Source organism: Nocardioides cavernae (genome assembly GCF_013410035.1).
GTDB classification, from domain to species: domain Bacteria; phylum Actinomycetota; class Actinomycetes; order Propionibacteriales; family Nocardioidaceae; genus Nocardioides; species Nocardioides cavernae_A.
The window spans coordinates 1,365,913-1,536,238 of the sequence record NZ_JACCBW010000002.1; the positions used below are offsets into that span (position 1 = coordinate 1,365,913).

At 72.5% G+C, this 170,326-nt stretch carries 168 protein-coding genes and 3 tRNA genes; 109 read left to right on the top strand and 62 right to left on the bottom strand.

The features are described 5' to 3' along the window. The 17 genes from rho to F4692_RS14210 form a co-directional block, all read left to right on the top strand. Positions 1–1,710 (top strand): transcription termination factor Rho (rho, locus tag F4692_RS14130; RefSeq protein WP_179620237.1); only part of this gene is annotated, 1,710 nt, incomplete at its 5' end. Positions 1,711–1,840: 130 nt separating this feature from the next. Then, on the top strand, positions 1,841–2,062 hold the full coding sequence (rpmE, locus tag F4692_RS14135) for a 50S ribosomal protein L31 (RefSeq protein ID WP_179620238.1): 222 nt from the start codon (positions 1,841–1,843) through the stop codon (positions 2,060–2,062). Positions 2,063–2,200: 138 nt separating this feature from the next. After that, positions 2,201–3,274, top strand: a complete 1,074-nt coding sequence (prfA, locus tag F4692_RS14140) for a peptide chain release factor 1 (protein WP_179620239.1) — start codon at positions 2,201–2,203, stop codon at positions 3,272–3,274. After that, the gene (prmC, locus tag F4692_RS14145; RefSeq protein WP_179620240.1) at positions 3,271–4,101 is read left to right on the top strand and encodes a peptide chain release factor N(5)-glutamine methyltransferase; all 831 of its coding nucleotides are present in this window, start codon (positions 3,271–3,273) and stop codon (positions 4,099–4,101) included. The genes prfA and prmC overlap by 4 nt, the downstream gene beginning before the upstream one ends. Continuing rightward, positions 4,098–4,763 carry an L-threonylcarbamoyladenylate synthase gene (locus tag F4692_RS14150; RefSeq protein ID WP_179620241.1) on the top strand — a complete coding sequence of 222 codons (666 nt, stop codon included), beginning with the start codon at positions 4,098–4,100 and terminating at the stop codon, positions 4,761–4,763. Before prmC ends, F4692_RS14150 begins: the two co-directional genes overlap by 4 nt. A 5-nt stretch (positions 4,764–4,768) precedes the next feature. Then, positions 4,769–6,031 carry an MraY family glycosyltransferase gene (locus F4692_RS14155; protein ID WP_179620242.1) on the top strand — a complete coding sequence of 421 codons (1,263 nt, stop codon included), beginning with the start codon at positions 4,769–4,771 and terminating at the stop codon, positions 6,029–6,031. Between the two features lie 86 nt (positions 6,032–6,117). Beyond that, positions 6,118–6,576: a hypothetical protein gene (locus F4692_RS14160; protein WP_179620243.1), complete on the top strand. Its 459-nt coding sequence runs from the start codon at positions 6,118–6,120 to the stop codon at positions 6,574–6,576. Then, positions 6,573–6,872 carry an AtpZ/AtpI family protein gene (locus F4692_RS14165; protein WP_257029764.1) on the top strand — a complete coding sequence of 100 codons (300 nt, stop codon included), beginning with the start codon at positions 6,573–6,575 and terminating at the stop codon, positions 6,870–6,872. The genes F4692_RS14160 and F4692_RS14165 overlap by 4 nt, the downstream gene beginning before the upstream one ends. After that, positions 6,869–7,657 carry a F0F1 ATP synthase subunit A gene (gene atpB / locus F4692_RS14170; RefSeq protein ID WP_308645309.1) on the top strand — a complete coding sequence of 263 codons (789 nt, stop codon included), beginning with the start codon at positions 6,869–6,871 and terminating at the stop codon, positions 7,655–7,657. Before F4692_RS14165 ends, atpB begins: the two co-directional genes overlap by 4 nt. 73 nt (positions 7,658–7,730) lie before the next feature. Further along, positions 7,731–7,940: an ATP synthase F0 subunit C gene (gene atpE, locus F4692_RS14175; protein WP_030482691.1), complete on the top strand. Its 210-nt coding sequence runs from the start codon at positions 7,731–7,733 to the stop codon at positions 7,938–7,940. Positions 7,941–7,981: 41 nt separating this feature from the next. Continuing rightward, a complete protein-coding gene (locus F4692_RS14180) occupies positions 7,982–8,548 on the top strand; it encodes a F0F1 ATP synthase subunit B (protein WP_179620244.1) in 567 nt (188 codons plus the stop codon). After that, a complete protein-coding gene (locus tag F4692_RS14185; RefSeq protein WP_179620245.1) occupies positions 8,548–9,342 on the top strand; it encodes a F0F1 ATP synthase subunit delta in 795 nt (264 codons plus the stop codon). Before F4692_RS14180 ends, F4692_RS14185 begins: the two co-directional genes overlap by 1 nt. A 67-nt stretch (positions 9,343–9,409) precedes the next feature. After that, on the top strand, positions 9,410–11,050 hold the full coding sequence (atpA, locus tag F4692_RS14190; protein WP_179620246.1) for a F0F1 ATP synthase subunit alpha: 1,641 nt from the start codon (positions 9,410–9,412) through the stop codon (positions 11,048–11,050). A 4-nt stretch (positions 11,051–11,054) separates the two neighbouring features. Then, positions 11,055–11,972 (top strand): F0F1 ATP synthase subunit gamma, encoded by a 918-nt coding sequence (locus tag F4692_RS14195; protein ID WP_179620247.1) that lies wholly within the window; start codon positions 11,055–11,057, stop codon positions 11,970–11,972. A 2-nt stretch (positions 11,973–11,974) separates the two neighbouring features. Continuing rightward, positions 11,975–13,429 carry a F0F1 ATP synthase subunit beta gene (gene atpD, locus F4692_RS14200; RefSeq protein WP_179620248.1) on the top strand — a complete coding sequence of 485 codons (1,455 nt, stop codon included), beginning with the start codon at positions 11,975–11,977 and terminating at the stop codon, positions 13,427–13,429. After that, a complete protein-coding gene (locus F4692_RS14205; RefSeq protein ID WP_179620249.1) occupies positions 13,429–13,833 on the top strand; it encodes a F0F1 ATP synthase subunit epsilon in 405 nt (134 codons plus the stop codon). The genes atpD and F4692_RS14205 overlap by 1 nt, the downstream gene beginning before the upstream one ends. A gap of 79 nt (positions 13,834–13,912) precedes the next feature. After that, entirely contained in the window at positions 13,913–14,356 is a 444-nt protein-coding gene (locus F4692_RS14210; RefSeq protein WP_179620250.1) for a DUF2550 domain-containing protein, read from the top strand. On the opposite strand, the gene F4692_RS14215 is transcribed toward F4692_RS14210, so the two are convergent. Beyond that, positions 14,353–15,330: a LacI family DNA-binding transcriptional regulator gene (locus F4692_RS14215; RefSeq protein ID WP_218858422.1), complete on the bottom strand. Its 978-nt coding sequence runs from the start codon at positions 15,328–15,330 to the stop codon at positions 14,353–14,355. The two genes, F4692_RS14210 and F4692_RS14215, sit on opposite strands and share 4 nt — an antisense overlap. Positions 15,331–15,398: 68 nt before the next feature. Here F4692_RS14215 and F4692_RS14220 point away from each other — a divergent pair, with 68 nt between their 5' ends. Beyond that, positions 15,399–16,574: an MFS transporter gene (locus F4692_RS14220; RefSeq protein WP_179620251.1), complete on the top strand. Its 1,176-nt coding sequence runs from the start codon at positions 15,399–15,401 to the stop codon at positions 16,572–16,574. Between the two features lie 27 nt (positions 16,575–16,601). Here F4692_RS14220 and F4692_RS14225 read toward each other — a convergent pair whose 3' ends face one another. Together F4692_RS14225 and F4692_RS14230 are read right to left on the bottom strand one after the other, a co-directional pair. Continuing rightward, positions 16,602–19,754: a DEAD/DEAH box helicase gene (locus tag F4692_RS14225; RefSeq protein WP_179620252.1), complete on the bottom strand. Its 3,153-nt coding sequence runs from the start codon at positions 19,752–19,754 to the stop codon at positions 16,602–16,604. A 69-nt stretch (positions 19,755–19,823) separates the two neighbouring features. Then, complete coding sequence (locus F4692_RS14230) at positions 19,824–20,408, bottom strand: cob(I)yrinic acid a,c-diamide adenosyltransferase (RefSeq protein WP_179620253.1); 585 nt, start codon at positions 20,406–20,408, stop codon at positions 19,824–19,826. 134 nt (positions 20,409–20,542) lie between these two features. Here F4692_RS14230 and F4692_RS14235 point away from each other — a divergent pair, with 134 nt between their 5' ends. The 5 genes from F4692_RS14235 (at position 20,543) to F4692_RS14255 (ending at position 24,844) form a co-directional block, all read left to right on the top strand. Then, positions 20,543–20,851, top strand: coding sequence for an STAS domain-containing protein (locus F4692_RS14235; protein ID WP_179620254.1), 309 nt, complete (start codon positions 20,543–20,545; stop codon positions 20,849–20,851). A 124-nt stretch (positions 20,852–20,975) separates the two neighbouring features. After that, positions 20,976–22,976, top strand: a complete 2,001-nt coding sequence (locus F4692_RS14240; protein WP_179620255.1) for a protein meaA — start codon at positions 20,976–20,978, stop codon at positions 22,974–22,976. A 31-nt stretch (positions 22,977–23,007) separates the two neighbouring features. Further along, positions 23,008–23,925 carry an FAD-dependent oxidoreductase gene (locus tag F4692_RS14245; RefSeq protein WP_179620256.1) on the top strand — a complete coding sequence of 306 codons (918 nt, stop codon included), beginning with the start codon at positions 23,008–23,010 and terminating at the stop codon, positions 23,923–23,925. After that, positions 23,918–24,541, top strand: coding sequence for a histidine phosphatase family protein (locus F4692_RS14250; protein ID WP_179620257.1), 624 nt, complete (start codon positions 23,918–23,920; stop codon positions 24,539–24,541). Before F4692_RS14245 ends, F4692_RS14250 begins: the two co-directional genes overlap by 8 nt. A gap of 33 nt (positions 24,542–24,574) precedes the next feature. Continuing rightward, a complete protein-coding gene (locus F4692_RS14255) occupies positions 24,575–24,844 on the top strand; it encodes a hypothetical protein (RefSeq protein ID WP_179620258.1) in 270 nt (89 codons plus the stop codon). 7 nt (positions 24,845–24,851) lie between these two features. On the opposite strand, the gene F4692_RS14260 is transcribed toward F4692_RS14255, so the two are convergent. Next, the gene (locus F4692_RS14260) at positions 24,852–25,301 is read right to left on the bottom strand and encodes a DUF952 domain-containing protein (RefSeq protein WP_218858423.1); all 450 of its coding nucleotides are present in this window, start codon (positions 25,299–25,301) and stop codon (positions 24,852–24,854) included. Positions 25,302–25,310: 9 nt separating this feature from the next. Next, positions 25,311–25,997, bottom strand: a complete 687-nt coding sequence (gene nucS / locus F4692_RS14265; RefSeq protein ID WP_179620259.1) for an endonuclease NucS — start codon at positions 25,995–25,997, stop codon at positions 25,311–25,313. Between the two features lie 38 nt (positions 25,998–26,035). Between nucS and F4692_RS20710 the strand changes: the two genes are divergently transcribed. Together F4692_RS20710 and F4692_RS14275 are read left to right on the top strand one after the other, a co-directional pair. After that, entirely contained in the window at positions 26,036–26,992 is a 957-nt protein-coding gene (locus F4692_RS20710) for an MOSC domain-containing protein (RefSeq protein ID WP_218858424.1), read from the top strand. A gap of 46 nt (positions 26,993–27,038) precedes the next feature. Continuing rightward, positions 27,039–28,832, top strand: coding sequence for a 3-hydroxyacyl-CoA dehydrogenase family protein (locus F4692_RS14275; RefSeq protein ID WP_179620260.1), 1,794 nt, complete (start codon positions 27,039–27,041; stop codon positions 28,830–28,832). A gap of 31 nt (positions 28,833–28,863) precedes the next feature. On the opposite strand, the gene F4692_RS14280 is transcribed toward F4692_RS14275, so the two are convergent. Further along, positions 28,864–29,325, bottom strand: coding sequence for a VOC family protein (locus F4692_RS14280; RefSeq protein WP_179620261.1), 462 nt, complete (start codon positions 29,323–29,325; stop codon positions 28,864–28,866). A 38-nt stretch (positions 29,326–29,363) separates the two neighbouring features. Beyond that, positions 29,364–31,781, bottom strand: coding sequence for a helix-turn-helix domain-containing protein (locus F4692_RS21280; protein ID WP_179620262.1), 2,418 nt, complete (start codon positions 31,779–31,781; stop codon positions 29,364–29,366). A gap of 249 nt (positions 31,782–32,030) precedes the next feature. Here F4692_RS21280 and F4692_RS14290 point away from each other — a divergent pair, with 249 nt between their 5' ends. Together F4692_RS14290 and F4692_RS14295 are read left to right on the top strand one after the other, a co-directional pair. Beyond that, positions 32,031–32,792: a hypothetical protein gene (locus tag F4692_RS14290; protein ID WP_179620263.1), complete on the top strand. Its 762-nt coding sequence runs from the start codon at positions 32,031–32,033 to the stop codon at positions 32,790–32,792. 68 nt (positions 32,793–32,860) lie between these two features. Beyond that, a complete protein-coding gene (locus F4692_RS14295; protein ID WP_179620264.1) occupies positions 32,861–33,640 on the top strand; it encodes an alpha/beta fold hydrolase in 780 nt (259 codons plus the stop codon). 6 nt (positions 33,641–33,646) lie between these two features. On the opposite strand, the gene F4692_RS14300 is transcribed toward F4692_RS14295, so the two are convergent. Further along, positions 33,647–34,183, bottom strand: a complete 537-nt coding sequence (locus F4692_RS14300; protein ID WP_179620265.1) for a CGNR zinc finger domain-containing protein — start codon at positions 34,181–34,183, stop codon at positions 33,647–33,649. A gap of 38 nt (positions 34,184–34,221) precedes the next feature. Here F4692_RS14300 and F4692_RS14305 point away from each other — a divergent pair, with 38 nt between their 5' ends. Further along, positions 34,222–35,223, top strand: a complete 1,002-nt coding sequence (locus F4692_RS14305; RefSeq protein WP_308645310.1) for an EamA family transporter — start codon at positions 34,222–34,224, stop codon at positions 35,221–35,223. Here F4692_RS14305 and F4692_RS14310 read toward each other — a convergent pair. The 4 genes from F4692_RS14310 to mce all read right to left on the bottom strand — a co-directional run bounded on the left by F4692_RS14310 (position 35,201) and on the right by mce (position 39,942). Beyond that, positions 35,201–36,274: an AI-2E family transporter gene (locus F4692_RS14310; protein WP_179620266.1), complete on the bottom strand. Its 1,074-nt coding sequence runs from the start codon at positions 36,272–36,274 to the stop codon at positions 35,201–35,203. The two genes, F4692_RS14305 and F4692_RS14310, sit on opposite strands and share 23 nt — an antisense overlap. Before the next feature lie 221 nt (positions 36,275–36,495). After that, on the bottom strand, positions 36,496–37,905 hold the full coding sequence (locus tag F4692_RS14315) for a hypothetical protein (RefSeq protein WP_179620267.1): 1,410 nt from the start codon (positions 37,903–37,905) through the stop codon (positions 36,496–36,498). 138 nt (positions 37,906–38,043) lie between these two features. Further along, on the bottom strand, positions 38,044–39,384 hold the full coding sequence (gene ccrA / locus F4692_RS14320) for a crotonyl-CoA carboxylase/reductase (protein WP_179620268.1): 1,341 nt from the start codon (positions 39,382–39,384) through the stop codon (positions 38,044–38,046). An 87-nt stretch (positions 39,385–39,471) separates the two neighbouring features. Beyond that, complete coding sequence (gene mce, locus F4692_RS14325) at positions 39,472–39,942, bottom strand: methylmalonyl-CoA epimerase (protein ID WP_179620269.1); 471 nt, start codon at positions 39,940–39,942, stop codon at positions 39,472–39,474. A gap of 212 nt (positions 39,943–40,154) precedes the next feature. Here mce and F4692_RS14330 point away from each other — a divergent pair, with 212 nt between their 5' ends. Both F4692_RS14330 and meaB read left to right on the top strand, forming a co-directional pair. Further along, positions 40,155–41,342 carry an acetyl-CoA C-acetyltransferase gene (locus F4692_RS14330; RefSeq protein WP_179620270.1) on the top strand — a complete coding sequence of 396 codons (1,188 nt, stop codon included), beginning with the start codon at positions 40,155–40,157 and terminating at the stop codon, positions 41,340–41,342. A gap of 26 nt (positions 41,343–41,368) precedes the next feature. Next, the gene (gene meaB, locus F4692_RS14335; RefSeq protein WP_179620271.1) at positions 41,369–42,325 is read left to right on the top strand and encodes a methylmalonyl Co-A mutase-associated GTPase MeaB; all 957 of its coding nucleotides are present in this window, start codon (positions 41,369–41,371) and stop codon (positions 42,323–42,325) included. 272 nt (positions 42,326–42,597) lie between these two features. Here the strand turns inward: meaB and F4692_RS14340 are convergent, their stop codons facing one another. Then, positions 42,598–43,080: a hypothetical protein gene (locus F4692_RS14340; protein ID WP_179620272.1), complete on the bottom strand. Its 483-nt coding sequence runs from the start codon at positions 43,078–43,080 to the stop codon at positions 42,598–42,600. A 215-nt stretch (positions 43,081–43,295) separates the two neighbouring features. Between F4692_RS14340 and F4692_RS14345 the strand changes: the two genes are divergently transcribed. Both F4692_RS14345 and F4692_RS14350 read left to right on the top strand, forming a co-directional pair. Further along, positions 43,296–43,925 (top strand): TetR/AcrR family transcriptional regulator, encoded by a 630-nt coding sequence (locus tag F4692_RS14345; protein ID WP_179620273.1) that lies wholly within the window; start codon positions 43,296–43,298, stop codon positions 43,923–43,925. Position 43,926: 1 nt separating this feature from the next. Continuing rightward, positions 43,927–46,497 (top strand): MMPL family transporter, encoded by a 2,571-nt coding sequence (locus F4692_RS14350; protein ID WP_179620274.1) that lies wholly within the window; start codon positions 43,927–43,929, stop codon positions 46,495–46,497. Between the two features lie 27 nt (positions 46,498–46,524). On the opposite strand, the gene F4692_RS14355 is transcribed toward F4692_RS14350, so the two are convergent. Both F4692_RS14355 and F4692_RS14360 read right to left on the bottom strand, forming a co-directional pair. Next, positions 46,525–47,259, bottom strand: a complete 735-nt coding sequence (locus tag F4692_RS14355; RefSeq protein ID WP_179620275.1) for an SDR family oxidoreductase — start codon at positions 47,257–47,259, stop codon at positions 46,525–46,527. 106 nt (positions 47,260–47,365) lie between these two features. Then, entirely contained in the window at positions 47,366–47,953 is a 588-nt protein-coding gene (locus tag F4692_RS14360; RefSeq protein WP_179620276.1) for a GtrA family protein, read from the bottom strand. A gap of 59 nt (positions 47,954–48,012) precedes the next feature. On the opposite strand from F4692_RS14360, the gene F4692_RS14365 reads away from it, so the two are divergent. Beyond that, entirely contained in the window at positions 48,013–48,951 is a 939-nt protein-coding gene (locus F4692_RS14365; RefSeq protein ID WP_179620277.1) for a tetratricopeptide repeat protein, read from the top strand. A gap of 13 nt (positions 48,952–48,964) precedes the next feature. On the opposite strand, the gene ppdK is transcribed toward F4692_RS14365, so the two are convergent. From ppdK to F4692_RS14400, 7 genes are all read right to left on the bottom strand, one after another. After that, positions 48,965–51,637, bottom strand: coding sequence for a pyruvate, phosphate dikinase (gene ppdK / locus F4692_RS14370; RefSeq protein ID WP_179620278.1), 2,673 nt, complete (start codon positions 51,635–51,637; stop codon positions 48,965–48,967). A gap of 15 nt (positions 51,638–51,652) precedes the next feature. Then, complete coding sequence (locus F4692_RS14375; RefSeq protein WP_179620279.1) at positions 51,653–52,393, bottom strand: NUDIX hydrolase; 741 nt, start codon at positions 52,391–52,393, stop codon at positions 51,653–51,655. Between the two features lie 171 nt (positions 52,394–52,564). Continuing rightward, positions 52,565–53,506: a type IV toxin-antitoxin system AbiEi family antitoxin domain-containing protein gene (locus tag F4692_RS14380; protein ID WP_179620280.1), complete on the bottom strand. Its 942-nt coding sequence runs from the start codon at positions 53,504–53,506 to the stop codon at positions 52,565–52,567. Between the two features lie 224 nt (positions 53,507–53,730). Next, positions 53,731–55,623 (bottom strand): 1,4-alpha-glucan branching protein GlgB, encoded by a 1,893-nt coding sequence (glgB, locus tag F4692_RS14385; RefSeq protein WP_257029765.1) that lies wholly within the window; start codon positions 55,621–55,623, stop codon positions 53,731–53,733. A 5-nt stretch (positions 55,624–55,628) separates the two neighbouring features. After that, positions 55,629–57,041 carry a maltokinase N-terminal cap-like domain-containing protein gene (locus F4692_RS14390; protein ID WP_179620282.1) on the bottom strand — a complete coding sequence of 471 codons (1,413 nt, stop codon included), beginning with the start codon at positions 57,039–57,041 and terminating at the stop codon, positions 55,629–55,631. Further along, the gene (gene treS / locus F4692_RS14395; RefSeq protein WP_179620524.1) at positions 57,038–58,777 is read right to left on the bottom strand and encodes a maltose alpha-D-glucosyltransferase; all 1,740 of its coding nucleotides are present in this window, start codon (positions 58,775–58,777) and stop codon (positions 57,038–57,040) included. Before treS ends, F4692_RS14390 begins: the two co-directional genes overlap by 4 nt. An 11-nt stretch (positions 58,778–58,788) precedes the next feature. Beyond that, complete coding sequence (locus tag F4692_RS14400; RefSeq protein WP_475118476.1) at positions 58,789–60,768, bottom strand: alpha-1,4-glucan--maltose-1-phosphate maltosyltransferase; 1,980 nt, start codon at positions 60,766–60,768, stop codon at positions 58,789–58,791. Between the two features lie 131 nt (positions 60,769–60,899). Here F4692_RS14400 and glgP point away from each other — a divergent pair, with 131 nt between their 5' ends. Then, positions 60,900–63,482 carry an alpha-glucan family phosphorylase gene (gene glgP / locus F4692_RS14405; RefSeq protein ID WP_179620284.1) on the top strand — a complete coding sequence of 861 codons (2,583 nt, stop codon included), beginning with the start codon at positions 60,900–60,902 and terminating at the stop codon, positions 63,480–63,482. Positions 63,483–63,489: 7 nt separating this feature from the next. Here glgP and F4692_RS14410 read toward each other — a convergent pair whose 3' ends face one another. Continuing rightward, positions 63,490–64,074, bottom strand: coding sequence for a hypothetical protein (locus F4692_RS14410; RefSeq protein WP_179620285.1), 585 nt, complete (start codon positions 64,072–64,074; stop codon positions 63,490–63,492). 330 nt (positions 64,075–64,404) lie between these two features. Next, on the bottom strand, positions 64,405–64,770 hold the full coding sequence (locus F4692_RS14415) for a hypothetical protein (protein ID WP_179620286.1): 366 nt from the start codon (positions 64,768–64,770) through the stop codon (positions 64,405–64,407). 51 nt (positions 64,771–64,821) lie between these two features. Here F4692_RS14415 and F4692_RS14420 point away from each other — a divergent pair, with 51 nt between their 5' ends. Both F4692_RS14420 and F4692_RS14425 read left to right on the top strand, forming a co-directional pair. Next, positions 64,822–65,289 (top strand): MarR family winged helix-turn-helix transcriptional regulator, encoded by a 468-nt coding sequence (locus tag F4692_RS14420; RefSeq protein ID WP_179620287.1) that lies wholly within the window; start codon positions 64,822–64,824, stop codon positions 65,287–65,289. Between the two features lie 63 nt (positions 65,290–65,352). Then, complete coding sequence (locus F4692_RS14425) at positions 65,353–66,261, top strand: helix-turn-helix transcriptional regulator (protein WP_179620288.1); 909 nt, start codon at positions 65,353–65,355, stop codon at positions 66,259–66,261. A gap of 17 nt (positions 66,262–66,278) precedes the next feature. Here the strand turns inward: F4692_RS14425 and glgX are convergent, their stop codons facing one another. Beyond that, entirely contained in the window at positions 66,279–68,453 is a 2,175-nt protein-coding gene (gene glgX, locus F4692_RS14430; protein WP_308645311.1) for a glycogen debranching protein GlgX, read from the bottom strand. 91 nt (positions 68,454–68,544) lie between these two features. Here glgX and F4692_RS14435 point away from each other — a divergent pair, with 91 nt between their 5' ends. The 5 genes from F4692_RS14435 to F4692_RS14455 all read left to right on the top strand — a co-directional run bounded on the left by F4692_RS14435 (position 68,545) and on the right by F4692_RS14455 (position 72,219). Further along, entirely contained in the window at positions 68,545–69,321 is a 777-nt protein-coding gene (locus F4692_RS14435; RefSeq protein WP_179620289.1) for an enoyl-CoA hydratase/isomerase family protein, read from the top strand. A gap of 46 nt (positions 69,322–69,367) precedes the next feature. Continuing rightward, complete coding sequence (locus F4692_RS14440; RefSeq protein WP_308645312.1) at positions 69,368–69,670, top strand: hypothetical protein; 303 nt, start codon at positions 69,368–69,370, stop codon at positions 69,668–69,670. After that, positions 69,670–70,338 carry an Ig-like domain repeat protein gene (locus F4692_RS14445; RefSeq protein ID WP_179620290.1) on the top strand — a complete coding sequence of 223 codons (669 nt, stop codon included), beginning with the start codon at positions 69,670–69,672 and terminating at the stop codon, positions 70,336–70,338. Before F4692_RS14440 ends, F4692_RS14445 begins: the two co-directional genes overlap by 1 nt. A gap of 130 nt (positions 70,339–70,468) precedes the next feature. After that, positions 70,469–71,251 (top strand): electron transfer flavoprotein subunit beta/FixA family protein, encoded by a 783-nt coding sequence (locus F4692_RS14450; RefSeq protein WP_308645313.1) that lies wholly within the window; start codon positions 70,469–70,471, stop codon positions 71,249–71,251. A 14-nt stretch (positions 71,252–71,265) separates the two neighbouring features. Next, complete coding sequence (locus tag F4692_RS14455) at positions 71,266–72,219, top strand: electron transfer flavoprotein subunit alpha/FixB family protein (RefSeq protein ID WP_179620292.1); 954 nt, start codon at positions 71,266–71,268, stop codon at positions 72,217–72,219. Between the two features lie 76 nt (positions 72,220–72,295). Here F4692_RS14455 and F4692_RS14460 read toward each other — a convergent pair whose 3' ends face one another. Beyond that, positions 72,296–73,888 (bottom strand): hypothetical protein, encoded by a 1,593-nt coding sequence (locus tag F4692_RS14460; protein WP_179620293.1) that lies wholly within the window; start codon positions 73,886–73,888, stop codon positions 72,296–72,298. 38 nt (positions 73,889–73,926) lie between these two features. Here F4692_RS14460 and F4692_RS14465 point away from each other — a divergent pair, with 38 nt between their 5' ends. The 9 genes from F4692_RS14465 to F4692_RS21840 all read left to right on the top strand — a co-directional run bounded on the left by F4692_RS14465 (position 73,927) and on the right by F4692_RS21840 (position 80,368). Continuing rightward, positions 73,927–75,177, top strand: coding sequence for a glutamate-5-semialdehyde dehydrogenase (locus F4692_RS14465; RefSeq protein ID WP_179620294.1), 1,251 nt, complete (start codon positions 73,927–73,929; stop codon positions 75,175–75,177). 52 nt (positions 75,178–75,229) lie between these two features. Next, positions 75,230–75,376, top strand: a complete 147-nt coding sequence (locus F4692_RS14470; RefSeq protein ID WP_179620295.1) for a hypothetical protein — start codon at positions 75,230–75,232, stop codon at positions 75,374–75,376. A gap of 13 nt (positions 75,377–75,389) precedes the next feature. Then, entirely contained in the window at positions 75,390–76,016 is a 627-nt protein-coding gene (gene nadD / locus F4692_RS14475; protein ID WP_308645314.1) for a nicotinate-nucleotide adenylyltransferase, read from the top strand. Next, positions 76,013–76,372, top strand: coding sequence for a ribosome silencing factor (rsfS, locus tag F4692_RS14480; RefSeq protein ID WP_179620296.1), 360 nt, complete (start codon positions 76,013–76,015; stop codon positions 76,370–76,372). The genes nadD and rsfS overlap by 4 nt, the downstream gene beginning before the upstream one ends. Continuing rightward, positions 76,369–76,989, top strand: a complete 621-nt coding sequence (locus F4692_RS14485; protein WP_179620297.1) for a histidine phosphatase family protein — start codon at positions 76,369–76,371, stop codon at positions 76,987–76,989. The genes rsfS and F4692_RS14485 overlap by 4 nt, the downstream gene beginning before the upstream one ends. Then, positions 76,986–77,456, top strand: coding sequence for a DUF4112 domain-containing protein (locus F4692_RS14490; protein WP_218858425.1), 471 nt, complete (start codon positions 76,986–76,988; stop codon positions 77,454–77,456). The genes F4692_RS14485 and F4692_RS14490 overlap by 4 nt, the downstream gene beginning before the upstream one ends. A 55-nt stretch (positions 77,457–77,511) precedes the next feature. Then, positions 77,512–77,584, top strand: a tRNA-Ala gene (locus F4692_RS14495). A 164-nt stretch (positions 77,585–77,748) separates the two neighbouring features. Then, positions 77,749–78,975: an ornithine--oxo-acid transaminase gene (rocD, locus tag F4692_RS14500; RefSeq protein WP_179620298.1), complete on the top strand. Its 1,227-nt coding sequence runs from the start codon at positions 77,749–77,751 to the stop codon at positions 78,973–78,975. Between the two features lie 4 nt (positions 78,976–78,979). Beyond that, complete coding sequence (locus F4692_RS21840) at positions 78,980–80,368, top strand: DUF6226 family protein (RefSeq protein ID WP_179620299.1); 1,389 nt, start codon at positions 78,980–78,982, stop codon at positions 80,366–80,368. Here the strand turns inward: F4692_RS21840 and F4692_RS14510 are convergent. Continuing rightward, a complete protein-coding gene (locus tag F4692_RS14510) occupies positions 80,361–80,642 on the bottom strand; it encodes an ankyrin repeat domain-containing protein (RefSeq protein WP_179620300.1) in 282 nt (93 codons plus the stop codon). The two genes, F4692_RS21840 and F4692_RS14510, sit on opposite strands and share 8 nt — an antisense overlap. Positions 80,643–80,645: 3 nt before the next feature. Continuing rightward, a complete protein-coding gene (locus F4692_RS14515; protein ID WP_179620301.1) occupies positions 80,646–81,407 on the bottom strand; it encodes an SDR family NAD(P)-dependent oxidoreductase in 762 nt (253 codons plus the stop codon). A 37-nt stretch (positions 81,408–81,444) separates the two neighbouring features. On the opposite strand from F4692_RS14515, the gene F4692_RS14520 reads away from it, so the two are divergent. Further along, positions 81,445–81,933, top strand: coding sequence for a hypothetical protein (locus F4692_RS14520; protein WP_179620302.1), 489 nt, complete (start codon positions 81,445–81,447; stop codon positions 81,931–81,933). On the opposite strand, the gene F4692_RS14525 is transcribed toward F4692_RS14520, so the two are convergent. Together F4692_RS14525 and F4692_RS14530 are read right to left on the bottom strand one after the other, a co-directional pair. After that, complete coding sequence (locus F4692_RS14525) at positions 81,914–83,161, bottom strand: MFS transporter (protein WP_179620303.1); 1,248 nt, start codon at positions 83,159–83,161, stop codon at positions 81,914–81,916. The genes F4692_RS14520 and F4692_RS14525 overlap by 20 nt on opposite strands. Continuing rightward, on the bottom strand, positions 83,158–83,736 hold the full coding sequence (locus F4692_RS14530; RefSeq protein WP_179620304.1) for an ArsR/SmtB family transcription factor: 579 nt from the start codon (positions 83,734–83,736) through the stop codon (positions 83,158–83,160). The genes F4692_RS14525 and F4692_RS14530 overlap by 4 nt, the downstream gene beginning before the upstream one ends. A 200-nt stretch (positions 83,737–83,936) precedes the next feature. Between F4692_RS14530 and F4692_RS14535 the strand changes: the two genes are divergently transcribed. The 6 genes from F4692_RS14535 to holA all read left to right on the top strand — a co-directional run bounded on the left by F4692_RS14535 (position 83,937) and on the right by holA (position 92,358). Next, on the top strand, positions 83,937–84,512 hold the full coding sequence (locus F4692_RS14535; RefSeq protein ID WP_179620305.1) for a DUF4870 domain-containing protein: 576 nt from the start codon (positions 83,937–83,939) through the stop codon (positions 84,510–84,512). 181 nt (positions 84,513–84,693) lie between these two features. Continuing rightward, positions 84,694–87,192 carry a leucine--tRNA ligase gene (gene leuS / locus F4692_RS14540; protein ID WP_179620306.1) on the top strand — a complete coding sequence of 833 codons (2,499 nt, stop codon included), beginning with the start codon at positions 84,694–84,696 and terminating at the stop codon, positions 87,190–87,192. 42 nt (positions 87,193–87,234) lie between these two features. Continuing rightward, entirely contained in the window at positions 87,235–88,092 is an 858-nt protein-coding gene (locus F4692_RS14545) for a DegV family protein (protein WP_179620307.1), read from the top strand. Positions 88,093–88,251: 159 nt separating this feature from the next. Beyond that, positions 88,252–89,088, top strand: a complete 837-nt coding sequence (locus F4692_RS14550) for a ComEA family DNA-binding protein (protein WP_179620308.1) — start codon at positions 88,252–88,254, stop codon at positions 89,086–89,088. Positions 89,089–89,094: 6 nt separating this feature from the next. After that, complete coding sequence (locus F4692_RS14555; RefSeq protein WP_179620309.1) at positions 89,095–91,359, top strand: ComEC/Rec2 family competence protein; 2,265 nt, start codon at positions 89,095–89,097, stop codon at positions 91,357–91,359. 12 nt (positions 91,360–91,371) lie between these two features. Then, positions 91,372–92,358 carry a DNA polymerase III subunit delta gene (gene holA, locus F4692_RS14560; protein ID WP_179620310.1) on the top strand — a complete coding sequence of 329 codons (987 nt, stop codon included), beginning with the start codon at positions 91,372–91,374 and terminating at the stop codon, positions 92,356–92,358. Between the two features lie 279 nt (positions 92,359–92,637). Here holA and rpsT read toward each other — a convergent pair whose 3' ends face one another. The 3 genes from rpsT to F4692_RS14575 form a co-directional block, all read right to left on the bottom strand. After that, positions 92,638–92,898: a 30S ribosomal protein S20 gene (rpsT, locus tag F4692_RS14565; RefSeq protein WP_179620311.1), complete on the bottom strand. Its 261-nt coding sequence runs from the start codon at positions 92,896–92,898 to the stop codon at positions 92,638–92,640. A gap of 166 nt (positions 92,899–93,064) precedes the next feature. After that, a complete protein-coding gene (locus F4692_RS14570) occupies positions 93,065–94,009 on the bottom strand; it encodes an aminoglycoside phosphotransferase family protein (protein WP_179620312.1) in 945 nt (314 codons plus the stop codon). Continuing rightward, positions 94,006–94,965 carry a phosphotransferase family protein gene (locus tag F4692_RS14575; RefSeq protein WP_179620313.1) on the bottom strand — a complete coding sequence of 320 codons (960 nt, stop codon included), beginning with the start codon at positions 94,963–94,965 and terminating at the stop codon, positions 94,006–94,008. Before F4692_RS14575 ends, F4692_RS14570 begins: the two co-directional genes overlap by 4 nt. Positions 94,966–95,049: 84 nt before the next feature. Between F4692_RS14575 and F4692_RS14580 the strand changes: the two genes are divergently transcribed. Beyond that, positions 95,050–95,577, top strand: coding sequence for a GNAT family N-acetyltransferase (locus F4692_RS14580; protein WP_179620314.1), 528 nt, complete (start codon positions 95,050–95,052; stop codon positions 95,575–95,577). Here F4692_RS14580 and F4692_RS14585 read toward each other — a convergent pair. Next, complete coding sequence (locus F4692_RS14585) at positions 95,556–96,476, bottom strand: DMT family transporter (protein ID WP_179620315.1); 921 nt, start codon at positions 96,474–96,476, stop codon at positions 95,556–95,558. The genes F4692_RS14580 and F4692_RS14585 overlap by 22 nt on opposite strands. 22 nt (positions 96,477–96,498) lie before the next feature. Here F4692_RS14585 and F4692_RS14590 point away from each other — a divergent pair, with 22 nt between their 5' ends. The 4 genes from F4692_RS14590 to F4692_RS14605 are packed head-to-tail and all read left to right on the top strand — an operon-like array spanning position 96,499 to position 99,819. After that, on the top strand, positions 96,499–96,939 hold the full coding sequence (locus tag F4692_RS14590; protein WP_179620316.1) for a hypothetical protein: 441 nt from the start codon (positions 96,499–96,501) through the stop codon (positions 96,937–96,939). Positions 96,940–96,948: 9 nt separating this feature from the next. Further along, positions 96,949–98,823 carry a translation elongation factor 4 gene (lepA, locus tag F4692_RS14595; protein WP_179620317.1) on the top strand — a complete coding sequence of 625 codons (1,875 nt, stop codon included), beginning with the start codon at positions 96,949–96,951 and terminating at the stop codon, positions 98,821–98,823. Then, on the top strand, positions 98,820–99,320 hold the full coding sequence (locus tag F4692_RS14600) for a HutD/Ves family protein (RefSeq protein ID WP_179620318.1): 501 nt from the start codon (positions 98,820–98,822) through the stop codon (positions 99,318–99,320). The genes lepA and F4692_RS14600 overlap by 4 nt, the downstream gene beginning before the upstream one ends. 43 nt (positions 99,321–99,363) lie before the next feature. Continuing rightward, positions 99,364–99,819: a hypothetical protein gene (locus F4692_RS14605; RefSeq protein ID WP_179620319.1), complete on the top strand. Its 456-nt coding sequence runs from the start codon at positions 99,364–99,366 to the stop codon at positions 99,817–99,819. Positions 99,820–99,836: 17 nt separating this feature from the next. Here F4692_RS14605 and F4692_RS14610 read toward each other — a convergent pair whose 3' ends face one another. Then, positions 99,837–100,400, bottom strand: coding sequence for a TIGR03086 family metal-binding protein (locus F4692_RS14610; protein WP_179620320.1), 564 nt, complete (start codon positions 100,398–100,400; stop codon positions 99,837–99,839). A 51-nt stretch (positions 100,401–100,451) separates the two neighbouring features. Between F4692_RS14610 and F4692_RS14615 the strand changes: the two genes are divergently transcribed. From F4692_RS14615 to F4692_RS14625, 3 genes are read left to right on the top strand one after another with little or no spacing between them, the layout of a single operon-like run. Continuing rightward, positions 100,452–101,294, top strand: coding sequence for a helix-turn-helix domain-containing protein (locus F4692_RS14615; RefSeq protein WP_179620321.1), 843 nt, complete (start codon positions 100,452–100,454; stop codon positions 101,292–101,294). A gap of 31 nt (positions 101,295–101,325) precedes the next feature. Then, positions 101,326–101,670 (top strand): hypothetical protein, encoded by a 345-nt coding sequence (locus tag F4692_RS14620; protein WP_179620322.1) that lies wholly within the window; start codon positions 101,326–101,328, stop codon positions 101,668–101,670. Continuing rightward, positions 101,663–102,235 (top strand): DUF3887 domain-containing protein, encoded by a 573-nt coding sequence (locus tag F4692_RS14625; RefSeq protein ID WP_218858426.1) that lies wholly within the window; start codon positions 101,663–101,665, stop codon positions 102,233–102,235. Before F4692_RS14620 ends, F4692_RS14625 begins: the two co-directional genes overlap by 8 nt. A 1-nt stretch (position 102,236) precedes the next feature. On the opposite strand, the gene F4692_RS14630 is transcribed toward F4692_RS14625, so the two are convergent. Together F4692_RS14630 and F4692_RS14635 are read right to left on the bottom strand one after the other, a co-directional pair. Then, complete coding sequence (locus tag F4692_RS14630; protein ID WP_179620323.1) at positions 102,237–103,328, bottom strand: DNA glycosylase AlkZ-like family protein; 1,092 nt, start codon at positions 103,326–103,328, stop codon at positions 102,237–102,239. A gap of 2 nt (positions 103,329–103,330) precedes the next feature. Then, entirely contained in the window at positions 103,331–103,795 is a 465-nt protein-coding gene (locus F4692_RS14635) for an XdhC family protein (RefSeq protein WP_179620324.1), read from the bottom strand. A gap of 24 nt (positions 103,796–103,819) precedes the next feature. Between F4692_RS14635 and F4692_RS14640 the strand changes: the two genes are divergently transcribed. From F4692_RS14640 to hemW, 3 genes are all read left to right on the top strand, one after another. After that, positions 103,820–104,752, top strand: a complete 933-nt coding sequence (locus F4692_RS14640; protein ID WP_179620325.1) for an aminoglycoside phosphotransferase family protein — start codon at positions 103,820–103,822, stop codon at positions 104,750–104,752. Between the two features lie 183 nt (positions 104,753–104,935). Next, a complete protein-coding gene (locus tag F4692_RS14645) occupies positions 104,936–106,777 on the top strand; it encodes an AMP-dependent synthetase/ligase (RefSeq protein WP_179620326.1) in 1,842 nt (613 codons plus the stop codon). Positions 106,778–106,823: 46 nt separating this feature from the next. Next, positions 106,824–108,041: a radical SAM family heme chaperone HemW gene (gene hemW / locus F4692_RS14650; protein WP_179620327.1), complete on the top strand. Its 1,218-nt coding sequence runs from the start codon at positions 106,824–106,826 to the stop codon at positions 108,039–108,041. Positions 108,042–108,196: 155 nt separating this feature from the next. On the opposite strand, the gene F4692_RS14655 is transcribed toward hemW, so the two are convergent. Then, positions 108,197–109,045, bottom strand: coding sequence for a DUF3097 domain-containing protein (locus tag F4692_RS14655; RefSeq protein ID WP_179620328.1), 849 nt, complete (start codon positions 109,043–109,045; stop codon positions 108,197–108,199). A 47-nt stretch (positions 109,046–109,092) separates the two neighbouring features. Here F4692_RS14655 and F4692_RS14660 point away from each other — a divergent pair, with 47 nt between their 5' ends. Next, positions 109,093–109,401 carry a hypothetical protein gene (locus F4692_RS14660; protein ID WP_179620329.1) on the top strand — a complete coding sequence of 103 codons (309 nt, stop codon included), beginning with the start codon at positions 109,093–109,095 and terminating at the stop codon, positions 109,399–109,401. A 7-nt stretch (positions 109,402–109,408) separates the two neighbouring features. Here F4692_RS14660 and F4692_RS14665 read toward each other — a convergent pair whose 3' ends face one another. The 3 genes from F4692_RS14665 to F4692_RS14675 are packed head-to-tail and all read right to left on the bottom strand — an operon-like array spanning position 109,409 to position 111,420. Continuing rightward, entirely contained in the window at positions 109,409–109,783 is a 375-nt protein-coding gene (locus F4692_RS14665) for a hypothetical protein (protein WP_179620330.1), read from the bottom strand. 53 nt (positions 109,784–109,836) lie between these two features. Beyond that, positions 109,837–110,520 (bottom strand): hypothetical protein, encoded by a 684-nt coding sequence (locus F4692_RS14670; protein ID WP_179620331.1) that lies wholly within the window; start codon positions 110,518–110,520, stop codon positions 109,837–109,839. Positions 110,521–110,568: 48 nt separating this feature from the next. Then, positions 110,569–111,420, bottom strand: coding sequence for an MBL fold metallo-hydrolase (locus F4692_RS14675; protein WP_179620332.1), 852 nt, complete (start codon positions 111,418–111,420; stop codon positions 110,569–110,571). Positions 111,421–111,511: 91 nt separating this feature from the next. Here F4692_RS14675 and hrcA point away from each other — a divergent pair, with 91 nt between their 5' ends. The 3 genes from hrcA to F4692_RS14690 are packed head-to-tail and all read left to right on the top strand — an operon-like array spanning position 111,512 to position 114,454. Beyond that, positions 111,512–112,534: a heat-inducible transcriptional repressor HrcA gene (gene hrcA / locus F4692_RS14680; RefSeq protein WP_179620333.1), complete on the top strand. Its 1,023-nt coding sequence runs from the start codon at positions 111,512–111,514 to the stop codon at positions 112,532–112,534. Continuing rightward, positions 112,531–113,703 (top strand): molecular chaperone DnaJ, encoded by a 1,173-nt coding sequence (gene dnaJ, locus F4692_RS14685; protein WP_179620334.1) that lies wholly within the window; start codon positions 112,531–112,533, stop codon positions 113,701–113,703. Before hrcA ends, dnaJ begins: the two co-directional genes overlap by 4 nt. Positions 113,704–113,713: 10 nt before the next feature. Then, positions 113,714–114,454, top strand: a complete 741-nt coding sequence (locus tag F4692_RS14690; protein WP_179620335.1) for a 16S rRNA (uracil(1498)-N(3))-methyltransferase — start codon at positions 113,714–113,716, stop codon at positions 114,452–114,454. On the opposite strand, the gene F4692_RS14695 is transcribed toward F4692_RS14690, so the two are convergent. From F4692_RS14695 to F4692_RS14705, 3 genes are all read right to left on the bottom strand, one after another. Then, positions 114,451–115,440 carry a Gmad2 immunoglobulin-like domain-containing protein gene (locus tag F4692_RS14695; RefSeq protein WP_179620336.1) on the bottom strand — a complete coding sequence of 330 codons (990 nt, stop codon included), beginning with the start codon at positions 115,438–115,440 and terminating at the stop codon, positions 114,451–114,453. The two genes, F4692_RS14690 and F4692_RS14695, sit on opposite strands and share 4 nt — an antisense overlap. Then, the gene (locus F4692_RS14700; protein ID WP_308645315.1) at positions 115,437–115,964 is read right to left on the bottom strand and encodes a SigE family RNA polymerase sigma factor; all 528 of its coding nucleotides are present in this window, start codon (positions 115,962–115,964) and stop codon (positions 115,437–115,439) included. The genes F4692_RS14695 and F4692_RS14700 overlap by 4 nt, the downstream gene beginning before the upstream one ends. A 76-nt stretch (positions 115,965–116,040) precedes the next feature. Beyond that, positions 116,041–117,012, bottom strand: coding sequence for a Gmad2 immunoglobulin-like domain-containing protein (locus tag F4692_RS14705; RefSeq protein WP_179620338.1), 972 nt, complete (start codon positions 117,010–117,012; stop codon positions 116,041–116,043). 74 nt (positions 117,013–117,086) lie between these two features. Between F4692_RS14705 and F4692_RS14710 the strand changes: the two genes are divergently transcribed. The 5 genes from F4692_RS14710 (at position 117,087) to F4692_RS14730 (ending at position 121,615) form a co-directional block, all read left to right on the top strand. Beyond that, positions 117,087–117,440 carry an HIT domain-containing protein gene (locus F4692_RS14710; protein ID WP_179620339.1) on the top strand — a complete coding sequence of 118 codons (354 nt, stop codon included), beginning with the start codon at positions 117,087–117,089 and terminating at the stop codon, positions 117,438–117,440. Then, positions 117,440–118,690, top strand: coding sequence for a hypothetical protein (locus F4692_RS14715; protein ID WP_179620340.1), 1,251 nt, complete (start codon positions 117,440–117,442; stop codon positions 118,688–118,690). The genes F4692_RS14710 and F4692_RS14715 overlap by 1 nt, the downstream gene beginning before the upstream one ends. A 96-nt stretch (positions 118,691–118,786) precedes the next feature. Then, positions 118,787–119,830 carry a PhoH family protein gene (locus F4692_RS14720; RefSeq protein WP_179620341.1) on the top strand — a complete coding sequence of 348 codons (1,044 nt, stop codon included), beginning with the start codon at positions 118,787–118,789 and terminating at the stop codon, positions 119,828–119,830. Then, the gene (ybeY, locus tag F4692_RS14725) at positions 119,827–120,288 is read left to right on the top strand and encodes an rRNA maturation RNase YbeY (RefSeq protein ID WP_179620342.1); all 462 of its coding nucleotides are present in this window, start codon (positions 119,827–119,829) and stop codon (positions 120,286–120,288) included. The genes F4692_RS14720 and ybeY overlap by 4 nt, the downstream gene beginning before the upstream one ends. 10 nt (positions 120,289–120,298) lie before the next feature. Next, entirely contained in the window at positions 120,299–121,615 is a 1,317-nt protein-coding gene (locus tag F4692_RS14730) for a hemolysin family protein (protein ID WP_179620343.1), read from the top strand. Here the strand turns inward: F4692_RS14730 and F4692_RS14735 are convergent. Next, on the bottom strand, positions 121,596–122,426 hold the full coding sequence (locus F4692_RS14735) for a class I SAM-dependent methyltransferase (RefSeq protein WP_179620344.1): 831 nt from the start codon (positions 122,424–122,426) through the stop codon (positions 121,596–121,598). The two genes, F4692_RS14730 and F4692_RS14735, sit on opposite strands and share 20 nt — an antisense overlap. A 124-nt stretch (positions 122,427–122,550) precedes the next feature. Here F4692_RS14735 and F4692_RS14740 point away from each other — a divergent pair, with 124 nt between their 5' ends. The 6 genes from F4692_RS14740 (at position 122,551) to era (ending at position 128,254) form a co-directional block, all read left to right on the top strand. Beyond that, positions 122,551–123,243: a winged helix-turn-helix transcriptional regulator gene (locus F4692_RS14740; protein WP_179620345.1), complete on the top strand. Its 693-nt coding sequence runs from the start codon at positions 122,551–122,553 to the stop codon at positions 123,241–123,243. Between the two features lie 9 nt (positions 123,244–123,252). Then, positions 123,253–123,624, top strand: a complete 372-nt coding sequence (locus F4692_RS14745) for a cytidine deaminase (protein ID WP_179620346.1) — start codon at positions 123,253–123,255, stop codon at positions 123,622–123,624. Between the two features lie 83 nt (positions 123,625–123,707). Further along, a complete protein-coding gene (locus F4692_RS14750) occupies positions 123,708–125,072 on the top strand; it encodes an FAD-binding oxidoreductase (protein WP_179620347.1) in 1,365 nt (454 codons plus the stop codon). After that, the gene (locus F4692_RS14755) at positions 125,069–126,364 is read left to right on the top strand and encodes a class I SAM-dependent methyltransferase (protein WP_179620348.1); all 1,296 of its coding nucleotides are present in this window, start codon (positions 125,069–125,071) and stop codon (positions 126,362–126,364) included. The genes F4692_RS14750 and F4692_RS14755 overlap by 4 nt, the downstream gene beginning before the upstream one ends. Positions 126,365–126,384: 20 nt before the next feature. Further along, positions 126,385–127,173: a siderophore-interacting protein gene (locus tag F4692_RS14760; protein ID WP_179620349.1), complete on the top strand. Its 789-nt coding sequence runs from the start codon at positions 126,385–126,387 to the stop codon at positions 127,171–127,173. Continuing rightward, the gene (gene era, locus F4692_RS14765; RefSeq protein WP_179620350.1) at positions 127,166–128,254 is read left to right on the top strand and encodes a GTPase Era; all 1,089 of its coding nucleotides are present in this window, start codon (positions 127,166–127,168) and stop codon (positions 128,252–128,254) included. The genes F4692_RS14760 and era overlap by 8 nt, the downstream gene beginning before the upstream one ends. A gap of 18 nt (positions 128,255–128,272) precedes the next feature. On the opposite strand, the gene F4692_RS14770 is transcribed toward era, so the two are convergent. Both F4692_RS14770 and F4692_RS14775 read right to left on the bottom strand, forming a co-directional pair. Next, a complete protein-coding gene (locus F4692_RS14770; protein WP_179620351.1) occupies positions 128,273–129,094 on the bottom strand; it encodes a septum formation family protein in 822 nt (273 codons plus the stop codon). Further along, on the bottom strand, positions 129,091–129,576 hold the full coding sequence (locus F4692_RS14775; RefSeq protein ID WP_179620352.1) for a flavodoxin family protein: 486 nt from the start codon (positions 129,574–129,576) through the stop codon (positions 129,091–129,093). Before F4692_RS14775 ends, F4692_RS14770 begins: the two co-directional genes overlap by 4 nt. Before the next feature lie 46 nt (positions 129,577–129,622). On the opposite strand from F4692_RS14775, the gene F4692_RS14780 reads away from it, so the two are divergent. The 6 genes from F4692_RS14780 (at position 129,623) to F4692_RS14805 (ending at position 135,996) form a co-directional block, all read left to right on the top strand. Next, positions 129,623–130,381 (top strand): class I SAM-dependent methyltransferase, encoded by a 759-nt coding sequence (locus tag F4692_RS14780; RefSeq protein WP_179620353.1) that lies wholly within the window; start codon positions 129,623–129,625, stop codon positions 130,379–130,381. A 220-nt stretch (positions 130,382–130,601) separates the two neighbouring features. Next, the gene (gene leuA / locus F4692_RS14785; protein WP_179620354.1) at positions 130,602–132,341 is read left to right on the top strand and encodes a 2-isopropylmalate synthase; all 1,740 of its coding nucleotides are present in this window, start codon (positions 130,602–130,604) and stop codon (positions 132,339–132,341) included. 16 nt (positions 132,342–132,357) lie between these two features. Next, positions 132,358–133,221, top strand: a complete 864-nt coding sequence (locus F4692_RS14790) for an alpha/beta fold hydrolase (RefSeq protein WP_179620355.1) — start codon at positions 132,358–132,360, stop codon at positions 133,219–133,221. Between the two features lie 44 nt (positions 133,222–133,265). Then, positions 133,266–133,994 carry a DNA repair protein RecO gene (gene recO / locus F4692_RS14795; protein ID WP_179620356.1) on the top strand — a complete coding sequence of 243 codons (729 nt, stop codon included), beginning with the start codon at positions 133,266–133,268 and terminating at the stop codon, positions 133,992–133,994. Between the two features lie 47 nt (positions 133,995–134,041). Next, entirely contained in the window at positions 134,042–135,178 is a 1,137-nt protein-coding gene (locus tag F4692_RS14800) for an LCP family protein (RefSeq protein ID WP_179620357.1), read from the top strand. Between the two features lie 35 nt (positions 135,179–135,213). After that, positions 135,214–135,996: an isoprenyl transferase gene (locus F4692_RS14805; RefSeq protein WP_179620358.1), complete on the top strand. Its 783-nt coding sequence runs from the start codon at positions 135,214–135,216 to the stop codon at positions 135,994–135,996. A gap of 22 nt (positions 135,997–136,018) precedes the next feature. Here the strand turns inward: F4692_RS14805 and F4692_RS14810 are convergent, their stop codons facing one another. Genes F4692_RS14810 through F4692_RS14825 form a run of 4 tightly spaced genes read right to left on the bottom strand, consistent with a single transcriptional unit; the run spans position 136,019 to position 139,203 of the window. Next, positions 136,019–136,435 carry a Fur family transcriptional regulator gene (locus F4692_RS14810; RefSeq protein ID WP_179620359.1) on the bottom strand — a complete coding sequence of 139 codons (417 nt, stop codon included), beginning with the start codon at positions 136,433–136,435 and terminating at the stop codon, positions 136,019–136,021. Beyond that, entirely contained in the window at positions 136,422–137,426 is a 1,005-nt protein-coding gene (locus F4692_RS14815) for a metal ABC transporter permease (protein ID WP_179620360.1), read from the bottom strand. The genes F4692_RS14810 and F4692_RS14815 overlap by 14 nt, the downstream gene beginning before the upstream one ends. Further along, positions 137,426–138,232, bottom strand: a complete 807-nt coding sequence (locus tag F4692_RS14820; RefSeq protein ID WP_308645316.1) for a metal ABC transporter ATP-binding protein — start codon at positions 138,230–138,232, stop codon at positions 137,426–137,428. Before F4692_RS14820 ends, F4692_RS14815 begins: the two co-directional genes overlap by 1 nt. Then, positions 138,229–139,203 carry a metal ABC transporter substrate-binding protein gene (locus tag F4692_RS14825; protein ID WP_179620361.1) on the bottom strand — a complete coding sequence of 325 codons (975 nt, stop codon included), beginning with the start codon at positions 139,201–139,203 and terminating at the stop codon, positions 138,229–138,231. The genes F4692_RS14820 and F4692_RS14825 overlap by 4 nt, the downstream gene beginning before the upstream one ends. A 74-nt stretch (positions 139,204–139,277) precedes the next feature. Here F4692_RS14825 and F4692_RS14830 point away from each other — a divergent pair, with 74 nt between their 5' ends. The 5 genes from F4692_RS14830 to F4692_RS14850 all read left to right on the top strand — a co-directional run bounded on the left by F4692_RS14830 (position 139,278) and on the right by F4692_RS14850 (position 144,831). Continuing rightward, the gene (locus F4692_RS14830) at positions 139,278–139,637 is read left to right on the top strand and encodes an antibiotic biosynthesis monooxygenase family protein (protein ID WP_179620362.1); all 360 of its coding nucleotides are present in this window, start codon (positions 139,278–139,280) and stop codon (positions 139,635–139,637) included. Between the two features lie 39 nt (positions 139,638–139,676). Beyond that, on the top strand, positions 139,677–141,077 hold the full coding sequence (locus F4692_RS14835) for a glycine--tRNA ligase (RefSeq protein ID WP_179620363.1): 1,401 nt from the start codon (positions 139,677–139,679) through the stop codon (positions 141,075–141,077). 94 nt (positions 141,078–141,171) lie between these two features. Then, complete coding sequence (gene dusB, locus F4692_RS14840) at positions 141,172–142,314, top strand: tRNA dihydrouridine synthase DusB (RefSeq protein WP_179620364.1); 1,143 nt, start codon at positions 141,172–141,174, stop codon at positions 142,312–142,314. A 210-nt stretch (positions 142,315–142,524) separates the two neighbouring features. Continuing rightward, complete coding sequence (locus F4692_RS14845) at positions 142,525–143,502, top strand: SH3 domain-containing protein (RefSeq protein WP_179620365.1); 978 nt, start codon at positions 142,525–142,527, stop codon at positions 143,500–143,502. A gap of 57 nt (positions 143,503–143,559) precedes the next feature. Beyond that, positions 143,560–144,831: a deoxyguanosinetriphosphate triphosphohydrolase gene (locus F4692_RS14850; protein WP_179620366.1), complete on the top strand. Its 1,272-nt coding sequence runs from the start codon at positions 143,560–143,562 to the stop codon at positions 144,829–144,831. Positions 144,832–144,907: 76 nt separating this feature from the next. Here F4692_RS14850 and F4692_RS14855 read toward each other — a convergent pair whose 3' ends face one another. From F4692_RS14855 to F4692_RS14865, 3 genes are read right to left on the bottom strand one after another with little or no spacing between them, the layout of a single operon-like run. Then, complete coding sequence (locus F4692_RS14855; protein WP_179620367.1) at positions 144,908–145,264, bottom strand: YtxH domain-containing protein; 357 nt, start codon at positions 145,262–145,264, stop codon at positions 144,908–144,910. Positions 145,265–145,318: 54 nt separating this feature from the next. After that, a complete protein-coding gene (locus F4692_RS14860) occupies positions 145,319–145,585 on the bottom strand; it encodes a DUF3618 domain-containing protein (protein ID WP_179620368.1) in 267 nt (88 codons plus the stop codon). Continuing rightward, positions 145,578–145,985: a phage holin family protein gene (locus tag F4692_RS14865; protein ID WP_179620369.1), complete on the bottom strand. Its 408-nt coding sequence runs from the start codon at positions 145,983–145,985 to the stop codon at positions 145,578–145,580. Before F4692_RS14865 ends, F4692_RS14860 begins: the two co-directional genes overlap by 8 nt. 117 nt (positions 145,986–146,102) lie before the next feature. Between F4692_RS14865 and dnaG the strand changes: the two genes are divergently transcribed. The 3 genes from dnaG (at position 146,103) to F4692_RS14880 (ending at position 148,629) form a co-directional block, all read left to right on the top strand. Further along, the gene (dnaG, locus tag F4692_RS14870) at positions 146,103–148,001 is read left to right on the top strand and encodes a DNA primase (RefSeq protein ID WP_179620370.1); all 1,899 of its coding nucleotides are present in this window, start codon (positions 146,103–146,105) and stop codon (positions 147,999–148,001) included. Then, positions 147,998–148,504, top strand: coding sequence for a hypothetical protein (locus tag F4692_RS14875; protein WP_179620371.1), 507 nt, complete (start codon positions 147,998–148,000; stop codon positions 148,502–148,504). The genes dnaG and F4692_RS14875 overlap by 4 nt, the downstream gene beginning before the upstream one ends. 52 nt (positions 148,505–148,556) lie before the next feature. Then, positions 148,557–148,629: transfer RNA gene (locus F4692_RS14880), tRNA-Asn, on the top strand. 71 nt (positions 148,630–148,700) lie between these two features. Here F4692_RS14880 and F4692_RS14885 read toward each other — a convergent pair. Beyond that, positions 148,701–149,450: a hypothetical protein gene (locus tag F4692_RS14885; protein WP_179620372.1), complete on the bottom strand. Its 750-nt coding sequence runs from the start codon at positions 149,448–149,450 to the stop codon at positions 148,701–148,703. Between the two features lie 168 nt (positions 149,451–149,618). Then, the gene (locus F4692_RS14890; RefSeq protein WP_179620373.1) at positions 149,619–150,422 is read right to left on the bottom strand and encodes an SDR family NAD(P)-dependent oxidoreductase; all 804 of its coding nucleotides are present in this window, start codon (positions 150,420–150,422) and stop codon (positions 149,619–149,621) included. 143 nt (positions 150,423–150,565) lie between these two features. Between F4692_RS14890 and F4692_RS14895 the strand changes: the two genes are divergently transcribed. Further along, positions 150,566–151,372 carry a hypothetical protein gene (locus F4692_RS14895; RefSeq protein ID WP_179620374.1) on the top strand — a complete coding sequence of 269 codons (807 nt, stop codon included), beginning with the start codon at positions 150,566–150,568 and terminating at the stop codon, positions 151,370–151,372. A gap of 27 nt (positions 151,373–151,399) precedes the next feature. Here the strand turns inward: F4692_RS14895 and F4692_RS14900 are convergent, their stop codons facing one another. Continuing rightward, positions 151,400–152,284 carry a LysR family transcriptional regulator gene (locus F4692_RS14900; protein ID WP_179620375.1) on the bottom strand — a complete coding sequence of 295 codons (885 nt, stop codon included), beginning with the start codon at positions 152,282–152,284 and terminating at the stop codon, positions 151,400–151,402. Positions 152,285–152,440: 156 nt separating this feature from the next. Here F4692_RS14900 and F4692_RS14905 point away from each other — a divergent pair, with 156 nt between their 5' ends. The 4 genes from F4692_RS14905 to F4692_RS14920 are packed head-to-tail and all read left to right on the top strand — an operon-like array spanning position 152,441 to position 156,586. Continuing rightward, positions 152,441–153,424, top strand: a complete 984-nt coding sequence (locus F4692_RS14905) for an ABC transporter substrate-binding protein (RefSeq protein WP_179620376.1) — start codon at positions 152,441–152,443, stop codon at positions 153,422–153,424. Next, a complete protein-coding gene (locus F4692_RS14910) occupies positions 153,421–154,710 on the top strand; it encodes a quaternary amine ABC transporter ATP-binding protein (RefSeq protein WP_179620377.1) in 1,290 nt (429 codons plus the stop codon). The genes F4692_RS14905 and F4692_RS14910 overlap by 4 nt, the downstream gene beginning before the upstream one ends. Further along, the gene (locus tag F4692_RS14915; RefSeq protein ID WP_308645317.1) at positions 154,703–155,608 is read left to right on the top strand and encodes an ABC transporter permease; all 906 of its coding nucleotides are present in this window, start codon (positions 154,703–154,705) and stop codon (positions 155,606–155,608) included. The genes F4692_RS14910 and F4692_RS14915 overlap by 8 nt, the downstream gene beginning before the upstream one ends. Before the next feature lie 24 nt (positions 155,609–155,632). Then, positions 155,633–156,586: a TauD/TfdA dioxygenase family protein gene (locus F4692_RS14920; protein ID WP_179620378.1), complete on the top strand. Its 954-nt coding sequence runs from the start codon at positions 155,633–155,635 to the stop codon at positions 156,584–156,586. 22 nt (positions 156,587–156,608) lie between these two features. On the opposite strand, the gene F4692_RS14925 is transcribed toward F4692_RS14920, so the two are convergent. Continuing rightward, the gene (locus F4692_RS14925; RefSeq protein WP_179620379.1) at positions 156,609–157,361 is read right to left on the bottom strand and encodes a PIG-L deacetylase family protein; all 753 of its coding nucleotides are present in this window, start codon (positions 157,359–157,361) and stop codon (positions 156,609–156,611) included. A gap of 66 nt (positions 157,362–157,427) precedes the next feature. Between F4692_RS14925 and F4692_RS14930 the strand changes: the two genes are divergently transcribed. Continuing rightward, the gene (locus tag F4692_RS14930; protein WP_179620380.1) at positions 157,428–158,630 is read left to right on the top strand and encodes a molybdopterin-dependent oxidoreductase; all 1,203 of its coding nucleotides are present in this window, start codon (positions 157,428–157,430) and stop codon (positions 158,628–158,630) included. Between the two features lie 4 nt (positions 158,631–158,634). Here F4692_RS14930 and F4692_RS14935 read toward each other — a convergent pair whose 3' ends face one another. Beyond that, the gene (locus F4692_RS14935) at positions 158,635–159,930 is read right to left on the bottom strand and encodes a DUF1501 domain-containing protein (protein ID WP_179620381.1); all 1,296 of its coding nucleotides are present in this window, start codon (positions 159,928–159,930) and stop codon (positions 158,635–158,637) included. Position 159,931: 1 nt separating this feature from the next. Beyond that, positions 159,932–161,332, bottom strand: a complete 1,401-nt coding sequence (locus F4692_RS14940; protein ID WP_179620382.1) for a DUF1800 domain-containing protein — start codon at positions 161,330–161,332, stop codon at positions 159,932–159,934. A gap of 179 nt (positions 161,333–161,511) precedes the next feature. Here F4692_RS14940 and F4692_RS14945 point away from each other — a divergent pair, with 179 nt between their 5' ends. Beyond that, positions 161,512–162,471, top strand: a complete 960-nt coding sequence (locus F4692_RS14945; protein WP_179620383.1) for a GNAT family N-acetyltransferase — start codon at positions 161,512–161,514, stop codon at positions 162,469–162,471. A 9-nt stretch (positions 162,472–162,480) separates the two neighbouring features. Here the strand turns inward: F4692_RS14945 and F4692_RS14950 are convergent, their stop codons facing one another. Next, a complete protein-coding gene (locus tag F4692_RS14950; protein WP_179620384.1) occupies positions 162,481–164,232 on the bottom strand; it encodes a sensor histidine kinase in 1,752 nt (583 codons plus the stop codon). A gap of 203 nt (positions 164,233–164,435) precedes the next feature. On the opposite strand from F4692_RS14950, the gene F4692_RS14955 reads away from it, so the two are divergent. From F4692_RS14955 to F4692_RS14970, 4 genes are all read left to right on the top strand, one after another. Further along, positions 164,436–164,509, top strand: a tRNA-Ile gene (locus tag F4692_RS14955). Positions 164,510–164,649: 140 nt separating this feature from the next. Next, positions 164,650–165,210: a hypothetical protein gene (locus F4692_RS14960; RefSeq protein WP_179620385.1), complete on the top strand. Its 561-nt coding sequence runs from the start codon at positions 164,650–164,652 to the stop codon at positions 165,208–165,210. A gap of 20 nt (positions 165,211–165,230) precedes the next feature. Next, positions 165,231–166,508 carry a sensor histidine kinase gene (locus F4692_RS14965; protein ID WP_179620386.1) on the top strand — a complete coding sequence of 426 codons (1,278 nt, stop codon included), beginning with the start codon at positions 165,231–165,233 and terminating at the stop codon, positions 166,506–166,508. Beyond that, the gene (locus tag F4692_RS14970) at positions 166,505–167,170 is read left to right on the top strand and encodes a response regulator (protein WP_179620387.1); all 666 of its coding nucleotides are present in this window, start codon (positions 166,505–166,507) and stop codon (positions 167,168–167,170) included. The genes F4692_RS14965 and F4692_RS14970 overlap by 4 nt, the downstream gene beginning before the upstream one ends. A 31-nt stretch (positions 167,171–167,201) precedes the next feature. On the opposite strand, the gene F4692_RS14975 is transcribed toward F4692_RS14970, so the two are convergent. After that, positions 167,202–168,584 carry a serine/threonine-protein kinase gene (locus F4692_RS14975; protein WP_179620388.1) on the bottom strand — a complete coding sequence of 461 codons (1,383 nt, stop codon included), beginning with the start codon at positions 168,582–168,584 and terminating at the stop codon, positions 167,202–167,204. 73 nt (positions 168,585–168,657) lie between these two features. Here F4692_RS14975 and tyrS point away from each other — a divergent pair, with 73 nt between their 5' ends. Continuing rightward, on the top strand, positions 168,658–169,923 hold the full coding sequence (tyrS, locus tag F4692_RS14980; RefSeq protein WP_179620389.1) for a tyrosine--tRNA ligase: 1,266 nt from the start codon (positions 168,658–168,660) through the stop codon (positions 169,921–169,923). Positions 169,924–170,326: the final 403 nt, after the last annotated feature.

Sequence of the window (170,326 nt, forward strand, 5' to 3'; positions counted from 1 at the left end):
ACCTCCGCGGCCACCGCGGAGGAGCCGCGCGCCGCTGCTCCCGCCCAGGAGTCCGCCGCGGAGCCGGCAGCCCAGACGACCGTACGCACCCGCACCCGCAAGCAGCGCCAGGCCGACAAGCAGGCCGAGCAGCAGGCCGAGCAGCAGGCCGAGCAGCAGGCCGACCAGCAGGCCGCGCGGTCCGAGGCGCCCGAGCAGCCCGAGGCCGCGGCCGGAGCCGAGAAGTCCGGCAAGGGCCCGAAGCAGGACAAGCAGCGGGACAAGCAGCAGGACAAGCAGCGGGACAAGCAGGGCAAGAACAAGCAGGACCAGAAGCAGGACCCGAAGCAGGACCCGAAGCAGGACCAGAGGCAGTCCGACCGGCAGGACCAGAGGCAGGGTCAGAAGCAGGACCAGAAGCAGCAGCCCAGGCAGGACCAGGGCAACCAGCAGAACCAGCGCCAAGGTCAGCAGCACCAGGGTCAGCAGCACCAGGACCAGGACCAGCAGCACCAGAACCAGCAGCAGCAACAGAACCAGGGCCAGTTCGACGACGACGAGGACGGCGAGGGCGGCAGCCGCCGCAACCGTCGCCGCCGCGGCCGCGACCGCACGGCGACGCGCCAGGGCGGTCGCAACGAGCCCGACACCACGATCCTCGAGGACGACGTGCTCGTGCCGGCGGCGGGCATCCTCGACGTCCTCGACAACTGCGCCTTCGTCCGGACGTCGGGCTACCTGCCGGGGACCGAGGACGTCTACCTCTCGCTGTCGATGGTGCGCAAGTACCACCTGCGCCGCGGCGACGCCGTGGTCGGGCAGGTCCGCCAGCCGCGCGAGGGCGAGCGCCGCGAGAAGTTCAACCCGATGGTGCGCATCGACAGCGTCAACGGCACGGAGGCCGAGGGCGCCAAGGAGCGCCCCGACTTCCACGACGCCGTCCCGGTGCACCCCCACCAGCGCCTGCGCCTGGCGACCGACGAGGCCAACCTCACCGGCAAGGTCATCGACATCGCCTCGCCGATCGGCAAGGGCCAGCGTGGGCTGATCCTTGCCCCGCCGCGCACGGGCGTCACGTCGCTGCTGCAGTCGATCGCGCAGTCGGTGACGACCAACAACCCGGAGTGCCACGTCATGGTGGTCCTGGTCGACGCCCGCCCGGAAGAGGTCACCGACTTCCAGCGCGCCGTCAAGGGCGAGGTCGTCGCCTCCACGTTCGACCGGCAGCCGGCCGACCACACCCTCGTCGCAGAGCTCGCCATCGAGCGCGCCAAGCGGCTCGTCGAGCTCGGCCACGACGTGGTCGTCCTGCTCGACTCGCTGACCCGCCTCGGCCGGGCGTACAACCTGGCCGCCCCGCCCAACGGCCGCGTGCTGGCGGGCATCGTGGACTCCTCGGCGGTGCACCCGACGAAGGAGTTCTTCGGCGCGGCGCGCAAGATCGAGGACGCCGGCTCGCTCACGGTGCTCGCGACCGTCGCGGTCGGCACCGGCTCGGCGACCGACGAGTTCTTCCTCGAGGAGATCGCGGGCACCGAGAACCTCGAGCTGGTCCTCAGCGCGGACCGCGCCGGTGCGGGCATCGTCCCCGCCGTCGACGTGGCACGCTCGCGGACCCGCCACGAGGAGAAGCTGCTCGCACCCGCCGAGGGAGCGGTCGTGGGCGACCTGCGCAAGCGGCTCGCCGCCGCCGACTCGCAGCAGGCCGTGGCGAAGGTCGTCGGCCGCTGACCCCGGGCGCCGGTCCGGGAATGCCCGGATTGGCGCCGCTGTTCAGACCGGTGGCACACTTGTGCGTCGGTTCCGGTTCACGTCATACGCGATCCACGCGGGCGACCCGGAGCAATTCGAGAGGACACCCATGAAGAAGGACACCCACCCCGAGTACGTCGAGACCCAGGTCACCTGCACTTGTGGCGCGTCGTTCACCACCCGCAGCACCGCGACCTCCGGCTCGATCCACGCCGATGTCTGCTCGCAGTGCCACCCGTTCTACACCGGCAAGCAGAAGATCCTCGACACCGGCGGCCGCGTCGCCCGCTTCGAGGCCCGCTACGCCAAGAAGACTGCTGACTCCAAGTAGTCCACGCCAGGCGCCGGTCGCCCGCACTGCGCGGGTGGCCGGCGCCTTGTCGTCTGTCCGAGCGGTGCGTGAGGCACGTTCCGAGCCCCGAGAACGTGTCTCACGCACCGCTCCACCCCAGATCCGAGGAGGAGCCCCGTGTTCGAGGCCGTCGAGGGGATGCGCGAGGAGCACTCCGAGCTCGAGCGACGCCTGGCGCTCCCGGAGACCCACGCCGACCAGCGCCTCGCCAAGCAGCTGAACCAGAGGTACGCCGAGCTGACCGCCGTCGTCGGCACGTGGCAGGAGTGGCGCCAGCTCGGTGACGACATCGAGGCGGCGCGCGAGCTCGGCGCCGACGACCCGGCCTTCGCCCGGGAGGCCGACGAGCTGGCCGTGCGCCGCGAGCTGGCGGAGGAGCGCCTGCGCCGGCTCCTGGTCCCGCGCGACCCGTCCGACGGCAAGGACGCCCTGCTGGAGATCAAGTCGGGGGAGGGCGGTGAGGAGTCCGCCCTCTTTGCCGGCGACCTGCTCCGGATGTACTCCCGCTACGCCGAGGCACGCGGCTGGAGCGTCGAGGTCCTCGACGCCACCGAGTCCGACCTCGGCGGCTACAAGTCGGTCACCGCGGCCGTGAAGGCCCGCGGGAGCGTCGAGCCCGGTCAGGCGCCGTACGCCCTGCTCAAGTTCGAGGGCGGCGTGCACCGGGTCCAGCGGGTGCCGGTGACGGAGTCGCAGGGACGCGTCCACACGTCGGCGGCCGGCGTGCTCGTGATGCCCGAGGCCGAGCAGGTCGACGTGACCATCGACGACAACGACCTGCGCATCGACGTCTTCCGCTCCAGCGGTCCCGGCGGCCAGAGCGTCAACACGACCGACTCGGCGGTGCGGATCACGCACCTGCCCACCGGCATCGTGGTCAGCTGCCAGAACGAGAAGAGCCAGCTGCAGAACAAGGACCAGGCGATGCGGATCCTGCGCGCGCGGCTGCTGCAGGCCGCCCAGGACGCCGCCGACGCCGAGGCGAGCGAGGCGCGCAGGTCGCAGGTGCGCACGGTGGACCGATCCGAGCGGATCCGCACCTACAACTTCCCGGAGAACCGGATCTCCGACCACCGCACCGGCTACAAGTCCTACAACCTCGACCAGGTGCTCGACGGCGACCTCCAGCCGGTCCTCGACTCGTGCGTCGAGGCCGACATGGCGGCCCGGCTCGCCGCGCTCGAGCAGTGAGGGACCTGCGCCGCAGGGCTGCCGAGCAGCTGCGGGAGGCGGGCGTCGCGTCGCCCGAGCGCGACGCCGACCTGCTGCTGGCGCACGTCCTCGGGGTCGGGCTCGGTCGGCTGCCGCTCGCCGACGGGCTCGACGAGGCCCAGCTGGCGGCGTACGACGCGCTGCTCGAGCGACGCGCGCGGCGCGAGCCGCTGCAGCACCTGACCGGCACCGCGGCCTTCCGCCACGTCGAGCTCGCGGTCGGTCCCGGGGTGTTCGTCCCGCGGCCGGAGACCGAGCTGCTCGCGGGCTGGGCGATCGAGCAGGCGCTGGCGTGCGACGGAGCACCGGTCGTGGTCGACCTGTGCACCGGGTCCGGCGCCATCGCCGCAGCGGTGAAGGACGAGGTGCCCCACGCCGAGGTGCACGCGGTCGAGCTGAGCCCCGAGGCCCACGCCTGGGCCCGCCGCAACCTGACCGACGTCGACCTGCGGCTCGGCGACGCCTTCGCGGCGTTCGACGACCTCGCCGGCACCGTCGACGTCGTCGTGTGCAACCCGCCCTACATCCCGCTGGAGGCGTGGGAGTCGGTGGCCGTCGAGGCCCGCGACCACGACCCCCACCTGGCGCTCTTCAGCGGCGACGACGGCCTGGACGCGATGCGCCTGCTCGAGGCGCGCGCGGCCCTGCTGCTGCGGCCCGGGGGAGTGGTGGGCGCGGAGCACGCCGACCTCCAGGGCGAGTCGGCCCCGGCCGTGTTCGTCGCGAGCGGGCGGTGGCGCGACGTGCGCGACCACGCCGACCTCGCGGGTCGAGCGCGCTACCTGACCGCGCGACTGGCACGATGAGCGACGTGGACAGGCTCGAGACCTCGACCGAGGAGGAGCGGGAGGCGGCGGTGACCGCCGCCGCCGGCGCCGTACGACGCGGGGACCTGGTGGTCATCCCCACCGACACGGTGTACGGCATCGCTGCCGACGCCTTCTCCCACGAGGCGGTGCAGCGGCTGCTCGACGCCAAGGGCCGCGGCCGCGAGATGCCGCCGCCGGTCCTCGTGTCGGCCCCGACGACCCTCGACGCCCTCGCCGAGACGGTGCCGCCCTGGGCGCGCACCCTCGTCGAGCAGTTCTGGCCCGGCCCCCTCACGCTGGTGTGCCGCCAGCAGGGCTCGCTCATGTGGGACCTCGGCGAGACCCGCGGCACCGTCGCCGTCCGGATGCCCGACGACGAGGTGGCGCTCGCCGTCCTCGAGCGCACCGGGCCGCTGGCCGTCAGCTCGGCCAACCTCACCGGACGACCCGCCGCGACCGACGCCGACCAGGCCGAGGAGATGCTGGGCGACGCCGTCGCGGTGATCGTCGACGGCGGCACGTCTCCCGGTGGCGAGGCCTCCACCATCATCGACGTCACCGTCTCCGAGGGGCGCGTGCTGCGCCTCGGCGCACTGTCCCTCGACACCCTCAACGCGGCCATCGCGGAGCACGGCGTCGTGCTCGAGGACCAGGGCTAGGCCGGATGCGGGAGTACCTCCTCGTCTTCCTGGTGGCCCTGTCGGTCACCTACCTGCTCACCGTCGTCGCCCGTGAGATCGCGCTGCGCACCGGGGCGGTCGCGGCGGTGCGTGACCGCGACGTGCACGCCGAGCCGATCCCCTACCTCGGCGGCCTCGCGATGCTCGGCGGGCTGGGCGCGGCCTACCTCGTGGCGCGCGAGCTGCCGTTCCTCAGCCGCAGCGAGGGATTCGTCTTCAAGGACGCGGGGGTGGTGCTGCTCGCCGGCGCCCTCGTCTGCGCGGTCGGGGTGGTCGACGACATCTTCGACCTCGACGCGCTGACCAAGCTCGGCGGCCAGGTGCTCGCCGCGGGGCTGCTCGTCGTGTTCGGGGTGCGGTTCTGGTACTTCCCGGGGGCCGACGGCACCCAGTTCGCCCTCGACGACGCCCAGGGGGCGCTGCTCACGCTGGTCCTGGTGATCGGGACCATGAACGCCGTCAACTTCGTGGACGGCCTCGACGGCCTCGCCTCCGGCGTGGTCGGGATCGGGGCGGCCGCGTTCTTCCTCTACTGCTACACCGTCTCGGCGCAGAACAACCTCACCCTCGTCACCACCGGCGCGCTGCTCAGCGCGGCGCTGGCCGGCGCCTGCGCGGGATTCCTGCCGCACAACTTCCACCCGGCGCGCCTCTTCATGGGCGACTCCGGCTCGATGCTCATCGGCCTGGTGCTCTCGGCCAGCGCGCTGACGCTGACCGGGCAGTTCTCAGGCATGCCGGAGGTCGGGGGCAACAGCCTCTTCGCCACGGTCCTGCCGGTGCTGCTGCCCATCTCGCTGCTGATGGTGCCGATCGTCGACCTCGTGCTCGCGGTCGTACGCCGCACCCGCGCGGGCCGCTCGCCCATGAGCGCGGACAAGCAGCACCTGCACCACCGGCTGCTCGAGATCGGCCACTCGCAGCGCCGCGCCGTGCTGATCATGTGGATGTGGGCCTTCACGATCGCCACCGGCGCCGTGCTCGTCAGCCTCTTCGACAGCGCGTGGGTCTGGTGGAGCGTCGGCTCGATGCTCGCGCTGAGCGTGGCGCTGACGTTCGTCCTGCCGCGGGTCAACCGGCCGCGCAAGACCGGCCTGGGCGACACCGGACTCCCCGAGAACGCCTCGGTGGAGGGCCGGGTCGACGAGCCCGCCGACGAGCCCGCCGGCGAGCCCGCCGACTTGACCTCGGCGCCCGCGGAGGGTGTCGTGGAGGCGTCCGGCCGGGCGGGGGAGAGCACCGCCTGACCCCGTGTGGGGCCCGTCCGGGACTTTGTGATAGTTTTCACGAGCGTTCAAGCAAGCCGACCGCCGAGACCAGACAGGCCGCCGAGATGACGACCGAGAGCAGCGCGATCCCCCGCCGCAGCAGCCTCGTGCCGGGCGTGCGGGTCGTGGTCCGCGCAGCCGCCCTGACGCTCCTCGCGGGCGTCGCCGCGTGCGCGGTCGCCGGGCTCGTCCACGGCCCGTCCGCTGCGGGGGCGGCCGCCGTCGGCGCCGGCCTCGTCGCGCTCGTCGTCTCCTTCGGCACCATGTCGATGCACGTCGTCGCCAGCGCGATGCCCACCGCCTCGCTGCTGGTCGCGCTCCTCACCTACGTGACGCAGCTGGCGATCGTGCTGCTGGTGTTCCTCGCGATCACGCGTGGCGACCTGTTCGCCAGCACGCAGGAGCGGGGCTGGCTGGCGGGCTCGATGGTGCTCGCCACGCTCGTGTGGACGGTGTCGCACCTGGTCCTCACGGCCCGCGAGCGGGTGCCCTACTTCGACCTCCCGACCGGGGGTGAGGCATGAGCGCCACGACTGCTAACGTTCGGACCGCGATGGCCGAGTCCAGTGCCTCTTCCTCCCAACCTCGCAGCAGCAGCGCTCCCAGCTACCTCGTGGCCGGTGTGTTGTTCTACGGCGCGGTCGGCTGGCTGCTGGACCAGTGGCTGGGCACCCGCTTCCTGGTGGCGGCGGGCGTCCTGCTGGGCGCCGGCCTCGGCACCTACATGATGATCGTGCAGCTCAACCGGCTCACCGCCGACGAGCAGGGCACCACCCGCACTGACCGGACTGACCAGACGAACGACGAGGAGTCGGAGTGAGCATCACCCAGCCTGTGGCAGCAGAGGGCGGTTCGGGCTTCCACGCCCCCGGCCCGGCGAGCTTCGAGCTGCCCCCGATCTTCGGTGACGTCACCAAGCCCATGGTGCTGCTCGCCCTCTCGGCCGTGCTGGTCTTCGGCTTCTTCTACGCCGCCTCGCGCAACGCCTCGCTCGTGCCGGGCCGCCTCCAGTTCGCGGGCGAGATGATCTACGGCTTCGTGCGCAACAACATGGCGCGCGACAACATCGGGTCCGAGCACTACATGAAGTTCGTGCCCTACCTCTTCACGCTGTTCACCTTCATCCTGGTGAACAACTACTACGGCGTGATCCCGTTCCTGCAGTTCCCGAGCTTCTCGCGCATCGGCTTCATCGTCCCGCTCGCGCTGCTGAGCTGGGGCATCTACGTCGGCGCCGGCGTCTGGAAGCACGGCCCGCTGGGCTACCTCAAGCACGCGACCATGCCGGGCGGCGTCAAGGGCCCGATCCTGCTGCTGCTCGTGCCGCTGGAGTTCTTCTCCAACATCATCATCCGCCCCGTCACGCTGACGCTGCGTCTGTTCGGCAACATGTTCGCCGGCCACCTGCTGCTGATCCTGTTCGCCACCGGTGGCGCCGCGCTCCTCGCGAGCGGCAACATCCTCTACGGCGCCGTCGGCGTGCTGTCCTTCGGGCTCGGCATCGGCGTCAGCTTCCTCGAGATGCTGGTCATGTTCCTGCAGGCCTACGTCTTCACGCTCCTGAGCTCGATGTACATCGGCGAGGCCCTCGCCGACGAGCACTGATCCGCAGCACCACCCCCCACAAGTTTCGCCAAACAGCGGCGCGAGAGACGCGTCGCCGACGAAAGGAAAAGCCGTGGAAGGCTCCATCAACCTGGTCGGTCTCGGCCTGTCCGCCATCGGTCCCGGTGTCGGTATCGGCCTGATCTTCGCCGCGTTCATCTCCGGCGTCGCGCGCCAGCCCGAGGCCCAGAGCCGTCTGCAGTCGATCGCCATTCTTGGCTTCGTTCTCGCCGAGGCGCTCTTCATCATCACCGTCGCGCTCGCGTTCGTCCTGCCTCTCTGACGTCCGCACCACGACCGCACTAGACCGTAGGAGTTCGACTCATGGACCACATCGTCCTGGCAGCTGCTGAGGGTGAGACCCACAGCCCCGTGCTGCCGGTCTGGTCAGAGGTCATCCTCGCCCTGATCGTGTTCGCGATCCTCTTCGTGCTCATGCGCAAGTTCGTCGTGCCGAGCTTCGAGAAGACGTTCGCCGAGCGCACCCAGGCGATCGAGGGTGGGCTCAGCGCGGCCGAGTCCAAGCAGGCCGAGGCCGACGCCAAGCTCGCCGAGCTCGAGAAGCAGCTCGCCGACGCCCGTCACGAGGCTGCGCGCATCCGCGAGGAGGCGCGCGAGCAGGGGGCGGCGATCATCGCCGAGATGCGGGAGCAGGCCCAGGCCGAGTCCACCCGCATCGTCGAGCACGGCAAGACCCAGATCGAGGCAGAGCGCCAGCAGGCGGTCACCTCGCTCCGCGCCGAGGTCGGCGCGCTCGCGACCGGCCTCGCCGGGCGCATCGTGGGCGAGAGCCTGGACGACGAGGCTCGCCAGAGCCGGGTCGTGGACCGGTTCCTCACCGAGCTCGAGACGCAGAACGGCTCCACCTCTGCCCAGGGGAGCGTCAACTGATGATGCGAGGAGCCTCTGCGGACGCCTACGCCGCGGCTGCCGCCGCCCTGCCGGGCGACGGCGACCTGGGCACCGTGGCCCAGGACCTGTTCGGGATCTCCGACCTCGTTCGCTCCGAGCCCGGCCTGCGCCGGGTGGCCACGGACGCGTCCATCCCGGGGGAGGCCAAGGCCGAGCTGCTGCGCAGCGTGCTGTCCGGCAAGGTCTCCGCCGAGGCACTGGGCGTGGTCACCGCGGCGGTCGCGCAGCGGTGGAGTGCCGGGCGGGACCTGCCCGACGCGCTGGAGGAGCTGGGCGTCGTCGCGGCGGTCCGCTCGACCGGCAGTGACGTCACCCGCCTGGAGGACGAGATCTTCGCGGTGGGACGACTCGTCCAGGACCACCCGGAGCTGCGCGACGCGCTCTCCGACCCGGCCCGCAGTCGCGACGACAAGGCCGCGCTCATCGGCGGCCTGCTGGGCGACAAGGTGCTCCCGGCGACCATCGCGCTGGTGCAGCAGTCGCTGTCCGGCAGCCACCGCACCGTGACCGTGGCCCTGGCCAGCTACCAGAAGGTGGCGGCCGAGGTCCGGGGTCAGGGAGTGGCGACCGTGCGGGTGGCGCAGCCGCTCACCGGGCCCGAGCACGACCGGTTGGCCGCCGCTCTCGAGCGGACCTATGGTCGACAGGTGCACCTCAACGTCATCGTCGACCCGGAGGTCATCGGTGGCATCCGGGTGGAGATCGGTGACGACGTCATCGACGGCACCGTCTCCTCCCGTCTCGACGAGGCCGGGCGCAGGCTCGCCGGCTGAGCGCGACGACCATCCAAGAACTTTCCGAGCCCAGCCACTGGGCACAGCAGAGAACAGGTGAGATGAAATGACGGAGCTGTCCATCCGTCCGGACGAGATCCGCGACGCTCTTCAGCGCTTCGTGTCGGACTACAAGCCCGAGTCGGCCAGCAAGGAAGAGGTCGGCACCGTGGCTGAGGCCGCGGACGGCATCGCCCGTGTCTCCGGCCTGCCCTCCGTGATGGCCAACGAGCTGCTCGAGTTCGAGGACGGCACGCTCGGCCTCGCCCTCAACCTCGACACCCGCGAGGTCGGCGTCGTGGTCCTGGGTGACTTCGACAAGATCGAGGAGGGCCAGGTCGTGCGACGCACGGGCGAGATCCTCTCGGTCCCCGTGGGCGAGAACTACCTCGGCCGGGTGGTCGACCCGCTCGGCAACCCCATCGACGGCCTCGGTGAGATCGCGTCCGACGAGCGTCGCGCCCTGGAGCTGCAGGCTCCCGGCGTGATGGTGCGCAAGTCCGTGCACGAGCCCCTTGCCACCGGCATCAAGGCCATCGACTCCCTGACGCCCATCGGCCGCGGCCAGCGTCAGCTCATCATCGGTGACCGCGCGACCGGCAAGACGACGATCGCGATCGACACGATCATCAACCAGAAGGCCAACTGGGAGTCCGGCGACCCGGACAAGCAGGTGCGCTGCATCTACGTCGCCATCGGCCAGAAGGGCTCCACCATCGCCTCGGTGCGCGGTGCCCTCGAGGAGGCCGGCGCGCTGGAGTACACCACCATCGTGGCCTCCCCGGCGTCCGACTCCGCCGGCTTCAAGTACCTCGCCCCCTACACCGGCTCGGCCATCGGCCAGCACTGGATGTACGACGGCAAGCACGTCCTGATCGTCTTCGACGACCTGACCAAGCAGGCCGAGGCCTACCGCGCCGTGTCGCTGCTGCTGCGCCGCCCGCCGGGCCGCGAGGCGTACCCCGGTGACGTCTTCTACCTGCACAGCCGGCTGCTCGAGCGCTGCGCGAAGCTCTCCGACGACATGGGCAAGGGCTCGATGACCGGCCTGCCGATCATCGAGACCAAGGCCAACGACGTGTCGGCGTTCATCCCGACCAACGTCATCTCGATCACCGACGGCCAGATCTTCTTGCAGTCCGACCTGTTCGCCGCCAACCAGCGGCCTGCGATCGACGTCGGTGTCTCGGTCTCGCGCGTGGGTGGCTCGGCCATGACCAAGGCGATGAAGGCCGTCACCGGCTCGCTCAAGGTCGACCTGGCGCAGTTCCGCGCCATGGAGGCCTTCGCCATGTTCGCCTCCGACCTCGACGCGGCCTCGCGCCAGCAGCTCGACCGCGGCCAGCGCCTGATGGCCCTGCTGAAGCAGCCGCAGTACTCGCCGTACCCGGTCGAGGAGATGACCGTCTCGCTGTGGACCGGCACGTCGGGTCGCCTCGACAAGGTGCCCACCGACGACGTGCTGCGCTTCGAGAACGAGTTCCTCGACTACCTGCGTCGCAGCCACGAGGGCATCCTCGCCGGCATCCGCGAGAGCCTGAAGTTCGAGGACTCGACCGAGGACCAGCTCGCGTCGGCCTACGACTCCTTCCTCGACCAGTTCGAGACCTCCGACGGCCAGAGCATCAAGGCCGGCACGGAAGAGCACGTCGCCCTCGAGGACGAGGACGTCGAGCAGGAGCAGATCGTCAAGCAGAAGCGGGGCTGACGCCATGGCTCTCTCCGTACGCGAGTACCGCGCGCGGATCAGGTCGACGGAGTCGATGAAGAAGATCACGCGTGCGATGGAGCTCATCGCTGCGTCGCGGATCATCAAGGCCCAGCAGCGGGCGCAGGCGGCCGCGCCGTACGCCCGTGAGCTGACCCGCGCTGTGTCGGCCGTGGCGACGTTCTCCAACGTCGACCACGCGCTGACGCTGGAGCCGGAGGACCCGAAGAAGGCCGCGGTCCTCATCGTCACCTCCGACCGCGGTCTGGCCGGCGCCTACTCCTCGAGCGTGATCAAGGAGGCCGAGCGCCTCGTCGAGAAGCTCAAGGGCGAGGGCAAGGACGTCGACCTCTACACCAGCGGTCGCAAGGGCGAGGCCTACTTCAAGTTCCGCCAGCGCGCGGTCGTGCAGTCCTGGACGGGTTTCTCCGACCAGCCGACATACGACGTCGCGGCCGAGATCGGCGCCACGCTGATCGAGGCCTTCCTCGCCGAGACCGGTGAGGAGGAGGGCGCCGTCGACGAGGTCCACGTGGTCTACACGCGGTTCCGCTCGATGCTCAGCCAGGAGCCCACCGCCGTACGACTCCTCCCGCTGGAGGTCGTGGAGGGCACCGAGCCGCCCGAGCAGGGCGACCTGCTGCCGCTCTACGAGTTCGAGCCGTCCCCGTCGGAGGTGCTCGACTCCCTGCTGCCGCGCTACGTCCAGAGCCGCATCTTCTTCGCCCTGCTGCAGGCGGCCGCGTCCGAGCTGGCCGCACGACAGAAGGCGATGAAGTCCGCCACGGACAACGCCGACGAGCTCATCAAGAAGTACAAGCGCATCGCCAACCAGGCCCGCCAGGCTGGCATTACCCAAGAGATCAGCGAGATCGTCGGTGGCGTCAACGCCCTTGCCGACGCCCAAGCCGGGAGTGAGTGAACATGACTGCCACTGTTGAAGAGACGACCACCCAGGGTGGCGGCACCGTCGGCCGCATCGCCCGGGTCATCGGCCCCGTCGTGGACATCGAGTTCCCGACCGACTCGATGCCCCCCATCTACAACGCCCTCACGGCCGACTTCGAGCTGAGCGGCGAGAGCCGCCAGATCATCCTCGAGGTCGCCCAGCACATCGGCGACGGCATGGTCCGCGCCATCTCGATGAAGCCGACCGACGGTCTCGTCCGCGGCGGCCAGGTCACCGACACGGGCGCCTCGATCACGGTGCCCGTCGGCGACGCGACGCTCGGCAAGGTGTTCAACACCACCGGCGACGTGCTCAACCTCGCCGAGGGTGAGACCTTCGAGCCCGCCGAGCGCTGGGGCATCCACCGCAAGGCGCCGGCCTTCGACCAGCTGGAGTCCAAGACCCAGATGTTCGAGACCGGCATCAAGGTCATCGACCTGCTCACCCCCTACGTCCAGGGCGGCAAGATCGGCCTGTTCGGTGGTGCCGGCGTCGGCAAGACCGTGCTCATCCAGGAGATGATCGCCCGCGTCGCCAAGGACCACGGTGGTGTGTCGGTGTTCGCCGGTGTCGGCGAGCGCACCCGCGAGGGCAACGACCTCATCGTCGAGATGGAGGAGGCCGGCGTCCTCGGCCAGACCGCCCTCGTCTTCGGCCAGATGGACGAGCCGCCGGGCACCCGCCTGCGCGTCGCGCTGTCGGCCCTCACGATGGCGGAGTACTTCCGCGACGTGCAGAAGCAGGACGTGCTGCTGTTCATCGACAACATCTTCCGCTTCACCCAGGCCGGTTCCGAGGTGTCGACCCTGCTCGGCCGCATGCCGTCCGCGGTGGGCTACCAGCCCAACCTCGCCGACGAGATGGGCCAGCTCCAGGAGCGGATCACGTCCACGCGTGGACACTCGATCACCTCGCTGCAGGCGATCTACGTCCCCGCCGACGACTACACCGACCCCGCCCCGGCCACGACCTTCGCGCACCTCGACGCGACGACCGAGCTGTCGCGCGAGATCGCCTCGCTCGGCATCTACCCGGCCGTGGACCCGCTCACGTCGACCTCGCGGATCCTCGACCCGCAGTACATCGGCGACGACCACTACCGCTGCGCGGTACGCGTCAAGCAGATCCTGCAGCGCAACAAGGAGCTCCAGGACATCATCGCCATCCTCGGTGTCGACGAGCTCTCCGAGGAGGACAAGATCATCGTCTCCCGGGCCCGTCGCATCCAGCGCTTCCTGTCGCAGAACACCTACGTCGCCAAGCAGTTCACCGGCATCGAGGGTTCGACCGTCCCGGTGGCCGACACCATCGAGGCGTTCAACAAGATCGCTGACGGCGAGTACGACCACGTGGCCGAGCAGGCCTTCTTCATGTGCGGCGGTCTGGACGACGTCGAGCAGAAGTGGTCCGAGATCCAGAAGAGCCTCTGATGGCCGAGTCCACCGACAAGGTCCTCCAGGTCGAGCTGGTCGCCGCCGACCGGCTCGTCTGGTCGGGCCAGGCCACCATGGTCATCGCCCGCACGACCGAGGGCGACGTCGGCATCCTCCCGAACCACGCTCCGCTCCTGTCCTCGATCATCGAGGGCGTCGTGGACGTGCAGACGGCGGAGGGCGAGACCTGGATCGCGGCGGTCGACGCCGGCTTCCTGTCGGTGGCCGACAACCGCGTCTCGATCCTGGCCGAGCGGGCCGAGATGTCGCACGAGATCGACCTCGAGAACGCGCGCGCCGAGCTCGAGCGCTGCCGGGAGGCCGGCGAGAACGACGACGCGGCGCAGGAGAAGCTGCGACGCGCCGAAGCACGCGTACGTGCCGCGGAGCGGGCCTCCTGACGAGGCCCCTCCACCGCACCGCTAGGGTGAGCGCACGAACCGTCCGGTTCGTGCGCTCACTGCGTTGTGAGGGGTGTGGATGCCGGTCTGGGAATGGGTGCTCGACATCGTCGGGCTCGTCCTCCTCCTCGCCCTGCTCTACGGCATCTCCCTCATCGTCCGGCGTCGCTTCCTGGCGCGCCACGGCGGCACCTTCGAGCTGAGCTACCGGGTCCGCACCGAGCACCCGGGCCGCGGCTGGCTGCTCGGCATCGGCCGCTACTCCGGGCAGTCGCTCGAGTGGTTCCGCATCTTCTCGCTCTCGCCGCGCCCCAAGCGCGTGTGGGCCCGCGACCTGCTCGAGTACTCCGGGCGCCGGGCGCCGGCCGGGGCGGAGGAGATGTCGCTCTACGACGGGCACGTCGTGGCGTCGTGCCACTACGACGGCGAGCCGCTCGAGATCGCGATGAGCGAGGCGTCGCTCACCGGCTTCCAGTCGTGGCTGGAGTCCGGGCCCCCCGGCACCGACTGGAACCGACGCTAGCTCCGGGCGGGGCCGGTGGAGCCGCCGACCCGCAGCTCGACGGGCAGCAGGACGTCGGCGGTGTCCGTGCCGCTGATCCGGTCGAGCACGGCCCGCGCCACGGCCCGGCCCTTCTCGGCGAGCGGCTGCACCACCGTGGTGAGCTCGAGGTCGAGCCACGGGGTGGCGACCCCGTCGAAGCCCGCGACGCTCAGGTCGCCCGGCACGTCGAGCCCGCGGCGCCGCGCCTCCAGGACCACCCCGGCGGCCTGCACGTCGCTCTGGCACACGACGGCCGTCGCCCCGGGACCGTGGTCCAGCCAGGGCCCGACCAGCTCCTGGGCGGCCGTGAGGTCGCTCTCGCAGGCTCCGACGACTGCTGCGTCGGGGAACACCTCGCGCAGGCCGGCCTCGCGCTCGCGCTGGGGGTGGGAGGGCGCGAGCGTCACGGTGGCGACGCGTCGGTGCCCGAGGTCGTGCAGGTGGCGGGCGAGGGCGGTCGCTCCCGCGTGGTGCTCGATGTCGATGAAGGTGCTCCCCGGCCACGACGGGCCCTCGACGACCACGACGGGGACGTCGCGGGCGGCGAGGTCGGCGTACGCGTCCCAGGTCTCACGACCGCAGATGTCGTAGATCACCGCGTCGAGGGGCAGCGCCGCGTGCTCGTCGCCCTCGCCCATGAGCAGGAGCCCCAGGCCCTCGCGCTCGAGCACCTGAGACACGGCGTCGAGCATGGGCAGCGCGGCCGGGTCGCGGAAGGCCGTGCTCAGGGGGCCGACGGCGATGCCGACGACGCCGCTGCGCCCCTGGCGGAGGTTGCGGGCCAGGGGGTTGGGGCCGGTGTAGCCCAGCTGGGCGGCGGCGGACAGCACCCGCTCGCGGGTCGCTGCGGAGACCGGCTTGTTGCCGGAGAAAGCCAGGGATGCCGTCGACAGCGAGACCCCGGCCGTCGCGGCGACGTCGGCCATCGTGGGCGCGCGGCTTGGTCCGGACACGGGGGAGAGGTTAGCATCGAAACGATTCGATCGAATCGTTTCGATGCCGTACGCCCGAGGAGCAGCCCGTGCCGACCCTGACCGCCGCCCGCAACGCCGTGGGGCTGACGTTCTTCCTCAACGGCCTGGTCTTCTCCAGCTGGGTCTCACGCATCCCCGAGGTGCGCGAGAGCTTCGACCTCACCAACGGCCAGCTCGGGCTCGTCCTGCTCGCGATCGCCGTCGGGTCGGTCGTCGCCCTGCCGACGACCGGCGCCGCCATCAACCGGTGGGGGACCGTCCGCGTGGTGCGGGTGGGTGCGCTCGCCGCGTCAGCGGGCATGCTCGCGGCCGCCCTGGCCTTGGGCAACGTCCTGCCCCTCGCCGTCGCCGGCCTCCTGGTCTACGGCGTCGGCATCGGCGTGTGGGACGTCGCGATGAACGTCGAGGCGGCCGAGGTGGAACGCGGGCTGGGCCGCACCATCATGCCGCGCTTCCACGCCGGGTTCAGCGGTGGGACCGTGGTGGGTGCGCTGGTCGGCGCCCTGCTGGTCGAGCTCGACCTGCCCGCAGTCGTGCACCTGGTCGGTGTCGTGCTGATCGCGCTGGTGCTGGTGCTGCGCGCCTCGCCCGCGTTCCTGCCGGTGGCGGAGCGGGACGAGGCGCACGAGCAGCCGAAGGTCTCCGCCGCCCGCGCCTGGCTCGAGCCGCGCACCCTGCTCATCGGCGTGATGGTGCTCGCCCTGGCCATGACCGAGGGCACCGCCAACGACTGGCTCGCCGTCGCGCTGGTCGACGGCCACGACGTGTCGCACGCGATGGGCGTCGCCGGCTTCGCGGTGTTCGTCACGGCGATGACCGCCGGTCGGATCGCCGGGACCGGTCTGATCGACCGCTTCGGCCGCGTGGCGGTGCTCTGGGCGACGATGGTCGTGGCCGCGGCCGGCGTGCTGCTGATCGTCTTCGCCGAGGAGCCGGCCCTCGTCGTGGTGGGCATCGTGCTGTGGGGGGCGGGGGCGTCGCTCGGCTTCCCCGTCGGGATGAGCGCCGCGGCCGACGACCCGGTCCGGGCCGCCTCACGGGTCAGCGTCGTCTCCACGATCGGCTACGCCGCGTTCCTCGCCGGACCGCCGTTCCTCGGCTTCGTCGGCGACGAGGTCGGCACCCTCAAGGCGCTGCTCGTGGTCGCGGTGCTGCTCATGCCGGCCGCGCTGGTGGTGCCGGCCGCGCGCGAGCAGCGTACGCCCGCCGCCGCCACCTCCTAGGCGTGCTCGGGCCGCCCGGGCACCCGATCAGCCGTCGAAGAGCCCGCGGATGTCGTCGGCGGTGATCCCGGTGGCGCTGGCACCGCCCCCGTCGACGACCTTGGCGAACAGCTCGGCCTTGCGCGCCTTGAGCGCCATCACCTTCTCCTCGATCGTGTCGCTCGCGACCAGACGGTAGACGTGCACCGGCTTCGTCTGGCCGATCCGGTGCGCGCGATCGACGGCCTGGGCCTCCGCCGCGGGGTTCCACCAGGGGTCGAGGAGGAACACGTAGTCGGCCTCCGTCAGGGTCAGTCCGGTGCCGCCCGCCTTGAGGCTGATGAGGAACACGGGCGCCTCGCCGGACCGGAACGCCTCGATCACCGCGTCCCGGTCCCGGGTGCCGCCGTCGAGGTAGACGGTCGCGACCCCCTCGTCGGTCAGGCGGTCGCGCACGCGCCGCAGGAAGGTCGTGAACGTGCTGAAGACCAGGGCGCGGTGCCCCTCCGCGGTGATCTCGACCAGGTGCTCGGCGAGGAGGTCGGTCTTGGCGGAGCCGACCTCGGCGTGCCCGGCGTCGACCAGTGCCGGGTCGAGCGCCAGCTGCCGGAGCCGGGTGAGGGCGCTGAAGATCGCCACCCTGTTGCGGCCGAAGTCCTCCACCAGGCCGAGGATCTTCTGGCGCTCGCGCGCGAGGTGGGTGTCGTAGATCCGCCGATGACGTGGGGTCAGGTCGACGTCGAGCACCTGCTCCTGGCGGGGAGGGAGGTCCGCGGCGACGAGGTCCTTGGTGCGTCGCAGGACGAACGGACGGATCCGCGCGCGGAAGCGGTCGAGGGCAGCGTCGTCGCCCTCCTTCTCGACCGGGACCACCACCACCTCGCGGAAGCGACGGGACGTGGGGTAGAGCCCGGGTGCCGTCAGCGAGAGCAGCGTCCACAGCTCCATGAGGCGGTTCTCGAACGGGGTGCCCGTCACCGCCAGACGGACGTCGGCCTCGACCACCCGCGCGGCGGCATAGGTCTTGCTCTGGTGGTTCTTGACCTGCTGCGCCTCGTCGAGCACCAGCCCGCCCCAGTGGCGCGCCGCGAACTGCTCGCGCTCGAGGCGCAGCACGGAGTAGGTGGTCACCACGACGTCGTGGCCGAGCGCGATCGCCGCCACGTCGTCGCTGCGCCGGCGCACCACCCCCACGCGGAGGCCGGGGGCGTGGGTCGCCGCCTGGGACCGCCACGCGGAGACCACGCTCGTCGGCGCGACGATGAGGAAGGGACCGGTCGAGCCCTCGGCGCGGGCGTGCTGGACGAGGGCGAGCACCTGGAGGGTCTTGCCCAGTCCCATGTCGTCGGCCAGGATCCCGCCGAGGCGGTGCTGGTGGAGGAACGCGAGCCACCAGAATCCCTCGAGCTGGTAGGGGCGCAACGACGTCGCCAGGCCCACCGGCTCCGGCCGCGGGACGTCGGCGAGGTCGCGGAGCGCGGTCGCCCGCTCCACCCACGCCGCCGCACGGTCGTCGACCACACCGACCTCGGCCAGCTCGGCCCACACGCCGAGGTCGGCGGTGCCGACGCTGATGCGGTCCTCCCGCGCGTCACGCAGCTGCGCGGCGAGGGCGACGGCATCGTGGAGCCGGGTGAACTCGGGTCGGGCGAGGGCGACGTAGGTGCCGCTCGGCAGGACGAGGTAGTCCTCGCCCCGGGTCACCGCGGCCAGCACCTCGGGCAGGGGGACCGCCTCACCGTCGACCCTGACCAGCACCTCGAGGTCGAGCCAGTCGGTGTGGTCGGGCTGAGCCTCCGCCAGGGTGAAGGTCACCAGCGGAGCCGACTCGGACTCGCGGAACTCGGGTGGCTCGACCTCGTCGACGGCGACGTCGTCGAGCGTGCGCAGGTGGGGGAGGTCGTGCAGCGCGAGAGCCAGCGCGTCACCGCCCGTCGCGGCGGAGGTGGCGAGCAGGCCGCTCGGCACGCGGGCCAGGACGTCCTGCTCGGCGACCGGGTCGCGCAGGCCCGCCAGCACGTCGGCATCGGTGAGCCCGCACCTGTGGTCGCCGTAGGCCCAGGCCCAGGTGAGCTCGGCGTGGGTGGCGGAGCGCCAGGTGACGGTGAGGTGCAGGACGGGTCGCAGCGGCGCGGGGAGCGCCATCGAGGCGTCGGAGGACTCCAGGCGCACCCGTCGGGCGAGCGGTCCGAGTGCGTCCACGAAGTCGTCGCGGTCCTCGGCGGGCGCCACCACGGGACGGCCGAGCACGAGGTCCATGACCGAGTCCGGGCACGGCTCTGCGAGGTCGGCCAGCACCAGGTCGTCGCCGTCGACGAGGACCACGGACGTCGCGGGCTGACCCACGGGGACGACGGCGTGGCCGCGCCACCGGCGACCACCGGCGTCGACGGACAGCTCCAGCGTCGGGCGTCCGTCGACCTCCCTGAGGTCGGCGACGACCGCGGCCGGTTCGTCGGCCAGGTCGACCGAGGCGACGCCGGCGCCGGGGACGAGCGTGACCCCGGCCGCCACCGCCGCTCGCAGGGCGGGCACGAGGCGGTCGCCGTAGTCGTCCAGCGCCGGCGCGGCACCCGCGACGAGGTAGGTGTGACGGGAGACGAGCCCGCGGTGCAGCACCCGTAGCGCCTCGACCTGCGCCGGGACGAACCGGGTGAGCGCGACCGGGCCGGCGAGGTCGCCCCACTCGGCCCCGCTGCGTGCCCACCCCCGCCGCGCGCCCGGGCGCACCGGTCGCATGGTGATCTCTCCGGCCTCCCCGCGCGACCACCGCGTCGGCGGCCGCAGGACCAGCTCGAGACCCAGTCGCTGGCCGGACAACGTGGCGCGGGCACGCGCCGCGACCTCGTCGCCGAACCGGTCGAGCTGCCGGCGCCACACGGGCTCGCCGGGCTCGACCGTGCGCGCGGGGCCGCGCAGGCGGAGGGCGACGGCCGCGCCGTGCTTGCACATGCGCGACACCGGGCACGTGCAGGAGCTGAAGAGCCAGTCGTCGGTCTCGTCGACCTCGGCGTGGAGCTGCACCCGGTAGGGCACTGCCGCGCTCCCGGGGACCGATGCGGTCACGGACAGGCTGCCCGTGGTCTCGTGGACGATCGCGAGGTCGCTGACGACGCCGACGTAGTCGCGGGCACGCAGCAGCGTCCCGAGGTCGAAGAAGCGCGCGAGGTAGGTCGCGGTCAGGGCGTCGCGGATGTCCATGGCACGCCCATGGTGTCAGCGCCCACGGACATCAGCGACGGTCTCTCCACAGGCTGCCGCGGTGGCGGGTCAGCGCTCACCCCCGGGCACCCAGAGCACGTCGCCGTTCTCCCGGTTCGCGTGCCGGGCGAGGATGAACAGGAGGTCGGAGAGCCGGTTGAGGTAGGTGATCGCGAGGAGGTTCATCGTGTTCTCGTGCTCGGCCCAGGCCGCCCAGCCGGCCCGCTCCGCACGACGCACCACGGTGCGCGCGACGTGGAGGTGGGCGGCGCCGAGGGTGCCGCCGTTGAGGATGAACGAGCGCAGCGCGGGCAGCTCCTCGTTGTAGTGGTCGCACCACGCCTCGAGCCGGTCGACGTAGTCCTGCTCGACGCGCAGCGGGGGGTACGCCGGGTCGGGCACGACCGGGGTGGAGAAGTCGGCGCCGACGTCGAAGAGGTCGTTCTGCACGCGCGTGAGCACCGCGACCACGTCCTCTCCGAGGCTGCCGTCGGTCGCGGCGTGGGCGAGCGCGACGCCGATGTGGGCGTTGCCCTCGTCCACGCAGGCGTACGCCTCGAGGCGGAGGTCGGTCTTGGAGGTCTCGCTCATGTCGCCGAGGCGGGTCCGCCCGGCGTCGCCGGTGCGGGTGTAGATGCGCGTCAGGTTCACCATGTCGGCGAGCCTACTGATCGCGACCCGCCGGAAAAGGTGAGGCATGGAAGCAACCGGTCGGGGTACAACTGCGTCAGTAGGAGTGACAGCAGTCACTGCCAGGGGCGTCGGGGGACGCCGGTGAGGAGCACCGGATGGACATCGTCTCGGAGGGTCACACGCTCGTCCTGCACGGGTCGTTCGACGTGCGGAGCACCTGGGAGGTGCGCCAGGCGATCTACGCGCGACTCGAGGGTCTTGACGAGGACGTGGTCATCGACATGACCGACGTGACCACGATCGACGCCACCGCGCTCCGCCTGCTCGCCGTCGCCACCCGGGCCGCCTGGCTGTCGGGGCACCACCTGACGGTCCGCAACCCCGGTCCGGCCGTGCGTCGGATGGCGCACCTGACCCGGCTCGCGCACGCGATCGAGGTCGAGCGGGCGGCCGCGACCGCCTGAGCGGGACGGTCCGCGGCCGGCTCCACGGCTGCCTACACACCCCTCCCGCAAGCCTCCGCGCGTGAGGCATCAGTCACACGATCAGCCGGTGACTGCCCGGTAACCAGCGTCCTACTGTGTCGCCATGAGCGAATCGGCAGGGCAGAAGGACCGCCCGTGGGTGATGCGCACGTACGCCGGCCACTCGACGGCCGAGGCGTCCAACGCGCTCTACCGCACCAACCTGGCCAAGGGGCAGACCGGCCTGAGCGTCGCGTTCGACCTCCCGACCCAGACCGGCTACGACCCGGACAGCCCGCTCAGCCGCGGTGAGGTCGGCAAGGTTGGGGTCCCGGTGCCGCACCTCGGCGAGATGCGGACCCTGTTCGCGGACATCCCGCTCACCGAGATGAACACCTCGATGACCATCAACGCCGTCGCGATGTGGATGCTCGCGATGTACCAGGTGGTGGCCGAGGAGCAGAACCCGGACCTGTCGCCGGAGGAGGTCGCCGCCCAGCTGGCCGGCACCACCCAGAACGACATCATCAAGGAGTACCTCTCGCGGGGGACGTACGCGTTCCCGCCCGAGGCGTCGATGCGGCTGATCGCGGACATGATCGCCTACACGGTCCACCGCATCCCGAAGTGGAACCCCATCAACATCTGCAGCTACCACCTGCAGGAGGCGGGCGCGACGCCGACGCAGGAGCTGGCGTACGCCCTCAGCACGGCGATCGCCGTCCTCGACCAGGTCAGGGACGCCGGACAGGTGTCGGACGACGACTTCGAGAAGGTCGTCGGGCGGATCTCGTTCTTCGTCAACGCCGGCGTGCGGTTCGTCGAGGAGACCTGCAAGATGCGGGCCTTCGTCCAGCTCTGGGACGAGATCACGCAGGAGCGCTACGGCGTGCAGGACCCCAAGATGCGCCGGTTCCGCTACGGCGTGCAGGTGAACTCGCTCGGCCTCACCGAGGCGCAGCCGGAGAACAACGTCCAGCGGATCGTGCTCGAGATGCTCGGCGTGACGCTGTCGAAGAACGCCCGGGCGCGTGCGGTGCAGCTCCCGGCGTGGAACGAGGCCCTCGGCCTGCCGCGGCCGTGGGACCAGCAGTGGTCGCTGCGCCTCCAGCAGGTCCTCGCCTTCGAGTCCGACCTGCTCGAGCACGACGACATCTTCGACGGCTCGCACGTCATCGCGGCCAAGGTCGCCGAGCTCGTCGAGGGCGCGAGGGCCGAGATCGACCGCGTGCAGGCGATGGGCGGGGCGATCGCCGCCGTCGACTACATGAAGTCCGAGCTGGTCTCCTCCCACACCGCGCGCCGTGCACGGATCGAGTCGGGCGAGGAGGTCATCGTGGGCGTCAACCGGTTCGAGACGACCGAGCCCTCGCCGCTGACCGCGGACCTCGACGGCGCCATCATGGCCGCCGACCCGGAGGCGGAGCGTACGGCGCGCGCGAGCGTCGAGGCGTGGAAGGGACAGCGCGACGAGACCGAGGTCGCCGCGGCCCTCGCCGCCCTCGCAGCGGCGGCGAGGACCGACGAGAACCTGATGGCGCCGACGCTGGTCGCGGCCCGCGCCGGGGCGACGACGGGGGAGTGGGCGGCGACGCTGCGCGAGGTCTTCGGCGAGTACCGCGGGCCCACCGGCGTGACCGGGGCCGTCGTCGCGGAGGCCGGCGCGGAGCTGTCCGCCGTGCGCGACCGGGTCCGCACGACGGGCGAGGAGCTCGGCGGCCGGCTGCGGCTGCTGGTCGGCAAGCCCGGGCTCGACGGACACTCCAACGGCGCCGAGCAGGTCGCCGTCCGGGCCCGGGACGCCGGGTTCGAGGTCATCTACCAGGGGATCCGGCTGACGCCCCAGCAGATCGTGGCCGCCGCGGTCGCCGAGGACGTGCACTGCATCGGGCTGTCGATCCTGTCGGGGTCGCACATGGAGCTCGTGCCGGACGTGCTCGACGGCCTGCGCGACGCCGGCCTCACCGACGTCCCCGTCATCGTCGGCGGGATCATCCCCGACTCCGACGGCCGCCGCCTGCGCGAGCTCGGCGTGGCCGCGGTGTACACCCCCAAGGACTACGGCCTCACCGAGATCATGGGCGGCATCGTCGACGTGATCCGGGAGGCCCACGGGCTCGACTGACCGCGGACGCACCGGCTGGCACACTGCACGCATGTCCAGTCGGGGTCGACGTGTGATCGTGGTGGGTGCCGGTGTGGTCGGGCTGACCTGCGCCGTACGCCTGCTGGAGGCGGGCCACCGGGTCGACGTCGTCGCCCGCGACCTCCCGCTGGAGACGACCTCGGCGGTGGCGGCCGCGCTCTGGTACCCCTTCGGCGCCCGGGCCGAGGACCGGGTCACGTCGTGGTCGGCGGCGGCGTACTCCGCGTTCGCCGACCTGGCCGGCGACGAGCGCACGGGCGTGCGGATGCTGACCGGCACCGAGCTGCTGCGGTCCCCGCAGCCCGACCCGTGGTGGCGCGACGCCGTGCCGTCGTTCGACCGCGAGACGGCACTGCCGCCCGGCTACGCCGACGGACGGACCTTCTCCAGCCCGGTCGTCGACATGCCGGTGTACCTCCGCTGGCTGGTCTCGCGCATCGAGGGGCTGGGAGGCACCCTCACCCGGATGAACCTCTCCACCCTGCCCGAGGACGGGAGCCTCGTCGTCAACGCGACCGGTCTCGGTGCGCGCCACTCCGGCGCCGACCCGTCGGTCCGGCCGGTGCGCGGTCAGGTGGTCGTCGTCGAGCAGGTGGGGCTCGACCGCTGGACGCTCGACGGCGACGGCCTGACCTACATCGTCCCGCGGATCCACGAGGTGGTGCTCGGCGGCACGGAGGTGGACGGGGAGTGGAGCCGTACGCCCGACCCGGACGTCGCCGAGCAGGTGCTCCACCGCGCCACCGCGCTCGTGCCCGCGCTGGAGGGGGCCAGGGTGCTGCGGCACAAGGTGGGCCTGCGACCGGCCCGTCCCGAGGTGCGGCTCGAGAGGGTGGGCGACGTCGTGCACTGCTACGGGCACGGCGGAGCCGGGGTGACCCTGTCGTGGGGCTGCGCCGACGACGTGGTGCGGTCGGTCGATGACTGACCTCCAGTGCGCCGCGCGGCTGTTCGTCGCCCGGCACGCTGACGCGACCTACGAGTCCGACCTGCTGAGCGACGACGGGGGCTGGCTGACGTCGCTCGGTCGCGACCAGGCGCGGCGGCTGGCCGAGGAGGTCGCCCCGCAGCGGATCACCCGGGTGTGGACCAGCGACCTGGCCCGTGCCGTGCAGACCGGCGAGATCGTGGCCGGCGTGCTCGGCGTCGACGTGGTGGTGCGCAGGGGCCTGCGCGAGCTCGGTGTCGGCGACGCGGCCGGGACCTCGGGTGAGCCGGATCCCCTCGCTGCCACCTTCGCGGCCTGGCTCGACGGCGACCTGGACGCGCGGGTCCCCGGTGGCGAGAGCGGTCACGAGATCGTCGAGCGCTGCCGCCTCGTCCTCGAGGAGGTCGCCGACGCGCACCGCGGCGAGTCCGTCCTCGTCGTCAGCCACGGGGGAGTGATGTGCCTGGCCCTCCCGGCGCTCGCCCGCAACCTCGCGAGCGGCCATGCCCGCGACCTTCCCCTGCCGAACGGCGGTGTGGTCGCGCTCGAGGGTGACGCCGACGGCTGGGTCGCGCGCTCGTGGGTGGGGACCCGTCTGGACGATGGGCGAGGTTAGCCTGGCCTAACTCTCGCGGTGTACGCTCGCGGCGTGGGGAAGTCCAAGGACGCGGCGAAGGACAGGCCGAAGAGCAAGCCGAAGGGCAAGAAGGGCGGGGCGAAGGTCGCCAAGCTTCCCAAGAAGAAGTGCTGCGTCTCCTCGACGAAGTGCAACCGCTGCCCGCTGCGCATGCTCAAGGAGGGCACCCTCCCGGCCGGCTACACGGTCAAGAAGCGCAGGCTCGTCACGATCGACGCCACGGTCGAGGACGGCAGGAAGGGCGGCAGGAAGAGCGGCAAGAAGGGCGACGAGGCGGCCTGAGCCGCTGTCAGGCCTGCCGCTCGACGACCAGCACGACGAGCGTGACCACGGCCATGACGACCAGGGCCACGCCCATCCGCTTCGCCATGCCCTTGATCCAGAGCGACTGCAGCGTCTCGGTCCTCCCGCGCCGGTCGAGCGGGGCGACCTCGAGGACGGCTCGGGGATGGATGGGTCCGTACACGTGGGGATAGGTGTCGTCCCCCACGGGCTCGACCCGCACCTCGGACGCCAGGCGTGCCGGGTCGATGGTGAGCAGCACGAGCTCCTCGTCGAGCCCGGCGTAGTAGCGGTCGAAGACACCCTGCACCTGCTCGCGCCTGCTGGCGTGGATGAACCCCTCCTCCTCGAGGGTCACGCCCACCGTGGAGGTCGTGTAGGTGCCCGTCCCGAGCGCGCGACGCCAGTCGGCGGCGGTGGCGATGTGGAAGATGCGCTCCGGCACGGCGTCGGTCACCGGGCGAGCCTAGAAGAGCCGGTGCTCCGCGTCGTCCATCCCGCGCAGCGCGTCGTAGTCGACGAGGGCGCAGGCGATGCCGCGGTCGGTGGCCAGCACGCGGGCCTGCGGCTTGATCTCCTGGGCGGCGAAGATCCCGCGCACCGGGCCCTTCGCGCTCAGCAGCGGGTCGCGGTTGAGCAGCTCGAGGTAGCGGGTGAGCTGCTCGACGCCGTCGATCTCGCCGCGTCGCTTGATCTCGACCGCCACGGACAGGCCGTCGGCGTCGCGGCACATGAGGTCGACGGGGCCGATGGCGGTCATGTACTCGCGGCGCACGAGCGTGAGGCCGTCGGCCAGGGTCGCGGGATGCTCGGCGAGCAGCTCCTGGAGGTGCTTCTCGACGCCGTCCTTCTGCAGCCCCGGGTCGACGCCCAGGTCGTGGGAGGTGTCGTGGAGCACCTCGTCGATGAGGATCCGCAGGGTGTCGTCGGACTTGGTCGCCGACACCAGCCACTCGGCGCGCCCGTCCTCGGCGACGCCCTCCCTGACCGTGCACGGCGGCGACATCCAGTTGAGCGGCTTGTAGGAACCGCCGTCGGAGTGGATCAGCACCGACCCGTCCGACTTCAGCATCAGGACGCGGGTGGCGAGCGGCAGGTGGGCCGTCAGCCGTCCTGCGTAGTCCACCTGGCAGCGCGCGACGACCAACCTCATGAATGCAGCCTCACGTCGGGCGAATCTACAGTGACCCCGTGACCTCGCACGACGTACGCCCCGCGCGCCGACGCGACCTGGCCCACCTCGCGCTCGACGAGGTCGACGGCCCCGGGTTCGTGATGGTCGCCGGCGAGCCCGCCGCCGCGCACCTCTCCGTCAGCCTGGCCAAGGGGCACGCGCTGCTCGCGGCGCCCGGTGGTGACCCGCTCCTGCACGCCGCCCTCGTCGAGGCGGCGTGCGAGCGGCTGGCCGCTCGCGGGCACGGCCAGGCCCTCGCCGCCCTCGTCCCGTCGGAGGCGCCTTCCTACGGCGGCCGGGGGTTCACCGAGGTGCCGCCCGACGAGCCCGTCCCGGGACACCTCGCCGACCTGCACGCCGACGAGGGGACCGTGCTCATGCGGCGCGTCCTGCGCGCGCACCGCACGCTCGCGGAGCTGGAGGGCGTCCTGCCCACGATCGACGCGTCGCCCCGCGACGTCGGCGTGCTGCGCGCCGTGGTCCGCAGGCCCGCGGCGGGGGAGCGCGAGGTGCTCGACGTGGGCCGGCTCGACGTGGTCCACGGCCTCGTCGGCGACACCTGGGCGTCCCGCGGCAGCCGGCGTACGCCCGACGGCTCGGCCCACCCCGACATGCAGCTCAACCTGATGAACCACCGGCTCGTCGAGTTCCTCGCCCAGGATCCCCAGCGCGAGCAGCTGGCCGGCGACCAGATGTTCGTCGACCTCGACCTGTCGCACGAGAACCTCCCGGTCTGGAGCGAGCTGCACATCGGCGGCCCGGACGGCGCGGTCATCGTGGTGACCGACCAGCCGCACAACGGGTGCGGCAAGTTCATCGCCCGCTTCGGCAAGGACGCGCTGACCTTCGTCAACGGCCCCGAGGGCACCCCGCGCCGCCTGCGCGGCCTCTGCGCCCGGGTCGTCCGTCCGGGACCCGTACGACCGGGCGACGAGGTGGTCGTCAGGCGTCCCGACGCCGGCGCCGGGGCGTGACGGTTGCCACACTCGCGACGGCCGGATCGCGTGGGAGCATGCGTCCATGACTGAGAGTGCTCCTCGCGAGTTCACCACTGTCGGCGTCATCGGCCTGGGCACCATGGGGGCCGGCATCGCCGAGGTCTTCGCCCGCAACGGCTACGGGGTCGTCGGCGTGGAGGTCAACGACACGGGGGTCCAGCGCGGGCGGGAGCACCTCGAGCACTCCACGGGTCGCGCGGTGAAGCGCGAGAAGATGACCGTGGAGCAGCAGGCCGAGCTGCTGGGCCGGATCAGGCTCACCACCCGGATGCAGGACCTGGCCGAGGCCGACCTGGTCATCGAGGCGGTCGTCGAGTCGCTGGAGGTCAAGCGGTCGATCTTCCGCACCCTGGACGACATCGTGCGCCCCGACGCCGTGCTGGCGACGAACACGTCCTCGCTGAGCGTCACCGAGATCTCCACCGCCAACTCCAAGCCCGGTCGCGTCGTGGGTGTCCACTTCTTCAACCCCGCCCCGGTGCAGGACCTCGTCGAGATCATCCGCACGGTCGTCACCGAGCCGGACGTCCTCGCCGACGTCCAGCAGCTGCTCGTCGACCTCGGCAAGAACCCCGTCGTGTGCGGCGACAAGGCGGGCTTCATCGCCAACACCCTCCTCTTCGGCTACCTCAACCACGCCGTCGCGATGTACGAGGCCAAGTACGCCTCGCGCGAGGACATCGACGCCGCGATGCGCTTCGGCTGCGGCTACCCGATGGGTCCGCTCGCGCTGCTCGACCTCATCGGCCTCGACACCGCCTACGAGATCCTCGACACGATGTACAAGCAAGGTCGCGACCGGCTGCACGCGCCGGCGCCGATCCTCAAGCAGTACGTCACCGCCGGTCTCCTCGGGCGCAAGTCCGGCCGCGGCTTCTACACCTACGAGGCGCCGGACTCGCCCGTCGTCGTCGCCGACGCCCACACCCCGGGTGCCGACGACCAGCCCCGGCTGCGTCACGACATCAGCCGCGTCGGCGTCGTCGGCACCGGCACGATGGCGGCCGGCATCGTCGAGGTCTTCGCCAGGGCGGGCTACGACGTGCTCTACACCGGCCGCAGCCAGGACAAGGTCGACGGGGTCGTCGCGACCATCACGAAGAACGTCGACAAGCAGATCCAGCGCGGACGCGCGACCGAGGAGCAGAAGACCGAGGTGCTGGCGCGCGTGCGCGGCACGACGTCCCTCGACGACCTCGGGGACGTCGACCTCGTCGTCGAGGCGATCGCGGAGGACCTCGCGGTCAAGACCACGCTGTTCGAGAACCTCGACGAGATCTGCAAGCCGGGCGCGATCCTGGCGACGACGACGTCCTCGCTCCCGATCATCGCGATGGCCCGGGTGACCAAGCGCCCGCAGCACGTCATCGGCATGCACTTCTTCAACCCCGCCGCGGTCATGAAGTTGGTCGAGGTGGTCTCCACGGTCGCGACCGACGAGTCGGTCACCGAGACGGTGCTGGCGCTCTGCGACCGGGTCGGCAAGGTCGCCGTGAAGTGCGGTGACCGCTCGGGATTCATCGTCAACGCGCTGCTCTTCCCCTACCTCAACGACGCGGTGAAGATGCTCGAGGCGCACTACGCGACCGCCGACGACATCGACACCGCGATGAAGCAGGGCTGCGCGCTGCCGATGGGCCCCTTCGAGCTCCTCGACGTGGTCGGCAACGACGTCTCGCTGGCCATCCAGCGCGAGCTGTACCTCGAGTTCCGCGAGCCGGGCTTCGCCCCGGCCCCGCTGCTCGAGCACCTGGTCACCGCCGGCTACCTCGGCCGCAAGGCCGGGCGGGGCTTCCGGGACTACAGCGCGCGCTGATCGGTCTCGACACGCGTCGCGTCGCCGCTGGTCAGTCGAGGCAGAATTCGTTGCCCTCCGGGTCGGTCATGACGATGTGACCGGCGGTCATCGGCGGCGCCGGCTCGTGGCGGTCTCCCCGCGTCGCGCCGAGGGCGACGAGGCGCTCGGCCTCCGCCTCGAGCGCCGCCATCCGCTCCTCGCCCTGCAGTCCGGGCGCGGCACGGAGGTCGAGGTGGACGCGGTTCTTCGCAGCCTTGCCCTCCGGGACCCGCTGGAAGAACAGCCGCGGGCCGTCGCCGTCGGGGTCCTCGGCGGCGGAGGCGGCGTTCCACTCCGACTCGGGCACGCCGACCTCGGCGAGGAACGCGTGCCACACCTCGAACGGGTCCTGGCCCGGCTCGAGGGTGCGCCCGGGGGGCGGCGGGTTGACGTAGCCCATCGCCTCGGCCCAGAACCGCGAGAGCGTCTGGGGGTCGTGGGCGTCGAAGGTCACCTGGATGGTCCGGCTCATGCCGCCATCCTGCCCGCGACCACCGACGGTCGCGAGGCTCAGCGGCTGTCGACGACCAGGGCGGCGAGGCGGGCGCGGGTGTTGATGTCGAGCTTGCGGTAGATGTGCGTCAGGTGGGCGTCCACCGTGCGCGGGGAGACGAACAGCTCCTCCGCGATCTGCCGGCTGGTCAGCCCGTGGGCCACCCGCTCGGCGACCTGCCGCTCGGCCGCGGTCAGGGCGTCGAGCACGGACGACGGCGCGGACGTCGGCCGGTGGAAGATCGCGGTGACCAGCGGCACGGCGCCGGCCGACAGGTCGTCGCCGTCGAACCACTCCGCGGGAGCCCTGCTCGCCGGCACGACGGCGTAGTCGGCCGAGTAGCCCCAGCGCACCGCCATCCGGGGCGTACGCAGGGCGAACGCCGCGGCGGCGAGCGCCCGGGCCTCGGGGAGCTCGCGGGCGCGGGCGACACCGGCGAGGCCGTCGAGCACGTCGGCCGCCCGCAGCGGCAGGCGCATCGTGGCGCACTGGTCGAGCGCGGTGAGGTAGGTCGTGGTGGCCTGGTCGAGGTCGCCGAGCTCGACCAGGGCGCGGCCCAGGAGCAGGCGCGCCTCGACGCCGTCGCGCCCCAGCCGGGCGGAGTCCGCGAGCGCCACGACGTCGGCGGCGAGACCCGCGGCGAGCTGTGGCTGGCCGCTGACCAGCAGGTCGCGGCCGTCCTGGGCGAGGACCGGCAGGCGTACGGCCCACGGCAGGGTCTCGCGCACGACCTCGGAGGGCTGCCACGTCGGGTCGAGGCCGCGCAGCATGGTCTCGGCGAGCAGGCCGACCCGGTCCTCGGCGAGCTCGCGCGCCTCGACCACGACGGCGCGGGTGCCGGCGACGGCCTCGGCGATGCGCCCCTGCTCGAGCGCGATGCGGGCGAGCACGGTCCGCAGGGAGAGGTCGATCCAGCGCTCGTCGCTCGTGGTGCGCGCCGGGATCGCCTCGGTGGCGGCCTGCGTGGCCTCGGCGAAGCGGCCCTGCGAGGCATAGACGTCGGCGAGGGTGCGGGTGGCCTGCCGGCTGATCGAGCCGTCGGGGTCGAGGCTGAGGGCGCGCCTGGCCTCCGCCTCGGCGCTGGCGAGGTCACCGGCGTCGAGGTGCATCTCCGCGCGGATCGAGGCCGTCTTGGCGAGCTGCTCCTCGGGACGCGGCGCCGAGGAGGCGTGCTGGTCCGAGCGGTCGAGCAGCCACAGCCCCTCGTAGGTGCCGCGCACCTCCGAGGCGGCGATCCCCGCCCGGCGGGCGATCTGGGCGCCGAGCCCGGGCGGACCGTCGCCGCTGGCGAGCGCGCCCTCGAGGATCTCGACGGCGTCACGAGCGCGCATCGAGGTGTAGAGCGAGGAGAAGATCCGGTTGGCCAGGGAGTAGCCGGCGGCGCGCGTGGCCGGGTCGGCGCACGCGCTCAGCACCGCCTGACGCATCGCGGGCAGGTCCTGCAGCCACTCGGCGTCCGCGGCGCCGAAGTTGTCGTGCGCGGGCGCGTGCGCCTCGGCCCACGACACCAGCCCGGCGCGCACGGCACGTACGTCGTCCTCCGTGGCGAGCGCCCGGGCGCGGCCGCGGATGGGGGAGAGCATGTCGAAGCGGCCGTGGGCGTCGACCTCCACGAGGCTGCGCCGCACGAGGTCGCCGGCGAGCTCGGCCGCCTCGGGGACGGTGACGTCGAGGACCCGCGCCAGCACGCCGAGGCCCACCTGGAAGTCGAGCAGCCCGATCCTGCGCAGCGCCGTCGCGCTCGACGGGTCGAGCAGGTCGTGGGCCGAGTCGACCGCCTGGTCGAGGCTCACCGTCGACATGGCGTTGCTGAGCCCGACCAGCGCCGACTGGACGGCGACCTGCTCGATGAGCAGCGGGAGGCCGCCCGTCGCGCTCAGCAGGCGGCGTACCTCGTGGGCCTGCGCGGCGAGGTCGACCTGCCGGCCGGCGGCGCGCACGCGCCGGACGAACAGGTCGACCGCGGGACCCTCGAGCGGCGCCCGGGACGCGGGCACGGGGAGGGGGCCGACGCGGACGACGGACTCGTACGGCTCGCCCGCCGTGGTGCGTGAGGTGACGACCACCCGCGCGTCGCTGGTCGCCTCCAGGACCGACTGCAGGACCGGCCCGGCGTCGGTGGCGTCGAGGTCGAGCCCGTCGAGGACCAGCAGGCACTCGCGCCCGTCGACCGCGCGCCCCAGCGCACCGGCGAGCGAGTCGCCGGGAGCGGTCTCGGAGTCGAGGCTCTCGAGCGCCGCGACGAGCAGGTCGTCGATGCTGCGCAGGTTGCGGGCGTCGACCCACGACGTCGCGGTCCGTCCGGCGGCCGTGTGCCGCACGAGCAGCGTCTTGCCGCTGCCGGGAGGGCCGACGACGGTCACCCAGCGCGACTCGTCGAGGGCCTCGCCCAGCGCACGCTGGACGTCGTCGCGACCGAGGCACGGGGCAAGCACGGACTGAATCTATCGCCCTACGTAGGTGAGTTAGGTAGGACTACGGATGCTGGCACGCGGGGTGTCGCGGGAGCCTTCTCGTACGCCGAGGGAGCCGGGACCGCACGAGGGGATGGTCCCGGCTCGCACCGGCCGCTTGTCGGAGCAGGCCGCACATCGTCGGGGGTCGATGGGCGGCCTGCTCCTGCAGCGTCCGGGGCGTCTCCCGGGACCCCCGGGCACCTTGCCGCTCCTGCGTAGGCTTGGTGCATGGAACTCGTCCTCGTGCTGGTCGTCCTCGGCGGACTGACCGCGGTCGCGGTGACCGCGGGCAGGACGGGCAAGAAGCGTGAGCTGGCCAGGGTCGAGGCCGAGGTGGCACCGGTGAAGAAGCTCGCCGAGGAGGACGTCACCGCCCTCGGCGTCGAGCTCCAGGACCTCGACATCGACCTGGCCGGCGAGCCGCTCGACGCGGGCGCCAACGCCGACTACCAGCGCGCGCTCGACTCCTACGAGTCGGCCAAGGTCGCAGCGGCGGGGCTGACGCGCGCGGAGGACGTCAAGCACGTCACCGAGATCCTCGAGGACGGCCGGTACGCCATGGCGTGCGTACGTGCCCGGGTTGCGGGCGAGCCGCTGCCGCAGCGCCGCCCACCGTGCTTCTTCGACCCGCGCCACGGCCTGTCCGTGGCCGACGTGCCGTGGACCCCGCCCGGTGGCGCCCAGCGCGACGTCCCGGCGTGCGCGCTCGACGTCGAGCGCGTGCGTGCGGGTGCCGAGCCCGACATCCGGAAGGTGATGGTCGGCTCGCGCCGGGTGCCCTACTGGCAGGGCGGTCGTGCCTACCAGCCCTACGCCCAGGGCTACTTCGGCGCCTTCTCGCCGATGGACTGGATGTTCATGGGCATGCTGTTCGGGGGCGGGTTCGACGGCCTCGGCGAGGGCATCGGCGCCATCGGCGAGGGCATCGGCGACCTGTTCGGCGGCATCGGGGACGGCATCGGCGACATGTTCGACGGGTTCGACTTCTGACGTCCGCGGCGCTCGTCGCCCGCGGGGTCGGTGGCCGCCCGCCGAGCCTCCTGCGGGAGGATGGCCGGGTGAGCCTGCACCGCACCGAGCTCGGCGAGTCCGGGCCGCGCGTCGTCTTCTGCCACGGCCTGTTCGGCCAGGGCAAGAACTGGACCCAGATCGCCAAGGCGCTCAGCGCGGACCACCGGGTGGCCCTGCTCGACATGCCCAACCACGGCCGCTCGCCCTGGACCGAGACCTTCGACTACCTCGAGCTCGCCGACCTCGTCGCTGCCGACGTGTCGAGCTGGGCGGGCGACGAGCCGGTCGCCCTGGTCGGGCACTCGATGGGCGGCAAGATCGCGATGTGCCTGGCGCTGCGGCACCCGCAGCTCGTCGAGCGGCTGGCGGTGGTGGACATCGCGCCCGTGGCGTACGACAGCGGCCGCGAGTTCATCGGCTACACCCGCACGATGCGCGCGCTCGACCTGGCGGGCCTCGAGCGGCGCGCCCAGGCCGACGAGGCGATGGCCGAGGCGGTGCCGAACCCGGTCGTGCGCAGCTTCTTGCTCCAGAACCTCCGCCGCACCGACGACGGGTGGCACTGGCAGCCCCACCTCGAGCTGCTCGCCGACCACATGGACGAGCTCGCCGGGTGGCCGGGGGACGAGCTCGGCGACGCCACGTACGACGGGCCGGTCCTCTGGGTCGGGGGAGCCAGGTCCGACTACATCTCCGACGAGCACGCCGGGGAGATGGACCGCCGCTTCCTGCGCAACCGGCGGGTGCTGATCAAGGAGGCGGGCCACTGGGTCCACTCCGAGCAGCCGGAGATCTTCCTCGAGGTGCTGCGCCGCTTCCTGCGCTGAGCCGCCTCAGGCCTTCTGGCGGGCCCGGTAGGCCGCCACGGCCTCGCGGTTGCCGCACGTGGTCGAGCAGTAGCGGCGCGAGCGGTTGCGCGACAGGTCGAGGACCACGTCGTCGCAGTCGTCCGCGGCGCAGCGGTCGAGCCGGGACATCTCGTCGGCGCGGATCACGTCGACCATCGCCATCGCGGTCTCGACGACGACGCGCTCGTCCAACGGGCGGTCGGGGTCGACGGCGTGCAGGTGCCAGTCCCAGTGGTCGTGGCGCTGGAGCTGGGGGAGCGCCTTGGCGCGGGCGAGCATCGTGTTGACGATGCCCGCGGCCTCGTCGCGCTCTGCGAGCAGCAGGGTCTTCAACGCGGGTCGCAGCCGCCGTACGGCCTCGAGCTCCTGCGGCGTCGCGTCGTGCCGTCCGGTGTAGGACCACGACGCCAGGAACGCGGACAGGTCGTCCACCGAGCCGAGGGGGTCGCCGGGCTCGTCGGTCGAGTTGGCGAGGGCGACCGCGGCCTGCAGCGCCGCGTCGGTGTCATCCGTGAAGAGCACGTTGACACATTACACCGCGCCACCCTAGTGTCACGACCGTGACGGCTTTGACTCATGACACGGGTTCCTCCCGGACCGCCGCGGGGCTCACCCTCGCGGTGGCCTCCGCGACCGCGTTCGGGCTGTCCGGCGCGCTGGCCCGGGGGTTGCTCGACACCGGTTGGAGCGCCGGCGCCGCCGTCACGGCGCGGACCGTGATCGCCGCGCTCGCGCTGGTGGTGCCGGGCCTGCTCGCGGTCCGTGGGCGCTGGGAGCTGCTGCGCGACAACCTCGGCCTGATCGCGATCTACGGCGTCAGTGCCGTGGCGGGCGCCCAGCTGTGCTACTTCTACGCCGTCACCTACATGCAGGTCAGCGTGGCGCTGCTCCTGGAGTACACCGCCCCGGTCGCGGTCGTCGTGTGGCTGTGGCTGCGCCACGGGCACCGGCCGTCCGGGCTCACGGTCGTGGGCGCGGCGCTCGCGGCCTGCGGGCTGGTGCTCGTCCTCGACGTCATCTCGGGCGCCGACCTGAGCGCGGTCGGCGTGCTGTGGGCGCTCGGCGCCATGGTGGGTGCCGCCTCCTACTTCATCCTCTCCGCCGACGAGTCCAACGGCCTGCCGGGCATCAGCCTGGCGGCGGGCGGCCTGGTCGTGGCGAGCGTGGTGCTGGGCACGGCCGGTGCGTCGGGGCTGCTGCCCTTCACCGCCTCCACGGCCGACGCGGTCTACGACGGCTTCACCGTGCCGTGGTGGGCCACCGTCCTGGCCCTGGGCCTGGTGACGGCCGCGTTCTCCTACGTCACGGGGATCGAGGCGGGCCGCCGGCTGGGGAGCCGGTTGGCGTCCTTCGTCGCGCTCGGTGAGGTGCTCGCCGCGGTCGTCTGGGCGTGGCTGCTCCTCGGCGAGCTGCCCCGCGCGGTCCAGCTCGCGGGCGGTCTGCTGGTCCTCGCCGGCGTCGTCGTGGTCAAGCTGGGCGAGGGCCGCGCACCGCTCACGGTCGAGCCGCTCCCCGAGCCCGACCCCGAACCAGCAACCCTCAGCGGGCGTCCTGCCGCTTGAGGAACACCTCGCGGTGCAGCAGCAGCAGGGCCGCCGCCACGGGCACGGCGAGCAGGGCGCCGATGATGCCCATCAGGCTGCCCCCGACCAGCGCCGCGATCACGGTGATCGCGCCGGGGATGTCGACCGCCCGCTTCATGATGCGCGGGGAGATCACGTAGGACTCCAGCTGCTGGTAGGCGATGTAGTAGACCGCCGCGACCAGCGCGACCGTGGGTGAGATGGTGAGTGCCAGCGCCGTCATGATCACGCCGCTCACGACCGCGCCCAGCACGGGGATCAGGCTGAGCAGCCCGACGATGAAGGCGAGCGCGAAGCTGTAGTCGCCGAGGCCGACGACCCACGTGAAGATGAAGGTGCTGATCCCGGCGCACAGGGCCACCAGGAACGCGCCCGAGACGTAGGCGCCGGTGCTGCGGATGATCCGGTCGCCGAGCTCGCTCACGCGCGGACGCCTCGAGGCGGGCGCCAGGCTGTAGCCGGCGTGCTTGATGCTGGGGAGCGAGGCGAGGAAGTAGATCATCAGCACCAGCACGATGAAGGTGTTGGTCAACGCGGACAGGACCGCCAGCCCGACGCCGACCGCCCCGCCGAACACCCGCTGGCTGAAGTCGCCGTTGGTGACGTAGTCCTGGAGCTTGTCGATGATGGCGAAGCGCTCGTCGAGCTGCTCGACGTAGGTGTTCTGCTGGAGGTCGGAGAACCACGCCGGTGCGTTGCGGGTGATCAGCGCGATCTGCTCGCTGATGACCGGGACCACGGCACCCACGAAGAGGGCCAGCACCGCCAGTACGACCGCGAGCACGAGCAGCACGGACAGTCCGCGCCGCACGCCGCGCTGCATGAACCACTCCACGACGGGGTTGAGCCCGATCGCGAGGAACATCGCCAGCACCAGCAGGACCAGGACCGAGCTGATGCTGAGCACCTGCTGGACGAGGAAGACCGCGAGCAGCACGCCGAGCGCGCCGAAGAACCCCACGATGAAGGGGGAGTGGCGCAGCAGGGACGAGTGGTGCGTGCCCTGGTCGTGCGTCGGAGGCGGGTACACCACGGGCTCCGGGGGGACGACGAGGTCGGTCGAGTCGTCGATGCGCTCCGCGATCGCGGCCGCCGACTCCGCAGCCTCGGTGGACTCCTCGGCGGCCTCCTGCGCGATCCCGGCGGCCGTGTCGGCGCGCTCGGCGGCGGACTCGGCCCGCTCGGCCGCGTCGATCGCCTCGGCGGCGCCGGCCGCGAGGTCCTCGCGCTCCTCGCCGGGCCCGGTGCCGCTCAGGACTCGTCCTCGCCGAAGCCTGCGACCACGTCGCGCAGCGCGCCGAGCTGGGCGGTGATCGCGTCGCGCCGCTTGGCGGCACGCTCGACCTCGGACTGGATGTTGGCGAGCTCGCGCTCGGCCTCGGCGATGCGGGTCGCGTTGATCGAGTCGGCCTGGGTGCGCGCCGATGCGACGACCTGCTCGGCCTCGCGGCGGGCGCGGCTGAGCAGGCCCTCGGCCTCGCTCTGCGCCTGCTGGCGGTGCGTGTTGGCCTGCGTGGTGGCCTCACGCGCGCGCTGCTCGGCGGCGGTGGCCCGCTCCTCGGCCTCGGCGACGAGGCGCTGGGTCTCCGCGGTCGCGCTCGAGTGGTGCTCGGCCGCCTCGCGGGCCAGGCGCTCCTTCTCGACCGCGAGGGTCCGCCGCGCCTCCTGGACCTCCCGGTCGGCCGCCGCGCGAGCCTGCTCGGACTCGCGCGTCGCCGTCACCCGCATCTCGTTGGTCTCCTGCTGCGCGGCGAGGCGCAGCTGGTCGGCCTCGCGACGCGCGGCCGCGAGGAGGTCCTCGGCCTCGGCCTTGGCCAGGCTGCGCTCGGTCTCGGCGTCGGCGGTGAGCCGGGCGCGCATCTCGTCGAGCTCCTTGAGCTGCACCATGCGCATGTCGTCGGCCTCACGCGCGGCGTCGGCCCGGATGCTCTGGGCGTCACGCTCGGCCTGGGTACGGATCTCGGCGGCCTCGCGGCGCGCCGCCGCGCGCACGTCGGCGGCCTCGTCCTCGGCCATCTTCAGCATCGAGGTCGCGCGGCCGCCGAGGCCGGCGTACGTCGGGTTGGCGTTCTCCGCCGCCTCCGCGCGCAGCCGCTCGAGCTCGGACTCGAGCTCGATGACCCGCTGCTCGCTGCTGGCCAGGCCCGTGGCGAGGCCGGCCTTCTCGGACTGCAGCTGGTGGACGCGCTGGTCCACGGCCGCCTTGTCGTAGCCACCGCGCCGCACGACCGGGAGCGGCGCGGCCGGGGGGATGGCCGGGGGGACGGCCGGCCGCTGCGCCACCGGCGCAGGGGCCGGGGCCGAGACCGCAGTCGATGCAGGAGCGGCAGGGGCCGAGGCACGCGGCGCGGACGTCGGCGCCGGCGGCGGGATCACGGGTGCCTTGACGGTCGGCTCCGGCTCGGGCGTCGCCCGGACGGGCTCGGTCATCGGGGGCTGGGACGCCGCCGCGGGTGCCTTCGCGGGTGTGTCCGTGCCCGCCCCGCGACCCTCCGGAGCGTCCTTCCGGGCGCTCGCCGGGTCGTCCTTCGCATCGTCCTTCGCATCGTCCTTCGGGGTCACCGGGAGCACCTGCGTCTCCTCGCCGGCACTGCCGGTGGCCTCAGCGTCGTCACCGTTCTCCGGCTCGTCGAAGATGGACAGGCCCTGGTCGCGGCTCATGCTGCGGCACCCACTCTCACGTCGTACGGACTGCGTCGCTGTCAGTGTGTCCGATGCCCGGGCAAGAACACACCCCGGCTCGCGGGCGATCCGCGAACCGGGGTGAGCGAAAGATCTCAGAGGCCGATCGTCCGCCGTTCAGACACCGCGGAAGCGGTTGATGGCCGTCTCGTGCTGGGCGCGCATCTCGTGGTCGAGGACCCCGAGGCCCTCCTCCGGCGCCAGGCACAGCACGCCGACCTTGCCCTGGTGGGCGTTCTGGTGGACGTCGAGGGACGCCTGCCCGACCTCGTCGAGGGTGTAGGTCCTCGAGAGCGTGGGGTGGATCTTCCCCTTGGCGATGAGGCGGTTGGCCTCCCACGACTCGCGGTAGTTGGCGAAGTGGCTGGAGATGATGCGCTTGAGGTTCATCCACAGGTAGCGGTTGTCGTACTCGTGCAGGTAGCCCGTGGTGGACGCGCAGGTCGTGATGGTGCCCCCCTTGCGGGTGACGAACACCGAGGCGCCGAAGGTCTCGCGGCCGGGGTGCTCGAAGACGATGTCGATGTCCTCGCCGCCGGTGAGCTCACGGATCCGGGCGCCGAAGCGCTTCCACTCGCGCGGGTCCTGCTCGGTGCCCTCGTCGTTCCAGAACTTGTAGCCCTCCTCGGAGCGGTTGATGATCAGCTCCGCCCCCATGCTGCGCGCGATCTGCGCCTTCTCCTCGTTGGAGACCACGCACACGGGCGTCGCGCCGCCGTTGAGGGCGTACTGCGTCGCGAAGCCGCCGAGACCGCCCGAGGCGCCCCAGATCAGGACGTTGTCGCCCTGCTTCATGTTGCCGCCGTTGGTGGAGACGAGCTGGCGGTACGCCGTGCAGTTGACGAGGCCCGGGGAGGCGGCCTCCTCCCAGGTGAGGTGTTCGGGCTTGGGCATGAGCTGGTTGGCCTTGACCATCGCGACGTCGGCGAGACCGCCGAAGTTGGTCTCGAAGCCCCAGATCCGCTGCTCCGTGTCGAGCATCGTGTCGTTGTGGCCGTCGGGGCCCTCGAGCTCGACCGACAGGCAGTGCGCGACGACCCGGTCGCCCGGCTTCCAGCGGGTCACGCCCGGGCCGGTCTTGAGGACGACGCCGGAGAGGTCGGAGCCGACGACGTGGTACGGCAGGTCGTGGCGCTTGGTGAGCTCGCTGCTGCGGCCGTAGCGCTCGAGGAAGCCGAAGGTGGAGACGGGCTCGAAGATCGACGTCCACACGGTGTTGTAGTTGATCGCGCTGGCCATCACGGCCACGAACGCCTCACCCGGGCCGAGATCGGGGAGCGGCACCTCGTCGACGTGGAGGGACTTGCGCGGGTCCTTCTCCTTGGCGCTCAGGCCCTCGAACATGTCCACGTCCTCCTTCTTCACGAAGGCGGCGCGGTAGGACTCGGGGAGCTCGAGGGAGGCGAAGTCCTCCGACGTGGCGCTGCCGGACTGGATGGCGTCGAGGATGTGCTGCACGGTGTCTCCTGGTGGGGCGTCGGGGCACGAGTGGGGCGAAGATACCGGCGAGTAACCTCGAGCGGTCGGAGGTGTGACGTAGGTCGCTCAGTGGCCGGGGCCGGACGCGGGCTCGACCAGCTCGACCAGCACCCCGCCGGCGTCCTTGGGGTGGATGAAGTTGACCCGGCTGTCGGAGGTGCCGCGCCTCGGCGCGTCGTACAGCAGGCGGAGGCCGCGCTCGCGCAGCACCGCGGCCGCGTGCTCGACGTCGTCGACGCGGAACGCGAGCTGCTGGATCCCCTGGCCGTTGCGGTCGAGGAACTTCGCGATGGTGGACTCGGGCGTGAGCGGCGCGAGGAGCTGGATGCAGGAGCCCGAGTCGCCGACGCCGACCATCGCCTCGCGTACGCCCTGCTCCTCGTTGACCTCCTCGTGGAGCACCTGCATGCCGTAGGCGCCGCGGTAGAACGCCATCGCCTCGTCGAGGTCGGGCACGGCGATGCCCACGTGGTCGATGGCGGTGAAGAGGTGCTGGACGTCGCTCAGCTGGTCACCGGGGAGCGCGGGGGAGGTCATGGCGGACATCGTGCACTTCGGGGGCGCGACGCGCGAGGAGGTGTGACGGTCGCCACTAGGGCCGCCGAGGGGTGAGCACGAGCGTGGGCGGGTGTGACGTGCGCCTCAGAGGTGAATGATCGCTCACCCCTGCCGTTGGCGTCACGCTGGTGGGTATCGTCCGAAGCGCAGCAGATCGTCGTCCGAGTCGCCCGCACGCCTGGAGGAACCCCATGACCACGTCCGTGATCGTCGCCGGAGCCCGCACCCCGATCGGGCGCCTCCTCGGGGGACTGAAGGACCTCTCCGCCGCCGACCTCGGCGGGGTCGCCATCAAGGGCGCCCTGGAGAAGGCGGGCGTCGCCCCCGACCAGGTCGACTACCTCATCATGGGACAGGTCATCCTCGCCGGCGCCGGGCAGAACCCCGCCCGCTCGGCCGGGATCGCCGCCGGCCTCCCGATGAGCCTGCCGTCGATCACCATCAACAAGGTCTGCCTCTCCGGCATCAACGCGATCGCGATGGCCGACCAGCTGATCCGCGCAGGGGAGCACGACGTCGTCGTCGCGGGCGGCATGGAGTCGATGACCCAGGCTCCGCACCTGCTCCCGAAGTCGCGCGAGGGCTTCAAGTACGGCGACACCACGCTCGTGGACTCGATGGCCTACGACGCTCTCTACGACCAGGCCACCAAGCAGGCGATGATCAGCCTCACCGACGGGTGCAACGCCGCCGGCGCCAACCTCTCGCGCGAGGAGCAGGACGCCTTCGCCGCGCGCTCCCACCAGCGTGCCGCGCTCGCCTGGAAGAACGGCGTGTTCGACGACGAGGTCGTCCCGGTGACGATCTCCGGACGGCGCGGGGACGTCGTGGTGTCGGAGGACGAGGGCGTACGCGGGGACACGACCGTCGAGACCCTCGCCGGCCTGCGCCCGGTGGCCAAGGACGGCACCATCACCGCGGGCTCCGCCTCGCAGATCAGCGACGGGGCCTGCGCGGTCGTGGTGATGCGCAAGGAGAAGGCCGAGGAGCTCGGCCTGACGTGGATCGCCGAGATCGGCGGGCACGGCCAGGTCGCCGGCCCCGACTCCTCCCTGCAGCTGCAGCCCGCTCGCGCGATCGAGAAGGCCGCCGAGAAGGAGGGCATCGCGGTGTCCGACATCGACCTGTTCGAGCTCAACGAGGCCTTCGCGGCCGTCGGCATCGAGTCCGCCCGCCAGCTCGGCGTCGACGAGGACGCGGTCAACGTCAACGGCGGCGCGATCGCCCTCGGGCACCCGGTGGGGATGTCGGGCGCCCGCATCGTGCTGCACCTCGCCCTCGAGCTCCAGCGTCGCGGCGGCGGCGTGGGTGCCGCCGCGCTGTGCGGCGGCGGCGGCCAGGGCGACGCCCTGATCATCCGCGTGCCCGCCGCATCCTGACGCAGGCACCACGGACCGGAGCGCGCGTGACCAGGCGGGGGGCCCCTGCGGTCCCCGACCTGGTGGGGCGCGCCCGCGAGGGTGACGCCGCCGCCGTCGCCCGCCTCATCACGCTGGTCGAGGACGCCTCGCCGCTGCTGCGGGAGGTGATGGCCGCGCTGGCTCCCCATGCGGGCACCGCGCACGTGGTCGGCATCACCGGAGCCCCGGGCGTGGGCAAGTCCACCTCGACCAACGCCCTGGTCGCCGCGCTGCGTCGCGCCGGGCGGCGCGTCGGGGTGCTGGCGGTCGACCCGTCCTCGCCCTTCTCGGGAGGGGCGCTGCTGGGCGACCGCGTGCGGATGGGCGACCACGCCCTGGACCCGGGGGTCTACATCCGCTCGATGAGCGCGCGCGGGCACCTCGGCGGCCTGGCCTGGTCGACCCCGCAGGCGGTGCGCGTCCTCGACGCCGCCGGGTGCGACGTCGTGGTGGTGGAGACAGTGGGCGTCGGGCAGAGCGAGGTCGAGGTGGCCGGCCTGGCGGACACGGTCCTCGTCCTGCTCGCGCCGGGGATGGGTGACGGGATCCAGGCGGCCAAGGCCGGGATCCTGGAGATCGGCGACGTGTACGCCGTCAACAAGGCCGACCGCGACGGCGCCGACCGGACGCGTCGCGAGCTGCGCAGCATGTTGTCGGTCGCCGAGCGCCCCGACGGCGCGTGGCGGGCGCCGGTGCTGCAGACCGTCGCGAGCACCGGCCTGGGGATCGACGAGCTGCTGGCCGAGGTGGACCGCCACGCCGCGTGGCTCGCGGAGTCGGGCGAGCTCGGGCGCCGGCGTACGCGCCGGGCGCGCCGCGAGGTGGAGGCGATCGCGCTCGGTGCCCTGCGCGAGCGCTGGGGGAGCGCCGGTGCGGGAGCGGACCTCGACGCGCTCGCGGGACGGGTCGCGGCCGGCGAGGTCGATCCCTACGCCGCCGCCGACGTGCTGCTGGAGGGCTGAGCCCGTCAGCACCGCTGACCCCGCCCTCGGGTCGCCGGTGGTGGGGTCGCGACTCGGGAGCGGGGCCTGGTGCGGTTGCGGAGGAGGCGATCACCGTCCGAGTGGGGTTCGGTCGGGATCGTCGGGCGGTGCCACCGGTCGAGCCGTGTGGCAGTCGCGTAGAGGAACTGTAACCATCCTGTTCCGTTCGCGCGACGGGTTTCGAGGGGCGGGCGCAAACCTTTGCCGTCCGGGCCCGCCCGGGCCACCCGGCCGGTGCACGCGGCTGCGCGCTACGCCGTCGCGTCGAGCAGGAGCCGGCGCAGGTCCTCGGCGGCCTGGGACGTCCAGGCGTTCAGCAGGGGAGCGCTGACGTCGGTCGCGGTGACCAGTAGCAGGTGGTCACCGCGGGCGGCGCTCGGGATGCGCGCGACGACCGTGCACCTCGGTCCCGCGACGACCTCGGCCGTGACCACCCCGGTGGCCGAGCGCTCGGCGACGCGGTGGGTCATGATGAGCTGCACGGCCTCCTGCGGCAGGCGGACCTGCTCGCCGCGGGTCAGTCCGTAGGTCGCGACGGAGCTCCCGTCGGCCGTGCACAGCACGGCACCTGCGCGTCCCGGCAGCGCTGCGAGCACGTCGACGACCGAGGACCACATCGCGTCGACGCCGTCGGCGCCCGAGGTGCGCGAGCGCACCTGGTGGCGGCGGTGCTGCGAGGCGCGGCCGGCCCAGCCGGAGCTGAGGCGGTGCGAGGAGATGAGCTCGGCGGTCATGGGCGCACGTCCTTCGTGTGGTGGGGCGCGGATCGGCCGACCCCGAGAAGGCGGACACGCTGCTGGTGGTGGTGGAACGGCCAGTGCGATCCGAACGCTAGGTCGGATCGAGCAGGGGCGTCGGAGAACCCGAAGAATTTGTCAAGAAACAGGCCAGCCAGGCTCAAGCCGCTTCCGCTTTGCACCCGAGTGCAACTTGCACTACAGTGCAACTCATGCCGACGACGGCGCGCGAGACGCGCAAGAACCAGACCCGGGACGCCCTGACCGAGGCCGCGATCTCCCTGCTGGCCAGCGAGGGCATCGAGGCGCTGACGGCCGACCGGATCGCCGAGGCGGCCGGGGTCTCCCGGCGCACCCTCTTCAACTACTTCCCCCGGGTGGAGGACGTCCTCACCGCGACGATCGAGGGCGTGACGTCGGAGACCATCGACGCGATCGTGGCCCGTCCGGCCGAGGAGTCCCTGCGAGACGCGGCGATGGCCGTGATCGAGGAGCTCATCGACTCGCCCGCGTTCGCGCAGGTGCGGATCCTCGAGCGTGCCGCGGCCACGTCGCCCGCCACGCGCCGCTTCGTCCTCGAGTTCGACGACCGCCAGTGCCGGGCCCTGGAGGAGGGCCTGCGCCGGCGCCTCGGCGAGGACGCCGACCCGATCTTCGTGGCCGGCCTGGCTGCGGCCGCGTTCGGCGTGCTGTGCGCCGTCACCCGGCTGGCCGTCGCCGCCACCGACGACGACACCCGCGCGGCAGAGCTGCACAAGCAGTGGATCCGCCGCGGCCTCGACCTCCTGTTCGCCGGCTTCGACGAGTCCGGCGCCCGTCCCACCCCCACCGAGGAGAACTGACGTGGCATCCCTGCTCCACCGGCTCGGCCTCTTCTCGGCCCGTCGCCCCCTCGCCGTCCTGCTCGCGTGGGTCTTCGTGATCGCTGCTTCCGTCGGCGGCATGGCCACGCTCTCGCGACCGCTCAGCAACGCATTCGAGATCCCCGGCAGCGAGTTCGGTCGGGTCCTCGACCAGCTCGGCGAGGAGATCCCCGACGTCGCCGGCGGCACCGGGACGGTCGTCGTGCACAGCCCGGGCGGGTTCGACGCCGACCAGCGCACGGCACTGCGCGACACCATGGACGCCTGGGAGCAGCTGCCCCACGTCACCGACGTCCTGGACCCCTTCGCGCTGCAGCGTCGTCTCGACGGCTCCGTCGACCGGCTCGACCGCGCGGAGCGCCGGCTGACGCGGGGCCAGCAGCAATACGACTCCGGCCGCGCCCAGGTCGCCGGCCTGGAGGCGCTGCTCCGCCAGGACCCGTCGTCCTCGACGCCTGAGCTCGAGCAGCAGCTCCGGGACGGCCGCGCCCGGCTCGACGGCGCGGAGCAGGAGCTCGCGGACGGCTGGGCGCAGTACGCGGCCGGGCGCGCGCTCTCCGACGCGGGCGACGGGGTCTCGTTCGTCAGCGACGACGGGACCACCGCGCTCGTCCAGGTCCGCTTCGACACCCAGACCCAGGAGCTCGACCCGTCGGTGCTCGAGGCGGTGCCGCACGCCGGGGCCGCGCTGGCCGACGCGGGGATCGAGGCCGACTACGGCCAGGAGCTCACGATGAGCCGGGAGGTCGGCGGCCCCGGGGAGGCGATCGGCGTCGCGGTCGCGGGCGTCGTCCTGCTCGTCATGCTCGGCTCGCTCGTCCTCGCCGGACTGCCGCTGGCCATCGCGATGGTCGGCGTCGGCGTGAGCCTCACCCTCGGCATCGCCACGACCCAGTGGATCGAGCTCCAGCAGATGGCTCCCGTGCTGGGCATGATGCTCGGCCTCGCGGTCGGCATCGACTACGCCCTGTTCATCGTCAACCGGCACCGGCGCCAGCTCGCGGACCTCACGGCCGACCTGCCGGACGGCGTACGCCCGGACCGCGAAGCGGTGCGCGCCAGCATCGCACTGGCGACCGGCACAGCCGGCTCGGCCGTGGTGGTCGCCGGCACCACCGTGGTGATCGCCCTCGCCGCGCTCGCTGTCTCCGGCATCCCCACGCTCCTGCAGATGGGGCTGCTCGCCGCGTTCACCGTGGCGGTGACCGTCGCCGTCGCGCTCACCCTCACCCCGGCCCTGCTGTCCTTCGTCGGCGCACGCGCCGTCCCGCGTCGGCGTCGGTCCGCGAGCACCGGCGCCGATCGTGCGGGCTGGCCGCAGCGCTGGGTCGGCCTGGTCACCCGTCGCCCCCGGGCGGCGACCGCCCTGGTGAGCCTGGTGATGCTGGTGCTCGCCCTGCCCGCGCTGTCGATGCGGCTCGGGCTGCCCGACGGCTCCTCCGAGCCGCAGGACTCCACCGCCTACCAGGCCTACGAGCGCGTCGCCGACCACTTCGGTCCCGGCGCCAACGGCCCCCTGCTGCTCGCCGCGGAGCACGACCAGCCCGTGGGGGAGGACGACCTCGTGGCCGAGCAGGCCCGGGTGGCGCGCGCCGTGCTGGCCGTCGACGACCGCGTCTCGGTGCTGCCGGTCGGCACCAGCGACGACGGCCGTACGCTCGCCTTCCAGGTCGTGCCCGCGGAGGGACCGTCGGCCGAGTCGACCGTCGAGCTGGTCGAGGGACTGCGCCGGCTGGCCGCCGGCGACGAGCGCATCCACGTCCGTGGCCTCTTCGACGCGCCGATGATCAGCGACGTCAACCCGACCGGCGAGCAGCTGCTCGGCGACGACGTGGGGCTCGGGCTGACCGGGGCCACCGTCGCCAACATCGAGGTCTCCGAGCGCCTGGCGGGTGCCCTGCCGCTCTACCTCACGATGGTCATCGGGCTCTCGCTCGTCCTGCTGACGGTCGTGTTCCGCTCGATCCTGGTGCCCCTCGTCGCGACCGCGGGCTTCCTGCTCTCGGTGGCAGCGAGCTTCGGTGCGATCGTCGCGGTCTACCAGTGGGGCTGGCTCGGCTCGTTGTTCGACGTGCACGACCCGTCGGCGGTGTTCAGCTTCATGCCCACCCTGCTGATCGGGATCCTGTTCGGTCTGGCGATGGACTACCAGATGTTCCTGGTCTCGGGCATGCACGAGGCGTACGTCCATGGCAAGGACGCCCGGACGGCGGTGCGCGACGGCTTCAGCTCGGGCGCCCGGGTCGTGGCCGCGGCGGCGCTGATCATGGTGTCGGTCTTCGCCGGGTTCATCTGGGCCGAGATGACGATGGCGCGCTCCATCGGCTTCGGGCTCGCGGTGGGCGTGCTCCTCGACGCCTTCCTCATCCGGATGACGTTCACGCCGGCCGTGCTCTCGATGCTGGGCGACCGCGCGTGGTGGCTGCCGCGCTGGCTCGACCGGTTGCTGCCGAACCTCGACGTGGAGGGCGCCGCGCTCGCCGAGCGCCTGCGGGCGCAGCAGCCCGAGGTCGCCGAGGAGCCCGCGCGCGAGCCGGTGCCGGTCGGCTGACCACCCGGCCGGCCCGGGCGACCGCCGTCAGGAGAGGCGCAGGGTCTGGCCGGTGATGCGGGCCGCGGCGCTGCTGGCGAGGAAGAGGGTGGCGTCGGCGACGGCGTCACCCACCCGCGGCTGCGGGCTGCGGACGAGCGTCCCGCCCGCCGCCCGGCTGCCGCCGCCGGAGGACCAGGCGGGGGCATACTGGCGGGGGAGCACCGACCGCGGCGCGGGGAGCACGGAGTTGACCCGGACGCCGAGCCCGGCCCAGTTCTCGCCCGCGCGGGCGGTGGACTCCACGAGCTCGCGCTGGGCGTCCTCGGGGGTGGCGGAGAGCTGGAGCCAGCTGGTCACCGAGCCGGTGTTGACCACGCAGCCGCCCCCGAGCGCCGGGCTCTGGCCGAGCTTGAGGCGCAGCCGGGTGGTGAGGAACGTGGGGCCGAGCAGTCCCGACCGCGCCGCCTGCGCGATGAAGGCCTGCTCGTCGGGTGGCAGGCCGTACGGCAGGTGGCAGGACGCCGCCAGGACGAGGACGTCGATGTGGCTGATCGTGCCGACGAGGTGGTCGATCGACTCCTGGCGGGCCAGGTTGACCGACTCGTAGTCGAACGCCGACAGGTCGGTGTCGTAGAGCGAGCGCAGCATCATCGTGCCGGTCACCGTCACCGAGGCGCCGGACCGCGCGAACGACGAGGCGATGGCGTGCCCCTGCCCACGGGTCCCGCCGATGACCAGGACCTGGTACCCCGTGAAGTCGTACGACCCCGCTGTCGACATGCTGTGGCGCCCTCCCCGTCGCTCGGGGGTTTTTCTACCACGCGGTAGGGGCGGGGTGACAGGCGTCGCCGTGCTCAGTTCGTCCACAAAACCCGGCCGAGCGGCGTCACGCCTTCGAGTCGGCAGCGCGGACCTCCTCCTCACGCAGCGGGTCGGCGAGCTCGAGGCGCCCGGTGCGCACGGCGGCGAACGTCCAGAGCTTGTTGAGCACGAACGAGAGCGGGGTGACCAGCCCGATCACGATGAGCTGCGACCAGTAGAGCCGGTTGCGCAGACCGGTGGAGTCGTCGAAGACGTCGGTCGGCAGGCTGATCGGGGAGTGCGGGTGCATGAGGAGGGTGAGCAGGGCCAGGCCGACCGCCTGGCCGCCGAGGCCGACGACGAGGAACGGCCAGTACTCCCGCCACCAGCCGGCGGCCCGCGAGCTCTGGAACGTCCACGTGCGGTTGAGCTGGAAGTTGGACAGGTTCGCGACGAGGAAGGCGAGCGTGGAGTAGACGTGGTACCAGCGGAGGTTGAAGCCCGAGGACCCGAGCGCGACGACGGCGTCGTCGAAGTGGGGTCCGAGACGGCGCAGCAGGACCAGCACGAGCAGGTTGACCAGGACGCCCGAGACGCCGACCGCGCCGAAGCGCACGAGGAGCACGACGTTGCGTCGGTGACGCGTCATCAGCGCTGCTCCCCGAGAGGTCATGCTCTCGAGGCTACCGACCCTCGGTGCCCTGCGCGGTCCACGTCCCTAGGATTGTCCCCATGACGCAGCAGCCGTTCAGCCGTCCAGGTGCCATCGACCTCTCCGGGCTCGGCCGACCGCCCGCGCCGCCGCAGGACGCGGCCCCGGCCGGCGGGAGCGGATCCGCGCCGGGGGCGTACTCCGTCGCCATCACGCAGGACAACTTCCAGCAGGTGCTCCAGGAGTCGATGGCGGCGCCCGTCGTCCTGGTCTTCCACTCCGCGCGCCAGGCGCCGGGCAGCGAGCAGTACGCGGCCGACGTCGCCGCCGAGGCGGAGCGGCTCGAGGGCCGTCTCCTGGCGGCGCTGGTCGACGTCGACGCCCATCCCGAGATCGCCCAGGCGATGCAGATCCCGCAGGTGCCGCTGACGATGGTGGTGCTCGAGGGCCGTCCCGCGACCCAGCCGATCCCCGGCGCGCTGTCGCCCGAGGAGCTGTCCACCCTGTTCGCGCAGCTCGTCCAGCAGCTCACCGCGCAGGGCATCACCGGCCGGCACCAGCCCCGGTCGAGCGCGGCGCCAGCGGGCGAGGGCGAGGAGGAGGTCGTCGACCCGCGGTACGCGCCCGCCCAGGACGCGCTCGCCGCGGGCGACATCGACGGCGCGATCGCGGAGTACCAGAAGCTCGTCGACGCCAACCCGGCCGACGTCGAGGCCGCCGGCGGGCTCGCCATCGCGAAGGTGATGCAGCGCACCCAGGGCGTGGACCTCAACGAGGCGCGCGCGGCGGCCGCCGAGAACCCCGACGACGTCGACGCGCAGACGATGGTCGCCGACCTCGACATGCTCGGCGGTCACGTCGAGGACGCCTTCACCCGCTTGGTGAACCTCGTCGCGCGCACGTCCGACAAGGAGCGCGACAAGGCGCGCGACCATCTGCTCGGGCTGTTCGCCGCGGTCGGCAACGACGACCCGCGCGTGCTGGCGGGCCGTCGCAACCTGGCGTCGGCGCTGTTCTGAGCCGCGCCGGGGCCTAGCGCTTCTCGAGGACGGAGCGGCCGGCCTCGAGGCGTGCGACCGGCACCCGGAAGGGCGAGCACGAGACGTAGTTCAGCCCGACCTCGTCGAAGAAGTGGACCGAGCGCGGGTCACCGCCGTGCTCGCCGCACACGCCGACCTTGAGGTCGGGGCGGGTCTCGCGACCCTTCGTGGTCCCCATCTCGACCATGCCGCCGACGCCGCGCTGGTCGAGCGACTCGAACGGCGAGACGTCGAAGATGCCATGCTCGAAGTAGCGGGAGAAGAACGCCGCCTCGACGTCGTCGCGCGAGAAGCCCCACCCCATCTGGGTGAGGTCGTTGGTGCCGAAGGAGAAGAACTCGGCCTCCTTGGCGATCCGGTCGGCGAGGAAGGCCGCGCGGGGCAGCTCGATCATCGTGCCGATCGCGATGTCGAGCTTGACCCCGCGGTCCTCCTCGACCTCGGCGATCTGCTGGACCAGCTCGGCCTTCACGATCTCGAGCTCGCGGACGCTGGCGACCAGCGGGACCATGATCTCCGGCCGCGGGGTGCCGTGGACGGCCATCCGGTCGGCCGCCGCCTCCGCGATCGCCCGGCCCTGCATCCGAAACAGGCCGGGGATCTGGATCCCGAGCCGTACGCCGCGCAGCCCCAGCATCGGGTTCTGCTCGTGCAGGCGGCGGACGTGGGTGAGCAGCGTCCGCTGGTGCCGGGCGTGCTCGTCGTCCTCGCCGCGCTCGTCGGCGAGCGCGACCTCGACGCTCAGCTCGGTCAGGTCGGGGAGGAACTCGTGCAGCGGCGGGTCGAGGAGGCGGATCGTCACCGGCAGGCCGTCCATCGCCTCGAGGATCTCGGTGAAGTCCTGCTTCTGCAGCGGCAGGAGGGCGGCGAGGGCGGCCTCCACCCCGGCCTCGTCCTCGGCGACGATGAGCTTCTCCACCAGCTCGCGACGCTCCCCGAGGAACATGTGCTCGGTGCGGCACAGGCCGATGCCCTGGGCGCCGAACCGCCGGGCGCGGGCGGCGTCCTCCGGGGTGTCGGCGTTGGTGCGCACCCGCAGCCGGCGGGCGCCGTCGGCGTGGGCCATGATCCGCGCGACCGACTGGGCGAGGTCGTCGTCGAGCTTCTCGCCCTCGAAGAGCCGCACGACGACGGAGTCGGCGACCGGCACGGCCCCGGCGAAGACCTCGCCGGTCGAGCCGTCGATCGAGATCACGTCGCCCTCGCGCACCGTCTCGCCGTCGCGGACGGTGAACTGCCCGGCCTTGCTGTCGACGTCGAGCGACTCCGCGCCGCACACGCACGTACGTCCCATCCCGCGCGCGACGACGGCGGCGTGCGAGGTCTTCCCGCCGCGGCTGGTGAGGATGCCGCGGGCCGCCACCATGCCGCGCAGGTCGTCGGGGTTGGTCTCCTTGCGGACGAGGATGACGTCCTCGCCGCGCTCCGCCCACTCCACGGCGGTGTCGGAGTCGAAGACGGCCTTGCCGACGGCAGCGCCGGGTGAGGCGTTCATGCCCTTCGCGAGCAGGGTGCGCTCGGCCTCGTCGTCGAAGCGCGGGAACATCAGCAGCGCGAGCTGCTCGCCGGTGACGCGCAGGACGGCCTCGTCCATCTCGATGAGGCCCTCGTCCACCATGTGCACGGCGATGCGGAAGGCCGCCTCGGGAGTCCGCTTGCCGACGCGCGTCTGGAGCATCCAGAGCTTGCCGCGCTCGACCGTGAACTCGATGTCGCACATGTCGCGGTAGTGCCGCTCGAGGCGCGACATGATCTCCATGAGGTCGTCGTGCGACGTCCGGTCGATCGCGGCCATGTCGGCGAGCGTGACGGTGTTGCGGATGCCGGCGACGACGTCCTCGCCCTGGGCGTTCTGGAGGTAGTCGCCGTACTCGCCCTGGGCGCCGCTGGCCGGGTCGCGGGTGAAGGCGACGCCCGAACCGGAGTCCATGCCGAAGTTGCCGAAGACCATGGCCTGCACGTTGACCGCCGTGCCGAGGTCCTCGGGGATCCGTTCCTGGCGACGGTAGAGCCGCGCGCGGTCGGTGTTCCACGAGTTGAAGACGGCCTGGATCGCGAGGTCCATCTGCTCGCGCGGGTCCTGCGGGAAGTCGCGTCCCGTCTGCTCCCTGATGATGCCCTTGAACGTCTCGACGAGGCCCGCGAGGTCGTCGGCGTCCAGGTCGAGGTCGGACTCGGTGCCCTTGGCCTTCTTGGCAGCGTCGAGCGCCTCGGAGAACAGCTCGGCGTCGACGTGGAGCACCGTGCCGCCGAACATCTGGAGCAGCCGGCGGTAGGAGTCCTGGGCGAACCGCTCGGACTGACTGCGGGCCGCGAGGCCGCCGACCGAGGTGTCGTTGAGTCCGACGTTGAGGACGGTCTCCATCATGCCCGGCATCGAGAACTTGGCGCCGGAGCGCACCGAGACGAGCAGCGGGTCGTCGGCGTCGCCGAGCTTCTTGCCCATCGCCTCCTCCAGGGACGCGAGGTGCTCGGTGACCTCGTCCGCGAGCCCGTCCGGCATCCCGCCCTCGGCCAGGTAGGCGCGGCAGGTCTCGGTCGAGATCGTGAAGCCCGGCGGCACGGGGAGGCCGAGGTTCGTCATCTCGGCGAGGTTGGCCCCCTTGCCGCCCAAGAGGTCCTTCTGGTCCTTGTTTCCCTCAGCGAAGTCGTACACCCAGGTCATGCAAGGCATCCTGCCTCAGCGACCGGACTCCGTATACGGTTGAGCGCCGCCGACCGCGGCACGTACGCGTCGGGCGGTGAAGTCGGCCGCCAGCTCGTCCACCTCTTCGAGGGTGCAGAACCGCACGTCACGGATCTCGCGCTCCTGCTTCACCACGGTGTCGAGCACCGAGGGCGCCAGGGTGCCGCCGTCGAAGACGAGGCAGACCGCATCGTCCCAGCCGCCCCAGGGCGGGAGCCAGTCGGTGAGCACGAGCTCGCCCGGCTCGATCTCGAGCCCGAGCTCCTCCTCGACCTCCCGCTGCACGGCGAGGCGGGGGGACTCGCCCACCTCGACCACGCCGCCGGGCAGGTCCCAGTCGCGCTTGTACGTCAGCTGGCACAGCAGCACCCGCCCCTCGGGGTCGCGCACGAGCATCTGCGAGATCGCGCGCTTGCGGGGGAGGAAGGAGTTGAGGAGCGCCCGGAAGCCTCCCGGCTCCTGGACCGGCGTGTCGGTGACGAGCCGCGCATAGACGACGAGGTCCGCCTGGCCGCCGTCCTCGCCCAGCCCACGGCGTACGCCCTCGCGGTGCAGGCCCGCCCAGGTCGCCGCCCGCTGCGCGGGGGCGTCGTCGACGTCGACGAGGACCTCCACCCGGGAGTGCCCGGTCAGGGCCGAGGCCACCTCGCGCCGCAGCTCGTCGGTGCTGACCTCCCCGTCCCACTCGAGTCGGGCGACCCCGTCGTCGGAGGTCAGGGAGATCGGGCTGGGCACGCCTTCACCCTAGCGAGAGGAGGTAGCCGCGCGGCGTCGCCACCGCCTGATGCTCCACCATGGGATGTCGACGGGCATGCACATCCCCAGGTCGATCGACCTGGGAAACTGCGGTTTCCTCGACATCCCATGGTGGAGCAGCGCCGCGTGCCCGGCGCCGGCGCCGCGAGGTCAGCTCGCTCGTGCGAGCTTGGCGCGGATCCGGGCCGCCGTCTGGGAGGGCCGGTCGAGGTCGGACCAGACCAGTCGGACCATCCACGCATCAGTTGCCTCGCGCAGCTGGTCCTCGCGACGTTTCTCCTGGAAGACGACCTCGCCGGCGTCCTGGCCCGGCTCGAGCAGTCGGCCGTACTTCACCTTGCCGTCGAACTCGCCGAGGCCGTTGTGCTTCAGCCACGCCCAGTCGGTACGCCCGACGAGTCGGCCGGCGACGACGACCTCGTGCTGGAGCGTGGGGGCAGGCAGGTGCTCGACGAAGAAGAGCCAGAGCCCGCGGGACTCGCCGACGGACTCGGCCTGGTCCGTCGCCATGTGCACCGGCACGTGCAGGTGGCGCACACGGGGCCAGTGCGCCATGGTGTCGAACTGGTCGCCGATGTCGTCGATGCTGCAACGACGACGGTGCAGCGCGGAGTTGAGCAGCACGAGCGCGCTCTCAGGACGGCCGAGCGATCCTGCCTCGAGCACGCAGCGCTGCGGGGCGAGCACCCGCATCCCGTCGACGACGCCCACCTCGTGGTCGAGCACCAGCCCCTCGTGGTGGACGACTCCGGCCTCGATGCGTCCGGCGCCGCCGTCCAGCCGGGTCACGTGGATGCGGTCGAGGGGGATCCCCCACACGTCGACCTGGTGGGCGAGGCAGCCCGAGGTGTGGCTCAGGGCCACCTTGCCACCGAGCGAGTCGAGCACCGTTCGGCAGACGAGGAGGTGCCGCTCCTCTGCGCTGGCGGCCGACCAGGTGTCGGGGAACGTGTAGTAGCCACGCCGGATGCGCAACCACCGACCAGCCCGCGCCTCCCGGGCGATGACGCGATCGTCGTACCCGGCCTCCCGGGCATGGGCGCGGGTGAAGAAGCCGAGCTCGGCGCTGATCGCGCGCAGGGGGTCGTCCATCCCTCGAGCATTCGGTGACAGGCGCGCGGCGGCCAGCGGCGTACGGCGTTCCTGTGGATGACCCCTCAGGTCGGCCGTCTGTGGATGTCAGGCGGAGCGCTGCGGATTGACGCTCCACCATGGGATGTCGGTGGACCTGCAGTTCCCGGGGTCAGTTGACCCGGGTGAGTGCAGGTTGCTCGACATCCCATGGTGAAGCAGCGCGGGTCGCCAGCGGTGGAGCGTCAGTCGTCAGAACGCCGGAACCAGACGGTCGCGAGGGGAGGCACGACGATGTCCGCGTGCGCCGGCTGGCCGTGGTGCTCGCCGTCGACGGCCTGGATCGAGCCGAGGTTGCCCACCCCGGAGCCGTGGTAGGACTCGGCGTCGGTGTTGAGCACCTCCGACCACGTGCCGGAGGACGGGAGCCCGAGCCGGTAGCCCTCGTGCGGGTTGCCGGCGAAGTTGGACACGCAGACGAGGTCCGGGTGGCCGGGCGAGCGGCGGGCGAAGGCGAAGGTGTTGCGGCCCGCGTCGTTGGCGTCGATCCACTCGAAGCCGGCCGGGTCGTTGTCGCGTCCCCACAGGGCGCCCGTCTGGACGTAGGCGGAGTTCATGTCGCGCACCATCGCGTGGACGCCCGCGTGCTCGGGGTGCTCGAGCAGCCACCAGTCGAGCTCACGGCTCTCGGCCCACTCGGACTCCTGGCCGAACTCGCAGCCCATGAACAGCAGCTGCTTGCCGGGGTGAGCCCACATGTAGGCGAGGTACGCCCGCAGGTTGGCGAGCTGCTGCCACCGGTCGCCCGGCATCTTGCGCAGCAGCGACCCCTTGCCGTGGACGACCTCGTCGTGGCTGATGGGGAGGACGTAGTTCTCGGCGAAGGCGTAGACCAGCGAGAACGTCATCTGGCCGTGGTGGTGGCTGCGGTAGAGCGGGTCCTGGGCGACGTAGTTGAGCGAGTCGTGCATCCAGCCCATGTTCCACTTGAACCCGAAGCCGAGGCCGCCGTCGCTGGTCGGACCGGTGACGCCGGGCCACGCCGTGGACTCCTCGGCGATGGTGACGATGCCGGGCACGCGCTTGTAGACGGTCGCGTTCATCTCCTGGAGGAACTGCACCGCCTCGAGGTTCTCGCGGCCGCCGTTCTTGTTGGGCGACCACTCGCCGTGCTCGCGGGCGTAGTCGAGGTAGAGCATCGACGCGACGCCGTCCACGCGCAGGCCGTCGGCGTGGTACTCCTCGAGCCAGTACACCGCGTTGGAGTAGAGGAAGTTGCGGACCTCGTTGCGGCCGAAGTTGAAGATGTGGCTGCCCCACTCCTTGTGCCAGCCGCGCTGGGGGTTGGGGTCCTCGTAGAGCGGCGTGCCGTCGAAGCGCGCCAGCGCCCACTCGTCGGTGGCGAAGTGGCCGGGCACCCAGTCGAGGATCACGCCGACGCCGGCCTGGTGGAGCCGGTCGATGAGGCGCTTGAGGCCGTCGGGGTCGCCGAACCGGGCGTCGGGGGCGAAGTAGGAGGTGACGTGGTAGCCCCACGAGCCGCCGAAGGGGTGCTGCATGACGGGCATGAGCTCGACGTGGGTGAAGCCCAGGTCGGAGACGTACGGCACGAGCGCGTCCGCGATCTCGTCCCAGGAGTAGAGCTCGCCGGAGTAGTGCTTCCTCCAGGATGCGAGGTGGATCTCGTAGACCGACATGGCCTCGTCGACGGGCTGCCTGGTGCGCCGCGCCTCCAGCCAGTCCTCGTCGCCCCACTCGTGCTCCGACCTCCACACGCGTGACGCGGAGCTCGGCGGCTTCTCGGCGTACTGCGCGAGCGGGTCCGCGCGGTCGACCCACTGGCCGTCCGCGCCGCGGATCCGGTACTTGTACTGGGCGCCGACGCCGGCCCCGTCGACGTGGGCGTGCCAGACGCCCGAGCCGTCGAGTCGGGTCATCGGGTGCTGCGAGCCGTCCCAGCCGGCCCACTCGCCGGCGACCTGGACCTCCTGCGCGTTGGGCGCCCAGACGCGGAACGACGTGCCGTCCACCTCGCCGGTCGCGCTCGTCGAGACCTGCGCGCCGAGGACCTTCCAGAGCTCCTCGTGGCGTCCCTCGCCGATCAGGTGCAGGTCGAGCTCACCCGGTGCGTGCGTCATCTCTGTCACTGCGTGCCTCCCAGCGCTGCGAGCGGGATGGAGAGCCATCCCGGACGGTTGCGTGCTTCGTAGACCGCCTCGTAGACGACCTTATCGGCGAGGTAGGCGTCGAGCAGGATCTCAGCGGTCCCGGCGGCCTGTACCCCGCTCTGCGTGGTGTACGCGTCGAGGAAGGCGGCACGGTTGCGTGCGGACCACTCGGCGGCGCGGTAGTCGCGCTGGTCGGCCTCGGCGCCGATGTCGGTCCCGACGCCGGTGAGGGCGACCACCCGCGGCGCGTAGTCGAAGGACCGGATCATCCCGGCGACGTCGCGCCACACCGAGTCCGGCTTGAGCCGCTCGGCCAGCGGCTTGGCCGGCTCGCCCTCGAAGTCGACGATCTTCCAGCCCTTGGAGGTGCGCAGCGTCTGACCGAGGTGCAGGTCGCCGTGGACCTGCTGCACCTCGACGCCGTCGAGGGTGCGGAGCCGGTCGAACGTCTCGCGCAGCGTGGCCTCGTACGTCGCGAGCTCCGGCACGACGGCGACCGCCTCGCGCAGCCGGGCGCCCATGGCGTCCGCCAGGCCCGCGGCGGTCGCGGCGTCGCGCTGCTCCACCGGGAAGTGCGCGGCGAGGTCGGCGTGCACCTCGGCCAGCGCCGTACCGAGCCGTGCGGCCTCCCCGGCGAAGTCGCCGCCGACCTCGTCGGCGTGCAGGTCGGCCTCGGCGTAGAGGTTGCGGACGCTGGCCAGGGCCAGGTCCCAGCCGTCGCTCGCGGTGCGCAGGAACTGCTGCAGCATGGCGAGCTGGATGGTCGTGTTGGTCTCGTCGTCGACCAGGTCGAGCCAGCCGTAGAGCGATGCGACGTGGGTGGACCCGGCCTCGGTGAGGACCTGATGGATCGCGATGTCCGGGTTCACGCCCGGCGTCACCTTGCGGAAGACCTTCATCAGCGCGTCCTCGCCGAACGCCACCGACGAGTTCGACTGCTCGCCCGAGAAGAGCGTCGAGTGCGTGTCGAGGTCGAGGTCGTGGCCCGCCAGGCTGTGGAACATCAGCTCGCCCGGCGGGGGAGCGGAGAAGGCCTTGAGCCACAGCGCCATCGCCTGGCGGTCGTGGACCGCGTCGTAGACCCACGCGTGGCCGAGCTCCTCGTCGTCCCACTCGCCGACGAGGGCGTGTTCGAGCCGGTCCTGCGGCTCGGGGTAGTAGGCGAGCGGGAGCTGGTAGAGCTCGGTCCCGCCCGAGCCGTCGCCGTCGGCGTACGCCACCTCGGCCAGCTCGATCGCCACCCGGACCCCGTCCGGCGCGCCGGGCAGCACGCCCACGCACCGCACGTCCACCAGCGACCACTCGCGCCCCTTGCCGCCGAACCAGCGGGCCTCCGCGATCCAGGTCCGCAGGTCGGCGAGGGCCACGTCGCTGCGCTGGGCACTCATCCCGGCACCTCCGAGGACGTCGGGTCGGTGAGCCTGAGCCAGAGGAAGCCGTAGCCGCCCAGGGTCAGCAGGTAGGGCAGCTCGCCGATCGCAGGGAACGGCACGCCTCCGAGGAGCTCGACGGGCACCATCCCCTCCCAGCTGCGCAGGTCGAGCTCGACCGGCTGCGGGAAGCGGGAGAGGTTGTTGACGCACAGAATGATGTCGCGGCCCTCCGCACCGGCGCCCTCGGCGCAGTGCTCGCGGACGTAGGACAGCACGCTGGGGTTGGACCCGCCGAGGTCGGTGAAGGTGCCGAGGCCGAACGCCGGGTGCCGGCGCCGGGCGTGCACGAGGCGGCGCGTCCAGTGCAGCAGCGACGAGGTGTTCTCCAGCTGCGCCTCGACGTTGACCGACTGGTAGCCGTAGACCGGGTCCTGGATCGCCGGGAGGTGCAGCTTGCCGGGCGTCGCGGAGGAGAAGCCGGCGTTGCGGTCGGGCGTCCACTGCATGGGCGTACGCACGCCGTCGCGGTCGCCCAGCCAGATGTTGTCGCCCATCCCGATCTCGTCGCCGTAGTAGAGGACGGGGGAGCCGGGCAGCGAGAGCAGGAGCGCGGTGAAGAGCTCCATCCGGTTGACGTCGCCGTCCAGCAGAGGCGCGAGGCGGCGGCGGATGCCGATGTTGGCCTTCATCCGCGGGTCGTGGGCGTACTCGGACCACATGTAGTCGCGGTCCTCGTCGGTGACCATCTCGAGCGTGAGCTCGTCGTGGTTGCGCAGGAAGATGCCCCACTGGCAGCCGTCGGGGATCGCCGGCGTCTGCTCGAGGATCTCCGAGATCGGGAACCGCGACTCGCGGCGCACGGCCATGAAGATGCGCGGCATCACCGGGAAGTGGAAGGCCATGTGGCACTCGGTGCCCACCCAGCGACCGTCCTCGGTCTGCTCGGGACCGAAGTACTCCACGACGTCGGCCGGCCACTGGTTGGCCTCGCAGAGCAGCACGCGACCCGGGTAGTTCTCGTCGACGAAGCGGCGGCACTTCTTCAGGAAGTCGTGCGTCTCGGGGAGGTTCTCGCCGTTGGTGCCGGGCCGCTCGTAGAGGTAGGGCACGGCGTCGAGACGGAAGCCGTCGAGGCCCATGTCGAGCCAGAACGCCATCGCCTCGAGCATCGCGTCGTGGACCTTGGGGTTGTCGAAGTTGAGGTCGGGCTGGTGGTGGAAGAACCGGTGCCAGAAGTACTGCTGGCGCACCGGGTCCCACGTCCAGTTCGACGGCTCGGTGTCGACGAAGATGACCCGCGCGTCCTGGTAGAGCTCATCGGTGTCGGACCAGACGTAGAAGTCGCCATAGGGGCCGTCCGGGTCGCTGCGGCTCGCCTGGAACCACGGGTGCGCGTCGCTCGTGTGGTTCATGACGAAGTCGATGATCACGCGGATGCCCCGCTGGTGGCAGGCGTCGATGAACTCGTGGAAGTCCTCGACCGTGCCGCACTCGGGGAGGATGTTGTTGTAGTCGGCGACGTCGTAGCCGCCGTCACGCAGCGGCGAGGTGAAGAACGGCGGCACCCACAGGCAGTCGACGCCGAGCCACTCGAGGTAGTCGAGCTTCTCGATGAGGCCCTGGAAGTCGCCCGTGCCGTCGCCGTTGGAGTCACGGAACGAGCGGACCAGCACCTCGTAGAAGACCGCCGTGCGGAACCAGTCCGGCTCCGCATTGAGCACCGCCGTGGCGGCGCCTGCGTCCGTCGGCATGGGCTGGTCGGTCAACGGGTCCTCCTGACACTGATGATGTGGGCGGGCTCCCAACCGGGGTCGAGCCGGACGTAGTTGTGCTGGCTCCAGCTCCAGTCCTCGCCGGTGATCTCGTCGTGCGCGACGAACGAGTCGTGCCAGCCGAGCCCGAGGGCCGGCATGTCGAGGTGGACCACGGTCTCCCGCGTGCCGTGCGGGTCGAGGTTGATCACCGAGATGACCACGTCGTCGCCCCCGTCGGGGAGTGCAGCCCGCTTGGAGAAGACCAGGACGCTGTCGTCCTCGCTGGAGTGGATCGTCACGTTGCGCAGCAGCTGGAGGGCCGGGTGCTGGCGGCGGATCTCGTTGAGGCGGGTGAGGTACGGCGCCAGCGTGGTGCCCTCGGCGTCGCGCTTCTTCCAGTCGCGGATGCGGATCTGGTACTTCTCGGAGTCGAGGTACTCCTCCGAGCCCGGCTTCACCGCGACGTGCTCGAACAGCTCGTAGCCGGCGTACACGCCCCAGCTCGGGGAGCCGGTCGCGGCGAGGGCCGCACGCACCTTGAACGCCGCCGGGCCGCCGTACTGCAGGTAGGCGTGGAGGATGTCGGGGGTGTTGACGAAGAAGTTCGGCCGCATGAGGTGGTCGGACTCGCTCGACACCTCGACGAGGTAGTCCTCGATCTCGCGCTTGCCGGTGCGCCACGTGAAGTAGGTGTAGCTCTGGTGGTAGCCGACCGCGCCGAGGCCGTGCATCATCGCCGGCTTCGTGAACGCCTCGGAGAGGAAGAGGACGTCGGGGTCGGTACGCCGGACCTCCGCGAGCAGCCACTCCCAGAACGCCAGCGGCTTGGTGTGCGGGTTGTCGACGCGGAAGATCCGCACGCCGTGCGACATCCACAGCTTGACGATCCGCAGGACCTCGCGGCAGATGCCGGCGGGGTCGTTGTCGAAGTTGATCGGGTAGATGTCCTGGTACTTCTTGGGCGGGTTCTCCGCGTACGCGATCGTCCCGTCGGCGCGCGTGGTGAAGAACTGCGGGTGCGTGGTCACCCACGGGTGGTCGGGCGCCGCCTGGAGCGCGAGGTCGAGGGCGATCTCGAGGTCGAGCTCCCGGGCCCGGGCGACGAAGGCGTCGAAGTCGTCGAAGGTGCCGAGCTCGGGGTGGATGGCGTCGTGACCGCCGTCCTTGCTGCCGATCGCCCACGGGGAGCCGGTGTCGTCCGGCCCGGGGGTCAGCGTGTTGTTGGGACCCTTGCGGTTGACCTCGCCGATCGGGTGGATCGGCGGGAGGTAGACGACGTCGAAGCCCATCTCGGCCACCCGGTCGAGGCGCTCCATCGCGGTGAGGAACGTGCCGCTGGTGACCCTGCCGGTCTTCTCGTCGCGCACCGCGCCCTCGGAGCGCGGGAAGAACTCGTACCAGCTGCCGAACAGCGCACGGGTGCGGTCGGCGCGGAACGGGAACGGGCCGCTGACCGACACCAGCTCGCGGAGCGGGTGGGCCAGCAGCAGGGCGTCGAGCTCGGGGTCCTGCAGCGCGGCCAGGCGGGCGGCGACCGGCCGGTCCTGGTCGTTCGCGGCCGCGATGGCGCCGGTGACGAGGGCGACGGCCGCCTTGTCGAGCTTGGCCGGCCCCTTCGCGTAGTCCTGCCGGACCCGCTCGAGGAGCAGGCGGGCCTCGGTGAACATCAGCTCGACGTCGACGCCGGCCGGGATCTTGATGCCGGCGTCGTGCTGCCAGGTGGCCACCGGGTCGGACCAGGAGTGGATCTCGAAGGTCCACTCGCCGGGCACGTCGGGGGTGACGTGGGCGACGTAGCGGTTCGGCTCCTCGCCGTAGGGCTGCATCCGCACCGGGTCGCGCCTGGCGCCCTTCGGGTCGGTGGCCACCACCTCGGCGGCCAGCTGGTCGTGGCCCTCCCGGAAGACCGAGGCGCGCACGGGCATCGGCTCCCCGACGGTGGCCTTGGCCGACTGGCGACCCAGGTCGACGACGGGCGAGACATCCATCACGGGTATCCGTCCAACCATGCCCCCACACTTGCGAACGTCCGGTAGCGACGCAAGCCGGAGCGGGTGTGGTCTCACCCATTCGACAGAGTTCTTGGATCGATCCAAGAAATGCCATAGCGTGCTGGACCGTGCGAGCGTTCCGTCGATTCACCGTCCGTCCCGTCCTCCCCGAGCCCCTGGCTGCGCTGTCCGTCCTCGCGGGCAACCTGCGCTGGTCGTGGCACCCACCGACGCAGGACGTGTTCGCTGCGATCGATGCCGACCTGTGGCGCGAGAAGGCCGGCGACCCCGTCCGCTTCCTCGGCGCGGTCAGCCGCGAGCGCCTCGACGAGCTCGTCGACGACCAGGACTTCCGCCACCGGCTCGACGCCGCGCAGGCCGACCTCGAGCGCTACCTCACCGAGGACCGCTGGTACGCCCGCAAGGCCGGCGCCGACGCGCCCCGCGCGATCGCGTACTTCTCCTCCGAGTTCGGCATTACGTCCGTGCTCCCGCAGTACTCCGGCGGCCTCGGCATCCTCGCCGGCGACCACCTCAAGGCGTCGTCCGACCTCGGCATCCCGCTGGTCGGGGTGGGCCTGTTCTACCGCCACGGCTACTTCAAGCAGGCGCTCGACCGCGACGGCTGGCAGCAGGAGAGCTACCCCGTCCTCGACCCGGACGAGCTGCCGCTGACCGTCCTGCGCGAGGCCGACGGCTCGCGAGCCACCGTCTCGATCGCGCTGCCCGACGGCCCCGACCTCGTCGCCCGGATCCTCGTGGCCCACGTCGGTCGGGTGCCGCTGCTGCTCCTCGACACCGACATCGAGGAGAACAGCGCCCACTACCGCGACGTCACCGACCGGCTCTACGGCGGCAACTCCGAGCACCGGCTGCGCCAGGAGCTGCTCCTCGGCGTGGGCGGCGTACGCGCGCTGCGGGTGTGGTCGCGCATCACCGGGGCCCCGGCCCCGGAGGTCTTCCACGCCAACGAGGGCCACGCCGGCTTCCTCGGCGTCGAGCGGATCCGCGAGCTGACGGTCGACGAGGCCGGTCCTCACCTCGACTTCGACACCGCCCTCGAGGTCTCGCGCGCCGGCACGGTGTTCACCACGCACACGCCCGTCCCGGCCGGCATCGACCGGTTCCCGCGCGAGCTCGTGTCGCAGTACTTCGGCGGCAACAGCCCGACCCCGGGCGTACCCGTCGAGCGGGTCCTCGCCCTCGGCGCGGAGGACTACGACGGCGGCGACGCCGGTGTCTTCAACATGGCCGTGATGGGCTTCCGGCTCGCCCAGCGCGCCAACGGCGTCTCGCAGCTGCACGGCCACGTGTCGCGCGGGATGTTCAACGGCCTGTGGCCCGCCTTCGACGAGGCCGAGGTGCCGATCTCGTCGATCACCAACGGCGTGCACGGACCGACCTGGATCGCCCGCGAGGTCGTCGAGCTCGCCGCCAGCCGTGGCGCCGACGTCGACGGTGACGACACCGACGCGCTCTGGCCCCTGGTCGACCACATCAACGACCGCGAGATCTGGGACCTCAAGCGCACCCTGCGCACCCGCTTCATCGACGACGCCCGCGACCGGATGCGCCGCTCGGCGCTCAAGCGCGGCTTCGCCCCGGCCGAGACGACCTGGGTCGACAGCGCGCTCGACCCCGACGTGCTCACGATCGGGTTCGCCCGCCGCGTGCCGACCTACAAGCGCCTCACCCTGATGCTGCGCGACCCCGCGCGCCTCAAGAAGCTGCTCCTCGACCCCGAGCGCCCCGTCCAGCTCGTCATCGCCGGCAAGGCCCACCCGGCCGACGAGACCGGCAAGCGGCTCATCCAGGAGATGGTGCGCTTCGCGGACGACCCGGAGATCCGTCACCGGATCGCCTTCCTGCCCAACTACGACATCGCGATGGCGCAGCCGCTCTACCCCGGGTGCGACGTGTGGCTCAACAACCCGCTGCGCCCCTACGAGGCCTGCGGCACCTCCGGCATGAAGGCGGCGCTCAACGGCGGCCTCAACCTGTCGATCCTCGACGGCTGGTGGGACGAGTGGTACGACGGCAACAACGGCTGGGCGATCCCCTCGGCCGACGGCATCGAGGACCCGGACCGTCGTGACGACCTCGAGGCCAACGCGCTCTACGACCTCATCGAGAACGACGTCGTGCCGCGGTTCTACGAGCACAACGACGAGGGCGTGCCGCCCCGATGGCTCGAGATGGTCCGCCACACCCTCAAGTCGCTGGGCCCCAAGGTCCTCGCGACGCGCCAGGTCCGCGACTACGTCCGCGAGCTGTACGCCCCGGCCGCCCACACCGCACGCACGCTGAACGCCGACTACGCCGGCGCCCGCACGCTGTCGGGCTGGAAGGCCGAGGTCCGGTCCGCGTGGTCCGGCGTCCGCGTCGAGCACGTCGACTCCGAGGGTGTGGGGGACCAGGCCGAGGTGGGCGCCACCCTCGCCGTCAAGGCCTGGGTCGCGCTGGGCTCGCTGTCGCCGCAGGACGTCTCGGTCCAGGTCGTGCACGGCCGGATCGGCTCCGACGACGTGCTCACCGCCACCTCGGTCACGCCGATGGAGGTGGGGGAGTCCTACGACGGCAGCCGTCACCGCTTCGACGCGACCATCCCGCTGGCGTACTCCGGTGCGTTCGGCTACACGGTCCGGGTGGTGCCGCGCAACGACGCGCTGGCCTCCGTCGCGGAGCTCGGGCTGGTGGCCGAGCCGGCCTGAGGGCCGCTCAGCCGCAGGTGGCGGGCCCGCCGCGCGTCGGCTGCCGGAGGGGCGTACGCGACTCCTCGACGAGGCGCGTGCCGGTCAGGCGGTAGGCCGTGCGCTCGCCCTGTCCGCTCCCGCGGTGGAACCAGTGCACCTGCAGACGGCGCCCGGCGCAGCGGAACCCGACGTCGTCGCCGCCCTCGGTCGCCGTCACGAGGACGGCCGGGTCGCGGCCGAGGAGGACGGGGCGCAGCGCACCCCGGTGGAGGGTGAAGAACCCGTAGGCGTGCGCGCTCGGGTCGCCCGGCACCGGACCGAAGTCCACCAGGACCTCCGGAGCGCCCGACCCCAGTGCGTCGCGGGCCGGCCGCGCCGTGATGCCGGTGGTCGAGAGGCCCCGGGGGACGCGGCCCGTGCCCCGCACGGCGCGGCCGCGGACCTGCGTGGTCACGACGAGCTTCCTGCCCCGGACGACGCGGACGGACGACCCGGTCGCCTGCTCCGTCGCCGTGGCGACGAAGGACGTCGAGCCGGCCGGTGCCGAGGCGGCGGAGAGCCCGGACCAGGTCAGGCCGACGGCGAGGACGAGTGCTGCTGGACGGATCACGTCGCTCCTTCGCTGCTCGCCGGGTCCGTCCGACGGTAGGGACGTCATGGCGATGGCCCCGGGGCCGTGCACGGATGTCACCGAATCTCGCGACCTGTCGCCGCGGGCGCTCTTCGTGCGCGTCACGCCGAGCTGACCGGCGAACGGACCGAACGGTCCCGGGCCGGCAGGCGTACGCGGGGGCCGGCGCGTGACTCGTCGTTCGGTCCGTCGGACGGCCCGTCGGACGGCCCGGCCGTACACGCGCGGACAGACGTCCGGGGCGGCCGGGAGGCTGAGCGTGCGACGTGGGACGCCGGCCGACTTCTGTCCGCGCGTCTACGCCGGAGGTCAGGCGAACGCGAGCCAGCAGCCGACGGCGATCGGGACGAGGCCGAGCAGCAGCCAGGCGGAGAGGATCCGCATCCCGTGGATGGCGCGGAAGGCCGCGACGGCTCCGGCGCCGAAGATCCCGCCGATGACGATGAGCCCCGCGCGGGAGGAGTCCGGGCCGTCGAGCATGACGCCGGCGACCACGAGACCGACGACGAGGTGCAGGATCGTGGTGACCGCGAGCGTCGACATCACCCAGCGCTGGACGCGGGCGAGGTCGCGGGCGTCCTTCTCGGGGTCCGCGACGACCGTGCGGGGTGCGTCCAGGTCGAGGAGGTGGCTCCGTCCCTTCTCGGTACGTCGGGCGGGGACGCTGCTGGCCACGGGCTCCTCCTGGATGATCCTTGCTGCGACAACTGTTGCTAGGCTAACAAAGTGTCCGCCGAGATCCGAACCGACGACCCCCTCGCCCTCGAGCGCCAGGTCTGCTTCGCCCTGGCGGTGGCCTCGCGCACGGTGATCTCGGTCTACCGGCCGGTCCTCGAGCCGATGGGGCTGACCCACCCGCAGTACCTCGTGATGCTCGCGCTGTGGGGTGAGGAGCCGCTCTCGGTCACCGAGCTCAGCCGCCGGCTCGACCTCGACCCCGGGACGCTGTCGCGGCTGCTGAAGCGGCTCGAGGTGTCCGGCCTGCTCCGCCGCGACCGCAACCGTGAGGACGAGCGCAGCCTCGCCGTCGCGCTCACCCCGCAGGGCCGCGCGCTGCGCGAGCGGGCGCTCGACGTGCCCGGCACGATCCTCGAGCGCCTCGGGATGGACCTCGAGGAGCTGATGGAGCTGCGCGACCGCCTGACGGACGTCATCGGTGCGGCCAAGGGCGCCACGGAGGCGCGCACCGGCTGAGCGGGTGCAGACTGCGCACGTGCGATCAAGCGCGGCGCGCCCCACGTGGACAGGCTGGACGGCATGACGACAGCGGCCGACACCTTCGCCGCGTTCCTCGACACCCTGGCCGAGACGCTCGACCTGGGCGGCGAGGAGCGGGCGCGGCGGCTCCACCTCTCCCGCTTCCACCTCGCCCGCGTGGTGACGGCGACGGGAGGCGAGCCGCCGGAGCGGATGCGCCGCCGCCTGCTGCTGGAGCGCGCGGCGTACCGCCTCGTGTCCGGCGACGAGCAGGTGGTGGACATCGCGTTCGAGGCGGGCTTCGGCTCCCACGAGGCGTTCACCCGGGCGTTCGTGCGCGAGTACGGCACGGCGCCGAGCCGCTGGCGGCAGCACCCCACCCGGACCCAGATCGAGGGACCGAGCGGCGTGCACTTCCACCCGCCCGGCAGCCTCCGCCTGCCGACCTCACGAAAGGTGACCCCGATGGACCTGATGACGCGCATGCTCGAGCACCACGTCTGGCTGACCGGCGAGATGATCGAGCGGGCCGCCCGCCTCACCGACGAGCAGCTCGACGCCCCGATCGAGGTGCCCATCGGCACCATCGACGACGACATGTCGATCCGCTCGGTGCTCGGCCGGCTGGTCGGCCAGCTCGCGCAGTGGAACGCCGCGGTCGAGCAACGGAGGTACGACTGGGACCAGGAGCGCGGCAAGTCGCTCAGCACGCTGCGCCGCGAGCTCGGCGAGGAGGGCCCGGCGTTCCTCGCGCAGGTCCGCGCCACGGTCGAGGAGGGGCGCCTCGACGACACCTTCCTCGACGTGACCTGCGAGCCGCCGCGGGTGTTCACCTACGGCGGGATGGTGGCGCACGTGCTGACCTTCGCCGCCGTACGCCGGCTGGTGGTGCTGGGTGCCTTCGAGACCGTCGGCATCACCGACCTCGACGCGGGCGACCCGATGGAGTGGGTGGCGCAGCCCGCGTAGGCGCGGTCGGGAGCCGGTCAGGCCTGGCGCAGCACCAGCACCGACCGCGCCTGCAGGTCCAGGGTGCTGCCGGCCTCGGCGGTCGTCCCCACGGCGACGTCGGCGTTGGTCGACAGGACGACCTCGCCTCGGTGGACCCACTGGTTGGCGGGAAGCGTCAGCTCGACGTCGTGGTCGCCGGCGTTGAGCCAGATCATGAACGAGCTGTCCTGCACCTGCTCGCCGCGGGGGCCGGGGTAGCGCAGGGGCGAGCCGTTGAGGAACATCCCGATCGTGCGCACGGCGTCGTCGTTCCAGTCGTCGGTGGTCATCTCGCGACCGTCCGGGTGCATCCAGACGAGGTCCTTGATGCCGCCCTTGATCGTCGGGCGCCCGGCGAACCAGTGCCGCTGGCGCAGCACCGGGTGCTCACGCCGCAGACGCAGCGCCGTCTTGGTGATCTCGTAGACGTCGAGCCACGCGTCGTCGGGCGTCCAGTCGATCCACGACGTCTCGTTGTCCTGGCCGTAGGCGTTGTTGTTGCCGCCCTGCGTACGCCCGCGCTCGTCGCCGGCGGTGAGCATGGGCACGCCGCTGGAGAAGCAGAGGGTCGCCATGAGGTTGGCCGCCTGCCGCCGGCGCAGCGCGATGATCGCCGGGTCGTCGGTCTCGCCCTCGACGCCGCAGTTCCACGACCGGTTGTTGTCGGTGCCGTCCCGGTTGTCCTCGCCGTTGGCCTCGTTGTGCTTCTCGTCGTACGACACCAGGTCGCGCAGCGTGAACCCGTCGTGCGCGGTGACGAAGTTGACCGACGCGTAGGGGCTGCGGCCGTCGTCGGCGTAGAGGTCGCTCGAGCCGGCGAGCCGCGTGGCCACCGTGCGCACCCCGCCGGAGTGGCCCCGCCAGAAGTCGCGCACCGTGTCGCGGAACTGGTCGTTCCACTCCACCCACGGCGGCGGGAAGCCGCCGACGCGGTAGCCGTCCATCGAGGCGTCCCACGGCTCGGCGATGAGCTTGACGTGGCGCAGGACCGGGTCCTGCCCGATCGCGGTGAGCAGGTGCGAGCCCATGTCGACGACCTGCTGGGTGCGGGTGATGGCGCTCATCAGGTCGAACCGGAAGCCGTCGACGTGCATCTCGGTGACCCAGTAGCGCAGCGAGTCGAGGATCATCCGCAGGCTCTGGGTGTGCGTCGAGTCGACGGTGTTGCCGCACCCGGTGACGTCCCAGTAGCGGACCGGCCCCGGCTCCTCGCCGGCCTCGGGCTCCGGCGGCTGCACGCGCTGGTAGTAGCCGAGGTCGTCGAGGCCGCGGAAGCTCAGGGTCGGCCCGAGCGGACCGGCCTCGGCGGTGTGGTTGTAGACCACGTCGAGGATGACCTCGAGCCCGGCGGCGTGGAAGTCCTTGACCATCTGCTTGAACTCGGTGACCTGCTCGCCGCGGTCGCCGCTGGAGGAGTAGGCGTTGTGGGGGGCGAAGAAGCACAGCGAGTTGTAGCCCCAGTAGTTCACCAGGCCCCGCTCGGCGAGCGCGGGCTCGGAGAAGAACTGGTGCACCGGCAGCAGCTCGACCGCGGTGACGCCCAGGTCCTTGAGGTAGTCGGTGACGGCGGGCGACGCGAGCCCGGCGTACGTCCCGCGCAGGTGCTCGGGCACGCGGTCGTGCAGCCGGGTCATGCCCTTGACGTGCATCTCGTAGATCACGGTGTCGCGCCAGCGCCGCCGCGGGTGGGTGTCGGCGCCCCACTGGAAGTCGTCGTGGACGACCACGCTGCGGGGGACGTACGGCGCGGAGTCGAGGGTGCTGATCACCTCGGGGTCGTCCAGGTCGTAGCCGAAGATCGCGTCGTGGACGACCAGGTCGCCCGAGACCGCCTTGCCGTAGGGGTCGAGCAGCAGCTTGGCGGGGTTGAACCGCAGGCCCGCCTCGGGGTCCCACGGGCCGTCGGCACGGAAGCCGTAGCGGGTGCCGGCGGGCAGGCCGGGGACGGCACCGTGCCACACGCCGAGCGCCTGCTCGGTGAGGCGGTGGCGCGTCTCGGTGCCCTCGTCGTCGAAGACGCACACCCACATCGCGTCGGCCGCGGGCGCGTAGACCGCGAAGTTCGTCGCCTCGGCGTACCACGTCGCACCCAGGGGGTAGTTGCGTCCGGGCCAGACCTCCATGGTCTCGCCGACGTGGTTCCAGACCGTGCTCGTCTCCGGGGGCGTCACGCGGGCCATTGTGGTGGCATCGTCGGCGCACGGCACAATGCGCCACGCACCGTGCCGCCGTGCACGCACCGCTCGACGAAGGGGAAGCACCATGGAGTTCGTGTCGATCGACGTCACCGACGGCGTCGCGGTCCTGAGGCTCGACCGGCCGAAGATGAACGCGATCAGCACGCAGGTGCAGGCCGACCTCCGGGAGGCCGCGGCCGAGCTCACCGAGCGCGACGACGTGCGCGCCGTCGTGCTGTGGGGCGGCGAGCGGGTCTTCGCCGCGGGCAACGACGTCAAGGAGATGGCGGACATGTCCTACAGCGACATGGTCAAGGTCTCCACCTCCGTCAGCAGCGCGACGACGGCGATCGCGCGAATCCCCAAGCCCGTGGTCGCCGCGGTCAACGGGTACGCCCTCGGCGGGGGCTGCGAGCTCGCGCTGGCGGCGGACCTGCGCTTCGCCGCCGAGGACGCGGTGCTCGGCCAGCCCGAGGTGCTGCTCGGCATCATCCCGGGCGCCGGCGGCACCCAGCGGCTCGCGCGACTGGTCGGCACCTCGAGGGCGAAGGACATCATCTTCACCGGACGCTTCGTCAAGGCCGACGAGGCGCTGCGCATCGGGATGGTCGACCGGGTCGTCCCCGCCGACAAGGTGCTGGAGGAGTCGGTCGCCTGGGCCGCGCAGTTCAGCAACGCCGCGGCGCTGGCGATCCGCGCCGCGAAGGAGTGCATCGACCGGGGGAGCGAGGTCGACCTCGACACCGGCCTCGAGATCGAGCGCCAGCAGTTCGCCGGGGTCTTCGCGACGGAGGACCGTACCCGCGGCATCACCTCGTTCGTTGAGAACGGACCGGGCAAGGCGACCTTCGTCGGCCGGTGAGCGACCTGTGACCGAGGACCTGCAGACGTAGAGGGAGACCACCACCGTGGCAACGAAGATCCGGGCGATGCTGGCGCAGCTGATCTGGCTGGTGTGCGCGCTGTGCGCGCTCGTGCTGGCGCTGGGGGCGCTGCTGGTCGCGCTGGACGCCAACGAGAAGAATGCGCTGGTCGACTTCGTCCTGCGGGCCGCCGACTACGTCGACCTCGACGTCTTCGGCCGCGAGGGCGGGATCAAGCAGTTCCGCGGCGAGGGCGCCGGCGTCAAGAACGCCCTCTTCAACTGGGGCCTCGGCGCGATCGCGTGGCTCGTCGCCGGACGGATCCTCGACCGCATCGTCAAGCCCTGATGGCGCGCTCGCTCGCGGTCGGCGCGACGGCCCTCGTCCTCTCGGTGGCGGGCTGGGTGTCGCCGACGGCGGCGGGCGCGGCACCTGCGACCAGCACGACCCTCGTGCTCAGCAACCCCACCTCGGCGTACGGCCAGTCGGTGCGCGCCAGCGCCGCGGTCGCGAGCAGCGCCGGCCCCGCGCAGGGGGACGTCGTCTTCACGGTCGACGGCATCGCCATCAAGGCGAACCTCACCGGTGGCGGCACCGCGAGCGTCCTGCTGCCGGACACAGCCGTGGGCATCCACGAGGTGCGTGCGACGTTCGTCCCGCAGCTCCCGCTGCAGCAGGAGGGCAGCTCCTCGCCGGTCCAGCAGTGGCGGGTGGAGCGGGCGGCGGTCGACCTCGGCGTGCAGGTGAGCGGTGCCCGTCCGCGCTCCGCCGCGCGGGTGCGCCTCGACCTGCGGGGCGACTTCGGCACGTCCCCGGGCGGTGACGTACGGCTGCGGCTCGCGATGGCCGGCGGGCCTCGCCGGGTGCGTACGGCCACGCTGGACGCCACCGCACGGGCCACCGTACGGCTCGGACGTCTCGCCCCGGGTCGCTACCGCCTGGTGGCGACCTACGCGGGGGACGCGGACCACCTCGCGGCCCGGCGCACGGTCCGGTACCGGGTCGGACGACCGTGACAGTGTCACTGTGACTGACCCCACCCGGCACGCCATTCCGGTCGGGGGTGACCGGCTAGTAGCCTCCGAAGCACATCCGACTGCACAGGAGGGGCCGCGAGGCCACACCACCATGAACATTGTTGTCTGTGTGAAGTACGTGCCGGACGCCACGGCCGACCGCAAGTTCGAGGACGACAACACCGTCGACCGCGTCGGCGTCGACGGCCTGCTGTCCGAGCTCGACGAGTACGCCGTGGAGCAGGCGCTCCAGTTCCGTGAGAAGCGCGAGGGTGAGGAGATCACCGTCACCGCGCTGACGATCGGCCCCGAGAAGGCCGTCGACGCCGTCCGCAAGGCGCTACAGATGGGTGCCGACTCCGGTGTCCACGTGGTCGACGACGCGATCGCCGGCTCCGACTACCTCGGCACGTCCCTGGTGCTCGCCAAGGCGGTCGAGAAGATCAAGGCCGACGCCGGGGTGGACCTCGTGGTCTGCGGCATGGCCTCGACCGACGCCTCCGGGTCGGTCGTGCCGGCCATGCTGGCCGAGCGCCTCGGGATGCCGCAGGTGACGCTGGCCTCGGTCGTGGAGTCGCAGGGCGACCAGGTGCGGATCAAGCGCGACAACGAGGGCTCGACCGAGGTCATCGGCGCGACCCTGCCGATCGTGCTGTCCGTGACCGACCAGTCCGGCGAGGCCCGCTACCCCTCCTTCAAGGGCATCATGGCCGCGAAGAAGAAGCCGCTCGAGACGTGGTCACTGAGCGACCTCGGCCTCGACGCCGACCAGGTCGGCCTGTCCGTGGCGTACTCGCAGGTCGAGGACACCACCGCGCGCCCGCCGCGCACCGCCGGCGAGATCGTGACCGACGAGGACGGCTCGGGCGCTGGCGCGCTGGTCGACTTCCTCGCCTCCAAGAAGTTCATCTGAGGAGCTGCGTAGACATGTCTGAGGTCCTTGTTGTCATCGACCACGCCGAGGGCGAGGTCAAGAAGCCGACCTACGAGCTGCTGACGATCGCGCGCCGCCTCGGTGAGCCGTCCGCGGTCTTCTTCGGCCCGCCCGACCAGGGCGACGCCGTGGCCGAGAAGGTCAGGAAGTACGGCGCCGCGAAGGTCTACGTCGTCGACGACGCCCAGATCAAGGGCTTCCTCGTCGCGCCGAAGGCCGAGGCGCTGCAGCAGCTCGCCGAGAAGACCAGCCCCGCTGCGGTGCTGCTGCCCTCGACGTTCGAGAACAAGGAGGTCGCCGGTCGCCTGGCGATCAAGCTGGGCTCGGGCCTGATCACCGACGCCGTCGACGTCGCGGACGGTGGGGTCACCACGCAGAGCGTGTTCGCCGGCAACTACACCGTGCAGGCGAAGGTCACCACCGGCACGCCGATCATCACGGTCAAGCCCAACTCCGCCGCGCCCGAGGAGTCCGAGGGCGCGGGTGCCGTCGAGGCGTTCGCCGCCACGATCTCCGACGCGGCGAAGACCGCGCAGATCGTCGCGACCCAGCCGCGGCAGTCGACCGGTCGCCCCGAGCTGACCGAGGCCGCGATCGTCGTCTCCGGCGGACGTGGCACGGGTGGCGACTTCGCCCCGGTCGAGGGATTCGCCGACTCCCTCGGTGCGGCCGTCGGCGCCTCGCGCGCGGCCGTCGACTCGGGCTGGATGCCGCACGCGTTCCAGGTCGGCCAGACCGGCAAGACCGTCTCCCCGCAGCTCTACGTCGCCAACGGCATCTCCGGCGCCATCCAGCACCGGGCCGGCATGCAGACCTCCAAGACGATCGTCGCGGTCAACAAGGACCCCGAGGCCCCGATCTTCGAGCTGGTCGACTTCGGTGTGGTGGGCGACCTCCACGCCGTGCTGCCCGCCGCGACCGAGAAGGTCAAGGAGCGCAAGGGCTGATCGCCGCCCGACCCGAGACCAACGCCCCCGGCCGCAGCGGCCGGGGGCGTTCGTCATGTGGTGGCGGGCCGGCGGCTCACCACACCGAGGCGCGCGCGACCCACTGTCCGTCGCGCTGCGCGATGCGCAGCGTGTAGCCGCGGTCCCGCGTCCCGAGCACCTGGAACTGCACGGGCCGCCCCCAGAAGGAGGCCTGCGCCTCGGAGCAGCGTCCCGGCAGCGCCGGGAGCCTGGTGCGCGAGAGCCGCGACCACCCCTCCGCGGACGAGTGCGACAGCACGTCGGGCCACCCGCGCCGGCCCCCTGACGTGGCCAGCAGCACGGCGCCGTCGGGTCCGTCGGGCACGACGACGTCGCACGCGCCCCTGACCCCGCCCGGGAGCGTCACGACTCCCCGCTCGCCGGAGACGACCCACGTACGGCTGCGGCCGGGGACGGCGACGTACCGCCCGTCGTCGGACACACCGAGCGGGTGCACGCCGGACCGCAGCGCCTGCCACGTGGCCGCGTCGCGGGTCGTGAGGACGACGCCGAGGTGGCGCCTGCCGCACTCGAGGGCGACGACGAGCACGTCCAGCGGCTGCTGGGTGGCGGTGTCGCCCCACCGGCACCGCGCGTCACCGGCGTCGTGGACGGTCGCGGCCGGGCCCCACGCCTGGGCTGCCTCGTCGTAGACCTGGGCGCGCACCTGACGCCCGTCGGCCGAGCCGACGGCGACGAGGGGAAGGCCCGGCGCGGTGAAGAACTGGGTGGAGAGGCGTCGCTCCACCCGCTCGAGCCCGGGTGCGTCCGTCGGCGCGACCCGGGTGACGGACCACGGGGACGCGGCGTCCGGGCGCGAGACGACCGCGACGAGGGCGGGGTTCGGGAGGTAGCCGAACAGCGCGGTGTCGGCGTCGACGTTGACGAGGTCGGCCTCGGAGGAGCAGGCGTTGCCGAGCGCGACCTCCTGCCGGACCGGCACCGCGTCGCCCGTGCCCGTCAGCACGACGAGGGGGCAGCGCTCGCCGACCTGGCCGCCGTAGAGGAAGGACACCTGCTGGGTGTCGGTGATCGTCGCGGTGACGGTGTACTCCTGCCCGCGGGCGCGCACGGCGTGGTCGCTCCAGCCGGCCGGGGTGCGGGTGGTGTAGCGCCGGTGCATCGGCCAGACCGCGTTCTGGCCGTCAGGGGAGATCCCGGGCTCCTCGTAGGCCTCCCCGTCGAGACGGTGCGACGACCAGGTCACGCCGTCGGGGGACCAGAGGGCGCGCGAGGCCACCGGTGCGGTGTCCTCGTAGTAGCCGCCCTCGTCGCAGAGCGCGATCGCGGCGACGGCGCCGTTGGCGGTGCGGGCGTCGACCGCTCCGCACCGCACGCGGGCGTTGCGCACGACGTCGCGTCGCGGACCCCACGTACCGGTCGCCGCGTCCCACCGCCGCGAGACGACGGCGCGGTAGCGCTCGGTGGCCCACAGCCGGAGCCGGTCGCCGTCGGACATCGTCAGCTCGACGCCGCCCGGGATGTCGCGCGGCAGCGCGGCCGTGGGGAGCGGGGCGGAGGACGCCGCAGCCGGGAGAGCGGCGGACGCGGTCGCGTGGGCCGCGGGCGGCGCGGCCTGGCTGGTCGGCGTGGTCAGGACGGCCGCTGCGGTCGTCAGCGCGACGACCATCCCCGTGATGCGAGACATGGGCCGACCATAGGACGGATCGGCCTACCCTCGTCGTCATGAGCAGCGAGGAAGCCGTACGCCACGCCGCGGGTCGTGCGCGGACCGCGAGCCACGAGCTCGCCACCGCCACCCGCGCGACGAAGGACGCCGCGCTGCACGCGATGGCGGACGCGCTGCTGGCTTCCGCCGCGCAGGTGCTGGCCGCCAACGCCGAGGACGTCGCACGCGCCGAGGCGGCCGGGACGGCGGCCAACATCGTCGATCGGCTCCGGCTCGACGACGGCCGGCTCGAGGCGATGGCCCGGGGCCTGCGCGACGTCGCGGCGCTGCCCGACCCGGTGGGCGAGGTGCTGCGCGGCAGCACGCTCGCCAACGGCCTCGAGCTGCGCCAGGTGCGCGTCCCGTTCGGCGTCGTCGGGATGATCTACGAGGCGCGACCCAACGTCACCGCCGACGCCGCCGGCATCTGCCTCAAGTCCGGCAACGCGGTGCTGCTGCGCGGCTCGTCCAGCGCCCGGTCGAGCAACCTCGCGATCGTCGAGGCGATGCGCGGTGCGCTGGCCGCCAGCGGCCTGCCGGAGGACGCCGTACAGCTCGTCCCCGGCGACACCCACGACTCCGTCAAGGCGCTGATGCGCGCCCGAGGGCTCGTCGACGTGCTCATCCCGCGGGGCGGCGCCGGGCTCATCCGCAGCGTCGTCGAGGAGTCCACCGTGCCGGTCATCGAGACCGGCGTGGGCAACTGCCACGTCTACGTCGACGCCTCCGCCGACCTCGAGCAGGCGCTGGCGATCGTGATGAACTCCAAGTCCCACCGCACGAGCGTCTGCAACGCCGCAGAGTCGCTGCTCGTGCACGAGGACGTCGCCGACGAGTTCCTCCCGATCGTCGTCGAGGCGCTCCAGGACGCGGGTGTCCTCGTCCACGGCGACGCCTCGTTCGCGGAGTACGACGACGTCGTGCCCGTGACCGACGAGGACCACGCCGCCGAGTTCCTCGGGCTGGAGATCTCCGCCGCGGTCGTCGCCGACGTCGAGGGTGCGATCGCGCACATCCGGCGCTGGTCCTCCGGCCACACCGAGGCGATCGTGGCCCGCGACCAGGCGACGGTCCGGCGGTTCGTCGCGGCCGTCGACTCCGCCGCGGTGATGGTCAACGCCTCGACCCGCTTCACCGACGGGGGCGAGTTCGGCTTCGGCGCAGAGATCGGCATCTCCACCCAGAAGCTCCACGCCCGCGGCCCGATGGGCCTGCCGGAGATGACGTCGAGCAAGTACGTCGTCGTCGGCGAGGGTCACATCCGGTGACCGTGCGCCCGGCCGTGCGTGGCCGTGCGCCGGTGACGGTAGGCTGGCGCCCATGCTGAGCACCGTCATCACGCTGGCCGCCGAGGCCGAGAGCGAGCCCGCCGTCAGCCCCTACGTCATCGGTGGCGTCGCGCTCGCGATCCTGCTCGTGCTGCTCCTGGCCGTGGTCTCCTTCGGTGGCGGACGCGAGCACAGCTGAGCGGGACGCTCGCGTGACTGGGACCGCCGCCGGGCGGCGCATCGGGGTGATGGGTGGCACCTTCGACCCGATCCACCACGGCCACCTGGTCGCGGCCTCGGAGGTCCAGGCCTGGTTCGGCCTGGACGAGGTGCTGTTCGTGCCGACGGGCGACCCGTGGCAGAAGAGCGACCGCGACGTCACCGAGGCCGAGCACCGCTACCTCATGACGGTCGTCGCGACGGCCGCCAACCCGCGCTTCAACGTCTCCCGCGTCGACATCGACCGCGAGGGCAAGACCTACACGATCGACACGCTGCGCGACCTGAAGGACGAGATGCCGGACGCGGAGCTGTTCTTCATCACCGGCGCCGACGCGCTGGCCGACATCTTCACCTGGCGTGACGCCGACGAGCTGTTCGCCCTCGCGAACTTCGTCGGCTGCACGCGGCCCGGCTACGAGATGGACCCCGAGGCCCTCGCCAAGATCCCCTCGGACCGCGTGACCATGGTCGAGATCCCCGCCCTGGCGATCTCGTCCACCGACTGCCGCGACCGCAAGCGTCGCGGCGAGCCCGTCTGGTACCTCGTGCCCGACGGCGTCGTGCAGTACATCGCCAAGCACGACCTCTACAGCACCGGAAGCAAGGACTCTGCATGACTGCCACCGACCACGCCCTCGAGCTCGTCGCCGTCGCGGCCCAGGCCGCGCACGACAAGAAGGCCGACCAGGTCCTGGCCTTCGACGTGAGCGACCAGCTCGCGATCACCGACGCCTTCGTGCTCGCCAGCGCGAGCAACGAGCGCGCCGTGGGCGCGATCGTCGACGAGGTGGAGGACAAGCTCCGCGAGGCCGGCGCCAAGCCGATCCGCCGCGAGGGCCACAAGGAGGGGCGCTGGGTGCTGCTCGACTACGGCGAGATCGTCGTCCACGTCCAGCACGAGGAGGAGCGGTCCTTCTACGCCCTCGAGCGCCTCTGGAGCGACTGCCCGCTCATCCCGCTCAGCCTGACGTGAGCCTGCCGCGGACGCTGGTCGTCATGCGCCACGGCCGGACGTCGTGGAACGACGCCGGCAGGGCGCAGGGCCACGCCGACATCGAGCTCGACGAGGTCGGCCACGCCCAGGCCGCTGCCGCCGCGACCGCACTGGCGCGCCTCGGGCCGACGCGCATCTGGTGCAGCGACCTCGCGCGGGCCCGCCAGACCGCGGAGGTGCTCGGTGCTGCGACGGGCGTACGCCCCGAGGTCGTGCCGGCGCTGCGCGAGTACGACGTCGGCACGCGCACCGGGATGACCTTCGACGAGTTCGAGGCGGCCTTCCCCGAGGAGTACCTCGCATGGCTGGCCGGCGACGAGTCCCTGACCGTCCCGGGTGCGGAGACGACGTCCGACGTACGCGCGCGGCTGGTGCCCGCCATGCGCGCCTGCCTGGACGCGCTCGCGCCGGGGGAGACCGGCGTCGTGGTCGCGCACGGCGCTGCCCTGCGCGTCGGCGTCGCCGGGCTGCTCGGGTGGACCGACGAGATGGACGAGACGCTCGCGGGCATGGACAACTGCCACTGGCTGCGACTGCGCGAGCACGTCCGGTTCGGGCACCTCCAGCTCGCGTCCTACAACGAGAGCGCCACGTGAGCCACCGGGCCCGCGAGGTCGACGTCGCGCTGAGCCGGCAGCTGGCCCGGGTCATGGACGACGCGGTGACGGTGCCGGGCACCCGGATCGGGGTCGGGCTCGACGCCGTCATCGGGCTGGTGCCGGGCATCGGCGACGTCGTCGGCAGCGCGCTGTCGGGTGTCATCGTGCGCGACGCGGTCCGGGCGCGGGTGCCGATGGTCGTGCTCGCCCGGATGGGCCTCAACCTCGTCGTCGACGCGCTGCTGGGTCTCGTCCCGGGCGTCGGCGACCTGCTCGACGTCGCGCACCGCGCCAACCGCAAGAACCTGCGCCTGCTGCTCCGCGAGATCGAGCGCGAGCCGCTCCGCGAGCCCCCGAGCGGGGCGTACATCGCCGGTGCGGTGGCCCTCATGGTGGTCCCCCTGCTGGCCGGGGTGGCCGCCGCCGTCCTCGGGATCTGGCTGGTCTGGCGCCTGCTGACGTGAGGGGGACCCCCGATTTCACGTGCCGGTCGGGTGTCGGCTAGTGTTCTCGGCTGTTGGGGCTGTGGCGCAGCTGGTAGCGCATCTGCATGGCATGCAGAGGGTCAGGGGTTCGAGTCCCCTCAGCTCCACCGACGATGAACTTCCACTCGCACGAGTGGAAGTTCATCTGCATTTCGGGCCCTCGAGCGCGAGGCGTGATGGAGGTCCGCGCGCACGGGCGGAAATCCATCGGTGGTGCGGACCAGCGACGGGCGAATCGGCGTTCGACGGGCGCCGGTGGCACCATGGCTCCATGACCGTGACCGACGTCTCCACCAGCCCCGCCACCGCGGCCCACATCGAGGCCACGGAGAAGTACGCCGCGCACAACTACCACCCGCTGCCGGTGGTGCTGGCGCAGGGCGACGGCGCGTGGGTGATCGACGTCGACGGCAAGCGCTACCTCGACTGCCTCGCGGGCTACTCCGCGCTCAACTTCGGGCACTCCAACGAGCGCCTGGTGGCGGTCGCGCGCGAGCAGCTCGGCGCTCTCACCCTGACCAGCCGCGCCTTCTTCAACGACAAGCTCAGCGGCTTCGCCGAGGCCCTGACCCGGCTGACCGGCAAGGACATGGTCCTGCCGATGAACTCCGGCGCCGAGGCCGTCGAGACCGCGATCAAGGTCAGCCGCAAGTGGGGCTACGAGGTCAAGGGCGTGCCCGCCGGGCAGGCCACGATCATCACCATGGAGGGCAACTTCCACGGCCGCACCACCACGATCGTGAGCTTCTCCGACGACGACGTCGCGACCTCGGGCTACGCCCCCTTCACCACGGGCTTCCGCCGCGTGGCGTACGGCGACGTCGACGCGATCGCCTCCGCCATCGACGAGACCACCGTCGCGGTGCTGTTCGAGCCGATCCAGGGCGAGGGCGGCGTCGTCATGCCGCCCGAGGGCTTCCTGCGCGACCTCCGCGCGCTCTGCACCGACCGCAACGTCCTGATGGTCGCCGACGAGATCCAGTCCGGGCTGGCCCGGTCGGGGAAGACCTTCGCGTGCGACCACGAGGACGTCGTCCCCGACATCTACGTCATGGGCAAGGCGCTCGGGGGCGGGATCTACCCCGTGTCCGCGATCGCGGCCGACCACGACGTCATGGACGTCATCACCCCGGGCTCGCACGGCTCGACCTTCGGCGGCAACCCGCTCGCCGCCGCGATCGGCACCGAGGTCGTCGCGATGCTCGAGGAGGGCACCTTCCAGGCCCGCTCGGCCGAGATCGGCGAGCTGCTGGAGGCGGGCTTCCGCCCGCTCGTCGGCCAGGGCCTGTCGGACGTACGCGTGCGCGGCGCCTGGGCCGGCATCGACATCGACCCGACGCTGATGTCGGGCCGGCAGATGTCCGAGGCGCTGATGGCGCGCGGCATCCTCGCCAAGGACACCCACGGCTCGACCGTTCGCTTCGCCCCGCCGCTCGTCGCGAGCGACGAGGACATCGCCGTGCTCGTCACCGCGGTCCGCGAGATCCTCGCCGGCTGACACCGTGGCCGCGCGCTTCGACCACCTCGTCGTCGCCGTCGACGACCTCGACGAGGCGGCGGCGCGGTGGGGCGCCGCGGGCCTGCCGGCAGTCCGTGGGGGAGCGCACCCCGTCGGGACCGAGAACGCGCTCGTGCGCGGCCCCGGTGCGGCGTACGTCGAGCTGATCGCAGCGGGACGCGACGAGTCCAACCCCTGGCTTGACCGGGTGCGCGGTGCCCGCGGGCCCCTCTCGTGGGCCGTTGCCGTGGACGACATGGAGACAGCCCGCGAGGCGTTGCGCGCCGCCGGCCTCGACCCGGCACCCGCCGTGCCCGGCTCGCGTCGCACGCCCGACGGCGACGTCGTGGAGTGGGTGGTGTGCGACGTGAACGACGGGCCCTACGGCTGGGCGCTGCCCTTCCTCATCCAGTGGACGACGCCGATGCCGCCCGGTCCGGCCGACGGGCCGGTCGTCGAGTGGGTCGGCCTCGCCCCGCCCGACCCCGAGCCGGTGGCGGACCTGCTGCTGGCCCTCGGGTTCCATCCCAGCGAGCACTGGCCGCGTCGCGTCCTGCACGACGCCACCGGGCTGCAGGTGACGCTGTCCCCGGTGGGCGACCCGGTCGGCCTCGACCGGACCGCGTGGTACATGTCCTGGCCCGACGAGGAGGACGCCTCGGCGGGGGAGCCGGCCGCTTCGCTGTCGTTCGGAGTGCCCGCCGCCGGCCCGACCGACCTCGTCGTCGACGGCGTCGGGGTCTCCACTCGCGCCGACCGTCGCCGCTTCGCAGCGAGCGCCCTGCTGCCCGCGGTCGACGAGGCGTTCGACCGGCTGCGCGGCGACCTCGCGGACTGGCCGAACCCCCACCCCGGTGGCCGTGCGGCGGTCGAGGACGAGTACTCCCGGCGTGAGCACCCCGAGCGCTACCGGCTGCTGGCCGCCCGCGCGGATGCATGGGTCGAGGCCGTCGTGAGCGCCGGCCTCGGGACCGCGCACCGGGTGGATCCGAACGAGCGCCAGTGGGTGGAGCCCTCGGCGCTGCCATCGGCCCGCACCACGGTGCTGCGCGGTCGGCCGGGGACCCTGCCGGTGACCGTGTCGCTGCTGGAGGACGAGACCTTCGTGCGCGTGGGGGTCGGCGAGCCCGTCGAGGCGCTGGACCTGCAGCCCGACTGCGGCTGCGACGCCTGCGACACCGGGTCGGCGGACCTCCTGGACGCGGTCGACTCGGTGTTCGTGCTCGCGCTCTCGGGTGGCGTCCTCGCGGTGCGCAACGGCGACCTCGTGGTCCGCCGCTCGCTCGACGGCTGGAGCAGCACCGGTGTGGAGGACGCAGAGGTGTGGCTTGCCGAGGCCGCGGAGGGCCGGCGTACCCAGGGCGTCGTCGCGGGCGAGCCCTGGCTCAGCTGAGCCGCGCGACCACGCGCCCCAGCCCGGCGGCCCGCGCCGCCTGCAGTGGCGTCATCCCCTCCAGCGGGCTGAGCAGCGTCGGGGACGCGCCCCGTTCGAGCAGGAGCACGGCCACCTCGGCACGCCCCTCCTCGATGGCCGCGACGAGCGCGGTCGACTGGAGCTCGGCGTGGACGAAGTCGACGTCCACACCCGCGTCGAGGTGGTGCTCGACCAGGGCGACGTCCCCTGCGCAGGCCGCGGCGAAGAACGCCTTGTAGTCACCGTGCGACATGGGTCAGGCGATCGTGAGCCCGCCGTCGACGGGGATCATCTGCCCCGTGACGTAGCCGGCGGCGTCCGAGGCCAGCCACACGGCGGTGGCGGCCAGCTCGCGCGGGTCACCGGTGCGGCCGGTGGGCACGCGCTGCATCGCGAGGTCGAGGTAGCCGTCGGGGTAGGTGTCGGTCATCTCGGAGGCGAAGAAGCCCGGCGCGAGCGCGTTGACACGGATGCCCTTGCGGCCCGTCCACTGCTGAGCCAGGTCGCGCGTGAGGCCGCCGAGACCGGCCTTCGACGCGGAGTACGCGGCCTGCGGGAGGCCGCCGGTGGTGATCCCGAGGATCGAGGAGATGTTGATGATGCTCGACCCCGGCTGCATCACCCGGCCGCACGCCTGGGCCATCCAGTAGCAGCCGTTGAGGTTGACGTCGATGACCGAGCGGAACTGCTCGGGGGTCTCGCGGGTGGCCGGCACCGCCGTGCCGACGCCCGCGTTGTTGACCAGCACATCGACCCGGTCGAACGTCGACATCGCCTCGTCGACCAGTCGCTGGCACTGGTGGGGGTCGGCCACGTCGGTGGCGACGGTGTGGACGCGGCGGCCGGTGGAGCGTACGGACTCGGCGACCTGCTCCAGCTTGTCCACGCGGCGGGCTCCGAGCACCACGTCGGCACCCGCCTCGGCGAAGGCATGGGCGAAGGCGACGCCGAGCCCGCTCGACGCTCCGGTGACGATGACGACCTTGTCGTCGAGACGGAAGAGGTCCAGGACGGTCATGGCACGAACCCTAGTGAGATCGCCTAGGGTGCGCGGCATGTGGAGTCGTCTCGGTGCCCCGGTCCTGCTCGCCGCGCTCGCCGTCCCCCTCGGCACGGTGCCGTCCGGCGCCGCGCCGCCCGACGCGGCCGCGGGGGCCGGCCACGCCGCCCGGCAGGCCGCGACGTGCTCCGCCGACGCGCTCGCCCGCCCGAAGCCCCTGCGCACCAGGACGGGGGAGGTCCTCGGCACGGCCCGGATGTACGCCGCCACCCGCGGTGGCGACCTCGGCTTCTGCGTACGCGTGAAGCCCGTGGAGCGCCTGCGGACGGCCTCGACCGTCGTGATGGTGCGCAAGACGACCTACGACGCGGACGGCACCCGCACCTCGGGAGGCGTGATCGGCGGGTCCGGGATGTGGCGCACGCCGATCTTCGTCACCGGCAGCATCATCGGCCCCGGCTCGTCCCTGCGTGCCGTCGTCGGGATCCAGCTCGAGCAGGGCGCCCCCAAGGGCACCGCCACGCTCAGGGGGACGCTGGACTGACCTCCGGGCCCGCCACCGGCACGCGCGGGAGCGTGCGTACGGACCGGGAGCAGAGCACGAGGGCGCAGATCACGACGTAGACGACCGCGGCGACGACCAGCACCTCCTCGAAGCCGAACGCTGCGGCGAGGGGGCCGAAGGTGAGCTGGCCGACCGGGAGCGCCACGAACGAGCCCAAAGCGTCGTAGGAGTACGCGCGCGAGAGCATGCTGTCGTCGATGTTCTCCTGCATCGCGAGGTTCCACCCCATCCCGAAGACCTCGGTGCCGACGCCGGCCACGAACGCCGCCACGACCAGTCCGACGAGGTGGGGCGAGACGCCGAGCAGCAGCATCGGCGGCGCCATCAGGGCCATGCCCAGCATCCCGAGCAGGAGCGGTCGCTCGAGCCGTACGCGCAGCAGGACGACGGTCGTGATGAGCAGCCCGGCCGCCTCGGCCGACAGGACGAAGCCCCAGCCCTGCCGACCGATCGTGTCGTCCGCGATGGCCGGCCCGAGGGTGAACCAGGCCCCCGCGTGGATGAGGTTGAGCCCCCCGAAGCCGACCACTACGCGCCACAGCCACGGCGTCGCCCAGAAGAAGGTCCAGCCCTCGCGCAGCTCGCGGATCGTGTCCGCGGGCTCGCCGGCGGCCTCCTTGGGCGGCACCCTCACGGGCAGGAGGAGGAGCGCCGAGACGAGCCAGGTGGCGGCGTCGACCGCCAGTGCCCATCCAGAGCCGACCGTCACCACCAGCAGCGCGCCGGCCGTGGGGCCGAGGACCATCATCCCGTTGCGCGTGAGCGAGACGAGGGCGTTGGCCGGCTGCAGCTGCTCGCGCGGGACGAGCTGGGGCAGCACGCTCGCCATCGCGGGGAACGAGACGCCCGACACGGCCCCCTGGACCACCGACAGGACGACCAGCATCCAGATCTCGGCGTGGCCCGACAGCACCAGGGCCGCGATCGCTCCCTGGCTGACCGCGGACCCGATGTTGGAGACCTGCAGCACCAGTGTGCGGGGGAGCCGGTCCGCGATGACGCCGCCGTAGAGCAGCAGCGCGATCATCGGGATGGTGCGCGCGGCCAGCACCTGGCCGAGCGCCACGGGGGAGTCGGTGATGTCGAGCACCGCGAACGCCAGGGCGATGCTCGCCATCATCGAGCCCAGGGTGTTGACGAAGCGCGAGGCGAAGTACCACGCGAAGCTGCGGTTGCGCAGGGGCGCGAGCGCGGTCGACCAGGTCATCGGTCGGTCTCCTGTCCCGGCACCCAGCGGGCGGCGTCGCCCTCGAGGCCGCCGGTCATCGTGAAGGCGTTGGAGGTGAGGCTGACGTGGACGGTGTCGGGTGTCCCGGCGGGCCGTGCGGCCGCGTGCAGCAGGTGGGAGGCCTCGTGGAGGAGGTCGAGGGCGCGGCGCCAGGCGTCGACGGGCACCCACGCCTCGAGGTCGCTCGAGGCCCCCGAGCCGCGTCCGGCCTGACGCAGGCGTCGCTCGACCTCGATGGCCGTCGCCCGGGCGTACGCCACCCGGTCGTCCACGCCGCTGGAGCGTTCGGCGACCTCGCGGGTCGCGTCGTAGCGGTAGCGCTTGGCCACGCCGCCGCGGATCTTCTCCTCGCCCTCGACGACGAGCTCGCCGACGTCGTGGAGCTGGCGCAGGTGGTACGACGCGTTGGCGTGGGTGATCTCGAGCGCCCGTGCCACCTCGGCGGCGCTCATCGCCTCCGCCGTCAGCAGGGACAGGATGCGCAGCCGCAGGGGGTGTGCGGTCGCGCGCAGGCGCGCCACCGCGTCCGGGTCGGTGCCGGCATGGTCGGTCATGCTCACCCTCCAAGAAGTGTTGGGCAGTACCGTGCACCCTCGCGCCGCCTACTGTCAAACAGGTGTTGGGGAGTGGTCCCGGAATGATCCCTGACCCGACCCTGAGGCTTCCCCGGAACGGGATGAAAACCGGCTCCGGACCTGCTTGGCTGGGTGTCACAGCGCAACGAGGGCACCCGGCCCACCGAGGAGTGAGTGAGATGTCCGACCAGTACCCCAGCGGCGGCCCCCACGGCCAGCCCGACCACACCCAGCCCTACGGCGAGGCGTCGTACGGCCAGCAGTCGTACGGGCAGCAGTCGTACGGGCAGCAGTCGTACGGGCAGCAGTCGTACGAGCAGCAGTCGTACGGGCAGGCGTCGTACGGCCAGCCGTCCTACCGCACCGAGCAGTCCCCGATCTCGGTGCAGGAGGAGCGCACCTGGGGTGCGATCAGCCACGCCGGCGCCGTCGTCGCGATGGTCTGCTCCCTGGGCTTCCTGGGCTTCGTCGCCTCGATCGTGGTCTTCGTGATGTACAAGGACCGCGGCCCGTTCGTGCGTGCGCACGCCGCGAACTCGCTCAACCTGCAGATCGTGATGTTCCTGTGGCTGGTGGTCCTCGGCGTCGCCTACGTCGTGCTCGGCGTGCTGACCCTCGGCATCGGCTTCTTCGTCCTGCTGCCGATCTTCTTCGTCCCGCCGGTCATCGCAGGCGTCCTGCACGTCGTCGGCGCGATCAAGGCGTGGAACGGTGAGTGGTGGACCCCGCCGCTCACGCCGCAGTTCGTGAAGTGAGCCCGGCGTCGGGCCGGACCGACGGGTCCGGCCCGAGCGCGCTACGATGGCGCCATGCGGTCGCAGATCCTGCTCCTTCGACAGCCGCGCTGACTCACCGTCCAGGCAGTCATCGCGGCCACCCCTCCATGTGTGAGGGGTTTTTTCATGTCGGGAGCCGGAACCACCAGGAGCGAGAGAGATGAATTCCGAGCAGAGCACCCCCGGTTCGAACCAGGACGGGACGACGTACGACATCGCCGCCACCGAGACCAAGTGGCAGCAGGTGTGGGAGGACCTCGAGCCGTTCCGCGCCGATGACGACAGCCCGCGCGAGAAACGCTACGCGCTGACGATGTTCCCCTACCCGAGCGGCGACCTGCACATGGGTCACGCCGAGGTGTTCGCCCTGCACGACGTGGTGGCGCGCTACTGGTGGCAGCGGGGCTACGAGGTGCTCAACCCGATGGGGTTCGACTCCTTCGGCCTGCCCGCGGAGAACGCCGCAATCCGCAACGACGAGCACCCCGACACCTACACGCGCGCCAACATCGCGCGCTCCATCGAGTCGTGCCGGCGCTACGCCGCGTCGTTCGACTGGTCGCGGACCTTCAACACCAGCGACCCGGAGTACTACCGCTGGACGCAGTGGCTGTTCCTGAAGTTCTACGAGCGAGGCCTGGCCTACCGCAAGAACAGCCCGGTCAACTGGTGCCCGCAGGACCAGACCGTGCTGGCCAACGAGCAGGTCGTGGGCGGCTTCTGCGAGCGGTGCGGGGCGGAGGTGACCAAGAAGGAGCTGACCCAGTGGTACTTCAAGATCACCGACTACGCCCAGGAGCTGCTCGACGGGCTGGACGAGCTGGAGCAGACCTGGCCGGACCGCGTCGTCACGGCGCAGCGCAACTGGATCGGTCGCTCGGAGGGCGCCCACGTCTCCTTCACGCTGCACACCGCCGGCGGTGAGCGCGACATCGAGGTCTACACGACACGTGCCGACACGCTGTACGGCGCGACGTTCATGGTGGTGGCCGCGGACGCCCCGCTGGCCGCCGAGATCGTCCACCCGGACCGGGCGCAGGCCCTGGCCGACTACCTGGTCGAGGTGCGCAAGGCCTCCGACATCGACCGGCTCGCCACCGACCGACCCAAGACCGGCGTCGACCTGGGCATCACCGCGACCAACCCGGTCTCCGGCGAGGAGATCCCGGTCTGGGCGAGCGACTACGTCCTGGCCGACTACGGCACCGGCGCGATCATGGCCGTGCCCGCGCACGACCAGCGCGACCTCGACTTCGCGAAGGCGATGGGCCTGCCGGTGCGGCGCGTCATCGACGTGCCGGGGGAGGAGGATCCGGAGGACACGTTCGTCGCGACCTCCGGCGACGGGGCGTACGTCAACTCCGGCGAGCTGGACGGGCTGAGCGACAAGGTCTCCGGCATCCGCACGATCATCGCGCGGCTCGAGGCCGACGGCCGGGGCTCCGGCGCGGTCAACTACCGCCTGCGCGACTGGCTGCTGAGCCGCCAGCGCTACTGGGGCGCCCCGATCCCGATCATCCACTGCCCGGTGGACGGCGAGGTCCCGGTGCCCGAGGACCAGCTGCCCGTCACCCTGCCGATGCTCAGGGGCGCCGACCTCAAGCCCAAGGGCACCTCGCCGCTGGGCGGGGCGACCGACTGGGTCAACGTCGAGTGCCCGTCCTGCGGCGGCCCGGCGACGCGGGACACCGACACGATGGACACGTTCGTCGACTCGTCCTGGTACATGTTCCGCTACTGCTCGCCCCACGAGGACGACCAGCCGTTCGACAGCGCCAAGGTCAACGCCTGGATGCCGTCCAACCTCTACGTCGGCGGCGTCGAGCACGCCGTACTGCACCTGCTCTACGGCCGGTTCTTCACCAAGGTCCTCAACGACATGGGCCTGGTGGACTTCCGCGAGCCGTGGTCGGCCCAGCTCAACCAGGGCTTCGTGATCAACCAGGGCAAGAAGATGAGCAAGTCGCTGGGCAACGGGGTGAACCTCGGCGACCAGCTGGCCGCCTTCGGTGTCGACGCCGTACGCCTGACGCTGGTGTTCGCGGGCCCGCCGGAGGACGACATCGACTGGGCCAACATGTCGCCCGACGGGTCGCTGCGCTTCCTGCAGCGCGCCTGGCGGTTGTCCGGCGACGTCACCTCGGCCCCGGGAGCGGACGTGACGAGCGGCGACGTGGCGCTGCGGCGTACGACCGCCCGGACGGTCCACGACGCGGCCGGCCTGGTCGAGACCTACAGGTTCAACGTGATGGTCGCCCGGGTCATGGAGCTGGTGAACGCCACCCGCAAGGCGATCGACTCCGGATGCGGCCCCGAGGACCCGGCGGTCCGCGAGGCGACCGAGGCCGTCGCGATCCTGCTCTCGCTGGTCGCGCCCTACACGGCCGAGGAGATGTGGGAGCGGCTGGGCCACGAGCCGACGGTGGTGCGCGCGGGCTGGCCGGCCGTCGACGAGGCGCTGCTGGTCGAGGACACCGTCACCGCGATCGTCCAGGTCAAGGGCAAGGTGCGCGGCCGCCTGGAGGTGTCACCCGACATCTCCGAGGCCGACCTCGAGGCTGCCGCCCTCGCCGACGAGGGTGTCCGTCGTGCCCTCGACGGCGCGACGGTCCGCAAGGTGATCGTGCGTGCTCCCAAGCTGGTGAACATCGTCGTCTGAGCACCGACGTCCGAGCCTTCCGCCTGCCGTTAGGGTCGCGACATGTCCCGTGTCGTGGTCGTGACCGACTCGACCGCGAGCCTGCCCGCCGAGGTGGCGCAGGCTCGCGGCATCCGGGTCGTGCCGCTGCAGGTCGTCATCGGCGCCAGGGTGCTCGACGAGGGCCCGGACGGGGCGACCCCGGACGTGGTGGCGGAGGCCCTGCGTGACTTCGTGCCGGTCAGCACCTCCCGGCCCGCACCCGCCCTCTTCGCGGACCTCTACCGTGCCCTCGAGGCGGAGGGCGTCGACGAGATCGTCTCGGTCCACCTGTCGGGCGAGATGAGCGGGACCTTCGAGTCGGCGCAGCTCGCCGCGCTCGAGGTCGACCTGCCGGTCCACGTCGTCGACTCCGGCCAGGTCGGCATCGCGACCGGCTACGCCGCCCTCACCGCCTGCGACGTGCTCGACGCCGGCGGGACGGGCGAGCAGGCCGCCGAGGCGGCCCTCGCCCGCGGCGAGGCGTCGTCCTCGCTGTTCTACGTCGACACCCTCGAGCACCTGCGCCGCGGCGGCCGGATCGGTGCCGCCGCCGCGATCTTCGGCAGCGCGCTGTCGGTGAAGCCGCTCCTCGAGATCGCCGACGGCCGCGTGGTCCCGCGCGAGCGCGTGCGTACGGCCTCCCGGGCGCTCGCACGCCTCGCCGAGCTCGCGGTGGAGGCCGCCGGGGACCGGCCGGTCGACGTCTGCGTGTCCCACCTCGCCAACGCGTCGCGCGCCGAGGAGCTCGCCGCGGCACTCGCCCAGCGGCTCGCCGACGGGCTCGAGGGCCGTGAGGTGATGTGCGGGGAGCTCGGCGCCGTGCTGGGTGCGCACGTGGGGCCCGGCATGGTCGCGGTCTGCGTCTCGCCGCGCCCGTGATGCTTCACCATGGGATGCAGACGAACCTGCGCATCCCTCGGTTCGTTGACCTGGGGAAGTGACGACCGACCGACATCCCATGGTGGCGCGTCGCCGGGCTGTCCACAGATTGCCGATCACCCCTGTCGGCGGGCGACCGGGCGTTCCTAGCGTGGAGGCATGCGCCGATCCCAGTCGTCCTCCGAGCACGCCGAGGCGGTGTCGCGGCGGCTGGCGACCCTGAGCGCCGAGCTCGCCGCCGTCCGGCGCGAGGACGACGACGTGACCTCGTCGGCGCACACCCGGGTCCGGGAGCGACCCGACGCGCTCACCGCCGACCTCCCCGCCCCGGTGGTCCTGCCCGTGCCGGGGCGGCACGCGTCGCGACGGGTCCGGATCGGTGCGCTGCGGCTCGGACCGGTGCACCTCGCGGTCGTCTCGGTCGTGGCGGCGGTGGCGGTCGGGCTGGCCGCCTGGTGGGCCGTACGCGACCAGGCGGAGGTGGTGCCGCTGGCGGACGTGGCCGGCACGAGCGGCACGAGCACCGAGCCCGAGCCGCTCGCGCCGGTGGCCGCAGCGGAGGAGCCCACGGGCGACCTCGTGGTCGACGTGGCGGGCAAGGTCCGGCGCCCCGGCATCGCGCTCCTCCCGGCGGGCTCACGGGTCGTCGACGCGCTCGAGGCGGCCGGGGGAGCGCGCCACGGGGTCGACCTCACCGCGCTCAACCTCGCCCGCCCGGTCGTCGACGGCGAGCAGATCCTGGTCGGGGTCGCGCCCGCCAGCGGCGTGGCGGGCACCCTCGACCAGCCCCTGCCCGAGGGCGGCACCCTGGTCAACCTCAACACCGCCGACCAGGCCGCACTCGACACGCTGCCCGGGGTCGGCCCCGTGACCGCCGACGCGATCGTGTCGTGGCGCGAGGACAACGGCGGCTTCACCTCGGTCGACGAGCTGCTCGAGGTCGACGGCATCGGACCGGCCACCCTCGACGACCTCGCCCCGCTCGTCACCATCTGACCGGCCGTGCCCGACGTCCGCGCCCTCGCGCTCGGCGCCGGTGCCTGGGGCGGGGCGCTGCTCGTGCTCCTGCTGCCCGGGTGGTGGGCCCTCGGCGCGGTCGGCTCGGTGGTGGGCGGTGGCATCCTCCTCGTGGCGAGGGACAGGTCGGCGCTCGGCTGGCTCGGACCGGTCGCCGCGCTCGCCGCCGTCGCGGGGGTCGCCACGCTCCAGCAGGCCGTGGTCACCACCTCACCGCTGACCGCGCTGGCCGGCGAGGGCGCGGTGGTCCGGTTGCGGCTCGAGCTGACCTCGGACGTGCGCGTCGTGGCCGGGCAGTACGGCGACCTGCAGGTCGTGCGTGCCCGGGTCCTGCGGGTGGAGGGACGCGGGAGGGCGTGGACGCTCGACGCGCCCGTCGTGGTGATGGCGGAGGCGGCCTGGCCACGGCTCCCGCTGGGCACCACGCTGGCGACGACGGCCCGGCTCGTCGAGTCCGACGACGACGTCGCCGCCCTCGTCCGCCCGACCGGGCCACCCGAGGTGCTCGCCGAGCCCGACGTCTGGTGGGACGCGGCCGCTGCCGTGCGTCGTGCGGTGCGCGCGGCCGTCGCCGGCCGCGACGCCGACGCCCGCGAGCTCGTGCCGGCGCTCGTGGTCGGTGACGACGGCGGGCTGGACCCCGACCTCGCCGACGACTTCCGGACCACGGGCCTCACGCACCTGCTGGCCGTGAGCGGCACCAACCTCACGCTGGTGGTGGGCTCCCTGCTCGTCCTCGGGCGCTGGCTGGGCGTGCGTGGCCGCTGGCTCCACGTGGTCGCGGCGGTCGGGATCGCCGGGTTCGTCCTCACCGCCCGCGCGGAGCCGAGCGTCGTGCGCGCGGCAGCGATGGGCACGGTGGCGCTCGTCGGGATGGGCAGCAACGGTCGCTCGCGCGGGGTGCGCGGTCTCGGTGTCGCCGTGCTCGTGCTCCTGCTGGTGTGGCCCCGGCTGGCGGTCACTGCGGGGTTCGCGCTGTCCGTGCTGGCGACCGGCGGGATCCTCCTCCTCGCACCGGTCTGGCGCGACGCACTCATGCGGTGGACCCCCCGCTGGGCGGCCGAGGCGGTCTCCGTGCCGCTCGCCGCACAGGTCGCCTGCACGCCCGTCGTGGCAGCGCTGTCGGGTCAGGTCAGCCTGGTCGCGGTCGGTGCCAACCTGCTCGCCGCGCCCGCCGTCGCCCCGGCGACCGTCCTCGGCCTGGCCGGTGGGCTGCTGGGCCTGGTCTGGTCCCCGCTCGGCGTCCTGGTCGCTGCTCCGGCCGCATGGTCCGCAGGCTGGATCATCCACGTCGCCCGCTGGGGATCAGCCGTGCCGACCGCGGCCGTCGACTGGGGCGTGGGACCACTGCCGCTCGCGCTCCTCACGCTCCTGTGCCTGCTCTCGGTGCCGCTCGCCCCGCGCCTGCTCGGTCGCCCCGGCTCCACCCTGGCGTGCACGGGACTGCTGGTCGTGGTCATGCTCGTACGCCCGCCCACCCCCGGGTGGCCGCCCGCGGGCTGGGTCCTGGCCATGTGCGACGTCGGGCAGGGCGACGGACTGGTCCTGCGCTCAGGTCCACGGGCCGGGGTCGTCGTCGACGCCGGCCCCGATCCCGTCTCGATCGACGCCTGCCTCGACCGGCTCGACGTCGACGAGGTCCCGCTCGTCGTGCTGACCCACTTCCACGCCGACCACGTCGACGGCCTGTCTGGAGTCCTCGGCGGCCGTACGGTGGGCGCGGTCGAGGCGACCGGCGTGCTCGAGCCGGCGTCGGGGGTCGACGCGGTGACGGACGCGCTCGGCACCGTGCCCGCGCCCACGGCGTACGGCCTCACGCGCCACGTCGGCGCGGTGACGCTGCAGACGGTGTGGCCCCGGCCCGGGGCGCGCGCCGACCCGGCCGAGAGCGCGGCCAACAACGCCAGCGTGGTGCTCGTGGCCGAGGTCGCCGGGATCCGCCTGCTCCTCACCGGTGACGTCGAGCCCTCGGCGCAGTCGGCGCTCGAGCGCGATCTCGCCGGGCTGGAGGTCGACGTGCTCAAGGTGCCGCACCACGGCAGCCGGCACCAGGACACCGACTGGCTCACGTCCCTCGGCGCCCGGGTCGCGCTGGTGTCGGTGGGGGAGGACAACGACTACGGACACCCCGCCCCCGACCTCCTCACCGCACTCGGGGCGGCCGGCATGCGGGTGTGGCGTACGGACCTGGCGGGCGACGTCGTCATCGTGGCGAGGGAGGACGGCGTCGGTGTCGTCACCCACCGATAGGATCGCCGCACCATGGCACGCACCCCCTCCGCCGCGCAGGTCCTCGGCCACGTCGTCCTCGTGACGGGCAAGGAGGAGTTCCTCTCCGCGCGCACGGTCGCATCGGTCCGCGAGGCGGTCCGGGCGCACGACGCCGAGGCCGAGCTCGCCGAGTCGATGGCGGCCGACCTCACCCTGGCGTCGCTCGGCGAGATGTCGGCGCCGTCGCTGTTCTCCTCGATCCGCTGCGTGATCGTGCGCGGGCTGGAGGACCTGCCGGACGAGTCGGTCGACGGGCTCCTCGACTACTGCGCCGCACCGGCCGACGACGTCGCGCTCGTGCTCGTGCACTCCGGCGGGCAGAAGGGCAGCGGCGTGCTCACCAAGCTCCGCAAGCTCCCACCGGTCACCGAGGTGAAGTCCGAGGAGGTCAGGCCGAGCGAGATGGCGTCCTTCGTGAGCGCCGAGGTCGCGCTGCACGGGTCCAAGATCGCGCCCGACGCCGCGGCGTTCCTCGTCCAGGCCGTCGGCAACGACCTGCGCTCGCTGGCGGCCGCGGCCGACCAGCTCACCAACGACTTCCACGGCGAGCAGCTCACCGTCGACAAGGTCCAGCGCTACTTCGGCGGACGGGCGGAGGCCAAGTCCTTCACGGTGGCCGACGCCGCGTTCGCCGGGAAGCAAGCGGTCGCGCTGGAGGAGCTGCGGTGGGCGCTCGACTCCGGGACCGCGCCCGTCCTCGTCACCTCGGCGATGGCCGCGTCGGCCCGCAGCCTGGCGCGCTACCTGGGGGCGTCACGCGGCGCGCGCGACGCCGACCTGGCCCGCGACCTCGGCGTCCCCCCGTGGAAGGTCCGTACGGTGCGCGACCAGTCGCGCGCGTGGACGCCCGACGGCATCGCCGCCGCGGTCCGCGCGGTCGCGCACGCCGACGCCGACATCAAGGGCCAGGCCCACGATGCGTCCTACACCCTCGAGCGGCTCGTGCTCACCGTCGCCGGGCTGCGCGACGCCCGCTGACCCGAGCCCCGTTGGTCGGCGCCAGGTCGGCCGGGGGCAGTTGCGCGGACACATGTGGCGGTGGTGGTCCTCGCCAGGTCGGCCGGGGGGCAGTTGCGCGGACACATGTGGCGGTGGGGGTCCTCGCCAGGTCGGCCGGGGGGCGGTTGCGCGGACACGTGTGGCGGTGGTGGCCCTCGTCGGGTCGGTCTGGGGGCGGTTTCGCGGACACGTGTGGCGGTGGTGGCCCCGAAATGCGAAACACCCGCCACGAGGGCGGGTGTCAGCAGGAGGGCCGGGTCAGAGCGACGCGGCCTTCTTGGCGATCGACGACTTGCGGTTGGCGGCCTGGTTGGCGTGGATGACGCCCTTGGAGGCGGCCTTGTCGAGGGCCTTCATGGCGTCGCGGCCGGCGGCCACGGCCGCGTCCTTGTCGCCACCCTCGGACAGTTCGCGGAACTTGCGAACGGCGGTCTTCAGGCGCGACTTGACGGCCTGGTTGCGCTGACGGCGCACCTCGTTCTGCGTGTTGCGCTTGATCTGGGACTTGATGTTCGCCACGTGTGAATCCTCGGAGCTAGAACTGGTCGGGAAGGAAGTCTGGTGCCTGTCGGCTGCCTGGCAACCCCCCGCTCAGATGAGGTGAGGGTCGGGTGCCGGACATGCAGTGAGGAACACTACCGTCAGGCCGCGCGAGCGCCCAAATCGCCCGGGCGCAGGTCGGGCGTCACCGGCCGGTCCGCCGGCCGACGGCCCCCAGCATGCGCCGCGACTCCGTGCGACGGAAGTCGTTGAGGGTGGGCAGGTTGACGTCGACGGCCACCACCGAGCGTACGGCCAGGTGCGCGCCGAAGCCCGCCAGGAACGCCGTCACCACCTCGTCGCCCGCCTCCGCGAGCGCGGGCGAGGAGGCGATCGAGTCGTCGAACCACGGCTCGTCGACCCGCTCCAAACGGGCCAGGAGCGGGTCGGCCCACGCCGGACCCCGGGCCGTGGTGCCCCAGTCGACGAAGACGATGCGACCGTCCGGGCGACGGAGGAGGTTGTCGACGCGGATGTCCCAGTGGACGACGTGCGGCATCGGCCGCCCGGCCTGCGTACGCAGCACGGCCGCCCAGCCGTACGGGTCGGTGCGCAGCCAGTCGGGCACGGGGGTCTGCGCAGGAGCCTGAGCGAGGCGGTCGAGCGACTCCGCCCACGTGCTGAAGACGGTGGAGACCGGGACGAGGTCGACCGAGTCCGGCACGTCCCGTTGGGCAAGGACCGCGGCGAGGCGGTCGACCCCGGACAGGACGGCGTCGAGCTCGTCGGGGTCGGTGAAGTCGGGGTGCCGTCCCTCGACGTCCTCGATGAGCAGCGCCACCCAGGCGCCGTCGTCGTAGGAGCCGAGGAGCCGCGCCCACAGGGGGTGGGCCCCGAGGTGGGTGAGGACCGCGACCTCGCGTCGGAACAGGCCCGGGGTGTCCGGGTTGAGCTCGTCGCCGACCGCCTTGACGAACGCGCGGGTGCCGTCGGCGCACGTCACCCGGGTCGCGCAGCCGGGCGACATCCCGCCGACCTGCTCGACCGTGGTCACGACGGGCGAGCCGAGCTCGGCCTCGACCCACGCCCGCACGGCGGCCGGCACGGCGGCGAAGGGCAGGCGTACGCCGACCGCGCGGGGGGCGGTCACGCCCAGCCCCGGCGCTCGGCGAGCCAGTCCCAGCACACCTCGCCCTGCCAGCGCTGGTGGTCGCGCAGGTGCGGCGACGTGGGCGGCACGGGGAGCTCGCACTGGGTGAGGAAGTAGCCGACGTGGAGGGCGATCGCGATGTCGATCGTCTCGGGGCCCACGTCCTTCAGCAGCCGCCGCGACGCCAGCACCTCGTCGACGTCGAGACCGTCCCCGCGCGCGCCGATCAGGGCGGCGAACGAGTCGAACCACGCCGCGCCGCGGACCGGCCAGTTCCAGTCGCAGACCAGGGCGCGTCCGTCGGCGGCGATGAGGACGTTGTCGGAGCGGACGTCGGTGTGCACGAGCGTGTCGCCGCCGACGACCTCGGCGTGACGCAGCGCGAGTGCCTCGGCCTCGGCGAGGTGGGCCGCGTCGAGGTCCGTACGCCGTACGCGCAGGTCCGGCCACCCCTCCACGAGCGGCGCGAAGTCGTCGGCGGCGTCGTCGAGCGCGAGCCCCGCGGGCGGCGGCGTGAGCACGTCGGCGACCTGCTCGAGGGCGTCGAGCACGACGTCGAGGTCCTCGCGCACCCACGGCCGGTGCGGTGCCCGCGCGTCGACGTGCTCGATGCCGAGGACGACCCAGTCGTCGTCGAGGGTCCACAGCAGGCGCGGTGCCGGCACGTCCGCAGGCAGGGCGGCGAGCTTGCGGGCCTCCTCGCGGTAGGAGTCGGCGAACGGGCGCTGGGCCTTGACCGACGCGGCCTTCACGAAGTGGCGCGTGCCGTCCTCGCACACGAGCACCGACGCGAAACCGGGGGTGAAGCCGCCGGTCTGGGATGTTGCCGAGACGACCGGTGACCCGCACTTGCGCTCGATGTACGCCCGGAGGTTCGGCGGCAGGAAGCCCCACTCCAGCCGCTGGGCGGTCCTCCCGTGCGGGGCGGGGTAGGGGGCCAGGGGCACTCGGGTCATGGGCCCGATCCTTCCCCACGCCCTGCGCCGGCACGAACCGATATCCCGTTGGGCGCGGGCCGCGGCGCTTGGCACGATGGGGCCGTGCCCGAGCTCGTCCTGCCGACCCCGTCCGTCCGCGAGTCCTTCCTGGAGGCGATGGACGAGTTCGTCGCCGAGGGCGTGGAGCTCAGCCAGACGGCGGCCTGGATCGACCACCACGCCCCCGGATGGACGGAGCCGGACGCCTTCGCCGCGTTCGTCGACGCGGTCCGCGCCGACGCCCTCGACGAGACGCCGCGGCTGGAGTGGCACGTGCCGTGCACGACGCTGTGGTGGGTCGACGGCGACGCCTACATCGGTCGGCTCGCCATCCGGCACGTGCTCAACGACTTCCTCCTCGAGGTGGGCGGCCACATCGGCTACGACGTACGCCCGACGCGGCGACGCGAGGGCCACGCCACGCTGATGCTGCAGCAGGCCCTGCCGTGGGCGCGCGAGCTCGGCATCGACCCGGCGCTGGTGACCTGCGACCTCGACAACGTCGGTTCCGTCCGGGTCATCGAGGCGGCGGGCGGCGTGCTGGAGGACGTGCGCGGCGTGAAGCGGCGCTACTGGGTGCCGACGTCCTGAACCGGCAGCGGGGACGCGGGCCGCCGGGTCCGGGTGGCCGCGCCGACCCCGACCACCGCCACGACCAGTCCGACGAGCTGGGCCGGCGAGAGTGTCTCGTCGAGCACCAGCCACGCGAGCACCGCGGTGACCGGCGGGCTCAGGAAGAACAGGCTGGCCGCCGCACCCGAGCCGCCGCGCAGCACCAGCAGCGACAGCAGCACCAGGCCGACGATCGAGTTCACGATCGCGAGGAAGAGCACGGCGACGAGCGCCTGCCGCCCGTCGGTGACCGGCCAGGCGCCCTCGGTCGTCCAGCCCAGCACCAGCAGGGGCGGCGCCGAGACGGCGAACTGGACGGCCGCCGACCACAGCAGGTCGGGCTGCGCTCCGATCCAGCGCTGCCCGAGGGTGCCGAGGCTGAGGGTCAGCATGCTCACGCAGCCGACGAGCACCGCCACCGGTCCGCCCGCGTGGCCGAGGTCGGAGCCGAGCACGAGCAGTACGCCTGCGACGCCGACCACGAAGCCGACGACCTGGACGGCGGAGACCCGCTCACCGAGGAGCGCCGCGGCCAGCAGCGCGGTCAGCACGGGGCTCAGCGCGTGGAAGAGCGAGGCCAGGGTGGCGCCCAGGCCGAAATCGAACGCGACGTACATCAGCCCGAACTGCAGGCCGTTCATCACCAGGCCCACCGCCGCCACCCGGCCCAGCGTGGCCCGGTCCATGCGGGAGGGGCGCCGCAGCGCGAGGGCCAGGCCGACGGCGAGCACGGCTGCCAGGACGAACCGCCACCCCAGGACCGAGAACGGCGCCGCGGCGTGGACCGCGGCGGGGCCCGAGATGTAGCCCGACGACCACACGAGCACGAAGGCTGCGGCCGGGACCAGGGGCAGGCTCGTTCCGGTCCGCTGGGCCACGCCAGCACGCTAGCGTCCGGTCATGGAGCCGGTGGTGGCGGGCGGGACGGGCGCGACGGCGCCGCTGCGGCGGCTGTGGCTGCTCGCGGGTGCGCTGCTCGTCGTCGGCGTGGCCGTCCCCGGGGGCGGCGGCGTGCTGGCGGCGCCCGGGCTGTTCGTCCTCGCCGTCGCCGGCGGCGTGACCGCAGCGCGTGGCCGCTCCTCGGGCCGTCTCCTCGCCCTGGCGTGGGCGGTGCCCGTGGTGCCCTCGCTCGCCCTCGTCGCGCTGACCGCCTGGCTCGTGGTCGCCGGAGCCGACCCCCTGGCCGTCGGCCTCTTCACCGCGCTGGCCGGTGCGCTCGTGGTGGGGACGTGGGCGGTCTTCCTCGTCGCCCTCCTCGTCGAGGCGGCCCGCGGGCGTCGCCGGTTCGGTGCGGCACGGCCCGCGTGGAAGAATGACCCGACCCCGCCGTCGTACTCCTGAAAGCAGTCCGTGAGCCTCAAGAACGCGCCCCAGCCTGGCTCGACCGACCCGTCGATCATCCGCAACTTCTGCATCATCGCGCACATCGACCACGGCAAGTCGACCCTGGCCGACCGCATGCTGCAGCTCACCGGCGTGGTGGACGAGCGGGCGTCGCGGGCGCAGTACCTCGACCGGATGGACATCGAGCGCGAGCGCGGCATCACCATCAAGTCGCAGGCCGTGCGGATGCCGTGGACCGTCCCGGACGGCAACGCCGAGGGCGCCGAGCCCGGCACCTACGTCCTCAACATGATCGACACCCCGGGCCACGTCGACTTCACCTACGAGGTCTCGCGCTCGCTCGAGGCCTGCGAGGCGGCGATCCTGCTGGTCGACGCCGCCCAGGGCATCGAGGCCCAGACGCTGGCCAACCTCTACCTCGCGATGGCCGCCGACCTCCACATCATCCCCGTGCTCAACAAGATCGACCTCCCGAGCGCCAACGTCGAGAAGTACGCCGCCGAGCTCGCCGGCCTGGTCGGGTGCGAGCCCGAGGAGGTGCTGCTGACCAGCGCCAAGACCGGCGTGGGCGTCGAGTCGCTGCTCAACGAGATCGTGAAGCAGACCCCGCCGCCGGTGGGCGACGCGGACGCCCCGGCCCGCGCCCTCATCTTCGACTCGGTCTACGACACCTACCGGGGCGTGGTGACCTACGTCCGCGTCGTCGACGGCAAGCTGAGCCACCGCGACCGGATCAAGATGATGTCGACCAACGCCGTGCACGAGATGCTCGAGGTCGGCGTGATCAGCCCGGAGCCCGTCAAGGCCGGGGAGATCGGCGTCGGCGAGGTCGGCTATCTGATCACCGGAGTGAAGGACGTGCGCCAGTCGCGGGTGGGCGACACCGTGACCTCCCAGCACCACGGCGCCACGGAGTCGCTCGGCGGCTACAAGCACCCCAACCCGATGGTCTACGCCGGCCTCTACCCGATCGACGGCGACGACTACCCGACGCTGCGCGACGCGCTGGAGAAGCTGCAGCTCAACGACGCCGCGCTGACCTACGAGCCCGAGACCTCCGGCGCGCTCGGCTTCGGCTTCCGCTGCGGGTTCCTCGGCCTGCTCCACATGGAGATCACCCGCGACCGGCTCGAGCGCGAGTTCAACCTCGACCTGATCTCGACCGCGCCCAACGTGGTCTACGAGGTCGCCCTCGACGACGGCACCGAGGTCGAGGTGACCAACCCGAGCGAGTACCCCGACGGCAAGGTCGCCGAGGTCCGCGAGCCCGTCGTCAAGGCGACGATCCTCGCGCCGTCCGACTACATCGGCACGATCATGGAGCTGTGCCAGCTCAAGCGGGGCAACCTGCAAGGGATGGACTACCTCTCCGAGGACCGCGTCGAGATGCGCTACACGCTGCCGATGGGCGAGATCGTGTTCGACTTCTTCGACCAGCTGAAGTCGCGCACCAAGGGTTATGCCTCGCTCGACTACGAGCGTTCGGGCGAGCAGGCCGCCGACCTGGTGAAGGTCGACATCCTGCTGCAGGGCGAGCCGGTCGACGCGTTCAGCGCGATCGTGCACCGCGAGGCGGCCTACTCCTACGGCGTGATGATGGCGGGCAAGCTCAAGGACCTCATCCCGCGCCAGCAGTTCGAGGTGCCGATCCAGGCCGCCATCGGTGCGCGCGTGATCGCCCGCGAGACCATCCGCGCGATCCGCAAGGACGTCCTCGCCAAGTGCTACGGCGGTGACATCAGCCGCAAGCGCAAGCTGCTCGAGAAGCAGAAGGCCGGCAAGAAGCGGATGAAGAACATCGGCTCGGTCGAGGTGCCGCCCGAGGCCTTCGTCGCCGCCCTCGCCACGACGCAGCCGGCGGAGAAGTCCGGCAAGAAGTGACCGCTCGGACGGTTCGGTCGGCGGACGTACCCCCGCAGCCGTGGGCCAACGGCGGCGGCACGACGCGTGAGCTGGCCGTGGCCGACGACGGCGCCTGGCGGGTCAGCCTGGCCGACGTCGACCGCGACGGGCCGTTCTCGACGTTCGCGGGGCGCCTGCGTGTGCTGACCCTCGTCGAGGGTCCGGTCCTCGACCTGACCGTCGACGGCGAGCCGCACGTCGTGGAGCCGCAGCGACCGTTCGCCTTCCCCGGCGCCGCGACCGTCGTCGCGTCGGTGCCGGAGGGGCCGGTCCGCGTCCTCAACGTGGTCGTCGACCCTGCCTCGGTCCAGCCGTTCGTCACCGTCCTCGAGCTCGGGCGCTCCTCGTCGCTCCCGCTCGCGGACGACCAGGCGGCGTACGTCCTGACGGGCGAGCAGGCCGGCAGCCTCGTGGTCGGCCCTGGCGAGGTCGCCGGCCGCTGCACGGTCGCCGTCGTCACCCTCGAGCGCGACTGACCGGTCGGCGGAACCGCGCGAGCGCCCCGGCCGTCCACCCGGCATGACACCGTCGAGGTCGTGCGCCGTGGTGGTGGTCGTCGCGGCTGCGCTCCTCTCCGGGTGCGGTGGCCAGGAGTGCGAGAACGGCGCGGACGTCGTCAGGGAGGTGGGCGCCTCGCTCGTCGTCGAGGCGGCCGCCGGCCCGGACGGCGAGACGGTCCCAGTGGTCGAGCTGTCGCACCTCCGCCTCGACGGCCGGCCGGTCGACCGACGCGGGCTGGTGTCGTCCCCGTACTCGCACGGGCTGTCCCTGGAGGGCGGTCGTGTCGTGTGCACCGTGCCGTGCGGGTTGTCGGGCACGGCCGGCCGGTGGCGGTTCCGGGTGACCGGGAAGGACGCGGGCAGCGCGCAGGTGTACGCCCTCGGCGCCCCGAGGACCAGCCCCAACGCGTGCAGCCCGCCACGCGGACGTGTGCCGACGGTGACGCCGCGCCTCGGGCCCGGGACCGGTTCCTGAGGGGGTGCTGGACGCCGTCAGCCGGCAGCCGGCACCCACTCCGGGTCGCGGCCGAGCCGCGCCAGCAGCCGGTCCGACGGCGAGGCGTCGTCGGGCACCGGCACCGGCCCCGCGCACACGCCCTCGGAGTAGAGCGCGTCTCCCCAGCTGTCCGCGGTCCGGTGGAGGGCGGCCGCCTCGTCGTCGCTGACCGACCACGCCTGCCCGGTCGCCCGGGCGACGTCGGAGCCGTGGACGACGAGGTCCCAGCCGTAGAAGTCGGCCATCGTGGCGGCGATCGTCGTGCGCCCGAAGTAGCCGTCGTACTCCCGCTCGGCCACGCCGTCGCGGGACAGCACCTCCGCCACGGCGGCCGCGTGCTCGCGCCACGCGGCGCCCAGGTCCGCGAGGACCGGTGCGGGACCGGGGGACAGGTCCTGGCGCTCGAGGAAGTCGCGCTCGGTGGCGATCGCGTGCTCGACGACGTCGCGCACGGTCCAGTCGTCGCACGGGGTGGCGGCGTCCCACCGGCCGTCGGCGGCGTCGAGGATGGCGGCGAAGGCGTCGGCGCGGGCCCTGAAGCGGTCTGCACTCGTGGTCATGCCCCGACGATCGCAGGCGCGGTGTCGGTGGCGCTTGTGATAATCCGACACATGTCGGAGCAGACCGCACCGCGTCCGGTGGACCCGGTCGACCGGGCCCACCTCACGGGCGTCAGCCGGCCGTCCCCACCCATCCACCGCTACGCCCCGAGCGCCCACCTCGTCGACCTGGTCGAGCGCTACTGGATCCCGGTGTGGTCCCTCGCGGAGCCCTCGACCCAGAGCACGCTCCAGCACCCCGTGTGCCTCGTCGTCGTGAGCGACACCTACGCCCGGCTCTACGGCGTCACCCGCGGCCGCTCCAGCGTCACGCTCGAGGGCGACGGCTGGGCGGTCGGCACCATGCTCACACCCGGGGCGGGACGCCTGGTCCTCGGACGCCCGGTCGCCGACCTGACCGACACGTGGACCGACCTCGACGACCTGCTGCCCGACGGGCGCCTCGTGGAGCAGGTGCGCGCGGCGATGGCGACCGACCCGCACGCGCCGGCCGCCCACCTCGCCGCCATCGGCGCGGTCGAGGCGTGGCTCGCGACCCACCTGCCCGTCGACGACGCCGGTCTGCTCGTCAACCGGCTGGTCGACTGGCTGCGGGAGCACCCGGAGGTCACCCGTGTCGAGGAGGTGGCCCGCGAGCTCGGGATGTCCGAGCGCAGCCTGCAGCGCCTGGTGGAGCAGCGCATCGGCCTCAGTCCCAAGTGGCTGGTGCAGCGTCGCCGGCTGCACGACGCCGTCGAGGCGCTGAAGTCCGGCACGGTGGCGCTAGCGCAGGTGGCGGCCGAGCTGGGGTACACCGACCAGGCGCACTTCACCCACGACTTCCGCGCGGTGACCGGCATGACCCCGGGGGAGTACCTCCGCGACCAGCCCGGCGCGATGTCAACCAGCGGTTGACGTTTCGCGCGCGACGCGCGACGGTGGTGCCATGACGAACCTCGTGGGACACCTGCTCGTCGCCCTCGCCGTGACCGTCGTCGTCGGCGCGGTCTCCGGCGGTGGCTGGGCCTACTTCCTCACCGGCGCCGTCCTGGCCCTCTCGCTGTGGGTGATGCTCTTCGCCGGCTCGTACGCCGGTGCCCCTGCCTCTCGCGGCCGGACCTCGGCGCGCCAGTACGCCGTCGCAGCGGTCGCGGCCGTCGCGCTGGGCTGGGCGATGTACGTCGTGGGCGGCGGCGCCTCGTGGTGGGCGGTCGGCTTCATCATGGCCGGCGCGGTGGTGCCCGCCACCAGCGCCGCCGTCCGCGGCGCGGGTGCCGAGGACCGTGCGTGACGAGCGGCTGGACGACGTCCGCGCGGCAGCGACGTCGCTCCACCTCGCCGAGCGCGGGCTCGCCGACGCCGTACGCGCCGCCCGGGCCAACGGGCACAGCTGGGCCGCCGTCGGCGGGGCCCTCGGCACCTCGCGGCAGAACGCCTTCAAGAGGTTCGGGAGTCCCCGCGACCCGAGGAAGGGGGCCGGCACGCACCCCGCCGAGCGCAGCGGCCCGGTGACCGCCACCACCGAGCGCGTCTTCACGCTCGTCGACGGCGGCGCCTACGACGAGCTGCGCGAGCTGTTGCCCGACGACGTCGCCCGGGTCCTGACCCGCGAGGCGGTCCTCGGCACATGGGCCCAGGTGGTGGCCGAGACCGGCAACCTGGTCCGCTGCGAGGGCACCCGCGTCGAGCCCACCGGGGGCGAGCCCGCGGACGGCCCGGTGCTGGGCACGGTGGTGGGCGCCACCACCCTCGTCTGCGAGGCGGGGGAGTGGCACGGCCGGGTGGCCGTCGGACACGACGGCATGGTCCTGGGGCTGCTCGTCGTGCCCCTCGGCGCCGCCGGCCTGCCCTTCTGAGTCAGACGACCTCGCGCACCACGGAGACGTCCGTGACGGTGATGCCGAGTGCTGCCTCGAGGGCGGCGACCGGTACCTCGAGCTCGGCCTTGCGCGGCCGGCGGGTCCGCGCGAACCAGGTGACCTCGAGCGGACGTCGCCTCGCGGTCCCGGCAGCCCGCCAGAAGCCGGAGATCCGGCCGTCCACGAGCAGCGGCGGGAGCAGCATGCCGTTGGACTCGTTCCACAACCTCCGGTGGTGCTCCGGGGTGGCGAAGCGGTCGCGCGCCCTGGAGTCGTAGCCGCACAGCAGTGCGTCGAACTCCGGCAGCAGGCGTACGTCGGGCAGCTCGCGAGGCGGCGGCGCTCCGGGCAGGTCGACGTACGCCCGTCCTCGGGGGCCGTCCTCCTCGACGACGTCCAGCCCGTCGAGGCCCTCCTCCACCGCCCTGAGCGGGATCCCGGCCCACCACGCCACGTCCTGCCGCGACGACGGTCCGTGGGTGCGGAGGTGGTGGCGCACCACGTCGGCGAGCGTCGCCGGACCGGTGCGTTCGAAGGTGCCGTAGACCGGCTTGCCCTGTCCCTCCCACCTGTCCCCGGAGGCGGGCCGCCGGACCAGGGCCCCGTGGGCGAAGGACAGGTAGCGCCCGGGCCCGTCGGCGGCGGCCTCCAGCGACCCCGGCGCCCGGCGGGCGAGCCAGTCGTCGACGTGCGCACGCAGCTCGTCGGGGGTGCGCCAGGTGCGTGCGTACGCCTCGATCGAGGTCCACAGCTCGGCGAGGAGGTCCTCGGAGATCCCCAGCACCCGGGCCCACCGGCCGTGCTGCCCGACCCGCGTCGCCTCGGCGAGCACGGTGTACGCCTCCGGCGAGGCGGTGTGCACGGTGCCGCGGATCGTGCTGCCCCGCACGATGTCGCCGGCGGCGTACGCCTCGGTGACCTCGGCGTGCGTCGTGCCGGGGAACCTCGCCCCGAGCCCGATGAAGGCAGAGCGCGCGGTCTGGGTCTGGAGGTCGCCGATCGCGTGCACGCGGGCGGCGACGGTGCCGGGGTCGTCGGGGAACTGACGGGCCAGCGCCGCCCCCGCGAGGTCGTCCCAGGTGAGCGCCACGCTCAGCCGCGCGACCGGTCGCGCATCGGCCCGCCCGGACGGCCGTAGGACCCGGCGACGATCTCGGCGACCACCGACAGCGCGATCTCACCGGGGCCCTTGCCGCCGAGGTCGTGCCCGGCCGGCACGTGCAGCGCCGACACGTCGACACCCTCCTCCACGAGCTCGTCGAGCAGGCCTGCCGCACGGCGGCGGCTCGCCATCATCGCGACGTAGGACGCCTGCGACGCGAGGGCTGCTCGCAGGACGGTCGGCGCGTCCGGGGCGTCGTGGTCGCAGAGCACGACCGCGTCCCCCGGCTGGGGGTCGAGCCCGGGACCACCGTCGTCGTCGGGCTCCACGACGACCGTGCGCCCGACCGCGGAGGCGATGACGGCGATCGCGCGGGCGATGGGGTTGTCGCTGAGCACGAGGATCCGCCCGTGCCCGACCGCCTCGTCGGACCAGGGCTGCTGCCGCTGCGTCATGACGCTCACCCTAGGCTCGCGGGCGTGGCCGTCACCATCCCTGCAGCCCTGCGGGAGCCGCGCGGTACCGGTACGGGGTGGACCGACTGGCTGGACCGGCTGCCGCGGCTCGTCGAGGACCTGTTGGCCGGGTGGCACCTCACCCCGACCGCCGAGCCGCTGCACGGCTACGTCTCCCTCGTGGTCCCCGTCGACGACGCGGACGGGGTGGCCGGGGCGCTCAAGATCGGCTACGACGGCGACGACGAGTCGCTGCACGAGGGGCTCGCCCTCCAGCACTGGGGCGGACGGGGTGCCGTACGCCTGCGCCGGGCCGACCCGCGACGGCGCGCGCTGCTGCTGGACTGGCTGCCCGGGCCCGACCTGGGCGACGCCTGGGACGTGGAGGCGTGCGAGGCCGTCGGTGGTCTCTACCCCAGGCTGCACGTGCCCGCGATGCCGCAGCTCGCGACCGTGTCGTCCTCCGTGGAGCGCTGGCTGGCCCAGCTCGACGAGCTGGGCAGGGACGTCCCGATCCCGCGCAGGTACGTCGAGCAGGCGCTGTCGCTGGGTCGCGACCTCCTCGCCGACGACGTACCCCCGGTCGTGGTGCACGGCGACCTGCACTACGCCAACGTGCTGGCCGACGCCGCGGGGGACTGGCACGCGATCGACCCGAAGCCGATGGCCGGCGACGCGCACTACGAGCCGGCGCCGATGCTGTGGAACCGGATGGAGGAGCTGGGCGGGCCCCTCGCGGTCGGCTCGGTCCGCGACGGGCTGCGCCGCCGCTTCCACGCGCTCGTCGACGCCGGCGGGCTGGACGAGGACCGTGCGCGGGACTGGGTCGTCGTCCGGATGGTCGTCAACGCGTCGTGGACCGTGCAGGACGCGCGCGCAGCGGGCCGAGGGCTCGACGCCGACGAGCGGGACTGGATCACCCGCTGCATCGCGGTGACCAAGGCGGTCCAGGACTAGGCCGGTCCCGGCCGGACCCACCCGGCATGGGCCGAAAGTCGCATCTCGGGCGACTGGATCGCTCAAATGCGGTGGTTTGCTACCGCTCGGTAAACACCGTGATCTAGGTTACAGCCCAAGTCAGCAGCCCAGCCCCCGCTGTGTGGTGCGTCGCGCCACGCTCCGAGCATGAGTAGGTAACAGATGCCGATCACCATCGACACGACCTTCCTCGACACGATGCCGGCCAACGTGGCCGTCCAGTTCTTCGACCGCGTCGCCGCGTCCCCCGACAGCGAGGCCTTCCGCTTCCCGCGGGGTGAGGCGTGGGAGTCGGTCACCTGGAAGCAGGCGGGTGACCGGGTCGAGGCCCTCGCCGCCGGCCTGATCGCGCTGGGCGTCGAGCCCGAGCAGCGCGTCGGCATCGCGTCGGGCACCCGCTACGAGTGGATCCTCGCCGACCTGGCGATCATGTGCGCCGCCGGTGCCACCACCACCGTCTACCCGAGCACCAACGCCGAGGACACCGTCTACATCCTCGGCGACTCCGAGAGCCGCGTCGTCTTCGCCGAGGACGCCGAGCAGCTCGCCAAGCTGACCTCGCACCGCGCCGAGCTGCCCCACGTCTCCAAGGTCGTCGTCTTCGACGCCTCGACAGGCTCAGGACACGCGGCGGATCATCAAGACTGGGTGATCAGCCTCGACGGCCTGGCCGAGCTGGGCGCCGCGAAGCTCGCCGAGCAGCCCGACGTCGTCCGCACCACCTCCGAGGCGATCCGTCCCGACCAGCTCGCCACCTTGATCTACACCTCCGGCACCACCGGTCGCCCCAAGGGCGTGCGGCTGCGGCACTCGTCGTGGGTCTACGAGGGCGAGGCGATCCGCGCGCAGGGGATCCTGTCCGAGACCGACCTCGAGTTCCGCTGGCTGCCGATGGCCCACTCCTTCGGCAAGGTGCTGATGTCGACCCAGATGGCGTGCGGCTTCGCCGCCGCGATCGACGGACGCGTGGAGAAGATCGTCGACAACCTCGGCGTCGTGAAGCCGACCTTCATGGGCGCCGCCCCGCGCATCTTCGAGAAGGCCCACGGCCGCATCGTCACCATGCAGGCCGCCGAGGGCGGTGCCAAGGAGAAGATCTTCAAGAAGGCCTTCGAGGTCGGCCTCGAGGTCGAGCGCCTCAAGCGCGAGGGCAGGTCCGTCCCGCTCGGCCTCAAGGTCCAGCACGGCCTGTTCGACAAGCTGGTCTTCTCCAAGATCCGCGACCGCTTCGGCGGAAACGTGCGGTTCTTCATCTCCGGCGCCGCCGCGCTCAACCGCGACATCGCCGAGTGGTTCGGTGCGGCCGGCATCAAGATCCTCGAGGGCTACGGACTCACCGAGACCTCGGCCGGCTCGTTCGTCAACCACCCGGACCAGAACAAGTTCGGCACGGTCGGCCCGGTCTTCCCGGGCAGCGAGGTCAAGCTCGGCGACAACGACGAGATCATGATCAAGGGTCCCGGCGTGATGGACGGCTACCACAACCTGCCCGAGGAGACCGCGAAGACGCTGACCTCCGACGGCTGGCTGCACACCGGCGACAAGGGTGCGCTCGACGCGGACGGACACCTGGTCATCACCGGCCGCATCAAGGAGCTCTTCAAGACCTCCGGCGGCAAGTACATCGCCCCGCCCGCGATCGAGTCGAAGTTCAAGGCCGTGTGCCCCTACGCCAGCCAGTTCATGGTCTTCGGCGACGAGCGCAACTTCTGCGTCGCGCTCGTCACGCTCGACCCGGACGCCATGGCCGGCTGGGCCGAGGAGAACGGCATGAGCGGCAGGTCGTACACCGAGATCGTCCAGTCCGACGAGGTGCAGAAGATGGTCGGCGGCTACGTCGACGACCTCAACAGCCACCTCAACCGCTGGGAGACCATCAAGAAGTGGAAGCTGCTCGACCACGACCTCACCGTCGAGTCGGGCGAGCTGACCCCGTCGATGAAGGTCAAGCGCAACGTGGTCGAGGAGAACAACAGGGCCCTGATCGAGCAGATGTACGCCTGAGCGGGCGCTGCTGCTGAGCGGCGGGGCCGCGTGGTTGGATACCCGCGTGCCCCCCGCTCAGCCCGACGGCGACGTCGCCCCCGAGGACGGCCTGCTGCCCGACGAGGCGTGGGCCGAGTTCGGCAGCAGGCCCTTCGGCCTCTACGTCCACGTGCCGTTCTGCTCGGTGCGCTGCGGCTACTGCGACTTCAACACCTACACCGCCCACGAGCTCGGTGACGAGGTCGGCGCCAGTCGGTCCTCCTACGCCGAGGCGGCGATCCGTGAGATCCGCTTCGCCCGCCACGTCCTGGGCCACCGCGACGTGCCGATCGAGACGATCTTCTTCGGCGGCGGCACGCCGACGCTGCTGAAGCCCGCCGACCTCGGCGCGATCGTCGCGAGCGCCGCGGCGGAGTTCGGCCTGGTCGACGACGTCGAGATCACGACCGAGGCCAACCCCGACAGCGTCGCCGCGTGGGACCTCGAGGAGCTGCGCACCGCCGGCTTCAACCGGATCAGCTTCGGGATGCAGTCCGCCGTCGACCACGTGCTGCGCACGCTCGACCGCACGCACGACCCGATGCGTGTGCCGGCCGCCGTCGACTGGGCCCGCCAGGCGGGGTTCGACGACGTCAGCCTCGACCTGATCTACGGCACCCCGGGGGAGTCGCTCGCCGACTGGGAGACCTCGGTCGACGTCGCCCTCTCCTGCCGTCCCGACCACGTCTCGGCGTACTCCCTCATCGTCGAGGAGGGCACGGCCATGGGTCGCCAGGTCGCCCGCGGGGAGCTGCCGATGCCCGACGAGGACGACCTCGCCGACAAGTACCACCTCGTCGACGAGAAGCTGTCCGCCGCCGGGATGAGCTGGTACGAGGTGTCCAACTGGGCGACCTCGCCCGACCACTGGTGCCGCCACAACCTCCTCTACTGGACCGGCGGCCACTGGTGGGGCGTCGGTCCCGGCGCGCACTCGCACGTCGGTGGCGTGCGCTGGTGGAACGTCAAGCACCCCGCGGCGTACGCCCAGCGGCTGGCGCGTGGCGTCTCGCCGGCGCACGGGCGCGAGGTGCTGGGCTACCGCGACCAGAGGGTCGAGCGCATCCTGCTCGAGATCCGCCTGGTCGAGGGACTGCCGGTCACCGCCCTCGAGGCCACCGGCCGCTCCCACGTCGCCCGGCTCGTCGCCGACGGACTGGTGGAGCTCATCGCCGAGCGTCTCGTGCTCACCCAGCGCGGCCGGCTCCTCGCCGACGCCGTCGTGCGCGACCTCGTCGACTGAGCCCCCCAGAGGTGGTCGAGTGCCCGTGAGGGACGAGCGGGCGCATCGAGACCTGGTGGTCCGCGGGTCTCGACACGGGTCGGCCAGTCCTTCGCTTCGCTCAGGTCTGGCCGAGCCCTGCTCGACCTCCCGACCTCGTCAGCCCTTCGCTCCGCTCAGGGCTGGGTCGTGAAGTCGATGAGCTCCTCGACCCGTCCGAGCAGCGCGGGCTCGAGGTCGGCGTAGGAGGACACCCGGCCGAGGATGTGCTTCCAGGCGCGGGCGATGTCGGCCTGGTCGCGGTGCGGCCACCCGAGCTGCTGGCAGGTGCCGGTCTTCCAGTCGATCCCGCGGGGGACGGACGGCCAGGCGGGGATGCCGAGCCGGTCGGGCTTGACCGCCTGCCAGATGTCGATGAACGGGTGGCCCACGACCAGGACGTGCGCGCCGATGGGGGAGCGGGCGATGCCCTGCGCGATCCGTTGCTCCTTCGACCCGGCGACCAGATGGTCGACCAGGACGCCGACCCGGCGGTCCGGTCCGGGCCGGAAGTCGCGCAGGTGCTCGGCCAGGTCGTCGACGCCGCCGAGGTACTCGACCACCACGCCCTCGACGCGCAGGTCGTCGCCCCAGACCTTCTCGACCAGCTCGGCGTCGTGGCGGCCCTCGACGAAGATGCGGCTGGCGCGGGCGACGCGGGCGCGGGCGTTGGGCACGGCGACCGAGCCGGACGCCGTACGCGTGGGGGCTGCGGGAGCGCCGCCGCGCACCGGGCGGGTGAGGATCACCGGCTTGCCCTCGAGCAGGAACCCGGGGCCGAGCGGGAACGTACGCCGCTTGCCGCGCCGGTCCTCCAGCGTGAGCGTGTCGATGTCACGGTCGACCGCTACGACCTCGCCGCACCAGTCGGTGGTCACCTCCTCGACCACCATGCCGATCTCGGTCGGCACCTCGACCGCGCGACCCCGGGCGGGGACGCGCCAGTCGCCGGACAGGACGTCGGTTCCGTAGCGATCGTGAGGCACCGGGATACGTTAGGCGCCGGGCGAGACGAATCCGGGGGTGGCACGCCGTGCGGCGACGGACCAGGGCGACGCAGCAGAGGGACATCGCGCGGTCCTTCGGCGGTCGCAGCGGGTTCGCGTCCGAGGAGCTCGACCGCGGCGACCGGCCGCCGGAGCAGATGAGCCGCGCCGAGCGCACCCTGGCGTGGTGGCAGTGGTCCGACTCCAGCAACCACTTCGAGGACTACGCCGACGCGGACCACCACCGACTCGACCGCCTGCTGCCGTCGGCCGAGCTCCTGGTCGCCCTGGCGATCGTGCTCGTGTTCGTCGGGGCGTACGCCGGCTTCATCGCCTACCTCGCGCTGACCCGCTGACCGGGGCTCAGCCCTCGGCGACGCCCGAGCCCTCGGCGCCCTCGCCGCTGTTGGCGCCGCCGCCGGTCTCGCCGGACTCGTCCGACTCGTCGCCGTCCTCGCGCTCGGACTCCACCGGAGGGTTGCCGAGGTCCTCCTGCGTCGCGTCCATCTCCAGCTCGTCCTGGTCCTTGGTCTCCTCGGCGTCCGGGTCGAGGGGTTCGGCGAGCGGGTTGTCCTCGCCGGGCTGGAGGTCCTCGGGCAGCTGGTCGTCGGAGATGCCGCTCATGCTGGCGTCGTCCGGCGCTGCGCTGTCCCCGGAGTGGTCGGAGTCCGCCGGGCTGGTGCCGCTCGACGCCTCGGGGGTCTCGCTCGGGTCCTGCTGGGATCCGTTGTCGGTCATGTCCCAGTCCTACCGACCGGAGGCGTCGCCGGACCAGCCCCCGAGGGGTGGGGTCAGCAGAGGCCGGCGTGCAGGTGCGTGCGCAGGGCCGCGCCGAGCTCCTGCGGGGTGGACGCCCGCCGGAGGAAGTCCAGGCGCTGGGTGTGGGCGCCGGAGTCGTCGAGCCAGGCGACCTCGACGCCGTCGGGGTCGACCGCGCGGAGGCTGGCCGCGAGGAGCGTGCGCAGCGGCAGGCCGAAGGTCGAGGCCGTCGCGGTGCGCAGCTCACGCTCGTGCGCCTCGTTGGCGTGCTCGGCGGTGCGCTGGAGGTAGCCCTGGTTGAGGACGTGGCTCCCGTCGCGGAACTCGTCGAGGTCGACCTGGATGGCGAGCGTGCCCCGCAGGAGGGTCACCTCGGCGAGGTCGACGGCCACGAGCGCCCTCGTGTCCCCGCAGCACGCGCAGCCCGAGCCGCGCTGGGCCAGCCGGCCGCGCAGGACGAGGCCCAGGCCCCGCTCGCGCGACGACCGGTGGCCCAGTCCGCTGCTCACCTCGACGACGCCCTCGGCACCGGTGTGGGCACCTGCGACGAGCGCGGAGCCCTGCGCGGCGCTGAAGACCGGTGCGCCGTGGACGTCGGTGGTGACCTCGTAGCCCTCCTCCTCGAGCGCCGGGCTCGAGTCGTCGACGCGCAGCGTGATCGAGCGCGGGCAGGACAGGACGCTGCGTGCGATCAGTGCTGTCTCTGCTGGGGTCACGGCCGCCTCCGTCATTAGGTAAGGCAAGCCTAACCCGAGGTGGGGTCGTCAGACCAGCGGGAGCCGCCTCTGGCTGCGCGGGAGGTGCTCGTAGCCCCGTCGCACGGCGCTCTCGAGCAGCCGCGGGTCCCACGGCCACTCGCCCTGGGCGAGCGCCTCGGACTGCGGGACCCCGCGCGAGGCGAGGTCGCGGATCGTCTCGGCGATGACGCCGAGGTCGACGCGCTGGTCCTGCACGAACGCCTTGTCGACCACCTGGCCGTGCCCGGGGACGACGACCGTGCGGTCGGTCATCAGGCCGAGGACCAGGTCGAGGGTCGTCGGCCACTCGAGCGGGAAGGAGTCGTCGCCGATGGACGGCGGGTCCGACTCCTCGACGAGGTCGCCGCCGAGCAGCACGTCGGCGTCGGGGATCCGGACGACCAGGTCGCCGGCGGTGTGACCGCGGCCGGGGTGGATGAGCTCGACGGCCCGGTCGCCCAGGTCGAGCTGCACGGCCGAGGAGAACGTGTGCGTCGGGAGGTGCAGCGTGGTCGCCAGCACCTCCTCGCGGCGCGGGTCGTCGCCGATCTGCGCGTAGTGCTCGAAGGTCCGCGTCGCCGACTCCTCGACGTGGTCGCGCGCCCAGTCGGTCGCGTGGACGGGCATCTCGCCGAACTCCTCCACCATCGTCGCGTTGCCGAAGTGGTGGTCCCAGTGCTCGTGGGTGTTGACGAGCCCGGTGAGGGGGCCGGCGCCCAGGCGGCGTACGTCGTCGGCGACGACCCGCGCCTGCGCGGCCGAGCCGTGCGTGTCGACCATGAGGAGGCCGTCCGACCCGCCGACCAGGACGATGTTGACGTGCATCCACTCGTAGTGCGCCACCCAGACCCGCGGCGCCACCTCGATGAAGTCGGGCATGCTCCGGACCCTACGGGCTGCTAGTAGAGTTGGCACTCCCGTCAGACGAGTGCCAGAACCGGTCCAACGAGAGCCCAGCGAGGAGGTCCCCGTGGTCGACGACCGCAAGCTCGACGTGCTGCGCGCGATCGTGGAGGACTACGTCGCCACCGAGGAGCCGGTCGGCTCCAAGGCCCTCGTGGAGCGGCACGGTCTCGGTGTCTCGCCGGCCACGGTCCGCAACGACATGGCGGTGCTGGAGGAGGAGGGCTACATCCACCAGCCGCACACCAGCGCGGGCCGCGTGCCCACCGACAAGGGCTACCGGCTCTTCGTCGACAAGCTCGCCACGCTCAAGCCGATGAGCGCCGCCGAGCGGCGGGCGATCTCGACGCTCCTCGACGGTGCCGTCGATCTCGACGACGTGGTGCAGCGCTCGGTGCGGCTGCTGAGCCAGCTGACCCGCCAGGTCGCGATCGTGCAGTACCCCTCGCTGTCGCGGTCCACGGTCCGTCACGTCGAGCTCGTCGCCCTCACCCCGACCCGGGTGATGGTGATCCTGATCCTCAGCACGGGCCGTGTCGAGCAGCGCCTCGTCGAGCTCGACGAGCCGGTCCCGGACACCGACCTCGCCGAGCTGCGCGTGGCGATCAACCAGGCCAGCTCCGGCGTGCAGATCGCCGCCGCCGCGTCCGCGCTGGCTGCCCTGCCCGACGCCGTACGCCCGGAGCAGGCCGCCTCGACCGGCGCCGTCGTCGGCGTCCTGGTCGAGGCCATGTCGGACCACCGCAGCGACGAGCGCGTCGCGGTGAGCGGGGCCGCCAACCTCGCCCGCTACGGCGACTTCGACACCGCGGTGCGCCCGCTGCTCGAGGCGCTCGAGGAGCACGTGGTACTGCTCAAGCTGCTGGGGGAGTCGGGCGTCGACGCGCTGACCGTGCGCATCGGGCACGAAGGCCCCTACTCCGAGCTCGCCGCCACCAGCGTGGTGGCCACGGGCTACGGCCCGCAGGAGCTCCACCTCGGATCCCTCGGCGTGGTCGGACCGACCCGCATGGACTACCCCGGATCCATGGCAGCCGTGCGCGCGGTCGCGCGCTACGTCTCCCGGATCCTCGATGAAGGAAACCAGTGACCCAGGACCCCTACGAGATCCTCGGCGTCTCGCGTGACGCCAGCGCCGACGAGATCAAGAAGGCCTACCGCAAGCTCGCGCGGCAGCTGCACCCGGACGTCAACCCCGACCCCGAGACGCAGGAGCGCTTCAAGGACGTCTCGCGCGCCTACGAGGTGCTGAGCGACCCGGGCAAGCGGGCGGCGTACGACCGTGGCGGCGACGCCTTCAGCCAGGGCTTCGGCGGTGCCGGCCAGGGCTTCAGCTTCACCGACATCATGGACGCGTTCTTCGGCGGCGGTGCGGCCGGCGGACAGGGCCGGGGGCCGCGCTCGCGGGCGCGCCGCGGCCAGGACGCCCTGATCCGCCTCGACGTCGAGCTCGCCGAGGCGGCCTTCGGCGTGACGCGCGACCTCAAGGTCGACACCGCGCTGCGGTGCGAGGCGTGCGAGGGCGAGGGCACCGCGCCCGGCACCTCGCCCGTCACGTGCGAGACCTGCCACGGCCAGGGCGAGGTCGCGGTCGTGCAGCGCTCGTTCCTCGGCGAGATCCGGACGCTCCGCCCGTGCGCGGCCTGCCGGGGCTTCGGCTCGATCATCCCCGACCCCTGTCGCGAGTGCTCCGGCGACGGCAGGGTCCGCTCGCGCCGCACGCTGACGGTCAAGATCCCCGCGGGGGTCGACCACGGGACGCGCGTCCAGCTGACCGGTCAGGGCGAGGTCGGCCCCGGTGGCGGGCCCGCCGGCGACCTCTACGTCGAGATCCACGTCGAGCCGCACCCGACGTTCACCCGCAACGGCAACGACCTCCACACGACCGTGTCCCTGCCGATGACGGCGGCGGCGCTCGGCACGCAGCTCACGCTGCCGCTGCTCGAGGCCGACCTGCCGCAGTCCGCCGACACCGCGGACGGCGAGAAGCCGGCGACGACCTACGACCTCGACGTGCGCGCCGGCACCCAGTCGGGGAGCGAGCAGGTGATCCGCGGCTTCGGCGTGCCGAGCCTGCGCGGCGGCCGCGGCGACCTCGTGGTCAGCATCGTCGTCGACACCCCGACGCGCCTCGACCCGCGCCAGGAGGAGCTTCTCCGCGAGCTGGCGGCGATCCGCGGCGAGGAGACGCCCACCGGGCAGGCCGAGGCGCCGCACAAGTCGATGTTCGGTCGACTGCGCGACGCCTTCCAGGGATAGGCCGGGGCTGATGTCGCTCCCGGTCCACCTCGTCGAGTCCCTCGCCGGGACATCGGTCGGCTCGACCGTCGAGGTGACCGGTGACGAGGCGCACCACGCGGTGGCCGTACGCCGGCTGCGCGAGGGCGAGCGAGTCGTGCTGACCGACGGCCTCGGGACCTCGGCCACGGGCGAGGTCGCCTCGACCGGCAAGAAGGTCTTCACCGTCCGGGTCGACCAGGTCCGGACGGCCGAGCGGCCGGAGCCGGCGGTCACGGTCGTCCAGGCGCTGCCCAAGGGCGAGCGCGGCGAGCTCGCGGTCGAGGTGCTGACCGAGGTCGGAGTGGACCGCGTCGTGCCGTGGGCGGCCGCGCGGTCCGTCGCGGTCTGGAAGGGTGAGCGCGCGGTCAAGTCCCACGCCAGGTGGCAGGCGACCGCCCGCGAGGCCGCCAAGCAGTCGCGCCGCGCCTGGCTGCCGACCGTCACGCCGCTGGCGTCGACGGCCGACCTGGCGGCGCTGGTCGCCGAGGCGGACCTGGCCGTCGTGCTGCACGAGGACGCCACCGCGCCCCTGAGCGCGATCGACGTGCCTGCGGCGGGCCGGATCGTCGTGGTCGTCGGCCCGGAGGGGGGCGTCGCGCCCGAGGAGCTCGCCGCACTCACCGCGGCCGGGGCGCAGGCCGTACGCCTCGGCGCCGAGGTGCTGCGGACCTCCACCGCCGGGGTGGTGGCGGTCGCCGCCCTGCTGGCACGCACCCCGCGCTGGGGCTAGTCGACGACCGTGATCCGACGGGTGTCGACGTGGATCATGCCCTCGCCCGAGGGGTCGTCGGTCCGCGAGACCACGACGTAGTCGCCGGGCGGGACGTCGGACAGGTCGAGCGTCACGCGGAACGGGAACAGCCTGTCCTCGTAGCTGCCCGCGGTGGCCGGCACCTCGGCGACGACCTGACCGTCGTCGACGCGCTCGATGCGGGTCACGACGTTCCCCTCGAACGAGCTCGCCACGCCGCGGACCGTGAGCGGCTCGTCGTTGTCGACCTCGCGGCCCTCGGACGGGTCGGAGAGGGACACGTGCGCGAGCACCGCCAGGTCCGACCCCGCCGTCAACGGCTCCGCCGTCGGCACGCCGAGCACCGTCGGCACCGGCTCGCCGTCGACGAGCAGGCTGACCGGCACGCGGCCCTCGCCGTACACCCCCTGCGCCGTGCGGACGAGCTGCTCGAGCGCGAGCCGGGCGTCGGTGTCCGACATGCCGGCCGGCCGGTCGCGGACGTCACCGGTGATCGACACCGTGATGAGGTCGGCGCCGAAGTCATAGGTGTCGAGCGAGGTGCCGGCCGGCCACGACGACCCGTAGTCGGGGTCGAGCGCGTCACCGTGCAGGGCGGCGTCGAAGGCGAAGGTCTCGGCGGACATCGGTCCCGGCCCCCGCTGGAACTCGCGGTAGAGCCGTGGTCCGGACGGCGTGTCCCCGACGAAGTAGACCGGGACGAGGCGGTCCATCGCGTCCGGGAGGTCGCTGGCCGTCGTCGGCGCGGGCCCGACCGGGGCCGGCTGCGACGACGGCGCCCCACCGGTCGTCAGCGCGAACGCGGTGACCACCGAGGCGGCGAGCAGCCCGGCGCCGCCGGCCACCCACCAGCCCCGGCCGGTCCCGCGAGGAGCTGTCGCCGCCTGGATCGCGCCCCACCGGTCGCCCGGCTCGACGTCGTCGGCCACCTCGTGGAGCAGGTCGCGGATCAGCTGGTCGTTCATGACGGGTCCTCCCACCAGTCGCCGAGCAGCTCGCGCATCGCGGCGCCGCCCCGGTGCGCGTGTGCCTTGACCGAGCCGCGCGAGATGCCCAGCGCGTCGGCGATCTGCGCCTCCGACCAGTCGAGGTAGTAGCGCAGCACGAGCACCTCCCGCTGGCGGTCCGAGAGCCGGCGCAGCGCCTCCTTCACGGCGTCGCGCCGGGCACCGCCGACGGACGGCCCCTCGACCGTGACGTCGCCGAGCGTGCCCCTGCGCACGTGCCGCTCCACGACGGCGCGGTGGCGCAACGCCGAGCGGGAGCGGTTCACCACCGCCTGGCGCAGGTAGGCCAGCGCCTTGTCGGGGTCGCGCAGCCGCGCCCACTTCCCGTGCATCGCCACGAACGCGTCCTGCACGACGTCCTCGGCCGCCGCCTGGTCGTGCACGAGCAGGGCGGAGAGCCGGACGAGCTGGCGCCAGTGCGCGGCGTACAGCTGCTCGACCGCCTCGTCGGCGCCCGCGCCGCTGAGGTCGGGAGCGCTCACCGGCACCCTCCCTCGCGGTGGTCTGGTCTGGATGGTCACGCAGTGGGGACGCCCCGGCGCGCGACCCGGTTGACAGCTAGCCGACGGTGATCGTCCTCGTGTCGATCGCGGGTCCGTTGCCCTCGGCCCCGCCGCTGGGGTCGTCGGTCTCGCACTGCACCACGACCTCGCCCGTGACGCCGTCGAGCGGGATGTCGACCTGGAACGGGAAGAGCCGGTCCTCGGCCCAGCCCTCGGTCGAGTACGCGACCGTCGTCAGCTCCTGGCCGTCCTGGAGGAGGCGGCAGGGGCCGGACGCCTCGAACGTGTTGGCGTTGCCCGAGACGGTCAACACGTCCCGGGTGGTCGAGTCGCCCTCGGCGGGCGCGGTGATGTTGACGAGGTTGAGCGTCTTCATGGGGCTGCCCGCGGTGAACGGGGTCTCGGTGGAGAGGCCGAACAGCGACGGCTCGGTCTCGCTGCGCTCGATCACGACCGGGACGCGCTCCTGCTGCACGCCCTGCAGCGTGTAGACGAGCTGCTGGAGCGCGAGCCTCGCGGCACGCTTCGACATGCCGTCGGGGCGCTCGGTGAAGGCGTCGGTCGGGATGTCGACCACCAGCACGCCGTCGGTGGCCTGGACCGACGCGATCTCCATCTGGGGCCAGAGGGTGCGGTAGTCGGGGTCCTGGGGTGACCCGTTGCCGGCGATGATGCGGGCGGCCTCGGTCAGCGGGTCGCCGTCGACGCGCTGGAACTCCCGGAAGAGCGCCGTGCCGCGCGGCGCGTCCCCGGCGAAGTAGAGCGGTACGGCCGCGCCCGCCGATTCCTCCGGGGGTGCGTCGGTGGGCTCGTCCGTCGCCGCGTCCGACGGTTCGCCGGTCGGGGTCGGGTCCTCCGCCGCCGTCGGCGTCCCGGCGGAGGTGGGCTCGCCCGGTTCGTCGGAGACCGGGCGCTTGCCGTCACCCGCGCACCCGGCCAGGGCGAGGACGAGGGCGAGCGGCGCGAGGACGGCGAGCGCGCCGGCGCCGGTCCGGCGGCGCGCGGGACGACGGGTGGGGAAGGTCATGCGGGTCACGCTAGTTGGACGCGCGCCTCGTCCGTCCGGTCACACGCCGCGCGGAGCGGCCCTAGGCTGGTGCGATGAGCGCCACGTCGGACGACTGCATCTTCTGCACCATCATCGCGGGGGAGGTCCCCGCCGACGTCCTCGGCCGGAGCGAGCACGCCATCGCGTTCAAGGACCTCAACCCGCAGGCGCCGTTCCACGCGCTGGTCGTGCCGCTCGACCACCACGAGAACGCCGCCGCGTCGGCCGCCGCCGACCCCGCCACGCTGGGCCACCTGGTGACGCTCGCCGACGAGGTCGCCACGGCGTCGGGGAACCCGGACTACCGCCTGATCGCCAACACCGGCGCCGGCGCGGGGCAGACCGTGTTCCACACCCACCTGCACGTCCTCGGCGGTTCCGCGCGCCTGACCGAGCACCTCGTCTGATGCCGACGCGTCCGAGGCGTACGCGCCGCGCCCTCGCCACCCTGCTGGCCGCGGGCCTGCTGGCGCTCTCGGCGTGCGGCGGCTCCGACGGACGCGCCACCCAGCCGGCCGAGCCAGCCTCCCAGCCCGCCGCCGGACCAGCCCCCGAACCCGCCTCCGAGCCCGGTGCCGAGCCGCCGGCGGAGCCCGAGGGCGCCGGGCACGGTGGGCACTACGCCGAACCGGCCCGGTCGAAGCCGCTGCGGGCGGGGGAGACGCGCGAGACCATCGCGATGCCGGGCAGCTACACCCCGTCGGCGCCCTACGGCACGGGCACCGACGACTACCGGTGCTTCCTCCTCGACCCCCAGCTGGAGCGCGACACCTGGCTGACCGGCACCCAGGTGCTGCCCGGCAACCCCGAGGTCGTGCACCACGTGATCCTCTTCCAGGTCCCGCCCGGGCAGGTCGCGGCGGCCGAGGCCAAGGACGCCGCGGAGGAGGACGAGGGCTGGACCTGCTTCGGCGGCACCGGCCTCGACCGGTTCCAGGACGTCGACAACTCGTCGTGGATCGGTGCGTGGGCGCCGGGCGGCACCGAGACGGTGACCAAGCCCGGCTTCGGCACCCGCCTGGCGAAGGGGAGCCGGATCGTGATGCAGGTGCACTACAACCTGCTCGCCGGCCAGCAGCCCGACACCTCCGCCGCCCAGCTGCGCCTCGCGCCCGGGAAGCGCGACTACGAGGCCCTCACCACGATGCTCCTCCCGGCGCCGGTGGAGCTGCCGTGCCGGCCCCGGCACTCCGACGGGGCGCTCTGCGAGCGCGCCGCCGCCCTGGCCGACGTCAAGGAGCGCTTCGGCGCCGAGGGCAACACCGCCGACCTGCTGCACCTGCTGTGCGGCGGGGAGCCGCAGGCGGGCGAGGTGCAGTCGTGCGTACGCACGCTGGGGGAGCCGATCACGATCCACGGGGTCGCCGGCCACATGCACCTCCTGGGCCGCTCGATCAGGATCGAGGTCAACCCCGGCACGCCGCAGGCCAGGACCGTCCTCGACATCCCGGTGTGGGACTTCGACGACCAGGGCAGCCGGCCGATCGACCCCGTCCGGCTCGAGCCGTTCGAGCAGGTCGAGGTCACCTGTCGGCACGTGCAGTGGCTGCGCGACCGGCTGCCCTCCTTCGAGGGACAGCCCGACCGCTACGTCGTCTGGGGCGAGGGCACGACCGACGAGATGTGCCTCGGGATGCTGCAGGTCACCCACCCCTGACCGGGGTCCCGCCCATCGAGGTGGGCCGTACGCCGCCCGCTCGGTAGCATGGAGGGGCTCTGCCACCGACCCGGAAGGCCGCCCGCTCGGGCATCCATGACTGAGACGAACACCCCGCAGGAGAAGCCGACGCACACCGTCGTCGTTCCCAACAGCATCGACATGGTCTCGGTCCTCGGTCCGGGTGACGAGCACCTGCGGCTCATCGAGCGGGCCTTCCAGGCCGACGTCCACGTCCGCGGCAACCGGATCACCCTCGCCGGCGAGTCCGCCGAGGTGGCGATGGCCGAGCGGCTGCTCGACGAGGTCGTGACACTCGTCCGCACCGGCCAGGGCATCACCGGTGAGACCGTCGAGCGGATCATCCAGATGCTGCGCACGGAGACGCAGGAGCGCCCGGCCGACGTGCTGAGCCTCAACATCCTCTCCAACCGCGGCCGCACGATCCGCCCCAAGACGCTCAACCAGAAGCGCTACGTCGAGTCGATCGACAAGTCCACGATCACGTTCGGCATCGGCCCCGCCGGCACCGGCAAGACCTACCTCGCGATGGCCAAGGCCGTGCAGGCCCTGCAGGCCAAGGAGGTCAACCGGATCATCCTGAGCCGTCCTGCCGTCGAGGCGGGGGAGCGGCTCGGCTTCCTGCCCGGCACGCTGAGCGAGAAGATCGACCCCTACCTGCGCCCGCTCTACGACGCGCTGCACGACATGGTCGACCCGGAGACGATCCCCAAGCTGCTGGCCGCCGGCACGATCGAGGTCGCGCCGCTGGCGTTCCTGCGCGGACGCTCGCTCAACGACTCCTTCATCATCCTCGACGAGGCGCAGAACACGACGCCCGAGCAGATGAAGATGTTCCTGACCCGCCTCGGCTTCGGCTCGCGGATCGTCGTCACCGGCGACACCAGCCAGGTCGACCTGCCCTCGGGCACGCAGTCGGGCCTCCGGGTCGTCGAGGGCATCCTCGAGGGCGTCGACGACATCACGTTCTGCCGGTTGACCGGGACCGACGTCGTCCGGCACCGCCTGGTCGGCAGGATCGTGGAGGCCTACGAGGTCCACGACGCCGAGCGTGAGGCCGACCGCCCGAAGCCCACGACCGCCAAGGGTCCGCGCGACCGCTCCCGGGGCCCGCGATGAGCATCGAGGTCCTCAACGAGTCCGGCCTCGACGTCGACGTACGCCGCCTGTCGCGCCTCGCGCGCTTCGTGATGGACGAGATGCGGGTGCACCCGCAGGCCGAGCTGTGCATCAAGGCCGTCGACGAGGACACCATCGCCGGGCTCAACGAGCAGTGGATGGAGAAGGAGGGGCCGACCGACGTCCTCGCCTTCCCGATGGACGAGCTGCGGCCCGGCAAGGTCAACGAGGAGCCCGAGGAGGGGGTCCTCGGCGACCTCGTGCTGGCGCCGTCCGTCGCCGAGCGCCAGGGCGACGAGGCCGGTCACGGTCGCGAGGCCGAGATCGACCTGCTGACCGTGCACGGCATCCTGCACCTCCTCGGCTACGACCACGCCGAGCCCGAGGAGCACGCGGTGATGTTCGGGCTGCAGGGCGAGCTGCTCGACAAGTGGCGCGCCGCTCCCGAGCGCGCCTGACCGGGCCGAGATGACCGCCGACATCTGGCAGCTCGGCTCCGCCGCCCTGCTGGTGCTGCTCGCCGGGCTGTTCTCCGCCGCCGACGCTGCGCTCGCGAGCTTCTCCCGGGCCCGCGCCGAGGAGCTGCGGGCCGAGGGGCGCGCCGGGGCCGTACGCCTCGTGGCGCTGCTCGACGACCCGACCCGCTACCTCAACACCGCGCTGATGCTGCGGCTGCTGTGCGAGATCAGCGCGATCGTGCTGGTCGCGACGTGGGCCCGCGACGCCTACCACGGCTCGCCGGTGCCGACCTTCCTGACGACCATCGGCGTGATGCTGGTCGTGTCCTTCGTCGTGATCGGCGTCGCGCCGCGCACCATCGGCCGTCAGCACGACGCGTCGGTCGCGCTCGCCTCGGCGGGCCCGCTCTCGCTGGTCACCACGATCCTCGGACCGGTCCCGGCGCTGCTGATCATGCTGGGCAACGCGATCACCCCCGGCAAGGGCTTCAGCGAGGGGCCGTTCTCGACCGAGACCGAGCTGCGCGAGCTCGTCGACCTCGCCGAGGCGTCGGCGGTCATCGAGTCGGGCGAGCGCCGGATGATCCACTCGGTCTTCGAGCTCGGCGACACCATCACCCGCGAGGTGATGGTCCCGCGTCCCGACGTCGTCTACATCGAGCGCCACAAGAACCTGCGCCAGACCCTCTCGCTGTTCCTGCGCAGCGGCTACTCCCGGATCCCGGTGGTCGACGAGAACCTCGACGACATCGTCGGCATGGCCTACCTCAAGGACCTGGTCCGCAGGGACTTCGAGGCGCCCGACGTGGAGTTCACCCAGCGCGTCGACGAGGTGATGCGCCCGGTCCACTACGTGCCCGACTCCAAGCCGGTCGACGCGCTGCTCACCGAGCTCCAGGCCCGCCGTCAGCACATCGCCGTCGTGGTCGACGAGTACGGCGGCACCGCCGGCCTGATCACCATCGAGGACGTGCTCGAGGAGATCGTCGGCGAGATCACCGACGAGTACGACGCCGAGGAGGTCGAGGTCGAGCACGTGGACGGTGGGGCGATCCGGGTGTCCTCCCGCTACCCCGTCGACGACCTCGACGAGCTCGTCGGCTTCCCCGTCGAGGACGACGACGTCGACAGCGTCGGGGGCCTGATGGCCAAGCACCTCGGCAAGGTCCCGATCCCCGGCTCCGTGGTGGAGTGCCACGGCCTGCGGCTCGAGGCCGAGCGCGCCACCGGCCGGCGCAACAAGATCGAGACCGTGCTCGTGACCGTGCTGGGCATCGAGGGCGAGGACGCCGACGACGCGTCCGCGGTCAGCTCCTCCGGGCGCTGACCAGCACGTACTCCCAGCGCATGCGGCCACCGCCCTCGTCCGCCCCGGCGGCGAGCGCGTCGAGGGCGGCGTCGAGCTCGGCCACGCGGTCCGGCTGGCCGCTCAGGGCGCGGTACGCCATCAGGGTCGGCCCGTAGTTCTCGCGGAAGTAGTCCCGGAAGTCCGTCGGCCCGGGGAACAGGTCGACCTCGACGTGGTCGCGGACGAAGGCGAGGTCCGTCACCCGGTCGCCGAGCAGCCCGCGGACGTGCTCCTCGCTGCCCCACAGCGGGGGCGGCTGCACCCCCGCGGGCGGCGGCGGCACGAAGTCGCGCATCGTCGCGAACAACCGCCCGATGAATCCCTCGGGGGTCCAGCTGAGGACGCCGAGACGGCCGCCCGGGCGGAGCACCCGTACCAGCTCGTCGGCGGCCGCCTGGTGGTGCGGGGCGAACATCACGCCCACGACGCTCATCACCACGTCGTACGACGCGTCCGGCCACGGCAGGGCCTCGGCGTCCGCGACGACCCACTCGACCGGCGCGTCCGGATGGGCGGTGCGCCCGGCCTCGAGCAGCTCCGGGGTGAGGTCCGAGGCGACGACACGGGCGCCGGCCCGGGCGGCCGGCACGGCGGCGTTCCCGCTGCCCGCCGCGACGTCGAGCACGCGCTCGCCGGCCGCGGGGGCGAGCCGTGCGGCGATCCGCTCGCCGAGGACCGGGATCACCTCACGGGCGACGCGGTCGTAGTGGCTCGAGGCCCACATGGCGCGGTGCTTCTGCTTCAGCTGCTCGTCGTCGGCGCGCGGGGTCGTGCTGGTCGTGCTGGTCATCCGTCGGTCCTTCCCCTGTGTCCCATCCCTCCCTGGGTGGTGGACCCGACGCTAGGACTGCTGGTCCGGACCGACGAGTGCACGATCTGTACCACCGGCGGTGCCCAGGCGTAGCGTGCGCCGCATGGGCGCGAGCTATCGCCAGTTCTGCCCCGTCAGCAAGGCCATGGAGCTGCTCGACGAGCGCTGGACCCTGCTCGTCGTGCGGGAGCTGATCCTCGGCAGCGAGCACTTCAACGACCTGCGACGCGGCCTGCCGCGGATGTCCCCGAGCCTGCTGTCCCGGCGGCTCCAGCAGCTCTCCCGGGCGGGTGTCGTGGAGCGTGTGGAGGCCGACGGACAGGTGCGCTACCGGCTGACGGGTGCGGGCGAGGAGCTGCGACCCGTGGTCGAGGCGCTCGGCGTGTGGGGCACCCGCTGGATCCCCGACCTCGGGGACCCCGACCTCGACCCCAAGCTGCTGCTGTGGGACATGCACCGCAACGTCGACCACGACCGCGTCCCCCCGCGACGCACCGTGGTGTCGTTCGAGTTCGCCGACCTCGGACCCCGCCTGGCCCGGTGGTGGCTGGTGCTCTCGCCGGACGACGCGGACGTGTGCGACGTCGACCCGGGGGACGAGCCCGTCGCGCTGGTGCTGACGTCGCTGCGCACGCTCACCGAGGTCTGGCGCGGTGACCGCACCTGGGCCGGCGCCGTCGGCGACGACTCGTTGCGCGTCGTGGCGAGCCGCGACGTCGCCGGCGCGCTGCCGGGCTGGTTCCTGCTGTCGCCCTTCGCCCGAGTGCCGAGGCCGCGCGAGGGGAGCGTCTCCTAGGGTGGCGCCATGAGCGACGACCTGCCCGACCCCGAGGAGACGCTCGCGGCCGAGGACGCCAAGCTGGTGACCCTGGCCCGGGCCACCCGCGCCCGCGCCCGCGCGGTGCAGGGCGCAGCGGTGCGTGACCGCGACGGTCGGACGTACGCCGCCGCGAGCGTCGACCTGGCCCACCTCACGCTGTCCGCGCTCGACGTCTGCGTCGCGATGGCGGTGTCCTCGGCCTCCTCCGGGCTCGAGGCGGCCGTCGTGCTGCTCGACGGTGAGACCGACGAGGTCGACGTCCGCGCGGCCACCGACTTCGCCGGACCGGGCGTGCCGGTCCTGGTCGGGGACGGTCGGGGACGGATCCGCACGCGGCTCGCGACCGGCGGAGCATGACACAACTGGTTGTGCAGCACAACCAGTTGTGAGCAAGGAGATAGTCGCTCGCGCCGCTCCGGCGCAGTCGCTAGCGTGACCGCGTGCGTACGCCTGTGGGATGGGAGCGGCACTCCGCGGGAGTGGCGCGGCTGACGGAGTCCTACGACGCCCTCCCGGCCGGCTCGCCGGTGCGGCTCGCCAAGCGCACCAGCAACCTGTTCCGCGGCCGTGCCGAGCTGGGCCCCGGCCTCGACGTCACCGGCCTCGACGGGGTGATCGAGGTCGACGGCGACGTCGCCGAGGTCCAGGGCATGTGCACCTACGAGCACCTCGTCGAGGTGACCCTGGCCACCGGGCGGATCCCGCTCGTGGTGCCGCAGCTGCGCACGATCACGCTCGGCGGTGCGGTGACCGGTCTCGGGATCGAGTCGACCAGCTTCCGCAGCGGCCTCCCGCACGAGTCGGTGCTCGAGATGGACGTGCTCACCGGCTCCGGCGAGGTCGTCACCACCACGCCGGGTGACGCGCTCTTCGACGCGTTCCCCAACTCCTACGGCTCGCTCGGCTACGCCACCCGCCTGCGCATCGAGCTCGAGCCGGTCCCGCCGTTCGTCGCGCTGCGGCACGTGCGCTTCGACGACGCGTCCGCGCTGGCCGACGCCGTCTCGCGCATCGTCGAGGAGGGCGCCTGGGCGGGGGAGCGCGTCGACGGCCTCGACGGCGTCGCGTTCGCCCCCGGCGAGCTCTACCTCACCCTCGCTCGGTGGACCGACGAGCCCGGACCGACCAGCGACTACACGCGCCAGCAGGTCTTCTACCGCTCGCTGCAGCAGCGCGCGTCCGACCGGCTCACCATCCTCGACTACCTCTGGCGCTGGGACACCGACTGGTTCTGGTGCTCGCGCGCCTTCGGTGCCCAGCACCCGCTCGTACGCCGGGTGTGGCCCCGCCGCCTGCGGCGCTCCGACGTGTACTGGAGGCTCGTCGCGCTCGACCGCCGCTTCGGCATCGGCGACCGGCTCGACCGTCGCGCCGGCCGTCCGCAGGGCGAGCGGGTCGTGCAGGACGTCGAGGTGCCGGTCGACCGGCTCGCGGAGTTCCTCGGGTGGTTCGACGCCGAGGTCGGGATGCGACCGGTGTGGCTGTGCCCCCTGCGGCTGCGCCGCGGGGGCAGCGAGCGACCGTGGCCCGGCTACCCGCTGTCGGCCGGGCGGACCTACGTCAACGTCGGCTTCTGGGGCGTCGTCAACGTCGGGCCCGAGGCGCCGACGTCCCCGCGCAACCGGGCGATCGAGGCCGAGGTGTCCGCGCTCGGCGGGCACAAGAGCCTCTACTCCGAGGCCTTCTACGACCGCGAGGAGTTCGACCGCCTCTACGGCGGCGCGCACCTCGCGAGCGTGAAGGCGCAGCACGACCCGCAGGACCGGCTCACATCCCTCTTCGACAAGGTGGTGCAACGACGATGAGCTCGCGCTCGACCTCCACTCCCCAGGCCCGCATCTCCATCGGCGAGGCGATGGACCGCCTCGTGCGCGGCGGGCTGCCGGTGCGCTTCACGGCGTACGACGGCAGCAGCGCGGGTCCCCCGGACGCGGAGATCGGGCTGCACCTGACGAACCAGCGCGGGCTGTCCTACCTGATGACCGCCCCCGGCGACCTCGGCATGGCCCGCGCCTACGTCAGCGGCGACCTCGACCTCGTCGGCACGCACCCCGGCGACCCCTACGAGGCGCTCGTCCTGCTCAAGGACCACACGAAGTTCCGGATGCCCGGACCGTCGGAGGCGCTGCAGATCGCCCGCGGCCTCGGCCTCTCGCACCTGCGTCCACCCGCCCCGCCGCCCCAGGAGCACCTGCCGCGCTGGCGCCGCGCCGTCGAGGGGCTGCGGCACTCGATGATGCGTGACGCCGAGGTCATCTCGCACCACTACGACGTGTCCAACCGCTTCTACGAGATGGTCCTGGGTCCGTCGATGGCCTACACCTGCGCCCTCTACGAGGCCCCCGACGCGACCCTCGAGGAGGCGCAGTCCGCCAAGTTCGACCTCGTCGCCCGCAAGCTCGACCTGCAGCCGGGCCAGCGGCTGCTCGACGTCGGGTGCGGCTGGGGCACGATGGTGCGCCACGCCGCCCGCGAGTACGGCGTCCGCGCCCTCGGCGTGACGCTGTCCCTCGAGCAGGCGCAGTGGGCGAAGGAGGCCATCGACCGGGAGGGCCTCGGCGACCTCGCCGAGGTTCGCCACCTCGACTACCGCGACGTGGTCGAGACCGGGTTCGACGCGATCAGCTCGATCGGGCTCACCGAGCACATCGGCGTGCGCAACTACCCGTCCTACTTCGGGCACCTGCGCGACCGGCTCAAGCCCGGCGGCCGCCTGCTCAACCACAGCATCACGCGACGCCACAACCGCCGACAGGAGACCGGCGCGTTCATCGACCGCTACGTCTTCCCCGACGGGGAGCTCATCGGCTCCGGCACGATCGTCGCCGCCGCCCAGGACCAGGGCCTCGAGGTGCAGCACAGCGAGAACCTGCGCCTGCACTACGCCTCGACGCTGCGCGACTGGAACCGCAACCTCGTCGAGAACTGGGACGAGTGCGTGGCCGAGGTGGGGGAGGGCACCGCGCGCGTGTGGGGCCTCTACATCGCCGGGTCGCGGGTCGGGTTCGAGCGTGACGAGGTCGAGCTGCACCAGGTGCTCGCCACGCGCAACCACGCCGACGGCCGGTCCGACTTCCCGATGCGCCCCACGTGGTGACGCAGCGATAACCTCCTCGGGTGAGCACCCGCGCAGCGCAGTTCCAGGCGACCGTCCGTCGCCGCGAGTCGCTGTCGGACCACCTCGTGCGTCTGGTCCTCGACGGCCTCGACGACCTCACCTCCACCGGCATCGCCGACGAGTGGGTCGGTCTCGTGGTGCCCGGCCAGTTCCAGAGCCGCTACTACACCGTGCGCTCCTTCGCCGACGGTGAGCTGACCCTCGACGTCGTCGTCCACGACGTCGGCCTGGTCACCGAGTGGGCGATGCGCGACTGCGTGGGCGACGTCGTGACCATCACCGAGCCGAAGGCGTCGTTCCTGCCGCCCGCCGGGGCGACGTGGCTGCTCCTGGTCGGCGACCTCACCGCCCTGCCCGCGATGGCGCGGATCGCCGAGACCCACCCCGACCTCACGACGTACGTCATGGCCGAGGTGCCCGAGCAGGACCAGCGGGCCCTGACGGGCTACCTGCCCGACACCGCCACGGTGACGTGGCTCGCGCCGCCGGGCCCGGGCCGGAGCGGGCTCGCCGAGGTCGTCGAGGGCATCGACTGGCCGCCGGGCGAGGGCTACTTCTGGATGGCCGGCGAGTCCGCCCAGATGCGGGCCATCCGCAAGCACCTGATGCGGGAGGTCGGGCTGCCCACCACCCACTACGACGTCATGGGCTACTGGCGCGCCACCGCCGCACGCCAGCCGCGTGCGGTCGACCCCGGCCCGATCTGGCGGGCGGGCAAGGCCGAGGGCAAGAGCGACGAGCAGATCTGGGCTGACTACGACGCGGCACGGGAGGCGAGCGATGGCTGATCACGACGAGCCCATCAGCAAGGACGTCGAGTACCTCGAGGACGACGTGGACCTCGAGGACCTCGAGGACCTCGAGGACGACGAGGACGACCTCGACGAGAACGACGACGACGACGAGTTCGACCTGTCCGGGGTCGCCCCGGCGGGCGCGTTCTACTCCGCGCCCGAGGGCTTCCGCAGCGGCTTCGCGTCCTTCGTCGGGCGGCCGAACGCCGGGAAGTCGACGCTCACCAACGCGCTCGTGGGGCAGAAGATCGTCATCACGTCCTCGAAGCCGCAGACCACCCGCAACGTGGTCCGCGGGATCGTGCACCGTGACGACGCCCAGCTGATCCTCGTCGACACGCCGGGGCTGCACCGGCCGCGGACCCTCCTGGGCGAGCGCCTCAACGACCTCGTGCGGACCACGTGGGCCGAGGTCGACGTGGTGGCGGTGTGCTTCCCCGCCAACGAGAAGATCGGGCCCGGCGACCGGTTCCTCGTCACCGAGCTCGCCAAGGTGCGGCGTACGGTCCGCATCGCCGTCGCCACCAAGACCGACCTCGTGACGCCCGAGCAGCTGGCCACGCACCTCATGGACATCGCCGCGCTGGGCGAGGAGACGTCGACCGAGTGGGCCGAGATCGTGCCCGTCTCCGCCGTCGCCGGCGACCAGGTGGGCCTGCTCGCCGACCTGCTGGTCGCGCTGATGCCCGAGGGGCCGCCGCTCTACCCCGACGGCGACCTCACCGACGCCCCCGAGGAGGCGCTCGCCGCCGACCTGATCCGCGAGGCGGCCCTCGAGGGCGTGCGCGACGAGCTCCCGCACTCGATCGCCGTCGTCGTCGAGGAGATGGGGCTGCGGGAGGGCCGGCCCGACGACAAGCCGCTGCTCGACATCGTGGCCAACCTCTACGTCGAGCGCGACTCCCAGAAGGGCATCATGATCGGCCACAAGGGCTCGCGTCTGCGCGCCGTGGGCACGGCCGCGCGCACCCAGATCGAGGCGCTGCTCGGCACGCCGGTCTACCTCGACCTGCAGGTCAAGATCGCCAAGGACTGGCAGCGCGACCCGCGGCAGCTGCGCAAGCTCGGCTTCTAGCCTCGACGCGAGGTCCGGTCAGTCCGGGACCCAACAGATCCCGTAGCGCTGCCCGGCGTCCCACTGCTCCTCGGTCGGGCCCTCCTGCGCCCAGGTGAAGTCGAGCGGGTCCGACGCGCTGGAGGCCGCAGCGTCGCGGCAGGGTGCGTCCATCAGGCCGGCGACGGCGCCCGGCTTCGGCAGCCGCTTCCCCGCGATGTCGACGGTCGAGACGGCACGCCACGCGTGCGTCGCGCCGCACGTGACGCGGCGGAAGCCCGGGGTCCCCGGCGCCGCCGTGGCGCACATCTCCGGACCCGCCCAGCCCTTGGTCCGACGGGGGAGCGGCAGGAGGGTCCGCGGGGCGGCGACCGCGACCACGTCGCAGCGGAACCAGTCGGCGCCGGCGGCCGCCCGGTCCGGGCTCGGGGTGAACCACACCGCCTGCGCCATGCTCAGCCGCAGCTCGCGAGGCGTACGCCCGAGGTGCTGGGGGAGCCGGTTCGTGCACGCCCGGCGCATCTGGCGCTGGGCGGCCTGCGAGTCCACCCGCCGCGTGAAGCCGGACTTCGTCGTGAGGTCCAGGCGTCCGACGAAGTAGGTCTGGGCCGTGTGCTTGCGACGGCACGCGACCGGCGCCGTGCGGGTCCCCACCGCGACCGCCTGCCGGAAGGTCAGCCGGTGGCACTCGCCGACCTCCGGCGTGGGCCCGGGATCGGGTGGCGGGGTGGTCTCGGTCGGCGACGCGGAGGACGACGTCGGGGCGTCGGCCGACTCCGACGGTCCGCCCGGCTGCGAGGGCGAGGACGTGCAGCCGGTCAGGAGGACCGCGGCAGCGACCGCCACGAGGAGCCGCGTCATCGCATCACCAGGGCCGCGAGCGTCCCGCCGAGCTCGTACGCCTGCGCGCGCTCCGGGTCGCCGACCTCGCCGACGACGTCGAGCACGGGTGCCGCCTGCCGCCAGGGCAGCGCCGAGACGATGGACTGCACGGAACGCACGGCGCCCGCGGTGTCGTAGCGGCCGTGCACGTAGAGCGCGTACGGCTTCCGCCCGCCCTCGGCCGACGTGGCCGAGCCGTCCGCGCCGAGCGCTCCGCCCACCTGCAGGAACGTCGAGTCGAAGAAGTGCTTGAGCGCACCACTCATGTAGCCGAAGTTCGCCGGGGTGCCGAGCACGCAGCCGTCGGCGCCGAGGACGTCGTCCGCCGAGGCCTCGAGCGCCGGACGGAGCACGACCTCGACGTCGTCGATCGCGTCGTCGCAGGCACCGGCCACGACCGCCTCGGTGAGGGCCGCCACCGACGGGGTCGGCGAGTGGTGGACGATCAGCAGGCGCGGCACGTGCCGAGGCTACTCACCGACCGATGGGCGGGCGTACGGTCCTCGGGTGACGTTCGACGTGTCGGGCGATGACTACGACCGCTTCATGGGCCGCTACTCCCGGCCGCTGGCGACGCGCCTCGCCGACTGGCTCGAGGTGAACGAGGGCCAGCGCGCCACCGACGTCGGCTGTGGTCCCGGCGCCCTGACCGAGCAGCTCGTCGCGCGGCTCGGTGCCGACCGGGTCCGCGCGATCGACCCGTCCGCCTCCTTCGTCGAGGCCTGCCGTGAGCGCTTCCCCGGTGCGGACGTGCGCCGGGGCGCGGCCGAGTCGTTGCCGTACGGCGACGCGACCTGCGACGTCGCGGCCGCCTGCCTCGTCGTCCACTTCATGTCCGACCCCGTCGCGGGTCTCCGGGAGATGAGGCGCATCACCCGTCCCGGAGGATGGGTCGGCGCGACGGTGTGGGACCTCGCCGGCAACCGCGCCCCGATGTGGCCGCTCTGGGACGCGGTGGCCGAGCTCCAGCCCGACCACCCGGGCGAGAGGGAGTTCCCCGGCGGCACCCGCGAGGGCCTGGTCGAGATCCTCGAGGGAGCGGCGCTGCGCGACGTCGAGTCCGTCGAGCTCGCCGTCACCGTCACCCACCCGACCTTCGAGGAGTGGTGGGAGCCCTACCTCCACGGCGTCGGTCCGGCCGGCGACGCGGTCGCTGCCCTCGGCGCGGACGGCCGCGAGCGGCTCGAGGAGGCGCTCCGCCGGCGTCTCGGCGACGGTCCCTTCGACCTCACCGCGGTGGCCCACGCCGCGCGCGGGCGAGCCTGACCGCGGCCCGAGGACGAGCGCGAGGACGAGCGTGGGGACGGGCTCGACGTCTCAGCACGCGGGAGGGACGGGACGTCCCGCAGGAGAGGGGGCTACCCTCAGGGGGTCATGATGCGCAGCCTCCTCCTTCGCTGCCGCAACGAGGCCTAGAGCCGGCTTCCTCGTTGCGGAGTGTGGCGCGCGCCGGTCGCCCATCGCAGACCGACCTCCCGAGGACACCATGACCAACCTGAGCAACACCGCCAACCAGCAGGGCACGAGCCCGATGCCGTTCGGCCGCTACACGCCGTTCGTGCCCGTGGACGTGCCCGACCGCACCTGGCCGACGAAGAAGGTCGAGAAGGCGCCGCGCTGGCTGTCCACCGACCTGCGCGACGGCAACCAGGCACTCATCGACCCGATGACGCCGGCTCGCAAGCTCACCATGTTCGAGCTGCTGGTGGCGATGGGCTACAAGGAGATCGAGGTCGGCTTCCCGAGCGCCAGCCAGACCGACTTCGACTTCGTCCGCAAGCTCGTCGAGGAGGACCGGATCCCCGACGACGTGCAGATCTCGGTGCTGACGCAGGCCCGCGAGGACCTCATCGAGCGCACCATCGACTCGCTCGTCGGAGCGCCCCGCGCCACGGTGCACCTCTACAACGCGACGGCGCCGCTCTTCCAGCGCGTCGTCTTCAACGTCACGCCCGACGAGTGCCGCAACATCGCCGTGCGCGGCACCGAGATGGTGATGAAGTACGCCGAGGAGCGCCTCGGCTCCCTCGTGGGCAGCCAGGACTTCGGCTACCAGTACAGCCCCGAGATCTTCACGCAGTCCGACACCGACTTCGCCCTGAGCGTGTGCGAGGCGGTCTCCGACGTGTGGCAGCCCGAGGCCGGGCGCGAGATCATCCTCAACCTGCCCGCCACGGTCGAGATGTCGACGCCCAACACCTACGCCGACCAGATCGAGTACTTCGGGCGCGGCCTGACCCGCCGCGAGCACTCCGCGATCAGCCTGCACCCGCACAACGACCGCGGGACCGCGGTCGCCGCCACCGAGCTGGGCCTGATGGCCGGCGCCGACCGCGTCGAGGGCTGCCTGTTCGGCCACGGCGAGCGCACCGGCAACGTCGACCTGGTCACCCTCGCGATGAACCTCTTCAGCCAGGGCATCGACCCGCAGGTCGACCTCGGCGACATCGACGAGGTGCGGCGCACCGTCGAGTACTGCACCAACCTGCCGGTCCACCCGCGCCACCCCTACGCGGGCGACCTCGTCTACACCGCCTTCTCCGGCTCCCACCAGGACGCCATCAAGAAGGGCCTGGAGGACCTCGACAAGAAGGCCGCCGCGCTGGGCGTCGACGTGCGCGACCTGCCGTGGGAGGCGCCGTACCTCCCCATCGACCCCAAGGACGTCGGTCGCACCTACGAGGCCGTGATCCGGGTCAACAGCCAGTCCGGCAAGGGCGGCGTCGCCTACGTCCTCAAGTCCGAGCACAAGCTCGACCTGCCGCGTCGCGCGCAGATCGAGTTCAGCCGGGTGGTGCAGCAGCACACCGACACCGAGGGCGGCGAGATCACGCCCGAGGAGATCTGGTCGGTCTTCCGCGCCGAGTACCTCGACCGCGAGACGCCCCTCAAGCTCAACTCCGTGCACACCTCCAGCGCCGCCGGCGAGAAGGACCAGCTCACCGTCGGGGTCTACGTCGACGGTGAGCGCCGCGAGCTCACCGGGCAGGGCAACGGCCCGATCGCCGCGTTCGTCGATGCGATCGCCGAGGTCGGCCACGACGTACGCGTCCTCGACTACGCCGAGCACGCGCTGTCCGCCGGTGGCGACGCCATCGCCGCGGCCTACGTCGAGTGTGCCGTGTCCTCGCCCGCCGGTGACAAGGTGCTGTGGGGGGTGGGGCTCGACGCCAACATCGTCACCGCCTCCCTCAAGGCCGTGATCAGCGCCGTCAACCGCGCCTGAGCGCTACATTCGCTCCATGCTGGTGAGCGAGCGGATCGGTCAGCTCTTCGTCGAGTCCGACGGCGGGCGGGACCGGCTCGAGTACACCGAGTACGGATCGGGCGACGAGTGGGTCGTGCTCCTGCACGGCCTGCTCATGCCCCGCCGGATGCAGCAGCCGCTCGCGCGGGCGATGGCCGCGCAGGGCCTGCACGTCGTCACCCTCGACCTGCTGGGGCACGGTCGCTCGGACCAGCCCGCCGACCCGCTCGTCTACTCGATGACGTCGTTCGCCGAGCAGGTCGTCGCGCTGCTCGACCACCTCGGTGCCGACCAGGCCGTCATCGGCGGCACGTCCCTCGGGGCCAACGTCTCGCTCGAGGTCGCCGTCATCGCCCCCGAGCGGGTCAAGGGCCTGGTCGTCGAGATGCCGGTGCTCAACAACGCCCTGGTCGCCGGCCTGCTCGCGTTCGTCCCGATCATGCTCGCGGCGCGCTACCTGCCCGTCACCGCCAACGTCCTGCAGCGGGCGTCCCGCTCGGTGCCGCGCGGGCTGGTGCCCTTCTGGGCGGGGGTCGGGCTCGACACGGTCGACCACCGCGCCGACGCGCTCGCCGCGGTGCTGCACGGCGTGATCTTCGGCCGGATCGCGCCGTCGTCGGCGCAGCGTCGGCGGATCCAGGCACCGGTCTTCGTCGTCGGCCACCCGACCGACCCGATCCACCCCTTCGTCGACGCCGACATGCTCGCCGCCGAGCTGCCGAACGCCCGCTTCGAGCGCGCCACGTCGATCCTCGAGTGGCGCGTGCGTCCCGACCGGCTCACGCGCGCGGCCGCCGACTTCGCCCTCGAGTGCTGGGCCACGCCGGTGCAGACCCGGGGCCGGGCGCGGAAACGCTGACGCCGCACCAGGCCCCGGCGGGGTCCGTGGGGGACAATGTCCCGGTGCCCCTCTACCGCGACGAGGCGGTCGTGCTCCGCACCCACAAGCTGGGCGAGGCCGACCGGATCATCACCCTGCTGACCCGTCAGCACGGGCGGGTGCGCGCCGTCGCCAAGGGAGTCAGGCGTACGACCTCGCGCTGGGGCTCGCGGCTCGAGCCGTTCACCCACGTCGACCTCCAGCTCGCCGAGGGTCGCAGCCTCGACGTGATCACCCAGGCCGAGACCCTCGACCCGTTCCACTCCCGCCTCGGTCTCGACTACGACCGCTACACCGCCGGCACCGTGATGCTCGAGACCGCCGAGCGCCTCGTCACCGAGGAGAAGGAGCCGTCGGTCCAGCAGTTCCTGCTGCTCGTGGGCGGCCTGCGCGCGATGGCGGGCGGGGAGCACCCGGCCAAGCAGGTCCTCGACTCCTACCTCCTGCGCTCCCTCTCGGTCGCCGGCTACGCGCCGTCGTTCGACCACTGCGTCCAGTGCGGCGTCGAGGGCCCGCACCGCTTCTTCAACCCCTCGGCCGGTGGGGTGCTGTGCGTGCAGGACCGGCTCCCCGGCTCCGCGACGCCCGCGCCGGAGACCGTGCTCGTGCTCGGCGCCCTGCTCGTGGGCGACTGGCCCGCCGTGCACGCGGCCGACCCCCGCCACCTGCGCGAGGCCAGCAGCCTGGTCTCGGCGTACCTCGCGTGGCACCTCGAGCGCGGCCTGCGGTCCCTGGCCTACGTCGAGCGATGACGGACGCGCCGACGCCGCGCCGCGTCCCTGGCCGCAGGCGCAGGATCGTGAAGGTCGTCCTGGTCGGCGTGCTCGTGCTCGCCCTGGTCTCCGGGATCGGCACGTGGCTCTTCATCCGCCACCTCGACGGCAACATCGAGACCGGCTCGCTGGACGAGCTCGGCCCCGGTCGGCCCGAGCGGCAGTACACCGGCAACGGCAAGCCGCTCAACATCCTCGTGATGGGCAGCGACACCCGCGAGGGCGAGGGCAACCGGATCGACGGCGAGGAGGGCGCGGGCGGGTCCGACACCACGATCCTCGTGCACCTGTCCGCCGACCGCAGCCGGGCGTACGCCGTCTCGATCCCGCGCGACTCCGTCGTCGACCGGCCGGCGTGCAACGGCGGCCGCACACCGGCCGCCACCGACGTGCTGTGGAACGAGGCGTTCAGCCTGGGCGACGAGTTCTGCACCGCCGACCAGTTCGAGCAGGCCACCGACCTGCTGCTCGACCACTACGTCGTCATCGACTTCAACGGCTTCGGCGACATGGTCGAGGCCGTCGGTGGCGTCCCGGTGTGCGTGCCGGAGGACATCGTCGACCGGGACAACGGGATCTTCGTGCCGGAGGGCGACCCGACCGTGCTGACCGGTGACCAGGCGCTCGACTACGTGCGCGCGCGCTACGTCGGCGACTTCGAGGAGCAGAACGACATCTCGCGGATCCGGCGCCAGCAGGAGTTCATCGGGGCGATGGTGCGCAAGGTGAAGTCGGCCGGCACGCTCGCCCGCCCCGACCGGGTGGTGCGCTTCCTCGACGCCGCGACCCGCTCGCTGCGCACCGACGAGGAGCTCGGCTCGGTCACCCAGCTCGCCCGGATCGCGCTCCAGCTGCAGGACATCGGCCTCGACGAGGTCCAGTTCGTCACGCTGCCGACCGACTACTTCCCCTCCGACTCCGACCTGCGCGGCAAGGTCTTCTGGACCCCCGAGGCCGACCGCATCTGGGACCTCCTCAACCACGACGAGGTGCTGCCCGCGAGCCTGATCGGCGACAGCTCGGTCGACGCCGCCGGGCCGGGAGGGTCGCGCGGCGGGGACGACGGCGACGGCGAGGGCGACGGCGGGTCCGGTGACGGCGGGTCGGGCGACCGCTCGGGCGGCGACTCGGAGAGCGAGCCGGTCTTCGGCGTCTGCGGCTGACGCCCTGCCCGGCAGGCGCGACTACGCTGGTGCCCGTGAAGCGACAGGTCAAGCAGCCGTCCCCGCACCCCAGCGGCGCGACGCCGCCGCCGGTCCCGCAGGACCTCGTGCCCGAGCACGTCGCGATCATCATGGACGGCAACGGCCGGTGGGCCAAGCAGCGCGGGCTGCCGCGGACCAAGGGCCACGAGGAGGGCGAGAGCACGCTCTTCGACGTCGTCGAGGGGGCCATCGAGATCGGCGTGAAGGCCATCTCCGCCTACGCGTTCTCCACCGAGAACTGGTCGCGCTCGCCCGACGAGGTGCGGTTCCTCATGGGGTTCAACCGCGACGTGATCCGCCGTCGCCGCGACGAGATGCACGACCTCGGCGTACGCGTGCGCTGGGCCGGCCGGGCGCCGCGGCTCTGGAGGTCGGTCATCAAGGAGCTCCAGGTCGCCGAGCAGATGACGAAGGACAACGACGTCCTGACGCTGACGATGTGCGTCAACTACGGCGGTCGTGCCGAGCTCGCCGACGCGGCCCGCTCCATCGCCCGCGAGGTCGCCGCGGGCCGGCTCGCCCCGGACAAGGTCGACGAGAAGACCTTCGCCCGGCACCTCTACGTCCCCGAGCTGCCCGAGGCCGACATGGTGTGGCGCACCTCGGGGGAGCAGCGGCTGTCCAACTTCATGCTGTGGCAGGCCGCCTACAGCGAGATGGTCTTCACCGACGTGCTGTGGCCCGACGTGGACCGTCGCCACCTCTGGTCCGCCATCGAGACGTACGCCAGCCGCGACCGCCGCTACGGCGGCGCGCTGCCCAACCGGACGACCTGACCCGTGACCGGCCGCCGTGGTCCTACCGGCAGGCCGGGCAGGTGCCGAAGATCTCCAGCGTGTGGCTGATGTCGGCGAAGCCGTGCTCGGTCGCGATCGCGTTGGTCCACCGCTCGACGGCAGGACCCTCCACCTCGACCGTCGCGCCGCACGCACGGCACACGAGGTGGTGGTGGTGCGCGTCCGAGCAGCTGCGCCAGATCGCCTCGCCGTCCTCGTTGCGCAGCATGTCGACCTCGCCGGCGTCGGCCAGCGCGGCGAGCGTGCGGTAGACGGTCGCCAGGCCGACGGAGTCGCCCTGCTCGGTGATCAGGTCGTGGATCTCCTGGGCGCTGCGGAAGTCGTCGAAGCCGGCCAGCGCGGCCGCGACGGCGCGTCGCTGGCGGGTGGGGCGCACGGCCGACCGGCCGGCCGGACCGGACTGATCAGTGCTCGTCATAGTGCTCTCCGTGGGCGGCATGGCGGTGGCCGTCGTGGACGTAGTCGACGTGGTCGCCGTGCGGGACCGCCGGGTGCCCGCACGTCTCGCCGTGCTCGTGCGGGTGCTCGTCGGTCGAGCGGTGCGGCGTCGCCGTGACCTCGGGGAACGGCGCCATCAGCCGGCTGCGCCGGCGCAGCCACACCCCGAGCGGCCACGTCGCGGTGAACATCGCCAGGGCCAGCAGCACGATCGTCGGGCCGGGGGCGACGGTGACGCGGAACGACAGCGCGGCGCTCAGCACCAGGCCCCCGACCGCGGCGACGCACCCCATGAGCATCGCGCCCAGCAGGGTCGTGCGGAACGACCGGGCGACCTGCTGCGACGTCGCGACCGGCACCACCATGAGGGCCGAGACCAGGAGCAGGCCGACGGTGCGCATGGCGACGGTGATGCTGACGGCGGCGAGGACCGCGATGAGCAGGTTGTACGCCCGCACGCGCAGCCCGGCGACCCGCGCGAACTCGGGGTCGCTCGCCACGGCGAAGAGCTGCGGCGAGAGGCCCAGGGCCACCACCAGGACGACGACGCTGAGCAGGATCGTCGACCACACGTCCTCGACGGAGATGGCGTTCAACGAGCCGAACAGGAACGCCTGCAGGGTGGCGGCGCCCTCACCCGCGATCCCGGTGATCAGCAGGCCGCCGGCCAGCCCGCCGTAGAACAGCAGCGCGAGCGCGACGTCGCCGTTGGTGTGCCCGCGCTCGCGGATCAGCTCCATGAGGACCGCGCCGAGGACGGCCACGAGGACGGCCGTCCACGTCGGGGAGGTGCCGGTCAGCAGCCCGAGCGCCACGCCGGTCACCGCGACGTGGCCGATGCCGTCACCGAGCAGGGCGAGCCGGCGCTGGACCAGGAACGTGCCGATGGCGGGCGCGGCCAGCCCGGTCACGAAGGCCGCCAGGAGCGCACGCTGCATGAACTCGTAGGAGAACAGGTCGAGGAGGCCCATCAGCGCGCCCTGCGCTCGAAGTCGAGGGGGGACGCGACGTGCGGGGCGTGGTCGTGGCCGCCGGGGCCCTCGTGGGTGTGGTCGTGCGGGTGGTGGGTGTGTGAGGCGACCTCCTGCGTCAGCGGCGGGCCGTCGTACGCCACCCGCCCGTCGCGCATGACCACGGTCCGGTCGATGAGCGGCATCATCGGGCCGATCTCGTGGGCGACGAGCAGGATCGTCGCGCCCCGGCCCTTCAGCCGTCCCAGCGCATCGGCGAGGGCCTGCTGGTTGGGCAGGTCGACACCGGCGGTGGGCTCGTCGAGGACCAGCAGGTCGGGCTCGCCGGCGAGGGCGCGGGCGATGAGCACCCGCTGCTGCTGGCCGCCGGAGAGCTGGGAGACGCCGAACGCCGCGCGGTCGGCCAGTCCGACCACCTCGAGAGCCGACTGCACCGCGCGCCGGTCCGCGGCGCGCGACGGGCGCAGCAGGCGACGGCGGCCCACCCGGCCCGACGCGACCACCTCGCGCACCGTCGCGGGCACGCCCCCGGCCGCGGAGGAGCGCTGCGGCACGAAGCCGAGGCGCGGCCAGTCGCGGAAGTCCTCGATGGGCGTCCCGAAGAGCCGCACCGTCCCGCGCGAGTGCGGGAGCAGCCCCGTGACCGCGCGGACGAGGGTGGACTTGCCCGAGCCGTTGGGCCCGAGCAGCGTCACCACCTCACCGCTGTGCACGGCCAGGTCGACGTCGCGCAGGATCGGCCGGCCGCCGATCGCGACGGAGACCTGGTGGAGGACGACGGGTGCCGCTGGGTCGCTGGACGTCACGAGCAGCCGTTGGCCTGCTGGAGTGCGGTGAGGTTCGAGCGCATGAGGGAAAGGTAGTCCTCGTCGGACGTCTCGTCCGACAGGCCCTCGATCGGGTCGAGGACCGCGGTCCTCACGCCCATGTCGTCGGCGAGGGTCTCGGCCATCTTCGGGCTGACCAGCCGCTCGGAGAACACGGTGGTGACGCCGTCCTCGGTGATGAGCTCCTGGAGGTGGGCCAGGTCGGCGGCCGTCGGCTCGGCGTCGGGGGACAGGCCGGCGATCGGCTCGAACGCGAGGCCGTAGCGGGCCAGGTAGCCGAACGCCTGGTGGCTCACCACGGTCGCGGACCGCTCGCACGACGCGAGGCCCTCGGTGTAGTCCGCGTCGACGGACTCCAGCTCGTCGCGCAGGTCCGCCGCGTTGTCCGCGTAGGCCTGCGCGTTGTCGGGGTCGACCTCGCCCAGCTCGTCGGCGACGGCGTCGGCGAAGTCGGCCACGAGCAACGGGTCGAGCCAGAAGTGCGGGTCCAGGTCGCCGTGGTCGTGCTCCTCCTCGGCATGACCTTCCTCGCCCTCGTGCGCCTCGTCCTCGGCGTGCCCCTCCTCGTGGTCGTGCGCGTCCTCCGTGGCAGGCAGCAGGTCGACGACGGCCGCCGCGTCCACGACGGGGGCGTCGGTGTTCTCGGCCGCGGCGTCGACGGCGGGCTGGAAGCCGTCCTCGAGCACGACCAGGTCGGCATCCTCGAGCGCCGCGGTCTGGGCGATGCTCAGGTCGAGGTCGTGGGGCTCCTGCCCGGGCTGGGTGAGGTTCTCGACGCTCCAGCCGTCGCCCGCCACCCGCTCGGTCACCCACGCCAGCGGGTAGAACGACGCGACCGCCCGGCGACCATTTCCGGACGAGTCGTCACCCAGCGCTGCGCAACCGGCAAGGAGGACGGTGGCAGCCGCGAGGCCGGTGGTGGCGGTGAGCGAGCGGGTGGGGAGCGACATGAGAACGATTCTCACGACAATTGAGAACCGTTGTCAAACTGCGGACGATCTCCCGGGCGCCCTAGGCTGGGCGGGTGCTCGTCGTCACCCGCCTGCGTACGCCCTCCGGCCCCGACACGCCGTCCGGGCCGGGCAACCCCGACCCCGCCGCCGAGCAGGGGCTGCGCGAGGGCCTGCTGCGCGCGCTGGCCATCCTGGCGGCCAAGCCGGGCTACGTCGGCGGGGGAGTCGGCCGCAACATCGACGACCCGACGCTGTGGGTGCTCACCACGCACTGGAAGAACGTCGGGTCGTACCGCCGCGCCCTGGGGTCGTACGAGGGCAAGATGCACATCCAGCCGCTGATGGTCCACGCCCTGGACGAGCCCAGCGCCTACGAGGTGGTCGAGGAGGGGACCGACCTCAACGAGGCCCGGAGCCGCTCGCTAGGCTGAGCGCTCGTTCCGCGCTGCTACCCCCGAAGGACCTCCACCGTGGCCAAGCCCGCCCCGACCGCCCTGGACAACGTCGTCTCCCTCGCCAAGCGGCGCGGTTTCGTCTACCCCTGCGGTGAGATCTACGGCGGTACCAAGTCCGCCTGGGACTACGGCCCGCTCGGTGTCGAGCTCAAGGAGAACATCAAGCGCCAGTGGTGGCGGTTCATGGTCACCCGCCGTGACGACGTGGTGGGCCTGGACTCCAGCGTCATCCTGCCGACGCGCACCTGGGAGGCCAGCGGCCACCTCAGCACCTTCAGCGACCCGCTGGTCGAGTGCCAGTCGTGCCACAAGCGCTTCCGCGAGGACCACCTGCAGGAGGACCACGCGGCCAAGAAGGGCATCGACGACCCCGACACCGTCGACATCAACGAGTCGGTCGCCTGCCCCAACTGCGGCACCCGCAACGCGTGGACCGAGCCCCGCAACTTCAACATGATGCTCAAGACCTACCTCGGCGTGATCGAGGACGAGTCCGGGCTGCACTACCTCCGTCCCGAGACCGCGCAGGGCATCTTCCTCAACTTCGCCAACGTGGTGACCTCGAGCCGCCAGAAGCCGCCGTTCGGCATCGCCCAGATGGGCAAGAGCTTCCGCAACGAGATCACGCCGGGCAACTTCATCTTCCGCACCCGCGAGTTCGAGCAGATGGAGATGGAGTTCTTCGTCAAGCCCGGCGAGGACGACGAGTGGTTCCGCTACTGGATCGAGGAGCGCACCCGGTGGTACGTCGACCTCGGCATCAACCCCGACAACCTGCGCCACTACGAGCACCCGCAGGAGAAGCTGTCCCACTACTCCAAGGGCACGACCGACATCGAGTACCGCTTCGGGTTCTCCGGCCGTGACTTCGAGGAGCTCGAGGGCATCGCCAACCGCACCGACTTCGACCTCCGGCAGCACAGCGAGTTCTCCGGCAAGGACCTGTCCTACTACGACCAGGCCGCCGACGAGCGCTACCTGCCCTACGTCATCGAGCCCGCAGCCGGCCTGACCCGCTCGCTCATGGCGTTCCTGATCGACGCCTACACCGAGGACGAGGCCCCCAACACCAAGGGCGGCGTCGACAAGCGCGTCGTGCTCAAGCTCGACCCGCGCCTCTCGCCGGTGAAGGTCGCGGTGCTGCCGCTGAGCCGCAACGCCGACCTCTCCCCGAAGGCGAAGGCCCTCGCGTCCGAGCTGCGCCAGAACTGGAACGTCGAGTTCGACGACTCCGGTGCGATCGGTCGGCGCTACCGCCGCCAGGACGAGATCGGCACGCCCTTCTGCGTGACGGTCGACTTCGAGACCCTCGACGACGACGCGGTCACGGTGCGCGAGCGCGACACCATGGGCCAGGAGCGGGTCAGCCTCGACGGCATCACACGCTACTTCGCGGAGAAGCTCGTCGGCTGCTGACGCCTCTCGACCTGGAAGCCGGGCGGTGCGGTGGACAGGTACGCCCGGGCGCGGCTGATTTGGGCGCGGCGCGGGCGGGTTCGACAATGGGGGCATGTCCGCCGTGCTGCCCGACTCGCTCACCCTGGGCTCGCTGCGCGTCGACACCCCGGTCGTGCTCGCGCCGATGGCCGGCATCACCAACGCGGCCTACCGCCGGCTGTGCGCCGAGCAGGGCGCCGGCCTCTACGTCTGCGAGATGATCACCAGCCGTGGTCTCGTCGAGGGTGACGAGACCACGAGGAAGATGCTCGTCTTCGACGACCTCGAGTCGGTCCGCTCCGTGCAGCTCTACGGCACCGACCCCGTCTACATCGGCAAGGCCGTCGAGATCCTCTGCGCCGACCACGGCGTCGCGCACGTCGACCTCAACTTCGGCTGCCCCGTGCCGAAGGTGACCCGCAAGGGCGGCGGGGGAGCGCTGCCCTGGAAGCGGGGGCTCCTCGGCGAGATCCTCGAGCACGCCGTCGCGGCCGCCGCGCCCTACGACGTCCCCGTCACGATGAAGACCCGCAAGGGCCTCGACGACGACCACCTCACCTACCTCGACGCCGGCCGGATCGCCCAGGAGAGCGGTGTCGCCGCGATCGCGCTGCACGGCCGCACGGTCGTCCAGGCCTACTCCGGCGAGGCCGACTGGGACGCGATCGCCGCCCTGGTCGACCACGTCGACATCCCCGTCCTCGGCAACGGCGACATCTGGGAGGCCGCCGACGCGCTGCGGATGGTCGAGCAGACCGGTGCCGCCGGTGTCGTCGTCGGCCGCGGCTGCCTCGGCCGCCCGTGGCTGTTCCGCGACCTCGCCGCCGCGTTCCACGGCGAGGACGTCGCGACGCTCCCGACGCTCGGCGAGGTCAAGGCGATGATGCGTCGCCACGCCGAGCTGCTGTCGGAGCACATGGGTGAGGAGCGGGGCTGCAAGGAGTTCCGCAAGCACATCACCTGGTACCTCAAGGGTTTCCCCGCCGGCGGCGACCTGCGCCACCAGCTCGCCCTCGTCGACTCGCTCGCGAGCCTCGAGGTGCTGCTCGACGGCCTCGACGACGACGCCCCGTTCCCCGAGCGCGAGCTCGGCACGCCGCGCGGCCGGCAGGGCTCGCCGCGGGCCAGGGTGGTGCTGCCGGAGGGCTGGCTCGACGACACCGACGGCCGCGGGTCGCACCTGCGCGAGGACGCCGACGAGACCACCGGGGGCTGACCCCGGCGACAGGCGACGCCTCCCGCCCGCGGCACGGATCGGGTGGCGGGTGACCCGGAACACCCGGGATTTTGCCGTGCAAGATTGGGACAGGGCCGAAATCCTGTGCTTCACTCGATGATCGCGTCGACGTGGGCACGAGACCTTCCCCGGTTCCTCCTCGTGGTTCGGCGCACCGTCCCCCGTCAGCAACAGCAAAGGATCAGCGCTGTGGCTCAGCATCGCCACAAGCGGGAAACCCCTGCTCGCCCCCGTCACACCTCCATCCCCCGCTCGGTCCTCGTCTCCGCCCCGCTCGCCGTCGTGGCGACGCTGTCGGCGGTCACCATGGGTGTCCTGGCCGCGGAGCCGGCGACCTCGGGCGACGACCTGCTCGCCTCGTCGAGCTCCGGTTCGGTCACCGGCGCCACGTCCAGCGGCACCACCGACGCCACCGCCGACGCCGCCGCCGACGCCACCGCCGACGCCGCCGAGGCGACCGGCAGCGCCGCCTCCAGCGGCACCGCCCTGAGCCGTCGCGGTGGGGCGCCGGTGTCCCGCTCCCAGATCCGTACGGCCGCCAAGGCCGAGGCAGCCGCACGCGAGCAGATCGCGGTGGACCGCACGGCCCGCCGCCTCGCCAGGAAGGCCGGCGACCGGCTGTGGACCACCGAGGTGCTCAACCTCTGGGACGGTCCGTCGGAGAAGTCCGAGAAGATGGGCGAGATCGCCGCGCTCGAGCAGGTGGCCGTCACCGGTCGTGAGCAGGCCGGGCGCACCCAGGTGGTCATCGACGGTCAGTCGCGGTGGGTCAGCTCCGACTACCTGAGCGCCGACAAGCCGCAGCCGGGCCCGAGCCTCGGCGGTGCGTGCAGTAACGGGTCCTCGATCGAGGCGGGTCGCGCGTCGCTCTACGAGATCCACGACGTCGTGTGCGCCAACTGGCCCGAGATCACGAGCTACGGCACGTGGCGCGGCGACGGCGAGCACGGCCAGGGCCGCGCCATCGACATCATGGTGAGCGGTGCGACCGGCTGGGCGATCGCCGACTTCCTGCGCGCCAACTACGCAGCCCTCGGCATCGAGTACATCATCTACTCGCAGAAGATCTGGTCCGTGGAGCGCTCCGGCGAGGGCTGGCGCGGCATGTCGAACCGCGGCTCGGTCACCGCCAACCACTACGACCACGTGCACGTCACGGTCTACTGAGCACCAGGGAGCCCGCGTCGCTGCGGTGTCCCCGGTGCTGGCTAGGCTGACCGGCCGATGAGCATCGAGGACCTGTACGACGAGGCCGCACGCGAGCGCATGGTCGCCGAGCCCCCCAAGCGGGTCGACGCGCCCGTACGCCTCGCGTTCGAGCGCGACCGGGCGCGGGTCGTGCACGCTGCTGCGTCGCGACGTCTCGCGGCCAAGACGCAGGTCGTCGGGCCACAGACCGACGACTTCGTGCGCAACCGGCTCACCCACAGCCTCGAGGTCGCCCAGGTCGCCCGCGACCTGGCCCGGGCCCTCGGCACGCACCCGGACATCGCCGAGACCGCCGCGCTGGCCCACGACCTCGGCCACCCGCCCTTCGGCCACAACGGGGAGCGGGTGCTCGCCGGGCTGAGCGCCGACTGCGGCGGCTTCGAGGGCAACGCCCAGACGCTGCGCCTGCTGACCCGGCTCGAGTCCAAGACCTTCGACGCCGACGGTCGCTCGGTGGGCCTCAACCTCACCCGGGCCACCCTCGACGCCTGCACGAAGTACCCCTGGGACCGTGCACAGGCCTCCCAGCCGGACGGTGTGCACGCCGACGGGACCCCCCGGGTCGTCGTCAAGTTCGGCGTCTACACCGACGACCGGCCCGTCTTCGACTGGCTGCGCACCGGCGTGGAGGGCAGGCGCCGCTGCCTCGAGGCACAGGTGATGGACCTCGCCGACGACGTGGCCTACTCCGTGCACGACGTCGAGGACGGCATCGTCGCCGGCCGCCTCGACCTCACCCGCCTCGATCGTGGAGCGCTCCGCGAGACGGTGCGCGCGTGGTACCTCCCCGGCACCGACGACACCGCCCTGGACGCGGCCCTCGACGACCTGCAGGCGGTCGGCAGCTGGCCACGCACGCCGTACGACGGGAGCAGGCGCAGCCTCGCCGCGATCAAGAACCTCACCAGCGACCTCATCGGACGCTTCTGCGACAGCGTCCAGCAGGCGACCTTCGCGGCGACCGACGGCGCTCCCCTCGTGCGGCACCGCGCCGACCTGGTCGTGCCCGAGCGCACCGAGGTCGAGATCGGCGTCCTCAAGGGCATCGCCGCCCACTACGTCATGAAGGCCGACGACCGCGTCGCGCTGATGGAGCGCCAGCGCCAGCTCGTGGCCGAGCTCGTCGACGGCCTGTGGGCACGCGGTCGCGACGGCCTCGACCCGGTGTTCGTCGCCGACTGGGACGACGCGGTGGACGACGCCGCCCGCCGCCGGGTCGTCATCGACCAGGTGGCGTCACTGACGGACGCGAGCGCCGTCGCCCGCCACGCCGGCCTCCGCTCCTGAGACCGTCCTCGGACGCCCGACCCGGTCGGACGCCCGACCGGGTCGGGCGCCCGACCCGGTCGGGCGCCCGACCCGGTCAGGGCAGGTCGCCCTTGGGGTAGGGGTCGTCCTGCCGCGCGGTGCTGTCGGGGTGCAGCTTCTCCTCGAGGTCCGAGGTGTCGGACGAGCTGCTGCTGCCGCTGCCGCTGGAGGAGGGCGTGACCTTGTCGGCGACCGTGGCGGCAGCGGAGGTGACGGCGTCCTTGACGACCGGTGCCTTCTCCCGGGCCGTCTCGCGGGCGACGTCGGCGGCCTGGTGCGCCTTCTCCTGCACCCGGGGGTCGTCCTTGACGCGCATGGCGGTCTTCTTGATCTGTTCGTAGCGCTCGCGTCCCGCGCGGGTGCCGAGCACGTAGCCGACTCCTGCGGCGACGAGCAGCGTGAGCTTCCTCATGGTGGGTCTCCCTTCCCTGGTGGTCGTGTGGTCGTGCGGTCGTGCCCGGTGGCCTCAGTGGTCGCGACGACGGCGCCACACGAGGAGCACCACGGCCATCGCGACGAGCGACGCGGCCGCCGCCAGCACCTCGGGGCGCGGCGTGCCGGCATCGGTGGTCGCGGAGTCCTTGAGCTCGGCGACCTTGTGCCTGGCCTGCGACTTCACGTCGAGCTTGGCCGCGAGGTCGTCGACGGTGTGCGCGAGCTGCTCGCGCTGCAGCGCGACCTCGGCCTCGAGCTCCTCGGGGGTCTGGCCGGTCCGACCCGTCTCCTCAGCCATGGTGGTCTCCCTTCACCGTCGCGATGTCCTCCTTGATGCCCTCGATCGCCCGCTCGGGCGTCGGCGGGGCGGCCTCGGCCACCTTGTTCTTCCCGAGGAGCGCGGCGACACCGGCGGCGGCGAGGAGGACCACGGCCACGATGAGGGCCGCGAGCCAGGCGTCGACGACGTGGGCGAGCCCGAGGATCGCCGTGGTGACGAGCGCGGCCAGGGCGAAGAAGGCGAGCAGCCCGGCGACGCTGAACATCCCGATCCCGATGCCGACGCGCTTGCCCTTCTGGGCCACCTCGGCCTGGGCCAGCCGGATCTCCGAGCGGACGAGCTCGGGGATCTGCTGGGACAGCTGGTGGACGAGTGCTCCGAGAGTCTGACTCTCCGGCGCTCCGTGCTGAGAGGTCATGCCTCGACCTTGCCAAAGTGCCCCGCCCCCCACCAGCCCGGACAACCCGGAGGGGTGGGCGCGGACGATGTGGAGACGACCGCACGACGGTGGGTGCGCGCCCGTAGACTCCCGGGCGTGGCAGGCCGGATTCGCGACGACGACATCGCCGAGGTGCGCGAGAAGGCGCGGATCGACGACGTGGTGTCCGGCTACGTCACCCTCAAGCGCGCCGGCGGCGGCTCCCTCAAGGGCCTCTGCCCGTTCCACGACGAGAAGACGCCGTCGTTCAACGTCAACCCCGCCCGCCAGTTCTGGCACTGCTTCGGGTGTGGCGAGGGCGGGGACGTGATCTCGTTCGTGATGAAGGTCGACGGCCTCACCTTCACCGAGACCGTCGAGCGTCTCGCCGAGAAGTACGGCGTCCAGCTGCGCCGCGAGGACGGCGGCGACGAGCCCGTACGCCCGCGCGGCCCCGCCCGCGGTCGGCTGATCGAGGCGCACAAGGTCGCCCAGCATTTCTACGCCGAGCAGCTCGCCACCCCGGACGCGCTCGTGGCCCGCCAGTTCCTCGGCCAGCGCGGGTTCGACCAGGCCGCCGCGGAGATGTTCGGCGTCGGTTTCGCGCCGCGCGACGGGGAGGCGCTGACCCGGCACCTGCGCGGGCGCCGCTTCTCCGACGAGGAGACGGTGGCCGCGGGTCTCGTCGCCCTCGGCCGTTCCCACTACGACCGGTTCCGCGGTCGCCTGGTGTGGCCGATCCGCGAGGCCAACGGCGACACCATCGGGTTCGGCGCGAGGCGCATCTTCGACGACGACCGGATCGAGGCGAAGTACCTCAACACCTCGGAGACCGCGATCTACAAGAAGAGCCAGGTGCTCTACGGCATCGACCTGGCCCGCACCGCGATGAAGGACAGCCAGCAGGCGGTCGTCGTCGAGGGCTACACCGACGTGATGGCGTGCCACCTGTCCGGCGTCACGACCGCCGTGGCGTCGTGCGGCACCGCGTTCGGCACCGAACACGCGCGCGTCCTGCGCCGCTTCCTCGGCGACCACGGCACGACGAGCGGCGAGGTGATCTTCACCTTCGACGGCGACTCCGCGGGCCAGAAGGCGGCGATGAAGGTGCTCGAGAGCGACCAGGTCTTCGCCTCGCAGACCTACGTCGCGGTCGCGCCCGAGGGCATGGACCCGTGCGACCTCCGCATGCAGGAGGGCGACGCCGCGGTGCGCGACCTCGTCGCGTCCCGGCAGCCGCTCTACCGCTTCGCCCTCGACAACATCCTCACCCGCTACGACCTCGACCGCGCCGATGGCCGGGTCGACGCGCTGCGCGACGCGGCCGGGCTGGTGGCGAGCATCCGCGACAAGACCAAGGTCGAGACCTTCTCCCGCGAGCTGTCGCACATGGTCGGCGTCGACATCGAGCAGGTGCGCGCGGAGGTGCGCCAGGCCGCGAGCCGACCGGCCCGCACCGAGGAGCGCCGCCCGCAGCGCGCCCCGGACCCCGCGGAGGCGCCCGAGCCCCCACGTCCGGCCCTGCCGAGCCTGTCCGACCCGCGCTTCCTCATCGAGCGTGAGCTGCTCAAGCTCGTCATCCAGCACCCGGCCGGCGTGGGGCGTACGACCACCCACGTCACGGGCGCGGACTTCACCCACCCGACGTTCCAGGGCGTGTGGGAGGCGGTGACGGCCGCCGGGGGGCCGGCCTCCGGGGCCGAGGACGCCGGCTGGGCCAACCGGGTGCGCGGGGCCGCGACCGACCCGGCCGTCGTCGCCGCGATCACCGAGCTGGGGGTCGAGCCGGTGCGCGGCACCTCCGACCCCAACCCGACGTTCGCCGTCGCCTACGTCTACCGGCTGCAGGAGCTCACCACCTCCCGCCGCATCGCCGACGTCAAGGCACGCCTGCAGCGCACCAACCCCGTCGAGCACGCGCTCGACTACAACCGGATGTTCGGCGAGCTCGTGATGCTCGAGCAGCACCGGCGTAGGCTGCGCGAGGGCGCGGTGGGTCAGGCGGGCGCGTCGTGAGCCGCTTCTGGAGTCGTACGACCCACCCGAGGATCGCGGTCGGGCGCGGGGAGCGGGTGCTCGCGTCGGCGACGGCCGGCGACGGTGCCGTGCTGGCCGGCACGCGCGACGCGTTCTACCTCGTGCGCGACGACGAGACCCGCCGGGTGCCGTGGGAGCAGGTGGAGGCGGCCGGGTGGGACCGCGACACCGACACGTTCCGCCTCTCCGAGGTCGGCTCCTGGGGCGAGGAGCGTCCGGTCCACACGGCGACCCTCGCCGACCCCGGACGCCTGCTCGAGCTCGTCCACGAGCGGGTCACCGCGAGCATCGTCCTGCAGCGCCACGTGGCCGTCGACCGCCGCCGCGGGCTGCGGGTGATCGCCCGGCGCGCACCCTCGGGAGCGGGCGGCGTGCAGTGGGTCTACGAGTACGACGAGGGCGTCGACCCGGATGCGCCGGCGGTCAGGGCAGCGGCCCGGGACGCGCTCGAGCTCGCGCAGCGCGAGGTGGGCCTGCCCTGATTTCACCCGCGGTGACGAGGCTTGCTAGTGTTTCGCCTCGCTGCACAAGCGATCCCCTATAGCTCAATTGGCAGAGCATTCGACTGTTAATCGGAGGGTTCCTGGTTCGAGTCCAGGTGGGGGAGCGGCACGAGAAGGGCCCGAGGCGATCGCCTCGGGCCCTTCGTCGTACGCGGTCGTCCCGCGCGCTAGCAGGTCACTTGACGCGCACGGCCTTCGATGTCGCGGCGGGGACCGGCGAGCTGCCGCTGCCGACGATGACCTCGCCGGCGCCGGCGAAGACCGCGCGGACGCGGTCGCCCTTCTTGCCCTTGAACTTCGCCTTGGCGACGCCCGCGGCGTCGGTCGAGCCCTTGCCGACCTTCTTCCACTTCTTGCCGACCTTCTTCTGGAAGGTGACCTTGGCGCCCGCGGCGACCGGACCGGTGGTCGAGCCGACGGTGGCCGTCACCTTCGCGGTCGCGGTCACCTTGGTGCCCTTGCGCTTGGCCTTGAGGGCGACCTTGGACGTCGCCTGGCCGACGACCTCGATGGTCCCCTCCACCTGCTTGGCGCCGAAGACCGTCGGGGCGGTGCCGACCTTGTAGTCGGTCGTGGTCGCGACGGTGTAGGTGCCGTACTGCTCGTAGACCGAGCACAGCTGCAGCCCGAGGCCCTGCTGGGCGGCCGGTGCGCCGTTGAACGTGCCGAAGGACTCGCGGTGCGCGTTGGTGCCGTCGGGCGCGATCAGCTCGATGACGATCGACCAGCTGGTCGTGCCCTCGGGGAGCTCGACGGAGTAGGTGTAGGCGTGGTCGATGCAGGTGTCGGCCGGCAGCACCGCGGTGGGCGCGAACGTCAGCGTCGCGTCACCGGGCGCGGCCTGCGCCGGGGTCGCGATCGAGGCGGTGGACAGTGCCAGGGCCGCGACGGCGACGGTCGTGCCGAGGCGCGTGAGGATCTTCATGCAGTGGTTCTCCTTGGTCGTGTCCGGACGATGCCGGACCTGGGTCGGACACAGGCCCGTACGTCACCGCACGCACCCCCGTTGTGCGCGGGGGAACGTATCAACCGCCCCGCGCAGTCGGAGTCCTACCCCGCCAGGCTCGGCTCAACCACTCGTCCGCACCCGCGCTCAGGGCAGGATCGCGTCCACGTAGCCGCCGTCGACGCGCACGGCCCCGCCGGTGGTCGCGGACGCCAGCGGAGAGCTGAGGTAGGCGACCATCGCGGCGATCTCGGAGGGCTCGATGAGCCGCTGCAGCAGCGACTGCGGCCGGTGCTCGCGCATGAACTCGCGCTGCGCGTCCTCCCACGGCAGGTCGTCACCCACGAGGCTGCGCACGAAGTCCTCGACGCCCCCGGTGTGGGTGGGGCCCGCGATCACGGAGTTGACCGTCACGCCGGTGCCGGCCGCCTCCTTGGCGAAGCCGCGCGAGACCGCGAGGAGCGCGGTCTTGGACACGCCGTAGTGGATCATCTCGACGGGCGTCACGACGGCGGAGTCGCTCGCGACGTAGAGGACCCGTCCCCACCCGCGCTCGACCATGCGGGGCAGGTGGTGGCGCGTGAGGCGTACGCCCGCGAGCACGTTGACCTCGAAGAACCGGCGCCACTCGTCGTCGGTGATCTCCAGGGCCGGCCTGCTCTCGAAGATGCCGAGATTGTTGACGAGCACGTCGACCTCCGCCATCGCCTCGACGGCCAGGGCGAAGCCCTCGTCCGTGGCGACGTCGGCGACCACGGGGACCAGCGTCGTCGGTCCGTCCGGCACCGCGCTCCGCACCTCCTCGATCGCGCGGTCCACCGAGCCGGACGACCTGCCGTTCACCCCCACGGCCTCCGCGCCCGCGGAGACGAGCTGCTCGACGATCGCGAGGCCGATGCCCTGGCTGGAACCGGTGACGAGGACGCGCTTGCCGCTGAGTTCGATCCGCATCCCTCGAACCTAGCGCCGTCGCCGCGGCCCGCACGAGGGGCTGCGACCGCCTCCGGTTGCCGCCACGTAACGCTTTCCGCGTCGGGTGTGAACTGTGCGTTACGCGCCCCGGCGTGGGTCGCGGCCTGCGCGAGGGTGTGTCCATGAGCAGCGAGCACCTGCAGGCGGCGAGCGAGTTCGTGGTGCGTCCGGACGGAACCGTGGTCGGCAGCGACGGGGCTGCGGGCGCACTGGCGGCGGCGCTGCCCTACACCGGTCGTCTCGCGCGACGCATGGGCGAGCTCGCCGGTGTCGGCGACCTGCGCGCCATGGAGGCGCTCGGTCGCCGTCGGCTCGGGGTCACGGTGACGTGGACACCGGCCGGCGAGGGCACCTACCGGGCGACGGCGCACCCCGTCGAGCCGCGCGTGGTGCCGCACTTCACGGTCGTCGGCGCGGTCGACGCCGCGGCGGCCGTGGACCACTGCCTGACGCGCCTGATGTCGCTCGACGGCGTGCGGTGGAGCACCGTCGTGACGGCCGGCTCACGCGTGGTCGCCGCCCGGGGGGAGGACGCGGAGCTGCACCACCTGCCGGAGGTGGGCAACCGGATGCTCGCGATCCTGCGATCGCTCGAGGACCAGCACGCGAGCGGCTTCGTGCGGCTGCGCTTCGAGGAGGGCGCGGTGGTCGGTGCCTCACTCGGCCGGCACGCCCTCGTGGCCGGCGTCGGCCCGACCCCGGACGCCGACCTGGTGGCGGTGATCGACGAGGTGCGCGCCATCCTCGCCCCGCACGACCTGGGGTCCGTACGCGCCCCGGGCGACCCCGTCGGCCCCGAGGCCGCGGCGGTGGTGGCCGACGCCCCGCAGCCCGTCGTGGCACCCCCGCCGCTCGCCGGTGCACGGTTCGCCGGCGCAGGGGAGCGAAAGCCGCGGGCGCGCCGCCGCCGGGGGTTCGGGCTGCGCTGAGGGGCGCCTGACGCGGAACCGGAACCGTCAGCCGACGCGTCCGGCGTGGTGCTCCCGGACCAGCTCCAGGAAGTCTGCCGCGAGACCGTGCGGTCCACCCGTACGCCAGACGAGGGACACGGTCGCCCGGATCCCCGGCTCGAGGCGGGCCACCCGCGCTCCCTTCGTCGCCGCGTCGACCGCCATGCCCTCCGGGAGGACGGTGGCCCCGGCGCCGGAGACGACCAGCGGGACGACGGACGCCGCGTGCGCGGTCTCGACCATCACCTCGGTCGCCCGCCCGGCCGCCTCCAGACAGCCGTCCAGCAGCCCGCGGAGCGCCGTCCCCCGAGGTGTGCCGATCAGGCCGTGCCGCGCGAGCCGCTCGATGGTGGTGCTGAGCCCCGGGTCCTGGCCGGGTGGCAGGACGGCCAGCAGCTGCTGCTCGGCGAGCTCGAGGCTGGCGAGCGACCCGGACGGCGGGGCACCGTCCACCAGCCCGAAGTCGACCTGTCCCGTCCTCACCTGGTCGAGCACCACCGCGCGGGCGGCCGGGTCCGTCACCTCGAACCGGACCTGCGGGCGCTGCCGGCGGAACTCGCCGATGAGCCCGACCAGCGGGTGGACGGCCCACGAGGTGCTGGAGACGAGGCGGAGCGTCCCGGAGCCGCCGTCGGCCACCCCCCGCACCGCGCTCGCGGCAAGCCCGAAGGACCGGACCGCCCGCCTGGCCGGAGCGAGGAGCGCCTCGCCGGCCGCGGTCAGGCGTACGCCGCGCCCGTGTCGCTCGAACAGCGGCGATCCGAGCTCGGTCTCGAGCGTGCGCATCGAGTGCGACAGGGACGGCTGGGCGACGTGCAGCGCCTGAGCCGCCCGGGTGAAGCTGCCCGCCTCGGCGATGGCGAGGAAGAACTCGAGCTGCCTGCGCTCCATGGCGTTCCGTCCCTTGTCCGTGGAGGCATAGGCGACGCCTATGCCTGTCGCTCACAACCCGTCTGGGTCCCGGCGCGTCCTCGCTTGGTTCGACGAGTGACGTAAGTCTATCGTTTCACTCATATATTGATCGACCCTTCCGGACCAGGAGCTCCCATGACCCACCGCACCACCACTCGCGGCGCCCGCCTCGCCGTCGTCGCCACGCTCGGCCTCGGCGCGTTGCTGACCGGCTGCGCCTCGGACGCCGACGGCGCCGGCGACGACTTCGCCAGCAGCAGCTCCGGCGGCGGCACCGACTCGGTCGTGCTCGCCGAGCAGCCGTGGGTCGACCTCCAGGTCGAGAACGAGATCGCGGTCCAGGTGCTCGAGCAGATCGGCTACGACGCCTCGATCAAGAAGAACCTGTCGGTGGAGAACGCGGCCTCCGCGCTCGGTACCGGCGACATCGACGCGTACCTCGGCAACTGGTGGCCCTCGCAGGAGCCGACCTTCGGCGAGCTGATCGACGGGGGAGACGTCGACGTGGTCTCGACCCTCGTCACGGGCACGGAGTACGCCCCGGCCGTCCCGGGCGACGTGGCCCAGGAGCTCGGGGTGTCCTCGCTCGCCGACCTGGACGAGCACGCGGACGAGTTCGGCCGCAAGATCTACGGCATCGAGGCCGGGTCGCCGGGCAACGAGACCATCCAGGCGGCCATCGACGCCGACGCCTACGGTCTCGGCGACTGGGAGCTCGTCGCGAGCGGCACCCCGGCGATGCTCGCCCAGGTCACCAAGGCGCAGAAGGCCGGCGACCCCATCGTCTTCCTGGCCTGGAGCCCCCACTGGATGACCGTCGAGTTCGACACCGTCTTCCTCGAGGACCCCGAGGAGGTCTGGGGCGGTGCCGGTGAGATCCGGACGGTCACGCGCGCCGGCTTCGCCGACGACAACCCGGAGATCAACGAGTTCCTCGGCAACCTGACCTTCACCACCGACCAGGCCGGCGAGTTCTACTACGCCCACGACAAGGACGGCCAGGAGCTCGCCGACATCGCCGCGGCCTGGATCGAGGCCAACCCCGACACCGTGGCGACGTTCCTCGACGGCGTCGAGGACGCCGACGGGGAGCCGGCGGCCCAGGCGTTCGCGTCATGACGGCCGGTCCGGGCACGACCACCGCGACGACCACCGCGCCGACCGGCCGGTCGGGCGAGCAGCCGGCGATCGAGGGCCGGTCGCTCTCCAAGGTCTACGGCCTCAGCGACCGTCAGGCCGCCCGCGCCCTGGCCTCCGACGACCCGGCCGCCGCGGTGAGCGCGGCGGGTGGCTACCTCGGCGCCAGCGACGTGAGCTTCTCGATCGGCAAGGGCGAGATGTTCGTGGTGATGGGCCTCTCCGGTTCGGGCAAGTCCACCGTGCTGCGGATGGTCAACCGGCTCAACGAGCCCACCGCCGGTGAGCTGCTCATCGACGGCGAGGACATCACCCGGGTCAGCGACGCGCGACTCCGCGAGATCCGCAACAACGACATCGGCATGGTGTTCCAGCACTTCTCGCTCTTCCCGCACCGCACCGTCCGCGACAACGCCGCCTACGGGCTGAAGGTCCGCGGCGTCGGCAGGGCGGAGCGCCGCGACCGTGCCGAGGCCGCCCTCGCCAGGGTCGGGCTCGGCGACCGCGGCGACAAGATGCCGCACGAGCTGTCCGGAGGGATGCGGCAACGCGTCGGGCTCGCCCGTGCGCTCGCCGTCGACCCACCCATCCTGCTGATGGACGAGCCGTTCTCGGCGCTCGACCCGCTCATCCGGCGCGACATGCAGGACCTCCTGCTCGAGCTCCAGGCGGAGGACCGGCGCACCACGGTGTTCGTGACGCACGACCTGAACGAGGCGATGCGCATCGGCGACCAGGTGATGGTCATGCGCCAGGGCCGGGTCGTCCAGTGCGCCCCCGGCGCCGAGATCGTGGCCCACCCCGCCGACGACTACGTCAGCGAGTTCGTGGCCGACGTCGACCGCGCCCGGGTGCTCACGGCGTACGACCTGCTGCGCCCCGCGAAGCTGGTGTTCTCGGCCGACGACCGTCCCGACGAGGCGCTGCGCCGCCTCGGTGACAACGAGGCCCAGGGTGCCTTCGTCGTCGGCGCCGACGAGCGCCTGCTGGGCGTCGTCACCGATGCGGCCCTCCTGGGTGCCGCCAACCGTGGCGACCAGGACCTGACCGGTGCGGTGACCCAGGACTTCCACACCGTGGAGCCCACGGCGCACATCGGTGACTTCATGCACCGGGCCGGCCGGCAGGTCGTGCCGGTGACCGTGGTCGACGAGCGTGGCCGGCTGAGGGGCGTGGTGCCCCGCGCCACGATCCTGTCCACGCTCTCGACGGCGCCCCTCGCCGAGCGGGAGGCCGACGAACGGCTGGAGGTGGCGGTCAGTGCCTGACCTCCGCATCGGTGAACGCGGCGAGAGCGTCATCGACTACATGACCGAGCACCTCGGGGGCTTCTTCGACCTGCTCAAGGACATCCTCAACTTCGGCCTGCGCTCCGTCTATGACCTGCTGACGGCGCTCACGCCCGTGGCCATGGTCGTCGTGCTCGTGGTGATCGCGCTGCTGGCGACCCGCCGGGTGCTGCTGTCGGCCGGGCTGGGACTGGGCCTGCTGCTCATCCAGTCCATGGACCTGTGGCCCGAGACCATGCAGACGATGGCGTCGGTGGTCGTGGCGACGGTCGTGGCCCTGCTCGTCGGCATCCCCCTCGGCATCTGGTCGGCGTTCGACCCGGTGGTACGCAGCGTGCTGCGGCCGGTCCTCGACCTCATGCAGACGCTCCCGGTCTTCGTCTACCTGCTGCCGACGATCCTGTTCTTCGGCGTCGGCGACGCCCCCGGCCTGGTGGCGACGATCGTGTTCTCCGTGCCGCCGGCCGTCCGGCTGACGCAGCTGGGCATCAACCAGGTCGACGGCGAGACGGTGGAGGCCTCCGTGGCCTTCGGTGCGTCGCGGGGCGAGGTGCTGCGCGAGGTGCAGCTCCCGCTCGCGATGCCGTCGATCATGACCGGCGTCAACCAGGTGATCATGCTCGCCCTGTCGATGGTGGTCGTCGCCGGTCTGGTCGGTGGCGCGGGCCTCGGCGGAGTGGTGGTCAACGCGGTCCAGGGACTGCAGATCGCCGCGTCCATCGAGGGCGGCCTCGCCGTCGTGGTCATCGCCATCTACCTCGACCGCGTGACCTCGGCCCTCGGCGGCCAGGGCCGCGCCGAACCCTCGTGGTGGCCACGCCGTCGCGCAGCCGCCCCGACGAGGACCGTGACCGCAGAGCCGGTCCCCGTCGCCTGACCGCACGTCCCGAAAGGAACTGACATGACCTCCACCCTCGACGCCCCCACCACCGCTCACACCGCCGCCCCCGTCGGTGCCGTGACCGTCCAGCAGCTCGGCGGCCGCATCGGCGCCCGCATCGACGGCGTACGCCTCGGCGGCGACCTGTCCGAGGCGACCCTCGCGACCATCAGGCAGGCGCTCCTGCGCCACAAGGTCGTCTTCTTCCGCGGCCAGGACCACCTCGACGAGGCGGGCCACCAGGCGTTCGCGGAGACCTTCGGGCCGCTGACGTCGGCCCACCCGACGGTCAACACCGGGAGCGGCAGGGTCTTCAAGGTGACCGCCGACAAGGGCATGGCCGCCAACGCGTGGCACACCGACGTCACCTTCGTCGACCGGGTGCCGGCCATCAGCGTGCTGCGGGCCGTGCACCTGCCGCCCTACGGCGGCAACACGGTGTGGGCGAACACCGTCGCGGCGTACGACGCGCTGCCGGCGCCGCTGAAGGCGCTGGTCGACGACCTGTGGGCGGTGCACACCAACAGCTACGACTACGCCCAGCGTGACGAGGACTCCGAGGAGCCGGACGCCAACTACACGCGCGCCGACTTCGCCTCGCAGCTGTTCGAGACCGAGCACCCGGTCGTGCGCGTGCACCCGGAGACGGGGGAGCGCTCGCTCGTGCTCGGCCACTTCGTCAAGGGGTTCAGCGGGTTCAACAGCGCGGAGTCGATCGCCCTGTTCACCCTGCTGCAGAACCGGATCACGCGGCTGGAGAACACGATCCGCTGGGCCTGGCAGCCCGGTGACCTCGCGGTCTGGGACAACCGGGCCACGCAGCACTACGCGGTGGCCGACTTCGGCACCGAGTACCGCGAGATGGCGCGGATCACCGTCGCGGGCGACGTGCCGGTGAGCATCGACGGACGGCCGAGCCGCGTCCTCCGTGGCGACGCCGAGGCGTACTCCCGGCTCGACGAGCTCATCAGCTGACCGGACGGGGTGGTGGCCCCGCTCAGCCCCAGCCGAGCGGGAACACCTCGAAGGCCGTCGCGTGCGTCACGCCCAGCCCCTGTCCGCCGCTGCGGAGGATCCCGTCGAGGAACTCCTCGGGGTCCCAGCCCTCCCAGCCGAGACCGTCGATGTAGGCCTTGTGCTCCCGGAGCGAGGTCACCCCGGCGTCGAAGGTGTCGGTCACGTCGACCGCGTGCGTCGACTGCGGCGAGCTGCCGGCCCAGACGGCCCTCACCCCACCCCAGGGCTCGAGCCCGTCGACCAGCTGCTCGGGGAAGATCCAGCGGTTGCCCGCGTCGCGCACGGCGTCGAGCAGCGCCCTGCCGACCGCGATGTGGTCGGCCTGGTTGAGGTTGGTCCCACCGAAGGTCTCGCGGAAGTTGATGGTCATCGCGACGTCGGGGCGGTGCTCGCGCACCACCTGCGCGATCGCGCGGCGCAGCTCGACGCCGTACTCCAGCACCCCGTCGGGGAGCCGGAGGAAGACGACCTCGTCCACCCCGACCACGGCGGCCGACGCGATCTCCTCGGCCTCGCGCACGGCGCGGCACTCGTCCGGGCTGATCCCGTCGATGCCGGCCTCGCCGCTGGTCACCATGCAGTAGACGACCCGCTTGCCCTGGCCCGTCCAGCGGGCGACCGCCGCGGCCGCGCCGTACTCGATGTCGTCGGGGTGCGCGACCACGAACAGGGCGCTGTCCCAGTCCTCGGGGAGCGGCTCGTAGGACGGCGGTGCGGGACGCTGGTCGGTCATGGACCGAGCATCGCACCGCGACGCTAGTGTAGTGAAACGAACGACTTACTCATATATGGTCGCCCCATGACCCCGTACGCCCCCACCCGCCGTGGGCTCCTCGCCACCGCCGCCCTCGTCGGCGGAACCGCCGCCGTCCCGGGATCGATCTGGCGCGCCGGCCCGGCCGTCGCCGCCGCGCCCGCCATCCTCAAGCCGACCCCGCCCGCCTGGTTCCGTGACTTCGGCACCAACGCCGAGATGCGGTGGGACTCGGTCGAGCCGGGCGCCTACCTCACGCCCCAGTCGCGGCTGTTCGTGCGCAACCACACGCGTACCCCCCAGGTCGACCGCTCGACCTACGGCCTGCGCGTGTTCGGCGACGGCCTGGCGACCGCCCGCACCGAGGGCGAGGCGCTGCGCCTGTCGTTCGCCGACCTCCAGCGGCTGCCCCACCACGACCTGACCGCCGTCCTCGAGTGCACCGGCAACGGCCGCAGCCACTTCACCAGCCAGCAGGGGCAGTCGGTCTCGGGCACCGCCTGGACGCTCGGCGCGGTCGGCACGGTGCTCTGGACCGGCGTGCGCCTGCGCGACGTGCTCCGCGCGGTCGGCATCGCGCCCGATGCCGTGTCCATCCAGGCGACGGGTCTCGACGACCCCTTCGTCTCCGGGGGCATCGACCACGGGCGGGTGCGCCGCCCGTTCCCGGTCGCCAAGGCGCTCGACGACGCGCTGCTGGCCTGGGGGATGAACGGCGAGGACCTGCTTCCCGACCACGGCTACCCCCTGCGGCTGGTGCTCCCCGGTTGGGTCGGCATCGCCAGCATCAAGTGGCTCGGCTCGCTCGAGGTGTCCCGCACCCAGCTCACGTCGCCGTGGAACACGACGTTCTACCGGATGACCGGACCCGACTGGCCGGCCGACTCGCCGCCGTTGACCGTCAACCCGGTCCGCTCCGCCTGGGAGCTGGCCGCCGGGGCCACCCTGCCGTCGCGCCCGTCCACGCTCACCGGTCGGTCGTGGAGCGGGGCCGGCCGGATCCGGTCGGTCCAGATCAGCCTCGACGACGGCCGGTCGTGGCGGCCCGCGGTCCTCGACCGGCGCTCGCAGCGCGAGCAGGGCTGGACGCAGTGGTCGGTCCGCACCGCGCGCCTGCGCCCCGGGCCGCGCCACCTGCTGGCGCGCGCCACCGACGAGCTCGGGCGCACGCAGCCGCTCGTCGCGGCGTACAACACGCAGGGCTACTTCTTCGACGCGGTGGTGCGCCATCCGGTGACCGTCGTCTGACGGCTCAGGCCATCACGCCGACCGGCTGCGGCGAGAAGCCCGGGAACACCTGCGCCACCGATACGCCGAAGCGCTTCGTGACGATCTCGGTCAGCACGCTGCGGTAGTCGGTGGTGACGAGGAGGTCGCCGTCGAGGGTGTTCTGCAGACCGGGCCAGGAGCCGTAGTACTGCCCGCCCCGGACGCCCGCACCGGCGACGAACATGACGTTGCCGAAGCCATGGTCGGTGCCGTAGTTGTCGTTCTCCTTGACGCGCCGGCCGAACTCGCTGAGCGTCACCAGCGTCACGCGGTCGGCGGCCGGGCCGAGGTCGGCGAAGAACGCGGCGATCGAGCCGGCGAGGTCACCGGCGTTGCGCTTCATCTCGCCCCACTCGAGCGTGCCCGCGTCGGTGTGCATGTCCCAGTCGCCCTGGTCCACGGTGATCACCTCGGCCCCGACGCCGGAACGCACGATCCGTGACACGTCGGACAGCGCCTTGCCCAGGCCCGTGCCGGGGTACGCCGGGGTGGGCGTGCCAGCGGCCGTGTCGCGTGCGACCCCGAAGGTCTGCGCGCCCGAGATCGCGTCGCGCACCGCGCGGCTCATCGGGCTGCTGCCCGTCCAGGCGTGCGAGAGCGAGGCGAGCCGGCGCCCGTCCTCCTCGGTGCCGGCGACCTTGGCGTTGTCGACCCGGTTGACCACGAACGCGGGATGGGTGCCGAAGAGCGAGGTCGGGACCTGGTTGCCCATGGCCGTGCCCTGCAGCGGCGACTCGCCGGCGAGCTGGCCGAGGAGCCGGTTCAGCCAGCCGTTGCGCTCGGTCGAGCCGGGCGCGGCGTCCTCGATGGCCTCCATCGCGGCGAAGTGGGACCGGTTCGGCGTCGCCATCCCGGTCGCGTGGACGGCGGCGAGCCGGCCGGCCTGCCACATCGGCAGGAGCGGTGCGAGCGCCGGGTGCAGGCCGAACATCGCGTCCGGGGCGAGGAGCGAGGCGGCGGGCACGGCCAGCCGCGGCCGGGCGGCGTAGTAGACCGGGTCGGCGTGCGGCACGACGAGCGAGAGGCCGTCGGCCGCCCCGCGCAGCGAGAGCAGCACCAGGACCGAGCCGCCGGGGGCGGCGAGCGTCCGCGCCGTGCGCCCGGTGACGGCGTACGCCTGCGGCCCGGTGCCGGTCAGCGACGGGCCCAGGGCCAGCGCACCGCCGGCCAGGGCGGTGCCGACGACCCGGCGGCGACTCAGCGCGAGCCGCGCCTCGACGAAGTCGGGGCACCCGCAGGAGCGGGCGACGGCGGGGGGAGTGTGGTCGGAAGTCGTCATGTCAGCACGCCAGGTGGTCGGGGGAGTCGAGGACGGCGGCCAGGAGTCGCGGGAAGCCCCACTGGTAGAGGCCGTGCTCGCGGTCGATCTTCTCCTTGGCCGTGCAGCCGGTGGCCAGGCACGCGGTCTCGAGGAGCCGCTTCGAGGCCGGGCGGTGGAGCAGGTCGCGGCTGACGTCGTCGACGAGGTCCTTGAACCGGACCGGCTTCTTCGCCGGCACCCACTCCTTGGGCTCGCGGTAGGACAGGCCGTGCGATGGCCACCAGCCGCCGGCCATCGACCAGTGCATGCTCATCGAGCCCAGCGCGCGCGACGGCGAGGCCCAGACCGCGTCGGTGACCGGGGTCCCGTCGGGTCGGGGCCACGCGTGCGGGGAGAGGCCGAGCCCGGAGGCCTGCCAGAGGACGGCGTTGCCGGCCGAGTCGTTGCGGGTGGGCCGGCCGACCCCGACGCCGAGGGCGCGGTAGGTCGCGACCACGTCCTCGCTGGGGTCACGCAGCTTCTTGCCGGCCGACGCGCGGAACTCCTTGCTGGCCACCAGCGCGCGCAGCACGGGGACGATCTCGGTGTCGTTCCTGAGGTAGACCTTCGCGAGCCGCTCGACCAGCCCGCGCGGCGGGTCGTCGCGCACGAACTTGGTGGCGAGCCGCTCGCAGACGTGGCGCGCGGTGTCCGGGTGGTGGGCCAGGTAGCGGAGGTACTCCCTCGTGACCTCCCGGCCGTCGGCCTTGCGGTTGTTGTGGGTGAAGCCACGGACCTTCACCGTGCCGGTGTAGTGGTCCTCCTTCACGTAGGACCGCGACCAGGACTCCCAGAGGTCCACGTGCCACCCGGTCAGGATGCGCGCCGAGGCCTTGACGTCGTCCTCGCTGTAGTTGCCCGCGCCGAGCGTGTGCAGCTCGAGGAGCTCGCGGCCGAGGTTCTCGTTGGGCGCACGCTTCGTCGACGTGGCTGCGGACAGGAAGATCAGCATCGCCGGGTGGGTCGTCGTCGCCGTCAGGAGCTCGTCGAAGCGGCCGAGCGCGTGCGCACGGACCGTCTCGCCGTAGGCCGCCCGCCAGGTGAAGTGCGCGTCGCCGCTGACCGGGACGTGGAGCATGCCCTCCCAGAACTCGGTCATCTTCTCGAGCACGGGGCGCCGGGTGCGGATCCTCCGGACCAGCAGCCAGCGGCCGTAGTCCTCCATCACCTGGTAGCCGCCGCGCACCTCGGTGACCTGCCGCTGCCACAGGTCCCGCGGCTTGCGGTCGAGGTCCGGCCACCACCGGCGCAACGAGTCGGCCGACGCGTCGGGGAACGCCCCCGGACGCGTGAGCTGCTTCTCGAACCACGCCGCGGCGCCACCGGCCTTGCGGACGTCCTTCGCGAGGGTGGCGTCGACGCCGTAGCCGAAGCGCGTCACCAGGTGACGCTGCGACGGCGGCAACAGCTCCGACGTCCGCCCGGACTTCTTCCCTGCCACGTAGGTCCTCCCAACCCGAGCCCCAGAGAGACGCATCACTGTCCCACGCCCGGAGCCGGACGCGAAGTCGAGCTCGCATCTCGTTTGCGGACCGCTCCGTCCGTGCGGTCGGATGCGGTGTGCACATCGACGCGCTCGACCCGACCGACGCCGCCGCCCGGGCCGTCTGGCACGACGTGATGGAGCGGTCGGTGCGCGCCGACCGGCCCCACGCGCTGGTCACCACACCGGCCGCGTTCGAGGTCACCGCGACGTCCCCGAGCACGCACTACGACCGGACCTGGCTCCGCGCGACGGTCGACGGCACGGTCGTCGGCGTCGCCGAGCTCGAGCTGCCCCTGAGCGAGAACACCGACGTGGCCTGGGTAGAGGTCCAGGTGCTGCCGTCCCACCGCAGACAAGGCGTCGGCCGCGCGCTGTGGGAGGCGCTCATCGAGCGGTCCCGCGCCGCCGGGCGTACGCGGATCGGCGGCGAGGTGACGGTCGACGTCGACGTGGCCGGCGCGGCGCACGACTTCGCCGTCGCGATGGGTGCGGTCGAGAAGCACCGCGAGGACCACCTGCTCGCCGACCTGCCGGTGCGCGCCACCCCGGTGGACCCGGCGTACGAGGTCGTCAGCTGGCGCGGTCGGTGCCCCGACGAGCACCGCGGGGCCTACCTCGCGATGCGCAACCAGATGAACGCCGACGTCCCCGTCGGCGAGCTCGAGCTGGAGGCGGCGGTCGTGGACGAGGAGCGTCTCGCCGCGTCGGAGGAACGGCTGATGCGGGCGTACGACGTGCGCGTCGCCGCTGCCCGCCGGCGGGCGGACGGCACCTTCGGCGGTTACTCCCTGCTCTTCGTGCCGCACGGCACCGACTACGGCTGGCAGGACGACACGCTGGTCATGCCGGAGCACCGCGGCCACCGTCTCGGCGCCGCCCTCAAGTCGGCCAACTACGCCGACCTGCCGCCGGAGGTCACCTCGGTCCACACGTGGACCGCGCCGGACAACGCGGCGATGCACCGCACCAACACGGCCATGGGGTTCCGCGTCGTGGAGCGGATGTACGAGATGGAGGCCGCCGTCCGAGGGTGACCGTGGCGGTCAGGCGACAGCCGCGTCCGCGGCCGGCAGCCGGACGGTGAGCGTCGTGCCCACCCCGAGCGTCGAGCTCAGGTCGAGGGTGCCGGAGTGCCGCTGGACGATCCGCTCGACGATGGCCAGACCGAGACCCGTGCCGGGCCGCTCCAGCGCAGCGGGGTTGGTGGAGCGGTGGAACTCGCGGAACAGCGTGCGCTGGTCGTCCTCCGAGATGCCGATCCCGGTGTCGGCCACGGTGACGACCACGTCGTCGTCCCGGCGCACGACGCGCAGGTCGACCCGCCCTCCGGCGTCGGTGTACTTCACGGCGTTGCTGGACAGGTTGCAGAGCAGCCGCAGCAGCTCGTCGCGGTTGCCCGGCACCACGACCGGCCCCGCGGGTGCGTGGATGGCGTAGGCGACCGACTTCGACGCAGCGACCGGGCCGCAGTCCTCGCCGACCTCGGCCAGCACGTCGTGCAGGTCGACCGGGACCGGCTCGAAGGCCCGGTCGGGGTCGGCGATCCGCGCCATCGTGAGGAGGTCGTCGACGACGGACTCCAGGCGGGCGACCGCGCGCGACGCCGCGGTCAGCGACGTGTGGTCCGCCGGGTCGAGGTCCGCGAGCCCGAGCATCTCGAGGTTCGCGCTCGCCGTGAAGATCGGGTTGCGCAGCTCGTGCCCGAGCGTGTTGACCATCTGGGTGCGGTAGGTGTCGATCCGCCGGAGCTGGTCGACCTGGCGGGCGTTGGCCACGGCGCGGCCCAGGTCGTGGCCGATGTCCAGCGCGGCGTCGAGCTCGACGTCGGTCCACGTCCGGACGTCCGAGACGCGCGTGAGCACCAGGAAGCCCAGGCACTGCGTGCCCACGCCCAGCGGGACGAGCAGCACCGAGCCGATCCCGATGCCGGAGAGGAACGCGAGCAGGCGGTCAGCGTCGGACCGGGGGATGCCGGCGGTGTCGGCGGCCGAGAACGGGGCGACCCGCTGCTCGGCCCAGCACTGCTCGGCCAGGCCCGCCACCACCACGTCGACCTGGTCGAACGCCGGCTCCGCGGGCTCGCCCTCGGCGTACCAGGTCGTCGACGTGCCCCCCTGGGCGTCGAAGGCCGTGAGCCACATGCCGAACGCGTCGAAGCACTGCACGATCGCCGAGCGGGACGCCTCCACGACGAGGTCCAGGGTCGGCTCGCCGAGCGCCTGCCGCACGATCTCCCGTGTCGTGGCCGCGAGCCGCACCCGCTCGGCGAGCTCCATCCGCTCGAGCGCCGTCAGCACGGTCCGGCGGGTGACCACCGCGCACTTCTCCAGCAGCTCGCGCTGGACCTTGCCGGGGCGGCGGCCGTCCAGCGGCACGTCGACCGACAGTACGCCGCGCAGCTCGCCGGACTCGTCCACGAGCGGCGCGGCCAGGAAGTCGCGGGGGTGCCACGCGCCCGGGGCGTCGGTCAGCACGCTCTCGTAGACGTAGCCGTAGCCGGCGATCTCGGCCGTCTCCCGGTCGTGCGGCACGAAGCGCCACGGACCCCACTCGTCGGCGTTCTCGATCTCGGCCTCCAGCAGCGCCACCGGCAACCGCCTGCCGAGGATGGCCTCGGCCACCCCGGGGCCGTAGGCGGCCACCACCTCGAGCTCGTCGCCGTCGCGGATGCTGATCGCGGACAGGCTGAACTCGGCGAGCGCGGCAGCGCCCTCGGCGAGCACGTACAGGTGCTCGCGGGTGGGCTCGTCGAGGCGCAGCTGCGTGGCTGCGGGAGTCTCGGCAACCTGGTCCATGGGATCTCCGGGTGGCGACGACGCGTGGTCTGGACAACAACTGTCGCGCGATTCCGCGTCCGATGTGGCCGAATGCCCGGATTGGCCCGATCCGGTGGCATCCCTCGCCACCGGCTGCCACGACCTGCCATGACCCGCCAAAACCCTCGACGGCCCGAGCGCCGGAGCGCCGGTGGGCGGCGGCTAGGCTGCGCGGGCGTCACGGGGCGGTAGCTCAGTCGGTCAGAGCAGAGGACTCATAATCCTTGGGTCGTGGGTTCGAGCCCCACCCGCCCTACTCCTCGTTCGTGTGCCTCGCTCGTGTGCCTCGTCCGCGTGCCTCGTCCCGGACGGTGCCCGGGGGTACTAGCACCATCGGACATCTGTCGGCCGCCCGCGGCGGCGACGAGGCTGGTCCCACCGAACCCAGGAGGACCCATGACCAGCATCCGGACCCGCACCGCCCGCTCCCTCGCCGTCGCCGTCGCGCTCGCCGGCCTCTCCGCCGGCACCCTCGCCGCGACCGCCACGGCAGCCGACGCCCACGAGACCCACCCTCTGTCCCTGCGCAGCGGCGGCGACGACGGTCCCGGCCACGACGCCGGTGACGACCACGGCGGGGACCGCAGCGACGACAGCGACGACAGCAGCGACGACGACAACGGCGGCGATGACGACGGCCGTGACGACGGGCGTGACGACGACCGCGTCATCCGCACCGGCGGCTGCGGCAGCGGCGCCACGTGGAAGCTCAAGGTGAAGACCGACGACGGGCGCCTCGAGGTCGAGGGCGAGGTGGACAGCAACGTCGCCGGCCAGCGCTGGGGCTGGACGCTGCGGCACAACGGCTCGGTCAGCGACCGCGGCTCCGCCACCACCACGGCCCGCAGCGGCTCGTTCGAGGTCGAGCGCAAGGTCGTCGACCTCGCCGGCACGGACACCCTGACGTTCCGTGCGGTGCGCAACGGGCAGGTCTGCCGGGGTGTGGTCAACTACTGACCTCACCGGAGGTGGACCCCATGCGTTGGCTGACGAATCCCGTGGTGCAGTTCCTGGCCACGGGATTCGTCACGCTCGTGGTCGTGCTCGTCGCGACCAGCGCGCTCAGCCGCTCGGCCGCCGACGACGAGGCGGTCGCCGACGCCCGCTCCCTGACGCGGGTGCTCGGGACGTCCGTCGCGCAGCCGGCGATCCCGCCCGGGCTGGTGGACGGCGACGCCGCCGCGATCGACCGGCTGGACCGTACGGCGCTCGACCGCCTGCTCGTCGGTGACGTGCTGCGGATCAAGATCTGGGACCGCGACGGCACGGTGCTCTACAGCGACCGGACCGAGCTGATCGGTGCGGTCTACCCGCTCGACGACGACGAGCTCGAGGTGCTCGACGAGGGCGGGACCGACGCCGAGCTGTCCGACCTGTCCAAGCCGGAGAACCGGTTCGAGCGCGCGATCGGCGGCGACCTCCTCGAGGTCTACACCCGCATCGAGTCGCCCGAGGGGGAGCCGCTGCTCTTCGAGGCCTACCTGGGCGTGGACCGGATCCGGGAGAGCCGGGCGGAGGTGCTCGACCGGTTCCTGCCCATCACCATCGGCTCGCTGCTAGCCCTGGTGGCCCTCAGCACGCCCCTCGTGTGGCTCCTCTCGCGCCGCATCGCGCGGGGGGCGCGGGAGCGCGAGCGCCTGCTCGAGGCTGCCGTACGCGCCTCCGACGCCGAGCGGCTGCGCATCGCCCGCGACCTCCACGACGGCGTCGTGCAGGATCTCGCCGGGTCGTCGATGACCCTCTCCACCGTCGCCGCGCGCGTCGCTGGACCTGACCGTGACGAGCTCGAGCAGGTGGGCCGCTCCCTGCGCGTGAGCATGCGTGCGCTCCGCTCGCTGCTGGTCGAGATCTACCCGCCGGACCTGCACACGGCCGGCATCGCGGCGGCGGTGGACGACCTCGTCGCCCCGCTCGCGGCCACGGGCGTGAGCGTCGACGTGCACGTGAGCGGCGACGAGGACGCGTCCCGCCCGGCCGTCGCGCTCGTGTGGCGGGTGGCCCAGGAGGCGGTGCGCAACGTGGCCCGGCACGCCGGGGCCGGCCGCATGTCGCTCACGGTGCACCGTCAGGGCGACTCCCTGGTGCTCGAGGTGGTCGACGACGGACGCGGCTTCGTCCCCGGTGCGGCGCCCGCGGACGACCGGTTCGGCCTCCGCGCGGCGGACAGCCTGGTGCGCGAGCACGGCGGCACGATGGACGTCGAGTCCGCCCCGGGCTCGGGCACCACGGTGCGGGTGGAGGTGCCGGTCGCATGATCCGTGTGGTGGTGGCCGACGACCATGCGGTCGTGCGCAGGGGGCTGACGGGTCTCATCGAGTCGACCGACGACCTCGAGGTCGTCGCGGTGGCGCGCGACGGGAGCGAGGCGGTGGACCTGGTGCGCCGGCACCGCCCCGACGTCGCCGTGATGGACCTGCAGATGCCCGTGCTCGACGGCGTCGAGGCGACCCGCGCCATCGTCGCCGAGCAGGCCGGCACCGAGGTGCTGGTGCTGACCTCGTTCTCCGACCACGCGCGCATCGACGCGGCGGTCGAGGCCGGCGCGGTCGGCTACCTCCTCAAGGACGCCGAGCCCGACATCCTCCTCGACGGGATCCGCGCCGTGGCCCGCGGGGAGTCTCCGCTCGACCCCCGGGCCGCGCGCCGGTTGCTCACCCGCGCGACCGGGGCCCCTCCCCACGCCGCGGGTGGTGCCGCGGGCTCCGGCGGCGGCGCGCCCGCCGACCTGTCGCCGCGCGAGGCGGAGGTCCTCGCCCTCGTGGTCGAGGGTCTGCTCAACAAGCAGATCGCCCAGCGCCTCGGGATCACCGAGCGCACCGTGAAGGCGCACCTGACCTCGGCCTACCAGCGCATCGGGGTCGCCGACCGCACCCAGGCGGCGCTCTGGGCCGCCCGCCACGACCTCGGCGGCCGCTGAGCGCCCCCTCGGCCCCTCGGCCCCGGGGCCCTCAGCCCTCGCCGGCGATCAGCAGCCGGTCGTCGAGGCGCTCGAGCTGGAGGCGTACGCGCTGGGTGCTGCGCTCGCCCGACGTCATGACGTAGTCGACGGTGTAGCCCACGGTGAGGTCGGACGGGTCGGACCGGACCTCGGCGAGGGTCGCCGACCGCACCTTGCCCCACCAGTTCATGTAGCCGTCGAAGCCGCCGCTGCGCTCCTGGAACTCCGGCGTGAGCTGGTCGAACGCTGCGCGAGGGTTGCTCGTGACGGTGGAGAGGTAGGACGTGATGAACGTGTCCATCTGCTGCCTGACCTCTTCGGCCGTCACCGGGGGAGGGCTCTCGCCCTCGGGCGTCCCGGAGGTCTCCGAGGTGGCGGGGGACCGGGTGTCCCGGTCGGGGCTCGCCTCCGGGGCCTGGCGTCCCGCGAGGACGTACGCCGCCACGACCGCCGCGACGGCGAGCACCGCGGCTGCTGCGATCACCGCCCACCGCAGCCCGCGACCGCGTCGCTCGCGCGCGACCGGTGTCGGCTGCGCCGGGGGGAGCACGCCGGTGTGCTCACGCACGGGCGGCGCCGCGGCGGTGGCGACGACGGTGGAGCGCTGGCCGCGCGCGATCCGGGCGAGCTCGTCGCGCACGCGCGGCATCGGCCAGCGGGCGTCCGGCTCCCGGTGCATCATCACCGAGAGCAGTCCGGCGAGCGGGTGGTCCTCCGGAAGGCGCGGCGGGTCCTCGTGGACGATCTTGTAGAGCGCCCCGATGAGGTTGTCGCCGACCTCGTACGGCGGGCGGCCCGTGACCGCGTGGTAGAGCGTGGCCCCCAGCGACCAGACGTCGCTGGCAGGCGTGGCGGAGGAGCCGGAGGCCACCTCGGGGGCGAGGTAGGCGGGGGAGCCCGTGACGAGACCGGTCTGGGTGAGGGACGGGTCGTCGGCCGAGCGCGCGATGCCGAAGTCGTTCAGCTTGGCCCCGGCGCCGGCGAGCATGATGTTGCTGGGCTTGACGTCGCGGTGCACGATCCCGTGGGCGTGGGCCTCGACGAGGGCGTCGGCCGTCTGCGCGAGCAGCGCGGCCGCCTCGGTGGCCTCGAGCGGCCCGGTCGTGCGTACGCGTTCGCTGAGCGTCTGCCCGTCGACGTACTCCATCACCAGCCACCGCACGTCCTGCTCGTCGACCAGGTCGAACACCGACACGACGTGCGGGTGGTTGAGCGCCGCCGCCAGCCGGGCCTCGCGCTCGGCGCGTTCCAGCTCGACGCTGTCCGAGCCCGGGATGAGCCCGATCCGCTTGATCGCGACCTGGCGTCCGAGCACCTCGTCGTGCGCGAGGTGCACCGTGCCGGAGCCACCCCGGCCGATCTCCCGCTCGAGCGTGTACCTGCCAGCGATCACGTGCCGTACCTCCTGCGTCCGCGCCCTAGGCTAGTGCCCGGCCACCAACCCACCTCACCCGTAAGGAACCCACGTGACGACGCCGAATGTCCTCGACGAGCTGGAGTGGCGCGGCCTGATCGCGCACTCCACCGACCGCGACGCGCTCCGCGCGGCGCTGGGCGAGGGGAGCGTCAGGTTCTACGTGGGCTTCGACCCCACGGCGCCGAGCCTCCACATGGGCCACCTGGTCCAGGTGCTCACGGCTCGCCGCCTCCAGGAGGCCGGTCACACGCCGTACGCCCTCGTGGGAGGGGCCACCGGCATGATCGGCGACCCCCGGGACTCCGGGGAGCGCACCCTCCACTCCTCCGACACCGTCCGGGAGTGGGTCGAGCGGGTGCGCGGCCAGATCGAGCCGTTCCTCTCCTTCGACGGCGACAACGCCGCGACGATGGTCAACAACCACGACTGGACGGCGTCGCTGTCGGTCATCGACTTCCTGCGCGACATCGGCAAGCACTTCCCGGTCAACCGGATGCTCGCCCGCGACACCGTGAAGCGTCGCCTCGAGTCGGGCATCAGCTACACCGAGTTCTCCTACGTGCTCCTCCAGTCGATGGACTACCTCGAGCTCCACCGCCAGCACGGCATCACGCTCCAGTTCGGCGGCTCCGACCAGTGGGGCAACCTCACCGCGGGGGTCGACCTGATCCGCCGCACGGACGGCGCGCACGTGCACGCCCTGGCCACGCCGCTGCTCACCAAGTCCGACGGCACCAAGTACGGCAAGACCGAGGGCGGCGCACTGTGGCTCGACCCGGCGATGCTGTCGCCCTACGCCTTCCATCAGTTCTGGCTCAACGCCGAGGACGAGAAGGTGGGCGAGCTGCTCCGGGTCTTCACCTTCCTCTCCCGCGAGGAGATCGAGGACCTCGAGCAGCAGACGGCGGACAAGCCCTTCCTGCGCGCGGGACAGAAGCGGCTCGCCGACGAGGTGACCGCGCTGGTGCACGGTGCGGACGAGGTCGAGCAGGCCAAGGCGGCGGCGGCAGCGCTGTTCGGTGGGGGAGACCTCGCCGGCATCAAGCCCGACACCCTCGCCTCGGCGCTGCGCGAGGCCGGTGGGACCACCGTCCCCGCAGGCGACCTGCCCGGGATCCTCGACCTCTTCGTGGCGGCCGGCCTGGTCGCGAGCAAGGGCGAGGCCCGCCGCACGGTGGCAGAGGGCGGCGCCTACCTCAACAACGTGCGCGTCGAGGACCCCGAGCTGCGGCCCACCGAGGCCGACCTGGTGGGCGGTTCGTGGCTGGTCCTACGCCGTGGCAAGAAGCGCTTCGCGGGCGTCGAGGTGGGCTGACACGCCGCCCCACGCGTCACAACAGGCCTCTGACCTGCGAAAACGCTGATGTGCCCGCGGTCACACCGTTTCGATTTGCGCGATGTCATGAGTACGCATACTGTTCTCTTTGTCGCCAGGGAGCGGCGGTGAGCAAGGCCGGTCAGGCCGGGCTCGCGGCCCCGGGCAGGACAACCCGAAGCGGTCATCGGTCACGGTGACACCAGTGGGTCAGAGCGAAACAGTCGAGGATTTGCCTCGTCAGAAAGTCGCTCGCTAGGTTTGACCAGTTGCCTCACGCAACCGAGATCCTCACCGGATCGCGATGTGGGTGCGTCTGATTCTTGAGAACTCAACAGTGTGTTTGATTAGTCGACGAATTAGTTTGTTATGCCCCGTTGACATCGGTTGTTCTGCTGGCCTT

Bases quoted from the DNA above. Each gene is read 5' to 3' on its own strand.
- rpmE (WP_179620238.1), top strand. From the start codon at position 1,841: ATGAAGAAGGACACCCACCCCGAGTACGTCGAGACCCAGGTCACCTGC.
- F4692_RS14150 (WP_179620241.1), top strand. From the start codon at position 4,098: ATGAGCGACGTGGACAGGCTCGAGACCTCGACCGAGGAGGAGCGGGAG.
- F4692_RS14155 (WP_179620242.1), top strand. From the start codon at position 4,769: ATGCGGGAGTACCTCCTCGTCTTCCTGGTGGCCCTGTCGGTCACCTAC.
- F4692_RS14160 (WP_179620243.1), top strand. From the start codon at position 6,118: ATGACGACCGAGAGCAGCGCGATCCCCCGCCGCAGCAGCCTCGTGCCG.
- F4692_RS14165 (WP_257029764.1), top strand. From the start codon at position 6,573: ATGAGCGCCACGACTGCTAACGTTCGGACCGCGATGGCCGAGTCCAGT.
- F4692_RS14180 (WP_179620244.1), top strand. From the start codon at position 7,982: ATGGACCACATCGTCCTGGCAGCTGCTGAGGGTGAGACCCACAGCCCC.
- F4692_RS14185 (WP_179620245.1), top strand. From the start codon at position 8,548: ATGATGCGAGGAGCCTCTGCGGACGCCTACGCCGCGGCTGCCGCCGCC.
- atpA (WP_179620246.1), top strand. From the start codon at position 9,410: ATGACGGAGCTGTCCATCCGTCCGGACGAGATCCGCGACGCTCTTCAG.
- F4692_RS14195 (WP_179620247.1), top strand. From the start codon at position 11,055: ATGGCTCTCTCCGTACGCGAGTACCGCGCGCGGATCAGGTCGACGGAG.
- atpD (WP_179620248.1), top strand. From the start codon at position 11,975: ATGACTGCCACTGTTGAAGAGACGACCACCCAGGGTGGCGGCACCGTC.
- F4692_RS14205 (WP_179620249.1), top strand. From the start codon at position 13,429: ATGGCCGAGTCCACCGACAAGGTCCTCCAGGTCGAGCTGGTCGCCGCC.
- F4692_RS14210 (WP_179620250.1), top strand. From the start codon at position 13,913: ATGCCGGTCTGGGAATGGGTGCTCGACATCGTCGGGCTCGTCCTCCTC.
- F4692_RS14225 (WP_179620252.1), bottom strand. From the start codon at position 19,754: ATGGACATCCGCGACGCCCTGACCGCGACCTACCTCGCGCGCTTCTTC.
- F4692_RS14230 (WP_179620253.1), bottom strand. From the start codon at position 20,408: ATGGTGAACCTGACGCGCATCTACACCCGCACCGGCGACGCCGGGCGG.
- F4692_RS14235 (WP_179620254.1), top strand. From the start codon at position 20,543: ATGGACATCGTCTCGGAGGGTCACACGCTCGTCCTGCACGGGTCGTTC.
- F4692_RS14240 (WP_179620255.1), top strand. From the start codon at position 20,976: ATGAGCGAATCGGCAGGGCAGAAGGACCGCCCGTGGGTGATGCGCACG.
- F4692_RS14245 (WP_179620256.1), top strand. From the start codon at position 23,008: ATGTCCAGTCGGGGTCGACGTGTGATCGTGGTGGGTGCCGGTGTGGTC.
- F4692_RS14250 (WP_179620257.1), top strand. From the start codon at position 23,918: ATGACTGACCTCCAGTGCGCCGCGCGGCTGTTCGTCGCCCGGCACGCT.
- nucS (WP_179620259.1), bottom strand. From the start codon at position 25,997: ATGAGGTTGGTCGTCGCGCGCTGCCAGGTGGACTACGCAGGACGGCTG.
- F4692_RS14275 (WP_179620260.1), top strand. From the start codon at position 27,039: ATGACTGAGAGTGCTCCTCGCGAGTTCACCACTGTCGGCGTCATCGGC.
- F4692_RS14280 (WP_179620261.1), bottom strand. From the start codon at position 29,325: ATGAGCCGGACCATCCAGGTGACCTTCGACGCCCACGACCCCCAGACG.
- F4692_RS14290 (WP_179620263.1), top strand. From the start codon at position 32,031: ATGGAACTCGTCCTCGTGCTGGTCGTCCTCGGCGGACTGACCGCGGTC.
- F4692_RS14315 (WP_179620267.1), bottom strand. From the start codon at position 37,905: ATGAGCCGCGACCAGGGCCTGTCCATCTTCGACGAGCCGGAGAACGGT.
- mce (WP_179620269.1), bottom strand. From the start codon at position 39,942: ATGACCTCCCCCGCGCTCCCCGGTGACCAGCTGAGCGACGTCCAGCAC.
- F4692_RS14330 (WP_179620270.1), top strand. From the start codon at position 40,155: ATGACCACGTCCGTGATCGTCGCCGGAGCCCGCACCCCGATCGGGCGC.
- F4692_RS14340 (WP_179620272.1), bottom strand. From the start codon at position 43,080: ATGACCGCCGAGCTCATCTCCTCGCACCGCCTCAGCTCCGGCTGGGCC.
- F4692_RS14345 (WP_179620273.1), top strand. From the start codon at position 43,296: ATGCCGACGACGGCGCGCGAGACGCGCAAGAACCAGACCCGGGACGCC.
- F4692_RS14355 (WP_179620275.1), bottom strand. From the start codon at position 47,259: ATGTCGACAGCGGGGTCGTACGACTTCACGGGGTACCAGGTCCTGGTC.
- F4692_RS14360 (WP_179620276.1), bottom strand. From the start codon at position 47,953: ATGACCTCTCGGGGAGCAGCGCTGATGACGCGTCACCGACGCAACGTC.
- F4692_RS14365 (WP_179620277.1), top strand. From the start codon at position 48,013: ATGACGCAGCAGCCGTTCAGCCGTCCAGGTGCCATCGACCTCTCCGGG.
- ppdK (WP_179620278.1), bottom strand. From the start codon at position 51,637: ATGACCTGGGTGTACGACTTCGCTGAGGGAAACAAGGACCAGAAGGAC.
- F4692_RS14380 (WP_179620280.1), bottom strand. From the start codon at position 53,506: ATGGACGACCCCCTGCGCGCGATCAGCGCCGAGCTCGGCTTCTTCACC.
- glgB (WP_257029765.1), bottom strand. From the start codon at position 55,623: ATGACGCACGCACCGGGTGAGCTCGACCTGCACCTGATCGGCGAGGGA.
- F4692_RS14390 (WP_179620282.1), bottom strand. From the start codon at position 57,041: ATGAGTGCCCAGCGCAGCGACGTGGCCCTCGCCGACCTGCGGACCTGG.
- treS (WP_179620524.1), bottom strand. From the start codon at position 58,777: ATGCCGACGGACGCAGGCGCCGCCACGGCGGTGCTCAATGCGGAGCCG.
- F4692_RS14400 (WP_475118476.1), bottom strand. From the start codon at position 60,768: ATGGATGTCTCGCCCGTCGTCGACCTGGGTCGCCAGTCGGCCAAGGCC.
- F4692_RS14425 (WP_179620288.1), top strand. From the start codon at position 65,353: ATGACGACAGCGGCCGACACCTTCGCCGCGTTCCTCGACACCCTGGCC.
- F4692_RS14435 (WP_179620289.1), top strand. From the start codon at position 68,545: ATGGAGTTCGTGTCGATCGACGTCACCGACGGCGTCGCGGTCCTGAGG.
- F4692_RS14445 (WP_179620290.1), top strand. From the start codon at position 69,670: ATGGCGCGCTCGCTCGCGGTCGGCGCGACGGCCCTCGTCCTCTCGGTG.
- F4692_RS14455 (WP_179620292.1), top strand. From the start codon at position 71,266: ATGTCTGAGGTCCTTGTTGTCATCGACCACGCCGAGGGCGAGGTCAAG.
- F4692_RS14460 (WP_179620293.1), bottom strand. From the start codon at position 73,888: ATGTCTCGCATCACGGGGATGGTCGTCGCGCTGACGACCGCAGCGGCC.
- F4692_RS14465 (WP_179620294.1), top strand. From the start codon at position 73,927: ATGAGCAGCGAGGAAGCCGTACGCCACGCCGCGGGTCGTGCGCGGACC.
- F4692_RS14470 (WP_179620295.1), top strand. From the start codon at position 75,230: ATGCTGAGCACCGTCATCACGCTGGCCGCCGAGGCCGAGAGCGAGCCC.
- rsfS (WP_179620296.1), top strand. From the start codon at position 76,013: ATGACTGCCACCGACCACGCCCTCGAGCTCGTCGCCGTCGCGGCCCAG.
- rocD (WP_179620298.1), top strand. From the start codon at position 77,749: ATGACCGTGACCGACGTCTCCACCAGCCCCGCCACCGCGGCCCACATC.
- F4692_RS14510 (WP_179620300.1), bottom strand. From the start codon at position 80,642: ATGTCGCACGGTGACTACAAGGCGTTCTTCGCCGCGGCCTGCGCAGGG.
- F4692_RS14515 (WP_179620301.1), bottom strand. From the start codon at position 81,407: ATGACCGTCCTGGACCTCTTCCGTCTCGACGACAAGGTCGTCATCGTC.
- F4692_RS14520 (WP_179620302.1), top strand. From the start codon at position 81,445: ATGTGGAGTCGTCTCGGTGCCCCGGTCCTGCTCGCCGCGCTCGCCGTC.
- F4692_RS14525 (WP_179620303.1), bottom strand. From the start codon at position 83,161: ATGACCTGGTCGACCGCGCTCGCGCCCCTGCGCAACCGCAGCTTCGCG.
- F4692_RS14530 (WP_179620304.1), bottom strand. From the start codon at position 83,736: ATGACCGACCATGCCGGCACCGACCCGGACGCGGTGGCGCGCCTGCGC.
- F4692_RS14535 (WP_179620305.1), top strand. From the start codon at position 83,937: ATGTCCGACCAGTACCCCAGCGGCGGCCCCCACGGCCAGCCCGACCAC.
- leuS (WP_179620306.1), top strand. From the start codon at position 84,694: ATGAATTCCGAGCAGAGCACCCCCGGTTCGAACCAGGACGGGACGACG.
- F4692_RS14545 (WP_179620307.1), top strand. From the start codon at position 87,235: ATGTCCCGTGTCGTGGTCGTGACCGACTCGACCGCGAGCCTGCCCGCC.
- F4692_RS14550 (WP_179620308.1), top strand. From the start codon at position 88,252: ATGCGCCGATCCCAGTCGTCCTCCGAGCACGCCGAGGCGGTGTCGCGG.
- holA (WP_179620310.1), top strand. From the start codon at position 91,372: ATGGCACGCACCCCCTCCGCCGCGCAGGTCCTCGGCCACGTCGTCCTC.
- F4692_RS14575 (WP_179620313.1), bottom strand. From the start codon at position 94,965: ATGACCCGAGTGCCCCTGGCCCCCTACCCCGCCCCGCACGGGAGGACC.
- F4692_RS14590 (WP_179620316.1), top strand. From the start codon at position 96,499: ATGGAGCCGGTGGTGGCGGGCGGGACGGGCGCGACGGCGCCGCTGCGG.
- F4692_RS14605 (WP_179620319.1), top strand. From the start codon at position 99,364: ATGACACCGTCGAGGTCGTGCGCCGTGGTGGTGGTCGTCGCGGCTGCG.
- F4692_RS14610 (WP_179620320.1), bottom strand. From the start codon at position 100,400: ATGACCACGAGTGCAGACCGCTTCAGGGCCCGCGCCGACGCCTTCGCC.
- F4692_RS14615 (WP_179620321.1), top strand. From the start codon at position 100,452: ATGTCGGAGCAGACCGCACCGCGTCCGGTGGACCCGGTCGACCGGGCC.
- F4692_RS14620 (WP_179620322.1), top strand. From the start codon at position 101,326: ATGACGAACCTCGTGGGACACCTGCTCGTCGCCCTCGCCGTGACCGTC.
- F4692_RS14635 (WP_179620324.1), bottom strand. From the start codon at position 103,795: ATGACGCAGCGGCAGCAGCCCTGGTCCGACGAGGCGGTCGGGCACGGG.
- F4692_RS14645 (WP_179620326.1), top strand. From the start codon at position 104,936: ATGCCGATCACCATCGACACGACCTTCCTCGACACGATGCCGGCCAAC.
- F4692_RS14665 (WP_179620330.1), bottom strand. From the start codon at position 109,783: ATGACCGACAACGGATCCCAGCAGGACCCGAGCGAGACCCCCGAGGCG.
- F4692_RS14675 (WP_179620332.1), bottom strand. From the start codon at position 111,420: ATGCCCGACTTCATCGAGGTGGCGCCGCGGGTCTGGGTGGCGCACTAC.
- F4692_RS14690 (WP_179620335.1), top strand. From the start codon at position 113,714: ATGTCGCTCCCGGTCCACCTCGTCGAGTCCCTCGCCGGGACATCGGTC.
- F4692_RS14695 (WP_179620336.1), bottom strand. From the start codon at position 115,440: ATGAACGACCAGCTGATCCGCGACCTGCTCCACGAGGTGGCCGACGAC.
- F4692_RS14705 (WP_179620338.1), bottom strand. From the start codon at position 117,012: ATGACCTTCCCCACCCGTCGTCCCGCGCGCCGCCGGACCGGCGCCGGC.
- F4692_RS14710 (WP_179620339.1), top strand. From the start codon at position 117,087: ATGAGCGCCACGTCGGACGACTGCATCTTCTGCACCATCATCGCGGGG.
- F4692_RS14715 (WP_179620340.1), top strand. From the start codon at position 117,440: ATGCCGACGCGTCCGAGGCGTACGCGCCGCGCCCTCGCCACCCTGCTG.
- F4692_RS14720 (WP_179620341.1), top strand. From the start codon at position 118,787: ATGACTGAGACGAACACCCCGCAGGAGAAGCCGACGCACACCGTCGTC.
- ybeY (WP_179620342.1), top strand. From the start codon at position 119,827: ATGAGCATCGAGGTCCTCAACGAGTCCGGCCTCGACGTCGACGTACGC.
- F4692_RS14730 (WP_179620343.1), top strand. From the start codon at position 120,299: ATGACCGCCGACATCTGGCAGCTCGGCTCCGCCGCCCTGCTGGTGCTG.
- F4692_RS14735 (WP_179620344.1), bottom strand. From the start codon at position 122,426: ATGACCAGCACGACCAGCACGACCCCGCGCGCCGACGACGAGCAGCTG.
- F4692_RS14740 (WP_179620345.1), top strand. From the start codon at position 122,551: ATGGGCGCGAGCTATCGCCAGTTCTGCCCCGTCAGCAAGGCCATGGAG.
- F4692_RS14745 (WP_179620346.1), top strand. From the start codon at position 123,253: ATGAGCGACGACCTGCCCGACCCCGAGGAGACGCTCGCGGCCGAGGAC.
- F4692_RS14755 (WP_179620348.1), top strand. From the start codon at position 125,069: ATGAGCTCGCGCTCGACCTCCACTCCCCAGGCCCGCATCTCCATCGGC.
- era (WP_179620350.1), top strand. From the start codon at position 127,166: ATGGCTGATCACGACGAGCCCATCAGCAAGGACGTCGAGTACCTCGAG.
- F4692_RS14770 (WP_179620351.1), bottom strand. From the start codon at position 129,094: ATGACGCGGCTCCTCGTGGCGGTCGCTGCCGCGGTCCTCCTGACCGGC.
- leuA (WP_179620354.1), top strand. From the start codon at position 130,602: ATGACCAACCTGAGCAACACCGCCAACCAGCAGGGCACGAGCCCGATG.
- F4692_RS14790 (WP_179620355.1), top strand. From the start codon at position 132,358: ATGCTGGTGAGCGAGCGGATCGGTCAGCTCTTCGTCGAGTCCGACGGC.
- F4692_RS14810 (WP_179620359.1), bottom strand. From the start codon at position 136,435: ATGACGAGCACTGATCAGTCCGGTCCGGCCGGCCGGTCGGCCGTGCGC.
- F4692_RS14815 (WP_179620360.1), bottom strand. From the start codon at position 137,426: ATGGGCCTCCTCGACCTGTTCTCCTACGAGTTCATGCAGCGTGCGCTC.
- F4692_RS14825 (WP_179620361.1), bottom strand. From the start codon at position 139,203: ATGTCGCTCCCCACCCGCTCGCTCACCGCCACCACCGGCCTCGCGGCT.
- dusB (WP_179620364.1), top strand. From the start codon at position 141,172: ATGTCCGCCGTGCTGCCCGACTCGCTCACCCTGGGCTCGCTGCGCGTC.
- F4692_RS14850 (WP_179620366.1), top strand. From the start codon at position 143,560: ATGAGCATCGAGGACCTGTACGACGAGGCCGCACGCGAGCGCATGGTC.
- F4692_RS14855 (WP_179620367.1), bottom strand. From the start codon at position 145,264: ATGAGGAAGCTCACGCTGCTCGTCGCCGCAGGAGTCGGCTACGTGCTC.
- F4692_RS14860 (WP_179620368.1), bottom strand. From the start codon at position 145,585: ATGGCTGAGGAGACGGGTCGGACCGGCCAGACCCCCGAGGAGCTCGAG.
- F4692_RS14865 (WP_179620369.1), bottom strand. From the start codon at position 145,985: ATGACCTCTCAGCACGGAGCGCCGGAGAGTCAGACTCTCGGAGCACTC.
- F4692_RS14885 (WP_179620372.1), bottom strand. From the start codon at position 149,450: ATGAAGATCCTCACGCGCCTCGGCACGACCGTCGCCGTCGCGGCCCTG.
- F4692_RS14890 (WP_179620373.1), bottom strand. From the start codon at position 150,422: ATGCGGATCGAACTCAGCGGCAAGCGCGTCCTCGTCACCGGTTCCAGC.
- F4692_RS14895 (WP_179620374.1), top strand. From the start codon at position 150,566: ATGAGCAGCGAGCACCTGCAGGCGGCGAGCGAGTTCGTGGTGCGTCCG.
- F4692_RS14900 (WP_179620375.1), bottom strand. From the start codon at position 152,284: ATGGAGCGCAGGCAGCTCGAGTTCTTCCTCGCCATCGCCGAGGCGGGC.
- F4692_RS14905 (WP_179620376.1), top strand. From the start codon at position 152,441: ATGACCCACCGCACCACCACTCGCGGCGCCCGCCTCGCCGTCGTCGCC.
- F4692_RS14910 (WP_179620377.1), top strand. From the start codon at position 153,421: ATGACGGCCGGTCCGGGCACGACCACCGCGACGACCACCGCGCCGACC.
- F4692_RS14920 (WP_179620378.1), top strand. From the start codon at position 155,633: ATGACCTCCACCCTCGACGCCCCCACCACCGCTCACACCGCCGCCCCC.
- F4692_RS14925 (WP_179620379.1), bottom strand. From the start codon at position 157,361: ATGACCGACCAGCGTCCCGCACCGCCGTCCTACGAGCCGCTCCCCGAG.
- F4692_RS14930 (WP_179620380.1), top strand. From the start codon at position 157,428: ATGACCCCGTACGCCCCCACCCGCCGTGGGCTCCTCGCCACCGCCGCC.
- F4692_RS14935 (WP_179620381.1), bottom strand. From the start codon at position 159,930: ATGACGACTTCCGACCACACTCCCCCCGCCGTCGCCCGCTCCTGCGGG.
- F4692_RS14950 (WP_179620384.1), bottom strand. From the start codon at position 164,232: ATGGACCAGGTTGCCGAGACTCCCGCAGCCACGCAGCTGCGCCTCGAC.
- F4692_RS14960 (WP_179620385.1), top strand. From the start codon at position 164,650: ATGACCAGCATCCGGACCCGCACCGCCCGCTCCCTCGCCGTCGCCGTC.
- F4692_RS14965 (WP_179620386.1), top strand. From the start codon at position 165,231: ATGCGTTGGCTGACGAATCCCGTGGTGCAGTTCCTGGCCACGGGATTC.
- F4692_RS14970 (WP_179620387.1), top strand. From the start codon at position 166,505: ATGATCCGTGTGGTGGTGGCCGACGACCATGCGGTCGTGCGCAGGGGG.